The organism is Mucilaginibacter polytrichastri (assembly GCF_001911425.1).
Lineage (GTDB): Bacteria > Bacteroidota > Bacteroidia > Sphingobacteriales > Sphingobacteriaceae > Mucilaginibacter > Mucilaginibacter polytrichastri.
In genome coordinates this window covers 2,475,466-2,684,783 of the sequence record NZ_MPPL01000001.1, presented here as the reverse complement: position 1 = coordinate 2,684,783, position 209,318 = coordinate 2,475,466, and the positions used below count along the sequence as shown (strand labels likewise).

Below are 209,318 nucleotides of genomic sequence, written 5' to 3'. Positions count from 1 at the left end.
GAGTTGTCGGTGGAGCCGTTATCAGCCACTATAATATCAAACAACTGCTGGTCGCAATATTGAAACAGCGAATGGATACAATTAGCCGTTAAGACGGGCGTATTCCAATTCACTAATATTACGGCAACAGCTTTGGGCATTTGTTATTAAAACATTTGAGCCTGCTAAATTAACTTTTTTTAATTTGTTGATTTGTTAATTAGCTAATTTGTTTATGCATGACAGCTGCTCATTAGGTAATGTTTAAAACATAATATTAAAAAAGCATAAATGGGTTTGCCCAATGCCTGCTTAAAGCATTCTTAATTGATATTTGAATTTTGATTTAGTTGGCGATATGTTAAATTAGTTTTGATATTTATACCTTTTACATCAAGAAGCAAAACTGGGGTGAGTAAGATAATTAGCGATCAGGGTGATACAACCGGTAACCATAGCGTAATATTTGAAGGTGTAAGTATAGCCACACTCACCGAGGCAATTATTGCACAACATATCCGGATCGGTATTTACTTTGACGACAGGGCTTATCAGCATATCATTCCCTCAATAATAGGGCTTGATTATGGTACGTTTACAAATCAATACAGTACTATTGCTTTTCCGCCTGTAAGTATTTCACAGCAAAATAACAGGATGTCGCTTTCATGCGGTTGCAATGCCGGGAAAGGTAAACTATGCGAACACCAGGCAGAGGTTCTCAACGCCATATTGAAACGGGATGAGCTGCGTATATTTTTCGATGATGTATTACGGCACGATAAGATCCGAAAGTTTGCTGCGGATTACGGTTTGCAGCACGAGCGCGATCCCGACAGTTTTTTTCAGCTCGAATACAGCAACAAACGGACTTTAATTACGCCCCGACAGGCATCATTGATGCCCGTTACCCGCGAAAGCCTGCATGCGCTGAATGAGATGATCGTCCCTATTGCTGCCCCCGGTAAATTACCGGCAGAAGAGGATGAGCAAAAGGTTTTTGTAGTGCTAAAGGAGCATAAGTACTACAAATACTTATTTATAGAGCTTTACAAGGCGCAAGTCACCAAAGAAGGGAAGATCAAAAACCCTTTAACCACGGTTGCGCCACTGGATTTTATTTGGGAAACAGAGGATGCCCAACAGCTCAAGTTTTATTCGGGTATCAATAAATTTCAGAATCACCTTAATGCTAAAAAAAGTGAGGCCGATATAACCGCTTTACGGGCCATAGTTAAAAATCCGTTGGGCTATAATTTTTATTATCATGATAGCGAAGTTTCTGAAAAGATAACAGCAGGTTCTGTTTTACCGGTAAAGGTACGTTTGTTACCTAATACGCTTAAGCTCACCGTTACGCCCAAAGAACAGTTTTTTGAATTAGCAGGCAGCATCGATCTGTCGGGCGATACTTATCAATTAAAAGACCTAAGCATTAGGTATACCTATTTTGTAAGGGTTGCAGAAGTGTTTTACCTGGTTGATAATTTGCAGGTACTTAACGTTATCGAACTGCTGAAAAAGAAACCCGATAACCTGCTGATCCACGCCAGTAAATTCCCCGAGTTTAAAGCGCAATGGTTAAGTAAGCTGGAAGACAAAATTACGGTTGACTATACACATATAAAACCTGCCACGCCGATACAGCTGAAGCAACAGCGTTTTTACGAAGACACCGAAAGGATTATTTACCTATCAGACTTTGGTACCCATGTAATGATTATCCCAGTAATGCGGTACGGCGAAATGGAAATTTCGGTACGTACCCGCAAGCTCATTTACGCCATGGACGAGAAAGGGAAAGAGTTTTTGGTACCCCGAAAAGAAGCCGAAGAAATTGATTTTACGGCCCTGCTTACCAAGCAACACCCGTATTTTGCCGAGCAGTTAGAGAACGACCTGCACTATTTTTATCTCCATAAAAAACGTTTTTTAGATGAAGAATGGTTTTTAAACACCTTTGAAGAATGGCATCAACAAAACATTACGGTACTTGGCTTTAATGAGCTGGAAGGCAATAAGCTTAACCCCAATAAGGTAAAGATTAACATTAAGGTATTAAGCGGTATTAACTGGTTTAATGCTTTGGTTGATGTACGTTTTGGCCGCAAGAAAGCATCCCTGAAACATGTACAAAAAGCCGTTAAAAACAAGAGCCGTTACGTACAGTTGGATGACGGTACAACCGGTATTATCCCTGCCGAATGGTTAGAGAAATTTGCAGATTATTTTAACTCTGGCGAGATTACGGAGGGCGATACCATCCGCATAGCTAAAGTGAATTTTGCTGCCATTGAGCAGTTTTACGATGCGCAAATGCTGGATGATGGGGTAAAGGATGAGCTGAACATCTACCGCAAAAAACTGGCAGGCTTTGATGCTATTACAGAAGTAAAGGTACCTGCCGAACTGAATGCCACATTGCGTCACTATCAGCAGGCGGGCTTAAACTGGCTCAACTTTTTAGATGAGTTTAACTTCGGCGGCTGTTTGGCAGATGATATGGGCTTGGGTAAATCTATTCAGATCATCGCTTTTATTTTATCGCAGCGAGATAAGGTAGTGCACAATACCAACATCATTGTTGTACCTACCTCGCTGATATTTAACTGGCAGCAGGAGATAGCTAAGTTTGCACCTACCATCCGAATACATACCATTTATGGCGCCGACCGGATTAAAAGCACTGAAGACTTTGACAGGTATGAGATTATCCTCACTTCGTACGGAACGCTGCTGTCTGATATTAACTTCATTAAAGATTACCAGTTTAACTATGTGTTTTTAGATGAATCGCAGAATATTAAGAACCCCGAATCGCAGCGGTATAAATCTGTACGGTTGCTAAAATCGCGTAACAAGATTGCCATTACCGGTACGCCGATAGAGAACAATACCTTCGATCTGTACGGTCAGCTTTCTTTTGCCTGTCCTGGTTTACTGGGTAGCAAGCAGTACTTTAAAGATATTTATGCCATCCCGATAGATCAGTTTAAGAGTAATAAGCGGGCTGTAGAATTACAGAATAAGATCCGTCCGTTTATTTTACGCCGTACCAAGCAGCAGGTGGCTACCGAACTGCCCGAGAAAACAGAAATGATACTGCACTGCGAAATGAAGGCCGAACAGCGCCACATTTATGATGCTTATGAGAAAGAGTTCCGTGATTTTATATCGGCCACCAATAACGATCAGCTTAAAAAGAGCCCGATGAACGTATTGAAGGGTTTAACCAAGTTGAGGCAAATTTGTGACTCACCTTTACTGCTCAGCGGTGATAAGTTGCCCGGCAGTCAATCGGCCAAAATTGATATGCTGATAGAGCAGATTGAAAGTAAGCAACCCAGGCACAAAATACTGGTGTTCTCGCAATTTGTTGGTATGCTTGATTTGATTAAAAAAGAATTACAGGGCAGGGGCATCAGCTTCGCCTACCTTACCGGCCAAACGCGCAACCGCGAAGCAGCAGTTAATGAGTTTCAAAACAACCCCGACGTGCGGGTATTCCTTATCAGCCTTAAAGCAGGCGGTACTGGCCTCAACCTTACCGAGGCTGATTACGTTTACCTGGTTGACCCCTGGTGGAATCCGGCCGTAGAGAACCAGGCGATAGATCGCTGCCATCGTATTGGCCAAACCAAGCATATTGTAGCCATCAGGCTCATTTGCCCCGGCACGGTAGAAGAAAAGATTATGCTGATGCAACAAGCCAAAAAAGACCTCGCCAATGATCTTATCCGTACCGATGGCTCCTTTGTTAAATCGCTCAGTAAAGATGATCTGTTGGGGCTGATCAGTTAACTTACTCAGCTGCTTTTTTCAAAGCAGCTATATCCAATTTTACCATTTTCATCATGGCCTGCATTACCCTGCCGGCTTTTTCGCGGTCGGGGTTGCTCATCAGTTCACCTAATATGTTAGGCACTATTTGCCATGATAATCCAAACTTATCTTGCAGCCACCCGCATTGCGATTCTTTGCCGCCGTCTGCAAGCAGGTTATCCCAATAGTAATTCACCTCATCCTGTGTGTCGCATTTAACAAATAATGATACCGAAGGGTTAAATTTAAACTCCGAGCTCCAATTAAGCAGCATCAGTTCCTGGCCTTCAATAACTATTATGGCGGTAAACAGCTTGCCGCCAATGTGGCTTTTGCTTTTAATTTCTGAGTTTTTAAATATTGCTGTGTAAAACTCAAGCGCTTCTTCCAGTGTGTCGTTATACCACAAAAATGGGGTGATCTTATTGGTTGGTTGCATAGTTTTTGTATTGGTTTATACAAATTTAGTATTGTACATGGATATTTCTTAGGTGCAAACCCGACATATTAAATGGTTGATTGCGACAAACGCTATTATTGTGAACCCAAAGTCATTTGTGATATATTGACAATCAATACAAGCACTAAACCTTAATTTTGATTGTTATCACAGCTTATATACTGTGACTAAGAATATATCTTATAATGAATTCGAAAAAACTAACAGACCTTAAATACTCTGTGCTCGATTTGGCAACGGTGATACAAGGTAAAACACCAATAGATACATTTAAACATAGCCTGGAAATGGCTAACCATGCCGAGCAGTTAGGTTACACCCGTTATTGGTTTGCCGAACACCATAACATGATGAATGTGGCCAGTTCGGCTACTTCGGTGCTGATAGGTTACATTGCCGGTGGAACCAAAACCATTCGTGTAGGTTCGGGGGGCATAATGCTGCCCAATCACTCACCTTTGGTGGTGGCCGAGCAATTTGGTACACTGGCTTCGCTTTATCCCGGCCGTATAGATTTGGGTTTGGGGCGCGCACCGGGTACAGACCAGCTGACTGCGATGGCTATCCGTGGCGAAAACTTTAACGCTGCACATAATTTTCCGAGAGATATCCAAAAATTGCAGCAATTCTTTTCAGAAGATAACTACGATAGCAAAGTGCGTGCGATACCGGGTGAAGGTTTGGATATCCCAATCTGGATCTTGGGCTCTAGCCCCGATAGCGCTCGTTTGGCCGCAGCGATGGGTTTACCTTATGCCTTTGCCAGCCACTTTGCGCCGGCACACTTTATGACGGCTATTAAGCTATATCGCGATAACTTTATCCCGTCTGAGCATTTGAAAGAGCCCTACGTACTATCGTGCGTAAACGTGGTAGCAGCAGATACAGACAAAGAGGCCATAAGACTGGCAACATCGGTACAGCAATTTTTTGTAGGCGTAGTAACCGGCAAACGCCAGCTATTACCGCCGCCAATTGACACCATGGAAGGTGCCTGGAATTACTTTGAGCAAGAAGCTGCCGAACAAATGCTGGCTTATTCTTTCTTCGGCAGTCCGCAGACTATTAAGGCCGATTTGCAATCGTTCTTAGATCAAACGCAGGTTGACGAAGTGATGGTAACTTCACATATTTTTGATCACCAGGCAAGGCTACGGTCTTACGAGTTGTTTTCAGAAGTATTGAAGTAAGCTGTTAAACCCTTTTGTCAGCTTGAGCGATAGCTAAAGATCTTCTTCAACTATTTGTATACAGCAGAAGATTCTTCGCTGCCGCTCAGAATGACAATATTCAATATATAAGAAGGGCATTGTGCAACAGCACAATGCCCTTCTTGGTTTAATTCCCGTCGTGCCGAACTTGTTTCGGCATCCCATAGTACAGGTCTATCACAAGTATATCGTACACATAGCATTCGTCGTGCCGAACTTGTTTCGGCACCCCACATGACAGGTTTATCACATCTATATCGTACACATAGCATTCGTCGTGCCGAACTTGTTTCGGCATCCCATAGTACAGGTCTATCACAAGTATATCGTACACATAGCATTCGTCGTGCCGAACTTGTTTCGGCATCCTACAGTACAGGTTTATCACATGCATATCGGCACAACGAGTTTTATATAGTTTACTTGCTTGCCGTCTCTTTCCTTACCACTGGTGCAACCTTAGTACCATACAATTCTATTGCTTTTAAAATATTACTGTGCGGCGTATGCCCGGTAACCAATTGGGCTACAAAGCGGGTATTGCCAAACAACTCGTATTGCGCCATTATTTTATCAATGGCCAATTGTGCATCGCCAACTATCAACGGGCCATCATTGCGCAGGTAATCAAACTGCGGTTTACTCATTGGCGACCAGCCGCGGTCTTTGCCAACCCGGTTCATCAGTGCTTCGTACGATGGGTAAAACTCGTCTGCTGCCTGTTGGGTAGTTTCGGCCATGTAGAATTGAGAACTAATGGCTAGTTGCAGCTTGCTTACATCGTGTCCTGCTTTTGCAGCCGCTTCGCGGTACAGTTCAACAAAAGGAACAAATTGTGCCGGCGAACTGCCCAGTATGGCAATAATTAAAGGTAAATTAAGTTTACCTGCCCGCACGGCAGATGCCGGCGTACCACCAACACCCAGCCAAACAGGTATCGATTCCTGAATTGGTCGCGGATAAATGCCTTGGTTTTGGATAGGGGCACGGAACTTGCCTTTCCATGAGATCACTTCCTGTTTATTGATTTGGAGAAACATTTCCAGCTTTTCGGTAAATAGCTCATCGTAATCGTCAAGGTCATAACCAAACAGGGGGTACGATTCTATGAATGAACCCCGGCCCGCAATCATTTCTGCACGGCCATTTGAGATCAGATCAACCGTGGCAAAATTCTGGAAGGTACGCACCGGGTCGGCAGAACTTAGTACAGTAACAGAGCTGGACAATTTGATGTTTTTAGTAACAGCCGCTGCCGCAGCCATAAAAATTTCTGGTGCCGATATTACAAAGTCGGGGCGGTGGTGCTCGCCAAAGGCAAACAAATCCAGGCCAATCTCGTCGGCCAGTTTAACTTCTTCCAATAATTCCTGTACCCGTTTGTTAGCGTTTACCGCTTTACCGGCAACCCCATCTGGGTGTACCTCTCCAAATGTGCTGATCCCTAATTCCATCATGCACAAATTTAATAAAGAAATATCGAATACGTGTTGCAACATGTATTCGAAGCCATTTAATTACACGCAGTAAATAAACTGCATCATTTATTTACAACTATCAATGTGATATGTTATGGGTTTAAAACTAAATTAACATTGAAACGATAGTTTTGCCGGTACACTTACTGAAGAATTATTTAAAGATGTTAGATTCACGAAGGGATTTCTTAAAAAAGGCAGCATTGCTTTCCGGCGCTGCTGTTGCTACCAATGCCTTGCCTCCGGTTATACAAAAGGCATTGGCTATTAACCCCGAACCCGGCAGTACCTTTTATGATGCCGAGCATATTGTGTTTTTGATGCAGGAAAACCGCTCATTCGATCATCAGCTGGGTACTTTGCAAGGCGTGCGTGGTTATAATGATCCCCGTGCTATTCATTTGCCCAATAAAAATAAGGTTTGGCTGCAAACCAACAAGGCCGGTGAAACTTACGGGCCTTTCCACCTCGATGTAAAGGATACCAAAATTGCCTGGATGGGTTCGCTGCCACACGGTTGGAGCGACCAAACCGATGCCATGAACAATGGTAAGTATGACAAATGGCTGGATGTGAAAAAGGCTCGGAATAAAAATTACGCCGATATGCCGTTAACCATGGGCTATTGCGACCGGTCTGACTTTCCATTTTATTATTCACTGGCCGATGCTTTTACCGTGTGCGACCAAAACTTTTGCTCCAGCATAACCGGTACACACCCTAATCGTTATTATTGGATGACGGGCACCGTTCGCGAAGCTAATAAGCCCGAAGGCATTGCCCATTTATGGAATATAGACAATTATAATTATCCCGAGTTAAACTGGACCACTTTCCCGGAGAGGTTGGAAGAGGGCGGGGTAACCTGGAAGGTTTACCAAAATGAACTAACCATGGGCCAGGAATTAGAAGAAGAGCAGGATGCCTGGCTAAGTAATTTCGGCACCAATGTGTTGGAGTACTTTAAGCAATACAACGTACGCTTGCATGCAGGCGGTATTGCAGGCTTACAGGTTAAAAAGGATAACATACTAAAGCAAATTGCTGATCTTGAAAAGGATACACAAGAAGGCCGTACAGTAACCAGGTTGGCTGCGGCAAAAAAACTGCTCTCCAATATCGAGGCTGCGCAGGCAAAGTATACACAGGAGCATTTTGATAAGTTACCAAAGCATCAGCAGGCTTTAAATAACAAAGCTTTCTCTACCAATGTAAACGACCCGGATTATCACGAATTAGTATCATTAGCATATGATGATAACGGTAACGAGCGGAAGTTAAATGTGCCGAAAGGCGATATATTTCATCAGTTTAGGGAGGATGTTAAGCATGGTACTTTGCCAACCGTTTCATGGCTGATGCCGCCGGCTCATTTTTCGGACCACCCCGGCGAGCCGTGGTTTGGCCCCTGGTATGTAAGCGAGGCAATGGAAATTTTATTGCAAAACCCAGAGGTGTGGAAGAAAACCGTTTTTGTGATCACCTATGATGAAAATGATGGCTACTTTGACCATGTGCCGCCTTACATCGTGCCCAATCCATATAAAGAGCATACCGGTAAGGTTTCGGCAGGTATTGATCCTAAATTGGATTTTGTAACCCGCGATCAGCAGACCAATCCTTCGGCAACAGAAAGCAATATCAGGGAGGGGGCAATAGGCCTGGGTTACCGTGTACCGATGATTATCGCCTCACCATGGACACGCGGTGGGTATGTATGCTCTGAGGTGTTCGACCATACTTCGTCTCTGCAATTTGTAGAAAACTTCCTGGAAAAGAAATACAGTAAAAAAGTTAAGGCAGAAAACATTACCCAATGGCGCAGAACCATCTGCGGAGACCTTACGTCGGCCTTCCGCCCATACCATGGTGAAAAAATTGACGGCCCTGTGTTTTTGCAGAAAAAGCCTTTCATAGAAGGGATTCATCAGGCAAAATTTAAAGAAGCCCCAACAAACTACAAAAACCTTTCTGCTGATGAAGTTGCGCAGATCAATACCGATCATAACCAGTCGCCCTATTTCCCCAAGCAAGAAAAAGGGGTTAAACCGGCCTGTGCACTGCCTTATGAATTATATACCAATGGCAGTTTTAATAAGGCTAAAGGTACCTACGAGATAGCGTTTAGTGCTGGGAACAAGGTGTTTGGTAATAAAGCTACCGGGTCGCCTTTTAGGGTATACGCTGCTAACCCATACCAGCAGGAAGAACTGCGCGCCTGGGATTACAGTGCCGCAGCAGGTGATACACTAAAAGATGAATGGGCCATTAATGATTTTGAAAACGGCGAATATCATTTAAAAGTTTACGGGCCCAATGGGTTTTACCGTGAGTTTGCAGGCAGTAAAAATAATCCTTTGGTTAAAATAAGCTGCGATTATGAAGCAGGCAGATTCAATGCCGCAAAACTAACCGGCAATGTAATAATAACCATCGCCAACCAGGATACCAAAGCACATACCGTAGTTATTAGCGATAAAAGTTATAAGGCAGATAACAAGAGCCAGGTGGTTGCGGCCGGAAGTTCCGCTAAGGTGATTTTAAACTTATCTAAAAATTATGGTTGGTACGATTTCAGCGTGAAGCTAAGTGGACACGATAATTTTGAAGAACGCTTTGCAGGCCGTGTAGAAACCGGTATACCAACTAAAACCGACCCATTAATGGGCGGAATAGTGTAATATCTGATCTTTTATCTATACCTAAAATGAGTAACAAACGTCGTACGTTTATTAAAGCCGGAATAACTGCAGGTATAGCGGGGATTAATTTATTGCCCGCTCTTAATTCATTTGCCGATAGCAATTACAATCATAAGCCGGTTAAGGCAGCCGGCAAAACTAAGCTGCGTTTTGCGCTGGTTTCAGATGGGCACTATGCACAGCCCGATACCGATTCTGATACCTTTTACCACAATATGATTGGCTGGATTAATAAAGAGCATCATACCAATCACCTTGATTTTGTGATCGTAAATGGCGATTTAGTGCACAATCGCCCGGATCTGTTACCCAAGGTGAAGGAAACCTATCTGGATAAATTGGCTGTACCTTATTACACCATCCCCGGTAACCATGACTGGGCCGATGGCAAGATCTGGAAAAGCGTATTCGGCTATGAGGATAAATACACTGTAGAGCATGGCGACATCGGCCTTGTCTTTGCCAATACCGCCAATACCAGAGGAGAGTATGTATGCCCCGATAATGCCTTCCTGAAGGCATCCTTTGAGCAATTTAAAAGCAAAGCTATTGTATTTGCCATACTGCACATTGCGCCGCACCAATGGCTGCCTGAGGAAAAGTCTATATTTTTAGATTGCCCGGAAACTGTTGATCTGCTGCACGCTTACCCAAACATTAAAGCAGCTTTCCACGGGCACGACCATACCCTGGATGGGATCAGATATACAGGAGCCAATAAATTTCCGCACCTGTTCGATTCGCATTTTGGGGGTAATTGGGGTACAGAATACAAAGGTTACCGCATTGTAGAAGTAGGGGAGGATAACCAGATCTCAACCTACCAGGTTAACGCCAGTCAAACCCCTAAACTGAATAGTAATAAGCTGATTTAATGAGTTATTGTAATAATATACGCACCCTTTTAATAGGGGCAACATAGGTTATATACCTTATTTATAACGTTTTCTTCAATAATAAATCTGTCTGCAAATCATTCCCCAGCATAAAGTCATGGCTGCTGAAGATCTGGAAGCCGTTGCGTTCATAAAAACGGATGGCATTGTGATTGGCATCCCAAACACCCAACCAAATGTAGCTGCATTTATATTTTATGGCCTTTTCGGTAGCAAATTGTAGCAGTTGTTTACCCATCTGCCTGTTTTGAAAACGGGCATCAACGTAAATGCGTTCTATTTCTAAGGCCTTAGTATCCTGTAATTCGGTTTGGGCATTGTTGGTATTGAGCTTCATGTACCCAGCTATCTGCTCATCTAACCAAGCAAAATAGAAATGCGAATCCGGGTTGTTAAGTTCATCGCTTAACTTTTCAATCGTAAAAGCTTTGGCTGCATAAGCTGCCATATCATCCGCATTATTTAAATGCGCAAAAGCCGTGAAAAACATTTCGCGGCTAATCGTTAATAAAGATTGAACTTCGTTGAGTTCGATTCTTTTGAGGATGATAAGCGTGCTCATATTCAATACTTGTCATTCTGAACGCATGTAAAGAATCTTCTTCGATCTACAAGTGTAAAGTATGTTGAAGAAGATTCTTCGCTGCAACTCAGCATGACAAATCAATTATTCAAATTGTGTTTCCAATCGCTCCAACCGTTCTATCATCAAATCTAGTTTTTCTTCTTCGCTTTTAAATATGCGGCGTTTTAGGTAAAAGGTTAAAAAAAGTACCCATACTATGGTAAAGCTATAAATCATCGTGCGTTTTAAAACAGACGCATGTTCTAATATCTCGAACAGGTATAAAGCTAAACCGGCGCTTATCAGTATCACATAAATATAATAGAACCAGCCTGCCAGGGCTGCTCGTTGCTTTTGGTATTCTTTCAGGGTGTTCAGGTATTCTGTAGGGCTAACAGTTAAGTCACGTTTGTGCAGTATGCGATAGTGCCTTAAAATAAGGGTTAAATAAAGCAGCATGGTAACAAACATTACACTTATACCGGCATAAGTTTCCCAAAGCTTAAAAGTGAAAAAGAATAATACCACAAATGTATAAACGGTAAGCGCTATCATGGCCACAATGCCCCAGAAAAGCTTGGCTGTTATACTGCCAATGCCCTTTTTTACTTGTTTCAGCACCTCGTCCACCGAAAGCTGATCGTTGGCCGGCTGTGCCTGCCAAACCGACATCAAATGCTCAAAGTCTTTCATAGTGGTTAAATAAGTCGGTTAATTTTTGTTTAATACGATAAATCTTCACGCGCAGGTTCCCCTCTGATATACCCGAAATTTCAGCAATTTCGGGGTATGGCATCTCATCTAATACCATCGTTATTATAATCCTCTCCGTCTCTTCCAGCTTCGAGATACATTTATACAGTAAAGCCACCTGCTCATTTTTGTCCGAAAGTTCTTCCCGGCGCGTATCCGCAAGCAGTGGCGTTAATTCATCTTTAGCCTGTCGTTTTTCAGATCGCAGGTAAGTAAGGCAAGTGTTAACCGCAATACGATAAATCCATGTTGAAATTTGTGCCTGGTTGCGAAACTTATCCAGGTTTTGCCACACTTTTAAAAACGTGTCCTGCAAAAGGTCGTTAGCGGCGTCATCGTCACCGGTGTAACCATAGCACAAATGGTATATCTTTTTGGAGTTAGCTTCAAATATTTGCTTGAAGGCAGCATCTTTATCAGCCACGAGTGATTATTTATTGTTTAGTTTAAGTTTTAGACATCGGGCCGGCCGATATGTTACATCAAAAATTCAGACTTGTTAATCCAATTCAGCTTTTTATCGGCATCCATTACCAGGTCATTAAATTCCTGCTGATAGTCGAATTGCAAATCCTCCTGCAATTTACCAATTGCTGCCTTTATTTTGGTAAGCTGCCTGATTAAAATTTGCCGCAGCGGTTTATAATTCGACCGGCGGTCGGCATAATCGAGGTAATCCTTACAAAATTGTATCAGTAATTCAACCTCGGCTTGCTTAGAACCCATAAACTTAACGTGCTTAGTAATTACCCGCAAAATCTTGCGGATACCTTTGGCCTGCTGGTAGCTTGGGTTGGTTAATTGGCTGTACATCATGCCGGTTTCGGCTTTAACACTGGCAATAAAGGCCTCCTCGTCATGCGCTTCAAAAAGCAGGTATGATAGCAGCTCTTTGTTTTCTTTCTTGTACTTTGCCATCCGCAGGCACAAGTCGTTCAACTGCACAGCGCTTAAATGCTTTAGTTCTGTTTTAATTTCCCTTATTCCGTAAGTGTTTATACTCATCCAAACCTAAATTTCACCAAAAAATTAATAAATTGTAGCTTCGCCTCATTAATCATACTGCATGACCAAAAATAAACTTACCTTATTTATCTTTATTGCCCTTGTTGCCGGTGTTATTACCGGGTATATCTATAACGTAAAGGTAATAGATAAAATAAACTATAACATCAGCACGGCCGATGCGCAAATTAAAGCCATTGATACCCGCATTGTTGAAATGAAGGATACCACCGTTGCCGATTTTAAAACTCTTAAATTACAAAGGGCCGCACAGGTAACCATCCGTAAAACAAACGATACATTACGGGAAGACAAATTAACCGGCTTTAGTGTTTTAAGCGACATTTTTTTACGCCTCATTAAAATGGTAGTAGCACCACTAGTATTTACTACACTGGTTGTTGGCGTAGCTAAAGTGGGCGATGTTGCTTCTGTTGGGCGTATTGGCGGTAAAACCATGCTGTGGTTTTTAAGTGCCACATTGGTATCTTTATTATTAGGTATGCTGCTGGTTAATTTGTTTGAGCCCGGTAAAGCCATGCACGTACCCTTACCGGATAGCCATTTGGGGACTGATATTAAAACAACGGGTTTATCGCTGCGCGATTTTATAAGCCATGTTTTCCCTAAAAGCTTTATCGAGGCGATGGCTAATAACGAGATCTTGCAGATTGTGGTTTTCGCGCTGTTCTTCGGGGTAGCAACCGGTGCCATTGGCGAAAAGGGAACAGTGGTTATCAAAGCCATGGATGCTTTTGCCCACGTGATATTAAAGATAACCGGCTATGTGATGAAACTGGCGCCTATTGCCGTATTTGGTGCCATTACGGTGGTTATTGCCAAGCAGGGGGTAGGGGTATTGTCTACCTATGCTATATTTATCAGCGAGTTTTATTTCTCATTATTGATCCTCTGGCTGGTTATTATATTGGCAGGTTTCTTTGTACTGCGTACAAGAGCCTTTAAACTGGTAAATAATATTAAAGACGCCATGCTGGTAGCCTTTAGTACCTCAACCAGCGAAGCCGCTTATCCCCGCGTATTAATAGAGCTGGAGAAATTTGGCTGTAACAGTAAAATTGTAAGTTTTGTGCTGCCGCTTGGCTATTCATTTAACCTCGATGGCTCTATGATGTACATGACCTTTGCCTCGCTTTTCCTGGCTCAATCTTACGGTATTCATTTAGCATTTTCTCAGCAACTGTCTATGCTGCTTATTCTTATGCTTACCAGCAAGGGCGTAGCCGGTGTACCGCGCGCGTCATTGGTTGTTATTGCCGGTACTATTGCTGCATTTGGTATCCCCGAAGCTGGACTTGCCTTATTAATAGGTATAGATCCGCTGTTGGATATGGGGCGCTCTGCTACTAATGTACTTGGCAATGCTATGGCAACTGCCGTAGTAAGCAAATGGGAGGGAGAACTGGGGCCGGAAAAGGATGATATAGAAATTGATTGATTTAATTTTACTGTCATCATTACACGAATAAAATAATCTATAAACTATCTTATTAACTTTGTAGCCGCTCCGTAATGTGGGGGATGCTTCGAGTGCCTCAGCATAACAAGCTTGCGATACTAACACAAAAAATAAATAACATATACTGATGTCTATTAATCGTACTAAGAAAATCGTCCTTGCGGCTAGTGTTGTTGTGCCATTTCTATTGTATTGCATGTATTACTATGGGATGATCATTAAAAACGCACCATATAAGTTTGCAGAATTCCAGTCGATGGTATTTAAATATGGCAAAGGCGATAGTTTGGTTAACCAGTACAACTCCAAAACAGGCGACTACCAGTACATGACCAAAGACGGCCACCTGGTAAAAAAACACCTGCATTTAAACAAAGACGAATTATTGTTTCTGCACCGCAAAGCATCCGACCTTGGTTTTTGGGATTTCCCGGCTAATGAACAACCACGTGACACTTCCAGAAAAGTGGTTTCGCCGCATTACTACATGGAATTTAACTATGCCCATAAAAGTAAAAAGGTATTGTATGATGATGCTTTTGACGGCGACCCATCATTAAAAGATGCCAATCAGCGACTGATTAAAGAGATTCAAAAGGTATTGGATGAAGCCGAGATCCGCCAGAATAAATAAAAACCGGGCAGCGTTGCATATTTAAAACGTTATTCCTATATTTGCACCTCGAATTTTAAACAAAATAATATTAACCAATGTACGCAATAGTAAGTATAGCCGGACAGCAATTTAAAGTTGCAAAAGACCAGCAGCTCTTTGTACACCGTTTACAGGGAGATGAAGGCGCTAGTATTGAATTTGACCAGGTATTGTTGGCTGAAAACGAAGGTAAATTTCAGCTTGGTGCTGATTTATCAAAAGCTAAAGTTTCAGCAACTATCATGTCTCATGTTAAGGGTGATAAAGTGATCATCTTCAAAAAGAAAAGAAGAAAAGGTTACAAGAAGAAAAACGGTCACCGCCAGCAATTCACCAAGATTGTAATTACTGGTATCACATTATAATTAAAGGTTTAACCCTAAAAAAAGACATTTAGATATGGCACATAAAAAAGGGGCCGGTAGTTCAAGAAACGGTCGTGAGTCGCATAGCAAACGTTTAGGTATCAAGATTTTCGGTGGTCAGCCAGCATTAGCAGGTAACATCATTGTTCGTCAACGTGGTACTAAACACAATCCAGATAAAAACGTAGGTATCGGTAGAGACCATACATTATTCGCTTTAGTTACAGGTCACGTTGTGTTCCGTAAAAAAGCAGATAATCGTTCATACGTATCTATCATTCCTTATGTAGAAGAATTAGAAGATGCTGAAGTAGCAGCGCCTGTAGCACCAGTTGCAGAGCCTAAAGCTAAAAAAGCACCTAAAGCAGAAGTTGCTGAAGAAGCAGCTCCGGCTCCAAAAGCAGCTAAGGCGCCAAAAGCACCTAAAACTGAAACATCTACAGATACTGAAGAAGTAGTAGCTTAATTTTTAAGCTTAACATATTTGAAAAGCCCTGTTTGCCGAATGGCGACAGGGCTTTTTGATTTAGATTAAGTTTTAAATTTAACATGAATTTTAGAAAAAGAATTTCCATATTACCGGTAAGGTAAGTTTAATAGATTATCACAGAATAAATGTATTGGTACGAAGACGAGGTTAAACGCCTGGAGAAAAATAGTTTAAAAATAAGTTTTGAAGGCGATACCATTTTTTATGGAAGCTCATCTATCCGCATGTGGACTACCTTGTCTGCTGATTTTAAAGAACTTAAACCCGTAAACCTTGGTTTTGGAGGTTCTACCTTGGCAGCCTGTGTGTGGTTTTTTGAAAGGATTATGAGTACATACCAGCCTAAAAGGTTAGTATTTTATGCAGGTGATAACGACCTGGGTGACGGCCGGCACCCCGAAGAAGTTTTTATATTTTTTCAGCAACTGGTTATAAAAACGCAGGCGCGATTTGGTAATATCCCTTGTTATTTTATATCATTAAAGCCAAGTATCAGCCGCTGGAATATAGTTGATCAGTTTAAATTTGCCAATAACTTAATAGAGACAGAAATAATAAAGTGTAGTAATAACTGGCATTTTATTAATGTTTTTAAGGATATGCTTGATGCGGAAGGTAAACCTAAAGCAGAATACTTTGTAACAGATGGCCTGCATTTAAGCGCAGCAGGGTATCAGTTATGGGCTAAGGCTGTTAATAATCAAATTGCTATTAATGGTTAATCATTTGTTTATTTTCAATTAATATTTAATACGGATATTTCAATCGATGAAGGCTACGCTAAAATGAACCGGGAATATCACAAAAATTATAGCATCAGCCTGCAACGCGACATGGAGGTGCTTATATTTGGCCATGCCGGCAAGGCTGTATTGTTTTTCCCTCCCCGTATGGGTCGGTTTTATGATTACGAAAACTGGGGTATTATAGCAGCCTTAAATGATAGGATTACCAGCGGTGAATTACAGATTTTTTGTGTAGATAGCATCGATGTTGAAAGCTTTTATAACCACAACGTGCATCCTGCCGAAAGGATAAACCGGCACATTGAATACGAGCAATACATTTTAAACGATGTATTGCCTTTAATACAGCTTAAAAACAATAGTAATTATTTAGAAGTGGCCGGTTGCAGCATGGGGGCCTACCATGCTGTAAACCTGGGCCTAAAACACCCTGCACTTTTTAATAAAGTAGTTGGTTTGAGCGGCAGATATGACCTTACCCACGAGGTGCGGTATTTTAAAGACCTTTTTGATGGTTATCACAACGATAATATTTATTTTAATATGCCGCTCCAGTTTATGGCTAATATGGGAGCAGGCAAAATCTTAGATGCTATCGCTAAACTCGAAATTATATTGGCCATTGGGCAAACAGATCCTTTTTTAGCTAATAACGTAGATTTTAGCAACTTACTCTGGAACAAGGGTGTTGCTAATCAATTTTATGTATGGGATAACTATGCCCATCAGCCACGCTCGTGGCGGCAAATGGTGAGGTTGTATCTGTAAACATCAAACACATCGTTGTATCATTCATGCTTATTTTTTAAATTTAAGCAATGATTGGTCAGGAGGCAGACGTATACAGGCAGTTGAAACAATATTTTAGCAAGTATATTACGGTTAGTGATGAGCAGACGTCGGTTTTTTGCAGCAAATTTAAACACAGAAGAACCAAACGTGGCGAGGTACTATTACGTGCAGGCGAAGTTGCACCTTATAGTTATTTTGTAAACAAGGGCTGTCTCCGGGTTTATATGATGGATGCTGAAGGCCGTGAGTCTACAAGGTTTTTAGTTTTTGAAAATTGCATAGGCACTGCATTTCCGAGTTTTACCTTACAGGAGCCATCTATGGCCTACATTCAAAGTGTTGAACCTTCCGAAATTCTTTACATTACCCATAAAGATTTTAATGAGATGTTAGATACTTTCCCCGTCTGGGAACGAATATATCGTATTGATCTGGAACGGGAATACATCGCATCTATCAGAAGGATTGAAAGCCTGATTACGATGGATGCCAAACAGAAATACAATATGCTGATGAATACAAATCCTTCGCTCATCCAGCGCCTGCCATCTAAAATTATTGCCGACTACCTGGGTATTTCGCAGGAAACGCTAAGTAGACTGAAATCAAAAAAATGATTTATTGACATTTGTCAAATCTGGAACCATCGTAAATGCCTTGATTTGCTTTATTAAAATATAGATCAATGCTTAAAAAACTCATCTTCATAGTTTCATTGTTGTCGCCATTATGGGTAACAGCACAACAGGTTGACATTGGCAGGCGCACTTTTAATTTTAATGATGCAACACGCAACCGGCCTGTTGTTACCGAGGTTTGGTATCCAACCGATGATGCTTACAAGGCGGCAGACAGCTCATATGCTTATCCCTTTGTTCATATTCCGTTTATCCGCGATGCGCATTTAAAATTGCAAAAAAACAGCCCTTAGTGATGATCTCGCACGGCACAGGTGGCGGCCGGGTTACCTTGGAGTGGTTGGCCGATGCCCTGGTTGAGAAAGGCTTTATCGTAGCCGCTGTGGACCATTTTGGCAATACTTATGACAACAAAATAGCTATAGATTTTGTAACACCATGGGAGCGTGCATTGGACATTAGTTTCGCCATTACGCAATTATTGAATGATAGAGATTTCGGGCCTGTGATCGATGCTAACCGCATTGGTGCAGCTGGTTTTTCTATCGGGGGCTTTACGGTGATTGCTTTGGCAGGAGGTAGAATTGATTTGGATGCGTTTGAAAAATTTAGCCATACACCCGAAGGTATTAAAGAAACAACCGTCCCCGAGTTTCCAAACCTGATGAGTGTTGTTAAAGTGGATGAGATCAAAGCATTGTATAAGAAGAGCCCAGACGTAATGGATAGGCGGATCAAGGCATTCTTTGCCATTTCCCCGGCGATGGGGCAGGGATTTGTGAACGAAAACCAAGTGAGCCGGATTAACAAACCGCTTTACCTTATAAGCGCACAAAGCGATAGTATAGCGCCGGTTGAAACCAATACCGCGCATTTTTACCGACTTATAAAGGGTTCTAAACTCTATGTAGTTCCGGGCAAAGCAGGGCACTATGTTTTCTTGAATGAAGGTGTTGGGGACTTTAAGAAGAATGGCGGTATGATTATGAACGATGATCCATCTGTTGACAGGCATGCGGTGCACAAGCAGGTAGGGGATTTGGCGGCTGCGTTTTTTGTGAAGAATTTGAAATGATACCTTTTATTTGAATTTTGAAAACAACACCGATAGGCAACATATTGGGTTACCGTTTTGAGAAGCTCCGGTTCAATTGTAGTTGTCACATTGTTTTGGGCATAACTTGCTAATCCAAACAGAAAAAAAGTATAGACAATAATATTAGTTTCTTATAATAGATTTAATTATCCCGGCTCAACAATCCGTCCGCAAATCCTTTCAAATATTGTTTACGCTCCACGGGCAGGTTAATGGCTTCTAACGCTTTAAAAGATGCATCCGCATAGGTTTGCATTGCTTTAAATGCGTTTTCTTTAATTTGTAGTTTATCGTATATAGCTGTTATTGCTGCAACTTTTTCGGGTGCGTTAAAGTTTTTAAGAGACAGCCAATGGTTTAACTCGGCTAAAGTAATTGCGTCTGCAGTTTCAAGTGCCTGTATCAGGAGGTAGGTTTTTTTGTTGGCCATAATATCGCCGCCTACTTGCTTGCCGAATTTTTCAGGGTCACCGTACACGTCGAGGATATCATCCTGTAATTGGAAAGCAATACCCAGTTGTTCACCAAAGGTATAAAGCAGATCGGCATCGGTTGCGTTTGCGCCGCCGATTAATGCACCAATCTCCAGAGCACCACCCAAAACTACAGCCGTTTTCAGGCGGATCATTTCTAAATATTCTTCGATTTGCACATCGGTTTGCTGTTCAAACTGCATGTCAATTTGCTGGCCTTCACATACCGCTGTAGCTGTTTTATTGAAGATCTCGAGCACCGGGCGCAGAATACTGTTATCTACCTCCATCATCAGTTTATAGCCTTCTACCAGCATGGCATCGCCGGATAGGATACCTACATTCTGGTTCCATTTCTGGTGCACAGTTTCACGGCCGCGACGCAGCGGGGCATTGTCCATAATGTCATCATGCATCAGCGTAAAGTTATGGAACACTTCAATAGCCAATGCAGGAGGGATGGCTGCCTGTACATCCCCGCCAAATAAATCGCAGGCCATGAGTACCAAGGCAGGGCGGAGGCGTTTGCCCCCTATGGATAATATATAAGTTATCGGCTCGTATAAATCTGCCGGGTGTGCAGGGTAGTTTAATTTTTTGACTGCCTCGTCTATAATGATCTGCAGATCTTTTAATGTAGTCATATAATATTGTAGCCTAATCAATCACCAAAGAAAAATCAATCTGTTTTTTAGTGAGATCAACAGATTTAACCTTGATGCGTACATCATCGCCCAGCTGGTAAACTTTCTTTTTGCGCTGGCCAATAATGGCGTAATTTTTTTCGTCGAGTGTATAAAAATCGTCAGAGATATCGCGCAGTCGTATCATGCCTTCACATTTATTTTCGATAATCTCTACGTACATGCCCCATTCGGTAACGCCCGAAATTACGCCGTTAAATATGCTGCCAACCTGCTCTTTCAGGTACTCGGCCTGCTTGTACTTAACGGAAGAACGTTCTGCATCTGCCGCTTTCTTCTCCATCTCAGAGCTATGCTTGCACAACTCTTCATAATGATCTGCATTAACCGACTTCCCGCCATTTAAATAGCTGAAAAGCAACCGATGCACCATTACATCTGGATAACGGCGAATAGGGGAGGTAAAGTGTGTATAATGATCAAAAGCCAAACCATAATGGCTGGAAGCCTTGGTAGTATATATTGCCTTGGCCATAGACCGGATGGCAAGTTGTGTTAGCACGTTCTGCTCTTTTTTGCCCTCCACATCATTCATGAGGTAGTTAAGGGATTTAGCCGTTTCCTTGTCAGACCGCATACTAATCTTGTAACCAAACCTCGCCGCAAATGTGGCGAATGATGCCAGCGCATCGGGCTTTGGTGTATCGTGCGCACGGTATACAAAGGTATATTTGTGTTTGCCTTTACCCATTTTGCTTACATACTCGGCTACCTTGCGGTTGGCCAGCAGCATAAAATCTTCAATCAGTTTGTGGGCATCTTTACGCTCTTTTACATAAACGCCGGTTGGCTTGCCACGCTCGTCCAGCTTAAATTTAACCTCGGTGGTTTCGAAGCTGATGGCGCCGTTTTTGAATTTAAGATCACGTAATATATAAGCCAGCTCGTTCAGTTTTAAAATTTCGCTGGTATAATCTCCTTCTTTGGTTTCAATAACTTCCTGCACTTCTTCATAGCTGAAGCGACGGTTAGAGTGGATAATAGTTTTACCAAACCATTCTGTCAAAATGTTAGCTTTCTCGTCCAGCTCAAAAACTGCTGCAAAGCACAGCTTATCTTCATTAGGGCGAAGCGAGCATAAGCCGTTAGATAAACGCTCGGGTAGCATTGGGATCACACGATCTACCAGGTAAACAGAGGTACCACGGTCGTAAGCTTCTTTATCCAGTGCCGAATCGGGGATAATATAATGGGCAACGTCGGCAATGTGTACACCAACTTCGTAGTTACCATTCTCCAGTATTTTGAAAGATATGGCATCATCAAAGTCCTTGGCATCAAATGGGTCGATAGTAAAGGTTAAGGTGTCTCTAAAATCCCGGCGAAGGGCAATTTCCTCTTTCGAGATCTGGTCTGATATCGCCTCTGCCTCTTCTTCAACCTCTTTGGGGAAAGATAGCGGGAAACCATACTCTGCGAGGATGGCATTCATTTCGGTATCGTTTTCACCCTGGGCACCCAAAACCTGTTTTATTCGGCCCATCGGGTTTTTGGCTTCGGCTGGCCAGTCGGTTATTTCTGCAATGGCTTTAATACCATTTTTTGCACCGTTCAGGTCATTCAGCGGGATAAAGATATCATGCAGCATCTTACGGTCGTCCGGTATAAAAAAGGCAAACCTTTCTGATAGCTTTACGATACCCGTAAACTCGGTTTTTAATCTTTTAATAATCTCAATTACTTCACCCTCTTTGCGGCGGCCCTTGCTTTTGGCATAAACGTATATTTTAACACGGTCGCCATTAAGAGCATTACGTAGTTTACGGGGAGCTATAAAGATATCGCTTTCGCCTTCCTCGTCGGTAATAATAAAGGCAGAACCATCTGCAGTCATATCAACCTTGCCTTCAACAAAAGTTTTTAGTTCAAGCAGCTGAAATTTGCCCGGGGCAGATTCTTTCATTACGCTTTTAAAAACTTCATCTTTCAGAATCTCCAATATAATGCCTCTCGAATCAGGGTCGTTGACATTGATTGCGGCCGAAACCTGCTTATAATTGAGCGGCGCATTGCCGTTCTTTTCAAAAACATCAAGTACCAATTGGGTGAGCACCTGTTTAACAGAATTATTACTGTTTTTCTTTTTAGACATTGATCTAATGTATTGTGCTAAGATAGTGTATTAAGAAGCAAGAGCCAAAAAACAAGAGACAAGATGAGTAAATCGATAGCAGGAATCATAACCTAATCTTGCTTCTAAACGTAAACAATCAGCTCCTCCGGTATTAACTCTTCTCCCCGGAAACGTTTTAATAATTGTGCCGTTGCTATTACATCTTTCTGGCAGTAGGCGCAAATGCGCTCCAATTCATTATCTACCCAGTATACATGGCCTACCATACTGCCGTCAATATCATCTTTAGGGGTGGGGATATCAAATATGGCTGCCAACAGGCTAAGCGAGGTGTAGTTTTTATAATCGCCGCACTTCCAAAGTTCCATCGTATCCAAGTGGCTAATTTCCCAGGGCTTTTTGCCGTTAAGGTTAAGCTGGACAGGGGTTTTTACGCCTTTAACCAGCATGCGGCGGCATATATAAGGGAAATCAAATTCTTTGGCATTGTGGCCGCATAAAATAAGGCTTGGGTTCCGTCCGTTGAGCATGGTGGCAAATTCTTCCAGCAAATCTTTTTCATTATGTGATGAAAAAGATTTTACTCTGAACCCGTTACCGGTAGTATACATGCCAACAGATATGCAAATAATTTTGCCAAACTCGGCCAGGATGCCTGCATTTGTATAAAAATCTTCTGGTGTTTCTTCCTTACGCTGATATTTTGTTTTGGCTGCCCATAGTTTCTGCATCACAGGCGGCAACTCATCGTGACTGCTGTATTGCGGAACAGTCTCAATATCAAGTACCATAATGTTGTGCAGATCGTAGTTTTCGAGCATGGGGATTTTTAGATGATATGAATGCAAATTAGTGTTTTTTGCGCTTAATTGTAACAACAGATATGGCACCAGAAAAATGGTGAAATATGTGTAAAAATGATAATATGCATGTTTATCATAAAATTTATAATTTAACAGCCATATTATTGTTATAATATAGTTAACAATAAACAGAATTGTACATTAACATATATCTATGAAAATAAACAAGTTGTCAATTGTAATACCTGCTTATAATGAAGCCCGAACTATTCATTTAATATTAGATAAGATAAAGGCAGTTGAATTAATTGATGATATTGAGAAAGAAGTGATCATTGTTAATGATTGTTCTAAAGATGAAACGGAGGCTGCAATTAACAATTATCGCCAGCAAAACCCCGATCTTAATATCCAGTATTATAAGCACGAAGTTAATAAGGGTAAAGGTGCAGCCCTGCATACCGGTATTGCCCATGCCACCGGCGATTACCTGATTATACAGGATGCCGATTTGGAGTATGACCCGCATGAATATAATGACATGCTGAAACCTATTTGTAACGGCTTTGCCGACGTTGTTTATGGCTCGCGTTTTATGGGGAGCAATCCGCACCGCATCTTGTTTTTTTGGCACACAATAGGTAACCGCTGGTTAACTTTTGCCTCCAATATGTTCGCTAATATGAACCTTACGGATATGGAAACCTGCTATAAATTGTTCGATACCAAATTAATTCAGTCTATCCAATTAACAGAACAACGCTTTGGTTTTGAACCCGAGGTAACCATTAAGCTATCGCGTGTGCCTAAACTGCGATTGTATGAGGTAGGGATATCATATTATGGCCGTACTTACGAAGAAGGTAAAAAGATTGGCTGGAAGGATGGTGTAAGGGCTATATACTGTATTCTGAAATACGGGTTGTTTAAAGCTAAATAAAGTTGTCGGTTGTCTGTTATCAGTTGTCGGCACATAATATATAATTGTAAGGCACTGACAACAGACAACTGATAATAGACAACCAAACTACTTAATCATCACACCCGGCTTATTCAATACAGGCAGGCGGATAAAGTTAGATTCTACGATACTTTCTGGCAGGAAGATGAATTTCTTATCGAAGATTTCCTTACCGATATAATAGCTTAGCCAGTACTCATTGGTAAGGCCAAAAGTTGCCTCATCAATGGGTTCTATCAGCGCAAAAGCTCCGCCTTCTATCGTTGGCAGCATATGGCGAAGCACAGAGGTTTTCACCTGCTCACCATTTTTTTCGCCATACCCCTTCGAAGTGATCAGTACATTTTCTATAGGTTCATTTTTAAGGTTAATTACGTAAACATACCAGATCTTACTTTCGGCAGATTCTTTTTCCAGCGCCACACCAATGGCTATATCTTGTACAATGTTATTGGGCAAATCTTTTTTCATACGCTTACGGCTTGCGCCGTTTATTAGTTTATTAATGGGCCTGTTATTAACTATTACCAGGCCGTTAAATTAAAAAATCGCCATTGCAGCATAAAGCAATGACGATTTTATTTTGGTAAGACAACCGTCTTTTTGTATGCTTTATTTCTTCTTTGCAAATTTCTTTGCGCCGGCTTTTTTGGGCTCTTTTTCCATTGCATCGGCAAGGGTCTTGCACTCTTCATAAGTAAGTTCAAGCGGCTCTTTGCCTTTAGGTATCTTAACGTTTAGTTTGCCAAATTCGATATACGGGCCCCATCTGCCGTTCAATATTTTCATATCCGGGTTCTCATCAAACGTTTTCATCAGCTTCTCAGCATCCTTTTTGCGTTTTTCGAGAATAATGTCAATGGCCTGTTGTTCGCTAACCTCTAATGGATCAATCCCCTTTGGCAACGAGTAAAATGCACTATTATGGCGAATATACGGGCCAAATTTACCAATGGCAACCGTCATGTCTTTTTCTTCAAACACACCAGCTTTCTTAGGCAGTTTAAAGAGCTCAAGTGCTTCTTCTAAAGAGATGGTCTCAATCATCTGGCCTGCACGCAGGCTGGCGTAAACTTTCTCTTCATCATCGCTTTCGCCTATTTGCACAAACGGACCGTAACGGCCAATACGTACCGACATTTTTTTGCCAGATACCGGGTGTACCCCAATTTCGCGCTCGCCGCTTGCGCGGTCGGCATTTAATATGGTCGATTCTACCTCTTTATGAAAAGGGTCGTAGAACTTGCGGATCATTTTGGTCCACTCTTCCAATCCCTGGGCAATATCGTCAAACTGCTTTTCTACGTTGGCGGTAAAGTGAAAATCTACTATACCGTTAAAGTGCTGTACCAAAAAGTCATTTACCACAGCACCAATATCAGTAGGGAACATCTTGCCTTTTTCGGCACCGGTATTTTCGGTTTTTTCGTCTTTGGTGATGGCGCCGTTCTTCAGCGTCATAACTCTAAAATTACGTTGCTTGCCTTCGCGCTCTTCCTTAACCACGTAACCGCGGTTTTGGATGGTAGATATGGTAGGGGCGTAGGTTGATGGACGGCCTATGCCTAATTCTTCTAATTTTTTTACCAGGCTCGCCTCTGTATAACGTGCCGGTGGGCGAGAGAAACGCTCGGTAGCCGTCATATCTGTAAGTGCCAGTTGCTGGCCTTTGGTTAAAGGCGGCAATATAGCATTATCGCCGTCTTGCTGGCTATCCTCATCCTCATCAACAGATTCGAGGTATACTTTCAGGAAACCATCAAACTTCATTACCTCGCCATTGGCAACCAACTCTTCGGAGCGGGTCGAAATGCCAATTTTGGCTACAGTTCGCTCAAACTGGGCCTCGCTCATTTGTGAGGCTATCGCACGCTTCCATATGAGGTCGTATAAGCGAACTTCCGACGGATCGCCGTCGGTAGTGTGCTCATTAAAATAAGTTGGCCTGATGGCTTCGTGAGCCTCCTGTGCGCTTGCCGATTTGGTTTTGTATTTTCTTAACTGATGGTATTGCGCACCATAAGCCGAATTGATCTCCTGTGCTGCTGCGTTAAGCGCAGTGTCAGACAGATTAACTGAGTCGGTACGCATATAGGTGATCTTACCAGATTCATATAGCTTTTGCGCTACAGACATGGTACGTGATACCGAAAAGCCAAGCTTACGGCTGGCCTCCTGTTGCAGGGTAGACGTAGTGAATGGGGCAGCAGGTGAACGTTTAGCAGGCTTGGTTTCTAACGATTTAATGTTAAAAATGGCAGCAATGCAATCCTGTAGAAACTTTTCAGCGTCTTCTTGTTTGGTAAAACGTTCGCCTAGTTCGGCTTTAAAAGCCTCGCGGCCTTTACCAAATATAGCTACCACACGAAATGCAGCTTCTGACTGGAACTTATTAACCTCGCGTTCGCGATCAACAACCAGCCTTACGGCTACAGATTGTACACGACCGGCAGAGAGTGATGGTTTTACTTTTTTCCATAAAACCGGCGAAAGTTCGAAACCTACCAATCTGTCTAACACCCGGCGTGCCTGTTGGGCATTTACAAGGTTGTAGTTAATGGTACGCGGGTTTTCAATGGCACGCATAATGGCCGGCTTTGTGATTTCATGGAAAACAATGCGCTTGGTATTGGTTTCCTTTAATCCCAAAGTTTCGTAAAGGTGCCATGATATCGCTTCCCCCTCACGGTCCTCATCGGATGCTAGCCATACCATTTCGGCCTCCTTAGCAAGTTTCTTTAATTCGCTGACTATTTGTTTCTTATCGGCTGGTATTTCATACTTCTGTTCAAAGTTATGAGCTATATCTATGGCATCTTCAGATTTTACCAGGTCACGGATGTGTCCGTAGCTCGACTTCACAGTGAAGTCTTTACCCAGATATCCTTCTATGGTTTTGGCCTTTGCCGGTGATTCAACTATCAGTAAATTTTTTGCCATTAATGGTCGATTTTCTGCAAATAAACACAAAGAAAATGAAACACGAATTTTGATACGTGTTTTTAATTAAATTTTATTCCTAAAAGTAATCCACTGGGAGGCGTAAGCACTCCCTGTAATAAGACATCCTTTTTACATCAGGAAACCACCGCCAAGCAGGTCGTTGCCTTCATAAAACACAGCCGACTGCCCCGGTGCAATGCCCGATACGTTGTGTAAAAAGTCAACCTTCATGTGGTCGTTAAATTGTTGTATAGTACTTTGCGCACCGGCATCTTTGTAGCGTATTTTGGTTACAGCTTCCAAAGGCTCATTAATATTTGCGTATTTAACCAGGTTTAAATTCTTAACCCAGGCTTGTTTTTTTTCCAGTTCGTTTTGTGTACCTAATACTACAGTATTGGTGTTAGGGTCAATACGGGTAACAAACATAGGATGGCCCAAAGCAATACCTAAGCCTTTGCGCTGGCCAATGGTGTAAAAAGGATAACCCTGGTGTTTACCAACCACGGTACCATCTTCCAGCACAAAATTACCTTTGCCTATACGTTCGTCAAGGTCTTCAACTTTATGGCGTAAAAATGAGCGGTAGTCATTATCGGGCACAAAGCAAATTTCGTAGCTCTCGCTTTTATTAGCCAGCTCCAGCTGCCCCATATCCATAGCCATCTGGCGGATCTCTGATTTAGCAAAGCTGCCTAACGGAAACTTAGTACGCGCCAGGTTTTGTTGCGATACACCCCAAAGCACGTACGATTGATCTTTATTTTCGTCTTTACCTTTTGATATTACATAACGGCCATTATCGTGCTGGCGGATGTTGGCATAGTGCCCGGTGGCAATAAATTCGCAATCCAGTTTATCGGCACGTTTTAATAATGCATCCCATTTAATATGGGTATTACATAAAACACATGGGTTTGGGGTACGGCCTGCCAGGTATTCATCAACAAAGTTATCGATCACAAAATCGCCAAATTCGCTGCGGATATCCAATATATAATGCGGGAAACCATAGCCAACGGCCAGGGCACGGGCATCATTAATACTATCCAGGCTACAGCAGCCGGTTTCCTTGCTGCTACCGCCAGCTGAGGCATAATCCCAGGTTTTCATGGTAAGCCCGATAACTTCATAGCCCTGTTCATGCAGCATCACCGATGCTACCGAACTATCAACACCACCACTCATGGCTACTAAAATTCTTCCGTGCTTACTCATAATATAGCTGCAAAAGTAATGGTTTTTGTAGGTAATAGCACTATAGGCTCGTCAGGGCGAGGTAAAAACACCTTTTATGCTTTTAAATATACTTAGAACAACTTTTTGATATAAACAAGAAGAATTCATAAAAACAAGGGGGTGAAAACACCCATTTTTACTGGCTTATGAAATAAAAATTTCATGTAATCTTAACCGTTTGGTTACAATGTTTGCAAGAAAATAAGATCCAAAATTTTAATTTGTACAAAACAGACCAGAAAATGTTTAAATTTTTATAAAAATGATATAACCTATTGCTATGTGCCTGGTACGCATATATATTTGAAATAGACCAGAGAAGAAAATGAAAACTATTGTCGCCCTCACTATCGAACAAAAACTGCAGTACATTATACTGGTAACCATTGTTTGCGTTGCCATGGTACATTACTTTGTTTAAGTAATAAGCATAAAATTATTGAGGTGTTCTGCGCAATCAGAACGCCTTTTTTTGTGCCTTTATATTTGTATTACAGTTAAAATTAAATATTTGTTGAGATAAGTTTTAATACAAGCGTATTATTGTAAAAGTTAAACTAACATGCAATGAATACACCAGATCAGAATTTCGAAGCCCTTAATTTACAATTGCCACCCGCACCATCGCCGCTGGGTGTTTACAAGCCCTGCTTAATTGATGGCAAATACCTATACCTATCTGGCCATGGTACTGTACAAAGCGATGGTACCTTAATTATAGGCCGCGTAGGCGAAGCCTTTGATATGGATGAAGCTAAGCAAGCCGCCCAGCAGGTTGGCTTGGCTATGTTGGCAACCATTAAAAAAAACATAGGCAGCTTTGGTAAAATAAAGCGGGTAATTAAAGTATTAGGTATGGTAAACTGTGTACCAGAATTTGAAAGCCACCCGTATGTAATTAATGGTTGCAGCGAGCTGTTTGCCAAAGTATGGGGCAAAGAGAACGGCATCGGCGTACGTAGTGCTGTGGGTATGGGCTCATTACCAGATAATATCCCGGTTGAAATAGAAGCAATGTTTGAATTAGTATAATGAGCGATTCATCAGAAGATTGGTATACTATAGATGATATGGACCGGCTTGATTCTCCTGCATTGGTAGTTTATCCGGATAATGTACGGTATAATATTGATGTGGCTGTAAATATGGTTAATGATGTTTCGCGCTTGCGCACACACATAAAAACACACAAGAGCAAAGAACCTGTACTGCTGCAAATGGAAGCGGGTATTACTAAGTTTAAATGCGCCACCATTGCCGAAGCCGAACTATTGGGCATGTGTAATGCGCCCGATGTATTGCTGGCTTATCAACATGTTGGGCCTAAGTTAAAGCGGTTAATTAATTTGATCGAAAAATATCCGGCTACAAAATATGCATGTTTAATTGATAACCTGCCCGCTGCAGAAGCCATATCTGTCGAAGCTTTAGCAAAGGGTTTGCAAATTCATGTATATATCGATTTAAATGTAGGGATGAACCGCACCGGGATTGCACCGGGTGAAAAAGCTATTGAATTATATGTAGCGGCTAATCTTTTAAAAGGTATTAAACCTGTAGGTCTGCATGCTTATGATGGCCATATTCACGAACCTGAGTTTGATATAAGAACCATAAAAAGCGAAGCAATATTAGCAACCGTATTAAAATTACAGGCTGATATTGAAAAACTAGGCGTTGCTAAACCATTAATTGTTGCTGGCGGATCGCCAACGTTTCCATTTTATGCAGCTCAGGAAGGCTTAGAGTGTAGCCCCGGTACATTTGTTTATTGGGATGCAGGCTATAACGAAGCATTTACCGAGCAAGATTTTATACCGGCAGCGTTGGTAATAACCCGTGTAATTTCTTTACCCGATGAAACTAAGATCTGTTTAGATCTGGGGCATAAATCCATAACGGCCGAAAGTCCGCTGGATAAGCGGGTACGGTTTTTAAACGCACCCGATCTGCAACCCATCAGTCAGAGCGAAGAGCATTTGGTAATGGAAGCAGGTAAAGGCCATACGTATAAACCGGGCGATGTATTATATGGCTTGCCATACCACATTTGCCCAACTGTAGCCGCTTACGAGCGTGTAATTACTATTGAAGATAATAAAATAACCGGCGAGTGGCTTAATCTTGCCCGCGACCGTAAAATAACTGTTTGATGTTTATTATAGACGCCCACCTTGATCTTAGCATGAATGCCCTGGAGTGGAACCGCGATCTGCGGGAACCAGTTGAGGCTATTAACCAACGCGAACAAGGCTTAATAGACAGGCCGGATCGTGCTAAAGCAACCGTAACGCTACCCGAATTACGTAAGGGTAATATCGGTTTAGTGGTGGCTACGCAGATAGCCCGCTTTGTGGCACCCGGTAATAAACTACCCGGCTGGCATTCGCCGCAACAGGCCTGGGCGCAAACACAGGGGCAATTAGCTTGGTATAAAGCCATGGAAGCCTGCGGCGAAATGGTGCAGGTGAATAACCTTAAAACGCTGGAAGATCATTTGGTGTTGTGGAACGACGGCACACCTAATGCGCATAAACCTGTTGGCTATATTTTGAGTTTGGAAGGTGCCGATTCTATTGTAGATATCAGTTATCTGGAAACAGCATATCAATCTGGTTTACGGGCTGTTGGCCCTGCTCATTATGGCCCGGGGCGCTATGCACAGGGCACCGATGCCATCGGCTTTATGGGCGAAACCGGCCATGCCTTGCTGAGAGAAATGGAGCGCCTGAACATCATCCTGGATGCAACGCATTTATGCGATGATAGCTTTTGGGAAGCCTTAGATCATTTTAACGGCCATGTTTGGGCCAGCCATAACAATTGCCGGGCCTTGGTGAACCATAACCGCCAGTACAGCGATGAGCAGATTAAAGCACTGATTGGCCGTGGCGCGGTTATAGGAGCCGCACTTGATGCCTGGATGATGGTGCCGGGCTGGGAGCGGGGCGTATCAACGCCCATTGGTATGAACTGCAATCTCGAAGTTGCCGTAAATCATATTGACCATATTTGCCAGTTAGCCGGTAATACGCTGCATGTTGGGATGGGTACTGATTTGGATGGTGCCTTTGGCCGTGAACAATGCCCTTATGACCTGGAAACTATAAGTGATTTGCAGAAATTCATTACACTGTTTGAAAAGCGCGGTTATAACCAGTTGGATATTGAAAACATGATGCATGGTAACTGGTTGCGATTTTTGCGCAAGGCATGGGCATAATATTCTATCCTAAAATGAAATACTGGCAGCTTGTGGTAATACTGCAACCCCACCATTCGGGGCAATGGGCGTATCATTATTTGGTAAGATGGCCTAATTTAATGTTGGGGACAGGGTGTTATTAATATTTAATCGCTTTTTTATGGAATTATGTATCGTTAACGTAAAGTTGTATCGTTATCGAACAATTTACATCAAAAATTAATTTTAATTAACGAACGTTCAGTTAATTAAAATATGGCATGTAATTCCGATATTGGCTAAGCTTATACCCTGTAATATAAGGCATTATCTATACTAGGCTAGCGCATCATTGAGTTTCACCCTGTAATATATTTAAAGCATGTTTAAAAATATCCTGCTCATTACCCGCCGTACGCTTATCAAAAACAAAACTTACACATTTGTAAATATTTTAGGGCTTACCATTGGTATTGCTGCTTACATATTGATAAGCGCGTATGTAAACTTTGAAAAAAGTTACGATACCATGCATGCCGACGCGAATGGCATTTACAGGGTTGAGAGCAGTTTTTATAAAAACGGTAACAAAACTGATGACTGGCCAACCAGCACCAACGGCTATGCCACCGCTATGAAGCAAAACTTTCCCGAAATAGCATCGATTGCGCGTATTAACTGGAATTTTTCTGAACGGGTGGTGCGCTATAATAACATTAAATACCGGGAAGAGCATGTATGCTTTGCGGATACTAATTTCTTTACGTTTTTTTCATATCAAATGCTAAAGGGAAATTCCAAAACGGTACTGAAGGATGTAAATACGATGGTGATCTCACAATCGGCAGCGCAAAAATATTTTGGCAAGGCAAATCCCATAGGTAAGTTTCTGGAACTGTCGACTATTAACGGTACACTTAACTGTATGGTTACAGGGGTTTTTAAGGATGTTCCTAAAAACTCAACAATGCAGTTTAACTTCCTGATCTCATGGGTTACACAACCCGCTTTTTTTCGGGATTTCTGGTACATTCATGAAAGCTATACCTTTTTAAAATTAAAAACCGGTGTAGATCCGCACAGTGTAGAAAACAAGTTTCCGGCCCTGGCCGAGCGGTTTAAAACAGCCGCCCCGTTTAAAGATCTTAAATGGGCCATTACCCTGGTGCCGCTAAAAGAGATTCACCTAAACCCGGCAAAGCAGAACGAAATTGAACCAAAGGGTAATCGTAATGCGGTAAAATATCTTGGTATTATCGCTTACATTATTTTATTGCTGGCTTGTGTTAACTATGTAAATCTTTCTACCGCCAAAGCTATAGACCGCGCCCGTGAGGTGGGCATCCGTAAGGTGAGCGGTGCTAATACAACACAATTGTTGTTACAGTTTTTTTTCGAAGCATTTGTTATTAATGGTGTGGCCCTATTGCTGGGCGTTGGCGTTGTAATATTAGCAGCCTCTTTTATTGGAAATAACTGGTCAATTAATTTATTGTTTAATACCTCTTTATATATTGAAGTAGGAGTTGTTTTTATAGGCAGCGTTTTATTGTCGGGAATTTACCCGGCGTTGCTGCTCTCAAATTTAAAGCCTGTAAGTGTTTTAAAAGGTAAGTACAGTTTTTCAAAAAGCGGGGTGCTGTTGCGTAAAGGCATGGTAGCATTTCAGTTTGCTGCGTCGTTGCTGTTAATTGCCGGTACTTTTGCGGTTTACCGCCAAATTGTATACATGGGTAAAGAGCAGCTGGGGGTTAATATTGAACAAACAATTGTGGTTAAATCGCCGGTAAATACGCCCAATTACCGACAAAAGGTACAAAGCTTTAAGCAAATGCTTCTCGGTATGCCGGGTATACTGGGCGTAACCACCTCGGGCGCAGTACCGGGTAAAGAAGTAGGCGAGTTTTTAGCAAACCGACGTTATGGTGCGCCCAAAAATGATGAACGCCCATACGAAATGCTAAAAGTAGACCACGATTTTATTAAAAACTATAGTTTGAAGTTGCTTGCCGGCAGAGCGTTTGATAAAGGCCGCCCGGCAGATTCCACAGGGGTTGTACTAAATCAGGCTGCAGTAAGCCAGTTCGGTTTTAAATCAGCAGAAGATGCTGTGGGGCAACGGGTAATGCTGGAAGGCAATGAAGCCAAGCCTAACCTGGTGATAGGCGTAGTGCAGGATTATCACCAGCAATCATTACAGCAAAGGTATACACCGCTAATTTTGTTTATGGACCCGGGTTATAACTGGATCCCTACAAAGTACTATTCGGTTAAATTTAACAGTCATAATCAGGAGGCTGCATTGTCGGCCATCAAAAATGGCTGGAATAATTACTTCCCCGAATCATCGCTCAACTGGTTTTTCCTTGATGATTTTTACAGTAAGCAATACCTGCAAGATCTGCAGTTTGGTAAAGTGTTTATGTTGTTTTCTTCGCTGGCTATACTGATAGCTTGCATGGGCCTGTTTGGTTTAACAGCTTACTCAACTTCGCGCCGTATTAAAGAAATTGGTATACGTAAGGTGCTCGGTGCATCTGTGGTGCATATTATATCCCTGCTTACCTGGGATGTGGTAAAGCTGGTATTAGTATCCAGCCTTGTGGCGTTGCCGTTAGCATACCTGTTTGTAGATCAATGGCTTAACAGTTATGCCTTCAGGGCGGGTTTAACGTGGTGGCAGTTTATATTGCCGGTAATTGCTTTGTTGGTTATATCTGTAAGTACAATTGGCTTAATTACATTTAAAGCGGCCATTGCCAACCCGGTTAGATCTCTGCGCGATGAATGATTTTAAAACACTTTTAGCGTAATAACTTGTTGTAGCATTATGAAAGTATTGCTTGCAGGTGCTAATGGCTATATAGGGACCAGGTTGATCCCTGTTTTGTTGGAGAAAGGTTGCGATGTGGTTTGTTTGGTTCGTGATAAACGTCGCTTTCGCGAAAACAGCGATTATAGTACCCGCGTAACTTTAATTACTGGTGATCTGCTACATCCCGAAACCATAGAAGACTTTCCGGTAGATATTGATGCTGCTTATTACCTGGTACACTCAATGGCCCAGGCTAATGATTTTTCGGATATGGAAGCAGAATCTGCCCAAAATTTTGTGGTTCATGTTGATAAAACCAATTGCAGGCAGATCATCTACTTGAGTGGGATCACCAATGATGATAACCTGTCCAACCATTTGAAATCCCGCAGGCATGTAGAAGATGTATTGGAGGCCGGTAAAGCAAAACTAACCGTGCTGCGCGCTGCTATCATCATCGGCTCGGGGAGTGCCTCGTTCGAGATTATCCGCGACCTTACAGAGAAGTTACCCATTATGACGGTACCGCGCTGGGTTAATACCCGTTGCCAGCCTATTGCAATCCGTGATATATTGTTTTATCTCGAAAATGTACTGTTGAATGATAAAACATTGGGCAAAACATTCGATGTTGGCGGGCCAGACATTTTAACGTTTAAAGATATGATGCTTGGATACGCTAAGGTGCGTAAACTGGGTAGGCATATTATAACTATTCCATTTCTGTCACCCAAGATTTCTTCTTACTGGTTGTACTTTGTAACCTCTACCAGTTATTCACTTGCGCAAAGTTTAGTGGATAGTATGAAGAACGAAACCATTGCTAAAGATCATGCTATCAATGATATTATCCCGCATGAATGCGTGAGCTATGAGGAAGCGTTGCAATTGGCATTTAATAAAATTGAACAAAACTCTATTGCATCCAGCTGGAAGGATGCCTTGAATGTTGGGTACCTGAACCCGGCATTTATGGATCAGATTAAAGTGCCGCAGCATGGTACTGTAGAATATAAAGTAAAGCTCCCTTTTAAACAGGATACCGACAAGGTAATGAGCAATATATGGGCCATTGGTGGTAACCGTGGCTGGTATTATTGGGATTGGATTTGGGGCATCCGTGGCTTTTTAGATAAAATGGTAGGTGGGGTAGGGCTTCGGCGTGGCCGCACCAGTGGCGTGGATATTTTTGCCGGTAATACCATTGATTTTTGGCGCGTACTACTTGCCGACAAGGTGAATAAACGCCTGTTGCTGTATGCCGAAATGAAACTACCCGGCGAGGCCTGGCTGGAGTTTAAAATTGTAGAACGAGCAGGGCAAAAGTTTTTGAGCCAGATAGCCACCTTTCGCCCAAGTGGTTTATTAGGCCGTTTATATTGGGCGTCGATGTTCCCATTCCATGTTTTTATTTTCAGGGGCATGGCTAACCGTATTGTGAGTTATGAGCAAATACCACCTGTAACTAAAAAGCCCGATGCATAAGCATCGGGCCTTCGGTATATGTAGGGTTGATAATATTAGTCTAAAACCAATTCGCCCAGGGCTTCTTTAGAGAAACCTTTTAGCTCGCTGGTACGGCCTTCGTGGATTTTTTGGGTCCATGATGGGTCTGATAATAATGGGCGGCCAACACCAACCAGATCGAAGTCGCCACGATCCATACGGCGGGTCAATTCGTCTAACGATGTTGCCTGAGAGCTTTCGCCTGCAAATGCACCAAAGAAATCTCCGCTTAAGCCTACAGAACCTACAGTTATCGTAGCTTTACCGGTAAGCTTTTTAGCCCAGCCTGCAAAGTTAAGGTCAGATCCTTCAAACTCAGGTTCCCAGAAACGGCGTTGTGAGCAATGCAGAATATCTACACCTGCATCAACTAAAGGGTTTAACCAGGCTTCCATTTCTTGGGGAGTCTTTGCCAGTTTATAATCGTAAGCAGCTGGTTTAAATTGCGATAAACGGATAATCAGCGCGAAATCTTCACCAACTTGCCTGCGTACTTCTTTAATTACTTCTACACCAAAGCGGGTACGTTCGGCCAAGGTTTTGCCGCCATAAATATCTGTACGCTCGTTAGTGCCTTCCCAGAAAAACTGGTCGATCAGGTAACCATGCGCTCCGTGTATTTCTACGGTATCAAAGCCTAAGCGCTTAGCATCGGCTGCTGCTTTACCATAAGCTATAATAGTGTCCTCAATGTCTTTCTCAGTCATGGTGTTACCGTTATTAAAGCCAGGGCGGTTTAAACCAGACGGGCCTTCAAACGGCTGTGATGGCACCCACCCAGAATGATGGTTATCCATAACACCCATATGCCAGATTTGCGGGCCCATTTGGGCGCCACCTGCATGTACCTCATTAATTACCTTTTGCCAGCCTGCCAATGATTCTGCACCATAAAAGTGGGGGATGTTAGCATCATTTGATGAAGATACGCGGTCAATTACCGTTCCTTCAGAAAGGATCAAGCCTACTTCACCTTCTGCACGTTTGCGGTAATAAGTGGCAACATTTTCACCCGGTACACCATTCGGCGAAAATGAGCGGGTCATTGGCGCCATTACAATGCGGTTTTTTATGTTCAATGATTTCAGGCTGAACGGCTTGAATAAACTATCTGTACTCATGTATTGTTATATTTGTGTATTTAATTAAATGTCTGTTTGAATAATTTTGCTTAATGCATCAAATGCTTCTTCGTTACGCTGATAATAAGTCCACTGTCCAACGCGGGTCGACTTTACCAAACCTGCGCGTTGGAGGGTAGAGAGATATTCTGAGACTGTAGACTGCGTAAGCCCGGCCTTAACCTGAATTTGCCCTACACAAACACCATGATCAAAATTGGCATGCTGTTTCTGCTCCGGAAAGTTTAAATCCGGGTCTTTAAGCCAGTTGAGGATCTGCAGCCTGGTTTTATTAGAAAGCGCTTTAAAAATCTCCACCTGATCCATAGTACAAAGATATATCGGAAATTCCCGATATGCCAATTAATAATAATTTGATGACACGAAATTGATAAAAGCAGTTTGAAATATATTTTAGAATCCTACACCTAATTGGATACCAGAGCCTAACGAGGTTGGTAAATTATTACCAAAACGTGCCGGAAATGAAGCGGCCACAAAAAAGAAAGAATCTTTATTTCTGATAAACACTTTGTTAAGTACCGGGGTTACCCCAAAGCGCCCGTTGGTTTCAAATGCAACCCGGCTAATAAAAGTAAAGCTGTGATTAAAGCGGAACATTGCCCCGGGATGAAATACCACGCTACTTACCTTCGCAATATTTTTTTCGATGTGGATAACCGGGGCCACTTCAAAGCTTACACCAAAGTGGTCGCTTTTTAAGAGATTTAACCCGAAAGGAAAAGATACATTATAGCTATCCGAAAAATTAGTGGTGATGCCATCCTTATTCCACGTAGCAATGGGGTTGGTAATACTAAAATAACCAGTCATGCGTGGATACTGTTGTTGCTGAGCATGTGCTGAAGTGTTAAAAATAACAAGCACATTAAAAATTATAATTTGGCGAATAGTGGGGATGAAAAATTTGATAAGCCGCTGAATAACAATTGAGAACATGGTATAAGTTTAGCGATACTTAATAATTATTTCTAACTCAATTAAAGATTTAACAAAAGCTTAATAAGCTGATAGTAATTGGTTTCATTGTATTACTTTATTGGCCTTGTTTGTAATGTTTAGCGTAATTTTTCGTTGATTTGAGAAGTGCTTAATACCCCGCCTATTTTCTGATCCGTAACAGTATACCCTTAATGGCAGTATTATTAGTAGAAGACGAACCAAACGTAGTATCGGTAATTAAACGCGGACTGGCTGAACACGGTTTTGAAATAAGCGTGGCTACTGATGGATTAACGGGTTTGCAGATGGCTATCGATTATCCGTTTGACATCATTATACTGGATGTAATGCTGCCCAGTATGGATGGGATCCAGATCTGTAAGCACATCCGTGAGCATAATGAAAACGTACCCATACTGATGCTGACCGCGCTGGATTCGACCGAAAATATTGTTAATGGACTCAACAGTGGTGCCGATGATTACCTGGTGAAGCCTTTTAAAATGATAGAACTGGCCGCCCGTCTTAAAACTTTAATGCGCCGCAGGGGAAGCGAAGCCAAATCTGCGACCCATACGTATAAAATTGCCGGGCTGGAACTTGACGCCGATGCCAAACTAGTGACATTAGTTGGTGAACCTATAAGTCTCACTTCTACTGAATACCGTTTGCTGGAATATTTCATCAAAAACCAAAAGAAGGTATTATCGCGCATACAGATATTAGAAAACGTTTGGGATATTGATTTTAACCTGGGTACCAATGTGGTTGATGTATACATTAACTACCTCCGTAAAAAATTAGATAAAAGTAATTCGTCGCGGTTTATTCAAACGGTTTTCGGGATGGGTTATATCATGAAGGATAACGATTAAATGAAGATCCAAACCAAAATAACGCTGCACTTCCTGGCCTTGTCTACAGCTATTTTGTTGCTGCTAAACGCCTTTATTCTATACTTCGAATCGCAGTTTAATTATAAGGACTTTTTTAAGCGCCTGGAAGCCAGGGTTAATATTACGGCAGATATCCGCCTGTTTCCCAACGAAAAAACCAAAGCCTACCAGGAAGTTCGTAACCGTTACCTCGAAAAATTAGATACTGAAAAAGAGCAGTTAATACAATCAGATTCATCAGGTAAATTTACTAATCCAGGACTACCGCCGGCTTTTTTTAATGATGTTGTTGCCAATGGTAATGCAGAGTTTAAAAAGGACAACCAGTTTTTTGCCGGTAAAATTGTAGACCATGGGGCTGATAAATACATGGTTGTGGTTTCGGCTCAAAACCCTTACGGCTTACAGGAAATCCAGGACCTGCAGGAAGTGCTGTTATACGGTTTTATCGGTTCACTCATTATTGTGTTTTTTGTGGGTAAGGGATTTTCCTATTACACATTTGCACCGGTGCGTAAACTAAATGATAAGGTAAACACCATTACATCCAGCAACCTGCATATGCGTTTGGAAAATACCGGTCGGGATGAGATTGCCGAACTATCCCAAACGTTTAATAATATGCTTAACCGGCTGGAAACAGCCTTTGAAACCCAGAATAACTTTGTAAGCAATGCATCGCACGAGCTGCGGACACCTTTAACCATTATTAACAGCGAAGTAGAACTGGCCTTGAATAATGCTGCCTTGCAGGGCGAAGAGCGGATAGTACTTGCCACCATTCAATCTGAAACCAATAAACTTATACAGATCCTTAACAGTCTTTTAATGCTGGCTCAATCCGGCTATGATGGAAAAAAGCAAAACTGGCAAAAAACCAGGATCGATGAACTGATCTGGACAGCTATAGAATCGGTTAAAAAAGTACACCCCCAAAGTAATATTGGTGTTGATTTTGAGGCTTTACCTGCCGACGAGGATTTGCTGAATGTTAATGGTAACAGCAATCTGCTTAACCTCGCTATTACTAATATTATCAGTAACTCGTGTAAATATTCGCAGAATCAACTGGTTACGGTTAAATTGACTGTCGAAAATAAGAAGGTTATCGTTTCAATCACCGATCTGGGTATCGGCATTCCGTCTACAGAGTTGCAGCATATCTTCGAGCCGTTTTTCAGGGCATCCAATACACATCAGTATAAAGGGCATGGGGTTGGCTTGCCGCTTGCGCTCAATATAATCAGGCTGCATAAGGGGAGTATCGGTATCCGTTCTGAGGTTAATATAGGTACCGAAATACAGCTTTTTTTACCATCGGCATCTGCCTGATCAATTCTAATTAAATTCTAATAAGTCTCTTAGAGGTTATTAATTATTGCACTGTACCATTGTATCATAACAAATGGAGTACTAACAATAAACATTTAACCTATGAAAACTTTGCTTATTCCAACCGACTTTAAATTACAGTCACTTAATTGTATACCGCAACTTACAAAACAGCTTTATCCGCATAAGCTTAACATAATTATGGTACACGTAATTAGTGTTACCGATTCGATAACAGAACTGCTGATGCTGTCGCGCCGGTCGGCGGAGTATCGTTATATCCCGGATGCTTTTTACATGGCTTGTAAGGAAATAAAAGAAAGCTACAAAAACAATGTTAACGAAATTCGTATCGAGTTTTTTTATGGTAATACTGTAGCTGCATTCAAAAACTTTCTGGATGCCAATGAAGTAGATGCCATTGTTGATCTGGCCAACTACGACTACGAGCTGCTGACCGAGAAAAGCAGCGACCCAACCTTGCTGATGAGCCGCAGTGGAATGAAAATTATGACCGTTGATACCGAGCTACCTGCAGTTAAAGTAGAATATGAACTGCAAGAGGAATTAGAAGAACAAAAAGTTTAACCATTAAACTGCTACAGCTATGTTATTAAAAAAGAATGTCCCGGTTAGTTATGTTTTTGGGAAGATAAAGCTGGAGATGGCGCTCCTGGCCCTATATTCTACCTCCGTGTACTTTGTGCACACCTTTTACCATATCCCGATGGTTTCTATCCCGATAGCGGTACCCAGTATTCTGGGTACCATTATTTCACTTTTGCTGGCATTTCGCTCTAACCAGGCTTATGACCGCTGGTGGGAAGCCCGCACACTTTGGGGCGCTATAGTTAATGATTCGCGCTCATTTGCAAGGCAGGTGCTATCGTTCATCGATAACTCTTATGATGAACCTGATAAAAAAGCAATAAAAGAACGCATGATTAAACGCCAGATAGCCTGGTGCCATAGTTTAAGTAAGCACCTGCGCGGGCAAAGTGCACAGCAGGGCTTAGGCAAGTTTCTGTCGGAAGAAGAAAAACAATCCGTTAGTGATGTACATCATGTACCGCTGGCGCTGATGGAGCATCATGCCAATGATTTGCGCTTATTGCTGCGCATGAACTGGATCAATGATTATCAACAAGTTGCGATGGACGAAACCTTAACCCGTTTTGCTAACTCCATGGGTGGCTGCGAAAGGATCAAGAATACGGTGTTCCCGGTTACTTATAGTTTTTACATCCACATCCTGGTGTTATTGTTTGTGATGCTTTTACCCTTTAGCCTGATCGAATTTTTTGGCATATTTCAAATCCCGCTGGTGGTTGCTATTTCATCGTCATTCTTTTTAATAGAGAAGATGGCCATACACCTGCAAGATCCTTTTGAGAACAAGCCTACAGATACACCAACAACTACCATTAGCCGTAACATAGAACGCGACCTGAAAATGTTGCTTAAAGACGAAACGCCGGTAGAAGTTGAAAAGCATTTGGCCCTAAATAATACAGCTGTATATTACGTATTATAAAAAGAACTTTCATTAAGAGTGAGTGAGAGGTTAGTTGATTAACGCGAAAAGCCGGATATGAAAATATCCGGCTTTGTTATTTTGTACTGTTTATGCAGGTACTTTATCTTTTTTCTCCCGTTCCCAAAAGCGGTGCTGTGCTATGGCATGGATAAAATCTTTAGCCAATACATCCGGCTTAGATGTTTCGCTGGTAATAACTCCTGCAATAGCATCGCTTTTGCCATTTTTTAGTTTAGCGCCTACATAGCTTTGTTTTAATAAAGCCACACCTTCGCCATCTGCGGCAATAGCTTTACAATGCCTGTAAGTTTCGTTAATAAAATGGATGGCATCCGGTTCGTCTGTTAAAGCGGTAACACTTTCGGCACCTGCCGGTACATACACCGCATCAAATACTACCGATGCTGCAGTTAAAAAGCTCATGTCAACTTTAATTGCCCCGCCCTTGTTGTCTTTAATAAAACCGCCTCTGGGCGCAATAAGTTTGGTTTGTGCACCCTCGGCTTCTAATGCTGTTTTTACAGTTTTTAATGAGGTAGCATCAACACCATCTGCAGCCAATATGGCAATCTGGCGTGTTTTAATGGTATCCTTAACGGTATTGGCCATACTCAAAGCTGCCGATTTTTCGATACCTTGTTTATTAGGCTGGTCTTGATAATCGGCCGGGTTGGCATCTGCACCAAAATTATGGTTCAATGGTTCTTGTGGTTTGGGCACTTCCATACCTAAACCTTCGGCAACTCTTTTGGCTAGCAGGTCGCTCACTTTTGATAGTAAACCAACCACGCGTTCGCGGATGGCAACGGTTTCTACCTTACCCAGTTCAAAGCGCAGGGCATCAATCAGGTGGTTTTGCTCCGGTTCCGACTGGCTATTGAAAAACAGCGTAGCCTGGCTAAAGAAATCCATAAAGCTCTTGCTTCTGGCCCGGATCTTATTGGCATCAATACGTTCTTCATAAGAAGAGAAACCGCCTTCGGCTTTGGTTGCCTGGGCAGGAGAGCCACCGGCAATGGTATTTGGGTGGTAACTTGATCTACCCACGTTGATCTGCTGGCGCATGTGGCCATCGCGCTGGTTATTGTGTACCGGGTTTATAGACCTGTTAATTGGGATTTCGTGAAAATTAGGGCTGCCTAAGCGCGATAATTGCGTGTCTGTGTAAGAGAATAACCGGCCCTGTAAAAGCGGGTCATTACTAAAATCTATACCCGGTACCAGGTGACCGGGGTGGAAAGCTACTTGCTCGGTTTCGGCAAAAAAGTTATCTACATTACGGTTAAGCACCATTTTACCGATGCGTTGTACCGGTACAATTTCTTCGGGGATTAATTTGGTAGGGTCTAGTAAATCGAATGGATATTTCAATTCGTCTTCCTGCGGGATAATCTGGACACCAAATTCCCACTCGGGGAAAGCTCCGGCTTCAATTGCATCGTACAAATCACGACGGTGAAAATCTGCGTCTTTGCCTGATAGTTTCTGCGCCTCGTCCCATGCTACAGAATGTACCCCTAATAATGGTTTCCAATGGAATTTCACAAAGTGCGATTTACCTTCAGCATTAATAAAACGGAACGTGTGTACCCCGAAGCCTTCCATCATGCGTAAACTACGTGGTATGGCCCTATCAGACATTGCCCACATAATCATGTGCATAGATTCCGGCGTAAGTGAAATAAAATCCCAAAAGGTATCATGCGCAGTGGCCGCCTGTGGTATCTCATTATGAGGTTCGGGCTTTGCCGCGTGGATCAGATCCGGAAATTTGATAGCATCCTGGATAAAAAATACGGGTATGTTATTACCTACAAAATCGTAATTACCTTCTTCTGTGTAAAACTTAACCGAGAATCCCCGTACGTCCCGGGCCATATCTGTTGAGCCACGGAAACCTGCAACGGTAGAAAACCTTACAAATACAGGAGTTTTAACGGCAGGGTTTTGCAAAAAACCAGCCTTGGTATATTTAGCCATCGACTCATATACCTGGAAATAACCGTGCGCGCCAGAGCCGCGTGCGTGCACAATCCGTTCCGGGATGCGTTCATGGTCAAAATGAGTGATCTTTTCGCGAAGGATAAAATCTTCTAACAGGGTAGCGCCGCGTTCGCCGGCTTTTAATGAGTTGGTATCGTCATTAATTTTCAGCCCCTGGTCGGTGGTCATTAATTCACCTGCGCTGATCTCTTTATCAGGCGCCAGATCCTGCAATTTTTTATCCTCCAGGTTAACGTTGGGGTCAGTAGTTTTCTTTGCCATAATGGGTTTAACAATGTGTACATGTAAAACCCGTAGCTATGGCTATTGTTTCCTTTTAATTTATTATTTTAATAAAATAGAAATTGACTTTTCGCTCTGAATTTATATTATTTCAGCATGCTTAGTTTAAAATAACCCAGATGGATCTCATCTTCTACTAAATTATCTGCCGGCACCAGGTCTATTTGATAACGTTCTTTCAATCCAGGCGATAAGATTTCTTCGATCTGATAAATATCATCTACATCGATACCGTACTTATCGTCGATATGTGAGTTGGCGCCTTCAAAATGATTATGCTGGAAGAACAAGGTTGCTTTAGCCTCTTTCATGGCTGAAGCATTGTCATCTTTTACCGTAAGCAAAACGTAATGCTGTTCTTCAAATTTATGGGGTTGATAGCCACCAAGATTGATGAAAAAAAGCTTTTTGTTTTGAGGAGATATGGTTTGCTTCGGAACAATTTTTATCCGATAGCCTTCCACCGCATTTACTTCGCGCCAGGCATCAATATGGATCTTATCGTTCGCCTCGGGCCAAAAGTCTTTTATTTCCTGTACCAGATCGTTAAGTGATGATGCAATACCGAAGAAAAAGTCATGCTGCTCCACATGCCTTCCCTGGGGTTTGCAGCCTAATAAAATCATGAATAGTTTAAGTTGTACCATATTGGTTTTAATGAGTTAAAGATAGTAACGGATTTGTGATTTAGAGCTTATCGCTTTTTGAAAAAGGGCTGTCAGCCTAAACTACTAAAAGGTGAGCGCAGAGGCCTTACCCGCGTGTTTCGAATGCCTCAACATAACACGCTACCAGTGTTCAAAATTCCCATTTGTCAGCCAGTCATCACATTTAAGCAAAAGCAGTATGTTTGTAACTGTTTGCGCAATACGAGAATCTGTTTTTTACGTTAATAGCAATAAATAAAACCTGCAAATCCTAAAATCTAATATGAAAAGAATAGTTTTTTTAATAGTACTGCTAACAACTTGCTACGGTGTTTTTGCACGTAATGCAGGTAATAATTTAGCTGCCCTAAAAGTTAAAACGATTGATACAGCCACTTTTGCTACCGGTTGCTTTTGGTGTACCGAGGCTAAATTTCAGCAACTTAAAGGGGTTAAAAAAGTAGTTTCCGGTTTTTCTGGTGGCCATGTGGCTAATCCTTCTTATAAACTGGTTTGTACCGGCACAACTGGCCATGCTGAGGCTTGTAATATTATATACGACCCAACAGTAATTACTTATGACGAATTACTGCAAGCCTTTTTTGTAGCGCATGATCCAACTCAGCTAAATCGCCAGGGTAATGATGTGGGTACCCAGTATCGCTCTGCCATATTTTACCATAATGCCGAGCAAAAGAAAAAGGCTGACTATTACATTGGTAAATTAAACACAGAAAAAGCTTACAAAAGCAAAATTGTAACCGAGGTTACGCCATACACTGCTTTTTACAAAGCCGAAGATTATCACCAGAATTACTTTAACCAAAACCCCAATCAGGAGTATTGTAAATATGTGATACAGCCAGAGGTTGAGGCTTTTAAAAGAGCATTTAAAGATAAACTGAAAAATTAAACAACCCGGTTTAACTTCACATATAAAGCATTAACTAAAAATGAAATCATTAATAATTATAACCGCGTTGCTATTCTCTTTTACAGCTGGGTTTTCGCAGCAAATAAAATCGGCAAAGGGGCACGAGAATAATCCTTATTATTCTAATACGGATCTCAAAAAGTTAAACGTATCAAATACAGAGTGGAAAAAGATTCTCCCCGCAGATCTTTATGCCACTGCCCGCGAAGCCGCTACCGAGCGCCCTTTTACCGGCCAGTACTGGAATAAATATGCCAAGGGGACTTACTTCTGCGCCGTGTGTGGTAATGAATTGTTTAGGTCTGACGCTAAGTTTGCCAGCGATTGCGGCTGGCCTAGTTTTTTTGAAACTGTACGCAAAAACAGCGTGATCTATCATACCGATAGCTCATTTGGTATGGACCGAACCGAAGTACTTTGCGCACGCTGCGGCTCGCATCTGGGCCATATATTTGACGATGGACCGGCACCAACACATAAACGTTATTGCATGAACTCTGTCTCGCTCGATTTTCAGCCTGATGGTTTGGGTAAATAAATAACTGTTTAAGAATTATACTGCCGTTATCCAGGCAGCGCGTATATTTAGTCCGTAAAATAAACTTTACGGACTATTTTTTTATGCGCATATTTTCCAGATCGATCCTCTTATTTAGCTTTACACTTTTAGTTGGTTTGCAACAAGGATTTGCACAGACGCCTGTAAAAGTTTCATCCGCGAAACGTGTTATAGAAAGTACCATCCGCGAACGTATTGCACCGGTTAAAATACTCTGGCAAACGCCTGATGCCGACATTTCAAACTCAAATAAGTTACTTAAACAAGGAATAGGTCAAGCCAGCTTATATGCACCCGATCTGTGCATAATTAAAAGTACAAAAGATATAAAGCCCGGAATTTTGCTTGATTTTGGCAAAGAGCTGCAGGGCGGTGTACAAATTATAACCGACCGCTGGAAAAGCGGACAGCCGGTAACTATCCGCGTTCGTTTTGGAGAATCGGCCAGCGAAGCGATGTCTGATGTGGATACTATTAAAGGTGCAACCAACGACCATGCCATGCGCGATTTTATAATTAAAGTGCCGTGGTTGGGTAAGCTGGAAGTTGGTAATACCGGTTTTAGGTTTGTGCGAATAGATTTGGTTGATGAAGATGCCAAGCTGGCGCTGAAGGAAGTGAATGCAATAGCCGTGTACAGGGATCTGCCATACCTTGGTTCATTTAATTGCAGTGATACTTTACTGAACAAGATCTGGAAGACGGGGGCGTATACTGTCCAGCTGAACATGCAGGATTATTTATTTGATGGCATTAAGCGCGACCGCCTGGTTTGGGTAGGGGATATGCACCCCGAAGTATCTACTATTAACGCTGTTTTTGGCAGTAGCGATGTAGTAGCTAAAAGCCTCGATCTGTCGCGTGATGATACGCCATTGCCGGATTGGATGAATGGCATCAGCGCTTATTCGATGTGGTGGATAATGATACAGCGCGATCTTTATATGCATAACGGCAACCTGCCTTATTTGAAGCAGCAAAAGCAGTATCTGGTTAAACTGCTCAATCAACTGATCGGTAAAGTAGGGGCTGATAATAGTGAACAGCTAGATGGAGACCGCTTTTTAGACTGGCCATCGAGCACAAACCCTAAAGCTGTACATGCAGGTTTGCAAGCCATGATGGTATTATCATTAAACACAGGGGCTGAATTGTGTAACGATTTGAATGACCCGGAAACTGCTAAGAAATGTGCAGCAGCAGTAAGCCGTTTAAAATTGAATGTGCCCGATGCAAACGGATCTAAACAAGCGGCTGCTTTGTTATCCCTGTCGGGTTTGATGCCGGCGCAGGCGGCAAACAAAATATTATCGGCGGATGGTGCCAAACGCTTTTCTACCTTTTACGGCTATTACATGCTGCAGGCAAAAGCAAAGGCCGGCGATTATGATGGCGCCATAGATAATATCAGAACCTACTGGGGAGCCATGCTTGGCTTGGGCGCTACCACCTTTTGGGAAGATTTTAATCTGGATTGGTTACCCAACGCTTCGCGTATTGACGAACTGGTACCTGCCGGTAAAAAAGATATACATGGCGATTACGGGGCCTACTGCTATAAAGGGTTCAGGCACAGCCTGTGCCACGGCTGGGCTTCGGGACCAACGCCCTGGCTTACCGAGCATGTGCTAGGTATTAAAGTAATTGCACCGGGCTGTAAAGTAATTAAGATAGAACCTCATTTAGGTAAGCTTACTTTTGCAGAAGGCACTTTCCCAACACCATATGGTGTGGTTAAAGTAAAGCATACCAAAATGGCCAATGGCAAAATAAAATCGGTAATAACCGCACCGCAACAGGTAAAAATTATAAGAAGTTAAAAAGAGTGCTGCCGTATTAGGCAACACCCTTTTTTTGTTATGCGATTTCTGTTATGCAATTAATTTTATAACAATTACATAACAGAAACGCACATCTTCATTCTTCTGCGGGCCATGCTGGCAACTTGCATTTTTATGGATTAGTTGACCATAATCCGGCTTCTTTTACAAATACGCGGCGGTTGAGTTTTAAGTTAGCTACGATGAATTCTGCAAAATCTTCGGCTTGCATTACCTTGTCTGGGTTGCCGTCGGTAAGTTTTAAATCAATAGCCATATCGGTAGCAATGGTGCTTGGGGTTAAAGTGCTTACACGGATGTTATGTTTGCGCACCTCCTGCATTAAGGATTCTGATAAACCGATCATACCAAATTTCGATGCACTATAGGCGCTGGTTACTGCTGCGCCACGCTGGCCTGCGGTTGATGCGATATTAATAATATCGCCCACTTTTTTATCAATCATGGCCGGTAACACGGCGCGGGTTACATAATAAGTGCCCAGTAAATTAATGCGGATAATTTCTTCCCAACGGGCAGGTTCGAGCTCCATAAACCCGCCGAAAACGCCAACTCCCGCGTTGTTGATCAATATATCAATGAAGCCTAAGCCTGCTTTAATGGTGTCTACTGCACTGTTTACCTGGTCTATATTGCCCACATCGGCTATGGCAATAAACGCCTTAACACCAAGTGATTCTACCTCGGCAGCTACTTCTTTCAGGTCGCTTTCTGTGCGGGCAATTAAACCGAGGTTAACGCCTTCTTTGGCCAAAGCTATGGCCAGTGCCTTGCCAATACCTTTGCCTGCGCCGGTAATAAGCGCACTTTTTCCTGATAATGTTTCCATTCTGCAAAGCTATCAGAAATTTAGAACCCACCTTTTTTGATTGGTAAAATCAATTGTTGATGACAAATATCCTTACTCACTCTCCCTAATCAGCTTAAAAAAGTTATCCCGGTAAGTATCCCCGATAGGGATAGACTGATCCTGAATGTAAACCGTGTTGCCATCCACCATCCTGATCTTATCAACAGAAATAATGTAGGATTTATGCACCCGGTAAAAAGGCGGGTGAGGTAAGTTGGTTTCCAAATCGCGCAGGGACTGATAGGTTACAATGCGTTGCGATGTTGTAAACACCGATACATAGTTTTTCAGTCCTTCAATGTATAAAATATCGTTGTAATCAACCTTCAAAAACTTGTTTTTGCTCTCGCCTTTAATAAACATATAATCTGATGCGGGCTGTACTGCGGGTTGGCCAGCTGCCACAATAGCTGCAGGTGGGGCGATGTTAGCACTAAGAAGATTAAATGCTTTTTGAGCCGCCTTAAAAAAGCGATCAAAGGCAATGGGCTTCAGCAGGTAATCAATTACATCGTGTTCAAAACCATCTAAAGCGTATTCGGGGTAGGCGGTGGTGAGTACCACTTTGCATTTGTTGCCGCACAGTTTCAGGAACTGGATACCGGTAAGGTCGGGCATTTGGATGTCTAGAAAAACGAGGTCGATATCGCCCTGCTGTACCTGCGATAGTGCATCTATGGCGCTGGTTGTGGTGCCAACCAATTCTAAAAATGGAATTTTTTTAATATAGTCGGCTATTATTTTGGTAGCGTAAGCTTCGTCATCAACAGCAAGGCAGCGGATCATAGGTTATGGTTATTGCGCTAATTTAATACTTAATGTGCTTTTATAGGTATCGCCGTTGTTGGCAATCAGCAAATCGTATTTGCCGGGATAGATCAGATCGAGCCTGCGGCGGATATTAGCCATCCCAATACCGCTCGAATGATCTTTTTGATTGCGGTTAATCTTATTGCTCACTGTAAAAGTTAGTTGCTGGGCGTTTGCTTTAAGGTTGATCCTTACCGGCCTTTGCGCATCATCCATAACGCCATGTTTAAAAGCGTTCTCTACAAAAGGGATAAGCATTAGCGAAGCTATCTGCGCATGGCCCACATCGCCGGTAACTTTAAAATCCACAAAAAAATGATCTTCAAAACGCATTCGGTATATATCAATATAGTTGTTCAAATAGTCCACTTCTTTTTGCAGATCAACCAGGGTATTGGCATTATCTGCCAGCATGTAGCGCATCAGGTTAGAGAGTTTGATGATGGTATCGGCCAGCCTGTCTGATACCGGGTAAGCCATCGAGTAAATGTAATTAAGTGTATTATACAGAAAGTGCGGGTTAATCTGCGATTTTAAGAAAGCAAGCTCGGCCTGTATTTTATCCTGTCGAAGCTGTTCATTTTCCCGCTCGCGGTTAAAGGTTTCCAGAAAGGCCCAGCAAATGAAACTGAGCAATATAGGTTGCAATGCCTTCCACCAGTTATCGCTTATATAATACATTATTGCAGTACCGGGATTGTAGTTGCCATGCCCAATTAGCGGAATATATATTACCTCTTCAACCAACCAACGTGTGCCGATAAATAAGCCCTCGGCAATACCAAGGCCAACGATGAACAGCAGAATTAGTTTCCGGTTTAAAAATTTGGGGTAGAGCACAAAAAAGCAAAAGGTAAACGCTACAAACGAGGCCATCAAATTAGACCATACGTAGGGCTGTACACCGCGCCCATTTACTATATTATCGATATAGATGTAGCCACAATAGGCAACCCATGCCAGCAGGTAATACATCCATAGTTTCTTCTGTTTCATGCTGCTAATATATCTGTAGTAAGGTAAATGCGCTGTTTATTTATCCCAACGGGTAGTTTTATTATCCCAACGGGTAAAATAGCGATTTAAGCTATAATAAGGGTGTTGGGATAATATCAGGGCCGGTTGAGATTATAAAATACAGCAGCATTGGGGTTTGGGCGAGGTTTGTTCCATCAAATTAAAACAACTTAAAAAATGAAAACCATAACTAAACTCATTTACCTGATCCTGATTTTTACGCTTGTGCAGCAGCCGATGTACTGCTTGGCACAGCGCCAAGCCGTTAAACGGGATAACGCTCATTTACTTATTGACACTGCTTTAAGTTACGCTAAAGCAAACTCTATTTACCGTAACGTAATTAATTGGAAACATTTAGAAGATACGGTACGCTCAACTATGGGTAATGCTAAAAGTATACAAGATGCTGTACCGGCAGTGAAGTTGTTATATAAGTTACTGGGAGATCATCATGGTTTTTTAATTTACAAAAACAAGTATTACGGCTGGCGCGGTGCCAAGGTGAGTATTGATACACCTGCACACCAGGCATTACTAAACAAAATAAAAGCACATAACACCACCATTAAATCGCAGTTACTTGAAAAAGGTTACGGCTATTTATTAATCCCGGATAATAACCCAACCCACCCAAACGACCAAGATTTGATAGGTCAGCAAATTCAGGACTCGCTCAACAAGTTGAATCCTGAGAAGTTAAAAGGGTTGGTTATCGACCTGCGGTTAAACCCTGGTGGTGGCATGTTTGCCATGTTGGGCGGTATTGCCAATCTTTTTTCGCCCGGTAAGCTAGGCTCATTTATAGACCCCATAAGTAAAACAGAACAAGCATGGGGCGTTACAAATAATACTGCTTATGTGGGTTCTGATACCTATTGCCGATTAACCCATGTAGGCAAAGCTTTAGCTAGTTTAAAAGTTGTGGTGCTTATCGGCCCTCAAACAGCCAGCTCGGGCGAGGCGGTAGCTATATCTTTTAAGGGCCGTAATAATACTTGGTTTATCGGCGAGGATACCGGTGGCTATACAACCGCTAATGACTCGTTTCAACTATCGGATGATATCGGGATTTTTATGGCTACATCTGTTGAAGCCGATACCAAAGGACATATTTATTGGAACAACGTAACACCCGATGAGCAGATTATTGGTGGTGATAACTTTGATGATCGGCGGGCAGATAAAAAAATAACAGCGGCTTTAAAATGGCTCAAAAACAAATAACAGCGAACCTTAAACACTACATAATTATGAAAACTATCCAAAGAAAATATGCCATTTTAACTATCCTGTTAAGCTTTGCTATACCCCTGCATGCGCAAACTGTAAATACAGATGCGGTAACAAAATATTGGGAACTAACCCGGCTGTTAAAGCAAAATATCCCCCTTACTGATAAACAGTGGGACGATTTTATAGCTATAGATGGTAACAAAACCTATGCAGAATCTGAATTTACAACCGAGCGTTTGGCTAACTATCGCAAAGCGATTGAGATTGTATACATGCCCAAAAATGATTCGCTGTTGCAAGTAAGGCTGAAGCAGAAAAACTGGTATTGTATTTTGGCTAAACGATATAAGGATGAGGAGTTGCAATTAAAAGCCTACCTGGCCGATACCGTGCTTAACCCTGCTTACTTTAACAATGCGTATCAATATGTTTATGAATACCTGCCAAAAAAGGCGCAGCACCACATTGATGGGTTAAAGCTGTATTATAATTGTTTGTCTAATGATGCGGTATCTTATCCGCAGGGCTTGTTTTTTAGCCTGCTTTCTGTTATTGATAATGCCAAAGCTAAAACTGGAACCTTAGAGGCGCATGAGCTACATCACCGTTTGCGGCCTAATCTTGATTTCGATAGTACGAGGGTTAGCAATGCACATGCGGAAGGTTTACTTTGGGCTATTAATACCATACCCAATGAAGGCATTGCCGATATGATTGATAAGCCGGCCGAACTACAGCAAACCGATGACCCGCACGGCATAGCCGATTGGTTGTTAGATGCTGCTCCAGCCACCTTAAAATCGCTCGACTCCTGTATTCAATTAATGGCAGTTAATAAAACTACTGGTTTAGAAAAAGTTCGCTTTTACAGAAACATGCTTAAAGGTACCGTTGGCCATATGCCCGGTTTTTATATGGCACGGGTTATTGTGAAAAACGGGTATAAAAAACAAATGGTTAATAGATCTTATGATCCTTTTGAATTCTTCTACTTGTATTATGAAGCAGCAAAAAAGGACGAGGATCATCCTTATCAATTCTCGGCAGCAAGCATAAGTTACTTGAAAGCTTTAAGAAGGATGATATACAGATGATATTAGGATTACAAATCTTCTTTGTTTTATGTATTCAAATTAAGTTGACGGTTAAAGTTTTTTCATAAAGCTAGTATTATATTTTAGTGTAGTATCTTATCGTAATGTTAAAGTCACAAAAAACTTGGTTTTGTATTACTTTTAAATGTAATTGTTAATTAAGTATTTGATTTTTAACTATTTATTAATATGTTGTGACGGTAGTTTTGAAAGAAAATAGTCATAATTGTTAAACTATTTACAGAACTATAAACAAGTAATGTATTAACCTGTTATAATTGCATAATCAAGCTTAAAAAATGGCATTCAACGCGATTTTGTACACCGTACAGCTTAAATAACTACACTAATAATTAAATTTTTAGTATTTTAAAATACATCTGCAACAATGAATAAACAGCCTTTTACTGAAATTGACGAACTGAGTGTAAATACCATTCGTTTCCTGGCAACAGACATGGTTCAAGAAGCAAACTCCGGTCACCCGGGTTTACCGCTTGGCGCAGCACCAATGGCATACGTATTATGGAGCCGTTTTTTACGCTTTAACCCTAAAGAACCAAAATGGCCAAACCGCGATCGATTTGTATTATCAGCAGGCCACGGCTCTGCTTTATTATATAGCTTACTGCATTTGTACGGTTACGACCTGCCAATGGATGAGGTTAAAAAATTCAGACAATTAGGTTCTAAAACTCCGGGACACCCAGAGTCGACACATACACCTGGCATCGAGGTTACAACTGGTCCATTGGGTCAGGGTTTTGGTAATGGTGTAGGTATGGCTATGGCGCATGAGTTTTTAGCCTCTAAATATAACCGCGATGGTCACGATTTAATTGACCATTACGTTTACAGCATTGTAAGTGATGGCGATTTAATGGAAGGTGTTGCTTCAGAAGCTGCCTCATTAGCCGGCCACTTAAAATTAGGCCGTTTAATTTACTTATATGACGATAACTCGATCTCGCTAGACGGTTCGACAGAATATGCTTTTACGGAAGATAGGGATGCCCGCTTTAAATCATACGGATGGCATACCTTAACTGTACATGACGGTAACAACCTGGCCGAAATAGAACAAGCTATATTGGATGCACAAGCCGTTACAGACAAGCCTACGTTAATTTCTGTTAAAACCATCATTGGTTACGGAAGCCCGCAACAAGGTACCAATAAAGTACATGGTAGTGCGTTGGGTGTAGATAACCTTAAAAAAACTAAAGAATTTTTAGGGTTCGACCCCGAAAAAACATTCTTTGTGCCTGATGAGGTTAAAGATTACCTGCTGGAGCCGGGTAAAAAAGGTGCAGAACTACAAGCTGCATGGAATGAAAACTTCGATCAGTACAGCAAATCATTTGCTAAAGAAGCCAAAGAATTTACAACCAGCGAAGACGGTCAACTACCCGAAGGCTGGGATGCTAATTTGCCAACATTTAATGTAGGCGATCAATTGGCAACCCGCCAGGCATCAGGCAAAACCTTAGATGCATTACGTACCAGCATCCCATGGTTAATAGGCGGTGCGGCCGATTTAGCCAGCTCTAATGAAACTCCTGGTAAACCAGAAGATAGTTTCCAACCGGGTCATTTTTACAATCGTAACATTTGGTTTGGTGTGCGCGAACATGGTATGGGCGCTATATTAAATGGTATGGCTTCATACGGTGGTACCCGTGTTTATGGTGCTACCTTCTTAACTTTCTCAGATTATATGCGCGGATCTATCCGCCTGGCTGCTTTAACTAAAGCGCCGGTTACTTACATATTTACGCATGATAGCGTTGCTTTGGGTGAAGACGGCCCAACTCACCAACCGGTGGAGCATGTATCATCATTGCGTATGCTGCCTAACTTAACAGTATTACGCCCGGCAGATGCTTACGAGACTGTAGAGTCATGGAAAATTGCAATGAGCCGCTTAAAAGGCCCTGTAGCCTTGATCTTGTCTCGTCAAAAACTTCCGGTAATTGATCAGCAGAAATATGCACCGGCTGCCGGTAACGTACAGAAAGGTGGTTATATCCTTAACGATTCTAATGGAGCGCCGGATTTGATATTGATTGCAACCGGTTCTGAAGTTCACTTAATTTTAGATGCACAGGTTAAACTGGAAGCAGATGGTATTAAAACGCGTGTAGTAAGCTTACCATCGTTCGAGATTTTTAACCAGCAGGATCAAGCTTACCGCGATTCGGTATTGCCGCCGTCACAACACAAACGTTTGGCTGTTGAAGCCGGTGTAACTTTACCGTGGTATAAATATGTTACTGCAGAAGGTGACGTTTTAGGTATCGATACTTTTGGTGAAAGTGGCGAAGGACTGGCTGTTTTAGAGCACTTCGGTTTCACCGTAGAAAATGTTTACAAACGCGCTAAAGCACTCCTTAATAAATAAGCCATGACCATAGGTATTGCAGCAGACCATGCCGGTTTTGAGCAAAAAGGCGAGTTGCTAAAACTCCTTGCCGATGCCGGTTACGAGGTTAAAGATTTTGGCGCTTATGCTTATGACAGTGTGGATGACTACCCGGATGTGGTACTTCCGCTGGCCGAAGCAGTATCGAAAGGTGAGATTACCAAAGGCATTGCCGTTTGCGGTAGTGGCGTAGGTGTATCTGTAGCAGCCAACAAAGTGCCGGGCGTAAGGTCGGCCCTGATTATGGAAACATACTCGGCCCACCAGGGCGTAGAGCACGACGATATGAACCTGCTTTGCTTAGGCGGCAGGGTTATTGGCGTAGTGCTGATGTGGGAAATAGTACAAGCTTATTTAAAAGCCCACTATGATGGGGGCGAGCGTTTTCAACGCCGCCTTGACAAAGTAATAGCAATAGAAAATAAATACATAAAACCATGAAAAATCCGTTAGCACAGATTCCAGATTTTGGCCAGAGCATTTGGCTCGACTATATAAAAAAGTCATTCATTGAATCGGGTGAATTAAAAAAACTGATAGATGAGGATGACCTGAGAGGGGTAACTTCTAACCCGGCTATATTTGAAGAAGCCATTGCACACAGTGATGACTATAATGATATCATCAACGAACTGGCCAAAACAGACCTATCGACCGAAGATATCTTTTTAAAACTGGCCATAGCAGACGTTCAGGCTGCTGCCGACCTGTTTAAAGGTGTTTACGAAAAAACAGATGCTTTAGACGGCTATGTAAGTTTAGAAGTTTCACCGGGCCTGGCGCAAGATACAGAAGGTTCTATCGCCGAAGCCAGATCATCATGGGCTACGCTTGACCGTAAAAACGTGATGATTAAAATTCCAGGTACTAAAGAAGGTATCCCGGCTATTAAAGAACTGATTAGCGAAGGTATTAACATCAACGTTACCCTGCTGTTTAGTTTAGATCGTTACCGCGCTGTGGCCGAGGCTTACATTGAAGGTTTGGAAGCCCGCTTAGCTAAAGGCGAATCGATAGACAATGTGGCTTCTGTAGCCAGTTTCTTCCTGAGCCGTGTTGATACCATGGTTGATCCGCAACTGGAAGAGATCATTAAAACAGACAGCAACCGTGCAACACCGGCAAAACAATTGCTGGGTAAAGTAGCCATTGCCAGTGCACGTGTGGCTTACCACATCTACAAAGAAGTTTTCCGTTCAGAACGCTTTAAGGCCTTAGAAGCCAAAGGTGCAAAACCACAGCGTTTGCTATGGGCAAGTACCAGTGTTAAAAACAAGGCTTACGATGAGTTAATGTACCTGGAAGCCTTGATAGGCCCGGAAACGGTTGATACTGTGCCTAAAGATACCCTGGCTATTTACCGCGAAAAAGGCCACCCTGCTTCGCGTTTAGAAGACGGGCTTGAAGATGCGCAATATGTACTTTACCAGTTAGAGGATGTAGTTGGTTTAAAACTATCAGACATTACTCAAAAGCTGGAAGAAGAAGGTATCGAGAAATTCATCAAACCTTTTGGTAGCTTAATGAATGTGCTTGCACAAAAACGCCAGGAGGCCGCCGTATAATGCTAAACCACGGTACGCCAATAAAAGCACTTTTCCTTGATATAGGGGGAGTGCTTTTAACCAATGGCTGGGATACACAAGCACGCAGGGATGCTGCCGTTAAATTCGGATTAGATTTCGAAGAAATGAACAGCCGCCACCGTGTAATATTTGATGCCTATGAATCTGGAAAAGCCAGTTTGGATGAATATCTTAACCTGCTGGTTTTTTATGAGAAAAGAAGCTTTGCCCGCGAAGATTTTAAAGAGTTTATGACCAGCGTGTCTCATCCTTACCCGGATATGATTAAGCTGATTAGCGACATTAAGCACAAATACAAACTGCGTACCATTGCCGTTAACAACGAGGGTCGCGAACTGAATGAATACCGCGTAAAGCAATTTCATCTCAAGGGCTTTATCGACGTGTTTTCATCCTCATGTACCGTACGTATGCGTAAACCTGACAAAGAATTTTTTCAGATAGCGCTCGACCTTGCACAGGTAAAACCAAACGAAACCCTTTATATTGATGACAGGCTTGTATTTATACAGGCGGCTGATGTGCTTGGCATCAACGGTCTTCACCATACCGACATCGAAACCACGCGGCAAAAGCTAGCCGGCTATGGCCTCGAACAAAAACATTTAACCGAACACAGAATACTTTAAAGCAATTAAATATAAAAAATTATGGAAAATCATGATTTTGGCGTTGTAGGCCTTGGCGTTATGGGCAGAAACCTGCTCCTGAATATGGCGGATCACAAATTCGCTGTTGCAGGCCTTGACCTGGATGCCGAAAAAGCATCTGCGTTAGCAACAGAAGCAAAACCAGACCAGGATGCAAAAGGAACAACATCAGCAGAAGAATTTGTATCGATGCTGAGAAAACCAAGAGCAATTATGTTATTGGTACCAGCTGGTAAACCGGTAGATTCTGCCATTGCCAGCCTGGTGCCTTTGTTAGATAAAGGTGATATTATTATAGATGGGGGTAATTCATACTTCCCGGATACTAACCGCCGTATAGCCGAGCTGGAAGAAAAAGGTATCCACTTTTTCGGTATGGGTATTTCTGGTGGCGAAAAAGGTGCGCGTTTTGGCCCGAGCATGATGCCGGGTGGCGACAAACAAGCTTACGAGCGTTTACGCCCTGTATTTGAAGCCATTGCTGCTAAAGTTGATGGCGAGCCATGTGTTACTTACTTAGGTGCTGGTTCTGCCGGTAACTATGTTAAAATGGTACACAACGGTATCGAGTACGGTATTATGCAATTGATCTCTGAAGTTTATGACCTGCTGAAAAGAGGCTTAGGCTTTAGCGATGAAAAGTTACAGCAAATGTTTGCCGAGTGGAACGAAGGCGAATTAAAATCATTCCTGATTGAGATTACCGGTATTGTTTTAAAGAAAACTGATGACGAAACCGGCAAGCTTTTAGTAAACCTGATCTCTGACCAGGCTAAAGCTAAAGGTACAGGTAAATGGACTTCGCAAAATGCAATGGATTTGCAAGCACCAATCCCTACTATTGATGCAGCCGTAAACATGCGCGATCTATCTAAATATAAAGAAGAGCGTGTTGAGGCTTCTAAAAAATTAACTGATACCCCAACTGCACATACAAGCAGCGATGATGAAATTTTAAAAAGCCTGAAAGAGGCTTACTATTTCGCCATGATCAATATTTACGCACAGGGTTTAGCACAGCTTCACATTGCATCTAAAGAATATAACTACGGTTTAAAACTGGAAGATGTAGCTAAAATTTGGAGGGGCGGCTGTATTATCCGCGCAGTATGTTTAGAAGATTTCCGCAAGGCTTATGCCCGCAATGCTGATCTGCCAAACATTTTGTTGGATGATGAGATCGGCAAATCATTAGTAGCTACACAAACCAGCGCACGTAACGTTATTAAATTAGCGATTGATAAAGGTATCCCTACACCTGCGTTTGCAACTGCTTTAGGCTATTACGATGCTTACCGAAGCGAAAGAATGGCTACCAATCTCATCCAGGCACAACGCGATTACTTTGGTGCGCATACTTACGAGCGTATCGACAAAACAGGTACTTTCCATACCAAATGGGACTAATAAATTGATTGCCGTTACCATAAAAACATTATTATGAAATCTATAAAAAAAGCCGACAATACCGTTATCGTTATTTTTGGCGGCACCGGCGATTTGGCTAAGAGAAAATTAATCCCGGCTTTTTACAACCTGTATTTAGATGGTTGGATGCCAGAGAAATTTTCGATTATTGGTTTGGGCCGTACCGAGCTGGATGATGAGGAATACCGCGAGCGTTTGTACGAAGGCTTGGGCGATTTTTCGAGAAGCGGTAAACCCGATGCTGATAAATGGGCTACTTTCAAAGAGTCGATCTCTTACTTTGTATCTAATATTGACGATCCAAAATCTTTTGTCGAGTTGGGTAAAAAGATGGATGCTACAGATAAAGAATGGGGTGCCCGCGCAAGCCGCTTGTTCTATATGTCAGTTGCGCCACGGTTTATTGAGGCAGTTACTGTAAACATTAATTCGGCAGGTATTGCTGCTGATGCTGATAAGGACAGGATCATTATCGAAAAACCATTCGGCCATAATAAAGAAACAGCTATCGAACTGAACAACTTGCTGGTTCGCACTTTCCAGGAACAGCAGATCTACCGGATAGATCACTACCTGGGTAAAGAAACAGTGCAGAATATCCTGGCATTCCGCTTTGCTAACGCCCTTTTTGAACCACTTTGGAACCGTAACTACATCGACTATGTACAGGTTACTGTTGCCGAGCAGGTTGGGGTAGAAGAGCGTGGCGGATACTATGAAAGCGCAGGTGCCTTGAAGGATATGATCCAGAATCACCTGTTGCAAATTCTATGCATGGTGGCTATGGAACCTCCTATCTCTTTTAATGCCGAAGAAATTCGTAACCGTAAGGTGGATGTTTTGAGGGCTGTGCGCCGTATAAAGCCAGAAGAAGTACACCATTACGCAGTCAGAGGCCAATATGGTGAAGGTTGGTTACAGGGTAAAAAAGTACCGGGTTACCGCCAGGAACCGGATGTGAACCCTAAATCAAACACCGAAACATTTGTAGCTATCAAGTTTTATTTAGATAACTGGAGATGGCAGGGCGTACCGTTCTATCTGCGTACCGGTAAAAGGATGCAGGATAAAACTTCGTCTATCACTATCCAGTTCCGCCCGGTGCCGCATACTACCTTCCAGGATTCTGCTGCCGACAATATGATGGCTAACCGTTTAACCATTAATATCCAACCACAAATGGATATCCGCTTAAGGTTTACCACCAAAAAAGCAGGTTTGGAAATGGAATTGAACCCGGCCGAAATGATCTTTGATTATGACGATTGCTCAACTCAAACGCCGGAGGCTTACGAAACCTTGTTGCTTGATGCCATGCGCAAAGACGCAACCCTGTTTATGCGTGCCGACCAGGTAGAGGAAGCATGGGATGTAATTACTTCTATCCAGAACGCATGGGAATCCCGCGATTCGCTTGATTTCCCTAACTACGCTGCAGGTTCTTGGGGGCCGGAAGATGCTGAGGCATTAATAGCACGCCAGGGGCATGTTTGGGCAGTAAATGCACACCAAAAAGATAAGAAAAAGTAATATGGCTATCCAGGTATTTAAAACTACAGAAGAACAAAATATTGCCGCTGCCGAAATTTTTGTTGAGGCAGCAAAAAAGGCGATATCAAGATCAGGTAAGTTTAATGTGGCCTTAACAGGTGGTTCTTCGCCCGTTAAATTTCATAAGCTATTGGCAGAATCTCCTTATCGTGAACAGGTAGAATGGGAAAAAGTATCCATTTACTGGGGCGATGAGCGCTGGGTGCCTTTGGATGATGACAAGAGTAATGCTAAAATGGCTGAAGAAACGCTGTTAAGCCATGTACCCATCCCTGCAGATCAGATCCACTTTATGTGGGCTGCCGACGTAGAGCCGGAAGACTATGCTGCAGAATATGAGCAATTGCTAAGAGATAATCTTGGACCCGAAGGCAGCTTCGACCTGATATTTTTAGGCATGGGCTATGATGGCCACACGGCTTCCTTATTCCCCGGTGAGGCTGTATTAAGCGAGAAAGATAAATGGGTTGACGCCTATTTCCTTGCTCCGCAGGATATGTACCGCATTACACTTACCGCGCCCTTAATTAACAAGGCTAAGAAAATTGCCTTTGTATTATACGGCGAGAAAAAGATCCATGCCCTGAAAGAGGTATTAGAAGGCGAGCATAACCCAACAAAATATCCGTCGCAATTAATCAAACCGGTTAACGGCGAATTGGTATTTCTGGTTGATGAAGTTGCAGCTTCTGGTTTAGCTAATAAATAAAAAAGTTTTTAAATTATTAGAGAGCCCGGTCTGATTTTTCAGGCTGGGCTTTTTGTTTGAATATTTGCTGACGCGCTTGAAACATGGTTTAGGGCGAACCCTTATATTTAAAATACCTGCATGGCAGTTGCATTTGGTGGTTTTGTCATTCTGAACGTAGTGAAGAATCTTTTGCTTTATTAAAGTTATCAAAGCAGGCGTACACTTTACAGTTGAATAAGATTCTTCACTACGTTCAGGATGACAAATTACACATTAAAGTACTTTCGAAACTCTCGAAGAACACACCCCTTATTAAAGTTAGTGCTTATTGTACTGCACAATAAATCCCCTCTCGAGAGGGGAAAGCACTGTCACTCAATGCGCAGCAACTTTCATGGGGTGTGTTATACGTTGAGTAAGCTCCAATAAATCCGAAATCGAACATCCGAAATCTTAAATCAAATATTTCCCTTCTTCAATTCCTCAACCGCGAAATCACAGGCACGGGCGGTAAGCGCCATGTAGGTTAACGATGGGTTTTGGCTGGCAGAAGATGTCATACAGCTGCCATCGGTCACAAATACATTTTTAGCGGCGTGGATTTGGTTATTGCCATTGAGTACTGATGTTTTTGGGTCATGGCCCATACGTGCGGTTCCCATTTCGTGCACGGTATCGCCACCCGGTTTGCCGTAGTTAAATGTTTGTACGTTATTGAAGCCGGCAGCGGTCAGCATTTCGGCTGATGTTTTTTGGATGTCTTTCATCATTTTGTTTTCATTTTCACGAAATGAAAAATCGATGTTAATCAACGGTAATCCCCAGCTATCCTTCTGCGTATCATTAAGGCTGATCATGTTATCATGATAGGGGAGGCATTCGCCCCAGCCGGCCATCCAAACCGTCCAGTGGCCGGGGTGGGTTAGGGTGTTTTTAAAGTCGACGCCAAAGCCATCGGCAGTCATGGTGTCCATCCATTCAGAACGTTCCCCATGGCCCTGGATATTGTAACCGCGGGTAAAATCTAATCCCTCGTTACCCTTTATGTTTCTAAACCTCGGAATGAGGAAACCACATGGCCTGCGGCCTTTGTAATACATGTCTTTATAGCCGTCATAAGCACCCTGGGCACCGGCGGCAGAGTGGTGGTCCATCAGGTTGTGGCCAAGCTCGCCACTATCATTACCGAAGCCATTAGGGAAACGGTGCGATTTAGAATTCAATAAAATACCAGCCGTAGCAATGGTAGATGCATTGATGAAGACAATTTTGGCATAATATTCAAAATTCTCTTTGGTAATGGTGTCAATAATGCGTACGCCCTTGGCCTTCTGCTTTTGCTCATCAAACATAACCTCTGTAACCACAGAATACGGCCTTAAGGTTAAATTGCCGGTTTGCATGGCCGCAGGTATAGTAGAACTATTGCTGCTGAAATACCCACCAAACGGGCATCCACGCGAGCACAGGTTACGGTTCATACATGGGCCGCGGTTATCCCAGCCACGGCTCAAATTAGCCACGCGGGCAATGGTAAGTAAACGATCGTGACTATTTTTGCGGATAGATTCATCCAGGTGGTTCTCAATGCAATTTAAATCCAATGCAGGTAGGTAGTCGCCATCGGGTAGTTGAGGCAGATTTTCTTTCTTTCCACTTACGCCAATAAAACGCTCTACATAACTATACCATGGGTCAATATCTTTGTAACGGATTGGCCAGTCAATAGCCACACCCTCTTTTGCATTGGCTGTAAAATCAAGGTCGCTTAAGCGGTAACATTGCCTGCCCCAGGTTAACGAGCGGCCACCTACCTGGTAGCCTCTAAACCAGTGAAAAGGTTTTTGCTGGATATAAGGATGCTCGGTATCGTTTACAAAAAAGTGTGCATTACCGGCGTTGGTACCCTGTGATTGTACCGGGTTTTCTGCTTTGTATTTTGCCGCTGTATTGCCCCTTAAATCAAAATCCCAGGGGTTTAGCATGGCTGTGGTGTAGTCTTTTACATGTTCTACATTACGGCCTCTTTCCAATAGTAAAACCTTTAGCCCTTTTTTACAAAGTTCCATGGCTGCCCAGCCACCACTAATACCAGACCCAACTACTATGGCATCATAAGTAGCTTTATTATCAGATGCGCCTAATTTTATCATGTTTTATTTAGTGGCCCAGGCCTTTTGGTTTTTTTGTAACGGAATGCAGGCCACAAATTTTACGGGTACATAATCATACGCCATACCTTGTGTTGCACCTAACTGAGAGGTGCAGTAGCCTTCTACTGTTAAATCTTTTAGTTTGTTAAAAAATGGGGTTCCCAAAAACTTGTTATTGATTTTGTTGAGGATGCCAATAGAATATGTGGCTTTATCCTCAAAATGCTTTAACACCGCTATTTTCTGCTGTGGTGTGCATTCGGTAAAGGGATGATCGTATTTGTCGATCGTATATTTTTCGAGGCTACCCAAACCGGCCAGGAAATGTCGCTGCGTTTTTGGATCAATCTCTTTGATCATTTTAATAATGAAATCTTCTACATGTGCATCCTTGGCCCCGGGAGTATCTGTACGGGGGATGATGGTATCGGCAAGGTCTGCTATCAGTTGTTTTTTTTGAGGCAGCGCATCAATGCTAACCGCATTTCCGTCGCTGGCCCATTTATAAACAGAAACTGATGAAACGCCGACGGCTGCAAGAGCAAGTAAACTCTGAATCGCTTTTTTTCTGTTCACAATAGGGGTTGTATAAAGTAAATATAATATTAAAAAGCTAAAATTGTCAGGTCATTTTAATCATTGATTATTAGTGCGTTCATTTACAGGCATGTTGTAACAAAAATATTACTATTATTAATTAATAGGCAACATTAATCATAAAAGACTCGTTAAATCAACTATAAAACACGATTTGATGGGAAAGCTTTACTTCAATATAATAGCAATAGTTGCTATTTTCTTTTTTACCGCTTGCCAAAAGGCGCAAACTCTGGCGCCAACAAGTACAAATACCACTACAGGCACAACTACAATTATCCCCGTTGCCGGGCGAACAATAGCCATTGGTACAGGTACGGGTAACCTGATAATTGACGGCACCACCCTAGGCCTCAAATGTAATGATACCATTAAGGTAAAAGGGGGCACCTATAATGGTATCGACGTGCAAAATATTAATGCGGGTTGCCCTATTTACATCAACAATGATGGCCTGGTGCAAATGGCCGGTAATAGTGATCATATGCATATTACCAATGTAAGCAATTTGACAATCTCCGGGGATGGTACAACCGGTATAGCCCAGGGTTTTATATCGAGAGATAATGCGTACTACCACTCTATAATTCTGAACGGGGCCAGCCATAATTTAACTATTCAGAATTTTTCGTTCTCTAATATTGGTAATATCGTGATTTACAGTACAGGCACTAATATTTATAATGGTACAAAAGCATCATACACCGATAGCCTGAAAATCCTGAATAATACCTGCACCAACACTTCTACCTTTATACAGTTTGGTGGAGATGTAATTGCCGGTATTATAACCGGGTTAATTAAAAACATGGAGATCTCCGGACTAAATTTTAGTAACTCAAACTGCGGCGTTGTGGTTTTTGCAGCCAATGCCGATAGTTACAATATCCATAATAATATAATAACCGATATTAACCAAACCAATAATAACCACAACGGTATCTTCATGATTAAGGGTAGTGGGTCTTTTCACCATAACCTGGTCAAAAATCACCAGGGTAATGCCATAAGGGCCTGGATCAGGAGTTTTGGTACCGTGCCGCAAACAGTACTCATCTATAACAACGTAGTGGTAAACTCCAGAAAATATTCTGCATTTGAAGTACAATCATTTGCGGCAGAACTGGCGCCGGGAGTAACCACTTATGCCAACGCCAAAATATATGACAATACCTGTGGTAACCTTAATTTAAGTAAAGATTGGATAGGGGTTATTGTGGATGTTTATGACTTATTTGGTGGTACATGTGATGTATATGACAACGTTGGCTTTAATTTCCCTGCACCCAACCCCAATAGTTTCTTTGTAAACGAGCAGGCATCAACAGTACCTACAGTTAGCAATAATATTTATTTTACAACTGCCACGGCTGCCGGCATTACAAATGTTAATACTTTGACTGTGAAATAGGTTTATTATAAAGGTTTGGAGGGGATTAATAACTGTAAATTTTTTAATAAGTTATTCTAAAGCATTCATTAATAACCGATTTTTTAAATCAGTGCAAACAATATAGTTATGAATTGCTTTTTGAGATAAAATAAATCCCCTCATGGCAAAGAAAAAAAATCTGTTTGAAAGGTTTTCAAACTGGGCAACAATGGCTACCGGTAGTTCGGCTGCTTTTATAATCGCAATTTCTGTTATTATAGTGTGGCTGATATCAGGCCCTATATTTAAGTATTCTGATACCTGGCAGCTCATAATTAACACGGGTACAACTATTATTACCTTTTTAATGGTTTTCCTGATCCAAAAATCACAAAATAAAGACTCTAAAGCAATCCACTTAAAACTAAACGAGATATTGGCCTCGCACGAAGGTTCCAGCAACCGGATGGTAGATATTGAAGACCTTACAGAGGCCGAGTTAGATCAACTGCATAAATTTTATGTTAGATTATCTGACCTGGCAGAGAAAGAAGATGATCTGACCTGCACACACTCAATAGATGCTGCTGAAGAAAATCAAAAGCGTAAATCGAACAGATTGGCTATGCCTAGCAAAAAATAATATTAGTTAACTGTCATCCAATTGTCTTCAAACTGTCCTAATTAATAAGCTATTTTTTAATTTATAATACAAATTTTTGTTTTAATTAATTTAAAATCGCTGATTTTATGATTTTGTCGGTAAATAAATAAACTGGTATATAAATTGTATAACACATTACAATTAAAAACATCATCATTTACCTTTAAAAAACAACAACAGTCATGAGATCTTTATTATACATCGTAGCCGTTATCCTGATCATAGGATGGTTATTAGGAGAGTTTGTTTACTCTGCAGGTGGTTTAATCCACATCTTATTAGTAATTGCAATTATATCATTGATATTAGGTTTCTTGAGAAGAGATACTGTGGTATAAATGAGAACTTAATAATGCGCACCTCTTACCAAAGAGTTGTAAAATATAAAGCCCTGCTGTTTAACAACAGCAGGGCTTTTGTTTGTAATAATGAAGTACTGGCTCCTTATATCTCCATATCTAATTTAGGAGCATCAGCAATTTTATCTAAAATAGATGCCGGTAAATAAGGCCTGCCGCCCGAAGCTGGTACGCAGGTGCCGGTAAAAACGGCTTTAGTCATTACCTTTCCATTTAAAACAATAGCTTGTTTAAAGTGCAATTTTGGCAGCCCGGCAGGGTCAGCAAATAATGTACAGGTAACTGCAAATTGGTCATCCTTTTTAAGCGACCTCAAAAAACTGATCTTATACTGTGATAAAACCATGTAAATCCCGTTTTTTGCTTCTTCCTCAAAGTCGAAACCCAGCACTTCCCTAATATAATCATGGCGGCAATACTCCATGTAAAACGGATAGTATAAACCATCCATAATGTTTTGCACGTCTATGTGTTCTGCCTTTGCGGTATAGGTTTTAGAATATTCCATAATGGTATAAAACTAAGCTTGTTCGCCTTTTGGAGGCCTTGGTCCACGTTTAAAGATAATTAAGCCGTTTAAAAAATTACGGAGAATCTGGTCGCCGCAAGGTTTAAAATTTGGATGATCGTCGTTACGGAATATAGCGCTGATCTCGTTTTTTGTTACCTTAAAGTTGGCCAGGTCTAAAACCTTAATAATATCGTCGTCTGTAAATTTTAAAGCTACCCGAAGCTTTTTCATTATATCGTTATTGCTCATGGTGTTGTATTTATCGTTTTATCGGGAAATCTCTATTTTAATTTTCTTTCCTTTAATTTTTTCACTTTTAACCATTTCAACCACACGCTCAATGCGGTTTCGTTTCACCGCTGCGTATGAGGAGTGGTCAAGTACTTCTATCAAACCCAGGTCTTCTTTAGCCAGCTCGCCTTTTTTTAATAGCAGGCCTACAATATCAACCTTGTTAACCTTATCTTTTTTGCCTGCTGCAATATACACGGTTGCCCAGGGAGATGCTTTGGGTATAACAGGTTCGGCCGAGAGGTCTTCTATTTCGGGAATTTCTTTTAAATAGGCTGGTTTCTCATCCGGTGTTAACATCAAATAAGAGGTGCCGGTAGCATGCATCCGCGCTGTGCGGCCGTTACGGTGCGTAAAGGCCTCTTCGTTATGCGGCAACTGATAATGCACCACATGTTCTATCTCCGGTATATCCAGGCCGCGCGAGGCCAGATCTGTGGTGATTAATATACGGTGGCTGCCGTTTCTAAATTTAAGCAAGGCCCGCTCGCGGTCATCCTGCTCCATACCGCCGTGGAATATGTCATGGTAAATACCTATATCATATAACAGATCGCTAATGCGTTCTACCGCTTCGCGATGGTTACAGAAAATCAGGGTAGGTTGGTCGCCTATCTTACAAATCAATGAAAATAAAGCTTCCAGTTTATCGGCTGCATCGGCAACAATTGCTTTTTGTTTAAGCGCCGGGGCAGATGCTGTATTGCTCAAAAAATCAACCTTAATTGGTTTATTAATCCCGGTAAAAGCTGGTATCTCGTCCATTTGTGTGGCTGAGGTAAGCATGCGTTTTTTAATGGCGGGCATTTGCTTAATAATGTAAGCCATATCTTCCTGGAAACCAAACTCTAATGCTTTATCAAACTCGTCGAGTATCAGTGTTTTAATAGTTGCGGTATCAAAACTTTCGCGGCGCAGGTGGTGGGCTATGCGGCCGGGTGTGCCAATTAAAACTGCAGGCGGCTGCGAGAGGTTGTTGCGTTCTATTTTTACATCGTGACCGCCATAACAACAATTTACCTTAAAGCCGCTACCCATGGCTCTAAAAACCTGTTCTATCTGTAAAGCTAATTCGCGCGATGGTACCAGGATCATTACCTGTACGGTTGATATGTTAGCATCCAGTACGCCAAGCAATGGTAATAAGAAGCCCAGCGTTTTGCCCGACCCTGTAGGCGAAAGCAGTATTACATCGCCTTTTTTGGCGGCGCTAATGGCCGCTTCCTGCATGGGGTTAAGGGTAGTTATCTTTAAATTCTGTAGTGCTTGCTTAATCATTGTACCTGTGAATTGGCATCAAAGATAAGGTAAAATGCCGGGAGGGCGATTTTAATACTAAGAGTTAGTAGCCATAAAAAGTTGAAATATGCCCTATTGAAAATCTACAGCCTTTAAGAGGCCTTGGATTATTTCTATAAATCAGTATCGGGCTTTTGTTCTTTTGAATTTGCCTTGAGCATTACACGGCCTTTTTTGGTTAACGCATAAATCGTTTTTTTTGATTTGACATCTTCCAGGCTATCAATCAGATTGTATGTTTTCAAATCCTTTAAATCATCTGCGCTTATGCCGGTTGCAAATCCTTTTTCTGCAATTACTTTGAGTGCTGCAACTACCTCTTCGTGTTTCATCGTGCTAAATTAAGTATTATATATCAGACAAAGGCTGTTAGCGCCCTTGCCTAAAATTGAATTAAAACAAAAAATCCCCTCATTACTGAGAGGATTTTTGTTGGAGCGAAAGACGAGATTCGAACTCGCGACCCCGACCTTGGCAAGGTCGTGCTCTACCAACTGAGCTACTTTCGCATTGGGGTTGCAAATATAGACAGAAAAATATATTGTGCAAGAGAAAAAAATAAAATCGTTTCAAGGAAATTTGCTCATGTACTGTAAGTTTTTTATAACGAACTGTTTACAATTGGATTTTTATAAAACAAATTCTATAAAAGCAATTTAGTTGCATTTGTATAAAAGAGATATATCTTTGTTTAAACCTTTAATTATGAAATACTTATTTGTTTTGGTATCCTTTTTTGCCATTGTGTGGCATACAAACGCGCAGAATGGTTTAATTATCAGCAACAACCTGGTTATTTATCCCGATAGTATTATTAAACAGCGTGTTAGCAAGTCGCCTGCATTTCAATTGATTTTTGATGAAACAGAAACTCATGATATTACCTATTTAAGCACAGGTTTAAAGATTAAAGGATTTGTTATACAGCCTAAAAAACCAGGCAAATACCCCTGTCTTATTTTTTGCAGAGGCGGGCATGAAGATTTTGGGAGTATTGATTTATGGACCACATCCGCACTTGCAGATATTGCCCGGCATGGCTACGTGGTTATCGCCTCTCAGTTACGTGGGTCGCCGGGGAGTGATGGCAAAGATGAATTTGGTGGTGCAGATACATCAGATGTAATTAACTGCATCCCTGCATTGGCGCATTTGCCCTATGCCGATACATCGCGCATAGGGATTTATGGAATTAGCAGGGGAGGCATGAATGCATTGCAAGTACTACGCTCGCAAAAAAGTATTAAAGCGGCTATTATAAACAGTGGCCTTGTTAATGCATTTGATAATATTGAAAGAAAGGATGGAGCCGGTTTTGAGAAGGAAATATATCAAAGATTGATACCTGATTATCAAACAGAAAAACAAAAGCAACTAATGCTGCGCAGTGCCTTGTATTGGCCCGAAATGATCTGTAAAACTACACCACTATTAATAATGCAGGGAACCAGCGACTGGCGGGTTGATGCCGCAGGTACTATTAAACTGGCAGAGAAGCTTTATGCGCTAAAACAGCCTATGCGTTTGGTATTGGTAGAAGGTGGCACTCATGGGTTAAGGCTCCCAATTAGGGATAACATGCTTTTAGAATGGCTGGATAGGTATGTGAAAAATAAAACACCATTACCGGATATGACTTTACACGGCGAATAATCAAAGGTTTAATTAATAGCCGGTTACATGCTGCAATATTTTGTGTAAAAGGTTGTAATTAAAAGTGATTGCCATCACTTTTATAACCATTTAATATTAAGAGCTTTATACTATAAATTTATAGATGTAAAGCCATGAAAACATTACTTATTGCTACTGATTTTTCGGCCAATGCCAGGCATGCTGCCGATTATGGTTATAATCTTGCCAAACATATAAAAGCCAATGTTTTATTATGTAATGCAGTTATGGTTCCGTCAGAGATTCCGCAAGCCGGTGGAGTAGTATGGCCTGCCGAGGAATATGATTTATTGATGGATGATAGTGCTGAGGGCTTAAAACAACTCAGAAAACATTTAGAGCATAAAGATTATACAGCCGGATTTCACCCGGCAATTACCTGCACTAATAGCGCAGGCACAGTAACAGACGTTGTAAACAATATCATATCTACGCATGAAATTGAGATGGTGGTATCCGGCACACATGGCAGCAGCAGCCTAAGTCAGTTTTTATTGGGAAACCACAGTAAGGCTATTATTAACGGTGTACAAAAGCCTGTTTTATTGATTCCGCATATGGCTGTGATAGAGCCGGTTAAAAAGATTGCTTTCGCTGTAGATTTTGAGGCGCCAGAGAAAGACGTGGAGAATATTTATGCGCTGATACCGCTCGCTAAACGCTTAAATGCCGAAATTTTAATAACACATGTTTATAAAGAAAAATACGAAGCCCCAGCCTTTAAACAATGGATAGGGGAGCTTTTAACACAAATATCAAACAAGGCAAATTACCCAAACATTTATTACCGTGTTATTAAAAGCGAAAATACTGAGAATGGCCTGAACTGGTTATGTGCACACGGGCAAATTGATATGCTTGCTATGATACACAGGCCCCATAACTTTTTTGAAAATATTTTTGAAGGCAGCCATACCCAAAAAATGGCCGGGCATATTAATATCCCGTTGCTGGTTTTTTCGTCTCTAAACTAACTATCATCTAAAAAATAAAATCATGAAAGAAATAGATGCTATCGTAGCAAAAGTGAAAGGTGCTTTAGCTGCCAAAAAACAAGAAATTATTAATGCCGGTAATTCTGTTATTCCCTTTGTTACTGATGCTTTTAAGAGAAGACAAATGGAGGTATGTTCGTTCGAACTGATGAATAATCAGGTTAATGCAGAAGATTATCAAAAAACAGATCTGATTATCAGATGCGAACATGATGCACTGGACTTGCTGGGCGAAATAAGTAAAATAAGAGTTTAATGAACAGAATAAGCGTTTGCGTGTTAGTTGATTATCAAATGTACTTTAATGGTAATTAACCTTCAAATATTGTGGCTTTTTTTGCTTGCATTACCCATTGCCTGCGTGGCATGGACTGTTACGCATGAAGAGGTATTTCGCGAACCACGAGAATATTGTGTAAACCGGTGTAAAAAGGGACGAACCATATTGGAGCGAAAATTCTTTTATCTCTTTACCTGCGAATATTGTTTCAGCCATTATGTAACCCTTGTGTTTTTATTGCTTACAGGCTATAAATTACTGCTGATGGATTGGAGAGGATACATTATAGCGGGGTTTGCCTTAGTGTGGATAGCTAATGTATATATGAGTTTGTTTGGACTCCTCCGCCAGGATATATCCAAAGAAAAAACAGAAATTAAGTTGATGGAAGAAACCAAGTCGCTTAACACAGAGATTAAATCTTGATTCCGACATCACGCTTTCGAATTCTTTCCTGAGGTGTGTGGCTTGTGTCAACCTTTTTTAACTCGAAAAAGGTAATATTATCTGCATAAACTAAAATCAGCCTCAATAGCACAGTCATTTTTAGATGCATTTTTAACCAGAATAAGGTGCTTTAAACACACTGGAGGGCATAATGCAAAAATAAATAAAGAATAAGTTGACAGATGTGTAATTATGAGTATAATTAACGTATATTTGTAATCTTATAAATAATATAATGCAACAAGGAACAGTAAAGTTTTTTAACGAGGAAAAAGGTTTTGGATTTATTACCCCAAGCAGTGGTGGTAAAGAAATTTTTGTTCACTCATCAGGTCTGATTGATAACATTCGCGAGAATGACACAGTTCAATTCGATGTAGAAGAAGGTCGTAAAGGCCCTAACGCAGTAAAAGTAAAGGTAGCTTAGTTACTTTAAAATACTATCAGGCATCTTTCTTTTATAGGAGGATGCCTTTTTTATACCATTATTTTCCTTCTTGCAAATAGTAGAAAATTTTTAAAATTCATATGGGTAGATCAACAGAAACATTTAGTAAAAAAGAACGAGAAAAGAAAAAATCAATTAAACAACGGGATAAGAAAGAAAGATCTGAAGACCGTAAAGCAAATTCTGATAAAGGAAAAAGCTTAAATGACATGATGGCTTATATTGACGAGAACGGAAATATAACCTCAACACCACCAGATCCTACAAGGAAAAAGGCAGTAATACTATCTGAAAATATCCAGATTGCTGTGCCAAAACAAGCAGATATCCTTCCGGCAGATCTGATCAGAAGCGGTTCAGTTGCATTTTTCAACGAATCAAAAGGGTACGGTTTCATTAGAGACCTGGTTAGCCAGGAAAGTATCTTTGTACATATCAACGGGCTACTTGACCCGATAAAAGAGAACGACAAAGTTACGTTTGAAACAGAACAAGGGCAAAAAGGCCTGAATGCCATCAAAGTTAAATTGGCTGTTAAGTAGTACTTAACAATATAGCTATCTGCAGCACTATGCGATAGTTATTACTGTTTATTAAATAGTTGGGTTTGGTATAGGTACCACCCAACCCGTATTCGGCAAAACCTTGCTTTATTAAGGATTAGTAGAATAAGCTCTTTAATACCTGTTGTTATTAAAACCAGGCAATCTATAACAAGCTTATACCTCTTTATCAATCCCATTGTGTGTGATACTTCTAAAAAGTAAATTTGTGCTTATTTAAGCCAAAACGATAGCTATTTTGCAAATTGGCATATTATAGGATCGACATGTTTTCCATAATGCTACCCCAAAGGCCTCCGTATTATACTGGGGCCTTTGGGGTTTAATATAGTTCTGAAATGCAATAGCTACCTACAGTAATATAGCCTTCTTGCTAGCGCTTACGCAAAATATTACCTTTTTTGTAATACTTTTAATCACTGGACCGTCTCAATATTTCCCAACTAATTCGGCGATTTTAAATTGTAGAGTTAACATTTATTCATAATTTAGCACTAGGCAGTTGCCCTCAAAAGCTGCATACCAGTTATAAATATATGCGTGTTAGAAAATTATTTTTGGTGGCAATACTTGTCATCTCACAATATTGGGTGTATGCACAAAATAGCATATATCAATTTTCGCACCTTGATATTAGTAATGGCCTGTCAAACAACCAGATCAATTGTATTTTTAAAGATACCGATGGGTTTATGTGGTTTGGTACAACATCTGGCCTTAACAGGTATGATGGCTACAAATTCAGAGTTTTTAAAAGCGAAACTAAAGATACCAGTTCTATAGCCGACAATTATGTATCGCGTATTTATGAAGGCCCGGGCAAAAAATTGTGGGTATTTACGCACAGCAATTACAGCATTTATGATCCCGAAACCGAAAAATTTTCAAACAATATTAATCCCGAACTAGACAGGTTAAAAATACGTAGCAATAATTTAGGTTACATCAGAAAAGATAGTAAAGGCAATTTTTGGTTTTTAACATTAAATAAAGGTATTTATTGTTATCAGCCTACAAGTAATACTACAAGTTTCTACAATAATTCGCGCACTTCAAAAGCAGTGCTGCATGCTAATTGGGTGATGGATATAGCCGACTGTGGTAATGGCTTTATTTGGTTAATATACAGCGATGGCGTACTCGAAAAATTAAATGTTACGAGTAATAAAATAGTAGAACATTTGGTGTTACCACCATCAATTGGCCCAGGTAATAAACCAATCAACTTTCAGCTAAAGTTAGATAACGAAAAAAAGTTATGGATATGGACAGACGGGAAACCAATTGGCGCTTATTGCTTCGATCCGAAAACAAGGGCATTTAAACATTATTCAAAAGAAACCCCCGAAAGCCTGCTTAACTCAAATATCATTAATACCATTGTTGTTGATGAAGATAATAAGGTATGGATAGGCACAGATCACGGCGGAATTAATATTGTAGAATCCAACAGCCAAAAAATAACTTATGTTTTACCTCATGAAGATGATCCAAAATCACTTATGGGTAATAATGTAATGTTGTATAAAGACCATGATGGTATCATATGGGCAGGTACTTACAAACAGGGTATCAGCTATTATCATAAAGGAATATTTGAGTTTCCGCTGGTAAAGCATTTTGCCTCTGATAAAGCAAGTTTGCCTTACGAAGATGTTGACTGTTTTAAAGAAGATAAGAAGGGTGGTTTATGGATAGGTACCAATGGGGGTGGGTTAATATATTTTGATAAAGCCAATCATAAGTATACCAGTTATAAGCATGATCCACAAAATTCAAACAGCCTCTCTAATGATATTATAGTTAGCTTATGCCTTGATCACGAAGGCAAGCTTTGGGTGGGTACCTATTTTGGCGGTTTGGATTGTTTTGACGGTAAAACGTTTAAGCACTATCGCCACGACGATAAAATTGCAGGCTCTGTTGCTGATGACCGTATTTATTGCATTTTTGAAGATTCGGCCTATAATATTTGGGTAGGAACATTCGCCGGGGGAATCAATATTTTAAATCGTAAAACACAGCAGTTCTCCAGCCCTTACACCGGTTTAAGCTCATCATACATTGGTGTACTTTATCCGGATGATAAAGGCAATGTATGGGTTGGCGAGGATAAAGGTATTGAGGTTATTAATACCAAAACCAATAAAATAACCCGGTATATCCATAAAAGACATAATAACAATAGCCTTGTTGCTACTGATATTAATTCCATAGTAAAAGATAGCAGGCATTTAATATGGATTGGGACCAAAGGAGGCCTGAGTATTCTGAACCCTGCAACCAACAACTTTATTAACCTGGAAGAAGGGAAAGATTTACCAGCGAACAACATCCTTAATATTATTGAAGATGGGCAGGGCAGGATGTGGTTAAGCAGCACCAACGGTATAGCCTGCCTTACGGTAACCGGCACACCTGATAAATATCACTTTGAAATAAAAAACTTTGATGAAACAGACGGTTTGCAAGGGAGGGAGTTTAACGTAAACGCCGCATTTAAAACCCGGGAAGGTAAGCTAATATTTGGAGGTGCCCGCGGCTTTAATGTTTTTGACCCGGTGCAAATAACAATTTCCAAACATAAACCTCCGCTGATTTTTACAGACCTGCAACTGTTTAATAAAAGTGTTGCCGTTGGCGATACAATTAACGGGAGCGTAGTGTTAAGTAAATCTATTTCGGCTATTAAGACCCTTGTATTTAACCATAGTCAAAATGTTTTTAGCCTGGAGTTTGCCGCCTGCGATTTTTTTAATCCGCATAAAGTTCAATACCAGTATAAGCTGGAAGGTTTTGACAAAACGTGGCTTAATGCACCCGCCAATGTGCGCAAAGCCACCTATACCAACCTTGATGCCGGGGATTATGTTTTCAAGGTAAAGGCCTACAATAGTAATAATGTTAAAAACGCTAGCGTCATAACGCTTAAAATAACTGTATTGCCGCCGTTCTGGAAATCGCCACTGGCTTATGTGTTATATTTTCTGGGTTTTATAGCCACCTTGTTTTATATAAGGCACAAGGGGATTTTAAAACTTAAAAAGGAATTTGCTACTAAACAGCAAAATCTTGAAAGTGAGCGTAAAGTAGCACAGGAAATGGTGGAAGCCAAAAGAATGCATGAACTTGATTTGATGAAAATTAAGTTCTTTACCAACGTAAGTCATGAGTTTAGAACGCCGCTATCATTGATTTTATCGCCTATTGAGCAATTGATAAAAAGCAGCGACAAGCCCGAACAACAACAGCAACTGCAAATGATAAAAAGGAATGGCAGAAGATTGCTAAACCTGGTTAACCAGTTGTTGGATTTCAGAAAAATGGAGTTCAAAGAGTTGAAATTAAGTTTAACCAAAGGTGATATTGTACAATTTGTACGTGAAATCTCAGTCTCATTCTCGGATATAGCTCAACAGAAAAATTTAAGTTACGTGTTTGATTCGGAAATAGAATCGCTCATTACCAAGTTTGATAACGACAAGCTGGAGCGTATTTTATTTAATCTGCTTTCTAATGCCTTTAAGTTTACGCCTGCCGATGGCCATATTTCGGTGATGATGAGCCTGGATAAGAGTAGCGCTGCTACAGATCAGCAAATGCTGGAGATCAAAGTAATTGATACGGGTATAGGGATTACAGCGGATAAACAGGCGAAAATATTTGAACGGTTTTTCCAAGCCGATATGCCCCAAAGCCTGTTGAACCAAGGGAGCGGTATAGGGCTTTCTATTACGCGCGAATTTGTTAAAATGCATGGCGGCGAAATAACAGTAACAAGCGAGCCGGATAACGGGAGTTGTTTTACAATATTATTACCTGTCATTCCCGAAAATGATCTGTCAATTTCTACGGGTGTCGAAAAAATTGAAACAGATACTAAACATAAGAAGGAAAGTATACTGCGGTCAAATAAAAAGCCTGTAGTACTATTAATTGAAGATAACGACGATCTGCGGTTTTACCTAAAAGATAACTTAAAATACCAGTTTACTATCATTGAAGCGTGCAATGGCAAAGAGGGGTGGCAAAAAACATTGGCTATGCACCCCAACCTGGTAGTAAGCGACATTAGTATGCCCGAAATGAATGGCATTGAGCTATGTAAAAAAATAAAAAGCGATAAAAGAACCAATCATATACCTGTAGTGCTGCTTACGGCTTTAAATGAGGAAGAAGATCAGTTAATGGGACTGGAAAGTGGGGCCAATGATTATATCATGAAACCATTTAATTTCGAGATACTGCTATCAAAAATTAAAAACTTACTGCTTTTACAGGAAACCCTCAAAAAAACCTATCAAAAGCAACAGGAAGTTAAAGTGCAGCAAATTGAAGTAGCATCAGAAGATGATAAGTTTATAAAAAACGCTATACATCTTGTAGAAACCAACATAACCAATCCTAATTTCTCTGTAGAAGAGCTTAGCCGGTTAATGCTTTTAAGCCGGGTATCTTTATATAAAAAACTGCTAACGCTTACCGGTAAAACCCCCGTAGACTTTATTAGAAATATACGACTGGAAAAGGCCGTACAACTATTAGAGAAAAGCAAGCTTAATATAGCCAATGTAGCCTACGAGGTTGGTTTTGGTAACCCAACCTACTTTGCCAAAGTTTTTCGTGAAGAGTATGGAATGCTGCCGTCTGAGTACGTAATCCAGTTGCGCAAAAAGGAGAAAGATCTGCTAAACATAGTCGAGTAATAAACTAAAGCTTGTATTTACAAGCTCGATAAATCATGATAATTGACAACCCTGTTTAAGGGGTTTTTGTGGTTTATAAAAGTGCTTTTCTATTACTAATTCCTGCCCATGTACTTAAATTTCCAACAATCAGTTACAATGATATTCCCGCCTGAAGATAATAGTTAACAATGCGATAAATAATTAGCTAAAACGTTTAACCAAATGTTATGCAATACGCTAATTGTAAACAAAAATCATGTTTAATATTCAATAAATAATGGGTTAAGGCTTTCTAAAGGCTGCAATAGGCGTTTTTTTGGTGGTTAACATTTGTTGCATAAACCTTAACAATAATGTTACAGCTTAATCTATTATCTGCATAAATTTAGCATCCAATATACAACCATTGCCTTTGCAGGTAAATATTGAACCAATTTTTTAAGACCAATTTTTCACTTTTATTCTCAATTATGATAAGACAACTACAAATTAAAAATGTTGTGCTTTTACTTGGAACATGGATATTGCTTTTGTCAGTGCCGATGTTTGGTTATGCGCAAAACGGAAAGGTTACCGGTAAAGTTACCGATACCGAAAAAGGATTGCCACTACCAGGCGTAACTGTAAAAGTACAGGGTGCCGGTGATATTGCAATCACTGATGTTAATGGTGCCTTCTCTATTAAGGCTGCCCCAAATAGCAAGCTTTCTTTTAGCTTTATTGGTTTCACTACCCAGGAGGCTACTGTAGGTGCTTCGGGTATTGTCAACATTAAATTAGCGCCGGATACCAAATCATTATCAGAAGTAGTGGTTGTTGGTTACGGTACCACCAAGCGTAAAGATTTAACCGGTTCTGTGGCTTCTGTATCTGCTGCGCAGATAGAGCAGGTGCCTGTTACCTCTGTTGACCAGGCTTTACAAGGCCGCGCAGCTGGTGTGCAGGTTGTTAATAATGATGGTGCACCGGGCAACGGTGTAACTGTGGTTATTAGAGGTGTAGGTAGTTTTGGAACAAGCGACCCTTTATACGTTGTTGATGGTTACCCTATAACAGGCGGCCTAAATAATATTAACCCTAGTGACATTGCTTCTATCGATGTATTAAAAGATGCTTCTGCAACCGCCATTTATGGTGTTAGAGCTGCAAATGGTGTGGTTATCGTAACTACCAAAAAAGGTAAAAGAGACGGGGTACAGATTTCGTTCGACTCGTATGCTTCTCTCCAGGCTAAGCCTAAAAAATATAAGGTATTAAATGCACAGCAATGGGCTACCCTTGCTAACGAAGATCACGCTACTGAAGGGACTTTTACTGAGTTGCCGGAGTGGAGCAATCCATCGGCATTAACCAATGTAGACTGGCAGGATGAAGTTTACCGTACCGGTTTAAAGCAAAATTATAACCTGGCTATCCGTGGCGGTAACGAAAAAGTACAGTCTGCTGTTTCAATTGGCTATTATGACCAAAAAGGTATTGTACTGGGCTCGTACTACAAAAGGTTTAACATGAGCGCCAATGTTGATTACAGTGTAGCTAAATGGTTGAAATCTTCAACAAGCACCAAATATTCAAGACAAGATCAAAATAACCCGTTCGGTACAGGTTCATTACAACAATTAACCGAACTGATCCCTACTATTACAGGTAATAAATTGACCAACCTTGCTAAAGATGGCAATGGTAACTATGGTTTTTATAACCCGGTGAATATCTACACCAAAAGCTGGAATAACCCGCTTTACACTATCGAGCAAAATGATTATAAAAACCTGAATAACTACTTTTTAGGTAATACCTCATTAGAAGCTACGATTATAGACGGGCTTAAAATTAAAACTAATGCAGGTATTAATGTAAGCGATTTTTCAGGCTATTTCTTTCAACCGGAAGATGATCGTTCAAGCGATCAGTATGGTTTAGGCGGTGCCAACCAATTGAGTCAATATTCACAAAGCGCAAATAACACTTTTGAATATCTTTGGGAGAATACCATTTCTTACGATAAAACATTTGGTAAACATGCCATCAGTTTCGTTGGTGGTGTTTCTCAGCAAGAAAATACCTACAGGATAATAGGCGGCGCGGGTAATAACCTGCCAAGTAACGGTATCAGAGATTTAGGTCAGGTACAAAACTTAACAGCTTATGGCAGCCAGGTAACATATTCTTTAGCTTCGCAATTCGGTCGTTTAAGTTATAAATTTGATGACAGGTATTTAATAACTGGTACGGTAAGGAGAGATGGTTCTTCAAAATTCGACAAAGGCCACCAGTATGGTGTATTCCCTTCTGCTGCTGTAGCCTGGAGAGCAAAACAAGAATCATTTTTGAAAAATGTTGACTGGTTATCTGATCTGAAATTCAGAGGCGGTTGGGGTGAAGTTGGTAACCAGGGCAATACGGGCAATTTTCAATATGCTGCGCTGTACAGTTCTGGAGGTGGTGCAAGTACTTCTACTAACGTAGGTTATCCGTTTGGTAAAGTTTACCAGCCTGGTGTGGCCCTTACCCAGTTAGAAAATCCTAACCTGAAATGGGAAACCGATCAGCAAACAGATATAGGTATGGATATCGCTTTTTTACATGGCGACCTGACCTTTACAGCTGATTATTACAATAAAAAATCTAAGGATTTCCTTTTGGCTGTACAAACACCAAACCAAACAGGATTTGCTTATCAAACCCAAAACGTTGGTAGTATTGATAATAAAGGTTTCGAGTTTAGCTTAAATTATCATCATCAGGCTAACAAAGATTTTAATTATGGTGTTGGTTTAAACATAACCACTGTAAGCAATAAACTATTAAGTGTGAGCAGGGCCTCTACATATGTTGATAACCTGGTTACATTGACAAGTTTAACTGCTACAGGCTGGAGTAACTTTAGCAGAACAAATATAGGCCAACCTATTGGTGAATTCTTTGGTTATAAATCGCTTGGTATTTTCCAATCTCAAGCACAAATAAATGCCTTAAACGCATCAGCAGCAGCTAAAAACCCAAGTAATCCATATTATCAAAACAGCACTACACAACCCGGTGACCGTTATTTTGCTGATACCAATGGAGACGGGCAAGTTACTGCATCTGACAGAGTTAGTTTAGGTAGCCCGCTGCCTAAATTTTATGGTGGCTTAACGTTGGATGCTTCTTATAAAGCATTTGATTTTAACGCATACTTTTACGGCACTTACGGCAACAAGATTTTTAATTATCAGCAAAGGATGATGGAAAGCTTCCAGGCGCCAGGATTTGTTGGTGTTGAAAACGTAGGTTTGGATTATTACCAGAACCATTGGACTCCTACCAATCCATCAAACCGTTATGCCCGTGTTACTTACAATGATGATGTAAGCGGAAATAACGTAGCATCAAGTGTTTATGTAGAGAACGGCAGTTACCTGCGCCTGAAAAACTTTACAGTAGGTTACACTTTACCATCTGTGTTCACTAAAAAGATTTCTTTATCAAAAGTTAGGTTCTATGTATCTGGCCAAAACTTGTTCACTATCACCAAATACTCAGGTCTTGATCCAGAAATTGGTACAGGAGCTGGTACCAATACTACAACCGGGGCTACGTCGCAAGCAAGTGCTACCGCATCGGGTATAGATCAGGGTAATTATGCTAATACAAAGTTTTATACGCTGGGTGTTAACGTAACATTTTAATGAGATTGATAAATATTAAAGATATGAAATTAAAAAAACTAAATATTCTCATCGTTTCCATGGCTGCGGCAATGATGATTCCTATAGGCTGTAAGAAAGGGTTTCTGGACCAAACCAGTACTTCGCAATTTACAGCCGATTCTTATTTTCAGAAAGCTTCTGATGGGATAGCGCTTGTAAATGCAATTTACGATACCTACCAAAACGCCGATCTGTTGAAAAAATCAATCTGGTATTATGCCAATTTCCAGACACATGATTTTTACAACTGGGGAGCAGACAGATTTTATAACAACTATTCCATCCCGGTAGATTTTGCACCAATTGAAGTATTTTGGGCGCGTGCTTATGTAGGTATTGCCAGGGCAAACTCTGCATTGCCTATTATCGCGCAGATGAAGGCGAAAGGCGTACTTACCGCTGCATTAGCAGATCGTTTAACCGGCGAAATTTATTATTTGCGCGGTATGACTTATTACTACCTGGCAGCAAGTTTTGGTGGTGTACCTTTAGAATTAAAAACAGGTGCAAACGCGGGCTTAACAGCAAGAAGCAGCCAGGATGATGTATTTAAACAAGTGGCATCAGATTTGCAAACAGCAGCGGGTTTATTACCTTGGAAAGAGGATCTTGCAGCTACTGATTTAGGACGTGCCACCAAGGGTGCAGCTTACGCTTACTTGGGTGCAGCACAAATGTGGCTTAAGGACTATAAAGATGCGCTTACTAACTTTAACATGCTAGCCGGTCATTATACTTTATTGCCGAAATATGTTGACGTAAATGAATATGATCACCAAAATAGCGACGAATCTGTTTTTGAAGTTCAGTTTGAAGTAGCGGGTACACAAAGCTGGGGCGCTGGTAACGAAGTAGCATGGATTTCTGATTTTAGCTGGCCGGAAGAGGTATCTAATTTTGGTTATGATTATGCAAATCCAGGTTTGTATTACTCGTACCAGGCAGGCGATACACGTAAACTGGCAACTGTTATAGGCCCTGGTGATCAAAACGTTAGCCCTGGTATCATAGCTAAAGGCGGCATAGCAAGTTACCCATTAGTTTTGGCCGGGTTTAACTCTACCCCTAAAGATGCCCGTTATGTAGGTGCAGATGGCAAAATTATTAACACTTGCGGAACGATAGCCAGCCCATGGTATGGATCTGACAAGGGGCGTACCGGTTTCTACTGTTCTAAAATGTGGAGAGACCCTACATTAGATGGTAACTCAGGCACGTCAACCATTTTTGGTGCACAAAACCAGATTCTTTTACGTTATGCGGAAGTTTTATTGGATAAAGCAGAGTGCCAGATCCAAACAGGCGATGTTAGCGGTGGTATGGCTACACTTAAAGTAGTTAGAGACCGTGCATTTGGTGGTGCAGCCCCAGCTGTAATGCAGGATGGTGCTAACTTTGACGGTTCGGCAGCTACGCCAATAACCGATCCATTGCAAATGGTTTACAGCGAGTACAGGCACGAACTTTCGGGCGAATATTCTGTTTTCTATAACCTTCGCAGGGCAGGTGTGGCGGCAGCCTTTATTAAGAAAGCTTATGGTACTGTAGATAACAGTACTAACCCAATAGCTAATCCAAACAAATTAGATAAAAGTAATGAGGGTGGAATCCATGGATTATATAATACGTCATTGCCTACAGGTCGCGATGTTTATCCAATTCCACAAGTAGAGCGGGGATTAAATCCAAACTTAACCCAAAACCCTGCTTACGGTAATTAATATATACTGAAGAGTATTGAGAGTTGATTTATTATAACGTTGAAAAAGATGGCTTTCTTTTAGGAGAAAGCCTCTTTTTTATAATAAGAATTAATTTTAGAACAGGGCTACCAGTCTTGTTACAATTTCCGTTTAGTTTTAAATGTCCAAATTGAGGTCATATAATATTATATGACCAGTTACCAGCCTGCTTCTATGAATAAGTTTTATTTAGCTGCATTTTTATTACTTGTTCTGATATCGTCATCGTGCAAAAAGCATACGTTATTCGAACAGATTTCCTCCGCTCATTCAGGAATCCATTTTATCAATCAGATAACCGAGACAGATACAATTAACCCTTTAGATATTGTAAACATTTATAATGGAGGAGGGGTTGGGATAGGCGATTTTAATAATGACGGTTTACAGGATATTTATTTTACCGGTAACATGGTACCCAACCGTCTCTATCTCAATAAAGGTGATTTTAAGTTTGAAGACATTACAGATAAAGCCGGGGTAGGCGGCATGGGCCGCTGGGGGCGTGGAGTTTCTGTAATAGACATTAATAATGACGGCTTAATGGATATATACGTTTGCAATACGTTGTATCCCGATTCTAACCGCAGGCAAAACTTACTGTATATTAATACAGGTAATGATAAAGAGGGTATTCCTCATTTTAAAGAAATGGCCAAAGCGTATGGTTTAAATATCAACCTGCAATCAACCATGGCCAGCTTCTTTGATTATGATAACGATGGTGATCTGGATATGTACCTTACGGTCAACAGCGCATCGGCCAGTTATAATCCAAACCTTTTTGGGCCGGGGCGCACTATAGCGCAAAGCAAGGGTAAATTATACCGTAATGATTGGGATGCGCAATTGAACCATCCGGTGTTTCATGATGTTTCTGCACAGGCAGGTATTAACCTCGACGGTTACGGCCACGCGGCCACAACGGTCGACATTAATAATGACGGCTGGAAAGATATCTATGTATCGAATGATTTTGCATCGAACAATATTCTGTACATCAATAATCATGATGGCACTTTTACCAATCGCTCTAAAGAATATTTCAAGCATACCTCATATAATGCCATGGGGCAGGATATTGTCGACATTAATAATGACGGCCTGCCCGATGTAGTTGAACTGGATATGAACCCGGAAGATAATTACCGTAAAAAGATGATGCTAGGGGCCAATAGTTACGAGACGTTCCAAAACTTCGACTTTTATGGCTACCAATATCAATATGTACGTAATACGCTGCAAATTAACCAGGGACCAAGGCTTGGTCAGCAGGGGCAGATCGGTAGTCCTGTTTTTAGTGAAATAGGTTTTTTAAGCGGTATGGCACAAACAGATTGGAGTTGGACACCTATGGTTACCGACTTTAATAACGATGGCTTTCGCGATTTAATTATAACCAATGGTTTCCCTAAAGACGTATCCGACCATGATTTTATGACCTACAGGCAGCAAGCCTATGCAATAACATCCAAAAAAGAAGTGTTAAAACAAATTCCCGAAGTCAAGCTTCACAATTATGCTTTTGCAAATAGCGGTAACCTTACGTTTCAGGATGTGAGCAAAACCTGGGGACTGGAGCTGCCCACGTTTTCAAACGGTGCTGCCTATGCCGATCTGGATAATGATGGCGCGATGGATATGATCATTAACAATGTTAATGATGAAGCGTTGGTTTACAGAAATACATCGAGAGATGATAAAGATAAGCTAAGCAGTGTTCACTATTTTCAGATTAGCTTTAAAGGTGATACGCACAACAAAAATGGTTTAGGTGCAACTGCCAATATTTATTACAACCACGGCAAGCAGCAGGTTTATGAAAATGACCCATACAGGGGATATTTATCAAGCGTACAAGGCATTGCACATTTTGGTTTGGGAGCAGTAAAAGTACTCGATTCGGTAGTGATTAAATGGCCGGGAGGTAAAAAGCAAAAGCTGACCAATGTAAAAGCTGACCAGAAAATAATAGCAGATATAGCCAATGCTAAAGATAAGTATGATCATATTCAGCCACTAGTAGATAACAAAGCGCTATTTAAAGAAGTAAGCGACTCTGTAGGGATTCATTTTAAAAGCAAGGATGCCAATTTTATTGATTTCAATATCCAGAAGCTAATGCCGCATAAATTGTCGGAGTATACTCCAGCTTTGGCTGTTGGTGATATTGACAATAACGGCTTGGATGATATTATTATTGGTGGCGACGCCTATAACCAGGCACAGATATTTTTTCAGCAGGCAAACGGGCAATTTAAGCAACGCGATTTGCTGACTACTAAAATCATCCCCGATCACCGGTTTACAGATGCAGGCCTTTTACTGTTTGATGCTAATGGCGATGGTAAACTTGATTTATATGCGGCCAGTGGCGGTTACGAAACGCAAGCTAACAGCCCCGAATACCAGGACAGACTTTATTTAAACGATGGTAAGGGCAATTTTACATTGGCGACCAATGCCATACCCGTAAACCTAACTAGTAAATTATGTGTAAGGGCTTGTGATTATAATAAAGACGGTAAACTGGATCTGTTTATATCTGGCAGAGTGGAACCGTGGAACTATCCTAAGCCGGTATCGAGCATTATTTTAAGGAACGACAGCGAAAACGGATACGTTAAATTTACTGACGTTACTGCCCAGGTAGCGCCAGCCTTGAAAGATATAGGAATGGTTTGCGATGCCTTGTTTACAGATTTTGACAATGACGGCTGGCCCGATTTGATGATGGCCGGCGAATGGATGCCGATAACATTTTTAAAGAATGAGCATGGCAAGTTTGTAAATATTACCCCAAAATCCGGCGTTGCAGATAAATTGGGATGGTGGAACTCATTAGTTGGCGGCGATTTCAGGCACACAGGCCGTACGGATTACATTGTCGGCAATATGGGGCAGAACAGCCTTTTCCAGGCCAGCGATAAATACCCGGTTTATATTACCGCTAAAGATTTTGATAAGAATGGTGCCTACACGGCCATACCATCAATATACCTTCCCGACCAAAACGGCGACAAGAAAGAGTTCCCGGTACCGGGAAGGGATGATATTCTGAAGCAGATGATCAGCCTCAAGAAAAAGTTCACCAATTATAAGTCGTACGCTACCGCAACTATGGACGAGGTATTATCGCCCGAACAGATGAAAGGCGCACAGAAGCTAAAGGCCAACTTGCTTAAATCGTGCTTTTTACGCAATGACGGAAATGGAAAGTTCACCCTTATTCCTTTACCTATTGAAGCCCAGGTATCTGTACTCAATGGCATGGAAACCGGCGATTTTGACGGTGATGGTAACCTGGATGTGGTGATTAACGGGAATGATTACGGTACCGATGTATCTATAGGCCGATATGATGCGCTTAATGGCTTAATGTTAAAAGGCGATGGTAAGGGGGGCTTTAAGCCACTTAGTATTATGCAAAGCGGTATTTACATCCCCGGCAACGGGAAGGCATTGGTAAAGTTCCGTAATAATAATGGTGCTGTGTTTTTGGCTGCCAGCCAAAATAAAGACTTTTTAAAGGTATTTAAGTTAAAGGGCACTGCCAAAACTATTGCTGTTAATCCTTTAGATGCTTATGCTTTAGTTAAATACAAAAATGGAAAAATAGCAAAGGAGGAGTTTAGCTATGGCAGTTCATTTTTATCGCAATCTGCACGATTTATCACCATAGATGACAGCATGCAAAGTGTTGCAGTTTTTGATAATGCAGGTAATAAAAGAATAATAAAATAAGCCGGGACAAGGATATGATAATTTGTAAAAAATTAACTGTAAGCTATAGTTTAATGGTATTGTTTTGCAGTATCACATTATCAGTAATAGCGCAATCCGAACGTCAGCATTTGTCATTCGATAAAAACTGGAGGTTTGCATACGGGCACACCTATGATACCAAAAAAGATTTTGATACAGGCACAAGCTATTTCTCTTACTATGCCAAAGCTGGTTATGGTGATGGCGCTGCCGACCCTGCATTTGACGACAGGGCATGGCGTGCGTTAGATTTACCGCACGACTGGGCGGTTGAACAATCTTTTAGTGAAAAAGGAAGTTTCAGCCATGGCTTTAAAGCAATTGGCCGCAATTTCCCAGACGCAAGTGTTGGCTGGTATCGTAAATCTTTCAATATCCCCAATTCAGATCTGGGCAAAAAGATCCACATTGCTTTTGATGGCGTGTTCCGTAATTCAATAGTATGGGTCAATGGACACTATCTAGGTACAGAACTCAGTGGGTATAATGGCTTTGAATATGATATATCGGAATACCTTAACTATGGCGGCAACAATATAATTACTGTAAGGGCAGATGTGACTATGGAAGAAGGTTGGTTTTATGAAGGTGCCGGCATTTACAGGCATGTATGGCTCAATAAAACCAATGATCTGCATATTGCTACCAACGGCACTTTTGTTACTACCAATGTAAAGGGAGCCAATGCCGAAATAAAAGCGGCAGTTACAATTACCAATGATTCTAAATCAGTTAGGAGTTTTAATATCAGGCAAACCATTGTAGGGCCGCAGGGCAACCATGTAGCTACGGCTACTGTAAGTAATATTGCGCTAAGTCCGTTTGAAAACAAAGAATGGAGCGGTAATTTGATGGTAGACAATGCACAGTTATGGTCGATAGAGAACCCCTCGTTATATCATTTGTATACTGAGATCTTAGAGAATGGGAAGGTAACAGATCAATATGATACCCGCTTTGGTATCCGTACCATTCGTTTCGATGCTAATGAAGGCTTCTTCCTAAACGGCAAACATGTAAAAATAAAAGGCACCAATAATCACCAGGATCACGCGGGTGTGGGCTCTGCTATACCGGATGCTTTGCAATTTTTCAGAATCAAATCTTTAAAAGCAATGGGCTCCAATGCCTATCGTTGCTCGCATAATCCGCCAACGCCCGAATTGCTGGATGCTTGCGATAGTTTGGGTATGGTTGTTATTGACGAAAGCCGTTTGATGGGGGTTACGTCAACACATCTCAATAATTTAAAAAACTTGATTATTCGCGACCGCAACCACCCAAGCGTTATTAGCTGGTCTGTAGGTAACGAGGAGTGGCGCATAGAAAATACAATTATAGGTGCGCGTATTGCCACCACCATGCAGGCTTATGCCAAAAGCATCGACTCTACCCGGGCAATTACAGCTGCTTTTAGCGGTGGATGGGGGCAGGGTTTATCTGCCGTTATGGATGTGATGGGCTTTAATTACATAGCGCAGGAAGACCCGGATGCACAACATAAGAAATTCCCCGGTCAAAAAGGATGGGGCACAGAAGAGGGATCGACCTTTGCAACCCGTGGCATATATTTTACTAACGACAGTTTGCATTGGATGGCAGCTTATGATAAAAAGCCACGCCCTAAGGCTTATAGTATTGAAGAGGGCTGGAACTATTATGCCAAAAGACCTTTCCTGGCAGGTATGTTTATCTGGACAGGTTTTGATTATCGCGGCGAACCTTCGCCTTATGGATGGCCATCAACCGGATCTTATTTCGGGATGCTGGATCAGTGTGGCTTTTGGAAAGATGATGCCTGGTATTTAAAAAGCTGGTGGGGCACCGAGCCTGTATTGCATTTGTTGCCACACTGGAATTGGAAAGGCAAAGAAGGCCAATTGATTGATGTTTGGGCCTATAGTAATTGTGACGAAGTAGAACTTTTTTTAAACGGTAAAAGCCAGGGTAAAAAAGCGATGCAATTGAATGGGCATCTGGAATGGAAGGTGGCTTATGCTGCCGGCAAATTGGAAGCCATTGGTTACAAAGCCGGGAAAAAGATACTGACAGATCTGGTTCAAACTACGGGAGACCTTCAAAGCATTGTTTTAAGCACAGATAGAGCTGTTATTACGGCCGACGATAAAGATTTAGCCATGGTAACTGTAGCCATTAAGGATAAAAAAGGATTGGCAGTACCTACAGCGTTTAATCATGTTACTTTTACTATTACCGGTCCGGGTAAAATTATTGGGGTGGGTAATGGTAACCCAACATCACTAGAGCCGGATAAGTTTATAGAAAGTATTAAGGTTGCTGAAATAACCGGGTTAAAAGAGAAGATCGTAGATAACATTGATAGTCGACCAGAGACAGCTTTAAATTATGATGACAGTAATTGGGACCGCGCATTCAAGGCTGACCGCAATTCGGACTTCGGCAAAAAAGTTCAGGCACTTATTTACCGCGGAAAATTTGAATTGAGCGAACTGAATGATCAGGCGCAAATTACACTGTTTTATAAAAGTATCGGTAAAGATCAATCTGTGTATATCAATGGTAAAGCTGTTGGTTTAAACCTTACTGATACTACTAATCAAAGTGAATTTAAGCTGGACAAAAAGTTACTTAAACAAGGAACAAACGAAATTGCAATTGTAAGCAAGCCATTGATTAAACCTAACGACTGGACACCGGTAAATACATCTCCCGGATCAATCCAAATTATAACTCCTGCGGCTCAGTGGAATAAAAACTTATTTAACGGATTAGCACAGGTTATCATCCAATCGACAGGCGAAGCAGGCGAAATTAAGCTCACCGCCACAGCTGATGGCATAAAGGCAGATACCCTCAACATTAAAACTACGGCAGCATTAAAAAGTAACTTAAACAAAAGATAAACAGGAATATAGATGTGTGTTTGTGAAGTTGTCGAATATATATTATGACAATTACTTGTATTAAAAATATGGTAATAGACAAAAATACATAACCTAATACACCCTTAACATTTATTGCATATTATTTAACCTTTGTTGTAGTGGCAAGGGGTTTATAAATGATAGTTTTACCGTTGAGCATACTAGCAGCTTTCACCTAAAGTATGCCGAATGGGTTTGACCATACCAATTTTATAATGCCATTTACACAATTATTAAAAAGCATAATTAAGCATACATGCTGCCTGTTGATGTTGCTCATCAGTCAGCACGTGTATGCACAATATAAATATCCTTTTCAAAATCCTGAAGTTGCAGTTGAGGTGCGGATCACAAATTTGCTCTCCTTATTAAATACCGACGAAAAGATCAATTGCCTGGGTACCAACCCAACAGTTGAGCGCCTGGGTATTAAAGGTACCGGGCATGTAGAAGGGTTACATGGGCTTTCTATGGGGACAATTGGTAACTGGGGAGGGAATACGCCGATCCCAACTACCATTTTTCCGCAGAGTATAGGTATGGCCGAAACCTGGAGCCCGGATCTATTACAACAGGCCGCCGCTATTGAGGCTAATGAAACCCGCTATGTATTTCAATCTGCAAAATATCACAAAGGAGGGCTGGTAGTAAGGGCACCCAATGCAGATCTGGGTCGCGACCCAAGATGGGGGCGTACCGAGGAATGCTATGGCGAGGATGCCGTATTTAATGCTGCTATGGTGGTAAGTTATATTAAAGGCTTGCAGGGAAATAACCCGAAATACTGGGAAACTGCCGCCCTGATGAAGCATTTTTTAGCCAATAGCAACGAGGATAGTCGCGATAGCAGCAACTCAGTACTTGATGATCGTTTATTTAATGAGTATTACGGTTACACTTTTAGGCGTGGCATTTTACTGGGCGGTTCAAAGGCTTATATGGCTTCTTACAACAAAGTAAATGGCATACCCCAGGCGGTAAATCCTATGCTTAAAAAGATCACTGTTGACAGGTGGGGCGAGGACGGAATCATTTGTACCGATGGTGGTGCTTACACCATGTTATTAACTGCACATCATTATTATAAAACGCCCGCAGAAGCCGCTGCCGGATGTATTAAGGCGGGTATTAACCAGTTTTTGGATAAATATAAAGAAGGGGTGAAGGCTGCACTGGATCAAAAGCTGATTACCGAAGCCGAAATAGATCATAATCTAAGGGGGGTATTCAGAGTGATGATTAAGCTCGGTCAGTTAGATCCGCCGGAGATGGTACCTTACGCATCCATCAAAGATGGACCGGAGCCTTGGTTAAGCAGCGAACACCAAAAGTTTGCCCGGCTAATCACCCAGAAATCTATCGTACTACTAAAAAATCAAAATAACTTTTTGCCGCTCGATAAAAACAAAGCCGGTACGGTTGCCATTGTTGGCCCGCGCTCGGCAGAAGTATTGCAGGATTGGTATAGCGGCACACCGGCTTATAGCGTAAGCCCATTGGAGGGTATTAAAAGCAAGGTATCTGCCAATGTTAAAGTAATGCATACTACCAATGACGCTATAGCTGTTAGTATGGCAAAAGCGGCAGACGTGGTTATTGTATGTGTGGGCAATAATCCCTCCGGTAATTTGGGCTGGAAAAAAGTAGATGGATCAACTGAAGGCCGTGAAGCGGTTGACCGCAAAAGCATCTCGCTCGACTCATTGCAGGAAGATCTGATTAAACAACTCTACGCAGTTAACCCGCATATCGTTATGGTACTGGTAAGCAGTTTCCCTTACGCCATTAACTGGGAGCAGGAAAATTTGCCTGCCATATTACATATTACGCATTGCAGCCAGGAGCTGGGCAATGCCCTGGCCGATGTGCTGTATGGCGATGTTAGCCCGGCTGGCCGGCTGGTGCAAACCTGGCCAAAATCATTAGATCAATTGCCGCCAATGATGGATTACGACATTAGGCATGGCCGTACTTACATGTATTTAAAAAATGCGCCTTTATACCCGTTTGGCTATGGCCTGAGTTATACCACGTTTAAATACGGCAATTTACAAGCTGCTGCTAAGCTCAACGCCAATGATAGCCTGTCCGTAAGTATCGATGTAACTAATACCGGTACCCGCACAGGCGATGAAGTGGTACAATTATACGTTAAGCACCTTAAATCGAAAGTAGAAAGGCCGATAAAAGAGTTGAAGGCATTTAAGCGTATAAGCCTTGAAGCAGGTGAAAAGAAGACGGTACAATTAAAAATAGCCGCTGCAGATCTGGCTTATTGGGATACAAAGAAAAACAAATTTGTGATTGAGACCGAGCCTGTGGAACTAATGGTTGGCAGCTCGTCGGCAGATATTAAAGAAACTAAAATAATAGGGGTTAAAAATTAATAAATAGAAACTGAATGTTTAACAATTTTAAAATGAACACTAAAATTAGATGGGGCTTATTGTTTGCCCTGGTAATGCTGATGCAGGTAAGTATTGTTACTGCTGCAGTAAAATCATATACCAGGCAGGCCGATGGCGTAACCTTTACATTAGATAAAGGCTTAATGAAAATAAAGATTTGCCGCGATGATATCGTTGAGGTAAAATATACCGCTTTGGATGCATTCCCGGTGTTTAATTCACTGGTAGTAAACAACCCCTTTAATGGTAAAGTGAATTTCGCCGTTAGTGAGGCTGGTGGAAACATTGTTATTAAAACCGGTAAACTGGTAATTAACGTCGACCGCAAGTCGAACGCTATTACTTACCTAACCACAGCCGGAAAGGTAATTACATCAGAAAGTAAAACTGATAACAAAGAAATGCAGGCGCAAACAGTTGCAGGTATAGATACCTATAGTTGTACCACTACATTTAATTCGCCAGATGATGAAGGATTATTCGGCCTGGGTTGCCACCCTACAGATTCTTTGTCTATCAATTACAAAGGCCGTAACCAGGACATGGCCATTAAGTATATGACCGGTGCTATCCCTGTTTTACTCTCAACCAAAGGTTATGGTTTAATGTGGGATAATTATTCGGCCTCTAACTTTTATGGCGCAGAAGCCAATAACACGCAGTTTAAATACGTATCAGAAAGCGGTAAGCAGGTGGATTACTATTTTTTCTACGGCCCAACGTTCGATGCCATTATCGATGCTTACCGTACCACAACAGGCAAAGCACCGATGTTCCCCAAATGGTCTTTCGGGTTATTCCAGTCGCAAGACAGGTATCTGAGCCAGGCTGAGATCATCGGTGTGAAAAATAAGTACCGTAATGCCAATATCCCTGTCGATGTGATTGTACAGGATTGGTACTACTGGGATCCATTGCCAATCGGATCGCACATTATGAAACCGGAGCGTTACCCTAATCCTAAAGCTTTGGTTGATGAACTGCACCAGGCAAATATCCATGCCATGATCTCCATCTGGCCGGTGTTTGGTAAAGGGACACCTAACTATGATGCCCTTGATAAGATGGGTGGCTTAACCAGTATTACCTGGGATAACGTGGTAACACATACTTTTGATACCTATTACGATGCCCATAACCCTAAAGCCCGCGACCTTTACTGGGCACAAGCCCGCGATAGCTTGGTTAAACGCTACGGCTGGGATGCCTGGTGGGTTGACCAATGCGAACCGGATAACGGCACCTTACTTGATGAACGCCGTAAAGCAAATTTCTCTGTAGGCAAGGGTATCGACTATTTTAACACTTACTCTTTAGAACATTCTAAGGGATTATACAAAGGTTGGAGAAGAGATATCCCTAACAAACGTGCTTTCTTTTTAATCAGGCAATCATTTGCGGGCGAGCAGCGCAATGCTGCAACCTTATGGTCGTCAGATATCAGCACTTCGTTCGAGGCTCTTAAAAGTCAGGTGCCACAAGGTATTAATGCCTGCGTATCAGGTATACCATACTGGACATCTGACATTGGTGGTTATCATTACCACTGGACTGCTCCAGACTGGTCTAAACCAGAGTTTCGTGAGTTATTTACCCGTTGGTTCCAGTTTGGTACATTCAGCCCGATATTTCGTATCCACGGTAAAGGCGAAAGAGCAATCTTTTCCAACAACTGGGACGAGAAAACAAGAGATATCCTGGTTAAGTATGATAAACTGCGTTACCGCTTGTTACCATACATCTACTCATTGGCTGGTCGTGTAACACAAAATAACTATACCATTATGCGGTCGCTGGCTTTCGATTTCAGAAACGATGCCAAGGTTTACAGCATCCCGGATGAATATATGTTTGGTTCTGCTTTCCTGGTAAACCCGGTTACCGAACAATTGTACACAGGTGATAATGCTGCTGCCGGGAAACATAGCCGCGAAGTATACCTGCCTAAAGCTACCGCATGGTACGATTTCTGGACCGGTGAAAAATTTGAAGGTGGCCAGACTTTAAATGTAGATGTGCCGATTGAAACTATGCCTTTATATGTAAAAGCCGGATCAATTGTACCCATGGGCCCTGTAGTACAATATGCTACAGAAAAACCGGGCGATGTAATTGAACTGCGTGTATATCCTGGGGCAAACGGCCAATTTTTATATTATGAAGATGGAAACGATACTTACGACTATGAAAAAGGTAAATTTGCCACATTTAATATCGGCTGGAACGATCAGACCCGCCAGTTAAGCATCTCTGCTGTTAAAGGCAGTTTCCCGGGTATGTTAAAGCAACATACCTTTAATGTAGTTGTAGTTAATGGTGCTCATGGCTCAAACACAGGCCCTGCAGACCATTTCGATAAAACAGTTAAATACACAGGTAAAGCAATTGCCGTAAAATTGTAAATAATCTAAAACCTTATACACAATGCCTAATGGGTAAGTGTGATTGTAAAAGCAATCATACTTACCCATTTTTAGTATAGGTGATTTTTCTGTGATTCAAATAAGCTGTTAATCCAGTAAATCTAATTTGTTGAGCTTATCTTTGGATACATGTCTTTTGATAAACCTCAGAACCTTGAATGGATAAGTAACCTCCGCTTTTTATCGTTACTTGCCGTAATTGTGCTGCATACCAGTGCCGTGTTGCTGGCCCAGTATGGCAAGGTGCCGCTTAACGAGTGGCTTACTGCCGATGTATTTAATGCAATGGTTCGTTTTGCAGTACCCGTATTTGTAATGATAACAGGTGCACTTAACCTGCATCGTGATTATGAATTAAATGATTTTTTGAAAAGACGCCTTAGCCGGATAGTAACCCCATTTTTGTTCTGGAGCCTTGTGTATATCGGCTATTCGTGGTATAATGAAGAGATTAGCTTTGATAATGATACCTGGGCTAATGCAAAATTGATACTGCACCAACTTAAATATGGCAGTTCATACCATTTATGGTATGTGTATATGCTTATTGGCTTGTATTTAATTATGCCCATCATCAGCAAGTTTGTGCGTGCCGCAACAAAAAAAGAACTATTGTACTTTTTGCTGATCTGGCTGGCTGTAATGCTGCTCGAACAACCTTATTTGTCGCGATATAAGCCGCAGGTAGAACTCAGGTATTTTGAAGGTTATATCGGTTATTTGGTTTTGGGCCATTATCTCAGCACCACAGCATTTAAGCAAAGGTATTTAAGATCACTAATGTTGCTGCTGTTTTTAGGTATGGTAATGGTAATTACGGTGGGCACCTACCTGGTTACGAAGTATAATTATAGTGTTACCACAGTTTTTTACGAGCCATTAGGGCCGTTTGTGGTTTGCCTGTCGGGAAGTTTATTTGTGTTTTTTAAATACAGGACAGTCAATTTACCTGCATTTTTAATTAAGGTAAGAGACTTTACGGGCCAATATGCTTATGGTGTTTATCTTGGCCATGCATTGATCTTGTATTTGCTTGATCTGTGGTTTAACATCAGTTACAAGCTATATGCACCTATCATCAGCATACCACTTACAGCCGTGTTATGTATGGTTATTTCGGTTGTGATGATCTGGTTGTTAAATAAGCTACCCTACATCGGTAAGTATATTGCAGGGTAGCTAATTGAAATTAGTCCTTTAGTTCTATCCAAACGGGTGCATGATCGCTTGTTTTTTCCCATCCGCGTACATCCCGGTTTACACCTCCGGCAATAAGTCTGCCATCGAGTTGCGGGCTCAGCAAAAAATGGTCTATCCTTAAACCCGCATCGCGGCCATAGGCATTACGGAAGTAATCATAAAAAGTATAGATCTTTTGGTCGGGATATAGCTTGCGTATGGCATCCGTCCATCCCTGGGCAACCAATGTTTTAAAAGCGGCGCGGGTTTCCGGGCGAAATAAAGCATCTTCTACCCAGCGTTCTGGTTTATAGGCGTCTAGTTCGGTAGGTATCACATTATAATCACCGGCTAAAACCACAGGCATACCTGTAGCAAGCAGGCTGGCCGCGTGTATGGTCAGCCTTTCAAACCAACGCAGCTTATAGTCAAATTTTGGGCCGGGAGCGGGGTTGCCATTGGGCAGGTAAAGGCAGCCAATAACAACGCCGTTAACCAAAGCTTCAATATAACGGCTATGGTCATCATCGGGGTCGCCGGGCAAGCCTCTTTTAAGTTCTTTAATTTCCATATTGCGGGCCAGGATAGCTACGCCATTCCAGCTTTTTTGACCGTGCCATATCGCATTATAACCGGCATCCAATATAGCCTGTTCCGGAAATTTTTCCTGCGGCGCTTTCAGCTCCTGCAGGCAAACCACATTCGGTGTAGTTTCTTCGAGCCAGCGCAGTAGTACAGGTAAGCGTCCATTAACCCCGTTAACATTGTAGGTAGCTATTTTCATTGGTATAAATGGCAATTTAAATTTCATATAAAATAAAGCTTTCTATTTAATATCGCGAAACAAATGCTTCAATTCCGAATATCTTAAATTTTGATGTTGTACATCTGCTAGGCTGAATAATAGTCAGCAGGAATTTTATTCATTTTGGGAGAAGAAGAGTAAAACTGACCTAATGGCAGAGTGAAATATACGATATTTTATACTTAACTAAAGTTTAGTATAAAATATTATATATTTGATAATCAGATTTAAATGTAGTTTAATTAATTTAATACTTTAATTAAATTTTTTCAAGTAGCTTAATTAGTTGGATTATTATTTAATAGTCTTTTTTAGCACATCGAGCCAAAGTTTTTACCATATCTGCTATACTTATCAGAAAAAAAAATCTCTTAAAACCGGAGATCGTATTATCAATTCAAATTATTTATTAGGTTTGGGAATTAAACCCCGATTATAGCTATCGGCCTAAATTTCCTTTTTTACTTAAACATACATGCTGAACCATATTTCTACGGCCGATATTTTAGTCTTTTTTGGCTACTTTATATTGGTTTCGTGCTACGGGTATTTTATTTATAACCGAAAAAAGAACGAAACCAATTCCAGTTCTCAAAGCTTTTTCCTGGCAGAAGGTTCGTTAACATGGTGGGCAATTGGGGCTTCTATTATCGCTTCTAATATCTCGGCCGAGCAATTTATAGGCATGAGCGGCGACGGGTTTTTCGCAGGCATAGCTGTGGCTGTGTATGAGTGGGTAGGCGCAGCAGCTTTAATCATTATAGCTGTGTTTTTTATGCCGATTTATATCAAGAACAAAATATTTACCATGCCGCAGTTTTTGCAAAACCGATATAACGGTGGTGTGGCATTGGTAATGTCTGTATTTTGGTTATTCTTATACGTGTTTATTAACCTTACGGCTATTTTATACCTCGGTGCCCTTGCCATTAATGGGTTACTGGGCGGCGGTTATTTCCACGAAGTGATGATTGCCCTCGCCATATTTGGCGTAATTATAGCCTTAGGCGGCATGCAGGTAGTGGGTTATACCGATGTGATACAAGTTGGTGTACTCATTATTGGCGGGCTGGCTATTACCTATCTGTCGTTAACCATTGTAAGTGATAAATTTGGTTTAGGGCACAATGCCTTAGCAGGGTTTAATGTATTGCTAAGAGACTCGCCAGATCACTTTCATTTAATCTTTAAAAAACCGGTATCTGGTGCATCAGCGGCAACCATCAGCAAATATCTGATATTGCCAGGCTTTGCCATGTATGTGTCAGGCCAATGGATCAGCAACCTTAATTACTGGGGGTGCAACCAATACATTACCCAGCGTGCTTTGGGTGCCAATATTAACACAGCGCGCACGGGTATTTTATTCGCCAGCCTGCTTAAAATTTTAATGCCCGTAATTGTGATGCTGCCCGGTATAGTTGCCTATGTTTTATACAAGCATGGTAGTTTGCCGCAATTGAGCGGTGGAAGCAAGGATGGTGCTTATTCGGCCATGTTGTCGTTTTTACCGTCGGGGTTAAAGGGCTTATCGTTGGCTGTGTTAACGGCAGCCATTGTGGCTTCAGTGGCCGGTAAGGTTAACAGTATTGCTACCATATTTACACTTGATGTTTACAAGAAATACTTAAAAACATCTGCCACCGAACGCAGGATGGTTTGGACAGGCCGCATCACCATCATCGCCAGTTTAGTGATAGCCGTTGCTTTTACCTGGAACGATGTATTGGGCATTGGCGGGGCTGGAGGCTATACGTTTGTACAAAAGTATTCGAGCTTTGTAAGTCCGGGTGTAATCGCTACTTTCCTGTTGGGTATGTTCTGGAAACGGACAACCGCAGAAGCTGCCATTGTGGGCATATTAACCGGCTTTGCGGCATCTGTATTCTTTAATCAGTTTGCAGTAGGTGTATTTGGGCCCGATACCTGGTTGTATTCAGCTTTTCCGAATGCATCGGGTCAATATGAGATTCCGTTCTTTATCTCGCTAAGCTGGTCATTCCTCGTTACATTCCTGGTGATGGTGGGTATCAGTTTATTTGGACCGGAAATTAATGCGAAAGCAATCACGATTAATAAATCGATGTTCAAGCTCAACACGTCTTCCATCGTTATGATCGCAGTGATCCTGTTATTACTATCAGCTATTTACGTAAGATTTTGGTAAGCGAATGGCTATAAGCCATTCGCCTTAACGGTGATCTCGGCAATGTCGAGCACCTGGATTTCGTCTTCTTTTTCGTGGTGTTTAACACCATCGCGTAGCATGGTCATGCAGAAAGGGCAGGCCGAAGCTACAATGTTAGCCTGGATGGCTATGGCATCATCAATTCGTTCGTCGCTAATCTCTCTTTTGCCTTTCTCTGGTTCTTTAAACATTTGCGCACCACCGGCACCGCAACACAGGCCATTGCTTTTACAGCGTTTCATTTCTACCAGTTCGGCATCTAAAACTTCGAGGGCGGCACGGGGGGCTTCGTAAACGTTATTACCGCGGCCCAGGTAACAGGCATCATGATAGGTAATCTTTTTACCCTTGAAGCTTTCACCATCCTGTGTTTTAAGCTTTCCTTCGTCAATTAATTGTTGGATGAGTTGTGTGTGGTGAATCACATCGTAATTGCCACCCAGCTGCGGATATTCGTTTTTAAGGGTATTAAAGCAGTGCGGGCAACCTGTCACAATCTTTTTTACGGCATACCCGTTCAGCACATCAATATTAACCATTGCCTGCATCTGGAACAGAAATTCGTTACCTGCCCGTTTGGCAGGGTCGCCGGTACAGCTTTCTTCGGTACCTAAAACGGCATAGCTCATCCCCACATGCTGCAAAATTTTGCAAATGCTGCGGGTAATTTTCTGTGCCCGTTCATCAAAACTTCCGGCGCAGCCAACCCAGAATAAAATTTCCGGTGTTTTTCCTTCCGCAGCCATTTGCGCCATAGTAGGAACCACCAAAATTTCGGATTTTGAATCTTCAATTTCAGATTTAATAGTTTCGGTAGTAGGTATATCTTGGTTTAATTCTTCCATGATTATTCTTTTGTCTGAACCTGAATTTATAGAATTCAAGAATTAACAGAATTTATTCGTTGTTAGATTTCAATTAACTAATCGACAAATTACCTCATTAACAATTACTCGTGATCTGCCCAGTTAAAGCGGTCGGCACTCGAGTATTTCCAGGGCGCACCGTTATTTTCTACGTTGCCGAACATGTTGTTTAGGCTGGCCGGGGCTTGCGATTCTTCCATCACAATATAGCGGCGCATTTCGGTTATAATATTCAGTGGGTCAATGTTTACCGGGCAGGCATCTGTACAAGCGTTGCAGGTGGTGCAAGCCCAAAGTTCTTCGCGGGTAATGTAGTTATCTAATAGGGTTTTATCGTCGGTGTAGTCTTTGCCGTGCTTGTCTATGTTGTTACCAACTTCGGTAATCCGGTCGCGGGTATCCATCATGATTTTGCGGGGCGATAGCAGCTTACCTGTAATATTAGCAGGGCAAACGCTGGTACATCTGCCGCATTCGGTACAGGTGTACGAGTCCATCAGGTTTTTCCAGGTAAGGTCGGTTGCATCTTTGGCTCCAAATCGGCCGGGTTCAGTAGCTTCGGGGGGTGTAAATGATGGGTCGAGCATGGCTTTTACTTCATTGGTAACAGTAGGCATATTAGTAAACTGACCTTTAGGTGTCAGCTTAGAATAATACACATTCGGGAAAGCCAGAATAATATGAAAATGTTTGGAGTAGGGCAGATAGTTTAAAAAAGCCAGGATACCCACGATATGGAACCACCAGCAACCGCGTTCAATCATTTCTAATGCTTCGCCGGATGATGGCAGCAAAGGAGCGATTAATGAACTTATCGGAAAACTGCCAGCTTTGATATAATGGCTAAAATGCATAGCCTGTAATTTATAGTCGCAGGCGTTCATGGTTAAAAAGGCTGTCATCAATAAAATTTCGATGAATAGAATGTAATTGGCATCAGATTTTGGCCATTCTTTCATTTCTACGCCGCTAAAGCGTTTCAACTTCAAAATATTTCTGCGCGCTAAAAACGTTACGCATGATACCAAAACCAATAAAGCCAGTACTTCAAAACTGCCAATTAACAAGCCGTATAAACTACCTAGTGGTTTAGAGAAGATGCGGTGCGAGCCAAACAACCCATCGATCATAATTTCCAGTACTTCGAGGTTGATGATTACAAAACCCACATAGATAAAGATGTGCATTACCGCAGCAACCGGGCGTTTCACCATTTTGCTTTGGCCGAGGGCAACCTTAGTCATAATCTTCCAGCGCTCGGCTGGATTATCGCTTCGGTCGAGGTCTTTGCCCAATAATATATTACGACGGATCTTGCCAGCGTTTTTGCTGAACAGGAACACGGCAGTTGCCAGTATTAAGAGGAAAATAATTTGTGCAATCATAGGTATCAATATTTGTCAAACAGTTGTTAAATCAACTGCCTTTGGCCGATCTGGTCATTTGCTCAATGCCATCCCACATTTCATCGGTCACTATTTCGAGGCCGTTAAACTGGCCTGCACCCTGCAGCCATTCACCGCCATCAATAGTGATCACGTCGCCGTTAATATAGCCCGAATAATCGGAAATAAGATAAGCGGCAAGGTTGGCAATTTCCTGGTGTTTACCCACACGCTTAAGCGGCACCCGGTTTTTAAAATCAAATTTAGCAGCCATTTCTCCGGGGAGTAAACGTTCCCAAGCGCCTTTTGTTGGGAATGGGCCTGGGGCAATGGCGTTTGTGCGAATCTGATGGTGGCCCCACTCTGCTGCCAGTGAGCGTGTCATGGCTAACACACCACCTTTGGCACAAGCCGAAGGCACCACGTAACCAGAACCGGTAGAGGCATAAGTGGTAATGATGTTGAGGATGTTGCCAGGTGTTTTTTCTTTAATCCAGTGCTTACCCAGGGCTAATGAGCAGTTAACCGATCCCTTCAGCACAATATCAATAATGGTAGAAAAGGCATTGGCAGATAAGCGTTCGGTGGGCGATATGAAATTACCCGCGGCATTATTAACTAGTGCGTGTAGAGTGCCGAAAGTATCGAGCGCTTGCTGCAACACGTTTTCAACCTCGTTATAATTACGTACATCGCAGGCTACGGCTAATACTTTGCCGCCGGTTTCTGCTTCCATTTCGGTGGCCGTTTTTTGCAGAACATCCAGTTTTCGGCTGGTGATTACCAAGTTTGCGCCAAGCTTTAAAAAATAAGTACCCATGGCTTTACCCAAGCCGGTACCGCCACCAGTTACGATGATGGTTTTACCCTTGAAGGCATTGTCGCGCAGCATGCCGTTGTCGCCACTGTCCGGTAAAGCATCATTGATATTTGTTTGTTGCATGATTTACTTTTTAACCGGGTTTGTTAATTTGTCTATTACTTTTTGCAGAATAAACCGTGTTTCGGGCGACCACCATTGCTGTAGCATGGTATCTAACAGCGTGCTGCTATCTGCCTGTACATGGCTTAACAATTCTTTGCGCAGGTTAAGTTTGCTCTGGCTCCAGGTGGCAGCATTCATTTTCATGTAGCTGCGTACCTTTTGTTCGGCAAGGTTTAATACTTCTGCAGGTGTGGCTACGGCATCAACCAAGCCATTGGTAAGGGCCTCGTTAACGTTCAGTAATTTGCCTTCCAATAAATACTGGTAAGCCTTGCGCTGGCCTAACCAGAAGGAGTAGAGCTGAAATACAGAGTCGGGTACGATAATGCCAACCGGGATTTCATTCAGGCCGATAATAAACGGTCCCTCTGCCATAATCCTGTAATCGGCACCCATGGCAATAATGCATCCACCTGCCGGGCTATGGCCAGTTATAGCAGCAACATACGGCTTTTTAAAAGCCACCAGGGTTGCCTGCATTAACAGGAAGCTAGTCCAGAAATCTTTAATCTGCTGCTCGTTGTAACCATAAACCTCAATAAGGTCGATGCCTGCAGAAAAGAAACCTTCCTTACCGGTAATAATTAATCCGCCAATTTCATTATTGGCTTCCATGTCTTTTACCGTAGAAATAAGCTCGGTAAGCATCTCTAAATTAACAGGGTTTGCCCGGCCGCGATCGAGGGTGATCACAGCCAGTTTATCCTTTATATCGATCTTTAATGTTTTCATTAATAAATGGGTAGGAGAAGGATTGAATATTATTAATGCGCCAATGTTGGACTGCCTACGTCACTATACATTTTCTCGATCTCGGTTTTGTACTTTTCTAAAATAATGCGGCGTTTCATCTTGCCGGTTGGCGTTAGTTCGCCGCCATCGATGGTCCATTCGTCTGGTAACAAGGTGAACTTTTTAATCTGTTCCACATGGTTAAACTCGGAATTAAATGAATCGATAATGGTTTGAAACTGTGCAATAACGGTTGGCTCCTTTATCACATCGCTATGTAGTGCAAAGCTGATTTTATTTTGATCGCACCATAATTTAAGATTGGGGTATGATGGAACAATTAAGGCAGACGTAAACTTACGCTCGGCACCAATTACCATCATTTGCTCAATCAGCGGGCTTTCCTTCATCCGGTTTTCTATAGGTACGGGTGCTACATATTTGCCGCCTGATGTTTTAAAGATCTCTTTCTTGCGGTCGGTTATCCGTAGAAAACCATCTTTGTCCAGTTCGCCAATATCACCGGTAGAAAACCAGCCATCCTGTAAAACTTCTGCGGTCAGCTCCGGGTTTTTATAATAACCAACCATTACGTTTGGCCCTTTTGTTAGGATCTCGCCGTCTTCAGCAATTTTAACCTGTGCATCTTTCAATAACTGACCTACAGAACCAAATTTTCGTTTGGTAGGGTCGTACTGGTTAACCGAAATTACCGGTGAGGTTTCAGTTAAACCATAACCTTCCAATACAACCATTTTAGCGGCAGTAAAAATCCTTTCCAGCCTTACCGGGCAGGCAGAGCTACCCACAATGATGGCCTTCACATTGCCGCCGATAGCAGCGCGCCATTTGCTGTAAACCAGTCTATCGGCAATAGCCAGCTTTATATTGTATAGGGCACTGGTACCGGTATGCTCAAATTTTTCGGCAACTTCAATAGACCATAAAAAGATGGATCTTTTAATACCCGTGAGTTTGTTGCCTTCGATCATGATCTTCTCGAAAACTTTTTCCAGTAGCCTTGGCACCGCTGTAAAAATGTAAGGTTTAACCTCTTTCATGTTCGGGCCAATGGTGTCCATGCTTTCGGCGTAGTAGATGGAAAAACCGTTAAACAAATAGATGTAAGTACACATCTTCTCAAAAATGTGGTTGAGCGGTAAAAAACTCAGGGCACGTTTTTCTTCCAACGGGATTTGGTTAAGTACCTGGCTGGAGCCATAAACATTACTCACAATATTTTTATGCGTAAGCATTACACCCTTGGGTCTGCCGGTAGTGCCCGATGTGAAAATGATGGTATTAACATCATTTTCGTTAATTAAATCACTAACTGACTTTATTTTAGCACGATTTGCCTCATTAATTGGTTTAAGCAAAGTTTCCCATGATGTGCAGCCGTTTAGTTGATCGAAAGAAAAAATAGATTGCAGCGAAGGTACATGATCACGCACAGCATTGATCTTGCCACACAAATCGGCATCGCTTACAAACATGCATTTTACATCTGCCTCAATCAGTATCTGTTCAATTTCTTTTAAGCTGGTATTAGGGTACAACGGCACCAAAATAGCACCGGTTAACTGTACCGCCAGGTCAACGATGATCCATTCGGGGCGGCCATTACTAATCAATCCTACTTTATCTCGGCCCTCGGTAGTGCCATCACCAGCCGAGATGCCCATTGCTAAAAGCGCAGCAGCTAATTGGTATACTTTCTCATGCACTTCGGCGGTGCTGTATGATTTCCATACACCATTTACCTTGGCATTCAGCAGATCTGCCCTTGGGTTTTGAGCTTGTATGCCGATACAATCAAATAATTTTGCTGCATTCTCCATTATCGTATAGTTTATAATTGGTTCTGAAGAAGGACTGTTAGAAACAGTATTTATTTTCTTCTATCAGCTTGGCTGCAACTCTTCTCCTTGCAGCTGTGGTATTCATATCTTCAGTTTTTGTAAAGCGTTTCAGGCCAACCATAATCATCCTGCGTTCATCCCCATCAGAGAATGCATTCAGGGCTTCCTTCCCCGATTTAAAGATCTTATCACCCGCATCACGAATGTAAACCTGCATCATATCGATTTGGTCTTGTACAGCGGCTTCTCCACGCTGACCGGCCAGTTTTTCAACACGTAACTGTAGTGACTCGCTCACATAGGTTTCAATCACCATATCAGCCAGGTACATTAACACTTCCTGCTCTTTACCCAGGGTAGCCATTAATTTTTGTACGGCTGCACCTGCAACTAAAAGAACTGCTTTTTTAAAGTTAGCAACATATTTCTTCTCTTTGGTGAAAAGATCTTCTTCTTCAGTATTAAAATCGGGGATAGCCATCAGTTCTTTGGCTACAGCTTCAGCGGGACCCATTAAATCAAGCTCGCCTTTCATAGCGCGTTTCAAGATCATATCAACAGTCAGCATCCGGTTAATCTCATTAGTGCCTTCGAAAATACGGTTAATGCGGCTGTCGCGGTAGGCACGGTCCATAGGTGCCTCGGCACTGTAGCCCATACCTCCGTAGATCTGTACACCCTCGTCTACCACATAATCTAATGCTTCTGATGCATGTACTTTGATGATGGCAGCCTCGATAGCGAATAACTCGGTACCTTTCAATTTAGCTTTAGAGGCTTCCATGCCGTTCTCGATGAGGTTATGGGTGGCATCTTCAATGTTTTGGCTGGCGCGATACATGGCAGCTTCTGTAGCATAAGTACGGATCACCTGCTCGCCCAATTTATAACGGATAGCACCATATTTAGAGATAGGGCGACCAAATTGCTCACGTTCATTGGCATAACGAACCGCATTGGTAATCACTGATTTGGAAGCTCCCAAAGCAGCGCCGCCTAATTTGATGCGTCCCAGGTTAAGGATATTTACGGCGATTTTAAAACCGTTACCTCTTTCTGACAATAGGTTTTCTACCGGAACTTTACAGTCGTTAAAGAACACCTGGCGGGTCGAGCTGCCTTTGATTCCCATTTTATGTTCTTCTGGGTTTAATGACAGGCCTTCGAAATCTCTTTCAACTATGAATGCGCTTAGGTTTTCATCATTATCTATCTTGGCGAAAACGGTATACACATCTGCAAAGCCAGCATTGGTGATCCACATTTTTTGCCCGTTAATGAGGTAATGTTTACCATCTGCAGATAGTGTTGCACGGGTTTTGCCCGAGTTGGCATCAGAGCCTGCACCAGGCTCGGTTAAGCAATACGCACCTTTCCACTCGCCCGAACCTAGTTTAGGGATGTATTTATTCTTTTGTTCTTCATTACCGTAATATAGAATCGGCAGTGTACCGATACCGGTATGGGCCATTACCGCTACAGAAAACGATGCACCGGGGCCGGTTTTCTCGCTAATCAGCATGGCGGTAGGGAAGTCCTTACCAAAACCACCGTATTCTTCCGGTAATGATACGCTTAAGATACCCAATTCACCAGCTTGTTCAATCAGGCTCACCATCAGGCCTTCTTCCTGGTCATCAATGCGGCCAATATTTGGTACAACTTTTTGCTCCACAAAATCCTGACAGGTTTGTGCGATCATCATTTGTTCTTCGTCCCAATTTTCGGGGATAAACACATCTTCAGCATTTGTTTCCTTGATCAAAAACTCACCGCCCTTTAAATGCTTGTTTTCTGCTATTGTGCTCATAATGGTATGTCTTAAATATTTTGATGTTTAATTTAATAGTTCAAAAATTCCTGCGGCACCCTGGCCGGTACCTACGCACATGGTAACCATGCCGTATTTTTTATCGCGTTGTTTCAACTCGTCGAAAAGTTGGACTGATAGCTTTGCACCACTGCAACCCAGCGGATGGCCTAAAGCAATGGCGCCACCATTCACATTTACAATGTCCTGGTTTAAGTTTAAGCCCTTAATTACAGCTAGTGACTGTGAAGCAAAAGCCTCATTCAGTTCGAAAAGATCGATATCATCCTGTTTTAATCCGGATTTTTTTAACACTTCAGGTATGGCATATAGCGGACCAATACCCATAATCCTTGGTGGTACACCAACTACGGCGTAGTTAACCAAGCGGGCAATAGGGGTAAGGTTGTTCTGTTTCATAAAACGCTCGCTTACTACCATGACAAAGGCGGCGCCATCGCTGGTTTGCGATGAGTTACCTGCGGTAACCATGCCTTTGGCATCAAATACAGGTTTTAGTTTAGCTAAGGCTTCGATAGACGTATCTGCACGCGGGCCTTCATCAGTATCTATAGTAAAATCTCTTGTTTTACGTTTGCCTTTCTCGTCTACATAAGTCTCCGATACAGTTACCGGCACGATCTGATTTTTAAACCTGCCGCCCGAAATAGCACTGATTGCCTTTTGATGCGATTGATAAGCAAACTGATCCTGCTCTTCGCGGCCAATATTGTATTCTTTGGCAACGGCTTCTGCAGTTAGGCCCATGCCCCAGTAATAATCGGGGTGGGCTATGGCTACATCTGCATTGGGTACAATGCGCCAGCCGCCCATAGGTAACAGGCTCATGCTTTCTACGCCACCGGCTATGATACAATCGGCAATGCCGCTATGTATTTTAGCTGATGCGATAGCGATAGTTTCTAAACCGGATGCGCAATAACGGTTAACTGTCATGCCGGGTACTTTGTCGGTATCTAAGGCCATAAGCGAGATTAAACGGGCTACGTTTAAACCTTGCTCGGCTTCTGGAGTGGCATTGCCAACAATCACATCTTCGATCTGCTCTTTATCTACATTGGGTACGCTTGCCACCAAATGTTTAATTACATCTGCAGCCAGGGTATCCGGGCGTGTAAAACGGAAACCACCACGGGTTGCTTTGCCTACTGCGCTGCGGCTGGCTGCTACTATATATGCGTTCATTTTGTTGTGCTCGTTAATTAGTTTCTTAATACTTTACCGCCTGTTAAGATAGACTGGATGCGTTCCAGCGTTTTGCGTTCGGCACATAGTTGTATAAATGCCTCGCGTTCCAGGTTCAGCAGGTAGTCTTCACTTACCAGGGTAGGCTGTGATAGATCGGCCCCGGCCATTACATAGGCTAGTTTTTGGGAGATCTTTACATCATGTTCGCTGATATAATTACCGCTGAACATGGTGTTAGCACCCACATAACCCAAGCCCAAAGCTGATTTCCCCAACACCCTGATATCCTTACGAGGAACCGGTTGAGTGTAACCTTCTTCTGCCATGGCCAGGCATTGTTTTTTAGCTTCGGACAGTACCCTGTTGCGGGATACCACCACCAGGTCGCGGCCTTTTTTTAGATAACCTAATTCAAAGGCTTCGGCTGCCGAGGTAGATACCTTAGCCTGACCAATGGTTAGGAACCGGTCGCGGAAGTTATTCATCTCGATATCACCTTCCTGCAATTCGTCGCTTAGGCGTAGGGCAAACTCTTTAGTGCCGCCACCGCCGGGAATTAAGCCTACACCAAATTCTACCAAACCCATATACAACTCGGCATGTGCAACTACTTTGTCGGCGTGTAAACACAACTCGCAACCACCGCCCAAAGCCATTTGATGTGGGGCAGCTATCACCGGGATGGATGAATAGCGGATCCGCATCATCGTATTTTGGAATGCTTTGATCACCATGTTCAACTCATCGAACTCCTGCTCAACCGCCATCATAAAGATCATGCCCACGTTGGCACCTGCGCTAAAATTGGCTCCTTCGTTAGAGATGACCAATCCTTTATAGCCTTGTTCGGCAAGGGTAATTGCTTTGTTGATGCCTTCAATTACCTCGCCGCCAATGGTATTCATTTTAGTATGGAACTCCAGGTTGATAATGCCATCACCCAGATCGGTGATGGTAGTGCCGCTGTTTTTCCAGATAGTGTTGGTAGCGCGGATGTTATCCAGCAGAATAAACTCTTCGGTACCCGGGATGATCTTGTAAGTTTTGGATGGTATATTATAGTACAACTTTTTACCATCTTCTATTTTATAGAAACTGGTTGCACCGCTTGCCACCATATCATAAACCCATTGTGCCGGTTTAAGATTGTCAGCTTCCATTGCTTGGATGGTGGCCTCAACGCCCAATGCATCCCATTTCTCAAACGGACCGGTTTCCCAGCCGAAGCCGGCATTCATGGCCGCGTCTATTTTATACAGGTCTTCGGTAATTTCGGGGATGCGGTTACTTGCGTAAGCAAACAACTGGTAAAATATCGCACGGTAAAAATCACCCGCTTTATCTTTGGCTGCAAACAACACTTTAATGCGGTCGCTTAGCTTATCAATAGTTTTAGTGGTTTCGAGCGATGGAAATTTTACCTTTTTAGAGGGTTGGTATTCCAGCGTTTTCAGATCAAGTGTGCTGAAAACGTTTGCGCCGTTCACTTTATCTTTTTTATAGAAACCTTGGCCGCTTTTGCTGCCCAACCAGTTGTTAGCAACCATTTTGGTCACAAACTCTGGGATTTGGAACAAGTCTTTAGCCTCATCGTTGGGTACTCCCTGGCTTAAGCCATTAGCAACGTGTACCATCGTATCCAAGCCAACCACATCACTAGTGCGAAAGGTTGCCGATTTTGGGTGGCCGATTACCGGCCCGGTTAGCTTGTCAACTTCTTCAATGGTGATTCCGGTTTTTTCAGCATAATGCAAAATGCTCATGATACTGAACACACCGATACGGTTACCAATAAATGCAGGCGTATCTTTTGCCAGTACCGTAGTCTTGCCCAAATACTTTTCGCCGAAGTGCATCAGGAAGTCAACCACTTCCGGTAAAGTTTCATTCGTCGGGATAACCTCCAGTAGTTTTAAATAACGTGGCGGGTTAAAGAAGTGGCTTCCGCAGAAATGTTTCCTAAAATCTTCGCTGCGTCCCTCGGCCATTAAATGGATTGGGATGCCTGATGTGTTGGAGGTAATGAGCGTGCCGGCTTTGCGGAATTTCTCTACCTGCTCAAATACAATTTGTTTAATATCTAATCGCTCAACAACAACTTCAATCACCCAATCGCAATCTGCAATCTTGGACATGTCATCTTCGAAGTTTCCGGTAGTAATATTTTTGGCTAATGATTTGGAGTAGATGGGAGAAGGGTTTGATTTTAACGCCGCTGTTAAAGCATCGTTAACCAGTTTATTTCTTGATTTGGCGTCGGCATCTTTAGGTACAATATCAAGCAGTAATACCTGCATACCTATATTGGCAAAATGGCAAGCTATGCGGCTGCCCATTACGCCAGAGCCAAGTACTGCAACTTTCTTTATAATTCGTTTAAAACTCATGTTAACTTTAATGTTAGTTGTATTGGTTTAATTGGTTCTTTCCCAATGGGTTGTTCTACCAAATAATGGGATCATTACATAGCCCCTAATACGAATCGTTTTACCTTCGTATTTAATTTTGCACATATACACTTTTCCGTTTAACGGATCGTAAATGGTTCCATCAATATACCTGTCCTCGTCGTCAGGATCTTTTATGAAGTTGGCTAAAAGATGCAAACCCATCAATGGACGGTGTTTTAGTTTGGCATCAGGATTTTTGATGTCTGTTCGCGGCTTGCCGTTTTCATCGTTAACTACTTTTAACCAAACTATTTTGCCGTTAAACTTTCCGTTATTACCCTTTGTGATCAATATTTTGGCGGTTTTGATATCATTATACCAAACACCTTCAAGCTTATCGGCCTGGGCATGTGCTGCTTTATTAGTCAGCAAAACAACGAGTACCATCAACAAACAGTACACCGGGAAATTTTTAAAAAAGCGCATATAAATAGTAGGTTAAGTGCAATTACTAAATCGCTGGGTTTAAAAAATACGCCACGGTAAACGCGTCCGGCACCGGGTGGATGATTTAAAAGCAACATCAATTTTTCTCATTGCGAGAAAAAATCAGGAATACTGTAAATGACTTATTAATTGGTTTATCTAAAACAAATATCCTGATTGCGAACGAATAAAAAAGGTCTATATCTCGGAATCATTTGTCAAAAGTTCGGTTATTTGTTCAATGCTTTACTCAGGCGCCTTTTAATTCTTTAAAAAGGGCGACATACTCTTCCATAGCCGCTTCGGATGATGTTCCGCTTAGTTTTTTCCAGGCATCATGTTTAGCTTTATTTACAAAGTCGAACATGCCGGGCGCAGGTGTATTTGGATCGATATCGCCTTCGGTTGCCTGTTTATATAAACTATACAGTTTCAATAAAGTTTCATTGTCGGGTCGCTTGGTTAACTCCTTGCTTTCCTTGACGGCAATTTCGAAATTTTCTTTTAAACTCATGGTTATTAATTTATTATGGTCAGTTACTTAGCTTTAGTTGTGAGTAGTTATTTGGTGAGTTGTGAGTGGTTGCAAATCAGTTTACTATTTGGATTTGGGTATGTCTTCGATATAGTTATCGCTTTTTGGCGATTCCGAAAACAGGTGGCCCAACCCCTCTGGTAACAAAGTGAGCTTGCGTTTATCCATATCGATCCAGGCACCGTCTACATTAATTGAAGCCGCTTTAATGCCATCTCCCCGGTAAACTTCGTGCCTTATAGTCCAGCGCGAACCATCAGCCCGTGCACGTACCAGTTCGCAGGTTACCTTGATCATATCGCCCAGGGCAACTTCGCGCAGATAAAAAAGTTCTTCTTTAAACAGAACCGGGCCAATGCGGGCATTTAAAAGCGTTACCGGGTTTAACCCCACGGCACCCAACATATTCAGCCTGGCCTGCGCAGCAATATCTGCATAGGCCGAATGCCTCATGTGCTGGTTGGCATCTATCTGCGACCACAATACCTGGCCCTCATAAAAAACGTGCATATTGGTATTAATGATGTTCTGCTTTAAACTTCTTTACCGCTTCGGTAAGGCGGGGTAATACTTCCATTACATCGCCCACAATACCGTAGTTGGCTGCTTTAAAAAATGGCGCCTCGGGGTCTTTGTTAATCACCACAATAGTTTTAGAGCCACTAACCCCGGCCAAGTGCTGGATTGCACCCGAAATGCCCGCCGCAATGTATAAGTTAGGGCGGATAGTACCGCCGGTTTGGCCAACATGTTCGTGATGCGGCCTCCAGCCAGAATCGGCAACCGGGCGAGAGCAGGCTGTTGCTGCGCCTAAGGCATGGGCCAAATCTTCAATTAATCCCCAATTCTCAGGCCCTTTCATACCACGGCCACCGGATACTACCAGTTCGGCATCAGATAGCGGAACTTCGCCGGTAATTACATCAACCGATTTTACTTTTATACCGAAATCTTTATCTTCAAAAGAAACATTAAAGTTTTCTATAACAGCTTCTCCATCGGCTTTAACTAAAGGAAAGCTATTAGGAGCAAGCAATATCACTTTTACATCACTGTTTACATTAACAAAGGCAAACGCCTTGCCAGAGAAGGCAGATTTTTTAACGATAAAACCTTTATCTGTATCCGGGTAAGAAAGCGCACCGCTGATTAAACCTGCCTTTAACTGTATGGCTACACGGGGCGCAATGGCGCGGCCATTTACATCGTGCAGGGCTACAATTATCGGGCTGTTTTCTTGCTTGGCAGCAGCTACCAAAACGCGGGTAAAGGCGCGGGCATGCAACTCGTTCAAACGGTCGTCGGCCACGTATAAAACCTTTTGTGCGCCGTAGCCGCCCAGGTTCTTTAATTCGGTTTCTTCCACTTTTCCCGCTATAACTGCGGTGGCTGTGGTGCCCAGTTTTTTTGCTATTTCTGATGCGTATTGCACCGCTTCGAGGCTCTTTTTTTTAATAGTGCCTGCTGTGTGTTCAACTAATACGATTACTGACATTTTATTAATTTTTTAATACACATTAAATAACCTTGGCTTGGCTGTGAAGCAAGTTCACCAGCTCATCCATCTGATCGGGCGCAATTAATTTTACACTCGCTTTGGCCGGGGGTAATTCGTAATGCGTAACAGAAGTTAGAGCCGTAACAGTAGCCGGTGTAATTACTTTTAATGGTTTGGTACGGGCAGTCATGATACCACGCATGTTGGGGATACGGGCTTCAGCTACACCTTTTTGGCAGGAAATTACTACAGGTAAGTTAACTTCATCTGTTTCTTCACCGCCATCAATTTCACGTTTTACGGTTGCTGTAGTCCCGGCAACTGCAATATTGGTAGCGAAACCTATAAAGTCGGTATCCAGTAATTCGGCCAGCATAGGGCCTACGGCACCGTTGGCATAGTCAATGGATTCTTTGCCGCATAAAATCAGGTCGTAAGCCTCGCTTTTTGCATATTCGGCTATGTAATTGGCTATGGCGTACGAGTCGGTACTATCGGCATCAATGCGGATGGCTTCGTCGCCGCCCACGGCTAGTGCTTTCCGGATGATAGGCTCGGTTGCGGCACGACCAACCATAATAACATGGACAGTTTCGGCAACGCCGGTTTCTTTCAGTTCGAGGGCACGTACCAGGGCGTACCATTCGTCGTACGGGTTTAGGATAAAAGTGATCCCGCTTTCATCTACAACCGTGTTATTATCCTTTAATACAATCTTGGCAACCGTATCAGGCACCTGACTGATACAAACTAATACTTTCATTCTAATTGGTTTTAATTGGTAGATAGCACCCGGCTTAGATACCAGTGCTTCACTATATAATTACAATTTCAAAAGTAAGCGAGCCTACTAACCAAAAAAGGGCAGGAGTGCGGAGATTTTGGTCATTTTTTCGGTTGTCTGTTGTTTATGAAATTCGGCAGAGTCGGGCTGGTGCGAGCTTGTTGCTCATACCACGTTAGTGCTAAAATATAAAAAGCCCAGCACAGAGGCTATGCTGGAGTTTATAAGATCAATTAAGTTCGAAAAATTCTGTAGCTTCCGAATCCTATTATTAAGTGATGGATACCACTATGAAATCTAATAATTTTAAAATCAGACCATTTTGAAGACCACATAAACTTTACATATTCACAATTATTAAAATCTTCAATTACTGTTTCAATAACTTCAAATTCTTCAATGTTACTTTCTTGTCGAAAAGAGTGATAAACTATATGAGATAATTCGAGCTTGTAAGCAACTTCCGAATTGTTTTCAATGCAGACTACATCTACACTACATAGATTTTTATGTAAATCGAAATTATTAATCCATATAATAGATTGAACAAATTGGAGATTGAATATATTTTTCATCATTTCTATACATTCTGGATGAGTAGTTCGAGCATCGTTAATTATTCTTTTTAATTAATTTTTCAAATACGGGTGCGAGCTTGTAGCTCGTATCTACATATGCTGAACTGACCAATAACAGACAACCAAGTTAACTACTCGCTTTAACCCGATACTCCGAAGGCGAAAACCCTGTCTGCTTTTTAAAATACTTGCCAAAAGAAGATTGATCGGGGAAATGGATTTCATCTGCAACCTGGGCAATGCTTACTTCGTGACTGCGGAGCAGCACTTTGGCTTCTAAAACTACTGCATCGTCAATCCATTCGCCGGCAGTTTTGCCCGTTGCTTCTTTAATAGTTTCGGTAAGGTGTTTGGGCGATACACAAAGTTCGTCGGCATAATACTGTACGTTGCGGTGTTCCTTATACTGGCGGAAAACCAGGTTTTGGAACAGCATGTTCAACTCTTGCTTGCGGGTTTGTTTGTTTTTGATGATCACGCGTTCGTGCTCGTAAACAGCGGCTACCTCGTACAAAAGTGTGCTAAGCAGGCTGCGGCAAATCTCGGTACGGTAGGGGTGTTCTTCGCGTTGCAACTTTTGTTTAATGAGCTCGAAAACTTCGCGCATTACTTTGCCGCTTTCGGGCTCGGTATAAATAACAGGGGTTGATGCGGTTTTAAAGAAACTGAATGATTCTAGAAAATGGCTGTTAATATTATTCTCTGCTAGAAACGATTTGGAGAAAACTACAAAACGGCATAAAAAATCCTCGCTGCTATCATAGATCCGTAAAATATGGAAGGGGGTAGCCAACAGCATGGCATCGGGCTTGGCATCATAAATCTGCAGGTTCACTTCTACTTTGGCCGTACCGCGAGTACAGATACCGATAATATAGCCTTCGGAACGATAAGGATACTCACTTAGTGCGAGAAGATGTTTTTCTTCGGTGATAAAAAAATCGGTGCCTATGGACTTGTCTGCATACAGATCAACAAATTTGGGGAAACTTAACTGGGCGATTTTTTTACTCATATATATGGTAGCGGGTTTAAGATAGCCAAACATATTTAATTCTGCCGAATTTCCGAAAAATGGAATTGCAGATTGGTGGAACTTTCCACATGTTCCACCTGTTCCATATTGCAGACTTAAAAGTCATTGAGTTACTATATTTTATTATGTAAATAATTGACTATTAGAATTTTGCAATGATATTTTTATTCATAATATGTTCCACTTTTTCGTACTTTAAAGTCATATTGGTAACAACTTGTCGTCAGTGATCTGACTTTAAAGTATTGGCATGTTAGATGCCTAAATAATTTGTCCAATGGTCATTTTATACCCTATATTTCCAAATTCCGACTTTTTGACTAATATCTCCGCAGTACGACCCTTTTTTTGATGTTTAATGAACCTAATTTTATCTGAAGCGTTGTTTGCTACAAAAACCAATTATAAGCAACAAATAGCCTAACCAATTTATTATGAGAAAACTATTACTAGTGCTGCTGGCATGCCTGCCTGCACTTTCGTTTGCACAAGGCTTCCAGGTCAATTTAGAGGGCCAGAAACAGATCGGTATGGGGCATACCGGCACGGGGTTATTACAAGATGGTGCCTCTGTATTTTTCAATCCGGGGGCCATGGCCATGCTGCCCCAAAACTATATCCAGGGTGGGATAAGCCCGTTAATTTTCAAATCGGTTTTTAATCCCTCGGGCAGCAACGACCAGTTTTACACCAAAAACAAAATTGCAACACCATTTAGCTTTTACGCGGTATGGGGCCCTAAAAGCAACTGGTGGAAATTTGGTGTAGGTGTATACACACCCTTTGGCGGTTTAACCGACTGGGGCAACCAGTGGCAGGGAAAGTACGCGTTGGAAAGCCTTAACCTGAAAGCCATTTACATCCAACCTACCTTAAGTATCAAGCTGGCCGACTTTGTAAGCATCGGCGGTGGTTTTGTATACAATATAGGCAGCGTGGATTTAACCAGGGCCATCCCGGTATCCGATGCGAACGGCAACGACGGCCAGGCCCGCCTGAAAGGCACCGGCCATGGCTATGGCTGGAATGCCGGTATCTTTTTCAAAACAGAATCGGGTATAACGGTTGGTATCGATTACCGCTCTAAGGTGAATACCACCATTAAAAATGGCAACGCCATTTTTGGTGTAGCGCCATCACTGGCAGCAAATTTCCCGCAGCCCAATACTTTTACAGCTAGTATCCCGCTGCCGTCAACAACCTCTTTAGGCTTTGGTTTTTATCCGTCTAAAAGGTGGACCCTGGCAGCCGATGTAAATTATGTGCATTGGAGTGTATATAAAGTATTGGCCTTTGATTATGCGCAGAATACCGCAACCTTACAGGATACCTACTCGCCCCGCAATTATAAGGATGCGGTAAGTTTAAGAGGCGGTGCGCAATATGCCGCTTCTGATAAGCTGTTTTTACGTGCCGGTGGTGGTTATGCCACAACCGCCGTTTTAGATGGTTATGTAACACCCGAAGCACCGGATGCTAACCGTTATTATTTTACCGGTGGCCTGGGCTATAAACTGGCCAGTCGTTTAGATCTGGATGTATCATTCGAGTATGAGAAACTCCTGTCGCGTACCCAAACCAATATCGAATCGCAACTATCGGGTACGTTTAAAACACATGTTTATATCCCCGGCGTATCATTAGCTTATCATTGGTAAACCCTTATTATTTAATTAGATGAAAAACTTTAAACTATACTTATATATACTGCTGCTTACCGGCCTTTATGCCTGTAAACCCAGCGTACAAACACCGGCGCCAAGCCACGGCTCGGCCGATTTTTCGAGATACATTTCGGTAGGCAACTCGCTGACGGCAGGTTATGCCGATGGCGGCCTGTACCTGGAAGGGCAGCAAAACTCTTACCCATCTATCATTGCCAAACAAATGGCATCGGTAGGTGGCGGTAGCTTCACCCAGCCTTTGTTTGCAGATGCCCAGGCTAACGGCTCGGGTTATTTACAATTAACCGGCTTTACCGCCACCGGCTCGCCGATCACGGCATCGGTAACCACCAATTTAGCGGTAACCGGGCAAACGGCTATCCCCGGCTTTGGTAATGTAATTACGTATGCCAAATACACAGGTACCGATTTAAACAACTATGGTGTACCGGGTATTAAACTACTACACGTAACCTTAGCCAGCTATGGCAACCTCAACGGTTTTTACGAAAGACTGCTTACCGGAGCCGAAGGCACCCACAATACCGCATACCTGGATTTCATCACAGCCAAGCCTTTTACTTTTTTCTCAAACTGGCTGGGTAATAATGATGCGCTGGGTTATGCCACCTCGGGTGGTGCAGGTGATTTGCTGACCGATAAAGGTACTTTCGCTGCCCTGTACAGTGCCGTAATGACCAAACTAACTGCCAGCGGACAGAAAGGCGTGGTGGCTACCATCCCCGATGTAACGTCGATCCCATACTTTAACACGGTAACTGTGGCTGCCATCCTTGCCGGTGTGCAAAAAGCCAACCCAGCGGTGCAGGCTTTGTTTATCAATGCCAAAAGCGATGCCACGGCAGCAGGCACTACCTATGCCGCCAGGCCTGCTACGGCAAATGACCTGATCGTGCTGACCTTCCCGACAGCAAAGATCGGTACTTTGGTATCTACCCCTGCCGGTATGCTGCCTTATGGCTTAACCCCCTACAGCCCGATAGAGAACCAGTATGTACTGGATGCGAATGAAGTAGCCTTAACCAAAGATTATGTAATTGCTTACAACAATACCATAAAATCGGTAGCGGCCTCAAAAAACATAGCAGTGAATGATATGTATACCTTTTTAAACAATTTAAAGGCGCATGGTTTGGTGGTAGACGGGGTGAGCCTGAGCTCTGCCTACATCAGCGGCGGGATCTTCTCGCTGGATGGCGTACATTTAACGCCAAGAGGATATTCTGTAGTTGCTAATGAGTTTATCAAAGCCATCAATACCCAATATGGTTCTAACATCCCATTGGCCAATGTGGCTAATTACAGGGGCGTTAAGTTTCCGTAGTTTTTAGTTTATGGGTCGGTAGTCATTAACTACATGATACAGATTAATGAAATAATATAAATACGTAAGGCTACCCAAAAGGTAGCCTTACGTATTATAACAAAGTCTTGATTCTTGTCTCTTGATTCTAAATTACCACCATTTTAAAGGGAAAGTGATTTTATCGACCGAACCAGCCACCATATCGGGCTTAAAAGCATAATGGCTCAGCTGGTTTTGGTCGCTTATGCCAGAGAGTACCAGGATAGTTTTGTAACCCATTTGTACGCCTCCTTGTATGTCGGTTTCCATGGTATCGCCAATAACGGTGGTTTCGGCTGTTTCCAACCCCAGAAACTTACGTGCCGAACGCATCATTACAGGGCTGGGTTTGCCGGTTACAAATGCTTTACGGCCGGTTGCTTCTTCAATCATGGCTGTGGTAGCTGCAATGCCCAGGTTGTTCCATCCCGGTTTTTTGGGTGATGGGTCGCGGTTGGTGGTAATAAACTTGGCACCTGCCAATATCATATCTACAGCGCGCTGTACCATTTCTAAAGTAAAGTTGCGGCCTTCGCCCAGCACTACAAACTCGGGGTCACTATCCACCAGGGTTATGCCGTTTTCGTGCAGGCTGGTTAATAAACCACCTTCGCCCAGCACATAGGCTGTTCCGTTAGGGCTCTGATCGCCCAAAAACTTGCCGGTTGCCATAGCGCTGGTATAAACATGTTTGGTTTCTACAGTAATGCCAAGCCGTTTCAGCTTTCTCACCACCTCCAGGCTTGTGCGCTGGCTGTTGTTAGTCATAAAGGCAAAAGGTATATCGTTATCAAGAAGGTGTTTTATAAATTTATCAGCACCAAATATCATCTCTTCGCCGCTGTAAATAACGCCATCCATATCAATTAAAAGTCCTTGTTTCATAAGTGTTGTTTAATATTTAAGGTTCGGAGCAAAGTATCAATTCCGTATAAGATTAACAACAAGTTATTCTTGCTCCGGGTTTTTCTTGACGCAACTATACGTATTAAAAATAGATGTGATATCACCATGCCGTAAGATGTTGCCTGCTTAAAGCAGTTATTATCTAATTTGTAAATTTATAGAAGCTTAAATCCCGATGCCTTTTATTAATTTAAACTTTAGCGTTGGTATTTAAGTCATATCTTCAAATTATAAATAAGCTAATGAATTCAGGTACAGATCAAAGTAAAATCCGGAAAATTGGGTTGGCATTATCCGGAGGCGGGGTAAGAGGAGTGTCGCATTTAGGCGTAATACAGGCATTAACAGATCATGGTATTCAATTTTCTCATATATCCGGTACCAGCGCGGGTGCAATTGCCGCTGCTTTTTTTGCCGCAGGATATGCGCCAAAAGAAATTGTACAAATCATCAGGGATACCAAACTGCTAACGTTATTACGCCCTTCGCTCGGTAGTACAGGTTTAATCTCGATATTAAAAGCACGTGTTTTAATTGATAAATATATTCCGCATAATTCATTTCAAAAACTTAACACACAGGTTACTATAGCTGCAGTTGACCTGGGCGAAGGTAGGTTGGTATACTTCACCGATGGCGACCTTGATATGGCCATTTTAGCTTCTTGTTGTTTGCCGGGTATTTTCAGGCCCATCATTATTAATAACCACATGTATGTTGATGGTGGTATACTTAATAATTTCCCGGTGGAACCTCTGGTAGGTAACTGCGACCTCATTATCGGCTCGTCATGCAATCATTTGCCGGTAGTTAAAGAGATTAAATCTTTTGGTAATTTGATTGACAGGGCCGCAATGATAGCCATCAACTCGAGCCTCAATGTGCATAAAAGCTTGTGTGATGTAATTATTGAACCACATGGATTGGGTGGCTATGGCATATTTGATACCGCAGCAGCAGAGGAAATCTTTATGATTGGGTACGAAGAAGGTTTAAAAACCATTGAAGGGAACGAGAAAATTAAAGAGATATTGCTTGAGCAAAAAGGTGAAAATTTGATTTAGTGATCTGTTATCTAATTAATAGCTAAGAAAATTGCGTTTCAGTATAAAATAGAGGATTGTGCCTTTGTTTTATCTGCCTATCCTAAAAGGTAAAAGACTCTAAACTACCATTGTAACAGTATTTAAACACATAAATGTAATTTTTTCCATATCTTAATACCGTTTTTGTGGCACTGCTTAGTGCCCATTACGTTGTTAACATTATCACATTTATCTATTACTTAAGCAATGAGCGCCGACCATTCTGTCAAGCCCGTAAAAATTCATCCGTTATTAGTTGTATTAGCCGTATTAGCCGTATTTGTATTAGCCATAACCGGGTATTACCAGGAGTTAGGGCACGAGTTTAATTTCTGGGGCGCTGCTTATTCGGCATTAGGCCTTTTCTTTTTTCACCATGTAAGCGCCAAAGTTGATAATGTATTGGTTTTAATAGCAGCATATTTAGCTGCTGCAGTATTTATAGTCAGTATATTTTCGCTCATATTCAGTAAAATTTACAAGGCTTATTTAGTTGTTAAAATCAGGTTAACCTACCGGGATCATATCGTTGTATTTTCATTATCGCAAATTGGCCGTAAAATAGCGCTCGAATTGCTTAAAAATGGTTACAAGGTAATTGTAATTGAAAAAAAAGATGATCATTTTTCTTCTGAAATTAAAAAGAAGGGTGGGGTAGTATTGGCCGAAAAGGATATCAACACAGAGTTTGAAAACTCTTTCATAAGCCATGCTTCTGTATGTGTTTTGGCAGAGGCCGATGATGCGCATAACATTAAACTCGTTAATAGCCTCATCGCTTATCTGCATGGAAAACCATCTGGCCGGGTTACCAAGATGTTAGTCCACATTCATAAAACCGATAATATCAATGTGTTGAAAGACTATTTGGATATTAACAATAAACATGAGCATTATGACTTGGAAACATTTAATGTATACCAGCTTGCCGCCCGAAAAATCTACGATCAGTTTCCGCCGCATGCTTATGTTACAGATAACGAAAAAGAAGAAGAACAGGCAATTGCAATAGTAGGTTTTAACCAGGTAGCAGAAAACTTCCTGTTAGAGAATATCATCTTAAGCCATTCTCCAGCAATGACCAATTTGACCATTTATCTGCTGGATAAGAACGCCGATACAGCAGTAAGTCATTTTGCTTACAAGTATCCTTTTTATAATGAATACATAGACCTGGTTCCTGTAAAGCTTTTAAATACCAGTTTTTACGCAAACTTTGCCTGGTCTAAAAAAGAAATTGAAAAGATAAGCAAGGTTAAAATTGCTTATATGTTTGGTGATTCTGATGCCGCACTGCTTACCGCATCTACCAATTTAAGACAGTTTTTTTATGCGCAAACACTCAGCATTTCACAGATTCCAGTTGTGATTTGCCTGCCCGAAGATGCGGAGATCATTAATCTATTAGATGCAGACCACGATTACAAAGGCGGCATTAAAAGTGTATTCAGTCAGCAACTTAACATCCACCAGGTAAAGTTAATTAGTGATACCTGTACCAGTGATACCATTATTGAAGAATCGGCTTTGACAGATAAGCTCTCGAGGATCATTAATTACTACTACGCTTTAAAGTATGAGTTTGCCGGCGAGTTAAAGCAGAAGTATAATTTAAATAATGCTGCTGATGTTATTGCGGCTTTAGAGCATGATATCGTATCCATGCCCGAGACGCTGGATAGCATCAATGAAAAAGTGATAGAAGACTATGTACTTAAATATTTAACAGCTAAAACTTCAGCAAACTACAGTGAATTAAAGGCCCGGTTCTCTATCCAAAAACGCTGGAATGTTTTATCGCACCGTAAAAAGGATTCGAACAGATATGCCGCCCGCCAAATTGCTTTTAAGGTATCATCATTAAAACGCATGGGATGCTGGCCGCTTAACCGCCAAAATATACAACTGTTTTTCCCAAAGCTGGCCCCAATGGAGCATAAACGCTGGAGCGCTGAGAAAATAGTGTTCAACTTTAAATATGGCCCGCTGCCGGATAATAAAGACGAGCGCTTTATATTAAAGGATATTTTAAAAATACATGACCAGATTATTCCTTTTGATAAGCTGGACGATTTAAATCAGGAAAAGGATCTTAACTTTTTTTTACTGTTACCATTGCTTAATTCAATTAAAAATAATTAGGCCGTAAGGTATTGATCATATGAATTTTACAACGGATCTATTTATCAGTTATGCGCACATAGATGATGAGGCCCTGATCGCCAATCAGAAAGGATGGATCACGGATTTTCACAGGGCGCTGGATATCAGGCTGGCACAATTGCTTGGCCGGAGACCTGTTATTTGGCGCGACCCTGCCTTGCAAGGTAATCACGTGTTTGATAAACAGATCATTGATCAGTTTTCTAACGTCGCTATCATGATCTCTATCCTTACCCCCCGGTATGTAAAATCTGAATGGTGCGTAAGGGAGGTAAATGAATTTTATGATGCCTGCCAGCAAAACATAGGCTTTAACATTCACAATAAATCGCGGATATTTAAAATTATTAAAACCCCGGTGAGGATTGAGCAGCACCCCGAAAAGATACATAACGTTTTGGGGTATGAATTTTACAATACCGACCCGGCTACTGGCCGTATTAAAGAACTTTCCCAATCATTTGGCCAGCATATAGAAACAGCCTATTGGGATAAGCTGGATGATCTGGCGCATGACATCTGCGCTTTTCTGGAGAGTGTAGAGAACCCTGCGGAGCAATCGGGCAAGCAGACGATAGCTGCGCCCACAGGTAAAAAAGAACAAGACAAAATATTTTTAAGTGAATCCAGCTACGATACCCAGGAGTTTCGCGATAGCCTGAAACGCGAACTGCAAGACTATGGTTACCAGGTATATCCCGATAAACAGTTGCCGCTGATGGCATTGCCATTGAGTGAAAGCATTGGCCAGTATTTAGATAATTCGAGTTTATCGATACACCTTATAGGCGAAAACTATGGCATAGTACCCGAAGGGGCACAAAAATCAATAGTAGAGATACAAAATGACGTGGCTTCGGCCCACAGTTCGGCAACCAACATGCCCCGGCTTATCTGGGTGCCAGAAAATTGCGAACCTGTTGACGACCGGCAGGTGTCTTTTATTGATAAATTAAGCAGGGGGCGTGATGGCGTAACAGGCGCCGATCTGATACAAGGTAATCTCGAAGAATTTAAGAGCATTGTTATAGATAAGCTTAACTCAATTAAGCAAAAGCAAGAAACCAAAAAGGCTGACCCTGAACCAGATGAAATAACCACAAAAATAGTTTATCTGATTTGTGATATGCTGGATATGGATGCCATTAAACCGCTGGAAGATTATTTATTTGATAATGGCTACGAGGTAGTGATCCCCATTTTTGATGGTGAAGAATCTGACATCAGGGAAGATCATATCGAGAACTTAAAAGCCTGTAAGGCTGCAATTATATTTTACAGCAATGCCAATGAACTATGGCTGCGATCTAAAATGCGCGATTTTATGAAGATAAGCGGGTATGGCCGCACAGACCCACTGGCGCTAAAAGGCGTATTTATAGCCCAGCCGGATAATGCATCTAAACAGCGTTTCAGAACATTGGAGGCCGAAGTCATTAACGGGATGCAAAGCTTCCCGGAAGAGCAGTTGAAAAAACTTTTATCCAGGATTTAACAGAGGCAGTTATGATAGACAATACCGCGTTCATAAATCCTTTCCCTGGTCTTCGTGCATTTGAAGAGCATGAAGATATCCTGTTTTTCGGGCGTGAAAAACAGGTAGACGAACTATTGAAAAAACTACGCCTTGTACGTTTTCTAAGTGTTATCGGCTCATCGGGCAGCGGTAAATCATCCCTGGTCAAATCAGGGCTAATACCCGCTTTGCACAGTGGGTTTATGTCTGGCGCTGGTTCTCAGTGGAAGATCTGTTCATTAAGGCCGGGGAATGACCCTATAGGTAATATGGCCAATGCTTTAGTCAATTCGGTACTGTATGAAAATCAAACTACCGAAGAAAATCTTTTATATACATCCATTACCGAAAGCACACTTCGCAGGAGTAATTTTGGCTTAATAGAGGCTTACAAGCAGGCAGGGCTTAATCCCCGTCAAAATTTACTGATCCTGGTAGATCAGTTTGAAGAACTGTTCCGCTTTAGCAGCTATGAAAAAAAGGCCATGGAAGGCCGTCGCGATTCTGTAGCTTTTATTAACCTGCTGATTAAAGCCGCCGAACAGAAAGAAGTACCGATATACATCGTATTTACCATGCGATCGGACTTTTTGGGTGAGTGTACCCAGTTTAGGGGCTTGCCAGAGGCCATTAATGAAGGCCAGTACCTGGTGCCGCGCATGACGAGGGAAGAAAGGCGTGAGGCCATTACCGGCCCGGTTGCTGTAGGCGGTGCAACCATGTCGCCACGCTTGCTAAACCAGTTGCTTAACGATGTAGGCGACAACCCCGATCAACTGCCTATATTACAGCATGCATTAATGCGCACCTGGGAAAACTGGTATGGAGAAAACCAGGAATCAAACGACCCGGAACCGATAGACGTAAATAATTACGAACATATTGGCACCATGGCTCATGCACTTTCGCAGCATGCAGAAGAAGCTTATGCCGAGTTAAAAACTACCGGCGAAAGGCAGATTTGCGAGGTGATGTTTAAAGCCATTACAGATAAGGGTTTTAGTGTAACTGGCATCAGGCGCCCGCGAAAGCTTGCTGAGATCAGTGAACTGGCAGGGGCACAGTCAACCGATGTAATTGCCGTAATTGATATCTTCAGAAAAAATGGCCGGGCCTTTTTAATGCCGCCACAAGGTATCGAACTCTCTGATGATTCTATTATCGATATTTCGCACGAGAGCTTAATGCGGGTTTGGGACAGGCTGATATTATGGGTTGACGAGGAAAACCAATCTGCCGAGATTTACTTACGCCTGTGCGAAGCGGCAGACTTGTATGAAACCGGCAAGGGTGGTTTACTTAGAGATCCCGAATTACAGGTAGCTTGGAAATGGAAAGAAGAAAATAACCCTAACGCAACCTGGGCTGCACGCTACAATAGTTTATTTGAAAAAGCTATCATTTTTCTGGAACATAGCAAGCAGGAATACGAACTGGAGCTTACCTATAAGGAGTTGGCGCAAAAGCAAAGCCTGCGCCGTGCGCGCCGTATTACCGTTATCATTTCCATTATAGCACTGGCTGCATTTATGCTGTCCATTTATTCTTTTCAGCTTAGAAATTTGGCCACACGGCAAACTAAAATAGCCGAGAAGAAAAGTAAGGAAGCACAAAGCCAGCGTAAACAGGCTTTGCTACAACGTAAAATAGCTGTAGACCAGCAACGGCTGGCCGAGCAAAGTAAAGAAGTGGCCCTGGAGCAGAAATCTATAGCCGAAGGTGCCAAGAAAAAATCTGAGGTAAGCGAGAAAAACGCCCTGTTACAAAAAACTATTGCCGAGCAGCAAAAATCATACGCTGAGCGCCAAAAGGTAATATCCGAGACTAATGCCAAACTGGCCAGGCAACAACAAGGTATTGCCGAAACACAAACCGGCAAAGCAGTAGCTAACGAGAAGGTAGCGGTAGAGCAAAAGCAAATATCAACCCGATTGCGTGACCTGGCCGAATCAAGAAACCTGGCCTACGAATCAATGTTATTGCTGAATGACAATAAGAATGAGGAAAGCAGGCAGGGGGCACTAAAAGCCTATCAACTAAACAACGATAATAAAGGGCCACTGCAAAGCAATGATATTTACTCGGCACTTTACTTTAACTGGGTAAGCAGCATTAACAACAAAAATGTGCTGGGGCTGCACAAATACCCGGTGCGAAACATTGTAGCGTTACCACAAGCAGATCAGTTTATATCTGCAGATGAATCGGGCCGTATGTTTTTGCTGAACGGCAACAATGGTATACTACAGCCCATTACCAGTTACGACCTCAAAGAGGATGCCCGCGTTGTTGCACCTATCCCCGGCACATCAAATATACTGGTGCTTACAGCCGAAGGGAATGCTATTATCTTGCAGGTATCCGGTAATGCGATCAAAGAACTATCGCGAATAAAATTTGAAGGCATTGGCAAATCGGTACTGTTTGATAAAGGCGAATTGGTGATCATTAGTAACAAAGGTATCGCCGAATATGCACTTAACAATAACAACCTGGCACCAAAAAAATTTACACCTTCTTTTAACCTTGATGCCATTGTAGCTACCAATAACGGTATTTACCTTACGGCAGGTAACAATATATTCCTGTACAAAACGGTAGCCGATATCCCTGACAAGCCGGCAAATGAATACAGGCTTAACGCCAAGGTGCTAAGCCTGGCTGTTGACCCCAGCAATACTTACCTGGCTGCGGGGACCTATGATGGTGGCATTTGGTTAAAAAACATTAAGACAGACGGCAAAGAAGTGAGCTTCAGCTTGCATGCATCGGCAATTAATGATATACAATTTAGGCCCGGTATTACCGATGGCAGCATTCAGCTGGCTACAGCCAGCAGCGACCAAACGGTTAAATTATTAGATGTAGGTGCGGTAATGCTATCCAGAAATACAGATGATATTATAACCCTGCGCAACCACACTAAATGGGTTTATAAAGTTGCTTACAGTACTAACGGAGAAAACCTTTATACCGCAAGTGAGGATAAAAGAATTATGGGCTGGTACGCTACAATGGCCGGTATTTTCAAAGAATTGAAAAAGAACAAGAAATAATATGGTTAAAAAATTACACATTGTATTATTACTTATTATCGTATCAACTGCATATAACCGTGTATTTGCGCAGGAGTGCGGCATTACATCGATTAATGATGCAGAAGGCCTGTATAATGTTGGCAAATTTAATGAGTCGATAAGCAGGCTAAACTATTGCCTGAATAGTAAGGGCGGGCTTAATTATGATGAAAAGGTACAGGCGTATAGATTAATAGCGATGTCGTACCTGGCGATGGACTCGACAGCTAATGCCAGTGACGTGATTCAAAAAATGCTTTCCCTAAAAAGTAACTTTGAGGTTGATGCGCGAGATCCCGACCGTTTTCGCATGCAGGTAAATTTTATCCGCACACAAATGCAGGCTAATTTAACCTCATCGGTGTCAAAAAAGGCAGAGAGTATAGACCATGCACCGGCCACTATTAATATTATTACCGCCCAGGACATTTTGGATAGGGGATACACCGATATTGAACAACTATTTCATGACCTGCCTGGGTTTGATATTTCCCGTACATCCGGCTTAACCTACTCGGCTATGTTTCAGCGTGGCTATCGTACCGCAGCCAATACCGACCGTACCTTACTGCTGGTAGATGGGGTAGAGGATAACGAAATGTGGTCTAATGCTGCATTTATTACCCGGCAATATCCGTTAAGCAATATTAAACGGGTAGAAGTTATTTACGGCCCGGCATCAACCATTTATGGGGCCAACGCATTTGTGGGGGTTATCAATATCATCACTAAAAATGGCGATGATTATTTTAAGCAGGAGAACACACGAGAAGACCTTACTAAATTAACCCAGTATAAGGTTACCGGCCAGTTTGGGGCAGGTAATATGAATTCAAAATATGGCGATGTAACAGTAGCCGTTAAAAAACGGGATTTGTTTTTCTCGGTTACCGGTCGATTATATCATGCCGATGATACCGACCTTTCGTCTTACCCGGATTGGGATAGTAAATGGACTGCCAGCGAATTTGGCCCAAATCGCTATCAAAACGTATTTACCCAGCCTTATTCGCAAAAAACTGCAGACCTGTATAAAACCTATGACCCAACCGGAAAATATTATACAGTTAACAATGCCGGTACCCAGATAGTGCCAACTGCTGCAGCCATTTCAAGGGCCGATTCATTAGATCAGGCTAATTACAAAAAAGGCTACAATGGCATTAGCACCGCGTTTTCTGACCCGGTAAGAGATGGGTTTATTTCGGCCAAATTACAGATGGGCGATTTTAAGATTGGCCTCGAATATCAGCGCTGGTCAGAAGGAGCATCGCCCGATTACAATGATAAATACTATGCAGTAAGTTCGGCCCTCACCAATTGGGAAGTGCGCCAGAAGTTTTTATACGTGAGGTATGATCGTAATTTATCCGAGCGTTTATCTTTCTCAGATTTTACTTATTTCCGAACAAGTGATTTTGGCCAAAATTCGGTTACCACCCGTTATTATGGGTATGCCAATGCCGGGCTTGGGTTCCAGGATTTTTTGGCAGGCACAACACCTTATTTTAAGTCCAACTATTTTTCAGAACAATCGCAGCAGTTTCGTACAGAGAACAGGGTAAACTATGTTATTAACGAAAAAACGGACATAAACTTGGGTGTCGAACTACGTAATGGACTGTTTCAGGGCGATTATGTAAATTCGGCTGTTGCCGATCCTATTAATACAGGTGTTACGGCGGCGGGTATCAAAGGTGGCAATTATTACTCCATTTTTGATGCCGGTGTATATGGGCAGGCCAGCTATCAGGATAGGCCACGAAAACTGAACTTATCTGCAGGCGGCCGTATGGATCATAACCAGATCAACGGCAAGTATGGCTATGGTACCGTATTTAACCCACGTCTTTCGGCTGTATATTACCCCGGTAAATTTGTTTTTAAAGCTATTTACAGCGAAGCGTTTCTTGATGCATCGGTCTATAACAAATTTGCAACCTCGTCGGCCCGTTTGGTGAATAACCCAACGCTTACCCCAGAGCGGGTTAAAAACCTTGAATTTACTGCCAGGTTTACGCCTTTTGTTAAAAGTTATATTGAGGTAGCCTATTACAATGCACGCTACAGTAATATATTGGGTACTGTAAATGTGGATACGCTGGGCGTAAAAACTACACAATACCAGGCTATCGGTAAATCGCACATACAAGGTGTACAGGTTACCGCAGAGCATTACATTACCAGCCATATTTCATTGTATGCCAATTGTACCTTTACAGATCCTAAAAGCCAGGTTACTACCAATGGGGAAAGCAAACTTGTCAGGATTGGTGATATTTCCAGCTTCTCTTCAAATGCCGGCGTTAACTGGCGCACGCTGCATGATAAACTTAATTTAAACCTGCGGGCAAACTTTGTGGGCGATAAGCCGGTGGGTGTAAATACAACCATTAGTGGCAGCCCGTATACAGAAACACCGGGGTATACGCTACTTAGTGGTGCTGCAAGTTATGCCATAACCAAAATGTTAACCTTTCAATGCAGTTCAACCAATATTGGCAACATCCTATATTATTCGCCGGGTGTAAGGGCTGCAAGTGGCGTTCAAAGCTCAAGGGTACCTCAACCGGGCCGTATTGTTTTTCTCAAACTAATAGCTAACCTGGGCAACTGATTATGAAAGGGCTCAAAGCTTTATCCAGGTTTATTGCTGTCAAGCCCGAAGAAAAGCAAGCCTTCAGGCAGTTGTTTTTGCTGTCGTTATTTACCGGCATATCTATATCGTTTTATTTTGTTGCGGTTAATACTTTTCTTATTCAAAAAACCAGTGTATCTAACCTGCCATATGCCTACATTATTTCGGGTACTGTAGGTTTCTTTCTTATTAAATTATATCAACACAGGCAAAAGCATACCAGCATTATCAGAAGTTATTGCGAAAGTATTGGCTCTTTTAGTGTGGTTTGTATCCTTATTTATTTTGCTTTTGTGCGTTATAGCAGTAACCCGGCGCTAGGTGTGTATGTGGCCTATCTTGGTTTCCTGTTCAATATGCCGTTTACCATTATTTTTTCGTTGGGATTTTTTGCTATTTGTGCCCGCATGTTTAACCTGGCGCAAAGCAAACGCCTATTGGCATTGGTGGGTACAGGCGAAATTGTAGCATCTATATTGGCCTATCTGATAGCACCCGGAATTATTCGCATTACCGGCGCCACTGTAAACCTGCTATTAATATCTGGGATATGCATTTTATTTACTTTTATACCTCTGTTTTTTATAAACAAACATAGTCGCGAAAAATTGAATGATGCTATGGCAGTATCAGGCAGTATCCCTAAAAAGATAAATATTGCATTCTTTTTACGGGATAACTTTTATTTACTGATAGCTGCTGCAACTGTATTTTCTGTAGCTGCCATTTATTTTGTTGATTATGCCTACCTCGTATCTGTGCGTTTTATGGCTGCCGAAACCAGTATTGAAATTGCTGCCATTGTATCCGTATTTTTTACTATTGTTAAAACAGGGGAGCTTACCTTTTCAATATTGTCTGGCTCGGTGCTAAGCTCAAAGGGAATAAGGTTTTGTATTCTGTTGCTTCCGCTTATTTTGAGCGGTTGTTTTCTGATGGCATTTTTCTCGGGCTTTGTGTTGCAAAACTCCATTTTTTTGGTGGCGTTTATCTTTTTGGCAAAATGGAGCGAACGCGTAATCCGTAAGGGGATATCTACCCCGGCAACCAAGGTACTTTACCAGGTAACAAGCCGGTCTGAGCGGATGCAGATAGAAGCCAATATTGAAGGTTTACTTAACCAGGTTTCTACCGTATTAACCGGTGTTTTGCTCATTGTATTTTCCCGCCTGTTTTCATCTAAAGATCCGATGTTGTTTTTAAGCGTCATTGCGGGCATCTGCTTTGTTGCATTTGTAACGTGGCTGGTAATTAGCCTGAAACTCTATGATAGTTACAAGAAAAAAATAAAGGAATACCTTAACCAGCTTAAATACAATGCAAAAGCAGATAGCCCGGCATATAGTGTAAAACATCATTACGAGCCGGTAGCTGATGCGGATTTAACATCTACGGCATATCCATTAATGCAGGAAGTAATTGGTAATGCCATTAAACTTATTAATGAAAGCAGTTTATCCTTGCGTACTATTTCGTTTTATAATCCTTCAATTATCCACGCGGCAGATGATAGTGAGATGCTGCACCGTAAGCTGATTAATGCTTATTTTGTGAATGAGAATTTTTTCAGCAGGTTGTGTATTATCCGTTTTTTGGGTTCATCAGCTATCAACTTGCGCTTGTTTAAGGAGCTTTGGAAAATATCTGATCTGGAATTAAAACTGGAGTTGATATCTGTTTACAGTAAAGGTGACAGGGCCGATGCTGATGTTTTTTATTTTGAGAGTTTATGCGAAGATTTTGCCCGGGAACTGGTTTGGGTAATGAGCACAGAATATGACCTGGCCGGGCTCAACAATCAAAGCCTTACCTACGAGCTTAAGTTACATGAAGCCAAAATAAGCGCAGTTTTATTTGCACTGTTGAAACTAATTTACGAGCCTGCATCTATCCAGGTAATTGCAGATATAATGGGCAGGGAGGGGCAGAGTGCCGAAAATCAATTCTTTGCACTCGAATTGCTGGATAATATTTTAAGTAACAGGCTAAAGATATTGTTGGTACCCGCATTTGAACCACTTGCCTTTGACCAGAAAATTGATAACCTGAGAAAAGTATTTTCAGTTTATACGTTAGGCAGCGCAAGGCGATTAAAAGATATTTTAATGAAAGATTATAAGCTGATTAATCCGGCTATTAAAGAACTTGCTTTAATCAATTACTACGCGCTAACCGCCGACAATAAAATATTGGATGCCTTTAGCCATAATAAACTAAAGAATTTGAATTTAAGGGCTACCGAACTCATGAATACAGAAAAAGGACATGGGGCAGGTAAAAACAAAATGTTTGATGAACTAATTGGTAGTTATCAGCTTAATAAGGCGCAAGTGGCCTGCTTGTACAATTGGGGCTTAAATTGGTACTTAGCTAAAAAAAGCAGACCAAATACAGCGGGTATCAACAAAAAAGAAAGCAACCCTTATCTTATCAATATGAATTTGGGTACCGAAGACAATGTGATTATAGACGGTTTGGCAATGGCATTACTAATATCCTGAGTGATCCGGTGCATAACCGATCATTAAAAACCGATCGCCTCGCTGTTCGTTGATATTGAAATTTTCAAACACATTCATGTTAAGGTTTTTAGATGCGTCGCTTATCCGTTTAACTTCATGGTCAGAGTAATTGGTTTCTGTGGCTACAGAGCGTAATATAAACGGATGCTGGCTATCTTTAATAGTAGTCGGAAATTTTTCTGCCACTATTTTTTCTGCTATTTGTTTACCCTTTGCATTATAAGCACCTTCCATATCGGGCTGAACCAGGTAAGCGTGTTTATTAAACCAGTAATAAACAATTGGGGTGGCGGTTGTCCACCATAGCATTATTTTTTTACCTTGATTTTGTTCCTTCAGGCGGCAATCATGCATCAGTTGCAGGTATAGGGATTTAACTAAACCTTTGCCTTTATAAGTTTCGCTACAAGCGCTTAAACCCAGGTAATAAGTAAATTCTCCATCAACCGGCTCGTAATTGACCATAAAAAAGGCAAGCAGCTCTTGTTCTTCACCTCGAATAATATAAATATCCCTGTTGTGATTTACTTCCCTTTCAATCAACTGCATGTTTGATTTGTAACTAGGGACAGTTAAATCCAAAATATCCTGTATAAGTGCTTTATCCTCTTTAAAATTAGTGATAAAAACTATTTTGTGGGTCAATACTTCTGCTTCCATACAGTGTAAGTTGATAGCTTATGGTTTTGGTTGATTATCAAATATATACGATATAAATATATGGAATTTAACTACATAATCCCAGTAGTTTAGAATAGGGTACTAAATTTTTACATAGTAACTGTTTAATGAGTTATTATTGAGCAAAGTGGTAATTTAATTAGTTGTAGTATATTAATAGGTGTACATGATTACATGTTGGATACTGTATTCATTTACAGGTATCCGCACATGCCGGCCCTGATGATCCTGATCTCCGTTCATCCGGCGTTGCTCCACCCATTTGTCTTTGATAAAAGAACCCTCATCAATACTTAAAAATCCGGCTTTCCTGGTTTTATCTACGGGTTCAAACGTAATAACGGTACCTGTGCCTGCCACGTAATACTCATTGGGCGAAACTTCAATAATTATTACACCAGCTTCTGGCCATATTTCATTCTTTGCTTCCGGCGACCAGCCTAATTTATAATCGTGGGTTGCCGTTAAAATGTAATTGCCTAAAGTAACTTGCTGTACTGTACTTGCTTTGTCGATCAGGAAACCTTTTACTGCTGCCCTTGGCTGATATTTGGTGATTAACGGTGTAAGCTGTTGTAGAATCTCATAAGCCCTACCAATAGGCTCTTTTGCAGGAGTATTGGTTGATTCTATAGAGAAAGGCGAAAAGCTTAAGCAGTTATAATTGCCGAAAGCAAAAAATGCCTTAGCATCAACACCCTGTTCAAATCTTATTTCGGGCGTAAATAACGGGTTGGGAAGCCTGGTGTAAAGATCGCACCAATATTTAAAATCGGGATTGTAAAAATCGGGGGCAAGGATATCTACTGATGGTGCACCTGCTTTCCAGATATCCATTACGTGTGGTAACGGGCCTGCACTTGGATATTCTCCCGGTTTAGCACCTTTCTTATTTAACGCAGCATTTAAATATACAGGCAGATTATAAACCTTTTTGCCGGCAGTAGCTATTTCGTTTACAAAGGTTGCAAACTGCCAGGCCATAAAAATTTCATCAGCAGCCAGACTTTGCCCAAATACTTTCGACCAGTTTCCAGCTGTTTGGCTGCCATTTGCTTTCCATACCGAGTCGATTTCTGGCAATAGGGTAGTACTGTTGCTTTTTAAATAGGTGGATAGTTTTTCGGGTATGGCAGCTTCAAATGTTTTATTGGCTATCTCGTCATGATTACGTGCATCAGGCAGCATCCCGATTTCGTTTTCTACCTGCATCATAATTACAGTATGATTTTTACTGTCGATATCTTTTAAATGCTGTAAGAGCCTCACATAGGCGTGCTTATCTGCCTCAAGGTTATTTTTGCTAAGCGGGTTTAAAATCTCATGCTTACTGCCGGAACGATCTTCAATACGTGGAAATTTTTGCGAATTTAATTTAACCCAGGCAGGCACATAGCACGACATGCTATTTTTCCATGTACCAAACCATAACAAGGCCAGTTTCATGTTATTTAGTCGGGCATTGATAATTAAATCATCAACCAGGGTAAAATCAAAATTTCCTTCTGTAGGTTCCATCAGTTCCCAGTATACGGGGGCAAATACTGTATTTAGATGCATGGCCTTTAGTTTTGGCCATATAGTTTTCATATAGGTGCTGCTGGATGCACTGGAGTTGCCGAGTTCGCCGCCTAATATTAAGAACGGTTTATTGTCTACAATAAATTGAAAATTATTGCCAGACTTAATAATACGTGGCATAGAACTTTCAACGCTGCTTTGTGCCCGCAGGCTAGTAATGCATAACAACCACAAGGCAATAAAAAAGCATGCGTGTTTCATATTTAGGATAGGTTATAACTTGGAATGATTTGATTAAAGATGTGCCGAAAGATAAATGATAATTGCCTTGAATGCAATCGATTCTGTAAATCTACAATCTGACATGTTTATTTTTTCTGAAATATGCGGGTCATCGTTCCTGGTTTAAAAATGAATACATCCTGTTTATACCACTATAACAATAATAGTTCAATGATTCTAATTACTTCTAATTTGAGTTATTTGGCATCATTGATTAGTATTTGTAACATTTGAACCCCTAAAATGTAACATTTGCGATACCACGATAACCACTTAGAAACCTAGTTTTATATCCGCAATCGATTGCATGCCAATACTCAGATTACCATTAACCAGGTAATTTTTGAGAACCTAAAAATGTACTTAACCAGTTTTATAAATATTAAACTAACCAGTTTATTAATTAACCATACCTAAAATTCATTTTATGCATTATTATTTACTTGAAAAAAAAGTGAAATTGTATTTGCTGCTAACCGGCACTTTTTTAGCTTTCGCGGTACCTGTAAAGGCTGCGAACGTTAAATCAGCCGGGCATCCTGGCGGTAGTACTAATCGTTTAATAAACGCAGCCAAAATTGCTTCTGATAAAGTTGATACCAAAATAACGGGTATTGTTACAGATGAAGCAAACCAACCCCTTAGTAATGTAAGTGTAACCTTTAAAGGTACCAGGATAGGGCAAAAAACAGATGCTAACGGCAGGTTTACTATTAGTGTGCCCAATGTAAATGGCACATTGATTTTTACCACTATAGGGTTTGTATCGCAAGAGGTACCGATAGATGGCCTTGCAGACCTGTCGGTAAAACTTGCAGCATCAACCAAAGCGTTAAATGAGGTAATAGTAGTAGGTTATGGTTCGCAAAGAAGAGCGACTGTAACAGGTGCAATATCATCGCTAAGCGCTTCAACAATTACATCATTACCAGTAGCAAGTGCCGACCAGGCTCTGCAGGGACGTGTGGCAGGTTTAAATGTAACCAACAATGGTTCGCCGGGTACTGCACCTATTGTAACGATACGGGGTATAAGTTCAATCAGTTTTGCATCAGACCCTTTATATGTAGTAGACGGTTTTCCTTTAAATGGGGGGTTAACCAGCTTTGACTCGCGCGATATTGAAAACATGCAGGTATTAAAAGATGCCAGTGCTGCTGCCATTTATGGTTCACGGGCTACTAATGGTGTTATTTTGGTTACCACTAAAAAAGGTTCGAGAAGCGGCAAGATCAATATTAGCCTCGATTCATATGTAGGTATCCAAAGTCCTTCTAAATATCTTGATCTATTAAATACTAATCAATATGTGCAGTATGCAACTGCACTAAATGGCGTAGGTGGCTTACCGCCACGTTTACAATCTGCTAATTTTAATGCGCCTGTTTATGCCGGTGCTACACAAACTTATGCGCAAACCAATACAGATTGGCAGCATGAATACTTTAAACGGAATGCATTAATTACGTCTAATAACTTTTCGCTTAACGGAGGTAACGAGATTTCCAGATTTTATAGTTCTGTTGGCTATTTTAAACAAGATGGTATAGCACAGGGCTTAAGCTATGAGCGGTTAAACTATCGCATCAATTCAGACCATATTGTAAGTAAGTTTATAACTGTTGGCCAAAATGTATATATAGCAGGTGGCACCCAACATTATGATGCAACCGGCGGTAACAGAACACCAATTACCAATGTGGTGCGTATGCTACCCTATATTCCAGCCAGTGATCCAACCAAGGCCGGTGGTTACCAGGGTCCCATCAGCAGCTTTGATGGTTCAGATCCAACAAACCCGGTTGAGGCTGCCTTGATAGGTACCAATAAAGTAAACTCTACCAATGTTTTAGGATCTATGTTTGCGGAACTATCTTTTGCACCATGGTTGAGGTATAGAGGCACATTCGGCGCTAATTATATTAATAATTACACCCAAAATTACACACCAATTTATAATGATGGTGGTACGCTTAATGCTGCAACTGCTTCAATTGCTTATCAGCGCCAAAGTTACTTTAACAGGTTGTTTACAAACCAGTTGACCTTTGATAAGTCGTTTGATAAGCACCATTTTACTGCACTGGCCGTATATGAACAACAGTCTCTGCATTATAATAACCAAACAGAATCTGGTACACAGAATACCAACCAGGTGCAAACCTTAAACGGTGCCAGCAACATTGCCGCAAATAATACTAAAGAAGATAACGTGTTACAATCGTTAGTAGGCAGGGTTACCTATGATTATGCAGGCAAGTACCTTTTAAATGCATCTATCCGCCGCGATGGTTTTTCTGTGTGGGCACCAAGCCATAAGTATGCTAACTTTCCGGCTATATCAGCTGGGTGGAATATTAACCAGGAAGAGTTTTTAAAGGATAACAAAACCATATCAGAATTAAAGTTGAGGGGTGGTTACGGTGTAACCGGTATTAACCCTAGTTCTGTAGGTAACTATCCTTACTTATCTCAGGTACAAATTAACCAGGCCTATTATCCAATTGGTGGTGGTATTGGCAATGCAAATTCATCATATACCAATGGTTTAACTAATCCTGATCTAAGCTGGGAAAAAACCAAGCAGTTTAACATCGGGCTTGATCTGGGCTTGCTGAACAATAAGTTTACCATTATTGCCGAGTACTATAAAAGACAAACCGATAACCTTATTTTAAATGTACCAACGCCAACAAGTTTTGGCTTCCTTGGTACAGGTTCGCTGGCCAACGTAGGTTCTATGCGTAACAATGGTGTTGAGCTACAATTAGGTTACCATAAAACAAGCGGCGATTTCAAGTATGATGTTACCGGTATCATAAGCGCCGTCCGTAATAAAGTATTGGCGTTAAATAATGCCAATGCATCAATCCCATCCGGCAGTGATGCAGATTTTGGTGGTGGCGATGCCTTTACCAACACAGTTGCAGGCCAGTCTATCCAATATTTTTATGGGTGGAAAACTGATGGCATATTCCAAAATGCAGCGCAAGTGGCCAGCAGCCCAACACAATCAGGCGCAGCCCCAGGGGATATTAAGTTTAAAGACATCAGCGGCCCTAACGGTAAACCAGATGGCGTAATTGATAATTATGACCGTACAAATCTTGGCAGCTTTTTACCAAAGTTTACTTATTCATTAAACTATTCTGCATCGTATAAAGGCTTTGATGCAGCTATATTCTTCCAGGGTGTACAGGGCAATAAAATACTAAACGCCGAGCGCATTATTTTAGAAGGGATGCCGCGCTTATTTAATGCCGGCACACAGGTGCTTAATGCCTGGACACCCAGCAATAGCAGTAGTGATATACCACGAGCCATTAACTCCGATCCTAACAGAAATGGCCGGTTATCGAGCCGGTGGATAGAAGACGGATCATACTTACGGCTAAAGAATTTAATGATCGGTTATACCATTCCTGGTTCTGTTTTAAAATCTGTAGGTAACTCTGCTGTTAAGCGCTTAAGGGTATACCTGTCATCCCAAAATCTGGTAACGTTTACAGGTTACAAAGGCTATGATCCAGAAATTGGCTCCAAGAATGGTACGCTGACTAATGGCGTCGATTTTGGCCAATACCCATCAGCACGATCATTCCAATTTGGTTTACAAGTAGGTTTCTAAGCATCTAACAGATAAAAACAACGATAATGAAAAGAAATAAAATATATATGGGAATACTGGCAACTGGTATTGCCACTGCACTAATCGCAATTTCCTGTAATAAACAACAGCTCAATAAAGATAACCCCAACTCAGTCGCGAGTGAAAATTACTTTAATACTTCCAGCCAGTTGATTGAAGCCACTAATGCCGTTTATTCAACATGGCATGCTTCAAATCTTGTTGCAAGGGAGTGGTTCTTTTTGCATGATTTGCGCAGTGATGACGTAACCACAGGTGGAAGCCAGTTGGAAGCTCCGCGTAACCAGATTTTGCTGGGCGTGGTTGACCCAGCTAATCCGGTAATGAATGCGGTTTGGAACTCTTTATACGCCGTAATTCACAGGGCTTGTACAGTTACGGATAATGCACCTAATGTAAAAGATAACGCAGCTTTAGTAAGCAGAAGCGTTGGCGAGGCTTTATTTTTAAGAGGCTGGGCTTATTATGAATTGGGAAGCCAATGGGGAAGCGTGCCTATTTACACCACAACGGTAAAAACACCGAATGATTATCAACCAAAGTCTCCACAGGCTGCTGTATTTGCACAAGCTGTTAAAGATCTGCAGGCTGCTGCGGCAGCTTTACCTGCCAAATCTGCAACAGATTTAGGCCGTGCAACCAATGCCGCTGCTTATGCTATGCTGGCACGGGTATTAATGCAAACCGGCGATTATGCAGGCGCAAAAACTGCTTTGTTAAATATCCCTACTTCGGGTACCAATGGATATGCTTTAACAGACCGTTACCTGGATAATTTTGAGGAGGAGACCGAATTTAATAAAGAGTCGATTTTTGAAATGATTTATGCAGATAAAGGAGATAATAACTTTAACTGGGGCAGTGGTGTAGGCGATGGCCCAAGCGCCGACCAAACCACCGTACGTAACCAGGAATACAACCCGATAGGATGGCGGAACCTGATCCCGTCTGATAAAGTGTTGAACGAATATGAAAGTACAATAACAGGCGCTGCCAAAACAGACCCAAGGTACGGTTACAGCATCTATCAAACAGGAGATGCTTTTGATAATAATACCACCACGCTGGTAGATGCCGATCAAAACGGTAACTCATCAACCGTGCATGGTGTTAAAATTAAAACAGGCTGGCGTAAGTTTCAGTTGATTTATAAAGAAGACCGCCCAACTGCAAGCTTTCACCCCGGCAGCAACAATCAGCGCATTTTACGTTATGCAGAAGTATTGTTGATGCTAGCCGAATGCGAATTTGAGCTAAATAATTATGGCCCCGCTGTTGCGTACCTTAACCAGCTTAGGGCGAGGGCAAGCGTTGCTATGCCGGCATATCCAACTGCACAATACCCGGTAACGAGTAAGGCAGATGTTATTAAAGCCATCATACACGAAAAAACGGTAGAAATGGCTGATGAAGAAGTACGTAACGTGGATATTATCCGCTGGAGAAAGAAAGGTTATTTTACAACAGAACCATTATCGTGGTATACCGCAGCTAAAGAGTACTTGCCAATACCGCAAGCCGAAATTGATAATAACCCCAAATTATAATTGGTAATAAAACACATTAGCAAGTCTTTTTAATTGATTAATTTACGGACACATACAGGGTTGGGAAACTAACCCTGTATTGCCGTTTATAATGAGTGGGTTTTTACGCCCTTAACCAATTGTATTTCTATAATTTATTTTAATGAAACAATTCTACAACGTACTGTTTTGTGTAGTATTACTGGGCATATTTTCCTCATGCAGGCGTGCTAACCCAACCATGTTCGAGCAAATTGCATCCTCGCATTCTGGTATCCATTTCAATAACCTCATTACGGAGAATGACTCGATAAACCCCATTGATAATGCTTACGTGTACAATGGTGGCGGTGTTGGCGTTGGTGATTTTAATAACGACGGCTTACCCGATCTTTATTTCACAGGTAACATGGTAGCCAACAAGCTGTACATTAACAAAGGCGACTTTAAATTTGAAGATGTTACCCAGACTGCCGGAGTTGAAGGCATGGGCAGATGGGGCAGGGGTGTTGCAGTGATAGACATTAATAATGATGGATTGCTTGATATGTACGTTTGTAACTCCCTGCTTAAAGATTCATTAAAGAGGCAAAACCTGCTTTATATTAATACTGGAGTAGATAAAAACGGGGTGCCACATTTTAAAGAAGAGGCGAAAGAGTACGGGCTGGATATCCACGCGCACTCTACCATGGCTAATTTTTTCGACTATGATAATGATGGCAGGTTGGATATGTACTTAACCGTTAATGAACCCAATACCACTTTTTACGCCAACATATTCAGGCCGATTATTAAAAATGGCGACAGCCCGAGTACAGGGCGGTTGTATAAAAACACATGGGACGCTAAGTTGGGTCACCCTGTTTTTACCAATGTATCTAAACAAGCGGGCATTTTGATTGAGGGTTACAGTCATGGTACCAGTATTGTTGATATAAACCGCGATGGATGGAAGGACATTTATGTAACCAACGATTTCTTATCGGCCAATGTCCTATACATCAATAATCACGACGGTACGTTTACAGACCGCTCTAAAGAATACTTTAAGCACACGTCTTACAACGCAATGGGGCAGGACATTGAAGATATCAATAACGACGGCCTTGCTGATGTTTTTGAATTGGATATGGCACCTGAGGATAATTACCGAAAGAAAATGATGTCGATGGCTAACAGCTATCAGTCGTTCCAACTGTTTGATCATTATGGTTACCAGTATCAATATGTGCGTAATACCTTGCAGTTAAACCAAGGGCCAAGGCTTAGCCAGAATGATTCTATTGCCAGCCCTATATTTAGCGAAATAGGTTTTCTGAGCGGTGTAGCTGAAACAGACTGGAGCTGGACACCCCTGATCACCGATTTTAATAATGACGGGTATCGTGATATAGTTGTAACCAATGGCTATCCTAAAGATGTAACGGACCACGATTTTATTTCTTTCCGCAATGATCCGTATAATGTAACCTCCAAGAAAAAAACGATGGAGCAATTGCCCACTGTGAAATTGCATAACTATGGATTCCAGAATAATGGTAATCTTACTTTTACCAATGCCACCCAAAATTGGGGATTAGAGTTGCCTTCTTTTTCTAATGGTGCCGCCTATGCCGATTTGAATAATGACGGCGCGGTTGATATGATTATCAACAACATAGACGATGAGGCTATGATCTACAAAAATACAGCTCGGGATGCAGATAAGGCAGCTACCCATTTTCTGAAAGTAAAATTTGTTGGCGACGCGTTCAACAAAAATGGTATCGGTGCATGGGTGGATATTTACTATAACAAAAACAAGCACCAGGTATATGAAAACACGCCTTACCGGGGTTACTTATCATCCATACAAAACGTAGCTCACTTTGGGCTTGGTAAAATAACCAAAGTTGATTCGGTAGTTATTTGCTGGCCGAATCTAAAAAAACAGGTATTGACCAATGTTAGAGTAGATCAGCTATTGCAGGTAAACATTGCAAATGCGCATACTTCATATAATTGGGACAAACCGGTTAAAACCTCTTCTGCTTTATTTACCGAGATAACCTCTTCTGCAGGGATTCATTACAAACACGACGAAGAAGAATTTATCGACTTCAATATTCAGAAACTACTCCCGCACAAACTATCCGAATACTCACCCGGACTGGCCGTGGGTGACATGGATGGCAATGGACTGGACGATATTGTTGTGGGAGGTAATGCCATAAAGCATGCACAGTTATTGCTGCAGCAAGCTAATGGCAAATTTATTCAGAAGGATTTGTTGCCCGGTATTAACTCTTTCAATGATAAATATAAAGATGCCGGTCTGTTACTATTTGATGCCAATGGCGATGGCAAACAAGACCTGTACATAGCCAGTGGTGGCTACGAAAATGAACCGAATAGCCCTTATTACCAGGATAGACTATACATTAATGATGGTAAAGGAAACTTTAAATTGGCGACAGACGCGCTGCCGCAAAATTATACCAGTAAGTTATGTGTAAGAGCAATAGATTATAACCGTGATGGTAAGCTGGATCTTTTTGTATCGGGCAGGGTAGAGCCATGGGGGTATCCAAAAGCGGTATCAAGCATGATATTGAGAAACGACAGCAAAAACGGACATGCGAAATTTACAGATGTAACTGCACAAATAGCACCCGCACTAAAAGATATCGGCTTGGTATGTGATGCCCTTTTTACCGACTACGATAACGACGGATGGCCGGATTTGATCTTAGCCGGTGAATGGATGCCGGTTACTTTTCTTAAAAATACCAAAGGGAAATTTATCAATGCTACCAAAGGAACAGGTTTAGCTTCAGAAACAGGCTGGTGGAATACCATTGTAGCCGGTGATTTCAGGCATACCGGCAGGATAGATTATATAGTAGGTAATACCGGCCTAAATTCAGAATATAAGGTTAGCGACCAATACCCGGCATTTATTACGGCAAAGGATTTTGACAAGCGAGGGCGATTGGATGCTTTCCCTTCACTGTTTTTGCCGGATAAGGATGGTGTGAGAAAAGAGTATCCGGCTTTTGTGCGCGATGATGCTGTTAAACAGCTCATTAGCTTGCGTAAAAAGTTTACCAATTATAAGTCGTACGCACAAACTACCATGCAAGATCTGCTCTCGCCCGAACAGTGGAAAGGAACTATCAGGCTTAAAGCTACAACCTTGCAATCCTGCTTTTTAAGAAACGATGGCAACGGCAAGTTTACCATGATGCCATTACCGCTGGAGGCCCAGTTTTCGGCCCTGAATGGGATGACGGTTGATGATTATGATAACGACGGCAATCTTGATGTGATTATCAACGGCAACGATTATGGCACCGATGTTTCCATCGGCAGGTATGATGCCCTAAACGGATTAATGCTGAAAGGTGATGGTAAAGGCAATTTTAAACCGTTATCAATTCTGCAAAGTGGTATTTACATACCGGGTAATGGCAAAGCCTTAGTGAAACTCCATAGTGGTAAAGGTAAATACCTGCTGGCTGCCAGCCAGAATAAGGATGCATTAAAACTGTTTGAGCTGAGGCAAAGCGTCAAGAATTTTACGCCTGATGCCACGGATGCAAGTGCGGTAATCAAATATAAAAATGGCACCACAACCAAGCAGGAATTTTATTATGGTTCGTCGTTTTTATCACAATCGGCCCGGTTTATTAATATTGGCAGCAATGTAAGTGATATCACTATTACAGCCAATAACGGAACATCGCGCACTATGAAAATTGGTCAGTTAAAATGAACTTCGGCAAAAGTATATTGATTTTAGTCGGCCTGGCAAGTACGCTTATTTCATGCAGGCAAAAGCGCAGTTCAAATGCAGATATGGTGGAGATGCTGCAACAGCAAAGCCAGTTTGAAAGCAATGCAGCTAATCCATATAGTTGTGCAGCTGTACTTGCACACCAGGATTCGATAATCAATAATACCGCAAAAAGTGCCGATCTTTTTTCTATTTACATATCCAAAGCCAATACCTTGTTGCAATTGGGGCAGGAGCAAAAAAGTGTAAACCTATTGGATAGTTTGAATAAAACCTTTATTGCAGATTATAACAATCGGCAACTGCTAGTTAAAACAATGGCTCTGGCTTACCTGCGATTGGGCGAACGCACCAATTGTATTAACCACCACAGCGCCGAGGCATGTTTGTTCCCCATTAAAGGCGGCGGAGTTTATACTTATAAAGATGCTACAGAGAAGGCAATAACGCTATATCAACAGGTTTTAAAAAGCAACCCGGATGATTATGAATCGCTCTGGTTGCTCAATATTGCTTACATGACCACCGGTAACTATCCGCAGCAGGTACCACCGCAATACTTAATAAAAACAGAACCTCTGGTTACCGATACCGCAATTAAACCGTTTAAAGATGTAGCAATGAACCTGGGCTTAGCCATCCGTAAAATGGGTGGTGGTACCATTATAGACGATTTTAATAATGATGGCTATGCAGATATCATTACAAGCAGCAGCAGTTTAGCTGAGCATATGCATTATTTCCGTAATAACCGTAATGGCAGTTTTACAGATATTGCCAGGCAATCGGGATTGGGGCAATTTACGGGTGGTTTAAACATCATGCAAACAGACTATAATAACGATGGCTTTAAGGATATTTTTGTTTTACGAGGTGCATGGAAAGGCAAATTTGGTAAAGAGCCAAACTCGCTGCTCCGTAATAATGGCAATGGTACTTTTACTGATGTTACCCGGCAAAGCGGCTTATTATCATGCCATCCAACCCAAGCCGCAACCTGGGCCGATTTTAATAATGATGGCTGGCTGGATGTGTTTATTGGTAATGAAAGCCAGGCTGGTGACGAGAATCTGAGCGAGCTATATATCAATAATAAAAACGGCACTTTTACAGAACAGGCAGCCGCTGCAAATTGCCGTATTAACATGTTTGTAAAAGGTGTTACAGCAGGCGATTATGATAACGATGGCCGTACCGACCTGTTTGTCTCTACTATGAATGGCCGTAATGTATTATTGAAAAACATCACCGAAAACGGCAAGGTTATATTTAAGGATGTAACTGTACAAGCTAAAGTAAGCGATAGAAATGCGGGCACATTTGCAACCTGGTTTTGGGATTATGATAACGATGGATGGTTGGATATATTGGTAAGCGGTTATGGTAATAGCGCGCCAATAGGCTACAGGCTTGGTGCCGAAGCATTAAATAAATACCAGACCAGCGGCGGCAAGGTTATTTTGTACCATAACGAGCATAATGGTACATTTATAGATATATCGCAGCAGTCAGGTTTCAACAAGGTGTCTTTTGCTATGGGAGCCAATTTTGGCGATATAGATAATGATGGGTTTCTGGATTTTTATTTGGGCACTGGCAATCCCTTGTTCACATCTTTAATCCCGAATCAATTGTATAGAAATGATGGCGGTAAACGCTTTACCAACGTTACTACACGGGCTAATGTTGGTAGCTTGCAAAAAGGCCATGCCATTGCCTTTGCCGATCTGGACAATGATGGTAACCAGGATATCTTTATTAACCAGGGCGGTGCTTTTACAGGCGATGCCTATCAAAATGCCCTGTTCATAAACCCTGGGCAGGGTAATAATCACTGGGTAAACCTGTTAATTGAGGGTACCAGATCAAACAAAGCAGCAATAGGCGCTAAGCTTAAGATTACATTTTTAGACAAAGGAATTGAGCGTAGTGTATATCGCGATGTTAATTCGGGCGGCAGTTTCGGTTCAAATCCATTAATGCAGCACATTGGTATAGGGTGTGCAGATCTGGTAAGCCGCCTCGAGATCACCTGGCCTGTAACCGGGCAGGTACAGCATTTCAGTAATTTAAAATCGGGTGTCAACTACAAAATTATAGAGGGGCTAAATAAGTTCTCAACTTACCACCTAACAAAGTTTAATTTTAACTATTTAATGCCGCAGGTTATCTGTAATACTGAAAATTAAGTCATCATTCAATAATTATCTGATAATATAGTCTTTAATATTTATAGAATATACAATAAGCTTAAATAGTGTGTGTCTGTTGAAAAATTACAGCTGAATTTTTCGGGTATTAATATTGATTTCTCTGATTATAAGTGTAGATTTAGTACTTAATTTAACCAATTATAAACCAATTAGCTATTAAAGTAAAATTTATAGCTACCGCTAAATTCTGTGCCTTGCAGTGTATCTGCCTGTATATTGTATTATAATATGCCGGCAAACGCTGTTAATTTATAATCAGCTTATGCGTAAAAACCTATTTACTCTTTTCGTCGCCGTATTGGTATTATTTATAAGCCATATTGCCATAGCTCAGGGCGATGAGTACCAGTTTTCGCGCCTTAATATAGATAACGGATTGTCGCACAATAGGGTAACCTGTATTTTTAAAGATAGTAAGGGTTTCATATGGTTCGGCACAAAATCGGGCCTTAACCGCTACGATGGCTACAGCTTTAAGATCTTTAAACATGATTTTAATAACCCGGCTTCTATTAACGACGATTATATCGTCAGTATTACATCCGGGCCACATAACAAGTTGTGGGTAAAAACACGCAAAGGTTTTAATATATATGATCCATTAACAGACCGTTTTGATCATCATATCCGCGCCGTACTTAAGCCTTATGGCATTCCCGATTCCCTGGTTACCAGTATTAACAAAGATGTATACGGTAATTACTGGTTTCTGCGTACCGGGAAAGGTTTGTACAAATTTAATCCTGCGTTAAACAAAAGTATTTATTTAACGCATAATGATAATGATACTACTTCATTGCATGCGGGGTTGGGTACAGCTATGGCGCAAAATAAAGCCGGCGATACTTGGGTTATTTATAATGATGGCGTGCTGGAAAAAGTAGACCATTTAACTAACAAAGTAACCCGCCGCTTTTATGGTATAAGCAAAGCCTATCCGGGAGAGGCGATAGACTATCAACTCTCTATCGACGAGCAGAACGATGTTTGGGCTTTTACGCCTTTACGCTCAATAGGGGCGTTTTACGTGGCTACTGCCAGCGGCATATGCAGGCAATTGGGTAAGGACATGGGCAGTATTAAAATTAGTTCTAATGTGGTTTTTAATATTATTCAGGATGATAAAGGGGTGATGTGGATAGCTACAGACCATGGTGGTATTAACCTGGTAGATAAAAAAGACTTCCGGGTAAGCCAGATCATCAACCGGCCTTATGATAATCGTAGCCTCAGCCAGGATTGTATCGTATCCCTGTACCGCGATAATGCTAATATTATATGGCTTGGCACTTTTAAAAAGGGTATTTGCTATTACCATCACGATATTATTAAGTTTCCGCTTTACAGGCACCAAACATCTATTAAAAACAGTTTGAGTTTTGATGATATAAACCGCTTTCTGGAGGATAAGCAAGGCAATCTCTGGATTGGCAGTAACGGTGGCGGCTTAATTTATTTCAATCGCAAAACAGGTCAGTATACTAATTATACTCATAACCCAACGGATCCTAACAGTCTCGGTAATAACGTAATTGCCAGCCTTTGCCTAGACCATAAAGGTAAGCTTTGGATAGGTACTTACTTTGGAGGTGTTGATTGCTTTGATGGTAAAACCTTTAAACATTACCGCCATTCGGTAACAGATAGTACTACCATATCAGACAACAGTGTTTGGGAAATTATGGAAGATTCGCGAAACAGGTTGTGGATCGGTACTTTATCGGGTGGTTTAAACAGGTTCGATCAGGATAAAAAGATTTTTTATCGTTACTTGCCTGGAAAGCCTAATTCTGTGCCCAACCCTTATGTGTCTGGTTTGTTGGAAGATGATAAAGGCAATATTTGGGTAGCAACCTACTATGGGCTGGCTGTACTGCAAAACCACTCCACAAAGTTTATTTACTACAAGCATAGTGAGGCTGATAAAGAAAGCCTGAGCAACGATAATATTTCTAACCTGATGATGGATAGCCGCAAACTGATTTGGATTGCTACCAACGAAGGCCTGAGTATGTATAACCCTAAAACCAATAAGTTTAAAACCTTTAGGCAAGCAGATGGGCTGCCAGATAACGCGGCATTAATGGTTGTTGAGGATAATAACCACAATTTATGGATTAGTACGGCCAAGGGTTTATCTAACATGATTATTAAACCCCGAAACGGCCACTACACCTATGAGTTTAAAAATTATGATAAAACAGACGGTTTACAGGGTAAAGAATTTAACGAAGATGCGGGCATAAAAACCCACAACGGCGAGCTGGTTTTTGGCGGTGCCGATGGCTTTAATATTTTTAAACCGGAAGCTGTAAAATTAGCTAAAGAGAAACCGGTATTGGTATTGACAGATTTTCAGTTGTTTAACCAAAGTTTGCAGACCGGTGAAAGGTTTAATGGACACATTATTCTAAAAAAATCTATTACTGAAACTAAGGAAATAACGCTAAAACATAATGAAAATGTGTTTGCTATTGAATTTGCCGCAGTCAACTTCTTTAACCCCGCTAAAATTAAACATGCTTATATGCTGGATGGTTTTGACAAAGGATGGGTTATTGCTGATAACAAAATCAGGAAAGCAAGTTACATGAATCTCGAGTCGGGGACGTATACTTTTAAACTAAAAGCCGCGGGCGAGGATGGGCACTGGGGTAAAGACCAGATTGTGCTAAAAATAACGGTATTACCCCCGTGGTGGCGTGCACCGTGGGCTTATATGTTGTATGCATTTCTGGCTTCTGGTGCTATATTTTACCTGCGTTACCGGGGTATTAAAAATTTGAAAGCAAATTTTGCCATTGAAAAAGAAAGGCAGCAGGCACAACGTATGCATGAATTGGATTTGATGAAAATTAAATTCTTCACCAATGTTAGTCACGAGTTCCGTACGCCTCTAGCCTTGATCCTGGCCCCGGTTGATAAGCTTTTAAAGCAAGAGATTAATATTGATGTAACGCGCCAGCTGCAAATGATTAATCGTAACGGTAGGCGTTTGTTAAACCTCGTTAATCAACTATTGGATTTTAGGAAGATGGAAGAACACGAGTTGCAGTTAAATTATAAAAAGGCCGATATCGTTAACTTTATCCAGGAAGCAGCGTATTCATTTTCTGATATTGCAGAAAATAAAAAAATATCCCTGTGCTTTAACACGCAAATAGAGACTATCATAACCAGTTTCGACCAGGATAAAATTGAGCGGATCTTGTTCAATCTGCTTTCTAATGCTTTTAAGTTTACGCATGAAGGTGGTAGGGTAGAAGTAAGGCTTGGTTTTGATCATACTACTTCAGTTAAGCAAATGTTGAAAATAGAGGTGATTGATGATGGCATTGGTATACCAAATGAAAAGCTGGATAAGATTTTTGATCGCTTTTTTCAGAACGATGTTCCCGGATCGATGGTTAACCAGGGTAGTGGCATTGGGTTGGCCATTACACGCGAGTTTGTTAGCCTGCACCAAGGGACTATAAAGGTTAAGAGTACAATAGACAGAGGTAGCTGTTTTACAGTTATGCTACCCATTTATCCCGATCATATTTTGCAGGATACAGCTAAAAATCTTTTTATTAATCCGATATATAATTCACCCAATGTTGCTAAAGTGCATAAATCTGGTTCAAAAAAAGCAACTGTATTATTGATAGAAGACAATGAAGATTTTAGGTTTTATTTGAAGGATAATTTAAAGGAATATTACAACATAGTTGAAGCCACCAATGGGCGCGATGGCTGGCAAAAAGCCCTGTCTGCCCATCCGGGTTTAATAGTAAGCGATATCAGTATGCCCGAAATGAATGGGATTGACCTGTGCTGTAAGATAAAACAAGACCCCAGGACCTCACACATCCCCGTAATTTTATTGACCGCCTTAACAGGTAAAGACCAGCATTTAAAGGGTTTAGAAACCGGCGCGTGCGATTATTTAACTAAGCCGTTTAATTTCGAGATTCTGTTGTCGCGTATAAAAAATGTTTTGAACCACCAGGACACTCTAAAGAAGACGTATTTAAAGCAGTTGGATGTAAATACGCTGGTTAGTACCATGGACATAAGCGACGAGAAGTTCATGAAAGACTTAATGAATTTTATAGACAAACGGTTGGATGATCCCGATTTTTCTGTGGAACAATTAAGTTCTGACCTGGCTATGAGCCGTGTAACGCTTTACCGCAAAGTATTGCAAATGACAGAGCGTTCGCCGGTTGAATTTATAAAAATGATAAGACTTAAACGAAGTACACAGCTACTGGAAAATACGCACCTTAATATTGCCGAAGTGGCTTATAAAGTAGGGTTTAATAATCCTAAATACTTTGCCAAATCTTTTAAACTAGAATATAACATGTTGCCGACGGATTATCGCTTGTCTGTACACCATAAAGAAAAAATAAAATAGATCAGGATAATCCCATGTAGTACGCCTCGATTTGCTTTCCCACGGTTTCTATAATCTCCTGGAAAAGACTCAAACCATCAGAACCTTCAATAAATTCCCAGTTATCGTCAATCAGTTTAATTCGGAAATGTAAATCGAGATCATTGTTGGTATTGTGAAACAAAAATTCTGAATCGTCTTCAGTAGTAACTGGTCCCGATATTAAAGAACCATCTTGTAAATTAAATTCTGCATCAAAAAGAAACTTAGCCATAAGTAGTAAACAATTTTGAGAGCAGTGTGTGTCAATCTAATTTCAATATATTAATGTTAAAGAATAGCGAATTTCAATGCAAATATTGTAACTTTTTAGTTACGTTTACCGTAGTAATTATATATATGTGAGGTGGGTATGAATAGAATTTTTACAATTGGTCCGTTAAATGTTATTTCAATATTACTAATAATCATTTTGATAGTTTATCGGAAACGGGCCATAATAAAACTACGGAAACTGGCTGGAAGTGGAAGACTTTATGAAATCAAAACCCTGGAACTACGAAAAGAATATTGCCTTTTGTGGATTTCAGTTATCATAATAATTAATTTAATGGCCAGACTTATGTATTTGGGTTAAGTATCTGTTAGCTATAAGATAATTGATTTCTGCTTACCCAGCTATTCGTTGCATCTCTTTTCGCTGCATCAATTTTTGGACAAGAATTTTTAATTTGCTCTTATAATCAGTTTGAACCCATTCAATATAATTCTTAGTTACCTTCCCAAGGCATTTGGTGTATTGTTTAACACGCCAGTTAATTTCCTTGTCCAGTTCATCTGCTAATGCTAGGGCATCGGGGATGTTATTGCTGTTTTCAATACACATCAGCGCGTGCTGACGGATAGAATCCCGAATAACTATTTTCGACTTTAAATTATTTTCGATAGCATCTTGATGCGCTTTTTGTACATCAAATGACAACTGAAGACTATTTGGAAATTTTGAGCGTAAATCAGAAGGAATATTATGGGCCTCGAGTGCAGACTGGCTATGCATAGCCTCGTAATAAGCTTCCGGGTGTTCAAAAACCTGATTCCAATCTATCGCAGTACTCCAATCTCCAAACCGGTCGGTATTATTGCCTAAGTCAGTGATAGAAAATGTTTTTTTCTGCGGTAATTTTCTCGACCCCCGTCCTATCATTTGATGATATAAAGTTAGCGAAGTAGTAGCCCTGTTTAAAATGATCGACTGTATTGTTGGTTCATCAAACCCGGTTGTTAAAATAGAAACTGATGTTAAAATAGCTCCCTTGGTTTTTTTTAACCATTTCAAAATCTCTAAGCGTTCTGCAGATGGCGTATGATTATCCAGGTGCCTAACCGGATAGCCGGCTTCGGTAAATAATTTACAGACATTTTTCGAAGTAAATATCCCGTTATTAAATATCAGCGTTTTCTTGTTTTTTGAATGCGCCTCGTAAGCGTGTAACAACAATTCAAGCATGGCGGGAGAAGAGTATAGCTCATCGGAAGTACTAACGGTAAAATCGCCCTGCAAGCCTGTTTTTAAACTGTTAAGCTCTACATCATACCGCCAGGTTGTGGGTTTTGCCAAAAAACCTTTTTCAATCAATGTACTGATGCTTTCACCTACTATAAGTTCATCATAATTTTTTCGCATGGGCAAATTAATATCCGAACTAAATGGGGTTGCTGTTACGCCAATTATTCTTGCATTTTTAAATTTACCGAGTAGTTTTTGAAAGGAATTGTGGTGTGCCTCATCAATAATAACCAAGCCAATATGGTTTGGATCAATAAGGCCGTCTTTAATTCGGTTTTTCAGGGTCTCAACCATGGCCACATAACAATTACAGCCATCTTTATTACTGAGCGTTTTAACAGCGCTGTTAATCATCTTATTTCTGATGCCCAGCTTTTTCAAAGTAGCAGATGTTTGATTGCACAGTTCAACCCGGTGGGTAAGTACAATTACATTGTGCCGGTATACCTGGATATAACGATTAGCTATTTCTGAAAAAATACGTGTTTTACCACCGCCAGTGGGTAACTGATAAAGTAGGCGGTAATTTTGAGTGGTATTTTCAAGTTTACTGAATAACGTATTAATATCAGTTTCCTGATAGTCGTAAAGTGATGTTGTATTATTGGGTGTAAGATTAGCGTTTTTTTCCATCTGCAGTATTAACCTAAAAATATTATGTAAAGTTTTACTTACTTCGTTTTTTATCATATTATGATTTAAATTAAATCAATGGTTAATTATAATTAGCAGCGGGTATTGCTAAAAAGTGGAAAGATTAAACCAAGGATCTAAGGCTTAGTCAATTTTATCAAGCGGAGAGTTAGCGATTCTAACTCTTGCTGCAATTTTCTTATATTCAATATTTTATGATGTTTTTATTCCTAACTAACCGAAATGTTCACCAGTTCTGAATACAGATTGATTGTAAATCTTATGATATAAATCTCGAAACTCTGATTAATTAGTCAAGTATAAAGGATAGAAAGACAATTTCCATTAAATAGGTGTTTTTTTGATATCTGATTGATTATTAAATAATGCTAACCTAATTTAGCACAATGACGGGCTTACGTATGAAAGATAGAGTAGAAATATTACTTGCCATCATTCTGATTGTTTCGCAATCATGCAAGTCCCCTAAAGCCGAAAAAATAATAGCTGTAACCTCAACTGGTACAGCCTTTAGAAAGGAATATATTGTCAAAAAAATAAACTTTCCCGATAAGGCTGCCTCAATGTGCAGGCCAACCGGGCTTACCCGGTCTGATAGTGCAACCTTTATGGAGGGCGGAGGCCGTGAGTTTAAAGAAACTTTATTTAATAAACCCGTAGCTGTAACCGGTGTGCCAGCCGGGATGAAATTTATAAACGGCGGTGAGTTTAGTATGGGTGGTGTAAACCCTGTTGGGATGAGTGGTGGCGGCCACGAAAACATGAATGACGCAAGGCCGGTTCACCGCGTTAAGGTAAATGCTTATTATATGGATGCCACAGAAGTAACTAATAAGCAATTTGCAGCCTTTGTAAAAGCTACGGGTTATGTTACCGTTGCAGAGCAGAAACCCACCAAAGAAGAATTCCCGGAAGTACCTGAAGATAATCTGGTAGCTGGCTCGCTTGTATTTAAAGCACCGGGTCAAAAAGTATTGCTTGATAATTATTTACAATGGTGGGCATATGTAAAAGATGCCAATTGGAAACACCCTCAAGGGCCCAATAGTTCTATTATTGGCAAAGATAATTACCCTGTTGTACAAGTTTGCTGGCAAGATGCTGCCGCATACGCTAAATGGGCCGGCAAACGTTTACCTACTGAGGCCGAATGGGAATATGCTGCACGTGGCGGACAAGCCGGTAAACTATATGCCTGGGGCAATGAAATGAAACCCGGCGGTAAATGGATGGCTAATATTTTTGAAGGCTCGTTCCCTAATAAAGACGCTGGTGTAGATGGTTTTAAAGGCTTGGCCCCGGTAAAGCAATTTCCGCCTAATGGTTATGGTTTATATGATATTGCAGGTAATGCATGGGAATGGTGTGATGACTGGTATCGGGCAGATTATTATCAAACAATTGCAAACAACAAAATAGTTAATAACCCAAAAGGCCCCGCCTATTCTTACGATCCGGATGAGCCCGGAGTAAAAAAGAAAGTGCAAAGAGGCGGGTCTTTCTTATGTACAGATCAATATTGCACCCGCTACATGGTAGGCACACGTGGCAAAGGCGAATACAGATCGGCATCTAATCACATTGGTTTCAGGTGTGTAAAAGACGTAGCATCTCTTTTAACAAACAACAGCAAATTAATTACTGTAAACGGGATGCTTTACCTAGCACACTATTCTTTTTACCATAAGTAAAATAGATGACCAGGCCAATGGCCAGCCAAATAATTAATCTTAACCAGGTATCGCCGGGTAAAAAGGTCATCATAGCAAAACAGGTTAGTATCCCTAAAATGGGCACCAAGGGTACCCACGGTGTTCTAAATGGCCGATGAACATTTGGCTGTTGTTTGCGTAAAATAAGTATACCCGCACATACCATTACAAACGCCAGCAAGGTGCCAATACTTGTCATTTCGCCCACTACGCGGATAGGTACAAATGCTGCAAACAGGGCGATGAAACCGCATAATACAATGTTTGATTTCCACGGTGTACGGAATTTTGGATGAATATCTGCAAACACTTTAGGCAATAAGCCATCTTTAGACATAGAGAAGAAGACCCTTGATTGCCCCAGCAGATCTACCAGTATAACAGAAGTGTAACCTATTAATATAGCCAATACAATTGCTTTGCTCAGCCACTGATAATGAGTTTTTTCGATAGCAATGGCAACCGGTGCGCCAGAGCCTATAAACTCTTTATAATTAGCCATACCCGTCATTACGTGGGCGAAAATTACAAACAGTATAGTACATACCACCAATGAGCCGATAATACCGATAGGCATATTGCGTTGCGGATTTTTAGCTTCCTGCGCGGCTGTAGAAACGGCATCGAACCCAATGAATACAAAGAATACCAGGCCTGCGCCTCTTAATATACCCGACCAACCATATGTACCCCAAACGCCCGTGTTTTGCGGGATATAGGGATGGTAATTTTGCGGATTAATAAACGACCAGCCTACAGCAATAAACACCAGCACCACGCCAACCTTTAAACTCACAATAATGGCATTAACCAAGGCCGAACCTTTGGTGCCCCTGATGATAATACTGGTTACCAATATCACAATTAATGCTGCCGGTAAGTTAATAATACCATTTACAATAACACCATTAGCCGCTTTTGCAGTTTCAAAAGGTGATAAAGTTAACTGTGGAGGGAGGTAAAGATCAAACCACGACAAAAATTTGGTTAAGTATTGCGACCAGCTGATAGCCACGGTTGCCGCACCAACTGAATATTCCAATACCAAATCCCATCCGATTATCCAGGCAAATAACTCGCCCATAGTGGCATATGAGTAAGTATAAGCACTGCCCGCCACGGGTATCATGGCCGAAAATTCGGCATAACACAAGGCAGCAAACGTACAGCCCAGTGCGGCTATGATAAATGATATGGTTACAGCCGGGCCCGAATGCTGGCCGGCAGCTATGCCTGTTAAAGAGAATAAACCGGCACCAATAATAATGCCGATACCGATAAGTATCAGGTTAAAAGGGCCAAGGGTGCGCTTTAATGAATTTTCGCCTTCATCTGCCGATTCTTTCAGCAGGAGGTCGATGGGCTTTTTAATCATACTATATTTAAGTCGACAAACTTAGTGGATTAATTAAAACCCGGCAACCCGAAAGTGTATTTATCTTGTAATATAACAGGAGAGAGGCAACTGCAAAAATAAAGCCCCTATAGTTTCCTATAGGGGCCTCGACCTCAAATGAGAATAAATATTATAAATACGACTGCAGCAGGTTTGCTTTAGAAGTTTGTTTTAAGCGTAATAATGCTTTGTCTTTGATCTGGCGAACACGTTCGCGGGTCAAATTGTATTTTTCGCCAATTTCTTCTAACGAATGTGCTGCATTGTTGTTCAGGCCAAAGAAAAGCGCAATAACCTGACGGTCACGCTCTGCCAAAACATTCAGAGAACGTTTGATCTCTTGCGATAATGAATCAATCATCAGGTCGTTATCTGTACCTGCATCGCTGCTTTGTAATACATCAAGCAAAGTGTTTTCTTCGCCCGAAATAAACGGCGCATCAACAGACACGTGGCGGCCCGAATTAGCCAGTGAATCAGAGATCTTTTCAATCGTAGTTTCCAGGTCGTTAGCCAATTCTTCCGGAGTTGGCTGGCGTTCTAAATCCTGCTCTAATTTAGAGGCAGATTTGTGAATTTTACTTAACGAGCCGATCTGGTTTAGTGGCAAACGTACAATACGTGATTGTTCTGCTACGGCTGATAAGATAGATTGACGGATCCACCATACGGCGTAAGAGATAAATTTAAATCCTTTAGTTTCGTCAAAACGTTTTGCAGCTTTTATCAAGCCTAAATTTCCTTCATTGATCAAGTCACCTAAAGTAAGGCCTTGATTTTGATATTGCTTAGCTACTGAAACTACGAAACGTAAATTGGTTTTTGTTAAGCGCTCTAAAGCTGCCTGGTCACCCTCGCGGATCTTCTGGGCCAATATTACTTCTTCCTGTGCGGTAATCAAATCAACCTTTGCAATCTCACTTAAATACTTGTCCAGTGATTGTGATTCGCGGTTGGTAATGGATTGGGAAATTTTGAGTTGTCTCATATATGTATTAAAGGTTCGTCCTGAATATAACTATTATTAATCAGCTTTAGTCAGGATTAAAAAATTAAACAAAAAAATCGAATGGCTTTTTTGATTTATCAAATGCAAATCATGAAAGCTTATATCTTCTTAACATGATATGATCGGTATTGTTGCCGGGATAATTAAAATGAGCCTATTTTTTCTTCCACAAAGATAAGCAATGCATTGTAGTTACTATGTCAAAAAGCGGAATTTATACCAGTTTTTAATATGGTATAGATATTTTAGCCAAATTTATACCTATTAGTATTACTTAAATGTTAGTAAAAAGGGTAACAAATTTAATTTGGCTACCAAGAACAAAAAGAGACTTTAAACCCGAATAGCATCTTCAAAGCCCGATCTCCTGTTATAACGCTAAATCCACGATACATAGTGTCCCGATATCAAAAATTTGGCAAAAAAAGCCGTTAAAAACTTAACGTGGATTAAATAATGTATTTATACTTTAAGGTTGACAGTTTGCTTTAAAAAAGGATAAATAATTAATCAACAAACAAAATTAATTACAGATAGTAAAACCGTGATGATGTTTTTAAGTTTGTTTGAAAACTGAACTTACATACATCTGCACATTATGAGCATCATTATAGCAAAAAATTCTGCCCAACCACTTGAAGTCCGCCGTATGGGATATGGCACCATGCGTTTAACCGGGCCACATATATGGGGCGAACCTGCAGACCGTAATGAGGCCTTGCAGATTTTACAACAAGCAGTAGCGCAGGGCGTAAACTTTATTGACACTGCCGATTATTACGGCGAAGATGTAACCAACCGTTTAATAGCAGAAGCGCTGTATCCTTATAACAAAGACCTGGTTATTTGTACCAAAGTTGGGGCTACCCGCAAACCGGATAAAAGCTGGGTTACCTATAATACACCTCAAAACCTGCGCGATAGTATTGACAATAACCTGCGTACCTTAAAACTAGAGCAAATTTCGCTGGTGCATTTCAGGGTGATGCCGCATAGTGATGTACCCTTTGATGAATCATTAAGCGCCATGTTTGAACTACAAAAAGAAGGTAAGATTTTACATGTAGGCCTAAGTAATATTAGCCGCGAAGATCTGCAAAAAGGCATGACCATGGGCAGCATCGCCACGGTAGAAAACATGTATGGCCATGGCCAGCGCACCAGTATGGATAACCCTTATGGCGGTTTAACCAACGGTGGCGAAGAGGTGTTGGATATCTGCGAGCAAAACCATATCCCGTTAATTCCGTACTTCTCCTTGTTTAACTCTTTGCCGAAAGCGGATAGTAAAATTGCAGAGATAGCTAAAAAATATGATGTGACAGAAGCGCAGGTTAACCTGGCCTGGTTGCTACACAAATCGCCATGGATATTGCCTATACCGGGTACATCATCACAGGCCCATTTAAAGGAAAATCTGCTGGCTGTTAAAATAGAACTTACCCAGGCAGATATGGATTATTTAGGATAATATGACGGTAAGTATTTTAGGTTGCGGCTGGTTTGGTTTAGCCCTGGCAAATGCGCTATTAAAAAACGGGGAGATAGTTAAAGGCTCAACAACATCTGAAGCTAAGTTGGGCTTGTTGGCCAATGCGGGAGTTATTCCATACCTGGTACAATTTGAGGAAAACGGCGAACAGTTTGACCCTGCCTTTTTTGATTGTGATTTGCTTGTGGTGTGCATCCCGCCGAAAATCAAATCTGGTGAAACGACAGCTTTTCTGAACAAGATCAATAGTATCATTGCAGTTATCAATGAATACAATATTCTCCGGGTTATTTATATCGGTTCTACAGGTGTGTATGGCGATCTGGGCATTAAAGTTGATGAATCCAAAGATCCGCAGCCTGATACAGCATCGGGCATGGTATTATTACAGGCAGAGCAGGCCTTTCAGAATCAAATAAGCTTTAAAGCTACCATTGTAAGATTTGGTGGCCTGGTTGGGCCAGGGCGACATCCCGGAAGATTTTTTGGTGGAAAAAAAGATATCGCCAATGGGCTTGCCCCGGTAAATTTAATTCATCAAAAAGATGCAGTGGGTGTAGTAGTGGTTATTGTAAATGACAACAACTTGAGAGGTGTGTTCAATGCCTGTTCGCCGGATCATCCAAGCCGTAGCGATTTTTATACCTACGCGGCTGAACAAGGTGGATATGAAAAACCCGAATTTGTAGAAGAACTAAAAGGCTGGAAAATAGTTAAAAGCGCAAGGTTACAGGAGCTGAATTACGATTTTGAAGTGAAAGACTGGCTTGCTTTCCGGTTTTAAAATTATTGTACGTTTAACCGGGTAGACAGGATGCTTAACGCTTCCTGATATGATTTTTTCTCAATCTCCATTACAAACTCTATAGGCCCGCCATCTTTACCGCAGCCAAAACATCTGAAAATATTATTCTGTGGCGAGATGCGAAGCGACAAGCCCTGGTCGTCATGAAATGGGCAAACTCCCTTTAATGCACGATGACTGTTTTGAAGTGTAAGGTAACTGGATACAACTGTAACGATGTCTAACTGGACTTGGTTAAGGTTAACGTTATTTTCTGATGGCATGTTTAGTTATTGTTCGGCCATGTGTTAGCAGCCTTGAGGTAAAAATAAGCTATTACCAGCCAAATAAATCAGCATCAATTATAGCCTAACAGTAAAGCATTGAGGGTAAGCATATAAAAATTAAATGTTTAAGTAAATTGATATACATAAGGTCTGTTCCACAGTACTATTTCTGTAAATAAGGAGCAGTTAACATCCATTTGTTATATTTGCTTTACAGGTATGGCCAAGTTTAAACTTATTATTTTCTTAGTCCCGCTGAGTTTAATTATAGGGTTAACTGCATTTCAGTGGGCGCCGGCCCAGTTGACTGTTAGTATTACAGATACCATACGGTTTAAACAGCCTGTCAATTTCCCCAAGCCCGTTTATAACTTTAAAAGTAATCCGGTTACTAAAGAGGGCTTTCTATTAGGTAAAGCGCTGTTTTATGATCCGGCTTTATCGGCAGATAAATCTATTGCGTGCGGCAATTGCCACCAGGCATCGGCAGCTTTTGCCAATTTAGGCAGTGCGGTAAGCAGGGGGATAAACAATTGCAAAGGCACGCGTAATGCACCCCCACTTTTTAACCTGGCCTGGCAAAAACAGTTTATGTGGGATGGCCGCATTAATACAGTTCAGGATGTGCCTGTAAACGCACTAACCAACCCTTGCGAAATGGGTAATACTATTGCCGGTGTACTTAGTGTATTACAAAGCAGTCCGGAATATCCGGTCCGCTTTAAAATGGTTTTTGGTACAGATAAAATTACCGAAGACATGGTATTGAAAGCCATAGCACAATTTACCGTTATGATGGTTTCTTCCGATTCTAAATATGATAAATACATCCGGCACGAAACCGGAGGGATGTTTACTGCAAATGAGCAAACCGGTTATGCATTATTTAAGCAAAAGTGCGCAACCTGCCATGCCGAGCCGCTGTTTACAGACCGCTCATACCGAAACAACGGGCTCGAAGAAACCTCGGTAGATATTGGCCGCGATAGCCTGACGAATCAGCAGGCAGACCGTGGCAAATTTCCTGTGCCATCACTTAGAAATGTGGAGATAACCGGCCCTTACATGCATGATGGTAGGTTCTATTCCTTAAAAGAAGTTTTGCAGCATTATAATTCAGGTATAAAAAACCACGCTAACCTGGATAAGGTATTTATTCGCGATGGTAAAACCGGTATTGCTATTTCGCCGGTAGAGCAAACGCAGATCATCGCATTTCTGAAAACCTTAACCGACGTAGATTTTATTAATGACAGACGGTTTAATAACCACTAACTTATTACTGTTTTTTAGCTGTCAACACATCAATAGCCACAACACGCATGGCGCTACGGGCCGGTTTTTTATCGCCAGGCACAATCAGGCGGTAGGGGCCAAAGTTAGGTGCCAAATCTTCGCCGTCTTCTTTATTGGCCAAAATAATTACCTTATCTGTAAAAGCCGGGTCGATCTCTGGCAGCGCAATTACCACCTGGTAACCATCAGCAGCAGATATCAGTACATATTTGGTTAATGATTTTCCCCTCAATTGTTTATTGGGGATGGCATCTGCCTGGGTTAAAATTTCATACAAGGAAACGCCGCTGTATGTATGCTCGCGGCCGTCATTAGCAGTTACTTTTGCAGTTGCTTGTTTCATGCCGGCAAAAGTGGCGGCATTTATTTTATAGGGTTGTGTTACATCGCCGCCAATAGCAACTTCAGCTGTTTGTGCTTTAGCTAGTAAAGTGATAAAGGCAAGCGTAATGGCCAGGGCAAAGCTTTTAACGTTTTTCATAGTTAAGGCAAATTACTAATAGTTATGAGGTATGCAAAATTAGTGTGATAAGATGAGCAACCAGTTGCTTTTGATGACTGGATTTACCACATTATTTTTACATAATTAAACCTATTTAGACTTATCATGTCTTTGGTAAACTAATAAATGTGTTAATTTTACACAATAAACCAACCAAATTATGACTTCAAGACGTTCATTTCTAAAAACTACGGCCATGCTTTCGGCAGGGCTTTTAGCGGCTCCGCATTTGTTTGCTTATGATAAAAAGTATATCGGCTTGCAACTCTACACTGTTAGAGATTATATGCAGGCAGACCCTGCAGCGGCACTTGCCAAAGTAGCACAAATTGGATATACCTCTGTAGAAGGCGCTACCTATACCGGCAACGAAAAATTTTACGGTATGGATGCCAAAAGTTTTGCTAAATTATTAAAGCAAAATGGACTGATTATGCCAAGCAGCCATTATCGTTTGGGAGAAGAACAAACTAATGGTGCCGATACACAGGGAACCTTACTGCACGATTGGGATAAAGCTGTTGATGATGCCGCAGAGGCTGGTATCAAATATATGGTTTGCGCATACTTGTCTGTACCAGAGCGTGGTAACCTGGATCATTACAAGAAAATAGCCGAGACTTTTAATAAAGCAGGAGAGAGGTGTAAGAAAGCAGGTATCCAGCTAACTTACCATAACCACGATTTTGAATTTATTCAGGAAAACGGCAAATATCCTTACGAGATATTATTAAACGATACCGATAAAAACCTGGTTAAAATGGAGATGGACCTGTACTGGGTAACCAAAGCCAAACAAGATCCTATTGCTTTAATTAATGAGCACCCCGGCCGTTTCCCGCTGTGGCATGTAAAAGATCTGGATAAAACACCGGAACGCATGTTTACTGAAGTGGGTAATGGTGTGATAGATTTTAAAAAGATTTTTGCCCATGCTGATAAAGCTGGTTTAAAATACTTTTTTGTTGAGCAGGATAAATGCCCTGGTGATCCGTACGCAAGTATTACTCAAAGTATTACTTACATCAAAAAGAACCTGGTGTAGGCACATTTTAAATGTGAAATGCAAGCCGCTTATCATTTTATGGGTAAGCGGCTTTGTTTTTAGATAACTGGTTTAACTAAATGATGCGTAAAGTGTTATCTATGTACTAGATTAATTATGGAAAACAAACCACAAATTGCCGTATTAGACGATTATCAGCATGTTGCTTTTAAGATGGCAGACTGGAGTACGATAAATACAAAGGCAGATATAGCTGTATTTGATGATCATATAGCAGACGAGGGTAAACTTATTGAAAGGTTGCATCCCTTTGCTGCCATTTGCGTAATGCGCGAACGTACACCTTTAACGCGCAGCATACTTTCGCAGTTACCTAATTTAAAGCTAATTGTTTCTACAGGCAGCCGTAATGCATCTATCGATACCCATGCGGTAGAAGATTTTGGCATTATATTAAAAAATACCGGCTATTTTTCTACGGGTGCATCTGAGCTTACATGGGCATTGTTAATGGCTTTTGCACGGCATATCCCGCAAGAGAATAACAGCTTTAAGGCAGGGGGCTGGCAGCAAACCGTAGGTATAGATTTATCGGGCAAAACCATTGGGATAGTTGGCCTGGGCCGGTTGGGTGAAAAAATGGCACAATATGCCAGGGCTTTTGACATGAATATAATAGCCTGGAGCCAAAACCTTACGGCAGATACAGCTGAAAAAGCAGGAGCTAAGCTGGTAACTAAAGACGAACTTTTTACAGAAGCAGATATAATAACTGTACACTTGGTATTGAGCGACCGCAGCCGTGGCATTATTGGCAAGCACGAACTAGGATTAATGAAGCCTACGGCTTACCTCATTAATACCTCACGCGGGCCGTTGGTAGATGAGCATGCTTTAATAGAAACACTTCAACACAAAAAAATAGCCGGTGCCGCCATTGATGTGTTTGATACTGAACCGTTACCTGCAGAACATCCCTTACGTAAGCTGGATAACCTGCTGGCAACATCGCATATTGGTTACGTTACCGAAAATACTTACAAGTTATTTTATGGCGATACCGTAAATTTTTTGCAGGAATGGTTAGATCAGCAGTAAAGTGCTGATCTAATCAAATGATCCCCTGCGGCTACCACCACCACGACCGCCGCCACCATTTCTGAAACCTCCGCCCGGTTTACGGCTACCTGCAAATTGCTGCAGCCGCATGGTAAACGAAAGTAGAAAATATCGCCCTAATCGATTGGTGCGTGTATCGATGATCTGGTTACTGCTCACCGTACGGGTAATGCCTGTGTTTTCATTAAACAAATCGAAAGCCTGGAGCCTTAGCGAAGCGATGTGTTTCTTTAAAAACTGGTACTCCACATAAGTACTCAGCAGGGTAGGATTGCTTTTAACTGTGCTGCTAAAGCCATGATTAATGGTTTGCGTAAGGTTATATCCCAGTATAAGATCATACCAAAAGAAATTCCGGCCATCCAGCCCCAGAGTCCAGGTGCGGGCATCACCGTTTACTAATGAGGGAATACTGTATTTGGTTGTGTTGGCGCTGTAATTGGCGCTAACTTCGGTATCCATAATACTATCCAGATCTATCCTGATCTTGGCGCCCTGGTTCCATACAAAATTCTTGCTCAGGTTGCGCTCGCTTTCTATAAAGCTAACGTTGTTGTTATAGGTGGCTCCGCCATTAATACTCACAGTATACTTACGGTCTGCAAATGGTTTTGAGAAAGAGTAATTACCGGCCATTGAATAAAAGCCATTGGTGTTCAAATAGCGGGTTTCCTGCGCGGTGCTGTCTTTTTTGTTACCGGGGTTAAGCACATTATTGGCAACAGGTTGTGTATTGGTTACGATCTTATTTTGCGTTTCGTTAAAGCTTAGGTTGGTAAAAAGCGAATTGCCGCTCTTGATGTCAAACTGGTTATAACGCAATGTAATATTATTGCTGAACTCCGGCTTTAAGTTAGGGTTGCCATATACAATATTCTGCGGATTAGAATAATCTGGCTGGAGCTGTAATTGTGTAAAGCTGGGCATATTATTGCTGCCGCTGTAGTTTAAATTAAAGGTATGGTTCTTCGAAAAATTATATACAAAGTGGGCGGTTGGTACCAGGTTAAAAGTATGGGTTGATGTCTCGAAGTTGTGCGACTCGCCATCCAGCGAAGTTGGCCGGGCTACCAAACCAATAGTATAATTGTACTTGGGTTTTACACCGCGCAAGTTTAAGCCAAAGCTATTGGTAATAAACTGATAGTTATAAACAGTGCTTAGCGAATCGATATAGTTGGTCACATGCGTAACCGGGTCTATACGGTAATTCAACCGGTTATTATCTGTATTGGTGTAGCTGTAAGTGTAATTGGCCTCCAGGTAGGTAGTTTTGCCTATGGGTTCGATATACGATGCATGAGCGTTTAACTTTTGCGAAGTGTTAATGGTATTGATCTGCTGGTGTAGCGGCACAACTACAGAGTCTGTCTGGGTATTGTATTGATCGTCCAGGTTTGAAGTACTTTTGGAAATATTCACACTACCCGAAATACTAAAGTTACGACCCTTTTTGCGGAACTTGTGATTATATAAAACATTAGCGCCACCAGTCGGCGAGTTGCCATTGGTTACACTATAATCTGTACCGTTGGTTACAGTGCCTAGCCTGCTATTAGAAAAAATATCACTGTTCACATCGTTTGATGAATTATAAGAGAAACTCGGGTTTACTTTCAAATAGTTGGACGTATCTATCTTGTACTCCATATTAAAATCAAACCGGTGATTGATGGTGCTGTTTTTATCGGTAGTATTATCGTTATTCAACAAAACACCGCTTTGAAAAAGATTTTGTTGCTGCGATGTGGTTTCGGTGGTTTTATCCTTGTCGGCAAAGCTGTAGCTGCCATAGGTGGTTATCTTTTTACCCCAATTGTCCCGGTAATTAAAGCCTAATGATTTATTGATAGTGATGCCATTGGCAGTGCTGCTACCGCTGCTGCTTGCACTGCTTTGAGAAGCACCCCGGCCGCCGCCACCTCCGCCGCTGCCAGAGCTTCCAAAATTAAAAGCATTGGTATTATTGTTATTTACAGTGCCAAGTAATGAGAGCTGTGTATCTTCATGAAATTCGTTAGCAGATAGCTTGGCAACATACCGGTCGTCATTACCCGCCCCAACCGTGGCCTGGCCAAATTTGCCGTTACGTTTGCCTTTTTGTATGGTAATGTTAAGTATTTTATCCGGGTCGCCGGTTTTAATGCCGGTAAGGTTTGCCTGATCGCCGTAGTCGTCAATTACTTGTATGTTTTCTACAATATCAGCCGGTAAATTCTGGGTGGCGGTTTGCACATCGCCTGTAAAATAATCTTTGCCATTAACACGCACTTTGGTTACCTGTTTGCCATGCGCAGTTACGTTACCATCTTTATCAACAGATACGCCCGGCAGTTTCTTCAACAGATCTTCCACCTGCGAACCTTCGCGCACTTTGTAGGCGCTGGCTTTATATTCAACCGTATCTTCTTTAATGGTAATAGGATTAATGGCAGTAATGTTAACTGTTTTCAGCATTTTACTTTCCAGTACCAATTTAATAGGGTCCAGCAATATGGGTTTTGTGCCGTTATCCATTACATAACGGCGAACAAAAGTTTGATAGCCCATACCATAAACCGTGATCTTGAAATTTTTGCTGATGACAGCCGAGAAAAGGAAGGCGCCTTTAGTGGAGGTAGCTACCACTACGCTATCTTTATCAGAGATCAATTTTACAGTTATGCCGGGCAGCGAGCCTGTAGAATCTGCAACGGTGCCGGTTACTATACGACCCGGTTGCTGAGCATATGCCATGCTGATGAGCAGGATAAAAAATACAAGGAACGGTAGCGCTTTAATCATGCTAATAGGGGTAAAGGGTTTCCCTATTGACCATGAATATAAACCTTAGTTTAACGAACTAGCTCCATGTCATACAAATGTTGCAGAGGCGGTTTAAACTACCTGATTAATGTATTCCCTTGCGTTTTAGTAAACCGCCTGTGGTATCATCAATACTTTGCTGTACAATAAAGGCTGAGGGGTCGATTTTTAATATCGCTTGTTTAATAGAGGGGATTTCGAGCCGGGTGGCCACTGTGAAAATGATATCACGCGGGTCATTGATCTGCCCGTCTTTGCCATAACCGCTTTTACCCTGGTAAATGGTAACACCACGGCCCAGCCTCTGGGTAATAACGCGGCGAATTACATCGCTTTTGGTTGATATTACGGTGATGCCTGTATACTGTTCAAAGCCATTCAATATAAAATCGATCATTTTAGAGGCCGCTACGTAGGTAAGAATAGAATATAAGGCCGACTCGATACCTAAAAATAGAGCAGCTGTAGAGAATATGATTACGTTTAGCAACAGTACCACATCGCTTACACGTAATAGCTGTGTTTGCTTGCTAACCAGTACGGCTGCTATTTCGGTACCATCCAGCACGGCCCCGGCACGCATGGCCAGGCCTGAGCCAACACCTATAAAAAAACCACCAAATACTGCGGTAAGTAACTTATCGGGTGTAACATCCGGGAAATGCATAAAAGCTAGGCACAAGGATAAGCCACCAATAGCTAAAGCACTTTTTATGGCAAATAACAAACCGAGCCTGCGGTAACCCAAGTATAGAAAAGGAGCATTAATTACAAAAATAAGTACAGAGATAGGAAAACCTGTTGTTTCGGCTATCAGCATAGAGATACCTGTAACGCCGCCATCAATAAATTTGCTGGACAATAAGAACCCCTTTAAACCAATACTGGCCGATAGGATACCTAATACAATAGATATAAAATTTTGAATTTCTGCTTTAACTTTCATACAGGTTGATGTAATATTTAAGGTTAAATAACAGGGGCTTGGTGCCTAATTTAAGTAATTAAGGGCAGTAAACCGCACTGCTTACGTTTAATTACCATAATAAGACTAAAGGGTTCTATATTTTGACGGCTTATTATATAATGCATATTTTTAGTTAATTGATTGATACCAAGCTGGATTATGGCAAACAATAAACTAATTGAAGATGGAACTAGAAGTGTGGAAGATTTTCTGGTTGGGAAGTCGGCACATACCCTGATGCTGTTAGAATACTTTGTAGCAGAATTCAAAAAGCTGGGCACCGATGTAATTCTGCATCCCGCAAAAACCATGATCGGCGTTTCAAATTCGCATAAGCGTATTGCCTGGATAACACAGTTTGGCAAAAGCTTTATTCACGTGGTATTTCCGCTTAAAAAGCTTTATCCCGATAATACCTGTTTTATAAAAATGGCACAAGTGCCGGGCGATGACAACCAATTTAATCATCACTTCCGCATGAATTTAAAGGAAGATTTGAATGACGAGGTTTTGGCATTTATGCAGTTAGCTTACCGCGAAGAGGTGCAATAACCATACTATTATTATATTTACCACATGAATTTCCCCATTGAGATTATTCGCAAAACAAGAGTAAACGTATTGAAAGTGGTTGATGGCCTGACCATAGAACAGCTTAACAAAATACCCGAGGGTTTTAACAATAACATTATCTGGAATATAGCCCATTTAGTAGCAGCCCAACAAGGTATATGTTACAAACGTGCCGGTTTACCTATGCTGATTGATGAGAATTATTTTAATGCCTATAAACCCGACTCTAAACCAGAAGTTTTTGTTGATGAAGCAGGATTTGAATATATCAAACACTTATTAGTATCAACCATTGATCAGTTTGAGGTGGATTACAATAAAGGCATATTTACTAATTACCCTGCATGGATGTCGCGCTACAATTTAGAGATTGCTAATATCGATGAGGCTATCAGTTTTCTGCCGTTTCACGAAGGCTTACATACGGGATACATGATGGCACTAAAGCGTGCTATAGCTTAATCATACTTATTCCGACTGTACCTTTTTGATGATCATGCGGGCTCCGCCTTGTTTCATTAATTTCTGTTCTTCGGGAGTAAAACTTTCACGGCCGCCAAAATCCTGTACCCAGTACAGGCCGCTGCGTCCTACACCAATTTCTTTAAATTCGGGGTTCATTAAGTTATGGCAGTGGCCTTCGCTTTTAAACCAGCCATCTGTTACTTCAGCAATACTTTGCTGTCCCTCGGCAATGTTTTCACCAATGGCAAAGCTTCGGTAGCCATTAAACTGATAACCCGCGGCTATAATCCGGTCTTCGCTGCTACGGCCGTCTTTACTGGTATGGCTAAAATAATTATGAAAGTTCATATCATTAGCATGTCCTCGGGCCGCATTTTCGAGGGTGTTGTTCCATGTCAAAGGCGGGGCAGGAGGGAAATACTTTTTACCACAACTACAGCCAACCGTGCGTACCTTATTTACGCGGTACAAAAATTCCTGCTTAAATCTATCGGTAGGTGCCAGGTCCTGAGATTGTACATATACAACAATGCTTAATAGCATTAGTGTAAATAATCCGCCTATAATCCACCTCTTATTCATATTATGTACAGACAAAAAAAGCAGTTAATGGTTTAACTGCTTCTGCTAACGTTGCCGTTTAAAAAATATGATGACTGCTACAATCAGAATAACGATAGCAACAATGCCTGCAATAACTACAACGACGCTACGCTCTGACTGGCGTTTTTGTATGTAAGATGCTTGTACGTGGTGGTTGTTAAATACTTTTTTCTTGGGCGCAATTTAGCTGCCATACGCGCCTCCGAATCGCGGGTGGTGCTGTCTTTTACATACGCATAACGTTTCATGGCAGCGGCGGCTTGTTTACCGCTATTTGTGCTATTGTACAAACGGGCATAACTTAGCATTACATCCAGTTGCTGATCTGTAAAGCAATTGGCAGACGATAGTTCCAATGCCTCACGTAAATCGCCGCGGGCTAAATCAAAATCATGAATATCCATTTTAATATCAGCCAGCGTAATTAAAGATGCCACAATATTAGGTACATCCCGTTGTTCGCGTGCCAGGGTGTTTGATTGCAGAATAAACCACTTGGCCTGGCTAAATTTCTTTTGATCGTGATACACCTTGGCTAGCCTGTCGTACGATGTACGTAAACCGGTACTGTCATCCATGCGTGAATATTGGTGCAGGGCAGAGAGGGTATATTTAAGGGCGTTTTCCTGATAAGCGGTTTTGAGTTGCCTGTCTTGTATGGCATTATAGTTCATGTAACTAACGGCCATTTGAGTATACAATTTACCCTTTAATGCATTAGACGAACTGGTGTCAATTTGCTTTTGCAGGCTATCAACCAGCGATTTGCCAGCAAATGCATGCATGGTAGATATAATAATAAAGGCGAATAGCAATAACTTTTTCATACACAGCGCAGTAGAAACATCTGGATGATGTTTGTTATTATAATAGCAAAGGTTATGCCGTATTACACGTAAGCTATGTAAGTAATTTATAATGAGGGTTTAATATTTTTTAGTTAAAGACTTGCTTTACTAATAAGGGAACTTTTAATAGGAAATAGTATACGTTTATTAACGACTAATTAATTGTTCGTATTTGAAAATGAAGTTTTGCAGAGATTTGCTTTTATTAAGCGCAAAGTTAAATAAGCTAATGCCGCATATTGCAGTAGTGATACCGGCAAGTACATCCAGTACGTAATGGTGGCTTGCGTATACAGCTGTGAACCAAATACCAATCATTACGATGGCAAAAATGATATTCGCATATCTTAAGCGGTTCTTAATGCCATAATATAGAACGATTACGGGGTAGGATGAATGCAAGGAAGGCATAGCCGCAAATACGTTGGATCCCTTTGCGTATATTGATTTGAATATGTTGGCGTTAAAGAAATGATCGAAGCGTGCCAGGCCAGCAGTGCTGCCTTTGGTTAAAGCAATAAAATGAAATCCATGCTCTTGTATAAACCATGGCGGTGCAGCGGGGTAGGTGTAATAAACTACAAAGCCTAGTAAGTTGACCAGGAAAAAGGTAAGCGAAAAACCTAAAAACTCTTTTGGTCTGGTAAATAACAGGTAAGCGGCAAAGCCTAATGGAACGGGGATCCAGCACAAATAAAACAAACCTGTAATTACATCAACCCAAGTACGGCTATTAGCCTTAAGGTATTCGTTTGGCGTTAATATGGTGCCATTAGTATGTATCCCGAATATGCTTTTCTCTGCATTATATAAATCGCCGATATGGACAGGGTTGTAATGATAATTAGGAAAGGCCTTCATATAATCAAATACAATCCAGTACACAATAAAAATGGCGAAGCCGGTAACAAACCTGCGGGTGTAGCCGGATAAATAGTACAGCCCGTTAACAAGAGCTAGTAATACCAACTGATCTGACTTAAAACCAACCATCACACTTGATAATGCCACATAAACAACGGACAGTATGGTAAGTGTTATAACGGTTTTTATGTTAACCCGTGGAAATAGTTGTGCCGATGAATAGAAATCCATTTTTTATTTCTGGCCCTCAAAATCAGAACGGAATACTTTATCCCAAAGTGCAGAACTTACACCATATCCTTTGGTAGGATCTTGATAATGGTGCAGCATATGATGTTTTTTAATTTGTTTCCAGATACCGCCTTTAAAGTTAAAGTGGTGGATGGCATAATGCCCAATATCATAAACCAGATAACCCGCAATAAAGGATGTAAAGAATGCATACACATCCTCATGTAAAGGTAATATGGCTCTGAATAAAAAGAAAAATCCCAAAGCCAAAGGGATACTTGCCGAAGGCGGCATTACTAAACGTTTTTTATCGCTCGGGTAGTCGTGGTGTACACCGTGAAATATAAAATGCAGGCGTAAAGCCCATTCGGCTTTAGGTACAAAATGAAATACAAAGCGGTGGAGTACATATTCTATAAAGGTCCATACAAATAAACCCGAAACTAACAGGATTAATATGCGGGCTACTGATTGATGCGCATCAAAAATTGCCATGTACATACAATAGAGTATTACAGGCAAATAAATAATAACAGGTACAAAAAAATGAACCTTTGATAAGCTTTCTAATAAACTGCTCTTAAACATTCGTACAGACTCTTCCGAGTTTGACACATAATTCTTTTTCATTGCTAATCAGGGTTTAAATCTATCTACTATTTCTTGTCCGGTTGCCGGGTCTGATCCTTTAACTTCAACATAAACAACATTTGGCAGCCAAAAAGATCCGCCTTCAATTTTAACAAAAATACGATTAAGTATTACTTGTTTCTGTGCAATTGTGGCGTAAATATGATATTTTCCATCAGCCGCTTTCATTAGTGTAAGCGGATACTTTTTGTAAGATACAAAACGGATATCATAGCGGCCATTACCCAATGGTTTCTGCGTTAAACCATAAGCAAATTTACGTTGTATATAACTTAATTCTTCGCGCTGGCCTTTTTCATTGTACCTGATCCAGTACGGGTGTACAGGTTCATCATCATTTAATTGCCCGTCTTTATCCATGTTTAATTCATAAACAATGGTGTTGACATTAGGATCGCGTTGTACGTAAAAAACCCGGCTAACTGTGCCCGGTAAGGTGGGATAATTAACTAGTGGTTTAACTTTCTTTTTAAGGGTATCTGTAACCAGGTATTTATTGGTTGTGTTTGCGAATGCTGGTGGTTTATTAAAGGCCAGTATACCGGCGCAAAACGTAAAAATTATAATAGATCTCTTCAATTCAATTATTTTTTAGACTCTTCCCGCTCAAGCAAGCTCTTTTTAGCATCCATTAACCTGTTAAATGCAGTTATATTGGTTAAAACAGCCATTGCTGCAATAGGTATTGTAAATATCGACATGGTTTCAAAAACGTGGTATTTAATGCCGGGTATATATAATTTATAATCGCCGCCGATGTATAGTGATGATACACCACAAAGTATGGCGCATAAACCAATGGTAATTACACGCTCGGGGCGCTGCATTAAGCCGCCTTTACATTCAACACCTAAACCTTCGGCGCGGGCACGTACATAACTAACCATCATAGAGCCAATTAATGCTATAAATGCAAATAGCGAGCTTAAAAAGTAGTGGTGTGCTACCAGGTACCAGCAAATACCTAAAAACATAATCAATTCGCTATAACGGTCTACAACAGAATCATACAGGGCACCAAATACCGATTTCATATTACCCAGGCGTGCAACCTGCCCATCAAGCATATCAAACAAGCCGGCAAATAAGATAAGCCCGCCTGCCCAGCCAACGTAGGTTAAATCGCCACGGTTACCTTCTTCGGCACCTAACACAAAAATTACTGCTACACCAACGTTAAGCATAAAGCCAATGGTTGTTACCGCGTTAGGCGTAAGGCCTAGCTTGATAAGCACTTTAACAAACGGATCTATTACTTTATAGATGCTGAGTTGAAGTGTGGTACGTAATGAGGTAGTTTGCTGTTCCATGTGATTGCCCGTTTTGCAAAGTTAAAAATTGAAATCGAATCTACTGTGTTCACACACATTCAGATATATCAGGATTAGCTAAATAGTTAAATCATTTAACAAGATTGACCTGAATAAATTTAAAAATATTTTCGATACCTGTGATATTTTTTAACTTGGTTGCAAAGGTTATAAATTAATCCTATTGAATTGTTGGGAAAAAGTAAAAATTAATCAAATGATTGATTAATTTTTTATATGCTTAATTTACTGTGCAAAACAGATGACAAGAATTAAATAAAACAGCCACCTGCCGTGGTATATAAAATACCTTAACAGGTGGCTGTTATTATTATGTAATAATTTTTACAGTGCCTCTATCAGGTCCTGATAATAATCTAAGCCCAGGTGGGTGATCAGATCTTCGCCCATCATGTGGCGCAAGGTGTTCTGTAATTTCATTAATTGTTTAAAAATATCATGCTCGGGGCGTAAGCCAGGCGCTGCTTGTGGTGATTTAAGGTAGAAAGATAACCACTCCTGGATACCGCTCATACCTGCACGTTTAGCTAAATCGCAAAACAAGGCTAAGTCAAGGCCAACTGGTGCTGCAAGGATAGAGTCGCGGCAAAGGAAGTTGATCTTAATTTGCATTTGATAACCCAACCATCCGAAGATATCGATGTTATCCCAGCTTTCTTTGTTATCACCGTGAGGAGGGTAGTAGTTAATACGCACTTTGTGGTATAATTCACCATACAATTCAGGGTTTAGTTCTGGTTGGAAGATCTCTTCAAGTACGCTTAGCTTAGATACTTCCTTAGTTTTAAAGTTATCCGGGTCATCTAAAACCCAACCATCGCGGTTACCCAAAATGTTGGTAGAGAACCAGCCTTTAACACCTAAAGAGCGTGCTGCCAAGCCGGGAGCAAGGATAGTTTTCATCAAGGTTTGGCCTGTTTTAAAATCTTTACCAGCAATTGGAGTTTCAGTTAATTTTGATAACTCAACCATTGCAGGGATATCAACTGTAAGGTTAGGCGCGCCGTTTGCAAAAGGTACACCTAATTTTAAAGCTGCATAAGCATAAAGCATGCTTGGCGAAATCAATTTGTCATCGGCAGCTAAAGCAGCTTCAAATTTTTCAAGTGACATGTGGATGTCGCTTTCTTCAAAATAAATTTCGGTTGAACCACACCACAAAACAACTACACGGTTTAAGCCATGGTCTGCCTTGAAGTTTTCGATGTCTTCCATCAGCTGTTGCGCCAACTCTAAACGGGTACCGGTTTTAACGTGCTCGCCGTCCAGATTTTTAGCGTAGTTTTTATCAAAAGCAGCCTTCATTGGTACAATTGCTTCTAATTCATCTTTAACGCCGTTCAGTAAGTCTTTTTCTAAAACCTTTGCATGTACAGCTGCTTCATAAACGTTGTCGCTGTAAACATCCCAACCACCAAAAACAATGTCGTTAAGATTTGCCAATGGCACAAAGTCTTTAATTTTGGGGTAATTATTTTCTGTTCTTTTTCCTATACGGATATTTCCCATTTGGGTTAATGCCCCAATTGGTTGTGCTAAGCCCTTATTAACGGCTATTACACCGGCAATTAAAGTAGTGGCTACTGCACCTAAACCTGGTATTAAGATACCCAGTTTGCCTTCAGCAGGTTGAACGTTATTTTTCATGTATGGTAATTTATTATTCGAGTTCTAATTTATTTTAACCATTTATGTTCCTTATACCACTTAATGGTTTCTTCTAGCCCCTTATCCAGATTATAGCGCGGATAAAATCCCAGTTCTTGTTTGGCAGCTTCTATACTGCAAGCCCAATTGGTACCTAATAGCTCATTTAGCTTATCTAAGTTTAAAGCTGGGGTGTTGCTGCTCAAATAACTAATTTTTTCTGTAATGGATGCAACTAATTTTACAAAGGTGACAGGTAGATGAAACTTGATGGTATTGAGCTGGAGAATATCTTTAATGATATTGGCCATTTCATACTTGGTGTAGAAGTTACCATCTGCTATATTGTAAGTTTTTTTATTGCCGCCATGTATAGCTTTCAGGGTAGCTACTGCCAGATCTTTAACATATATAAAACTAAGTTTCTGTTCTGCTTTGCCTATATAGAGCTCAAAACCTTTCACTATTTGTTTTATTACGATAAATATATCGCGCTCGCGTGGCCCAAACACAGCCGTTGGCCTTAAAATAGTGTAGTTTAAACCGGGGATATTCTTTAGTTCTTTTTCGGCAAGTAATTTACTTCTACCATATTGGGTTACGGGGTGAGGTTCATCACTCTCGGATATAATGCCGTTAAGGGTAGTAAGCGGGCCCCCTGCTGCCAGGCTACTCATAAAAACAAACTTTTTAACATCGGCTGCTACTGCAGCTTTTGCCAGGTTTGCGGTGTATGTTGCGTTAATGTGGTTATACTGCTTTTGAGATTTGGCTTTGGTTACACCTGCCGCATGTATAATATAATCGTATTGGTTGGCTTTTATCTCTGCTGTTAGTGCTGCAATATCACTAAATTTTGGATAAGTAAGCTTAATATTAAAATCTTTTAGATGGTCTGTTTTACTACTCTTGCGCACAGCTACAAAAACTTCCAGGTTCTGGCTTAGTGCTTCTTCAATTAAATGATAACCAACAAATCCGCTGGCGCCGGTTATTAAAACCCGCTCATTCATATAGCTTTTTCGTATAAACGGTAAGTTTTGTAAGGGTCGCCATTAATATCCAACAAAGCCTTATTCATCATATCGTTGTCTTCCAATATCCAGCCTGCTTCTGCGTATTTAAGCCCTTTAATTTTGTATTCTTTAATTACGTTACCATAAAGCACGGCTTCAATACCGCGTTTACGATAGCCCTCAATTACGCCTAAAGCATAAATACGAATTCCTTTAATTTTCTTTTTACCTAAAAGCAATTTAAAAATGCCGGTGGGCAATAAGCGGCCACGTTTAATCTTAATCAGGATCTCGTTAATGTTAGGCACCGTTAGCGAAAAGCCAACTACTTTTCCCTCGTGTTCTGCAATACTGCAAAAATCGGGGTCTACCACTAATTTTAAATCATTGGCCAAGTAAAAAAACTCTTCGTCGGTAAGTGGTACAAAACCTGTATTGCTATCCCATGCCGAATTGTATACCTCATGCAGGGCGATAGCTTCCTGCTTAAAGTTTTTCATATTAAGCTTACGGATAGTAATATTGCTGCGCTTTAAACGCTCTTGCAAGGCATCCAGTAACTTAAATGAGCGTTCGTTATAACCTTCATCCCCAAATTTATAGGCAATTAAGTCTACCTTCTTTTTTAAACCCTGTTTTTCAATAAGGTCTGCATAGTAAGGGTAATTGTAAGTCATTTGCATCACCGGCGGGCTGTCAAACCCAACTATCAGCAAGCCGCTAGGCTCATTGGTAGAGAAATTTACCGGGCCTATAATGGTGGCCACCTTCTTGTCTTTAAGCCATTCAATGGCTGTTTTAAACAAGGCGTCGGCCACTTCCTGGCTATTAATAGCATCAAAAAAACCAAAAAAGCCATCATTGGCTTTATTAAATTCGTTATGGTGGTTGTTTAATATGGCAGTAATTCGGCCAACAATTTTATTGTCCTGATAAGCGAGATAACTCTGTAATGAATTGTGTTTTAGAAACGGGTGCTTGGTTAGCAGGTCTCTTTGGGCTATAAAAAGTTCCGGAACATAATTCGGGTCATTTTTATACAGATCGTGCGGGAAGTCAATAAAAGCTGTTAGTTCCTTTTTGGAACTAACAGGTATAATTTTTATCATATTTTTTCGCCCATTGTAATAACGCCAACCTCTTTACATACCCTCGATATTTTTTCAATTGCTTCTTCGATTTGCTCAAATGTGTGGGTAGCCATCAATGAGAAACGGATTAAAGAAGAATCGGAAGGTACAGCAGGAGATACAACCGGGTTAACAAACACACCTGCATCCTGCAGTAGTTTTGTCACCATAAAAGTTTTATGGTTATCGCGTATATATATAGGTAATATCGGGCTTTCTGTAGGGCCAAGGTCAAAACCTTCTTCCAGTAAAAGTTTCATGGCATAATTAGTATTATCCCACAGTCTTTGTATTCTTTCAGGTTCAGACTCAATAATATCTAGAGCGGCAATTACACTGGCAACTGCACCGGGTGTCATACTTGCGCTAAACATTAATGAACGTGCTCTGTGTTTTAAATAGTCAATAGTTGCAAAGTCACTCGCAATAAAACCTCCTAATGACGCAAATGACTTACTAAACGTACCCATTATCAAGTCAACATCATCGGTTAAACCAAAGTGTGAAGATGTACCTGCGCCTTTATGGCCGATTACACCTAAGCTGTGTGCATCGTCAACCATAATGTTGGCACCGTATTGGTCTGCAATTTTTACCAGTTCAGGTAATTTAACAAAATCACCTTCCATGCTAAAAATACCGTCAACAGCAATTAATTTAACAGCTTCTTCGGGCAACAGGCTCAGCTTGCGTTGTAAATCCTGCATATCATTATGTGCATATTTAATTACTCTCGAAAACGATAAACGGCTTCCGTCGATAATAGAAGCATGGTCATACTCATCAAGTATTAAATAGTCATTACGGCCAGTAATGCTTGATAAAACACCCAGGTTAACCTGGAAACCAGTGCTGAATAAAACAGCAGCTTCTTTACCTACGTAGGCAGCTAATCTGTCTTCCAGTTCGATGTGAATATCAAGTGTTCCGTTTAAAAAACGGGAACCTGCACAACCTGTACCGTATTTATCTATTGCTTTTTTGGAAGCTTCTATAATAGCGGGATGATTGGTTAAACCCAGATAAGAGTTCGATCCAAACATTAATACCCGCTTGCCATTGATAATAACCTCAGTATCCTGACCAGATTCAATTGGCCTGAAAAATGGATATACTCCTGTTTCCCGGGCTGCAGCTGCCTCCGTAAACTGAGCGATTTTATCATGTAGTTTTTTACCCATGTATTAACTCTGCTTAAATTTTTTGTAAAAATACCATGAAAAAGCTAATAACTTATACTTGGCGTGTAATTTTTTTGCACATCATTACGTAGCGTAATAAAATACCAACGGGCAAATTAATTAAAAATTTATTTTATCCTGTAATCTAAAACAAAATAATTTCATCTGAAAAACCACTTTTCCCTAATTATGGCACTCGTAAATTATTCAATGTTTGGTTATTGTAAGTTTTACAAGATATTTTTTATTAAATAAACATATCTTGTAAATATGTGTTTTTACAGCATCAATCATCTGCATGAAAAAATTATACTACCTGTTTTTTTTATTTCTGCTGTTTATTTCTAATTATGTTTTAGCACAAAACAGTACCGATACAATAAGCCGCGAGCTCACACTACAACAATGTATTGATTTTGCATTACGTAACCAACCAGCAGTAAGGCAAGCTGCCATTGACGAGCAAATCAATGAGCGCGATATCAGGATTGGATTGGCAGGCTGGTTGCCGCAGTTAACTACAAACGGCAGTTATAATCATTACTTTCAGAGTGCAGCACGTACACTTGCAACGTCTGGTTCATCTACAGGGACAACAACGGGTACAGGTGGAACTTCCGGAACGGGTACGTCAACAACTACACCTACAACATCTGTAGGCGGGGTAGCACGTAATGTAAGTAGTGTAACCTTTCAGGCCAGCCAAACCATTTATAATAATGATGTATTTCTGGCTTCACGTGCCGCCAAATATTCCAGGCAATATTACAGGGAAGGTACAGAAGTTAGCCAGATCAGTGTGGTGGCTGATGTAAGCAAGTCTTTTTTTGATGTGCTGCTTTCAGAAAAACAACTGGACATACTTAACGAAGATATCATCAGGCTTAAGCGCAGTTTAAAAGATGCTAATTCGCGTTACCAGGCCGGTGTAGCAGATAAAATTGATTATAAACAGGCTACCATTTCATTAAATAATTCTATTGCTAGCCGCAAGCAAACACAAGAGGCCATTAATAGCAAAACTGCTTATCTAAAACAAGTAATGGGGTTGCCGGCAGAAAAGCAACTGGATTTAAAATACGATTCGGCAAAATTTGTACAGGATGCTGTAATTGATACTAACCAAACACTCAGTGTAGAAAAAAGAGTTGAATATCGCCAATTAGCGGCTCAAAAGAATTTGCAGCTTTTAAATGTAAGTTATTACAGGTTTGGCTGGTTACCTTCCTTATCAGCAGTTGGCAGTTATAATATGTTGTATTTTAACGATCATTTTGCCGATCAATACAATAATAATTATCCAACTTCATTGGTGGGCTTAAGCCTTACCATGCCCATTTTTACAGGTACAAAACGTCTGCAAAACTTAAGTAAAGCACGTTTACAGGTGGATAGGGCAGACCTCGATATCATTAATACCAAAAACGTAATTAACACAGAATATGTGCAGGCGCTGTCATCATACAAAAGCAATTATACCAACTGGGTATTGTTAAAGCAAAACGTAGACCTGGCTAAAGACGTATACAAGGTTGTAGAATTACAATACCGCGAAGGCATAAAAACCTATCTGGATGTTACGGTGTCACAAACAGACCTGCGCACCGCCGAACTGAACTATTACAACGCGCTGTTTACATTACTATCCAGCAAAGTTGATCTGCAAAAAGCATTAGGAATTTTAATAGTAAGATAATCAACCATATGAATATAAGATACTTAATTTTAACCACAGCACTAGGTATAGCTTTGCTGGCTTCTTGTAAGCAGCAGGGTAAGGAAAACGCCGCACCCCCGCCAACTCCCGTTGCCATTACCGAGGCAAAAACTGCCGATGCCGTTTATTATGATCCTTTTCAGGGTACTGTAGTGGCATTAAATAGTGTTGAACTACGCAGCCAGGTATCCGGTTTTATCACCGGGATATTTTTTAAGGAGGGCGAAGTTGTGCCCAAAGGCAAAGAGCTTTATGAAATTGACAGGCGCAAATACATAGCCGCTTATGAGCAGGCCAAAGCAAATTTAGCCAGTGCAAATGCCAACCTTATTAAAGCTCAAAAGGACGCAGATCGCTATTCGTTTCTGCTAAAGCAGGATGCAGTGGCCCGCCAAACTTACGATCAGGCTGTTGCCGCACTAGCGACCAACCAGGCCCAGGTAGCGGTGGCTAAGGCAGGTGTTTTGTCAGCGCAAACAGATCTTTCTTATTCCATTATTAAGGCACCCTTTACCGGGCGTATTGGTATATCTCAGGTTAGGCTGGGGGCGCAGGTAACGCCGGGCACTACGCTGTTAAATACAATATCTACCGAAAACCCAATTGCTATAGATATTGTGGTTAATGAGCAGGATCTGCCTCGTTTTTATGCTTATCAGAAAAGCAGCACCGATTCTACCTTTAAACTACAGCTTTCTGATGGCACCATGTACAACAAGCCGGGTAAAATAGTGGCTATAGACAGGGGTGTTAATAACCAAACCGGTAGTATTAAAGTACGGGTGAAGTTTGCCAATGACTATGATGTTTTAAAAGACGGCATGAGCGGTGTATTAAGCGTACTCAATAATGAGTCGGGCGAGCGGGTACAGATCCCTTATAAAGCTATCACCGAGCAGATGGGCGAATATTTTGTGTATACAGCAGATGATACCGTGGCACATCAGCATAAAGTAATGATTGGCCCGCGTATTAAGGATCATATTGTGATACTGCACGGATTAAAAGCTGGTGATAAGGTAGTCACAGATGGTTTTCAACGCTTGAAAGATGGCGGAAAGATAACTTTGGGTAAACCGGCGCAGCAAGGAGCGCCAGATGCTAAACAACAAGCAAAATAACGGTAACAAGAGATAAAAAAGATGATCGCAGATACCTTTATACGCAGGCCGGTAACAGCTATTGTAATATCGATAGTAATTGTAGTAGTGGGCTTACTGGCCATGAGCAGTTTACCGATAGGCCAATATCCAGAAATTACACCGCCAACAGCACAAGTAACAGCTACCTATACCGGTGCTGATGCCCTAACGGTTGAGCAAACCGTAGCTACACCAATTGAAGTGCAGGTTAACGGTACCCCCGGCATGACTTATCTGCAGAGTAACAGCAGCGGTAACGGCCAAATGAGCATGACCGTTAACTTTGAAGTAGGTACCGATATAAATATTGCCGCGCTTGATGTGCAAAACCGGGTAGGCATTGCCACGCCAACCTTGCCGCAGGAAGTGCAGCGTTTAGGCTTAACCGTGCGTAAACGTAATCCAAGTATTTTAATGCTGGTGGCTATATACTCGCCAAAAGGAGAGCATAATGTTACTTTTTTAGATAACTATACCAACGTTTTCATCAGGGATGCTTTATTACGTACTAAGGGCGTGGGTGATGTGTTTACACGTGCCGATGACTTTAGTATGCGGATATGGCTTAAACCCGATAAACTGGCCGCACTGGGTATGACTGCCGCGGATGTAACCGGTGCTTTAACAGAACAAAACGTACAGGTTGCCGCGGGTACCGTGGGTGCGCCACCGCAAGAGAAAGGGCAAACTTTTGAGTATACCGTATTAACCAAAGGCCGTTTAGTACAGCCTGCCGAATTTGAAAATGTAATAGTACGTACACAGCCAGGAAATGGATCTGTTGTGCATTTAAAAGATGTAGCCCGGGTTGAACTTGGTAAGTTTAATTATGCCGGTAACTCGTTTGTAGATGGTAAGCGCGCTTCATATCTATTGGTTTACCAGGCGCCTAACAGTAACTCGCTGGCTACTGCCGATGGGGTATATGCTACCATGGAGCAACTTAAAAAATCTTTCCCGGCAGGGATTGATTATGTGGTGCCGTTTGAGTCTGTAACCGTTGTTAAGGTATCGGTAGGCGAGGTTGTAGAAACTTTGGTTATTGCACTTGCTCTTGTAATTATTGTAGTATTTATATTCTTGCAAAGCTGGCGTGCTACGCTAATCCCGGTATTGGCCATACCGGTATCTATTATCGGTACTTTTATCTTTTTTATCCCACTGGGCTTTACCATTAATACATTAACGCTGTTTGGATTTGTACTGGCCATTGGTATTGTGGTAGATGATGCCATTGTGGTGGTAGAAGCGGTACAGCATTATATAGACCACGAAAAAATGTCGCCAAGGGAAGCTACAGAGCACGCCATGGCCGATATTTCTGCCCCGGTAATTGCCATTGCCTTAATTTTGGGTGCGGTGTTTGTACCGGTAGGTTTTGTGCCGGGTATAGTAGGGCGGCTTTATCAGCAGTTTGCCATTACCATCGCTATTTCGGTATTGATATCTGCATTTATTGCATTGTCATTAACCCCGGCATTATGTACCATATTATTAAAACCACATGATGCTGATAAAAAGAAAAACTTCTTAGATAAATTCTTCGATGCATTCAACGGCTGGTTTGATCGGGTAACCAATAAGTATCGTAATGGGGTAGACCGAAGTATCAAGAATTATAAACTGGTGGGTATTATCCTGCTTTGTATTATCATAGGCACGGTGCTTTTGTTCGGTAAAAAACCCTCGGGCTTTATACCAACAGAAGATGATGGCCGGGTTTATATCACCTACGATCTGCCGGAGGCATCTTCGACCCAGCGCACGGTTGAGGTATTGCACCAAATGATGAAAGTGCTGGACAGTATCCCGGCCATTGGCCACTATGCAGCATTAGGTGGGTTAAATGCGGTAAACTTTGCCAGTAAATCAAATAGCGCCACCATATTTGTGCAACTTAAACCTTGGGAAAAACGGGAAGAAAAGAAAGACCAGCTGTTTGCCCTGGTTGGTACGCTGCAAAAGCGGCTGGCCCGGTTTAAAGAAGCCAATGTAATTGTAATACCACCGCCGGCCATCCCGGGTTTGGGTAGTACAGCAGGTTTCTCGTTTATATTAGAAGAAAAAGAAGCTGGCGGAGATATTAAAAACTTTGAGCAGGTATTACAGAACTATATTGCTGCTGTAAACAAACGGCCGGAAATTGCCAAGGCGTTTACATTCTTTACAGCACGTACACCTGCGTACCAGTTAACCATAGACCGTGAAAAGGCTAAAAGGATGGGCGTATTGGTATCAGACATTAATACGGCTCTGCAAACCTATATGGGTAGTGCCTACATCAATGATTTTACCATTTATGGGCGTAACTTCCACGTGGTGGCGCAGGCAGATACCAATTACCGTACAAACATCCAAAACATTGGGCAATATTTTGTACGTAACCAGGCAGGTACCATGGTGCCGTTAAGTACGGTTACTTCATACAAGATCATTGAAAATGCGCCTTTAATTTCACACTACAACTTATTCCGTTCTGCAGAAATTGATGGTAATCCGGCACCGGGCTACAGTAGCGGTGATGCCTTAAAAGCATTAGAAGAGGTTGCGGCGAGTACCTTACCCCAGGGTTATGGTTACGAGTTTTCGGGCTTGAGCAGGGAAGAGAAGTTGTCGGGTTCCAAAACTATTTACATATTTATATTGTCGATCGGCTTTGTGTTCCTGTTTCTGGCGGCATTGTATGAAAGCTGGTCGGTACCATTTTCGGTATTGCTTGCGGTACCGCTGGGTGCATTCGGTGCCATCCTGTTCTTAACTTTTCAGTCAACCTTAACCAATAACGTTTATGCGCAAATTGGTTTAATAACACTCATCGGGCTCTCGGCCAAAAATGCGATCCTGATTGTAGAGTTTGCCAAAGAACGGGTAGACGGTGGAATGGATCTCGAACAGGCCACACTAGATGCGGTAAGGCTTCGTTTGCGGCCAATTATTATGACTTCTCTGGCATTTATACTGGGTGTAGCGCCATTACTGTTTGCATCTGGTGCGGGTGCCGAGGCTCGTAAAACTATCGGCTGGACGGTATTTGGAGGGATGCTTGCGGCTACCTCAATGGCTATATTTATAGTGCCGGTATTGTTTTTTGTGATTACCCGCTTTGCTTACGGCGAGAAAAAGCTTAAAGAATTACAGGAAGCGCATAAGGACGATCAGAAGAAATTCTCGGAGCATTAATTAAAAAATGCAGTTTAATATAGAATTGAAAAGGGGAGCATTGCTTCCCTTTTTTGTTTTACAGGTGTACCAAAATTAGTATTATATATTAACCATAATTGCCTTATTAGTACAAAAAGTGTCTGCTAAGTATTACAATCTTAACTTTGGCATAGTTATACCTTAATATTATTTTAACAAACAAACACTGCTGCATACGGCTAAACAATATAGGAGTAGTAAATACCTGTTTTTCAGTAGATACAGGCTTCTTTCACAGTTTAAATATCGGGCTTCGCGCCATGTATAAATGTTAAAATATGCCTAAAATGGCACGTATGGCAAAGTATTTGTTTAGGTGGACATGAATAACAATTTAACAATTGTTCACTAAAATTAACAGAAATGACTACTAAAAAAACAACCAAACTAGCAGCTGCGGCTATTGCATGTGCAGGTTTATTATTTTCAAGTTCTATTACAAAAGCTCAAACCACTACACCAGCTAACAACTGGAGATTTGGTATCGGAGTGGAAGGCTTTGCGCCAACTGGAAACTTAAAAAATATTTCTAATGTTGGCATAGGTGGTACTGCTCGCCTACAATATGGTGTTAACCAAAACGTAGCTTTGATGTTAACTTCAGGTTACTACAATGCTTTTGGTAAAAAAATAAACTCCGATGTTAGTGATGCAAAATACCCATCATTCGGTATGGTGCCTGTTAAAGCGGGAATTAAAGGTTTTATAGGTAGCGGCTTTTATTTAAGCGGAGAAGTTGGTGCCGGTTTCGAAACCAAAAATGCTTATGAAAATGCAGATGGCAGTAAAGACACCAAATTAATTTTGGCGCCAGGAGTAGGTTATTCGTTTAAAACGATAGACATAGGTGCTCGTTATGAAAACTTTTCTGGCCAAAACAACAGCTACGGTTTAGTTGGTTTGCGTGTTGCTTACGGTTTTGGAATTTAATTAAACAATTATCTTAATAACGAAAGAGGCTCGTCACAAATAATGTGACGAGCCTCTTTCGTTATATTATCCGTAGAGACACAATACTTGTGTCTCTTTCATTATTTCAATTTACCTAAAGCTTCGCTAATGCGTTTTAAAGCCTCTACCAGTTTATCATCAGCAGCGGCGTAAGAGATGCGGATTGATTTTGGATCGCCGAATGAATCACCGCCCACGGTAGCCACGTGGCCTTCTTCTAATAAGTAAATGCTTAGGTCATCGGCATCTTTAATGGTTTTGCCATTATAGCTTTTGCCGAAGAAAGAAGTAACATTAGGGAAGAAGTAAAATGCACCATCTGGCAGGTTAGCTTTTATACCGTCAATTTTAGTCAGCAAGTCATACACCAATCCACGGCGGCGTTTAAATGCATCGCGCATTTCGTGTACCGACTCCAAACCGCCCTGGTAAGCAGCAGTACCGGCACGTTGGGTAATAGAACAGGTACCAGATGTAATCTGTCCCTGCATTTTATCGCAAGCGGCAGCAATTTCACTGTTTGATGCTGTGTAGCCAATTCTCCAGCCAGTCATGGCGTAAGCTTTAGAGAAACCATTGATAATTACCACACGGTCTTTAATAGAATCAAACTGTGCGATAGACTCGTGGCCACCAATAAAATTGATGTGCTCATAGATCTCGTCAGACAGGATGTATACATGCGGGTGGCGTTCAAAAACTTTAGCTAAACCAGCCAGTTCTTCTTTACTGTAAACACTGCCTGTAGGGTTACAAGGCGATGAAAACATAAATAATTTGCTGTTCGGCGTAATAGCAGCTTCTAGTTGCTCTGGTGTAATTTTAAAATTTTGTTCAACAGTTGTATTGATGAAAACGCTTTCGCCTTCGGCCAGTTTTACAACTTCAGAGTATGATACCCAGTAAGGGGTAGGGATAATTACCTCTTCGCCCGGGTTAACCAAACAAAGCACTGCATTGGCAATAGCTTGCTTAGCACCGGTTGATACCACAATTTGTGACATGTCATAATCCAATCCATTTTCGTTTTTCAGCTTGGCTACGATACTCTTTCGCAGTTCAGGATATCCGGCAACAGGGGTATAATAAGTAAAATTATCATCCATGGCCTGCTTGGCGGCATCCTTTACATACTCAGGGGTATGAAAATCGGGTTCACCAAAACTTAAACTAATTACATCAACACCTTTGGCGGCGAGCTCACGGCCCATTTTCGCCATTTTAATGGTTTGAGATTCAGACAGATTATTAATCCGGTTACTTAAAGCACTCATAGCAATATTTTATATGTCGGCGGCAAATATAGAAAATTAGTTTACTGCTAATTGATGACTTGTTTTTAAATTTGAACACAATTTGATGCGTTGAAGGAAAAACGGAATATTATTGTTATTGCACTTATTGTGAGCATTGTGCTCATGCTGGCCAAATTCAGTGCATACTTTATCACTTTTTCTAACTTTGTACTCACAGATGCGGCCGAAAGTATTGTAAACGTACTGGCAAGCGCGTTCGCTTTTTACAGCATTTATCTGGCCTCACAACCGCGGGATATTAACCATCCGTATGGGCATGGCAAAGTCGAATTTTTCTCTGTTTTTATCGAGGGTACCCTTATCAGTATAGCCGGAATCATTATCGTTTTAAAAGGAACCTATAATCTTTTTTATCCGCACGAGGTGCACAAGGTAATTACCGGAGCAATTATTATAGGCGTAACCGGGGCCGTAAATGGCGGCCTGGGTTATTACATGATCAGCAAGGGCAAAACCCTCAACTCCATTACCATAGAAGCAGATGGGCGGCATTTAATAACAGATATGGTAACCAGCAGCGGGCTGGTTGTGGGTTTGGTGCTCATCCACTTTTTACCTTATATGTGGCTGGATAGCGGCCTGTCTGTACTGGTTGGTGTATATATTGTAATTACCGGTTACAAACTGGTGCGTAAATCGGTAGGCGGCTTAATGGACGAAGCAGATTTTACCATTGTGCAGGATCTTATCCGTATATTAAATGAACAGCGTAAAGTAGAATGGATAGATGTACATAACTTGCGCGCCCAAAAGTATGGCCACGAATTGCACATTGACTGCCATTTAACCCTGCCCAATTATTTCGACCTGAACCGTGTGCATGACGAAGTGCACCTGGTGGATGAATTGATTAACAAGGAAGCTAAAATTAAAACAGAGTTCTTTATCCATACAGACCCCTGCTTGCCCGATTGCTGTTATTATTGCAGCATGCCAAATTGCCCCATCCGGTCGGAACCAAAACGGGAATATATGGAATGGACGATGGCGAATATTACCCGGAATAAAAAACACTTTGAACAATAATGGCGCTATTTAATGTACGTGTATACGGCTTGTTAGTTAACGAGCGCAACGAAATACTCATTAGCGATGAGCAGGAGTATGGCTACAAGTTTACTAAGTTTCCCGGTGGGGGATTAGAGCATGGTGAAGGGCTTATTGACGGACTAAAGCGCGAATTTATAGAGGAGTGCAATGCAGAGATTGAGGTACTCGAGCATCTTTATACCACCGATTTTTATGTGAAGTCGGCATTTAATGATTCGCAGATCATCAGCGTTTATTATTGGGTGAAGAGCATAAGCTCACTTAATCTGAATTTTAAAACAAAAGTGTTTGATTTTGAAGGAACCGTTGAACCCTTACAGGCTTTCAGATGGATACCGTTAGCCGACCTGAAAGAGAGCGATATGACTTTCCCGATAGACAAGCACGTAGTTAATTTACTAAACAAACAACAATGACATTAGCAGAAAGGGATGCAAAGATAATTTGGCACCCATATACACAAATGCAAACCGCCGGCTTACCGGTAGGGATTGTAAGGGGAGAAGGTGCCGTGCTTTTTGATGAAGATGGCAAAGAATACATTGACGCCATATCATCCTGGTGGGTAAACTTGTACGGACATGCGCATCCTCACATCGCACAAAAAATAGCTGAGCAACTTAACAAATTAGAGCATGTAATTTTTGCAGGTTTTACCCACGAGCCTGCCGTTGAACTGGCAGAACGGCTAATTATGCTGCTGCCAGACAATCAAAAAAAAGTATTTTACTCAGACAATGGCTCTACTGCTATTGAGGTAGCTATTAAAATGTGCCTGCAATACTGGCACAACCAGGGCCAGCCACGCACTAAAATGCTGGCCTTTAAAAATGCCTACCACGGTGATACCTTTGGCGCTATGGCTGTAAGTGGCCGCAGTGCGTTTACAGCTGCTTTTGATAACCTGCTATTCGAGGTGGAGTTTATTGATCTGCCCACTAAAGAGAATATACAAGATCTCAAATCTAAAGTCTCAAATCTAAGTTCCGGCCTTGCCTGCTTTATTTTTGAGCCCCTGGTACAGGGATCTGCAGGGATGATCATGTATGAGGCAGAGTGGCTGGACGAGTTATTAAAGCATTGCAAACAGGAGCACGTATTGACCATCGATGATGAAGTTTTTACCGGGTTTGGCCGCACCGGGAAGCCTTTTGCCTGTAATTATATTACCGAGCAACCCGATATTATGTGTTTCTCCAAGGGTTTAACAGGCGGTACCATGGCATTGGGTGTTACTACCTGTACCAGCCAAATCTATGATATGTTTTTGTCTGATGACCGGATGAAAACCCTTTTCCACGGGCATTCTTTCACAGCTAACCCCATAGCCTGTACTGCCGCGTTGGCCAGTATGGATCTGTTTACAAGTGAGGAAACGCCTGCTAATATTCAGCGGATTATAGTGCAACACCAGCAGTTTAAGTTGCAGGTAGAGAACCATCCAAAGGTGCGTACCATCAGACAAACCGGTACCATCATCGCGTTGGAATGGGAGACCGGTAATTCAACCTCATACCTAAGCCCGTTGCGCGACAGGCTTTATCATTACTTTTTGGATGCGGGCATTATACTGCGCCCCCTGGGGAATATCATATATATTTTACCCCCATATTGTATTAGCAACGAGCAACTGGCTTATATTTACAGCAAAATTATTGACGCTTTAAACGAGATTTGATATGGGTTTAAGTAATGTGCTTTCGACAATAGTAGGTGATGATCAATTACACGCCCGCTGGTTAAATACGCTATCTTTAATGGAAAATACCGGCGCGCGAAAAATTTCGGCCAGTGAAGATCCTACCACAGTTACTTACATTATTTTAAAGCATGCTGCCGAAGAGCATCGCCATGCTTTTTATTTGAAAAAACAAATTGAAAGGGTTGCTGCCGATACCTGCCCAACCTATGCGGTTGATTACCTGTTAGCGCCATCCAGCAGTAAATACTATTTAAATCAGCTGGATGTATCGGTTTGCCGTTACCTTAAAAATACACTGAAGCTTGTAGGAGCCGAGTTGCGCTTTGCCGCATATCTTTTAGTGACTTATGCCATTGAAGTGCGTGCCGATGAGCTTTACCCCATCTACCAGGATGTATTAACTGATACAGGTAGTAAGGTGAATGTAAAATCGATTATATTGGAAGAAGAAGGCCACCTGGAAGAAATGATTAACCAGTTAAAGCACTTCTCGCCTGAATGGGAGCATCACGCTGCGCAAGCTGTTGAGATAGAAACTAACCTCTTTAATCAATGGGTTACCCAGTTGACTAAAGAAGTTAGCCCCGCTGTTATTAATAATTAAGATAAGTAGTAAATACCTTTTGCAGGTAAGCTTGTCCCGTCGTTAGGGTTTCATGGGTTAATGATTCCCTAACGTTGGTTTTACCGGTGTAGATCACCTTGTTCCCCTCATTATCATACGAGATACTTTGAGCAGGCTGCATAAAGCCCAGTCCGTTATCCCAATCAAAAAAGGCAAATTGCTTGCTGTAAGGATTTAACAGGTTTTTAGACCATTGAAAATCTTTATGCGGCAGGTTTAGCTGTGCCAGTATGGTTGCAGCAATATCTGTTTGCCCACCCAGCATACTAATTTGTTTACCACGGTACTCGGGTTTAATAGCGTCGCCAAAAAATAGCAATGGGATATGGTATTTATGCGGATCGTAAGCCTCAGAAGTATTACGGGGTAAACGGTGCCCATGATCTGCCACCAAAACAAACAATGTATTTTTATACCATGCCTGCTTTTTTGCCTGTTCAAAATAAGCATTAAGGCAAGAGTCGGTATAGTAGGCTGTGCTTCTAAACATCATGCCATTATCCTTGCCTGGGAAATGTGGTTTACCCAGCAACTCAAAAGGCTCGTGGTTGCTTAGTGTTTGGATATAACAAAAGAAAGGATGATTCTGCTTATCAAGGTAATCTACACTTTTTCTCAAAGTAACTTCATCGTAAGCACCCCATTTGGAAAGCAGTTCATTTTTAGAAAAGCTGCTCTCGTCAGACAGATCATCAAATTTATGGTTTAGGATATATGATGTAAAGTTCATGTAGCCGCTATCGCCGCCATAAAAGTAAGACGTAGTGTAGCCGGCGTTTTTTAGACTGGATGATATGGCCGGAAGTTTCTTTTGTTTTTCGTCTTCGGTAATAATGGTGCGCGTGGCCTGCGATGGGAACCCGCTCAAGATGGCCACAACACCTTTATCTGTACGGTCGCCTGCGGCGTAAATATTATTAAACAGGATGCCGTTTTTAATAAACTCTTCGAAGTGAGGTGCTACGCCTTTGTCACCGCCTAATGATTCGATAATATCGGCCGTAAAACTTTCCAGTTGGATAATTACCACGTTAGGCCTGTCGGTGTTTAGGATCCTGATAGTGGTATCTTTAGGGGCCGTGTACAGATCATTTACCAGCGAATATGCTTTATCCGCAGGCATAAACTCATATGGATTGTAAGCCTTACGGGTATTCTCTACCACGTTATTCATCAAATTCCATTCGGTATTTAGAACTGCCTGGTTAAGGATTTGCTTGCTTGAAAAATAGGCCCGCTGCTCGTTAATAGGCGAGCCGCGCAAGCCACCCCTGATGATAATGATGGTAATAAAACACAGCAATAGAGAAAACGGAATTTTAAAGCTTATGGTCCCGCTAGGTTTCCTGAATTTAAAATCGATAACCCAAAAAGAAAGCAATACACCGGCCACCAAAAGCGAAACACCAATAGTGATACTTAAACCGATAGGAGAAGATCCCGTAGAAGCCACGGCCTCTGATGGGGCTTCATACAAGGTATTAAATACCCGGTAATTAACCTTGGTGCCCCATTCCCTAAAAATGTTAAGATCGATAATGGTTAAAAATGCAATAATCAATACGCAAAACCAGGTATATACTTTTAGCCAGATGGGCGGTATACTACCTTTGGGTATAAACCAGTTAATAATAAAAACCAGCAGTGGGATGGCGCAGATATAGGCAGCAGCCGAATAGTCTAACCATAAACCATGGGCATAGGTAAGCAGTATCTCTTTAAACGAGGCTGTTTTAAGCTTGTCGATAAAATAAAGCTCAAAGGTTAGGCGTGTTAAAAAAAATATAATAAGCCAGAATGCGAAATACCGGCAAAAACTAAAAAAGCTCCTCAACATTGGATGGCAAAACTACAGATTTTAACCACAATGTTAAGGAGCTTTTAATGAATTGTTAATGAAGATGCTTAATGACCGCCGCTCAACGCATTCAGGTCGGTTATTGTAATTTTATCGTAACCTGCTGGTATAGAAAAAGTACCGGCCGGAACTTTATCGCCAGAAATAGATTTAATAACGATAGATAATGGCTGTCCCATTTGCATAGTAGTAAACTGGATTGGGAAACCACCTGCTGCAGCAAAATATTTAGTGATCAGGTTAACAGGGACAGTAACATCTTTAGTTACCCAAGCCTCGTAGCTTTGGCCGCTTTTAGCGTCTTTTACTGTTACTTTTGTACAGTTAAAGCCATTAATTACTTTGGCTTCGGTGCTTGGAGTAAAAGTAAATTGAGGCTCCTGATCTTTAAATGACTCTAATTCGGCAGGGGTACCGATAGCTGCTTTTTTCATGTTGGCAATAGGCACATCAATTAAAATAGCCAGGTAATCGCCGCCTTTTGCCATAATGGTTTTAAAAGTAGCCGGGCCACGCTGTCCACCTGTTGAACTTGAGTCACCTTTAAAGTAAAGTTTAGAATCAACAGTTTGTCCGCCGGCGGTAGCTGTGTAGCTAACAACACCTTCAGTATAAGCTTTTTGCGCTGATGCAGTAATTGCAGTTGCTGATAGTACTACGCCTAATGCAACACTTAAAAATTTTAATTTCATGTTTTAAATTTGATACAAGTTATTTGTTTTATGATTTAGATACAAATTTTCTTTTTCGTTTAATCAGGTATGTCAGTTAGATGTAACTACCAGCGAATTGTTACGTTTTAAAACAGTATAATTTATATGCAGGCTATCGGCTTCATTCACAAGGTTTTTGATGGTTTGTGGTGAATTGCTGCCATCAATAATCAATTTTTTATAGCTGTAATTTTGGTTAATAAAACTTAGTTTGCTGTGCGGGTTGCCGGTAACGTAAAGATAATCTACCGCTAATTTTTTCGGTAACCTGGTGATTTGGAGATGAGGATCGAAGATCAGTAAACGGCTATTTAAGAACTGAATGAGTGATGCGTTCTTCCTTAAATAAGTAATATTTAAATTGTTAGAAATGTTGATAATATGAACATTATCGACCTGATTGCTATCAATTCCGGGTTGAATTGAGTATTTGTAGCTGGCATCGGTAGGTGATAAATCGGAGAGCATCACACCACGGTCTCCGTTCTTAAATAATATTGCCGCGTGCTTGCTCAAGCTGTAAAAAGTGATGCTTTGAGTTTGCAGACTTTTGATCTGCCGGAAACTTACGGAGAAGGTTGTGATGAGTAAACAGACCAGGCTAAATTTTAGCAGCCAGATTTTACGGCTATACATAAAGTAAAAGAACGCCATAACCGTAACGAATAGCAGCACACAATCGTAACAGGTGAACCAGATCTTATTGATTGATGAGTAGGGCTGTTGCTCAATAAGTAATAATCCTTTGTTCATGATGATGATGGTTTGTTCCAGCACCCAAAAGATAACTTTACTCACTATCGGCCATTGCGGTACCAGTAAACCAATAATTCCGCTGAAGAGGATGATTTCCGAAGGGATCACAATAAATAAATTGCTTATTAAAAAATACAGCGGGAACTGATGAAAGTAAAACGCGCTTAATGGAAATGTAATTACCTGCGCAGCTAGCGAAGCCGAAATATAGTACCATAACTTGCGGACATATTTATGCTCAAAATCGAACCAGTTAAATATCACCGGCTGCAACATAATTAAGCCGAGCACGGCCAGGTAAGAAAGCTGGAAGCCTACATCGGCGATCAGCAATGGGTCATATAGTAGCAAGGCAAAGGCTGACAATGCGAGCAGGTTGGCCATATTGGTGTAGCGGTATCCGGCCTTGCCCAAAATGATCATGCTAATCATCACTGCTGCCCGGCAAACGGCAGGAGAGAAGCCCGTAAGCAGGGCATAAGCCCATATTAGCAGTATGGATACAATGGCTTTAATCCACTGACCGTATCTCGATCCGTTTAAGAAGCTTAGCATGAAACTGATGAACACAAATACAATAGCCACGTGTGCACCCGAAACTGAGAGCACATGGATAGTGCCGGTTTTGGCATAAGCTTGTAATATATCGGGGCTCAGATCTGCCTTGTAACCCAGTATCAGTGTAGAGGCAACAGCCGCAGCATTGGGGTCTTTAATATTGGTTTTAAATTTTTGAACCAGGCGTTGCCGTAAATTAATGGCATAGGCTATCACCGGGTTGCCGGCATTGTGGGCAACTAGCTTGTACTGCCCCGGAAACAGAAAACACTGCTGATAAATATGCTGATTGGCGAGGTATGCCTTATAATTAAAAACTCCCGGATTAAACGGTGGATCAACCGGTTTGTAGTTGGCCGGTAATAGTAATTCATCACCATATTTAAATTGGTTAATACTATCGGCCAATATGGTTAATAGCAGTTTGCCGCGGGTAGCCGTGCTTTTAATTTTTGTGTTTGCCTGTATTACATTTGCGCTGCAATGCCAGTATTTACCTTTTAAGGTTGGTTCGGTATTGATAAGCACCAGTAAGCGGCCTGCATTTTTATTGGCGAAATAGTTAACATAGTTACGATCATCATGTTGTTGTGTGGCAATAATGCCTGCCGAAAATAAAATGCAATGGATCAGTAAGCCACCAAGCCATTGATGCCGATAAAGTTTAAACCGGTTATAAAGTAAATTGAGTAATATAAATGCAGCACACAGGCAGCTAGAAATAAGGAGCGGAATAAAAGAGCCTTGAATATTGAAAAACAACGCAAAAAAAATACCGGCTAAAAATGGGAGCGTGTATACAACAAGAGGCACTTCGCCTTTATGCTCGGCAATCATTGGTATTAATAAGGTTTAGTCATGGCAATTGCTACTGCCTGAACTAAAGGTAGGATTTTGTTTGAGATTATAAATGATGTTGCTTTGGAATATTAAAATTAAAACGTAACGCATATTGAGGCTCTCGAAGCATCTGCGTGTAATGCCTCACCGTTATGTCCAAACACCCACTTGACAGCATGCTATTTTACCACAGGCGTTAAATAGTTATTATCAGATAGCCAATCGGCCATACGGTCTGGCCAGCTGTGGACTGATTTTAGTTTGGAGCGGTTGCCCATATTAAAGCCATGCTGCCCCTGGGTAAAAACATGCAACTCGGCAGGTACTTTGGCTGCGCGGTATCTTTCCATTAGCTGCATCACAGAAATAGAACAGCAAGGGTCATCGTTAGCGGCCAGTAAAAATACAGGCGGCGCATTAGCCGGAATCACATCTGGTATATAACCCGGACCTGGATAGATCTGGATCATAAAGCTGGGTTTAGCATTTTGATGATCGACCGGATCTTTTGATTTTGGGTTGGTATCATCATGGCCGAATGCCACCATATCTACAACTTCGCCACCGGCAGAAAAGCCCATCATGCCGATACGGTTGGTATCCAAGCCGTATTCTGGTGCAAGGCTGCGCACCAGGCGCATGGCACGGAAACCATCTTGCTTGGCATGCACCTCTATCTGGTAAGGTGATAAGGTATCGCGCCCCAGGCGGTATTTCAGTACAAAAACAGCTACACCTAAATTATTGAGGTATTTGGCAGCATCCACACCTTCGGCATTATAAACCAATAGCCTGTGCCCGCCGCCAGGACAAACTACTACGGCCGCGCCTGTGGCTTTTTCTTTAGGCGGCAAAAAAACGGTTACAGATGGATTGTGGATATTTTTAATCCAATAGTCTTTAGCCTGCTCCGGTTCGTTTTTTCGGTTCTCGAAACCGGGTGCGCCGTTTTTCCAAAGCGGGATAACGGTTTGCGCTTGTGCGGTTGATGCGAAAAATGCAAGGCATATAAGTGCTCTGAAAATAGGGGTAAGTTTAGCAGGCATTGTTAATTGGTTTATACCTGCAAAGTAGCGTTTTTAGTGCTTGTTTTATTTGTAAGATGTTGATTATTTAGTGTGGAGGATTAACATTATCTAATGATAGTGTTTTGATGATTTGTTCACGATCGTATTCTAAAACCAAGTCAGATAGCTTGTTATAGTAGCTTCTTAATATTGGAATATCATTAGAAATTACATCACAACCTCTGTCATCATACATCAATATAATAATATTAGTTGTTTCGTTGATAATGTAAACTTCACCTTCAATTACAGGCCTAAAGTAGAAATCGGTGTGTGAAATAGCCTTAAAAATATTTTTGAAGTTAATATTGCTCGCTTTGTCTTTAATTATTAGCTGACAAGATCTGTCACCCTTAAAGTATTTATCATTATTAGGAGGAGTGTTTGTTCTTTTAAATTGATGAGGTGGGAGAGGATTTAATAGTTGTTTTATTATGTAATTACTCTTCCTGATCTTTCTTCTTTTCCAAGTATAACAATTATAGAAAATCAGAATATCATCATTGGCATTAATAACTTCATTATAAATTATGTTAATACGTCTGTTTACTTCTGCAAGATATTCCTGTAAATTATTATTCGACCCTGCTTCAAGTTTCTCATCTTGCAAATCAAACCGCAATCCTGGAATTTTTTTATAAAATAAAGGTTGGGTAAGTTGTAATCCGGGAAAATTTTTAGCTAAATATTGTTTTAATTCTGAGTTAAGTGTCATTAGGTCAGTTCTAATTATTTGCCTTTATTCCCTCAGCCCGACAGTTAAACATATATCTCGCCTTTCAAATACGTCACCACTTTGCCGCTCATCAGTACGCGGTCGCCTTTGAGTTCGCACCAGAGTTCGCCTTTGCGGGCAGATATCTGGTAGGCATGGAGCTGGGTTTTGCCCAATTTTTCGGCCCAGTAAGGGATGAGGTTGCAGTGTGCCGAACCGGTAACCGGGTCTTCGGGAACACCGGCGGCGGGCGCAAAAAAACGGGAAACAAAATCCACTGTATTGCCAGGGGCGGTTACAATTACGCCAATGGTATCAATTTTTGATAGGGCCATATGGTCGGGGTTAATGTCCACAATGTCTTGCTCGTTTTCATAAACCAAAAAGTAATCGCGCGATCGTAATACAGCTATCGGCTCTTTACCATTATCACCCAGTGCTTCCAGTAAACCGGTGGTCAGGTCTACTGGTATTGGTGGCCTGGAAGGGAAATCGAGCGTGTATTTATCCCCATGTTTAGATACTTTAAGTATTCCGGCTTTCTGGGTTTCAAACAATATTTCTTCGCCGGTGTAACCCAATTGCGTATAAATAATATGGGCGGTTGCTAAGGTAGCATGGCCACAAACGTCAATCTCCAGTTCGGGGGTAAACCAGCGCAGATGATATCCACGGGTAGTTTTTACAAAGAAAGCAGTCTCGGCCAGGTTATTCTCCAATGCAATTTTCTGCATGGTTTCATCCGGTAGCCACTCCTCAAGCGGGCAAATTGCGGCCGGGTTGCCGCCAAATAAACGGTCGGTAAAAGCATCGGCCTGGTAAATGGGTATGGTCATTATAGGTATTGGTTAACTATTACTACTAAGGTAGCCGTAAGTTATCAAATCTTCTTTGTTTTTAACCAGCTTTGTACTGCCATTATCAATCAGGATTATTTTATCACTAATCTCTAAAATATTGTAATACTGATGGTCTGTAATGATAAAGCCCTTGTAAGTTGCCCGCTTGCGGATAATTGCTTTAATCTCTTCTGCCTGTACTGGCGAGATATGGGTAAAAGGTTCATCCAGCAAAATATAGTCGGCTTTGCTATAGAGGATCATCAGTGTTTCCAGTTTACGCAGTTCACCGCCCGATAGTTCGCGTGGCTTTTTATGCTGATGCTCCTGATAAAGCGGATAGGCTGCAAACTCATCCCAAGCCAATGGATCAACCAGCATAGGGGCGAGGTGTTTGATCACGATGTTTTGTGGCAGGTAATTGTGTTGGGGTAAATAAGCTATCCGGTTATTTAAATAACCTTTCTGCACAAATGCATCATCAATGCTTACATATTTATAATACGGCGTAAGGGTGCCAAAAATGATTTTCAGCAGGCTTGATTTGCCGCTGCCGTTACGGCCCAGCAATCCGGTAACTTCGCCCGGCTTGCAATCCAGGTAAACGTTCTGCAAAATTTTGCGTCCGTCGAAATCGAGTTGTACGCTATCAACCTTTAACATGTGGATAATGTATGTAAATGATATAAGAACCTGTTAGCAGGAGGTACGTTACGAAATCGATACTAAAAGTATAACTATATAGCTTTTTAACAGACTGTCCCGCATTGCGGTAATAGAAATACACATACTTATAAAAGTAAGTTTGAAAAGACCATGCACCCAGATAACCGATTAGTTTAATGATGATGCTATTGCCAACATTGCCCGGCCCACCCAAATTTACAGCATAAATAGCTACTATGGTTATCAGCAGGTTCCACCACAGAAATGTTTTATAAAACTGGAAAAGCAAAGGTCGGAGATGGGTCATTTAGGTCGAAAATAGCTAAACGGCCTGGTAACCAAATTATTGCGGGTTTATTCTATCCACAATACAGAATTACCTGTGCCAAACTGGTTTTGTTCCCATTGCTTATTGCCCGGGTCTAAGATCCAGTTACCATCAATCAGAAACTTGTAAAGGTATTTGCCCGGCTTAAGGCGCAGGCTAATTGTCCATTCATCACCTCTGTGTTCCAGTGTGTAGCCTTGTTCGTTCCAGTTAATAAAGTCACCAGTTAGGCGCACAGTATGGGCTGCGCTATAGCCCTTGAGCGTAAATGTGCGGTTGGGTCGCACAACCAGAAACGAATTAGTTTTACCGTCGGTGCTGATTTGATGCGGATTAGCCGGATCGGTGATCCACTGGCCATCTACAATAAATTTATATTGGTAATTACCCGCCGAAATGGTGTAAGGCAATACCCAGCCTGTAGCTGTTTTGGTAAGCGGCAGCATATCGGCATCCCAGTTACTAAAGCCACCGGTAACATATACTTTGCGGGCATTAGTATAACCGTTGAGCTTGAAGGTGATGTTTTCGCCCATTAGCAATACCGAATTCAGTACGTTATTTTGTTTTTGGGTGAGCTTGTTTGCAGGGTCGGTAATGGGCGAGCCATTTACCATAAAGCGGTAAAGGTAATTACCATCATGCAGGTAAAGCTGCCCTTCCCATAGGCCGTCCTTTAAACGCATGGGTATTTCTGCTCCCTTGTTAAAAGTGCCTGTAACGCTAACTTTTCGGGCCGACGGATAACCTGCCAGCCTGAACGTATAATTATAACGGTAGTAAACAGAATTGGTATTGCCCAGGCCGTCATCTTCGGTTAGGTTATTGTAAGTGTCTGCCGTCCAGTTACCACCGATAATCAGTTTATAATAATACTTTCCAGCCTCCAGCCTCATATCGTATACCCAGCCGCTGTCGGTTCTGTTCATGTTGCCTTTAATGGTGCTCCAGTTGTTGAAATTACCCGACAGCTGCACCCGCTTTACCTGCGTATTGCCCGGCACAAAGAAACGGGTTAGGCCCGAGGGAAGTTCGTGCACGGTAACCCTCGAAAAATTATTTACACCATAAGCCACATCAGCCGGGTAACCTGCTCTCGAATTGTTTTTGTATACGTTGCTGCTAAGCAGGTAAGGAGTAATCTGCGTGTTTTGACCAGTGTCTGATAAGGACCGGTCTAACTTAATGATGTTCTTTTTAGCCTTAACATTCCAGCCGTCCTTAATAGCGGGTTTATAGTTGCCATGCAACAGCATATCTGCAGTTTGCCCGGTTACGCCACCAACTTTTAATAGGCTGTCAATCTCAGTTTTGCTTGTATTAATGTCTACTATCAACATGATATGGCCACGCAGCATCATAATGCGGTTACGCTTCTGCGCTATTGCTGCCGTTAAGCTGCAAAGCATCAGTAACATTGTAAATAAATGTTTAAGCGTCCTCATTTTGTACTATTGATGATTGTAAATGTACATTTCAAATTCTTTTTTAGCGAAATTTATGGTGAAAATGCCGCGTGCAAAAAAGTCATAACCTAATATACCGTCAACTGTGTAACCATAGGCCTTGCCAATGTTTTCGAGGTTTGACACTAACACCCTGTTACTTATAAAAGGATAATCGCCAATAATCAGCTTATCAAAGTGCGCATAAATAATTTCGTAGGATGTGCCGCCTACACCCACCACATTGTTACGATTGATAACCTGTAATGATTTGATGATCTTTTTGGATACATGGAAATCAAGCATATTTGTTTCGGCGCCGGTATCAAAGGCAAACCAAATGCTTTTATCACTCACGTTGCCTTTAATAAAGATCACGTCGTTCATGTATTTAAACGTGGTTTTAACATCGGGCTTATCAAATACACGTTCAGCGGATAATATTTCGCCTTGTTTGTCCAACTTGTGGATATATAAAAGATTTTTGGAAAGATCTATCGTGATGGCTAGTTTGGCAAATACGCGGGTACCCAGCAGGCCCAGTATTTTAATCTTCTTGCTGTTTTCAATCCCGGATAGGTCGGTTACGTCGGCAATCAGGCGGTCGTAATGCAGATCAAAGCCTAAGGAGAAATTATGCACCACCGCAGTAAATGTACCGCCAGTGCGGCCATTGATGCCGCCAGCGTCCTGCTCATTAATTTTAGGCAGATCACGAAAATAAGTGGCGTTTAAGACCAGGTAGGGTGCGCCGGTATCCAGCACAAAGTTACCCACAAGCGAATCTATCTGCGCCTCCACAATAATGAGGTTACCGGCACGCTTAATAGGCACGGTTAATACCTTAAAATCGCCATAAGGGTCAGAATCGCCTAGTTCCAGTGTTTTCAGGTTGATGCCGCCAATCATGATGCCCGATTTGCACATGCCTTTACCACAGCACAAAGCCGATAGTAAAATCATAATAAGCAAAACCCGTTTAAGCATGGCGAGGTGGTATAACAGTAAGACGCTGGAAATCGGGATTCGTTACAGGGAGCCTAACTTATGGAGACGGGTTTAAAACAAGCTAAACTGGGTGTCTTTCCCGCTATCGTCAACCCGTACCTTGTTAACCAGCAGATGCGCATGCCGGGTAGGCTCGGGAATCCTGTAGCCACGGATACAGTTTTTAATCACTTCAACGCTTTGCTCCATACTAATGCGGTGGCCGGGTGAGATAAAGATGGGATTACAGTTTCTCTTTGTGCGCAGAGCTGTGCCGATTACCTCATCACGATCATACATCGGGCTTTGAGCGAAGACTTCGTTAGCGGGTTCGGCGTATTTGCCTCTGAGCCTGCTTTTGGCGCTACCAATGGTTGGCACATCGGTTACCAGCCCGAAATGTGTAGCAATGCCCAGGCGGCGTTCATGTGCTATGCCCTGGCCATCTAATACCAGCAGATCTGGTTTAATATCGAGCTTATTCCACACCTCCAATAGCGCAGGCACTTCGCGGAAAGCCAGCAAGCCTGAGATATAGGGAAAAGACGTACGACTAACCACAGAGGCATGACTAATAACGGTCATCTCCGGGTATTTGAGCAGGATAATACCTGCATAAACTATTTCCGAGTATTTATTGAATGAGATATCCGCGCCGCCAATGATGCGGATGGGTTTATCTAACGGTTCGATCCTGATCTTTTGCCGCAATTCGTTCTGGTAAGCGATGGCCTGGTCAGGAGTGAGGGTTTCATAATCGGCGGGTTGCATACCCTATATAAACAAAAAAGCCTCCGGTTGTTTACCGGAGGCCCTTGAATATTTATCCTAAATAGGATTTCAGAATTTTACTTCTGGAAGTATGTCGGAGCCTTTGCAGTGCTTTATCTTTAATCTGGCGTACACGCTCGCGGGTTAAATTGAACTTTTCGCCAATTTCTTCGAGCGATAGCGGGCTGCTGGCACCCAGGCCGAAAAACAGCACAATGATTTCGCGCTCACGCTCGGTTAGGGTAGAGAGGGAGCGTTTGATTTCTTCTGATAACGACTCGTTAATTAATATCGAGTCGGTATTAGGTTCATGGTTTTCCAGTACATCCAAGAGGGTGTTTTCTTCGCCCTGCACAAATGGGGCATCCATAGATACATGGCGGCCGGAGTTGCTCAACGTGTCAGAAATCTTATCTACAGTGGTTTCCAGTATATCGGCAAGTTCTTCGGGCGATGGCTCACGCTCATACTCCTGCTCTAATTTGGAGAATGCTTTACTAATCTTGCTTAACGAGCCAACTTGGTTTAGTGGTAAGCGTACAATACGTGATTGCTCTGCAATGGCCTGCAAAATAGACTGGCGGATCCACCAAACGGCATAAGAGATAAACTTAAAACCCTTTGTTTCGTCGAAGCGTTTGGCTGCTTTAATTAAGCCTAAATTTCCTTCGTTTATAAGGTCGCCTAAGGTAAGACCTTGATTTTGATATTGTTTAGCTACTGAAACAACAAACCGGAGGTTGGTTTTGGTTAACCGCTCTAAAGCAGCCTGGTCGCCCTCTCTAATTTTTTGTGCTAATATTACTTCTTCTTCGGCAGTGATTAGGTCAACCTTACCAATCTCGTGCAGATACTTATCCAGTGACTGTGACTCACGGTTGGTAATGGATTGAGTTATTTTGAGTTGTCTCATCTATTTGTATTACCTGTATTCTTATTATAGAATTAAACGCCCAAATCTATAAAATTGTTATTAAATTTTTTTGTTTCAGTTGATAAATGTATCTCGTTCAAAATCATAGAAATAAGATTTTTCAATTAATATTTTTTGACCCTAACTGAATGAAAAATAGGGCTAATTAAAAACTTTACAACTATCATTTCTTAAAGATATGAAAAAAAATGATTTGTAAAAGTAGTCCTCAATTAATGCAAATATTAATCATAAATGGGCTTAAATGGGCGATAGCCGCGTATTATTATAAACATGTTTACAACTCATTTAGTGTAAAGGCATCTTTAATGCGGATACCTTTTTCTGTTTGCTGCAAGGTGCAGCATTCGTTTACAGCATCATGCTCCAGGTAAAGTACGTACTGTTTTTCAACAGCTTCGTTGAAGAAGAGTTTGCGCTCTGCCATGGTAGTAAGCGGAAACATATCATAAGCCATTACGTAGGGGATAGGCAGGTGCCCAATGGATGGAAGCAGATCTGCCATGTATAATATCTGTTTGCCCTTGTAATTAATCAGTGGCAGCATCATGGCTTCGGTATGGCCAGATACAAAACGGATGCTGAAATCGTTCATAAAAGGGGTTTGCTCACTTACATCTACAAACTTTAATTGCCCGCTTTGCTGTATGGGTAGTATGTTTTCTGCCAGGAACGATGCTTTTTCTCTTTCATTTGGGTTCACCGCCCAGTCCCAATGGCTGGGGTTACTCCAGTAGGTGGCATTTTTAAAAGCCGGGATCAGTTTTTCGCCATTGCGTTTTACAGCACCGCCTACATGGTCAAAATGCAGGTGGGTTAAAAATACATCGGTAATATCATCGGTACTAAAACCTTTTGCAGCAAGTGACTTTTGCAGCGTATCATCACCATGCAGGTAATAATGGCTAAAGAATTTTTCACTCTGCTTATCGCCAATTCCGGTATCTATCAATATAAGGCGGTTGCCGTCTTCTACTAATAGGCAACGCATGGCCCAGGTACACATGTTATTATCATCGGCCGGGTTGCTTTTTTGCCAGATAGTTTTAGGTACTACGCCAAACATAGCGCCGCCATCTAATTTAAATAAACCGGTATTGATCGTGTGTAAATTCATAGTCCGTGAGTCCGGAAGAAAAGAAGTCCGGAGGTCCGAAAGATAGGAAGAAGCGAAGAAGTCCGCAAGTCGGAAAGCCTGCAAGTAAAAACAAAAAAGTCCGGAAGTTTATCACTCCCGGACTTTTCTAATTTTCTGTCTTTCTGACTTCTTTACTTTTCGGCTTCCGGACTCAGTACTACAAGTGTATCACTTCACCGTACGCATCAGCGGCAGCTTCCATAATAGCTTCGCTCATGGTTGGGTGTGGGTGTATCGTTTTAATAACGTCGTGGCCGGTAGTTTCCAGCTTACGGGCGGTAACAACTTCGGCAATCATTTCGGTAACGTTAAAGCCAATCATGTGCGCGCCTAAAAACTCGCCATATTTAGCATCAAATATTACTTTAACAAAACCTTCTTTGGCACCGGCAGCACTTGCTTTACCAGAGGCCGAGAATGGGAATTTACCAATCTTGATCTCGTATCCTGCTTCGCGTGCCGCTTTTTCTGTATAGCCAACAGACGCAACTTCGGGCGAGCAATAAGTACAACCCGGGATGTTGTTATAATTGATAGGGTCTACATGTAAACCTGCAATTTTTTCAACACAGGTAATACCTTCTGCAGAAGCTACGTGTGCAAGTGCCTGGCCTTTTACAATATCGCCAATGGCATAAATACCTTCTACATTGGTGCGGTAGTAGTCATCAACCAATACTTTGCCTTTGTCAAATTTAACGCCTGTTTCTTCGAGGCCTATCCCTTCTAAATTAGTGCTGATACCGATTGCAGATAGTACAACCTCTGCTTCTAATATCTCAACGCCTGTAGCTGTTTTTACGCTTACTTTGCATAACTCGCCGCTGGTATCAACAGACTCAACGGTAGAGTTGGTCATGATGTTGATGCCTTGTTTTTTCAAACTACGGTTCAGTTGTTTCGAAACTTCTTCGTCTTCTAACGGTACAATATCGCCCAAAAACTCAACCACAGTAACTTTAGTACCAATTGAGTTATAGAAATAAGCAAACTCAATACCAATAGCGCCCGAGCCTACCACAACAATTGATTTTGGTTGTTTAGGCAAATTCATAGCCTGGCGGTAACCAATAACTTTAACACCATCTTGTTTAAGGTTAGGCAACTCGCGCGAGCGGCCACCTGTAGCCAGTATAATATGTTTGGCCTGGTGCTCGGCAACGGTACCATCAGCAGCTTTAACTTCTACTGTACCTTTACCTTTAAGCTTACCAAAACCGTAAATAACATCAATTTTGTTTTTCTTCATTAAAAACTGCACGCCTTTGCTCATGCCATCGGCAACGCCACGGCTGCGTTTAATAACGGCACCAAAATCAACAACACCCTGGCCTTCTATTGTAATACCATAATCAGCAGCGTGATTAAGGTACTCAAACACCTGGGCGCTTTTTAACAGCGCTTTAGTTGGGATACAACCCCAGTTAAGGCATATACCGCCTAACGACTCCCGCTCAACTACTGCGGTTTTTAAACCTAACTGAGAGGCGCGGATCGCAGCAACATAGCCACCCGGACCAGACCCTATAACAATAACATCGTAGTTCATGATTTTTTATAGATTATGCTTTTTGTATAATGCCAAAAATACGCAAAAACCATGAGATGCGAAATATGTGGCTGGGTTGCAAGTGCATTGTTGACGCTTTTATTATATAAATACACCAGCACTGACTAACTCGTTAGGATAATTACAATATCACGTAATAAATATGATACAATGTGATTCCTGAAATTCATTTTAATTGGAATTAAGTGGCTTTTATTGCGAATTTCATTATTTATAACCTCGAGTGTTGATAAATGACCGCCTTTGTTAACATTTACTTAACATTGGCTAATAGGGCATTACTTATATTTGCAACTTATTAAATTAAACGTTAAACGAATAAACAAAGAGTATGAGAAAACACTTACTTTTCTTAATTATGTTTCTTTCTACTACCTTATTTACCTATGCCCAGGTAACAACCGGTAGTTTTACAGGAACAATTAAAGATTCCAAAGGCTTGCCTTTGCCGGGTGCAACTGTTATTGCTACACACGTGCCAACAGGTACTACTTATAGTACGGTATCACGTAATAATGGTGATTTTAACCTTCCAAACGTTAAATCAGGAGGCCCTTATACTGTAAAAATCTCTTTTGTAGGTTTTGCGGCACGCACGTTTACAGATTTGGCCGCAAGTTTAGGTACACCCACTAAAGTAGAAGTTATTTTACTTGATGAGGGTAAAACCCTATCTGAAGTAAACATTAAGGGCACAAAAAAAGGTAGCGTTATCAGTACCGAAAGAAAAGGCCCTTCAACCAACGTTTCTTTGCAGCAATTGCAAAGTTTACCATCTGTAAGCAGAAGCGTACAGGATTTTGCCCGTTTAACCCCGCAAGCAATTTCAATTAACAGCAGCTCTGATGGTAGCCCGCTAGGTATTCAATTTGCCGGCCAAAGTAATAAATACAATCAGTTTACTGTTGATGGCGCCATGAGTAACGACGTTTTTGGTTTAGCCGGAAGCGGTACAAACGGCGGGCAGGCTGGTGCTAACCCAATTCCATTAGAGTCTATCTCTGAATTACAAATCGTACTGGCTCCTTATGATGTTACCCAGGGTGGTTTTACTGGTGGAGGTATTAACGCAGTTACTAAAAGCGGTACTAATGAATTCCATGGTTCTGCTTATGGTTACTATCAAAATCAGGATCTGATTGGTAAAAGTGTATCAACAGACCTTAAGTACAACAACTTTAAAAATAAAACTTACGGTTTTAGCCTAGGCGGCCCGATTATCAAAAACAAACTATTCTTTTTTGGTAACTACGAGCGCATAGATAACACTACACCTTTAGCTAACGACCCTGCACAAGCTAACTCAGGCTCGAAATTTGATCCTGCGGTATTGCAGCAATTGCACGATTTTGTATTAAAAACTTATAATTTCGATATCGGTAGCAGCAGTGGTGAAATTAATAAAAACCAGGGTTCGCACTATGCTTTTGGCCGTTTAGACTGGAACATCAACGATAAAAATAAGCTGACCGTTCGCCATAGTTATACAGATGGTAGCAATTTTGCTATTAGCCGTAGCCCAACAAGTATTTCTTACACAAGTAACGGTTATACTTTTAATACCAAAAACAACTCATCTGTTATTGAGTTAAACTCTTCTTTATCAAATACTGCATCAAACGTTTTACGTGTAACTTATACTGCAACACGCGATAAAAGAGCTACAGCCGATTTCCCTACGGTATACATACAGGAGAATGGGTTAAACTATAACTTTGGTGGTGATAACTCATCTGCCAGAAATAGCCTTAACCAGGATTCATGGACATTGGTAGATAACTTTACGCTGTATAAAAACAAGCATACATTTACTTTTGGTACAGACAACTTGTTATATAAATCAAACAATGTTTTTATCCAAAACTATTACGGTTACTATAACAAGTATAGCTCTATTGCTCAATTTGAGGCAAATACTTCGGCTCCTGCAAACTACAGCGCTTATTATTCAACCGCTGGCGGAAGCGACAATGCCAACCAGATTTTAAAGGCTGCCCAGTTAAGCGCTTATGCACAGGATGTATGGAGCGTTAGCGATAAGTTTAAATTAACTTATGGTGTGCGTATGGATATCCCTATTTTCATGAACACTCCCGGCGAAAACGCTGCATTTAACTCAACAGCAATTGCACAGCAGTACGGTGTAAAAACCAACAAAGCACCAAATTCTACGCCATTATTTGCGCCAAGAGTTGGGTTTAACTGGGATGTTAACGGTGATGCTACTACCCAGGTACGTGGTGGTGCCGGTTTATTTACAGGCAGGGTTCCATTTGTTTGGATCTCTAACCAATATGGTGGTACCGGCGTGTTAATTACCAAATTCTCTTCGGGTGCTACAACTAACCCATCTACTGCAAATATCCGTTTCCATTACGACCCTAATGATCCACATTTGGGTGCGCAGTTAGGTGCAAGCAATGCCCCGTCTGAAATTGATTTAACAGACAAGAACTTTAAGTTTACCCAAACCTTGCGTGGTAACTTAGCTGTTGATCAAAAATTACCAATCTGGGGTTTAGTAGGAACATTAGAGGCTATCTATACTAAAAAGATCAACGATATCCTTTATCAGAATCTTAACTTAAATGCTAACCCTACTACAGTTACTTTAGGTAATACCACCCGCCCGTTCTATAATTTTACAAGAGCAAACAACAACTATACTGATGTTATTTATTTAACCAACACCAGCAAAGGTTATGCTTACAACTTTACAGCTCAGATTCAAAAACCAATCTCTAATGGTTGGGCTGGTAGCATTGCCTATACCTATGGTCATTCAACTTCGGTTAATGATGGTACAAGTTCAACGGCTATTTCTAACTGGCGTTTTGCTTACAATGTTAACGGCTTAAACAGCCTTGATGTTACCCGTTCAAATTACGATCCGGGATCACGTATAGTTGGGTATATCTCTAAGCGTTTTACTTACGCGCACAATAAATTAGCTACCACTATAGGTTTAGTTTACATAGGCCAATCTGGTCAGACTTATTCTTACCTGTACAGCCAAAATATTAATGGTGATGATGCATCAAGCAAAGGCTCTGCTGCTGGTTTAGCTTACCTACCAGCAACTGTGGCACAGGCCCAGTTTGCACCTTTAAAAGTTGGAACTGTAACACTTACTGCCGACCAGCAGTTTGCAGATTACATGGCTTTTGTTGATCAAAACCCTTACCTGAAGAAACACCTAGGTGAAAATACTTCACGTAATGGCGACAGAATGCCTTGGGAAAACCACATCGATTTAAAAGTACAACAAGACTTTAAAGTATATAAACAACACATGTTGTCTATTACCTTAGATATGTTAAACGTTGGTAACTTCTTAAACAAAGACTGGGGCAACTCTTATTACATAGCTAACCAGGGCGTAAACTTGTTTACTGTGGTAACACAAGGCACAAACCCAACCTTTAACTTTGATAAAACTAAATTTAACACTGTTGATGGTAAGCTTAGGCCATATTTCTACAATGATTATATTTCTCGTTGGAGAGGACAGATCAGTGCACGTTATAGCTTCTAATTATATTTAGAATTGGTAATATAGTAAACAGGCCCCGATTTATTGGGGCCTGTTTACGTAAATGCTTTTTATAAAATACATGCAGGCATAAAACAAGATTGGCCGGTTAATTAACCGGCCAATCTTGTTTTATGATATAAGCAGATAGGCATTAGGGTCTGCTAAAAATGATTTTTAGTTATACACAAACTCACCATACTCAGAAGTTATGGTTACTTGTTTTTGGTCTGCGGTTTCTACACGGCCTACAATTTGTGCGTCGATGTTAAAGCTTTTAGATATAGCTATAATGCCATCAGCAATTTCCTGCGGTACATAAAGCTCCATACGGTGGCCCATGTTAAATACCTTGTACATTTCCTGCCAGCTGGTGCCAGATTCTGCCTGAATTAATTTAAACAGGGGTGGTAAATCGAAAAGGTTATCTTTAATGATATGCAGGTTATTGATAAAGTGCAGCACCTTGGTTTGTGCGCCGCCGCTGCAATGCACCATGCCGTCTATCTGTGCGCGGTATTTATCCAATATGGCTTTAATTACCGGGGCGTAGGTGCGGGTAGGAGATAGCACCAGTTTGCCAGCATCCACGGTTTCGCCATAACCGATATCTATTTTATCTCTCAGGTTTTTGCTGCCCGAAAATACCAATGAGTAAGGTACCGCCGGGTCATAACTCTCTGGGAACTGCTCAGCCAGTTTTTTATTAAAAACATCGTGGCGGGCAGATGTTAATCCGTTTGAACCCATACCGCCATTGTATTCCTGCTCGTAAGTTGCCTTGCCGTAAGATGCCAGGCCAACAATAACATTGCCTGCTTTAATACGGTCATTGCTAATTACGTCGCTGCGTTTCATGCGGCAGGTAACGGTACTATCCACAATAATGGTACGTACAATATCGCCAACGTCTGCAGTTTCGCCGCCGGTAGAATAGATGCCAATACCTGCGTTACGCAGTTCGGCCAATATTTCTTCGGTACCGTTAATAATGGCAGCAATTACATCACCGGGTATTAGGTTTTTGTTACGCCCAATGGTTGATGAAAGCAGGATATTGTCTAATGCGCCTACACAAAGCAGGTCGTCCAGGTTCATAATAATAGCATCTTGGGCAATGCCGCGCCACACCGAAATATCGCCGGTTTGTTTCCAGTACAGGTAAGCTAATGACGATTTGGTACCCGCACCGTCTGCGTGCATAATATTGCACCATTCGGCATCGCCGCCCAAAATATCCGGAATAATTTTACAAAAAGCTTGTGGAAATATACCCTTATCAATGTTTTTAATGGCGTTATGGACATCATCTTTAGAAGCCGATACGCCGCGCTGGTCATACCTTTGCGAAGAAATCATGGGCAAATATAAGCATCCCAATACTTTTAAGCAGTAAATTCATTAAATTGCCGGCCTTCGCACTATATTTCTATGATTAAGACACTCCTTCACTACATAAACGTTAACCGCTGGCGTTTGGTAAGAGTAAGCAAGCACAACTTTTTAATGTACTGTAGCGTGTTTGTAGGTTTAATAGCCGGTTTAAGTGCCGTGTTACTTAAATACCTGGTACATTTTATGGAAGATCTGAGCCGTAATATATCAGCGCATTTGCCATACCATTATAGCTATATTTTTTTACCGGCCCTGGGTATTTTGTTTACGGTAGCTTACCAGCACCTCATTAACCGCGACCAGATACAAAAGGGGATAGGCACACTTATCTATATTATTAAACGTAATAAATCGAATGTTAAATTCAATAACGTTTATTCGCACCTCATAACCAGCTCGCTTACGGTGGGTTTCGGTGGTTCATCAGGGCTGGAGGCGCCTATCGTATCAACAGGGGCTGCTATAGGTTCAAATACGGGCAGGTTTTTTAAATTAAGCCCATAT

163 protein-coding genes and 1 tRNA gene are annotated in these 209,318 nt (G+C 41.4%); 84 read left to right on the top strand and 80 right to left on the bottom strand.

The window, feature by feature from the left end:
* The coding region (locus RG47T_RS27080; protein ID WP_354525463.1) for a glycosyltransferase family 2 protein at positions 1-140 on the bottom strand (140 nt) is incomplete at its 3' end.
* Positions 141-390: 250 nt separating this feature from the next.
* Here RG47T_RS27080 and RG47T_RS11485 point away from each other — a divergent pair.
* Positions 391-3,780: a DEAD/DEAH box helicase gene (locus tag RG47T_RS11485; protein WP_171972518.1), complete on the top strand. Its 3,390-nt coding sequence runs from the start codon at positions 391-393 to the stop codon at positions 3,778-3,780.
* A 1-nt stretch (position 3,781) separates the two neighbouring features.
* Here the strand turns inward: RG47T_RS11485 and RG47T_RS11480 are convergent, their stop codons facing one another.
* Entirely contained in the window at positions 3,782-4,240 is a 459-nt protein-coding gene (locus RG47T_RS11480) for a VOC family protein (protein ID WP_074489600.1), read from the bottom strand.
* Between the two features lie 206 nt (positions 4,241-4,446).
* Here RG47T_RS11480 and RG47T_RS11475 point away from each other — a divergent pair, with 206 nt between their 5' ends.
* Complete coding sequence (locus RG47T_RS11475; protein WP_083627382.1) at positions 4,447-5,451, top strand: LLM class flavin-dependent oxidoreductase; 1,005 nt, start codon at positions 4,447-4,449, stop codon at positions 5,449-5,451.
* Between the two features lie 440 nt (positions 5,452-5,891).
* Here RG47T_RS11475 and RG47T_RS11470 read toward each other — a convergent pair whose 3' ends face one another.
* Complete coding sequence (locus RG47T_RS11470; RefSeq protein WP_317041632.1) at positions 5,892-6,929, bottom strand: Atu2307/SP_0267 family LLM class monooxygenase; 1,038 nt, start codon at positions 6,927-6,929, stop codon at positions 5,892-5,894.
* 185 nt (positions 6,930-7,114) lie between these two features.
* Here RG47T_RS11470 and RG47T_RS11465 point away from each other — a divergent pair, with 185 nt between their 5' ends.
* Entirely contained in the window at positions 7,115-9,631 is a 2,517-nt protein-coding gene (locus RG47T_RS11465; protein WP_074489598.1) for a phosphocholine-specific phospholipase C, read from the top strand.
* A gap of 26 nt (positions 9,632-9,657) precedes the next feature.
* Positions 9,658-10,527 (top strand): metallophosphoesterase family protein, encoded by an 870-nt coding sequence (locus RG47T_RS11460; RefSeq protein WP_074489597.1) that lies wholly within the window; start codon positions 9,658-9,660, stop codon positions 10,525-10,527.
* A gap of 61 nt (positions 10,528-10,588) precedes the next feature.
* On the opposite strand, the gene RG47T_RS11455 is transcribed toward RG47T_RS11460, so the two are convergent.
* From RG47T_RS11455 to RG47T_RS11440, 4 genes are all read right to left on the bottom strand, one after another.
* On the bottom strand, positions 10,589-11,110 hold the full coding sequence (locus tag RG47T_RS11455) for a GNAT family N-acetyltransferase (RefSeq protein ID WP_074489596.1): 522 nt from the start codon (positions 11,108-11,110) through the stop codon (positions 10,589-10,591).
* A gap of 105 nt (positions 11,111-11,215) precedes the next feature.
* Positions 11,216-11,806, bottom strand: a complete 591-nt coding sequence (locus tag RG47T_RS11450) for a hypothetical protein (protein ID WP_074489595.1) — start codon at positions 11,804-11,806, stop codon at positions 11,216-11,218.
* Positions 11,793-12,290, bottom strand: coding sequence for an RNA polymerase sigma factor (locus RG47T_RS11445; protein ID WP_074489594.1), 498 nt, complete (start codon positions 12,288-12,290; stop codon positions 11,793-11,795). Before RG47T_RS11445 ends, RG47T_RS11450 begins: the two co-directional genes overlap by 14 nt.
* 53 nt (positions 12,291-12,343) lie before the next feature.
* Complete coding sequence (locus RG47T_RS11440; RefSeq protein WP_074489593.1) at positions 12,344-12,871, bottom strand: hypothetical protein; 528 nt, start codon at positions 12,869-12,871, stop codon at positions 12,344-12,346.
* Positions 12,872-12,932: 61 nt separating this feature from the next.
* On the opposite strand from RG47T_RS11440, the gene RG47T_RS11435 reads away from it, so the two are divergent.
* The 9 genes from RG47T_RS11435 (at position 12,933) to RG47T_RS11395 (ending at position 19,112) form a co-directional block, all read left to right on the top strand.
* Positions 12,933-14,330 carry a dicarboxylate/amino acid:cation symporter gene (locus RG47T_RS11435; RefSeq protein WP_074489592.1) on the top strand — a complete coding sequence of 466 codons (1,398 nt, stop codon included), beginning with the start codon at positions 12,933-12,935 and terminating at the stop codon, positions 14,328-14,330.
* Positions 14,331-14,478: 148 nt separating this feature from the next.
* The gene (locus RG47T_RS11430; protein WP_083627381.1) at positions 14,479-14,985 is read left to right on the top strand and encodes a hypothetical protein; all 507 of its coding nucleotides are present in this window, start codon (positions 14,479-14,481) and stop codon (positions 14,983-14,985) included.
* A 77-nt stretch (positions 14,986-15,062) separates the two neighbouring features.
* Positions 15,063-15,371: a 50S ribosomal protein L21 gene (gene rplU, locus RG47T_RS11425; RefSeq protein ID WP_074489591.1), complete on the top strand. Its 309-nt coding sequence runs from the start codon at positions 15,063-15,065 to the stop codon at positions 15,369-15,371.
* 34 nt (positions 15,372-15,405) lie between these two features.
* Complete coding sequence (gene rpmA / locus RG47T_RS11420) at positions 15,406-15,837, top strand: 50S ribosomal protein L27 (RefSeq protein ID WP_074489590.1); 432 nt, start codon at positions 15,406-15,408, stop codon at positions 15,835-15,837.
* 149 nt (positions 15,838-15,986) lie between these two features.
* Entirely contained in the window at positions 15,987-16,583 is a 597-nt protein-coding gene (locus RG47T_RS11415) for a GDSL-type esterase/lipase family protein (protein WP_074489589.1), read from the top strand.
* Positions 16,584-16,646: 63 nt separating this feature from the next.
* Positions 16,647-17,375, top strand: coding sequence for an esterase family protein (locus tag RG47T_RS11410; RefSeq protein WP_074489588.1), 729 nt, complete (start codon positions 16,647-16,649; stop codon positions 17,373-17,375).
* Between the two features lie 50 nt (positions 17,376-17,425).
* Positions 17,426-18,016, top strand: coding sequence for a Crp/Fnr family transcriptional regulator (locus tag RG47T_RS11405; RefSeq protein ID WP_074489587.1), 591 nt, complete (start codon positions 17,426-17,428; stop codon positions 18,014-18,016).
* A 68-nt stretch (positions 18,017-18,084) separates the two neighbouring features.
* Entirely contained in the window at positions 18,085-18,330 is a 246-nt protein-coding gene (locus RG47T_RS11400; RefSeq protein ID WP_074489586.1) for a hypothetical protein, read from the top strand.
* A gap of 2 nt (positions 18,331-18,332) precedes the next feature.
* On the top strand, positions 18,333-19,112 hold the full coding sequence (locus tag RG47T_RS11395) for an alpha/beta hydrolase family protein (protein ID WP_083627380.1): 780 nt from the start codon (positions 18,333-18,335) through the stop codon (positions 19,110-19,112).
* A gap of 163 nt (positions 19,113-19,275) precedes the next feature.
* On the opposite strand, the gene RG47T_RS11390 is transcribed toward RG47T_RS11395, so the two are convergent.
* From RG47T_RS11390 to RG47T_RS11380, 3 genes are all read right to left on the bottom strand, one after another.
* Entirely contained in the window at positions 19,276-20,250 is a 975-nt protein-coding gene (locus RG47T_RS11390; protein WP_074489584.1) for a polyprenyl synthetase family protein, read from the bottom strand.
* Positions 20,251-20,263: 13 nt separating this feature from the next.
* Entirely contained in the window at positions 20,264-22,402 is a 2,139-nt protein-coding gene (gene rnr / locus RG47T_RS11385; protein WP_074489583.1) for a ribonuclease R, read from the bottom strand.
* 104 nt (positions 22,403-22,506) lie between these two features.
* Positions 22,507-23,205, bottom strand: a complete 699-nt coding sequence (locus tag RG47T_RS11380; protein WP_074489582.1) for a 3'-5' exonuclease — start codon at positions 23,203-23,205, stop codon at positions 22,507-22,509.
* 196 nt (positions 23,206-23,401) lie between these two features.
* Here RG47T_RS11380 and RG47T_RS11375 point away from each other — a divergent pair, with 196 nt between their 5' ends.
* Positions 23,402-24,127, top strand: coding sequence for a glycosyltransferase family 2 protein (locus tag RG47T_RS11375; RefSeq protein ID WP_074489581.1), 726 nt, complete (start codon positions 23,402-23,404; stop codon positions 24,125-24,127).
* Between the two features lie 87 nt (positions 24,128-24,214).
* Here the strand turns inward: RG47T_RS11375 and RG47T_RS11370 are convergent, their stop codons facing one another.
* The 3 genes from RG47T_RS11370 to mnmA all read right to left on the bottom strand — a co-directional run bounded on the left by RG47T_RS11370 (position 24,215) and on the right by mnmA (position 28,309).
* Positions 24,215-24,619 carry a hypothetical protein gene (locus RG47T_RS11370; protein WP_074489580.1) on the bottom strand — a complete coding sequence of 135 codons (405 nt, stop codon included), beginning with the start codon at positions 24,617-24,619 and terminating at the stop codon, positions 24,215-24,217.
* Between the two features lie 141 nt (positions 24,620-24,760).
* Complete coding sequence (gene topA / locus RG47T_RS11365; protein WP_074489579.1) at positions 24,761-27,088, bottom strand: type I DNA topoisomerase; 2,328 nt, start codon at positions 27,086-27,088, stop codon at positions 24,761-24,763.
* A 132-nt stretch (positions 27,089-27,220) separates the two neighbouring features.
* Positions 27,221-28,309, bottom strand: a complete 1,089-nt coding sequence (gene mnmA / locus RG47T_RS11360; protein WP_074489578.1) for a tRNA 2-thiouridine(34) synthase MnmA — start codon at positions 28,307-28,309, stop codon at positions 27,221-27,223.
* A 588-nt stretch (positions 28,310-28,897) separates the two neighbouring features.
* Here mnmA and RG47T_RS11355 point away from each other — a divergent pair.
* The 5 genes from RG47T_RS11355 (at position 28,898) to RG47T_RS11335 (ending at position 35,814) form a co-directional block, all read left to right on the top strand.
* Positions 28,898-29,362, top strand: coding sequence for a RidA family protein (locus RG47T_RS11355; RefSeq protein WP_074489577.1), 465 nt, complete (start codon positions 28,898-28,900; stop codon positions 29,360-29,362).
* On the top strand, positions 29,362-30,483 hold the full coding sequence (locus tag RG47T_RS11350) for a D-TA family PLP-dependent enzyme (RefSeq protein ID WP_074489576.1): 1,122 nt from the start codon (positions 29,362-29,364) through the stop codon (positions 30,481-30,483). The genes RG47T_RS11355 and RG47T_RS11350 overlap by 1 nt, the downstream gene beginning before the upstream one ends.
* Entirely contained in the window at positions 30,483-31,553 is a 1,071-nt protein-coding gene (locus RG47T_RS11345; RefSeq protein WP_074489575.1) for a dipeptidase, read from the top strand. The genes RG47T_RS11350 and RG47T_RS11345 overlap by 1 nt, the downstream gene beginning before the upstream one ends.
* A 343-nt stretch (positions 31,554-31,896) precedes the next feature.
* Complete coding sequence (locus tag RG47T_RS11340; RefSeq protein ID WP_074489574.1) at positions 31,897-34,305, top strand: ABC transporter permease; 2,409 nt, start codon at positions 31,897-31,899, stop codon at positions 34,303-34,305.
* 39 nt (positions 34,306-34,344) lie between these two features.
* Positions 34,345-35,814, top strand: a complete 1,470-nt coding sequence (locus RG47T_RS11335; RefSeq protein ID WP_074489573.1) for an SDR family oxidoreductase — start codon at positions 34,345-34,347, stop codon at positions 35,812-35,814.
* A 35-nt stretch (positions 35,815-35,849) separates the two neighbouring features.
* Here the strand turns inward: RG47T_RS11335 and RG47T_RS11330 are convergent, their stop codons facing one another.
* The 3 genes from RG47T_RS11330 to RG47T_RS11320 all read right to left on the bottom strand — a co-directional run bounded on the left by RG47T_RS11330 (position 35,850) and on the right by RG47T_RS11320 (position 37,844).
* Complete coding sequence (locus RG47T_RS11330; RefSeq protein ID WP_074489572.1) at positions 35,850-36,956, bottom strand: NADH:flavin oxidoreductase; 1,107 nt, start codon at positions 36,954-36,956, stop codon at positions 35,850-35,852.
* Between the two features lie 24 nt (positions 36,957-36,980).
* Complete coding sequence (locus tag RG47T_RS11325; RefSeq protein ID WP_074489571.1) at positions 36,981-37,283, bottom strand: ArsR/SmtB family transcription factor; 303 nt, start codon at positions 37,281-37,283, stop codon at positions 36,981-36,983.
* An 87-nt stretch (positions 37,284-37,370) separates the two neighbouring features.
* A complete protein-coding gene (locus RG47T_RS11320) occupies positions 37,371-37,844 on the bottom strand; it encodes a hypothetical protein (protein WP_139302425.1) in 474 nt (157 codons plus the stop codon).
* 266 nt (positions 37,845-38,110) lie between these two features.
* Here RG47T_RS11320 and RG47T_RS11315 point away from each other — a divergent pair, with 266 nt between their 5' ends.
* From RG47T_RS11315 to RG47T_RS11300, 4 genes are all read left to right on the top strand, one after another.
* Entirely contained in the window at positions 38,111-38,794 is a 684-nt protein-coding gene (locus RG47T_RS11315) for a response regulator transcription factor (RefSeq protein ID WP_074489569.1), read from the top strand.
* Positions 38,795-40,147, top strand: coding sequence for a HAMP domain-containing sensor histidine kinase (locus RG47T_RS11310; protein ID WP_074489568.1), 1,353 nt, complete (start codon positions 38,795-38,797; stop codon positions 40,145-40,147).
* A gap of 102 nt (positions 40,148-40,249) precedes the next feature.
* Positions 40,250-40,735, top strand: coding sequence for a hypothetical protein (locus RG47T_RS11305; protein ID WP_074489567.1), 486 nt, complete (start codon positions 40,250-40,252; stop codon positions 40,733-40,735).
* A 19-nt stretch (positions 40,736-40,754) separates the two neighbouring features.
* Positions 40,755-41,681: a bestrophin family protein gene (locus RG47T_RS11300; RefSeq protein ID WP_074489566.1), complete on the top strand. Its 927-nt coding sequence runs from the start codon at positions 40,755-40,757 to the stop codon at positions 41,679-41,681.
* Between the two features lie 90 nt (positions 41,682-41,771).
* On the opposite strand, the gene RG47T_RS11295 is transcribed toward RG47T_RS11300, so the two are convergent.
* Positions 41,772-43,949, bottom strand: coding sequence for a catalase (locus RG47T_RS11295; protein ID WP_074489565.1), 2,178 nt, complete (start codon positions 43,947-43,949; stop codon positions 41,772-41,774).
* Between the two features lie 107 nt (positions 43,950-44,056).
* Complete coding sequence (locus RG47T_RS11290) at positions 44,057-44,617, bottom strand: DUF1543 domain-containing protein (protein ID WP_074489564.1); 561 nt, start codon at positions 44,615-44,617, stop codon at positions 44,057-44,059.
* A 283-nt stretch (positions 44,618-44,900) separates the two neighbouring features.
* On the opposite strand from RG47T_RS11290, the gene msrA reads away from it, so the two are divergent.
* The 3 genes from msrA (at position 44,901) to RG47T_RS11275 (ending at position 47,930) form a co-directional block, all read left to right on the top strand.
* The gene (gene msrA, locus RG47T_RS11285; protein ID WP_074489563.1) at positions 44,901-45,530 is read left to right on the top strand and encodes a peptide-methionine (S)-S-oxide reductase MsrA; all 630 of its coding nucleotides are present in this window, start codon (positions 44,901-44,903) and stop codon (positions 45,528-45,530) included.
* Between the two features lie 40 nt (positions 45,531-45,570).
* Positions 45,571-46,089: a peptide-methionine (R)-S-oxide reductase MsrB gene (gene msrB, locus RG47T_RS11280; protein WP_074489562.1), complete on the top strand. Its 519-nt coding sequence runs from the start codon at positions 45,571-45,573 to the stop codon at positions 46,087-46,089.
* An 83-nt stretch (positions 46,090-46,172) separates the two neighbouring features.
* Positions 46,173-47,930, top strand: a complete 1,758-nt coding sequence (locus RG47T_RS11275; RefSeq protein WP_083627379.1) for an alpha-L-rhamnosidase-related protein — start codon at positions 46,173-46,175, stop codon at positions 47,928-47,930.
* Positions 47,931-48,063: 133 nt separating this feature from the next.
* On the opposite strand, the gene RG47T_RS11270 is transcribed toward RG47T_RS11275, so the two are convergent.
* The 3 genes from RG47T_RS11270 to RG47T_RS11260 form a co-directional block, all read right to left on the bottom strand.
* A complete protein-coding gene (locus RG47T_RS11270; RefSeq protein WP_074489561.1) occupies positions 48,064-48,780 on the bottom strand; it encodes a 3-ketoacyl-ACP reductase in 717 nt (238 codons plus the stop codon).
* A gap of 72 nt (positions 48,781-48,852) precedes the next feature.
* Positions 48,853-49,587: a LytR/AlgR family response regulator transcription factor gene (locus RG47T_RS11265; RefSeq protein ID WP_074489560.1), complete on the bottom strand. Its 735-nt coding sequence runs from the start codon at positions 49,585-49,587 to the stop codon at positions 48,853-48,855.
* A gap of 9 nt (positions 49,588-49,596) precedes the next feature.
* Positions 49,597-50,607 (bottom strand): sensor histidine kinase, encoded by a 1,011-nt coding sequence (locus tag RG47T_RS11260; protein WP_074489559.1) that lies wholly within the window; start codon positions 50,605-50,607, stop codon positions 49,597-49,599.
* 198 nt (positions 50,608-50,805) lie between these two features.
* On the opposite strand from RG47T_RS11260, the gene RG47T_RS11255 reads away from it, so the two are divergent.
* The 9 genes from RG47T_RS11255 (at position 50,806) to pgl (ending at position 61,304) form a co-directional block, all read left to right on the top strand.
* Positions 50,806-51,855: a S41 family peptidase gene (locus RG47T_RS11255; protein ID WP_074489558.1), complete on the top strand. Its 1,050-nt coding sequence runs from the start codon at positions 50,806-50,808 to the stop codon at positions 51,853-51,855.
* Positions 51,856-51,881: 26 nt separating this feature from the next.
* Positions 51,882-52,958: a DUF5700 domain-containing putative Zn-dependent protease gene (locus RG47T_RS11250; protein ID WP_139235750.1), complete on the top strand. Its 1,077-nt coding sequence runs from the start codon at positions 51,882-51,884 to the stop codon at positions 52,956-52,958.
* 388 nt (positions 52,959-53,346) lie between these two features.
* Positions 53,347-55,359, top strand: coding sequence for a transketolase (gene tkt / locus RG47T_RS11245; RefSeq protein WP_074489556.1), 2,013 nt, complete (start codon positions 53,347-53,349; stop codon positions 55,357-55,359).
* 3 nt (positions 55,360-55,362) lie between these two features.
* The gene (locus RG47T_RS11240) at positions 55,363-55,821 is read left to right on the top strand and encodes an RpiB/LacA/LacB family sugar-phosphate isomerase (RefSeq protein ID WP_074489555.1); all 459 of its coding nucleotides are present in this window, start codon (positions 55,363-55,365) and stop codon (positions 55,819-55,821) included.
* Complete coding sequence (gene tal, locus RG47T_RS11235; protein ID WP_074489554.1) at positions 55,818-56,945, top strand: transaldolase; 1,128 nt, start codon at positions 55,818-55,820, stop codon at positions 56,943-56,945. Before RG47T_RS11240 ends, tal begins: the two co-directional genes overlap by 4 nt.
* Positions 56,945-57,595, top strand: a complete 651-nt coding sequence (locus tag RG47T_RS11230; protein ID WP_074489553.1) for an HAD family hydrolase — start codon at positions 56,945-56,947, stop codon at positions 57,593-57,595. The genes tal and RG47T_RS11230 overlap by 1 nt, the downstream gene beginning before the upstream one ends.
* Before the next feature lie 21 nt (positions 57,596-57,616).
* Positions 57,617-59,023: an NADP-dependent phosphogluconate dehydrogenase gene (gene gnd, locus RG47T_RS11225; protein ID WP_074489552.1), complete on the top strand. Its 1,407-nt coding sequence runs from the start codon at positions 57,617-57,619 to the stop codon at positions 59,021-59,023.
* Positions 59,024-59,056: 33 nt separating this feature from the next.
* Positions 59,057-60,574, top strand: a complete 1,518-nt coding sequence (zwf, locus tag RG47T_RS11220; protein ID WP_074489551.1) for a glucose-6-phosphate dehydrogenase — start codon at positions 59,057-59,059, stop codon at positions 60,572-60,574.
* Between the two features lies 1 nt (position 60,575).
* Positions 60,576-61,304 carry a 6-phosphogluconolactonase gene (pgl, locus tag RG47T_RS11215; protein WP_074493349.1) on the top strand — a complete coding sequence of 243 codons (729 nt, stop codon included), beginning with the start codon at positions 60,576-60,578 and terminating at the stop codon, positions 61,302-61,304.
* A 440-nt stretch (positions 61,305-61,744) separates the two neighbouring features.
* Here pgl and RG47T_RS11210 read toward each other — a convergent pair whose 3' ends face one another.
* Together RG47T_RS11210 and RG47T_RS11205 are read right to left on the bottom strand one after the other, a co-directional pair.
* A complete protein-coding gene (locus tag RG47T_RS11210; RefSeq protein WP_074489550.1) occupies positions 61,745-63,439 on the bottom strand; it encodes an FAD-dependent oxidoreductase in 1,695 nt (564 codons plus the stop codon).
* Positions 63,440-63,442: 3 nt separating this feature from the next.
* Positions 63,443-64,015: a gluconate 2-dehydrogenase subunit 3 family protein gene (locus RG47T_RS11205; protein WP_074489549.1), complete on the bottom strand. Its 573-nt coding sequence runs from the start codon at positions 64,013-64,015 to the stop codon at positions 63,443-63,445.
* A 178-nt stretch (positions 64,016-64,193) separates the two neighbouring features.
* Here RG47T_RS11205 and RG47T_RS11200 point away from each other — a divergent pair, with 178 nt between their 5' ends.
* From RG47T_RS11200 to RG47T_RS25720, 3 genes are all read left to right on the top strand, one after another.
* Positions 64,194-65,447, top strand: coding sequence for a hypothetical protein (locus RG47T_RS11200; RefSeq protein ID WP_074489548.1), 1,254 nt, complete (start codon positions 64,194-64,196; stop codon positions 65,445-65,447).
* A 142-nt stretch (positions 65,448-65,589) separates the two neighbouring features.
* The gene (locus tag RG47T_RS11195; protein ID WP_074489547.1) at positions 65,590-66,051 is read left to right on the top strand and encodes a low affinity iron permease family protein; all 462 of its coding nucleotides are present in this window, start codon (positions 65,590-65,592) and stop codon (positions 66,049-66,051) included.
* A 203-nt stretch (positions 66,052-66,254) separates the two neighbouring features.
* Positions 66,255-66,410: a lmo0937 family membrane protein gene (locus RG47T_RS25720; protein ID WP_139235749.1), complete on the top strand. Its 156-nt coding sequence runs from the start codon at positions 66,255-66,257 to the stop codon at positions 66,408-66,410.
* Positions 66,411-66,516: 106 nt separating this feature from the next.
* Here the strand turns inward: RG47T_RS25720 and RG47T_RS11190 are convergent, their stop codons facing one another.
* From RG47T_RS11190 to RG47T_RS11170, 5 genes are all read right to left on the bottom strand, one after another.
* Positions 66,517-66,939: an acyl-CoA thioesterase gene (locus tag RG47T_RS11190; RefSeq protein WP_074489546.1), complete on the bottom strand. Its 423-nt coding sequence runs from the start codon at positions 66,937-66,939 to the stop codon at positions 66,517-66,519.
* A gap of 12 nt (positions 66,940-66,951) precedes the next feature.
* On the bottom strand, positions 66,952-67,191 hold the full coding sequence (locus RG47T_RS11185; RefSeq protein ID WP_074489545.1) for a DUF1456 family protein: 240 nt from the start codon (positions 67,189-67,191) through the stop codon (positions 66,952-66,954).
* An 18-nt stretch (positions 67,192-67,209) separates the two neighbouring features.
* Positions 67,210-68,511, bottom strand: coding sequence for a DEAD/DEAH box helicase (locus RG47T_RS11180; protein ID WP_074489544.1), 1,302 nt, complete (start codon positions 68,509-68,511; stop codon positions 67,210-67,212).
* Positions 68,512-68,645: 134 nt separating this feature from the next.
* Positions 68,646-68,864, bottom strand: coding sequence for a hypothetical protein (locus RG47T_RS11175; RefSeq protein WP_074489543.1), 219 nt, complete (start codon positions 68,862-68,864; stop codon positions 68,646-68,648).
* A 101-nt stretch (positions 68,865-68,965) separates the two neighbouring features.
* Positions 68,966-69,041 (bottom strand) — tRNA-Gly (locus RG47T_RS11170).
* A gap of 196 nt (positions 69,042-69,237) precedes the next feature.
* Here RG47T_RS11170 and RG47T_RS11165 point away from each other — a divergent pair.
* The 14 genes from RG47T_RS11165 (at position 69,238) to RG47T_RS11100 (ending at position 95,745) form a co-directional block, all read left to right on the top strand.
* On the top strand, positions 69,238-70,185 hold the full coding sequence (locus tag RG47T_RS11165; protein ID WP_074489542.1) for an alpha/beta hydrolase family protein: 948 nt from the start codon (positions 69,238-69,240) through the stop codon (positions 70,183-70,185).
* A gap of 134 nt (positions 70,186-70,319) precedes the next feature.
* Positions 70,320-71,180, top strand: coding sequence for a universal stress protein (locus RG47T_RS11160; RefSeq protein WP_074489541.1), 861 nt, complete (start codon positions 70,320-70,322; stop codon positions 71,178-71,180).
* 22 nt (positions 71,181-71,202) lie between these two features.
* The gene (locus RG47T_RS11155; protein ID WP_074489540.1) at positions 71,203-71,457 is read left to right on the top strand and encodes a hypothetical protein; all 255 of its coding nucleotides are present in this window, start codon (positions 71,203-71,205) and stop codon (positions 71,455-71,457) included.
* Positions 71,458-71,505: 48 nt separating this feature from the next.
* Positions 71,506-71,907, top strand: a complete 402-nt coding sequence (locus RG47T_RS11150; protein WP_074489539.1) for a hypothetical protein — start codon at positions 71,506-71,508, stop codon at positions 71,905-71,907.
* Between the two features lie 256 nt (positions 71,908-72,163).
* On the top strand, positions 72,164-72,355 hold the full coding sequence (locus tag RG47T_RS11145; protein ID WP_074489538.1) for a cold-shock protein: 192 nt from the start codon (positions 72,164-72,166) through the stop codon (positions 72,353-72,355).
* A gap of 101 nt (positions 72,356-72,456) precedes the next feature.
* Positions 72,457-72,918 carry a cold-shock protein gene (locus RG47T_RS26710; protein ID WP_074489537.1) on the top strand — a complete coding sequence of 154 codons (462 nt, stop codon included), beginning with the start codon at positions 72,457-72,459 and terminating at the stop codon, positions 72,916-72,918.
* A 557-nt stretch (positions 72,919-73,475) separates the two neighbouring features.
* Positions 73,476-77,645 (top strand): hybrid sensor histidine kinase/response regulator transcription factor, encoded by a 4,170-nt coding sequence (locus tag RG47T_RS11135; RefSeq protein ID WP_074489536.1) that lies wholly within the window; start codon positions 73,476-73,478, stop codon positions 77,643-77,645.
* A gap of 452 nt (positions 77,646-78,097) precedes the next feature.
* A complete protein-coding gene (locus RG47T_RS11130) occupies positions 78,098-81,301 on the top strand; it encodes a SusC/RagA family TonB-linked outer membrane protein (RefSeq protein ID WP_083627377.1) in 3,204 nt (1,067 codons plus the stop codon).
* Between the two features lie 23 nt (positions 81,302-81,324).
* Positions 81,325-83,043, top strand: a complete 1,719-nt coding sequence (locus RG47T_RS11125) for a RagB/SusD family nutrient uptake outer membrane protein (protein WP_171972517.1) — start codon at positions 81,325-81,327, stop codon at positions 83,041-83,043.
* 195 nt (positions 83,044-83,238) lie between these two features.
* Positions 83,239-86,808 carry a VCBS repeat-containing protein gene (locus RG47T_RS11120; RefSeq protein ID WP_074493346.1) on the top strand — a complete coding sequence of 1,190 codons (3,570 nt, stop codon included), beginning with the start codon at positions 83,239-83,241 and terminating at the stop codon, positions 86,806-86,808.
* A gap of 14 nt (positions 86,809-86,822) precedes the next feature.
* Positions 86,823-89,714 carry a beta-galactosidase GalA gene (gene galA / locus RG47T_RS11115; protein WP_074489533.1) on the top strand — a complete coding sequence of 964 codons (2,892 nt, stop codon included), beginning with the start codon at positions 86,823-86,825 and terminating at the stop codon, positions 89,712-89,714.
* Between the two features lie 236 nt (positions 89,715-89,950).
* On the top strand, positions 89,951-92,122 hold the full coding sequence (locus RG47T_RS11110; RefSeq protein ID WP_074493344.1) for a glycoside hydrolase family 3 C-terminal domain-containing protein: 2,172 nt from the start codon (positions 89,951-89,953) through the stop codon (positions 92,120-92,122).
* A 32-nt stretch (positions 92,123-92,154) separates the two neighbouring features.
* Complete coding sequence (locus RG47T_RS11105) at positions 92,155-94,545, top strand: glycoside hydrolase family 31 protein (protein WP_171972516.1); 2,391 nt, start codon at positions 92,155-92,157, stop codon at positions 94,543-94,545.
* 150 nt (positions 94,546-94,695) lie between these two features.
* Positions 94,696-95,745 carry an acyltransferase gene (locus RG47T_RS11100; protein WP_074489531.1) on the top strand — a complete coding sequence of 350 codons (1,050 nt, stop codon included), beginning with the start codon at positions 94,696-94,698 and terminating at the stop codon, positions 95,743-95,745.
* Positions 95,746-95,755: 10 nt separating this feature from the next.
* Here the strand turns inward: RG47T_RS11100 and xth are convergent, their stop codons facing one another.
* Positions 95,756-96,529: an exodeoxyribonuclease III gene (gene xth / locus RG47T_RS11095; protein WP_074493342.1), complete on the bottom strand. Its 774-nt coding sequence runs from the start codon at positions 96,527-96,529 to the stop codon at positions 95,756-95,758.
* Between the two features lie 496 nt (positions 96,530-97,025).
* On the opposite strand from xth, the gene RG47T_RS11090 reads away from it, so the two are divergent.
* Positions 97,026-98,717: a sodium:solute symporter family transporter gene (locus RG47T_RS11090; RefSeq protein ID WP_074489530.1), complete on the top strand. Its 1,692-nt coding sequence runs from the start codon at positions 97,026-97,028 to the stop codon at positions 98,715-98,717.
* Positions 98,718-98,725: 8 nt separating this feature from the next.
* Here the strand turns inward: RG47T_RS11090 and RG47T_RS11085 are convergent, their stop codons facing one another.
* The 14 genes from RG47T_RS11085 to RG47T_RS11015 form a co-directional block, all read right to left on the bottom strand.
* Complete coding sequence (locus tag RG47T_RS11085) at positions 98,726-99,493, bottom strand: (Fe-S)-binding protein (protein WP_074493340.1); 768 nt, start codon at positions 99,491-99,493, stop codon at positions 98,726-98,728.
* A 194-nt stretch (positions 99,494-99,687) separates the two neighbouring features.
* The gene (locus RG47T_RS11080; RefSeq protein WP_074489529.1) at positions 99,688-100,989 is read right to left on the bottom strand and encodes a 4Fe-4S dicluster domain-containing protein; all 1,302 of its coding nucleotides are present in this window, start codon (positions 100,987-100,989) and stop codon (positions 99,688-99,690) included.
* Between the two features lie 31 nt (positions 100,990-101,020).
* The gene (locus RG47T_RS11075; RefSeq protein ID WP_074489528.1) at positions 101,021-101,932 is read right to left on the bottom strand and encodes an SDR family oxidoreductase; all 912 of its coding nucleotides are present in this window, start codon (positions 101,930-101,932) and stop codon (positions 101,021-101,023) included.
* 3 nt (positions 101,933-101,935) lie between these two features.
* Entirely contained in the window at positions 101,936-102,706 is a 771-nt protein-coding gene (locus RG47T_RS11070) for an enoyl-CoA hydratase/isomerase family protein (protein ID WP_074489527.1), read from the bottom strand.
* A 32-nt stretch (positions 102,707-102,738) separates the two neighbouring features.
* Positions 102,739-104,547 (bottom strand): AMP-dependent synthetase/ligase, encoded by a 1,809-nt coding sequence (locus RG47T_RS11065; RefSeq protein WP_074489526.1) that lies wholly within the window; start codon positions 104,545-104,547, stop codon positions 102,739-102,741.
* Between the two features lie 37 nt (positions 104,548-104,584).
* Positions 104,585-106,378, bottom strand: coding sequence for an acyl-CoA dehydrogenase FadE (locus RG47T_RS11060; protein WP_074489525.1), 1,794 nt, complete (start codon positions 106,376-106,378; stop codon positions 104,585-104,587).
* Positions 106,379-106,405: 27 nt separating this feature from the next.
* Positions 106,406-107,584 carry an acetyl-CoA C-acyltransferase gene (locus RG47T_RS11055; protein WP_074489524.1) on the bottom strand — a complete coding sequence of 393 codons (1,179 nt, stop codon included), beginning with the start codon at positions 107,582-107,584 and terminating at the stop codon, positions 106,406-106,408.
* 17 nt (positions 107,585-107,601) lie between these two features.
* Positions 107,602-109,974 (bottom strand): 3-hydroxyacyl-CoA dehydrogenase/enoyl-CoA hydratase family protein, encoded by a 2,373-nt coding sequence (locus RG47T_RS11050; protein WP_074489523.1) that lies wholly within the window; start codon positions 109,972-109,974, stop codon positions 107,602-107,604.
* A 27-nt stretch (positions 109,975-110,001) separates the two neighbouring features.
* Positions 110,002-110,463, bottom strand: a complete 462-nt coding sequence (locus RG47T_RS11045; protein ID WP_074489522.1) for a DUF2147 domain-containing protein — start codon at positions 110,461-110,463, stop codon at positions 110,002-110,004.
* A gap of 250 nt (positions 110,464-110,713) precedes the next feature.
* Positions 110,714-110,977 carry an acyl-CoA-binding protein gene (locus RG47T_RS11040; RefSeq protein WP_074489521.1) on the bottom strand — a complete coding sequence of 88 codons (264 nt, stop codon included), beginning with the start codon at positions 110,975-110,977 and terminating at the stop codon, positions 110,714-110,716.
* An 84-nt stretch (positions 110,978-111,061) separates the two neighbouring features.
* Positions 111,062-111,508 carry an acyl-CoA thioesterase gene (locus tag RG47T_RS11035; RefSeq protein WP_074489520.1) on the bottom strand — a complete coding sequence of 149 codons (447 nt, stop codon included), beginning with the start codon at positions 111,506-111,508 and terminating at the stop codon, positions 111,062-111,064.
* A 7-nt stretch (positions 111,509-111,515) separates the two neighbouring features.
* A complete protein-coding gene (locus tag RG47T_RS11030) occupies positions 111,516-112,493 on the bottom strand; it encodes an electron transfer flavoprotein subunit alpha/FixB family protein (RefSeq protein WP_074489519.1) in 978 nt (325 codons plus the stop codon).
* 22 nt (positions 112,494-112,515) lie between these two features.
* A complete protein-coding gene (locus RG47T_RS11025) occupies positions 112,516-113,259 on the bottom strand; it encodes an electron transfer flavoprotein subunit beta/FixA family protein (protein WP_074489518.1) in 744 nt (247 codons plus the stop codon).
* Between the two features lie 726 nt (positions 113,260-113,985).
* Positions 113,986-114,873 (bottom strand): helix-turn-helix domain-containing protein, encoded by an 888-nt coding sequence (locus RG47T_RS11015; protein ID WP_171972515.1) that lies wholly within the window; start codon positions 114,871-114,873, stop codon positions 113,986-113,988.
* A 455-nt stretch (positions 114,874-115,328) separates the two neighbouring features.
* Here RG47T_RS11015 and RG47T_RS11010 point away from each other — a divergent pair, with 455 nt between their 5' ends.
* A complete protein-coding gene (locus RG47T_RS11010; protein WP_074489515.1) occupies positions 115,329-116,552 on the top strand; it encodes an OmpP1/FadL family transporter in 1,224 nt (407 codons plus the stop codon).
* A gap of 19 nt (positions 116,553-116,571) precedes the next feature.
* Complete coding sequence (locus tag RG47T_RS11005; protein WP_074489514.1) at positions 116,572-117,903, top strand: SGNH/GDSL hydrolase family protein; 1,332 nt, start codon at positions 116,572-116,574, stop codon at positions 117,901-117,903.
* A 132-nt stretch (positions 117,904-118,035) separates the two neighbouring features.
* Here RG47T_RS11005 and RG47T_RS11000 read toward each other — a convergent pair whose 3' ends face one another.
* Positions 118,036-118,809, bottom strand: coding sequence for an HAD-IIA family hydrolase (locus RG47T_RS11000; RefSeq protein WP_074489513.1), 774 nt, complete (start codon positions 118,807-118,809; stop codon positions 118,036-118,038).
* A 263-nt stretch (positions 118,810-119,072) separates the two neighbouring features.
* Here RG47T_RS11000 and RG47T_RS10995 point away from each other — a divergent pair, with 263 nt between their 5' ends.
* The 6 genes from RG47T_RS10995 to RG47T_RS10970 all read left to right on the top strand — a co-directional run bounded on the left by RG47T_RS10995 (position 119,073) and on the right by RG47T_RS10970 (position 131,810).
* Positions 119,073-119,894, top strand: a complete 822-nt coding sequence (locus tag RG47T_RS10995; RefSeq protein ID WP_074489512.1) for a patatin-like phospholipase family protein — start codon at positions 119,073-119,075, stop codon at positions 119,892-119,894.
* A gap of 228 nt (positions 119,895-120,122) precedes the next feature.
* The gene (locus tag RG47T_RS10990) at positions 120,123-122,057 is read left to right on the top strand and encodes an NAD-binding protein (RefSeq protein ID WP_074489511.1); all 1,935 of its coding nucleotides are present in this window, start codon (positions 120,123-120,125) and stop codon (positions 122,055-122,057) included.
* 19 nt (positions 122,058-122,076) lie between these two features.
* Complete coding sequence (locus RG47T_RS10985; protein ID WP_074489510.1) at positions 122,077-123,573, top strand: DUF4062 domain-containing protein; 1,497 nt, start codon at positions 122,077-122,079, stop codon at positions 123,571-123,573.
* Between the two features lie 11 nt (positions 123,574-123,584).
* A complete protein-coding gene (locus RG47T_RS10980; protein ID WP_074489509.1) occupies positions 123,585-126,650 on the top strand; it encodes an nSTAND1 domain-containing NTPase in 3,066 nt (1,021 codons plus the stop codon).
* 1 nt (position 126,651) lies between these two features.
* Complete coding sequence (locus tag RG47T_RS26975; RefSeq protein ID WP_074489508.1) at positions 126,652-129,288, top strand: TonB-dependent receptor plug domain-containing protein; 2,637 nt, start codon at positions 126,652-126,654, stop codon at positions 129,286-129,288.
* 2 nt (positions 129,289-129,290) lie between these two features.
* Positions 129,291-131,810 carry an MFS transporter gene (locus RG47T_RS10970; protein WP_074489507.1) on the top strand — a complete coding sequence of 840 codons (2,520 nt, stop codon included), beginning with the start codon at positions 129,291-129,293 and terminating at the stop codon, positions 131,808-131,810.
* Here the strand turns inward: RG47T_RS10970 and RG47T_RS10965 are convergent.
* Complete coding sequence (locus RG47T_RS10965; RefSeq protein WP_074489506.1) at positions 131,799-132,491, bottom strand: hypothetical protein; 693 nt, start codon at positions 132,489-132,491, stop codon at positions 131,799-131,801. The two genes, RG47T_RS10970 and RG47T_RS10965, sit on opposite strands and share 12 nt — an antisense overlap.
* Before the next feature lie 174 nt (positions 132,492-132,665).
* A complete protein-coding gene (locus RG47T_RS10960; protein WP_074489505.1) occupies positions 132,666-134,294 on the bottom strand; it encodes a GH35 family beta-galactosidase in 1,629 nt (542 codons plus the stop codon).
* Positions 134,295-134,742: 448 nt separating this feature from the next.
* On the opposite strand from RG47T_RS10960, the gene RG47T_RS10955 reads away from it, so the two are divergent.
* The 5 genes from RG47T_RS10955 to RG47T_RS10935 all read left to right on the top strand — a co-directional run bounded on the left by RG47T_RS10955 (position 134,743) and on the right by RG47T_RS10935 (position 149,883).
* Positions 134,743-137,943, top strand: a complete 3,201-nt coding sequence (locus RG47T_RS10955; protein WP_083627375.1) for a SusC/RagA family TonB-linked outer membrane protein — start codon at positions 134,743-134,745, stop codon at positions 137,941-137,943.
* 26 nt (positions 137,944-137,969) lie between these two features.
* The gene (locus RG47T_RS10950) at positions 137,970-139,511 is read left to right on the top strand and encodes a RagB/SusD family nutrient uptake outer membrane protein (RefSeq protein WP_074489504.1); all 1,542 of its coding nucleotides are present in this window, start codon (positions 137,970-137,972) and stop codon (positions 139,509-139,511) included.
* 142 nt (positions 139,512-139,653) lie between these two features.
* Positions 139,654-143,247, top strand: a complete 3,594-nt coding sequence (locus RG47T_RS10945) for a VCBS repeat-containing protein (protein WP_074489503.1) — start codon at positions 139,654-139,656, stop codon at positions 143,245-143,247.
* Positions 143,244-145,457, top strand: a complete 2,214-nt coding sequence (locus tag RG47T_RS10940; protein WP_074489502.1) for an FG-GAP-like repeat-containing protein — start codon at positions 143,244-143,246, stop codon at positions 145,455-145,457. Before RG47T_RS10945 ends, RG47T_RS10940 begins: the two co-directional genes overlap by 4 nt.
* A 286-nt stretch (positions 145,458-145,743) precedes the next feature.
* Positions 145,744-149,883 (top strand): hybrid sensor histidine kinase/response regulator transcription factor, encoded by a 4,140-nt coding sequence (locus RG47T_RS10935; RefSeq protein ID WP_074489501.1) that lies wholly within the window; start codon positions 145,744-145,746, stop codon positions 149,881-149,883.
* Between the two features lies 1 nt (position 149,884).
* On the opposite strand, the gene RG47T_RS10930 is transcribed toward RG47T_RS10935, so the two are convergent.
* Both RG47T_RS10930 and RG47T_RS10920 read right to left on the bottom strand, forming a co-directional pair.
* A complete protein-coding gene (locus RG47T_RS10930) occupies positions 149,885-150,136 on the bottom strand; it encodes a hypothetical protein (RefSeq protein ID WP_074489500.1) in 252 nt (83 codons plus the stop codon).
* Positions 150,137-150,532: 396 nt separating this feature from the next.
* A complete protein-coding gene (locus tag RG47T_RS10920) occupies positions 150,533-152,119 on the bottom strand; it encodes a DEAD/DEAH box helicase (protein ID WP_253187511.1) in 1,587 nt (528 codons plus the stop codon).
* A gap of 350 nt (positions 152,120-152,469) precedes the next feature.
* Here RG47T_RS10920 and RG47T_RS10915 point away from each other — a divergent pair, with 350 nt between their 5' ends.
* Positions 152,470-153,774, top strand: a complete 1,305-nt coding sequence (locus RG47T_RS10915) for a formylglycine-generating enzyme family protein (RefSeq protein WP_074489498.1) — start codon at positions 152,470-152,472, stop codon at positions 153,772-153,774.
* On the opposite strand, the gene RG47T_RS10910 is transcribed toward RG47T_RS10915, so the two are convergent.
* Both RG47T_RS10910 and RG47T_RS10905 read right to left on the bottom strand, forming a co-directional pair.
* A complete protein-coding gene (locus RG47T_RS10910; RefSeq protein WP_074489497.1) occupies positions 153,722-155,170 on the bottom strand; it encodes an amino acid permease in 1,449 nt (482 codons plus the stop codon). The genes RG47T_RS10915 and RG47T_RS10910 overlap by 53 nt on opposite strands.
* Positions 155,171-155,321: 151 nt before the next feature.
* Positions 155,322-156,179: a sigma-70 family RNA polymerase sigma factor gene (locus tag RG47T_RS10905; protein WP_074489496.1), complete on the bottom strand. Its 858-nt coding sequence runs from the start codon at positions 156,177-156,179 to the stop codon at positions 155,322-155,324.
* Between the two features lie 619 nt (positions 156,180-156,798).
* On the opposite strand from RG47T_RS10905, the gene RG47T_RS10900 reads away from it, so the two are divergent.
* Both RG47T_RS10900 and RG47T_RS10895 read left to right on the top strand, forming a co-directional pair.
* Entirely contained in the window at positions 156,799-157,671 is an 873-nt protein-coding gene (locus RG47T_RS10900) for an aldo/keto reductase (protein ID WP_074489495.1), read from the top strand.
* Between the two features lies 1 nt (position 157,672).
* Positions 157,673-158,476 carry an SDR family oxidoreductase gene (locus tag RG47T_RS10895; RefSeq protein WP_074489494.1) on the top strand — a complete coding sequence of 268 codons (804 nt, stop codon included), beginning with the start codon at positions 157,673-157,675 and terminating at the stop codon, positions 158,474-158,476.
* A gap of 2 nt (positions 158,477-158,478) precedes the next feature.
* On the opposite strand, the gene RG47T_RS10890 is transcribed toward RG47T_RS10895, so the two are convergent.
* Positions 158,479-158,760, bottom strand: coding sequence for a CHC2 zinc finger domain-containing protein (locus RG47T_RS10890; RefSeq protein ID WP_074489493.1), 282 nt, complete (start codon positions 158,758-158,760; stop codon positions 158,479-158,481).
* A 222-nt stretch (positions 158,761-158,982) separates the two neighbouring features.
* Here RG47T_RS10890 and RG47T_RS10885 point away from each other — a divergent pair, with 222 nt between their 5' ends.
* Positions 158,983-160,038 carry a cytochrome-c peroxidase gene (locus RG47T_RS10885; protein ID WP_074489492.1) on the top strand — a complete coding sequence of 352 codons (1,056 nt, stop codon included), beginning with the start codon at positions 158,983-158,985 and terminating at the stop codon, positions 160,036-160,038.
* 4 nt (positions 160,039-160,042) lie between these two features.
* Here RG47T_RS10885 and RG47T_RS10880 read toward each other — a convergent pair whose 3' ends face one another.
* Positions 160,043-160,540 carry a molybdopterin-dependent oxidoreductase gene (locus RG47T_RS10880; protein WP_074489491.1) on the bottom strand — a complete coding sequence of 166 codons (498 nt, stop codon included), beginning with the start codon at positions 160,538-160,540 and terminating at the stop codon, positions 160,043-160,045.
* A gap of 181 nt (positions 160,541-160,721) precedes the next feature.
* On the opposite strand from RG47T_RS10880, the gene RG47T_RS10875 reads away from it, so the two are divergent.
* Entirely contained in the window at positions 160,722-161,606 is an 885-nt protein-coding gene (locus RG47T_RS10875) for a TIM barrel protein (protein ID WP_074489490.1), read from the top strand.
* A 117-nt stretch (positions 161,607-161,723) separates the two neighbouring features.
* Positions 161,724-162,665: a D-2-hydroxyacid dehydrogenase family protein gene (locus RG47T_RS10870; protein WP_074489489.1), complete on the top strand. Its 942-nt coding sequence runs from the start codon at positions 161,724-161,726 to the stop codon at positions 162,663-162,665.
* A 9-nt stretch (positions 162,666-162,674) separates the two neighbouring features.
* Here RG47T_RS10870 and RG47T_RS10865 read toward each other — a convergent pair whose 3' ends face one another.
* Together RG47T_RS10865 and RG47T_RS10860 are read right to left on the bottom strand one after the other, a co-directional pair.
* On the bottom strand, positions 162,675-165,470 hold the full coding sequence (locus tag RG47T_RS10865; RefSeq protein WP_074489488.1) for a TonB-dependent receptor: 2,796 nt from the start codon (positions 165,468-165,470) through the stop codon (positions 162,675-162,677).
* A 106-nt stretch (positions 165,471-165,576) separates the two neighbouring features.
* Positions 165,577-166,437: a YitT family protein gene (locus RG47T_RS10860; protein WP_074489487.1), complete on the bottom strand. Its 861-nt coding sequence runs from the start codon at positions 166,435-166,437 to the stop codon at positions 165,577-165,579.
* 180 nt (positions 166,438-166,617) lie between these two features.
* On the opposite strand from RG47T_RS10860, the gene RG47T_RS10855 reads away from it, so the two are divergent.
* Positions 166,618-167,010, top strand: a complete 393-nt coding sequence (locus tag RG47T_RS10855; RefSeq protein WP_074489486.1) for a DUF5655 domain-containing protein — start codon at positions 166,618-166,620, stop codon at positions 167,008-167,010.
* A 24-nt stretch (positions 167,011-167,034) separates the two neighbouring features.
* Entirely contained in the window at positions 167,035-167,493 is a 459-nt protein-coding gene (locus RG47T_RS10850) for a DinB family protein (RefSeq protein ID WP_074489485.1), read from the top strand.
* Between the two features lie 6 nt (positions 167,494-167,499).
* Here RG47T_RS10850 and RG47T_RS10845 read toward each other — a convergent pair whose 3' ends face one another.
* The 10 genes from RG47T_RS10845 to spt all read right to left on the bottom strand — a co-directional run bounded on the left by RG47T_RS10845 (position 167,500) and on the right by spt (position 176,998).
* The gene (locus RG47T_RS10845) at positions 167,500-168,078 is read right to left on the bottom strand and encodes a CAP domain-containing protein (protein ID WP_074489484.1); all 579 of its coding nucleotides are present in this window, start codon (positions 168,076-168,078) and stop codon (positions 167,500-167,502) included.
* Positions 168,079-168,194: 116 nt separating this feature from the next.
* Positions 168,195-168,926: a hypothetical protein gene (locus tag RG47T_RS10840; protein WP_074489483.1), complete on the bottom strand. Its 732-nt coding sequence runs from the start codon at positions 168,924-168,926 to the stop codon at positions 168,195-168,197.
* Positions 168,927-169,094: 168 nt separating this feature from the next.
* A complete protein-coding gene (locus RG47T_RS10835) occupies positions 169,095-170,042 on the bottom strand; it encodes a phosphatase PAP2 family protein (RefSeq protein ID WP_074489482.1) in 948 nt (315 codons plus the stop codon).
* Between the two features lie 3 nt (positions 170,043-170,045).
* Positions 170,046-170,672 carry a sterol desaturase family protein gene (locus tag RG47T_RS10830; protein ID WP_074489481.1) on the bottom strand — a complete coding sequence of 209 codons (627 nt, stop codon included), beginning with the start codon at positions 170,670-170,672 and terminating at the stop codon, positions 170,046-170,048.
* Between the two features lie 6 nt (positions 170,673-170,678).
* The gene (locus RG47T_RS10825) at positions 170,679-171,272 is read right to left on the bottom strand and encodes a DUF4833 domain-containing protein (protein WP_083627374.1); all 594 of its coding nucleotides are present in this window, start codon (positions 171,270-171,272) and stop codon (positions 170,679-170,681) included.
* 5 nt (positions 171,273-171,277) lie between these two features.
* The gene (locus RG47T_RS10820) at positions 171,278-172,003 is read right to left on the bottom strand and encodes a CDP-alcohol phosphatidyltransferase family protein (protein WP_074489479.1); all 726 of its coding nucleotides are present in this window, start codon (positions 172,001-172,003) and stop codon (positions 171,278-171,280) included.
* 345 nt (positions 172,004-172,348) lie between these two features.
* On the bottom strand, positions 172,349-173,671 hold the full coding sequence (locus RG47T_RS10815; protein ID WP_074489478.1) for an inositol-3-phosphate synthase: 1,323 nt from the start codon (positions 173,669-173,671) through the stop codon (positions 172,349-172,351).
* A gap of 29 nt (positions 173,672-173,700) precedes the next feature.
* Positions 173,701-174,684 (bottom strand): NAD-dependent epimerase/dehydratase family protein, encoded by a 984-nt coding sequence (locus RG47T_RS10810; RefSeq protein ID WP_074489477.1) that lies wholly within the window; start codon positions 174,682-174,684, stop codon positions 173,701-173,703.
* Entirely contained in the window at positions 174,681-175,796 is a 1,116-nt protein-coding gene (locus RG47T_RS10805) for a hypothetical protein (protein ID WP_074489476.1), read from the bottom strand. The genes RG47T_RS10810 and RG47T_RS10805 overlap by 4 nt, the downstream gene beginning before the upstream one ends.
* Positions 175,793-176,998 (bottom strand): serine palmitoyltransferase, encoded by a 1,206-nt coding sequence (gene spt / locus RG47T_RS10800; protein WP_074489475.1) that lies wholly within the window; start codon positions 176,996-176,998, stop codon positions 175,793-175,795. The genes RG47T_RS10805 and spt overlap by 4 nt, the downstream gene beginning before the upstream one ends.
* Before the next feature lie 298 nt (positions 176,999-177,296).
* Between spt and RG47T_RS10795 the strand changes: the two genes are divergently transcribed.
* The 4 genes from RG47T_RS10795 (at position 177,297) to RG47T_RS10780 (ending at position 183,988) form a co-directional block, all read left to right on the top strand.
* Positions 177,297-178,694 carry a TolC family protein gene (locus RG47T_RS10795; protein ID WP_074489474.1) on the top strand — a complete coding sequence of 466 codons (1,398 nt, stop codon included), beginning with the start codon at positions 177,297-177,299 and terminating at the stop codon, positions 178,692-178,694.
* A gap of 8 nt (positions 178,695-178,702) precedes the next feature.
* Positions 178,703-179,836, top strand: coding sequence for an efflux RND transporter periplasmic adaptor subunit (locus tag RG47T_RS10790; protein WP_074489473.1), 1,134 nt, complete (start codon positions 178,703-178,705; stop codon positions 179,834-179,836).
* A 21-nt stretch (positions 179,837-179,857) separates the two neighbouring features.
* Positions 179,858-183,037 (top strand): efflux RND transporter permease subunit, encoded by a 3,180-nt coding sequence (locus RG47T_RS10785; RefSeq protein WP_074489472.1) that lies wholly within the window; start codon positions 179,858-179,860, stop codon positions 183,035-183,037.
* Between the two features lie 384 nt (positions 183,038-183,421).
* A complete protein-coding gene (locus tag RG47T_RS10780; protein WP_074489471.1) occupies positions 183,422-183,988 on the top strand; it encodes a hypothetical protein in 567 nt (188 codons plus the stop codon).
* Positions 183,989-184,089: 101 nt separating this feature from the next.
* On the opposite strand, the gene RG47T_RS10775 is transcribed toward RG47T_RS10780, so the two are convergent.
* Positions 184,090-185,283: a pyridoxal phosphate-dependent aminotransferase gene (locus RG47T_RS10775; RefSeq protein WP_171972514.1), complete on the bottom strand. Its 1,194-nt coding sequence runs from the start codon at positions 185,281-185,283 to the stop codon at positions 184,090-184,092.
* A 90-nt stretch (positions 185,284-185,373) separates the two neighbouring features.
* Here RG47T_RS10775 and RG47T_RS10770 point away from each other — a divergent pair, with 90 nt between their 5' ends.
* From RG47T_RS10770 to RG47T_RS10755, 4 genes are read left to right on the top strand one after another with little or no spacing between them, the layout of a single operon-like run.
* Entirely contained in the window at positions 185,374-186,351 is a 978-nt protein-coding gene (locus RG47T_RS10770; RefSeq protein WP_074489470.1) for a cation diffusion facilitator family transporter, read from the top strand.
* Positions 186,351-186,791: an NUDIX domain-containing protein gene (locus RG47T_RS10765; protein WP_074489469.1), complete on the top strand. Its 441-nt coding sequence runs from the start codon at positions 186,351-186,353 to the stop codon at positions 186,789-186,791. Before RG47T_RS10770 ends, RG47T_RS10765 begins: the two co-directional genes overlap by 1 nt.
* The gene (gene bioA, locus RG47T_RS10760; protein ID WP_074489468.1) at positions 186,788-188,053 is read left to right on the top strand and encodes an adenosylmethionine--8-amino-7-oxononanoate transaminase; all 1,266 of its coding nucleotides are present in this window, start codon (positions 186,788-186,790) and stop codon (positions 188,051-188,053) included. The genes RG47T_RS10765 and bioA overlap by 4 nt, the downstream gene beginning before the upstream one ends.
* Before the next feature lies 1 nt (position 188,054).
* A complete protein-coding gene (locus RG47T_RS10755) occupies positions 188,055-188,681 on the top strand; it encodes a hypothetical protein (RefSeq protein ID WP_074489467.1) in 627 nt (208 codons plus the stop codon).
* On the opposite strand, the gene RG47T_RS10750 is transcribed toward RG47T_RS10755, so the two are convergent.
* The 14 genes from RG47T_RS10750 to lpdA all read right to left on the bottom strand — a co-directional run bounded on the left by RG47T_RS10750 (position 188,671) and on the right by lpdA (position 203,866).
* A complete protein-coding gene (locus tag RG47T_RS10750) occupies positions 188,671-190,539 on the bottom strand; it encodes an LTA synthase family protein (protein WP_074489466.1) in 1,869 nt (622 codons plus the stop codon). The genes RG47T_RS10755 and RG47T_RS10750 overlap by 11 nt on opposite strands.
* A 68-nt stretch (positions 190,540-190,607) precedes the next feature.
* Complete coding sequence (locus RG47T_RS10745) at positions 190,608-191,252, bottom strand: DUF4412 domain-containing protein (protein ID WP_074489465.1); 645 nt, start codon at positions 191,250-191,252, stop codon at positions 190,608-190,610.
* Positions 191,253-191,324: 72 nt separating this feature from the next.
* The gene (locus RG47T_RS10740; RefSeq protein WP_074489464.1) at positions 191,325-193,424 is read right to left on the bottom strand and encodes a ComEC/Rec2 family competence protein; all 2,100 of its coding nucleotides are present in this window, start codon (positions 193,422-193,424) and stop codon (positions 191,325-191,327) included.
* Between the two features lie 182 nt (positions 193,425-193,606).
* Positions 193,607-194,473, bottom strand: coding sequence for an alpha/beta hydrolase (locus tag RG47T_RS10735; RefSeq protein ID WP_074489463.1), 867 nt, complete (start codon positions 194,471-194,473; stop codon positions 193,607-193,609).
* A gap of 67 nt (positions 194,474-194,540) precedes the next feature.
* Positions 194,541-195,209, bottom strand: coding sequence for a DUF3885 domain-containing protein (locus RG47T_RS10730; RefSeq protein WP_074489462.1), 669 nt, complete (start codon positions 195,207-195,209; stop codon positions 194,541-194,543).
* A gap of 44 nt (positions 195,210-195,253) precedes the next feature.
* Positions 195,254-196,045: a PhzF family phenazine biosynthesis protein gene (locus tag RG47T_RS10725; RefSeq protein WP_074489461.1), complete on the bottom strand. Its 792-nt coding sequence runs from the start codon at positions 196,043-196,045 to the stop codon at positions 195,254-195,256.
* Between the two features lie 12 nt (positions 196,046-196,057).
* Complete coding sequence (locus RG47T_RS10720) at positions 196,058-196,711, bottom strand: ATP-binding cassette domain-containing protein (RefSeq protein WP_074489460.1); 654 nt, start codon at positions 196,709-196,711, stop codon at positions 196,058-196,060.
* Positions 196,698-197,021 (bottom strand): hypothetical protein, encoded by a 324-nt coding sequence (locus RG47T_RS10715; protein ID WP_074489459.1) that lies wholly within the window; start codon positions 197,019-197,021, stop codon positions 196,698-196,700. Before RG47T_RS10715 ends, RG47T_RS10720 begins: the two co-directional genes overlap by 14 nt.
* A 47-nt stretch (positions 197,022-197,068) precedes the next feature.
* A complete protein-coding gene (locus RG47T_RS10710; RefSeq protein ID WP_083627373.1) occupies positions 197,069-198,487 on the bottom strand; it encodes an early set domain-containing protein in 1,419 nt (472 codons plus the stop codon).
* 6 nt (positions 198,488-198,493) lie between these two features.
* On the bottom strand, positions 198,494-199,450 hold the full coding sequence (locus tag RG47T_RS10705) for a pepsin/retropepsin-like aspartic protease family protein (protein WP_171972513.1): 957 nt from the start codon (positions 199,448-199,450) through the stop codon (positions 198,494-198,496).
* Between the two features lie 96 nt (positions 199,451-199,546).
* On the bottom strand, positions 199,547-200,245 hold the full coding sequence (gene nfi, locus RG47T_RS10700) for a deoxyribonuclease V (protein WP_074489456.1): 699 nt from the start codon (positions 200,243-200,245) through the stop codon (positions 199,547-199,549).
* Positions 200,246-200,297: 52 nt separating this feature from the next.
* Positions 200,298-201,158, bottom strand: coding sequence for a sigma-70 family RNA polymerase sigma factor (locus tag RG47T_RS10695; RefSeq protein WP_074489455.1), 861 nt, complete (start codon positions 201,156-201,158; stop codon positions 200,298-200,300).
* A 298-nt stretch (positions 201,159-201,456) separates the two neighbouring features.
* Positions 201,457-202,296 (bottom strand): MBL fold metallo-hydrolase, encoded by an 840-nt coding sequence (locus RG47T_RS10690; protein WP_074489453.1) that lies wholly within the window; start codon positions 202,294-202,296, stop codon positions 201,457-201,459.
* Positions 202,297-202,474: 178 nt separating this feature from the next.
* A complete protein-coding gene (gene lpdA / locus RG47T_RS10685) occupies positions 202,475-203,866 on the bottom strand; it encodes a dihydrolipoyl dehydrogenase (RefSeq protein WP_074489452.1) in 1,392 nt (463 codons plus the stop codon).
* Between the two features lie 352 nt (positions 203,867-204,218).
* Between lpdA and RG47T_RS10680 the strand changes: the two genes are divergently transcribed.
* Positions 204,219-207,422 (top strand): TonB-dependent receptor, encoded by a 3,204-nt coding sequence (locus tag RG47T_RS10680; RefSeq protein WP_074489450.1) that lies wholly within the window; start codon positions 204,219-204,221, stop codon positions 207,420-207,422.
* 174 nt (positions 207,423-207,596) lie between these two features.
* Here RG47T_RS10680 and RG47T_RS10675 read toward each other — a convergent pair whose 3' ends face one another.
* On the bottom strand, positions 207,597-208,778 hold the full coding sequence (locus RG47T_RS10675; RefSeq protein ID WP_171972512.1) for an AIR synthase related protein: 1,182 nt from the start codon (positions 208,776-208,778) through the stop codon (positions 207,597-207,599).
* A gap of 72 nt (positions 208,779-208,850) precedes the next feature.
* On the opposite strand from RG47T_RS10675, the gene RG47T_RS26385 reads away from it, so the two are divergent.
* Positions 208,851-209,318, top strand: a 468-nt coding sequence (locus RG47T_RS26385; protein ID WP_216351045.1) for a chloride channel protein, incomplete at its 3' end; no start/stop codon positions are given.

What these genes read in the sequence shown, in the direction of transcription:
- RG47T_RS11480 (WP_074489600.1), bottom strand. Translation starts at nt 4,240, where the DNA reads ATGCAACCAACCAATAAGATCACCCCATTTTTGTGGTATAACGACACA.
- RG47T_RS11475 (WP_083627382.1), top strand. Translation starts at nt 4,447, where the DNA reads ATGAATTCGAAAAAACTAACAGACCTTAAATACTCTGTGCTCGATTTG.
- RG47T_RS11470 (WP_317041632.1), bottom strand. Translation starts at nt 6,929, where the DNA reads ATGATGGAATTAGGGATCAGCACATTTGGAGAGGTACACCCAGATGGG.
- RG47T_RS11465 (WP_074489598.1), top strand. Translation starts at nt 7,115, where the DNA reads ATGTTAGATTCACGAAGGGATTTCTTAAAAAAGGCAGCATTGCTTTCC.
- RG47T_RS11460 (WP_074489597.1), top strand. Translation starts at nt 9,658, where the DNA reads ATGAGTAACAAACGTCGTACGTTTATTAAAGCCGGAATAACTGCAGGT.
- RG47T_RS11455 (WP_074489596.1), bottom strand. Translation starts at nt 11,110, where the DNA reads ATGAGCACGCTTATCATCCTCAAAAGAATCGAACTCAACGAAGTTCAA.
- RG47T_RS11450 (WP_074489595.1), bottom strand. Translation starts at nt 11,806, where the DNA reads ATGAAAGACTTTGAGCATTTGATGTCGGTTTGGCAGGCACAGCCGGCC.
- RG47T_RS11440 (WP_074489593.1), bottom strand. Translation starts at nt 12,871, where the DNA reads ATGAGTATAAACACTTACGGAATAAGGGAAATTAAAACAGAACTAAAG.
- RG47T_RS11435 (WP_074489592.1), top strand. Translation starts at nt 12,933, where the DNA reads ATGACCAAAAATAAACTTACCTTATTTATCTTTATTGCCCTTGTTGCC.
- RG47T_RS11430 (WP_083627381.1), top strand. Translation starts at nt 14,479, where the DNA reads ATGTCTATTAATCGTACTAAGAAAATCGTCCTTGCGGCTAGTGTTGTT.
- rplU (WP_074489591.1), top strand. Translation starts at nt 15,063, where the DNA reads ATGTACGCAATAGTAAGTATAGCCGGACAGCAATTTAAAGTTGCAAAA.
- rpmA (WP_074489590.1), top strand. Translation starts at nt 15,406, where the DNA reads ATGGCACATAAAAAAGGGGCCGGTAGTTCAAGAAACGGTCGTGAGTCG.
- RG47T_RS11415 (WP_074489589.1), top strand. Translation starts at nt 15,987, where the DNA reads ATGTATTGGTACGAAGACGAGGTTAAACGCCTGGAGAAAAATAGTTTA.
- RG47T_RS11410 (WP_074489588.1), top strand. Translation starts at nt 16,647, where the DNA reads ATGAACCGGGAATATCACAAAAATTATAGCATCAGCCTGCAACGCGAC.
- RG47T_RS11405 (WP_074489587.1), top strand. Translation starts at nt 17,426, where the DNA reads ATGATTGGTCAGGAGGCAGACGTATACAGGCAGTTGAAACAATATTTT.
- RG47T_RS11400 (WP_074489586.1), top strand. Translation starts at nt 18,085, where the DNA reads ATGCTTAAAAAACTCATCTTCATAGTTTCATTGTTGTCGCCATTATGG.
- RG47T_RS11395 (WP_083627380.1), top strand. Translation starts at nt 18,333, where the DNA reads ATGATCTCGCACGGCACAGGTGGCGGCCGGGTTACCTTGGAGTGGTTG.
- RG47T_RS11390 (WP_074489584.1), bottom strand. Translation starts at nt 20,250, where the DNA reads ATGACTACATTAAAAGATCTGCAGATCATTATAGACGAGGCAGTCAAA.
- rnr (WP_074489583.1), bottom strand. Translation starts at nt 22,402, where the DNA reads ATGTCTAAAAAGAAAAACAGTAATAATTCTGTTAAACAGGTGCTCACC.
- RG47T_RS11380 (WP_074489582.1), bottom strand. Translation starts at nt 23,205, where the DNA reads ATGCTCGAAAACTACGATCTGCACAACATTATGGTACTTGATATTGAG.
- RG47T_RS11375 (WP_074489581.1), top strand. Translation starts at nt 23,402, where the DNA reads ATGAAAATAAACAAGTTGTCAATTGTAATACCTGCTTATAATGAAGCC.
- RG47T_RS11370 (WP_074489580.1), bottom strand. Translation starts at nt 24,619, where the DNA reads ATGAAAAAAGATTTGCCCAATAACATTGTACAAGATATAGCCATTGGT.
- topA (WP_074489579.1), bottom strand. Translation starts at nt 27,088, where the DNA reads ATGGCAAAAAATTTACTGATAGTTGAATCACCGGCAAAGGCCAAAACC.
- mnmA (WP_074489578.1), bottom strand. Translation starts at nt 28,309, where the DNA reads ATGAGTAAGCACGGAAGAATTTTAGTAGCCATGAGTGGTGGTGTTGAT.
- RG47T_RS11355 (WP_074489577.1), top strand. Translation starts at nt 28,898, where the DNA reads ATGAATACACCAGATCAGAATTTCGAAGCCCTTAATTTACAATTGCCA.
- RG47T_RS11350 (WP_074489576.1), top strand. Translation starts at nt 29,362, where the DNA reads ATGAGCGATTCATCAGAAGATTGGTATACTATAGATGATATGGACCGG.
- RG47T_RS11345 (WP_074489575.1), top strand. Translation starts at nt 30,483, where the DNA reads ATGTTTATTATAGACGCCCACCTTGATCTTAGCATGAATGCCCTGGAG.
- RG47T_RS11340 (WP_074489574.1), top strand. Translation starts at nt 31,897, where the DNA reads ATGTTTAAAAATATCCTGCTCATTACCCGCCGTACGCTTATCAAAAAC.
- RG47T_RS11335 (WP_074489573.1), top strand. Translation starts at nt 34,345, where the DNA reads ATGAAAGTATTGCTTGCAGGTGCTAATGGCTATATAGGGACCAGGTTG.
- RG47T_RS11330 (WP_074489572.1), bottom strand. Translation starts at nt 36,956, where the DNA reads ATGAGTACAGATAGTTTATTCAAGCCGTTCAGCCTGAAATCATTGAAC.
- RG47T_RS11325 (WP_074489571.1), bottom strand. Translation starts at nt 37,283, where the DNA reads ATGGATCAGGTGGAGATTTTTAAAGCGCTTTCTAATAAAACCAGGCTG.
- RG47T_RS11315 (WP_074489569.1), top strand. Translation starts at nt 38,111, where the DNA reads ATGGCAGTATTATTAGTAGAAGACGAACCAAACGTAGTATCGGTAATT.
- RG47T_RS11310 (WP_074489568.1), top strand. Translation starts at nt 38,795, where the DNA reads ATGAAGATCCAAACCAAAATAACGCTGCACTTCCTGGCCTTGTCTACA.
- RG47T_RS11305 (WP_074489567.1), top strand. Translation starts at nt 40,250, where the DNA reads ATGAAAACTTTGCTTATTCCAACCGACTTTAAATTACAGTCACTTAAT.
- RG47T_RS11300 (WP_074489566.1), top strand. Translation starts at nt 40,755, where the DNA reads ATGTTATTAAAAAAGAATGTCCCGGTTAGTTATGTTTTTGGGAAGATA.
- RG47T_RS11295 (WP_074489565.1), bottom strand. Translation starts at nt 43,949, where the DNA reads ATGGCAAAGAAAACTACTGACCCCAACGTTAACCTGGAGGATAAAAAA.
- RG47T_RS11290 (WP_074489564.1), bottom strand. Translation starts at nt 44,617, where the DNA reads ATGGTACAACTTAAACTATTCATGATTTTATTAGGCTGCAAACCCCAG.
- msrA (WP_074489563.1), top strand. Translation starts at nt 44,901, where the DNA reads ATGAAAAGAATAGTTTTTTTAATAGTACTGCTAACAACTTGCTACGGT.
- msrB (WP_074489562.1), top strand. Translation starts at nt 45,571, where the DNA reads ATGAAATCATTAATAATTATAACCGCGTTGCTATTCTCTTTTACAGCT.
- RG47T_RS11275 (WP_083627379.1), top strand. Translation starts at nt 46,173, where the DNA reads ATGCGCATATTTTCCAGATCGATCCTCTTATTTAGCTTTACACTTTTA.
- RG47T_RS11270 (WP_074489561.1), bottom strand. Translation starts at nt 48,780, where the DNA reads ATGGAAACATTATCAGGAAAAAGTGCGCTTATTACCGGCGCAGGCAAA.
- RG47T_RS11265 (WP_074489560.1), bottom strand. Translation starts at nt 49,587, where the DNA reads ATGATCCGCTGCCTTGCTGTTGATGACGAAGCTTACGCTACCAAAATA.
- RG47T_RS11260 (WP_074489559.1), bottom strand. Translation starts at nt 50,607, where the DNA reads ATGAAACAGAAGAAACTATGGATGTATTACCTGCTGGCATGGGTTGCC.
- RG47T_RS11255 (WP_074489558.1), top strand. Translation starts at nt 50,806, where the DNA reads ATGAAAACCATAACTAAACTCATTTACCTGATCCTGATTTTTACGCTT.
- RG47T_RS11250 (WP_139235750.1), top strand. Translation starts at nt 51,882, where the DNA reads ATGAAAACTATCCAAAGAAAATATGCCATTTTAACTATCCTGTTAAGC.
- tkt (WP_074489556.1), top strand. Translation starts at nt 53,347, where the DNA reads ATGAATAAACAGCCTTTTACTGAAATTGACGAACTGAGTGTAAATACC.
- RG47T_RS11240 (WP_074489555.1), top strand. Translation starts at nt 55,363, where the DNA reads ATGACCATAGGTATTGCAGCAGACCATGCCGGTTTTGAGCAAAAAGGC.
- tal (WP_074489554.1), top strand. Translation starts at nt 55,818, where the DNA reads ATGAAAAATCCGTTAGCACAGATTCCAGATTTTGGCCAGAGCATTTGG.
- RG47T_RS11230 (WP_074489553.1), top strand. Translation starts at nt 56,945, where the DNA reads ATGCTAAACCACGGTACGCCAATAAAAGCACTTTTCCTTGATATAGGG.
- gnd (WP_074489552.1), top strand. Translation starts at nt 57,617, where the DNA reads ATGGAAAATCATGATTTTGGCGTTGTAGGCCTTGGCGTTATGGGCAGA.
- zwf (WP_074489551.1), top strand. Translation starts at nt 59,057, where the DNA reads ATGAAATCTATAAAAAAAGCCGACAATACCGTTATCGTTATTTTTGGC.
- pgl (WP_074493349.1), top strand. Translation starts at nt 60,576, where the DNA reads ATGGCTATCCAGGTATTTAAAACTACAGAAGAACAAAATATTGCCGCT.
- RG47T_RS11210 (WP_074489550.1), bottom strand. Translation starts at nt 63,439, where the DNA reads ATGATAAAATTAGGCGCATCTGATAATAAAGCTACTTATGATGCCATA.
- RG47T_RS11200 (WP_074489548.1), top strand. Translation starts at nt 64,194, where the DNA reads ATGGGAAAGCTTTACTTCAATATAATAGCAATAGTTGCTATTTTCTTT.
- RG47T_RS11195 (WP_074489547.1), top strand. Translation starts at nt 65,590, where the DNA reads ATGGCAAAGAAAAAAAATCTGTTTGAAAGGTTTTCAAACTGGGCAACA.
- RG47T_RS25720 (WP_139235749.1), top strand. Translation starts at nt 66,255, where the DNA reads ATGAGATCTTTATTATACATCGTAGCCGTTATCCTGATCATAGGATGG.
- RG47T_RS11190 (WP_074489546.1), bottom strand. Translation starts at nt 66,939, where the DNA reads ATGGAATATTCTAAAACCTATACCGCAAAGGCAGAACACATAGACGTG.
- RG47T_RS11185 (WP_074489545.1), bottom strand. Translation starts at nt 67,191, where the DNA reads ATGAGCAATAACGATATAATGAAAAAGCTTCGGGTAGCTTTAAAATTT.
- RG47T_RS11180 (WP_074489544.1), bottom strand. Translation starts at nt 68,511, where the DNA reads ATGATTAAGCAAGCACTACAGAATTTAAAGATAACTACCCTTAACCCC.
- RG47T_RS11175 (WP_074489543.1), bottom strand. Translation starts at nt 68,864, where the DNA reads ATGAAACACGAAGAGGTAGTTGCAGCACTCAAAGTAATTGCAGAAAAA.
- RG47T_RS11165 (WP_074489542.1), top strand. Translation starts at nt 69,238, where the DNA reads ATGAAATACTTATTTGTTTTGGTATCCTTTTTTGCCATTGTGTGGCAT.
- RG47T_RS11160 (WP_074489541.1), top strand. Translation starts at nt 70,320, where the DNA reads ATGAAAACATTACTTATTGCTACTGATTTTTCGGCCAATGCCAGGCAT.
- RG47T_RS11155 (WP_074489540.1), top strand. Translation starts at nt 71,203, where the DNA reads ATGAAAGAAATAGATGCTATCGTAGCAAAAGTGAAAGGTGCTTTAGCT.
- RG47T_RS11150 (WP_074489539.1), top strand. Translation starts at nt 71,506, where the DNA reads ATGGTAATTAACCTTCAAATATTGTGGCTTTTTTTGCTTGCATTACCC.
- RG47T_RS11145 (WP_074489538.1), top strand. Translation starts at nt 72,164, where the DNA reads ATGCAACAAGGAACAGTAAAGTTTTTTAACGAGGAAAAAGGTTTTGGA.
- RG47T_RS26710 (WP_074489537.1), top strand. Translation starts at nt 72,457, where the DNA reads ATGGGTAGATCAACAGAAACATTTAGTAAAAAAGAACGAGAAAAGAAA.
- RG47T_RS11135 (WP_074489536.1), top strand. Translation starts at nt 73,476, where the DNA reads ATGCGTGTTAGAAAATTATTTTTGGTGGCAATACTTGTCATCTCACAA.
- RG47T_RS11130 (WP_083627377.1), top strand. Translation starts at nt 78,098, where the DNA reads ATGATAAGACAACTACAAATTAAAAATGTTGTGCTTTTACTTGGAACA.
- RG47T_RS11125 (WP_171972517.1), top strand. Translation starts at nt 81,325, where the DNA reads ATGAAATTAAAAAAACTAAATATTCTCATCGTTTCCATGGCTGCGGCA.
- RG47T_RS11120 (WP_074493346.1), top strand. Translation starts at nt 83,239, where the DNA reads ATGAATAAGTTTTATTTAGCTGCATTTTTATTACTTGTTCTGATATCG.
- galA (WP_074489533.1), top strand. Translation starts at nt 86,823, where the DNA reads ATGATAATTTGTAAAAAATTAACTGTAAGCTATAGTTTAATGGTATTG.
- RG47T_RS11110 (WP_074493344.1), top strand. Translation starts at nt 89,951, where the DNA reads ATGCCATTTACACAATTATTAAAAAGCATAATTAAGCATACATGCTGC.
- RG47T_RS11105 (WP_171972516.1), top strand. Translation starts at nt 92,155, where the DNA reads ATGAACACTAAAATTAGATGGGGCTTATTGTTTGCCCTGGTAATGCTG.
- RG47T_RS11100 (WP_074489531.1), top strand. Translation starts at nt 94,696, where the DNA reads ATGTCTTTTGATAAACCTCAGAACCTTGAATGGATAAGTAACCTCCGC.
- xth (WP_074493342.1), bottom strand. Translation starts at nt 96,529, where the DNA reads ATGAAAATAGCTACCTACAATGTTAACGGGGTTAATGGACGCTTACCT.
- RG47T_RS11090 (WP_074489530.1), top strand. Translation starts at nt 97,026, where the DNA reads ATGCTGAACCATATTTCTACGGCCGATATTTTAGTCTTTTTTGGCTAC.
- RG47T_RS11085 (WP_074493340.1), bottom strand. Translation starts at nt 99,493, where the DNA reads ATGGCGCAAATGGCTGCGGAAGGAAAAACACCGGAAATTTTATTCTGG.
- RG47T_RS11080 (WP_074489529.1), bottom strand. Translation starts at nt 100,989, where the DNA reads ATGATTGCACAAATTATTTTCCTCTTAATACTGGCAACTGCCGTGTTC.
- RG47T_RS11075 (WP_074489528.1), bottom strand. Translation starts at nt 101,932, where the DNA reads ATGCAACAAACAAATATCAATGATGCTTTACCGGACAGTGGCGACAAC.
- RG47T_RS11070 (WP_074489527.1), bottom strand. Translation starts at nt 102,706, where the DNA reads ATGAAAACATTAAAGATCGATATAAAGGATAAACTGGCTGTGATCACC.
- RG47T_RS11065 (WP_074489526.1), bottom strand. Translation starts at nt 104,547, where the DNA reads ATGGAGAATGCAGCAAAATTATTTGATTGTATCGGCATACAAGCTCAA.
- RG47T_RS11060 (WP_074489525.1), bottom strand. Translation starts at nt 106,378, where the DNA reads ATGAGCACAATAGCAGAAAACAAGCATTTAAAGGGCGGTGAGTTTTTG.
- RG47T_RS11055 (WP_074489524.1), bottom strand. Translation starts at nt 107,584, where the DNA reads ATGAACGCATATATAGTAGCAGCCAGCCGCAGCGCAGTAGGCAAAGCA.
- RG47T_RS11050 (WP_074489523.1), bottom strand. Translation starts at nt 109,974, where the DNA reads ATGAGTTTTAAACGAATTATAAAGAAAGTTGCAGTACTTGGCTCTGGC.
- RG47T_RS11045 (WP_074489522.1), bottom strand. Translation starts at nt 110,463, where the DNA reads ATGCGCTTTTTTAAAAATTTCCCGGTGTACTGTTTGTTGATGGTACTC.
- RG47T_RS11040 (WP_074489521.1), bottom strand. Translation starts at nt 110,977, where the DNA reads ATGAGTTTAAAAGAAAATTTCGAAATTGCCGTCAAGGAAAGCAAGGAG.
- RG47T_RS11035 (WP_074489520.1), bottom strand. Translation starts at nt 111,508, where the DNA reads ATGCACGTTTTTTATGAGGGCCAGGTATTGTGGTCGCAGATAGATGCC.
- RG47T_RS11030 (WP_074489519.1), bottom strand. Translation starts at nt 112,493, where the DNA reads ATGTCAGTAATCGTATTAGTTGAACACACAGCAGGCACTATTAAAAAA.
- RG47T_RS11025 (WP_074489518.1), bottom strand. Translation starts at nt 113,259, where the DNA reads ATGAAAGTATTAGTTTGTATCAGTCAGGTGCCTGATACGGTTGCCAAG.
- RG47T_RS11015 (WP_171972515.1), bottom strand. Translation starts at nt 114,873, where the DNA reads ATGAGTAAAAAAATCGCCCAGTTAAGTTTCCCCAAATTTGTTGATCTG.
- RG47T_RS11010 (WP_074489515.1), top strand. Translation starts at nt 115,329, where the DNA reads ATGAGAAAACTATTACTAGTGCTGCTGGCATGCCTGCCTGCACTTTCG.
- RG47T_RS11005 (WP_074489514.1), top strand. Translation starts at nt 116,572, where the DNA reads ATGAAAAACTTTAAACTATACTTATATATACTGCTGCTTACCGGCCTT.
- RG47T_RS11000 (WP_074489513.1), bottom strand. Translation starts at nt 118,809, where the DNA reads ATGAAACAAGGACTTTTAATTGATATGGATGGCGTTATTTACAGCGGC.
- RG47T_RS10995 (WP_074489512.1), top strand. Translation starts at nt 119,073, where the DNA reads ATGAATTCAGGTACAGATCAAAGTAAAATCCGGAAAATTGGGTTGGCA.
- RG47T_RS10990 (WP_074489511.1), top strand. Translation starts at nt 120,123, where the DNA reads ATGAGCGCCGACCATTCTGTCAAGCCCGTAAAAATTCATCCGTTATTA.
- RG47T_RS10985 (WP_074489510.1), top strand. Translation starts at nt 122,077, where the DNA reads ATGAATTTTACAACGGATCTATTTATCAGTTATGCGCACATAGATGAT.
- RG47T_RS10980 (WP_074489509.1), top strand. Translation starts at nt 123,585, where the DNA reads ATGATAGACAATACCGCGTTCATAAATCCTTTCCCTGGTCTTCGTGCA.
- RG47T_RS26975 (WP_074489508.1), top strand. Translation starts at nt 126,652, where the DNA reads ATGGTTAAAAAATTACACATTGTATTATTACTTATTATCGTATCAACT.
- RG47T_RS10970 (WP_074489507.1), top strand. Translation starts at nt 129,291, where the DNA reads ATGAAAGGGCTCAAAGCTTTATCCAGGTTTATTGCTGTCAAGCCCGAA.
- RG47T_RS10965 (WP_074489506.1), bottom strand. Translation starts at nt 132,491, where the DNA reads ATGGAAGCAGAAGTATTGACCCACAAAATAGTTTTTATCACTAATTTT.
- RG47T_RS10960 (WP_074489505.1), bottom strand. Translation starts at nt 134,294, where the DNA reads ATGAAACACGCATGCTTTTTTATTGCCTTGTGGTTGTTATGCATTACT.
- RG47T_RS10955 (WP_083627375.1), top strand. Translation starts at nt 134,743, where the DNA reads ATGCATTATTATTTACTTGAAAAAAAAGTGAAATTGTATTTGCTGCTA.
- RG47T_RS10950 (WP_074489504.1), top strand. Translation starts at nt 137,970, where the DNA reads ATGAAAAGAAATAAAATATATATGGGAATACTGGCAACTGGTATTGCC.
- RG47T_RS10945 (WP_074489503.1), top strand. Translation starts at nt 139,654, where the DNA reads ATGAAACAATTCTACAACGTACTGTTTTGTGTAGTATTACTGGGCATA.
- RG47T_RS10940 (WP_074489502.1), top strand. Translation starts at nt 143,244, where the DNA reads ATGAACTTCGGCAAAAGTATATTGATTTTAGTCGGCCTGGCAAGTACG.
- RG47T_RS10935 (WP_074489501.1), top strand. Translation starts at nt 145,744, where the DNA reads ATGCGTAAAAACCTATTTACTCTTTTCGTCGCCGTATTGGTATTATTT.
- RG47T_RS10930 (WP_074489500.1), bottom strand. Translation starts at nt 150,136, where the DNA reads ATGGCTAAGTTTCTTTTTGATGCAGAATTTAATTTACAAGATGGTTCT.
- RG47T_RS10920 (WP_253187511.1), bottom strand. Translation starts at nt 152,119, where the DNA reads ATGATAAAAAACGAAGTAAGTAAAACTTTACATAATATTTTTAGGTTA.
- RG47T_RS10915 (WP_074489498.1), top strand. Translation starts at nt 152,470, where the DNA reads ATGACGGGCTTACGTATGAAAGATAGAGTAGAAATATTACTTGCCATC.
- RG47T_RS10910 (WP_074489497.1), bottom strand. Translation starts at nt 155,170, where the DNA reads ATGATTAAAAAGCCCATCGACCTCCTGCTGAAAGAATCGGCAGATGAA.
- RG47T_RS10905 (WP_074489496.1), bottom strand. Translation starts at nt 156,179, where the DNA reads ATGAGACAACTCAAAATTTCCCAATCCATTACCAACCGCGAATCACAA.
- RG47T_RS10900 (WP_074489495.1), top strand. Translation starts at nt 156,799, where the DNA reads ATGAGCATCATTATAGCAAAAAATTCTGCCCAACCACTTGAAGTCCGC.
- RG47T_RS10895 (WP_074489494.1), top strand. Translation starts at nt 157,673, where the DNA reads ATGACGGTAAGTATTTTAGGTTGCGGCTGGTTTGGTTTAGCCCTGGCA.
- RG47T_RS10890 (WP_074489493.1), bottom strand. Translation starts at nt 158,760, where the DNA reads ATGCCATCAGAAAATAACGTTAACCTTAACCAAGTCCAGTTAGACATC.
- RG47T_RS10885 (WP_074489492.1), top strand. Translation starts at nt 158,983, where the DNA reads ATGGCCAAGTTTAAACTTATTATTTTCTTAGTCCCGCTGAGTTTAATT.
- RG47T_RS10880 (WP_074489491.1), bottom strand. Translation starts at nt 160,540, where the DNA reads ATGAAAAACGTTAAAAGCTTTGCCCTGGCCATTACGCTTGCCTTTATC.
- RG47T_RS10875 (WP_074489490.1), top strand. Translation starts at nt 160,722, where the DNA reads ATGACTTCAAGACGTTCATTTCTAAAAACTACGGCCATGCTTTCGGCA.
- RG47T_RS10870 (WP_074489489.1), top strand. Translation starts at nt 161,724, where the DNA reads ATGGAAAACAAACCACAAATTGCCGTATTAGACGATTATCAGCATGTT.
- RG47T_RS10865 (WP_074489488.1), bottom strand. Translation starts at nt 165,470, where the DNA reads ATGATTAAAGCGCTACCGTTCCTTGTATTTTTTATCCTGCTCATCAGC.
- RG47T_RS10860 (WP_074489487.1), bottom strand. Translation starts at nt 166,437, where the DNA reads ATGAAAGTTAAAGCAGAAATTCAAAATTTTATATCTATTGTATTAGGT.
- RG47T_RS10855 (WP_074489486.1), top strand. Translation starts at nt 166,618, where the DNA reads ATGGCAAACAATAAACTAATTGAAGATGGAACTAGAAGTGTGGAAGAT.
- RG47T_RS10850 (WP_074489485.1), top strand. Translation starts at nt 167,035, where the DNA reads ATGAATTTCCCCATTGAGATTATTCGCAAAACAAGAGTAAACGTATTG.
- RG47T_RS10845 (WP_074489484.1), bottom strand. Translation starts at nt 168,078, where the DNA reads ATGAATAAGAGGTGGATTATAGGCGGATTATTTACACTAATGCTATTA.
- RG47T_RS10840 (WP_074489483.1), bottom strand. Translation starts at nt 168,926, where the DNA reads ATGAAAAAGTTATTGCTATTCGCCTTTATTATTATATCTACCATGCAT.
- RG47T_RS10835 (WP_074489482.1), bottom strand. Translation starts at nt 170,042, where the DNA reads ATGGATTTCTATTCATCGGCACAACTATTTCCACGGGTTAACATAAAA.
- RG47T_RS10830 (WP_074489481.1), bottom strand. Translation starts at nt 170,672, where the DNA reads ATGAAAAAGAATTATGTGTCAAACTCGGAAGAGTCTGTACGAATGTTT.
- RG47T_RS10820 (WP_074489479.1), bottom strand. Translation starts at nt 172,003, where the DNA reads ATGGAACAGCAAACTACCTCATTACGTACCACACTTCAACTCAGCATC.
- RG47T_RS10815 (WP_074489478.1), bottom strand. Translation starts at nt 173,671, where the DNA reads ATGAAAAATAACGTTCAACCTGCTGAAGGCAAACTGGGTATCTTAATA.
- RG47T_RS10810 (WP_074489477.1), bottom strand. Translation starts at nt 174,684, where the DNA reads ATGAATGAGCGGGTTTTAATAACCGGCGCCAGCGGATTTGTTGGTTAT.
- RG47T_RS10805 (WP_074489476.1), bottom strand. Translation starts at nt 175,796, where the DNA reads ATGATAAAAATTATACCTGTTAGTTCCAAAAAGGAACTAACAGCTTTT.
- spt (WP_074489475.1), bottom strand. Translation starts at nt 176,998, where the DNA reads ATGGGTAAAAAACTACATGATAAAATCGCTCAGTTTACGGAGGCAGCT.
- RG47T_RS10795 (WP_074489474.1), top strand. Translation starts at nt 177,297, where the DNA reads ATGAAAAAATTATACTACCTGTTTTTTTTATTTCTGCTGTTTATTTCT.
- RG47T_RS10790 (WP_074489473.1), top strand. Translation starts at nt 178,703, where the DNA reads ATGAATATAAGATACTTAATTTTAACCACAGCACTAGGTATAGCTTTG.
- RG47T_RS10785 (WP_074489472.1), top strand. Translation starts at nt 179,858, where the DNA reads ATGATCGCAGATACCTTTATACGCAGGCCGGTAACAGCTATTGTAATA.
- RG47T_RS10780 (WP_074489471.1), top strand. Translation starts at nt 183,422, where the DNA reads ATGACTACTAAAAAAACAACCAAACTAGCAGCTGCGGCTATTGCATGT.
- RG47T_RS10775 (WP_171972514.1), bottom strand. Translation starts at nt 185,283, where the DNA reads ATGAGTGCTTTAAGTAACCGGATTAATAATCTGTCTGAATCTCAAACC.
- RG47T_RS10765 (WP_074489469.1), top strand. Translation starts at nt 186,351, where the DNA reads ATGGCGCTATTTAATGTACGTGTATACGGCTTGTTAGTTAACGAGCGC.
- bioA (WP_074489468.1), top strand. Translation starts at nt 186,788, where the DNA reads ATGACATTAGCAGAAAGGGATGCAAAGATAATTTGGCACCCATATACA.
- RG47T_RS10755 (WP_074489467.1), top strand. Translation starts at nt 188,055, where the DNA reads ATGGGTTTAAGTAATGTGCTTTCGACAATAGTAGGTGATGATCAATTA.
- RG47T_RS10750 (WP_074489466.1), bottom strand. Translation starts at nt 190,539, where the DNA reads ATGTTGAGGAGCTTTTTTAGTTTTTGCCGGTATTTCGCATTCTGGCTT.
- RG47T_RS10745 (WP_074489465.1), bottom strand. Translation starts at nt 191,252, where the DNA reads ATGAAATTAAAATTTTTAAGTGTTGCATTAGGCGTAGTACTATCAGCA.
- RG47T_RS10740 (WP_074489464.1), bottom strand. Translation starts at nt 193,424, where the DNA reads ATGATTGCCGAGCATAAAGGCGAAGTGCCTCTTGTTGTATACACGCTC.
- RG47T_RS10735 (WP_074489463.1), bottom strand. Translation starts at nt 194,473, where the DNA reads ATGCCTGCTAAACTTACCCCTATTTTCAGAGCACTTATATGCCTTGCA.
- RG47T_RS10730 (WP_074489462.1), bottom strand. Translation starts at nt 195,209, where the DNA reads ATGACACTTAACTCAGAATTAAAACAATATTTAGCTAAAAATTTTCCC.
- RG47T_RS10725 (WP_074489461.1), bottom strand. Translation starts at nt 196,045, where the DNA reads ATGACCATACCCATTTACCAGGCCGATGCTTTTACCGACCGTTTATTT.
- RG47T_RS10720 (WP_074489460.1), bottom strand. Translation starts at nt 196,711, where the DNA reads ATGTTAAAGGTTGATAGCGTACAACTCGATTTCGACGGACGCAAAATT.
- RG47T_RS10715 (WP_074489459.1), bottom strand. Translation starts at nt 197,021, where the DNA reads ATGACCCATCTCCGACCTTTGCTTTTCCAGTTTTATAAAACATTTCTG.
- RG47T_RS10710 (WP_083627373.1), bottom strand. Translation starts at nt 198,487, where the DNA reads ATGAGGACGCTTAAACATTTATTTACAATGTTACTGATGCTTTGCAGC.
- RG47T_RS10705 (WP_171972513.1), bottom strand. Translation starts at nt 199,450, where the DNA reads ATGATTTTACTATCGGCTTTGTGCTGTGGTAAAGGCATGTGCAAATCG.
- nfi (WP_074489456.1), bottom strand. Translation starts at nt 200,245, where the DNA reads ATGCAACCCGCCGATTATGAAACCCTCACTCCTGACCAGGCCATCGCT.
- RG47T_RS10695 (WP_074489455.1), bottom strand. Translation starts at nt 201,158, where the DNA reads ATGAGACAACTCAAAATAACTCAATCCATTACCAACCGTGAGTCACAG.
- RG47T_RS10690 (WP_074489453.1), bottom strand. Translation starts at nt 202,296, where the DNA reads ATGAATTTACACACGATCAATACCGGTTTATTTAAATTAGATGGCGGC.
- lpdA (WP_074489452.1), bottom strand. Translation starts at nt 203,866, where the DNA reads ATGAACTACGATGTTATTGTTATAGGGTCTGGTCCGGGTGGCTATGTT.
- RG47T_RS10680 (WP_074489450.1), top strand. Translation starts at nt 204,219, where the DNA reads ATGAGAAAACACTTACTTTTCTTAATTATGTTTCTTTCTACTACCTTA.
- RG47T_RS10675 (WP_171972512.1), bottom strand. Translation starts at nt 208,778, where the DNA reads ATGATTTCTTCGCAAAGGTATGACCAGCGCGGCGTATCGGCTTCTAAA.